We start from the raw sequence: 230686 nt of genomic DNA, 5'->3' as shown, positions 1-230686 counted from the left end.
CATCGGGCCCCTTTGGTCTCGAAGATTACCTGATGACCGCCAGCGCCACGCAGATGGATTTTGACAACGATGGCGATCTGGACTTGATCACCCATCCTGTGAATGGCCCGCTGGTGGCCTTCCGCAACAACATCCAAGGCGCTGCGGTGGTGTTTCAGCTTGAAGACCACATCGGTAACCGCGACGGCATCGGCGCTCGCGTCTCTATCACCACGACAGATGGCGGCACGCAGACGCGCGAGCTGCAACTTGGTGGCGGTTTCATGAGCTTTGATGCGCCGCGCGCGCACTTTGGATTAGGTGACCAGACCGAAGCCACAGGCGCGTCGGTAACGTGGTCAGATGGCAGCACCAGCTTCCTGAAGGGGCCGTTTCAAGCCGGGCGCATCTACACTGTCGCGCGTCACCCTTAAGCTGGTGTTGCATCGTTCGGGATCTTTCTCCCTCCAATTTTGCACCTTCGCAAAACAGCTGTGATACAGACGCAATACCGATGTCGATTTTTGGTGCGCAACGCCTGCGGTTGCTGCGTTTTTCTCATGGCAACCGCCTTCTCTGACTCTGCCAATCATCCCCTATTGATGGAGTCGCCAAATGTCTGAACACTCTTCCCGTCTTTCGTTGCCGTTTATCATGCCCTCACAGGCCCAAAAGCATGTCACGCATAATGAAGCCCTGCAAATTTTGGACATGCTGGTTCAGCCGGTTATCGAGGCGTTTGACGCCACCGATCCGCCGTTGCAGCCTGACGATGGCACCATATGGGCACTTGGCGTGTCCCCTACGGCGGGATGGTTGGGTCACGGCCACCACCTTGCCACGTGGACCAATGGGGCTTGGCTATTTATGCCCCTCCAGGAGGGTTTCAAGGCGGTTGAACGCGGAAGCACCGAAATTGTGATCTGGGATGGAACAATCTGGAAACCCGCGGAAATCTCCGAAGCTTCGAACCTGAATGGCGTGGGCGTGAATACGGGCTTTGATACCACCAACCGCCTTTCCGTTTCGTCACAAGCCACCCTGCTGACCCATGAGGGCGCAGGCCATCAGGTGAAAGTCAACAAGGCCACGGACACTGACACCGCGAGCCTGCTTTTTCAGACCAACTGGTCCGGCCGTGCAGAGATTGGCACCTCGGGCAGCGATGAGTTCTCCATAAAAGTCAGCCCTGACGGCTCTTCTTGGACCACGGGTCTTAAGTTTGACGCGACGACGGGGATTCCCGTTGCGCCCGAAGGACTTGAAGTAAATGGAGTGATCGCGGGCACCGCCGTCACGCAGAGCAACATGGACTCCACAGAGGGGCGTATCCTCAAAGTCGGCGACGGTGGAGTCTTGGGGAACGCGGTGCAGGTCAGCGGCGGCGCGGACCTGCACACACGTGATCTCGCGTGTGGCAACTACGTTGCAGTAGCCTCTGTCACAGACGGCTTACCTGAAACCGCCGCGTATTGGCATTCCCTGATGATGTCACCCAGAGAAAATGGCTTTTTGTCAGGAATCGCCATACGTAATGCCGCCAATCTCGCGTCTCAGCGGTGTTGGTTTGGCACTGGTGGCACTGCAACCGACCCGATCGTTTGGACAGAGTTCTGGCACAAAAGCAACACCACGGTCGACACCAATGGTTTTGTGAAAGAAGCCAGCCCGATCGTGCGGTTGTCAAACTCCGGGATCGAAGAGCCGGCGGACCCGCTAAATGCGAATTTTTCTCGTCTTAGCGCCGGTCAGTACCAAATTTCCAATGTGCCTCCTTTGGCGGTCACAGGATGGCAGATTGAAGTGCCACAGGATGCCAACGGCAACCGTATTGTTTTTGTGGATGCACAATATGATGCCACAGATCAGGTGCTGAACGTCACAACATCACATGTTGCTTGGGACGGTGGTTGGACAGCAGGGGCTGCGAAGGACATTCCAGAAAACCGGTGGGTGGATTTACGTTTTGTGTCCAAGGATGAGGATGACGGCGAGCTCTAACACCGGCCGGATAGGTGGTCCACAATGCCTGAGTGGGCCACAACTCTCCGTTCCCCTTCCAGTTAACCTTTGGCACCCTGCCCGCGGGAATAGACATCTTCGTAACGGATGATGTCGTCTTCACCGAGATAGGATCCGGTCTGAACTTCGATCAGTACCATTGGCACTTTGCCTGGGTTTTCCATCCGGTGTACGGCACCCAACGGGATGTAGACCGATTGGTTTTCCGTCACCAGTTTGACCTCTTCGTCAATTGTGACCTGTGCGGTGCCTTCTACAACAATCCAATGCTCAGATCGGTGATGGTGGCTCTGCAAGCTGAGGGCCGCGCCTGGGTGCACGTGAATGCGTTTCACTTGAAACCGCCCACCCACAACAAGGCTTTCAAACCAACCCCAAGGGCGGTAGTCGCGCGGCAGAATCTCCGCCTGTGACGCACCCTTCTGCTTCAAGGCCACGACCGCTTTTTTCACGTCCTGCGCCCGGTCCTTATGTGCAACCAAAACCGCATCCGGCATTGCAACGGCAATCACGTCTTGCAGGCCAATTCCAACCAGCTGTTGGGCATCATCTTCGGCCCGCAGCAGAGTGTTTTCACACTCAATCGATGTGGCGGGACCACTTGTCACTACGCCATCACTGTCAGGACCACTTTCCAACCACACAGCGTCCCAGCCACCAAGGTCGGACCAGGCGCCGCTGAATGGCACCACAGACAGGTTTTCCGCTTTCTCCATGACCGCGTAGTCAATGGAGATATCTTCCATCTCTGCCCAGGCTTCTGGGTCAAGCCGTGTGAAGCTCAGGTCTGCCTCTGCCGCGTCCACCGCTTGACGTGCGCTGGCCAACATCTCCGGCGCATGTTTTTCAAAGGCTGCAATCAGCGTATCAGTGGCAAACAGGAAAATGCCTGCGTTCCAAAGATGCTGACCGCCGGACAGCAAACCTTCTGCTTTTTCTGCATCAGGCTTTTCAACAAAACTTTTAAGGGGCTGCGCAACCGGCGCAAAATCATCTTCCGGACTTTGGCTTAGCTCCAGCCACCCGTAACCGGTTTCGGCCCGGTCGGGCCGGATACCAAAGGTAACCAGTTGGCCTTCCGCGGCTGTGGGGGCCGCTGCGGCAACCGCTGCGCGGAACTGTGCAGCGTCCGGAATAACGTGATCGGACGGTGCCACCAACATCAGTGCACCTGGTGTTTCGGCTTCCAGAACCAAGGCAGACGCCAAAATCGCCGGGGCGGTATTGCGCCCTTCCGGTTCAATCAACGTTGCTGATGCACTGATTTCTTTGGCTGCCAATTGCTCAATAACAATGAACCGAAAATCAGAGGCGGTGATCACCAAGGGTGCCGCAAAACCGTCACCGGACAAGCGCTCGGCTGAGGCTTGAAACAGACTGTCCTCGCCGGTCAGCTTGGCAAACTGCTTGGGATAACTTTTACGGCTCAACGGCCATAGCCGAGTTCCAGAGCCGCCACAGAGGAGAAGGGGATGAATAATATGGGTCATATGAAAAGTCCTTGGGTCGAAAAATTATCCGCGAAAGCTATCCTGATTATTGAGAAACCACTGATAGGTCTCTTTCAAACCGTCTTTCAATTGTACACGCGCCGTCCAGCCCATGTCACCTAGGCGGCTCACATCCATCAGCTTTTTCATGGTTCCATCAGGTTTGCTTAAATCCTGTGTAATCCGCCCCGAATACCCGGTCACTTCAGCGATCATGTGGCCCAACTCGCCAATAGAAATGTCTGTTCCGGTTCCCACGTTGATGTGGCTCAACATTGGTTCCGTGTTGGCCTCATAGGTTTCTTTGTCCAGATCTAGCACAAATAGGCTGGCCGCTGCCATGTCATCAACGTGCAAGAATTCCCGCATGGGTTTGCCAGTGCCCCACATCACAACCTCTTCCTGCCCGCTCTGAGCGGCCTCGTGGAAGCGGCGGATCAGGGCTGGCATAACGTGGGAGTTTTCTGGATGGAAGTTGTCACCTGGCCCATAGAGATTGGTCGGCATCACTGAGCGGTAGTCCACACCATGTTGACGGTTGTAGCTCTCGCACAGCTTGATGCCTGCAATCTTGGCCACCGCATAAGGTTCATTGGTGGGTTCCAGCGTTCCGGTGAGCAGTGCGTCTTCTTTCATCGGCTGGGGCACTGCTTTGGGATAAATGCACGAACTGCCCAACTGTAAAAGCCGTTTTACACCAGCCGCAAAGGCCTGATGAATGACATTGCACTCGATCATCAGGTTTTTGTAGATGAAGTCCGCCGGATAGGTGTTGTTGGCATGAATGCCGCCAACTTTGGCAGCCGCAAGGATCACCACGTCAGGTTTTTCGCCCTGCATAAAGTCGCGCACAGCAACCTGATCGGTGAGATCAAGTTCAGCATGGGTACGCGTGATCAACGTCAGATCTTCTTCCACGGCCTTGCGAACCTGAAGGCGGCGCAAAATTGCGCCGCCAACCATGCCGCGATGGCCCGCTACGTAGATGCGCATTGCACGTCCTTTATACGTTCTGAATCAGAGTGTAATTAGGAACTGGCTGGCTCAGACTTGCTTAGTGTGTATCCTTGATTTTCAAGTACACGGATCGTCTGACGCGCCAGAGAGACCCATTTATCCTTGTCATCACGGAAAGACAGCTCTGGCAATGTTCCGCCGCTTTCCTTGGCAATTTGGTTTTGTGCCCGGAACATGGATTGTGCCAAAGCAACAGCGGGAGGTTGGGCAACTTTTTGAGAAGAAACAGTCATTTCATTAACTCCAAAATCTAGAACAATTATAAATAAAACGGGGTGGACTCCGCACTCATAGTGCTATCACCAAATAACAACACAAGTTTTGGCTTTTGTTTCCCTAAAGGGTTTCATATGACGGGTCAAACTTTTTGCTCCTCGATCCGCTGCAACAAGGCACGATAAGATTGCCAATCGGCATGGCGCGCCACGTATTGACGAATATCGTCTCGTCGCTTTACAGGATTCTCGTTCAGTTCTCTAAATTTTTGACAGAACGGTTTTAAGTGTTCGTTTCTGACCTCGCCAAGATCAAAATGACTGAATAATGCGTTCATTTCGCCCGTGCTCTCAAAAAAGCTCTCGTATGAGACAAAATAGAATTTGGCCAATTGTTCCGCAGAAAGTTTCATGACGGATTGCACACTAGTGTTCCACTCGTTCAGGCCAACTTGCCAAGATTTACGCCACTTATCGCTTTTGTCACGCAGGCGGGCATCGTAACTTTCCACCACCGAGAGGGGATTGCGCACGATGTAAATGTGGCGTGCCTCCGGGAACGCATCCAGCATATAGTCAAAGTGCTCAAACAAAAGCGGAAACTTGTCGCCTATGAAGGTTGCGTTTCGAAGCGCTTTCTTTGGATCCTCCATCGCCAGACCTTTGCCGTGTGTATCCCCTTCCTCCACCGCCAAAAACCGTTGTCCCCGGAAATGCTCAAGGGTGATCTCTTCGCGTTTTATCAAGAAAAAATAACGCTCCATCCCTATCAAAAAACCCGGGTTTTTGTTTAGGACATTTACCAATGCGGATGTGCCAGAGCGTGCCACGCCCGAAACAAAAACTAACTTTTTCATTTTGTTTTCCTTAGTCTATTTTTTGTCCGCAGACGGATGTTGCCGAGCGTCCCACGCCACCCGACGCTCACGGGCCTTTATCACTGCAGCTTTGTCTTGAGATAAGGCGCTGAGTAAATTTTTCCCTGTGAGTACCGAATAGCCAAAGTATTCAACAAGATGATGCTTTGCAGAGAGTTCAGTTGAGATCGCGTCGATCTCCTGTTCAGTAAGAAATAGCGTGGTTACAGCTCGCATATTTCGGATGTTTTCCCCGTCAGAGCCTTTTTTGCCTCGGACTTTTGAAGTGTGCACAGGAATATCAAAAAACTGGTTCACAATCCGAGGATCGCGAGTGAAGTCATCATATTTGAACAATGGGAAATGAGGATGGCGTTCCCGGATTTCGCGGATCAAGTTCGCTTTTCTGAGCCATGGCGCCGCAAGTTTGGCTACATCAACACCCGGTGTATGATACCTGCGGACACTGGACGCGATTTGTTGATAAGGATTCGAAATTGACAAGATTGCGGTTGAGTCTTCCCCAAAAGTTTTTGCAATTTCCTTACTCCGGACGATATTTGGCGGAGAGCCTTCAATAAAGAGTCTTCCATTTGCCTTCTTTTCCCATTCGGCTCTAATGAAGGACCAATCAAATATCGTTTCTTTCCGCCATGGCTGGTCTCGCATCATATCACGCACAGAGGGCACCATTTGACCTTCGAAATTGCCAAATGGAGGCAAATACGCTCCGAGTTGCTCGGCCAAGTATTGACTGAGTACGGTCGAACCTGAGTTATTTGGACAAAACAGGAACAAAAATTTCAAGTCTGCCAAGGAGATCGGTTGGGCAGCGAAATTTAGCGTATTTCCAATTTCGATTTCTTTCAGCAAGGCCTTCTCCCTTTCCGTTGTTCCTCTAAGTAGTCTAAAGCAAACATGAAATTGTCCCTAGATCCACTTGCAGATTTGGATTTGGCAGCCGAGAAAGCTCACCCGATTTCCACGCTTACCGGCACTTCCATCCCATGCTCCTTTAGAAGGGCATGGCGTTTGGCAACCTTCAGGTCCTCAGTCACCATTTCAGAGCACATTTCTTGCGCAGTGATCTCAGGAACCCAACCCAGCTTTTGTTTGGCTTTGGCCGGATCGCCTAGCAAGGTTTCCACTTCCGCAGGGCGGAAATAAAGCGGGTCAATGCGCATCACTACATCACCCACTTTTAGTGCCGGCGCCTTGTTGCCTTCAATCGCCGCAACCGTGGCAATCTCATCTACACCACTGCCTGAGAACTCCAGCGTGATGCCCAGCTCCTCAGAAGACCACGTAATAAACTCGCGCACAGAATATTGCACACCGGTGGCAATCACATAGTCCTCAGGACTTTCTTGCTGCAGCATCAGCCACTGCATGCGCACATAGTCTTTGGCATGACCCCAGTCGCGCAGGCTGTCGATATTGCCCATATAGAGACAAGGCTCCAAGCCTTGGGCGATATTGGCCAGCCCGCGAGTGATTTTTCGGGTTACAAAAGTCTCACCTCGGCGCGGGCTCTCGTGGTTAAACAGAATGCCGTTGCAGGCATATATGCCGTAAGCTTCACGGTAGTTGACTGAGATCCAATAGCTGTAAAGCTTCGCCACAGCATATGGGGAGCGTGGGTAGAACGGTGTTGTTTCTTTCTGTGGTGTTTCCTGCACCAAGCCATAAAGCTCAGATGTGGATGCTTGGTAGAAACGGGTTTTCTTTTCTAGGCCCAAGAAGCGGATGGCCTCCAATAAACGCAGCGTACCGATCGCATCAACATCAGCCGTGTATTCCGGCGCTTCAAAACTCACGGCAACATGGGACTGTGCGCCAAGGTTGTAGACCTCGTCGGGCTCAACCTCTCGCATGATCCGCGTCAAGTTGGAGGTGTCAGTCAAATCACCATAATGCAGCTTGAAGTTTGCATTGTCGACGTGGGGGTCTTGATAGATGTGGTCTACACGGGCTGTATTAAACAGAGAAGCACGGCGTTTGATGCCATGTACCTCGTACCCTTTTTCGAGCAAGAACTCGGCTAAGTATGATCCATCTTGTCCGGTGACACCGGTAATAAGTGCTTTTTTCATGTTTAAGTCCACTATCTAAAATTTGCTTGCATACTCATGCACGAGGCGGCTCCAAAACAGTTGGGGAGAATTGAGGCCATAAATGTACTGGATGAGTTATGCAGCGAGAGCCTGCAGCCGTTTTTCCCAAGTTTCGAACAGCTTAAGCATTTCCTCAATTGGCATATCGGCGAACCGGTCGACCGAAACATCAAAGGTTTTTGCCGCATAGTGACGCATCTCTTTGGTGATCGTGTCGCGCACTGGATAGCTGTCTCCCCAGGCCTCGTCGAGCATGTTAAGCCGATCATTGATGCGGCTGACAAAACTTGTGGACGCTCCAACGGAGAAAGGCTTCCGGACAATTGGTAAATCTTCGGACCGGTATCTTGCACCCTGTAGGCGCGCACGGGTGAAGAAGTGCAAATCCCCTGCAATTTTGTAGCGCTCGTCATACTTCAGGTCTTGCATCAATTCGCGGCGAATAAAGCTGGCTTGGTGGTCAAGCGTAGACCCGGCCCAGAATTGTTCAAGTGGGCGGTACCTATGCAGGCCGCCATCTTCATCGCGAAAAGCTTGACCAGTAAAGATATCATCTTCGTCTGGATTAATCGCTGCGGCAACGTCTTCCAGAACCTTTGGGTTAATAAAATAGTCGGCGGCGTTCATGAATACGAGGTAATCGCCTGTTGCCCGCATTGTGGCCCGATTCATGGCATCATAGATGCCACCGTCCTCTTCGATGACCAGTGAATCGATCCAGTTGCCAAAGGACCTCAGCATCTCAGATGTCCCATCCGTTGACGCTCCGTCCTGAACAATTACCTCGTAGTTTTGATACGTTTGAGAAAACACACTTTGCATTGTCCTGGTCGCGCCCACGCAGTCATTCCAGACAACCGTGATAATGGAAAACTTGGTCACCGTGCCACCTCCAGAGTTTCTTTTTTGTGGCCGCCGATCAGAGACTGCGCCCGTTTTTGAAAAGTTTCGGCGAGTGTGGTGTTGCTTGCTGTGTGTGTGTCTCGAGACGTAGCAAGGTCAGAGAAAGGCTTGGGATCAAAGCTGTTGGTACCCACTGCGGCTTTCAGCCATTTGCGGGCTTCGGTCACGATATGGCGGTCCTGGAACGGGGCAACGGCCTTCTCAAAATGATCAAGAACCGCCCCGGGCGCGGGGCAATGATGCCCAAGTGCCTTAAAGAAGTATAAAACAAGAGCACGGGCGTGCAGGCCTGCATCCACTCCAGAAAGGCCCGGTGTCAACCGATTGTAAACCGTACCGATTTGGCTCTTTGAATGACGCCACTCACTGTTAGTCAAGGCGGCAAGACGCAACTTGAAATCCCAATCCTCATAGAGATGCCCAACGAGATTATATCCGCCGGCACGGAAGTATAATTCTTTGGACATGGTCATATCGCGTGGTATTTGCACAATCCTCGACAGCAAACACTCAAACGCATTTGGGTGTTTTCCGTCATAAGTCTTTGTAGGCTGCAACGAAGTATTGTTCGGGTTAACCAACAGAATATCGCTAAATGCGATGGCGTTGTCGTCGCCATCTATGGCAACAATTTCTGCTTGGTTTTTGGTGGGCCAAAACAGATCATCACCATCCAACTGAGTCCAGTAGTCGGTGTCCAGGCGCGAAATACCAATATGGCGAGCACCGGACGGACCAAGAGAGCTTTCAAGCGGAATGACTTGGAGCGCACTGTACATTTCTTCCAAAACGGCCAGTTTGGTTTTTGAATCGTCTGTCGAACAGTCATCCACAACAATGATGCGATCATAAGGCACGGTCTGGTTCAAGCAGGATAAGACGGCCCCAACAATTGTGGTCGAATTGTTGTGACAAGTGATCACGGCGCCAAATCGTTTGCCCTTTTTCAAAGCGCGCAGATCGGTTTCGAGTGTCTGTGCTGTTGGCGTCAGCTGATCCTCACTTGCGTATGTGTTAATCAAGGCTGGCAAATCGATGGGCGTCCGGGCGCTCTTGGCAAGCGTCAGGAACGGGCTTTTGCCATCATGCAACATCATTCCGCGCAGCTGGATAGGCGCGCGACGGCCGAGGTCGGCACCTGCAATCGGGAATGAAAACTTGCCTTGCGCGTATTTCTTGGCAATAGCTTGGCGTTGCTCGGTCACGCCGGTTCCCCCCAGCAAGGGGCGGAGAACTTCTTCTTCGTAGAAAGCGTGGCAATCCTGCAGGTAGGCGACATCCCAAGCATTCAAGCTGGTAGCCTTGATTGAGGGGCCCGCAGGTTTGCTGAGCCCCATGGCAATACCATCGTTTTGAATGCCGACAAAATCCTGGAGGTTTTGCATGACGCGCGCGCCGTCGCGGCTAAAGTCTTCGTAGCAAAACAGAAAAACATTGTCCGGGTATTGACGGGCAACGGCCAAAGTTTCAGCCGTAAAAGTTTGCCACCATGCGGCACTCCATTCAATGGAGCGCGGCGAGTCAAGTGACAGGTGCTCTGTGGGCAATCCTCGTGCGTTCAGCTCGGCAAGGAAGCGTTCCCGATCATTCTCATGGAACTCTTCGCCAAAGAACGAGAACATGCCAAGACTAGAGTTGATTGTGTCAAACGGATTGCGGAGGCAAGCCACCACTTTTAGATCAGGAAACCGATCAATATAGCTGCCTAGTCGACCGGACCCGCGAATAACTTTGGTGAGGCAGGCGTCCGGCCCTTGTTCAGGGTCACGATCGCTTGGCCCTGCAAATAAACTGTCTAAGAAGCTGTCGTGCAGGGCACTTTTTTCATTCAGGAGAAGTGGAGTCTCAAGGTGGGTATGCAGGCCAAACTGATGAAGTTGCTCCATACCAAATGCGTTGCCTTTGGTCGTTCCGCTGCGGATGCTCCACAAATAGGGTTCATAACGGAAATTGATCCGCTCCTTACCATCAATTTGAAGAAGCTTCGCCAATTGTTGGTAGATCATGGTGGTGCCTGAGCGACCAATCCCGCTTACAAGAATGCGCTGATCAGGTTGATCACTTGCGCCCTCCACAAACGTTCGTTTCTTTTCTCTGAGAGGTTTCTGCAAGTTGTATTCAGCTGACAAGCCACTGTCCTGTCGAGACACTGATAGCAACTTTACGTAACGCTCAAAGCAGCTTTTGGACTGCTGGCATTTGGAAGAATAGACACTTTTGTGCAGATTGCTTAATGCGTTTCGTAGTTCTTCATCACTTGGAGTCTGATCCGGCAATCCACTGCGTTTGTAGAGGTCGAAAAGTGACCGGTGGACAACGGAAAACAGGCTTGGGTCAAATTGATCCATTTTAGTACCATCATAAAAAGACAAAAACTTAAATCTGAAGCGTCGATACACTAGCATTTTGCATGCGACAAGGTGGAGAAAAAAATGTGCGCCAGATTATTGGTTTTGGGTTACGGGTGCGCGGATTACAGGTGTGTGTTTGGGTGTTGGGCGGTTTGCAGTGTACTTTAGAAGTCGATTCCACTCTTCTCAATTGGTCGTCCCCAAGGCGCAAGACGCTGGGCAATATCAGAAAATGAGCTGTAGGTGCTGGCCAGAAAACGGTCAGCCGCCGTCAACAATATAAGGTCAGCCAGAGCATACTGCAATTGCCGTGGAGAGCGGTCAAAAAGGTCCCGTTTCAAACAGACCATTCGGTCTCCGTACCGTGTGTGCAAACTTGCGTAAGTGTCGGGATGATCCGCAGCTACAAAAAATGTCTGCGCATCGCCTTGTTCGAAAATCTGATCGATTCGATCCATAAACCGTGCGGGCTGACTTTTCCTGCGCCATTCCATGAGTTCTGTGTGGCGCTCCGTGGGCCAGTTTGCGGCTGCTTCATAGGGCAGGTGTTCAAAATCCACGGCAGACATAGCGCGGATGTGTGCTGCCAGCTGATTGGGGTGACGCACTTGGGCGATCAGGTCTTGCACGGGCGACGCGACTTCCAATTGGCGAAGAAAACTCTGTTCATCGTTAAAATCTACGTGTGGACCTTGCAGCGAATAGGCGGATCGGACGTAGATATCTTGACCCTCGTATCGTTCCGCATCCTCAAGGATTGGCGCTGCAAAACAGGAATTTGGTTCGACTTCCATATAGTTGTATTCAACGGCTGCATACCGCCGCATGAGGTCAGCGTTGTCGTCTTCTATCAGAACGCCATCATAGTCGATCAGGTCGCGTAGCCGACATTGACAATGCTCGTCTTGTCGCCAAATGACGGCAAGCTCACGCCCGGTATTCTGCGCTATTGACGCTGCTGAAGCCATGGCACGAAGGCGATTGCACAGGCCATGTTGTGCATCAATGAAAACCCAAGCCACAGGGGATCAGGAGTCTGACGATGATCGACGCAAAGCGCGGATCGGCTCAGTGACACGCCAAGACTTCGAAGCATACACGCGTTGTAGCTCCTCCTGACGCTCGGCGACCTCGTGTTCGAGTTGATCGCGTTTTCCAAGCAGATCTGCCTGCTCCTCCCGCAGGGAGGTTAAAATGGAGTCGTGGCGCCTTCCCTCGGCCAAGAGAGCCTTGCCGAGAACAACCTCGCGCAATTGAATTTGGTTTGCCATTTTTTCCAAGTGCCTTTCCGCAGCATCCTTGGACAACTGTAGCATCCTCACGTTCGCGACTTCACGTTCCAGGCGCTGCTGCATCTGTGTGATATCCTCGCAAAGCAGACTGCGTTCTTCTTCCAGTTGAAGTTCACGGGGTGAAGTCGAACCTTGTTCGCCTGTTGGCGCGGCAATTTGGGTTTGCGCAATGTCCAACGCTTCTTGCAGAATATTGCGCTCGGCAATCAGGTTCGCACCTTTGTCTTGCCAAGTTTTCGTGGTGTCCTGGTCGCTCGCGCCCACAACAAGAGCACGGAGTTTTTCAGCATGAGTATCGCGTTGTAGCATGCCAAGAGCGACCAATTCATACAGTGGATCAATACGCGGGGCATCAAAGGCGACGGTCGTTTTGGGGAGCGATAGCTTAATCTGCAATACGTCTTGGAGCAGTTTTAAGATCTTCTTTGGCGCAAGGCTTTGGAACCGGGAATCCAAGAAAGTTGTGCGACTAGGATAATATCGGTGTCTTTTGACCAGCATAGTGGCGTAGCGGGTCCACTCCGCGAGAGCATCTTCTGGCGAATTGCCTTTTGAGAGAGACGACGCCACGATGTATTCAAATGGTGGAACCAAAACCACAACATGACCATCTTTGCACTCGGGGAGCCCTGTTGCGAGCCCTTCTATTGCTCGGACGTCTAAAGAGTTTGATGTTTCCTGGAGGGCTTTGGCGTAGGCCGTGCCAAAGAGGCGCATATCCGCATCAAAAATAATCGACACGGTCTTGTTCTCTGAGCTTAACGCATTTGGGTTCGTAACTGACTTGGCGGACATCTATTTATCCTAAAATATTTGCGGAGGCTTTTCAGCCAGTTTCTCAAATTGAAACCACATCGATGAATTTTCGTCTAGTGGTTAGCAGAGATGGGAGAAAATCCATGAATCTCATGCCTCAGCCTCGACAATCGTATGGTTATCCGTTCAATAGTCGGGTTAGGCCTGAAAGGCTATATTTGGTAAGAGAATTTTTTGGAGATTTCTGAGGTTATGGCATATTCGATTGAAGTGCGTGCCAGCGAAGTGATGGCGCAATTGCGTGATACCTCCCTGTCTACCCCTATAGAAAACGAAGGGCATATTGTTCCAGGGGCATATTTCAGCTGGGATGATAGGGTCAAGGAATTGGACCTGCAGGTCACATCCAAAGACGGCCAGCTGTTTGAGCTGCGTGCTCAAATAAGTGGGAAACCACAGTGGAACTCATTTAATGTTGCGCTTGAGCATGGCAGCACGTCGGTGGGTGATTTGATTGGGGTAGTTGCGGACGTGTCCGGCGCTGACGGCCTGACATTCCCATTGTTTATTCGCACGTCCCGAGGGGAAAGCATTACTGACACCCCTTTGACGGAAAAGCTTGTTGGCTCCGCAAAACGCAGCATTCAAACCGTGCTTCACAAAGTGTCACATGTAGACGCCGTGGCAGGGGAAGAAGGCTACCACACACTTGTTGTTGCGCTGCCGTCTTCAAGTTTTGATGTGACACTTCACGACCTGCGTCTGTTTGTGTTGCCCGACGGTGAGGGTGAGATCGCCAAAGTGCCCACGCTCTCCAGCTATGCAGGCTAACGCGCGTATGGGGGTCTACATCTCCGAGAAATTTGCACGCTTAATGTGTAACCTTCTGGCTGTGGGGTGATCACGCTCCTTATGCGTCTCACACCCTAGCTTGCCGCGGCGCCGTGCTTCGCAAGAAACGTTTCGGCATGGGTCATCGCCTCAGCGATAGTCACGTCCATATCCAGGTAGCGGTAGGTGCCCAGGCGCCCCACAAATGTGACGCCTTCTTCGGCTTCAGCCAAGGCTTCATAGTGCGACAGAAGTGCTTTTTCTTGCACCAAACGAATGGGGTAGTAGGGAATATCATTGGGACCGCAGCTGCGGGAGTACTCGCGGTAACACACCGTGCCTTCGTGCTCTTCCCAAGGGGCAAAATGTTTGTGTTCGGTGATGCGTGTAAAGGGAACATCCGGATCGCCGTAGTTCATCACAGCGCACCCCTGCCAGTCCCCGGTCTTGGTAAAACGCTCAAAATCGAGTGTGCGATACCCCAACCGACCCAACTTTTCGCCAAAGTACCCATCCAAGGGCCCGGACCAAAAAACATGCTCAGCGTGCTCGGCATGGGCGCGTGTGTACGGTGTGCTCAGCTGCACATCGATTCCGGGGTGATCTAGGATGTTTTCGATCAGAGCGGTGTACCCGTCTTTCGGGATGCCCTGATACTGATGCGCGAAATAATTGTCGTTGTAGTTGAAGCGCAGCGGCAGGCGCTTGAGGATAGACGCCGGCAGCTCGGAAGGCGCGCAGCCCCATTGCTTTTCAGTATATCCTTTAAAAAATGCCTCATAAAGCGCGGGGCCGACAAACCGCAAGGCTTGTTCTTCGAAGTTCTGCGGGTCGGCTATGCTAGTGTCCGCCTGCGTTGTCTCAATAAAGGCGCGGGCCTGTTGTGGATCAAAGGTCTTGCCGAAGAACTGATTGATGGTGTGAAGGTTGATTGGCAAGGAGTACACTGCGGCGCCAACGGTTGATTTCACCTGATTGCGATAGGGCATAAATTCCCCAAAACTGGTGACATAATCCCAGACACGCTGGTTGTCGGTGTGAAAGATATGTGGTCCATAAGTGTGGACCATCACGCCAGTTTCTTGGCACCGTTCCGTATGGCAATTGCCCGCAGGGTGATCCCGACTGTCGAGGACCGTGACCTTAAACTCCGCCTCCGCCAAACAGCGTCCAATGACGGCTCCCGAAAATCCGGCTCCTACAACGACGATGTTCATAAATAGATCCAATCTCTGCTCAAAATGTACTTTAGCTCTAAGAGGTCCTGAAATGTGAGACAATTCCTCTTGAGAAAAAAGTGCAGCAAAGACAAATCAAACCAATGCTGTATCGTCCGCAGCAAGCAACTTGGTCCCTGGTGAAATCGCGACGAGTTAGTAATAGCTTGCAGGAGCCCGTTTTAGGATCGATCAGAGGAAACAGGTCTCAAAGTTGAAGGACTGACTTTTTTGTGCAGTTTGCAACTTGTCTTTGACCACACTCAAGTTGGGCAGGAGGTCCATGATGCTCTCCGTATTTTGACCTTGAGTCCTAAGTGCTTTGGCAACTCTCTGGCGGCCATTTTGGAAATCAAGCGGGTTGAGCTCCACAAAACTCAGGATCTCCCGGACGCGCTTTTTCCCTGCAATCGGGTCAGTATAGACATCCTCAAAATGGACAACGAGCGGTGACAAACCACTCTCCTTCATTTGCTTGGCGAGCGATAATCTTCTTGTATGGCAACGGTCTAGGTGGTCCAGTGCCTGCTGTAAGCTGAGAGGTGCGAGAGTCTTCTCCCCAGATTTAATGTCTCGATATACATCTTCTGCCGCAGTTTTTCCCCAGGCACCTGTCTGTTTCGCCAGTTCCAATGAGAGAATGCGTAAGTCTTCCGCACGTCGGTCCAAAATGATGTGTCGATAGCCCAACTCTGACGTGGCCTTCATAAGTGCTAGGTTCAGCGCTTCCGGTACCAGCTCGTAACAATGCTTGATGATCGGGCGATCTGATAGCGCAGCAGAGATGTCAGATTGCATCTTTGCTGTGTCCCGATTTGCGCCCCAGTTTTGCAGGATCCACCCAAGTTTGCGTTCCACATTGAATGGCTCATGCTGCAGGCTGGGATACTCAGAAAAACTCTTCAAAAGAGTTGTCAATGTTGTCCCGCCGGTGCGTTGCATCGTCCAGATGACAAAAGGGGTACTCATGTCGCAACTTTCTCTGCTCTACTGGTTCGCAATGTGGCGCCATTTGCGATTACCAAAAAAGTGTTTGACTACGTATACATAGTCACCTCGACATTCAAAAGCAGTATCCGCCCCTTGTTGTCGCGTTATGGGTAAAGTCCCACTCACAATTCTCGTGCATCGATCCCGTGTGAACCGGAATTTTTCCTAGAAAATGAACAGCCCCCCTTTACCCAGCCTTCGTGGTAAGGAACAACACATATACCTTTCTTGCACCTAATAGATTTTATGCCCGCTCTCTCATCAAGAAAATCTCAACAAAAGACCCCGGCGATTTCGGTCATTGTCCCGGTCTTTAACGTGTCTGACCATGTGGTTGCTTGCCTGCACAGCATCCAAGCGCAGTCTTGGACAGATTTTGAGGTTATCGTGGTGGATGATGGCTCCACGGACGAAAGTGGCAGTTTGGCGGCTGCGTTTTGTGAAACCGACGCGCGCTTTCATTTTGTTACACAGCCCAACAAAGGTCTCTCCGGGGCCCGAAACACCGGTCTGGACCTCGCAAAAGCGGAGGTCATTTCGTTCGTCGACAGTGACGATCGCATTGCCCCAGAATTCCTCGAAGCGCTTTACAGCGTTTTAGAGACTACAAACGGTGACTGGGTCGCTTGTGCAGTGAAGAGCTGCCATGCGGACGGCAACTATTCGGTGCATTCTGCCATCCATGACGCATCGGCATTTCACGAATCCTCTGTGCCACGTCGCTATCCTTTCGAAGAGTGGCAACAGGTGGTCCGCCATTTTCCCTCTGCCTGGAATAAGCTGTATCGGCGCAGCTTGATCGACGGTTTGCGGTTTGATGAAGGCACCTGGTTTGAGGATCACAGCTTCTTTGAGCGGGCCGCCGCCCAGACCGATCATCTTTTGCATCTCCCGCGTCCGCTCTATTGGCAAACGCAGGGACGGGAGGGGCAAATCACCACATCTGATAGCGATCGTGTGTTTGAACAAATGGACGTGTTGCGACGTTTGCGTGGCATTATGGAACTGGGGCCCTTTGACGGCGCGGGCGAGGCCTATGAGCAGATTGCCAGCCGTTTGCTTTTTGAACGCAGCTTGAGCCTACGGCACCCCGCTCGGCGTGCTCGGTTTGCCGCAGAGTCGGCACAGTTTCTTCAACGTGAAGGCCTGACGTATGCCACCGACTGGGACAGCGACACAGCGCTCAGTTGGGGGGTGGAGATGGCCGGTGATTTGCCCCTGTCAGTGTGCATCGAATGCAGCTCTACGCCATCGGCAGATCTTCAAACCACACTGGACAGTCTTGCCCAACTGATTGGTCCGGGATTGGAGGTTGTTCTTCTGTGCCGATCCACGCCCGTGGCGCAAACACTGGAGAAACTACACCCAAACCTGCGGGTGTTAGATCTGGGACGGCTGTTGCCCGAGCGGCTGTGGCTAGAGATTAGAGGGCGCTTTGTCTGCATCCTGCGACCTGGCGTTGAACTTAAGCCTGCCTCACTGTTTCAGATGGTTGAGCTAATGTTGCGCCAGGATGCCCAAGTGGGATTGACGGCTTATGCGACACCCAGCCATTGCTCTGACACAGCGCCCGGTTATTGCACCGGTTTTTCTGATCTGGGGGCTTTCAGCAACCAACCTCTCGTCAAAGGGCTGTTGTCAATGGATGGCGTTGCGGCACTGTCGCTGTTGCCCGAGCTGTCCGCACGTATGTTTGATCGCTCTTTTCTGATCAATCACAAGCTGACACTTACCAAGTCGCCTCGGACCGGATGGGCCTTGCAGATTGGTGCGGCGGTGCTGGCGCCTCGTGTGGTGTATGAACCCTGGGCTGGAATGTCGATCTCATTTCCAGCGCCAGACAATGAGCCTGTCAGCGTTATTGGAAAAGAGCATGATGCTTTGGTTCGGGCCTTGCCGGACGCTGCCAAACATCGCCTGCCCAAAGGATGGCAGCGACGGTTATTCGGCCGCGCTTTCCAAAGGGAGCAGTCACTTAGAGGCGGGCGAAAAGCTTTGCAAAAGGATATTGGCTTGGTGTGGGCCGCTGCCCGCCGTGGCCTGCTTGGCAACACTCCTAAGGAAGCCAGTTTTGACCATCCGCATGTTATAAGTCTGGAAAAGATCTTTGACCCAGTCGGGCGATTGGCAAGATCATTTGGCCGGCCGCGGTCCCGATCGCTCCTCACCCAGCAAAAACAACTGGACGCGCGGGTAGATGTTCTGCGCGCCAGAGATGAAAACAGCACGCTATGGTTTTTCCCGGCTGCATCGCACAGTGTATTCACTTGTATCGCTGACTTTTCACAAAAAGCGTATGCCAATTTGAACTTTCTGGCGGCTGACGGCCTGACCGTTCCGGTACATTTTTCGTTTCGCCCGGAGGAGTGCTGCATTGTTTTCAACCATCAAGACAACGATGGTTGGGGCAAGGAACGATCATGGCCTTTTGCTTTTGCAGCATCGATCCTGACCGTACGCATCGTAATTGAGGCCCACACCGTGCATCTCGTCTTGGACGGTCAAGAGTTTTGCACTGTGACGGTGGACACCCAGTTTCACAAACCTGACGCAGAAGGGCTGGGTCTCACCTTAATCGAGCCGCAAGGGGACATCCGTCCCTTAGAAATTCTTCCCAAGCCTCCAGTGTCGGATCTGTCTCTTGACCCAAGGCTGACATTGCAAGCCGCACACGCTTCTGACGGGCTTCACATTAGAGACCTCACTTCCGGATCCTTGCTTCCTGTGACCGCGCTGGAGAGTTTGCCACAGCAGCCTGGAGTTAGGGCTCTGCTGCCAGCCCGCCTTTGGACCACCTTGCCGGAAGGCACGGACGCTTCCTTGCACCTTCAACTCGAAAACATCGACGGGCACCCTGTTGGCGCGCCTTTGGTTCTGTCGCAGGTCGATTTGGTTGGGCATATAAAAACGCTGTTGGCCCGCGAGCTCTCTTGTGCAGACACAACGTTGGTGCTGACCGTGTTGGAGCACATCGTTCACGCCCGTCTATATCCTTTACTAAACAGGTCTGAACAAAACACAGTGCAAACCCTCGCCTCGCATTTCGGGTTGGACGCCTTTTTGCTTGGTGCTGACACCGGTGTGGGCTTAGGACAAGGCGCACCTCTGACATCTATCAACCCTGCCGCCGGGCCGGACCCGATCACTCGGGAAATTGACGCTGCTTTGGCAGAGCTGGCCGCAAATCTGGCCGACAACAGTGGAAAACCGCCCCTGGAAATTGTGGCGCACCTGCCGGTGTCAGCCTTTGCTGTGCAACATGTTTATCTCACGCTGGGCGAGTTTTTTGCGCGTGACGACCAGGATTTTGCGTCGTTCTTTGCCTTGGCAAAATCCGCGGGCGTGCGGTCGTTTGTGCCAATTGGGCAGTCTTGGCACGATTCGGTTGTCTTGCCATTCTTGTTTTTGCAGGGCGACATGGAGGCCTTGCTGGCGACATTCAGATCGTTGGTGAAGCCGAGGCAGGATTGGATATCCACCACGTCCATCGCTTGGGTAGTTCGACAGGCACTTCGCTCGCAGACAATGTCCAGCAGGCACCGTGCACATCTGTTGTTTCTCTTTGAGGCATTCATATCAAGGCGGACGCCAAACTATTGGGAGCGGGCACATTGCCGGGAGCTGACTTTGGCAGCTGTGGACTTGGCGGGTCAACATGATGTGTTGCCAGAACGACAGAGGCGCCGCGTGTTGCACTTTTGTGCGCGCAATTACGGGCTGTCCCGCCTGTTTTGGGAGCTTTTAACAGATCGCAATGACGCTCCAATGGCCTCAGAGTTGCAAACGGCAAAAACCCAATACGACAAAATCCAATCTCACGCACATGATCCACAGGCGGCCCATGTGGCGCTTATGTTTTTTGACAATGTGAACTGTCCGGATGCGCCCAGAGTCCGGCGTGAGGTGTTTGGTTCCGCAGGGGTTCCGCTGCCCCAAAACACTTCCCTTGATTTGGCGACTTTGCAGCAGGCACATAAAGATCCTGCGTTGGCAGCCTTACGGTTCATGGCGGCTCCGGGCGCAGCGACACCTGAGGCCTCTCTGGCGGAATTGGTTGCGCATCGGGGTCCGCAATTGCTGCAAAACTTGTCCCGGGCGCCTTTTCCTACGGAGCAGAGGACAGTTGCGGCAGACATTGCCCGCGTGCTCTCCAATCCAGAAGAGGTCGTCGATCCAGAAAATCTGGAGTCTCTCCTGCGTCGTTGTGGCGTTCTTGGCGACCGTCGATCCCACTTTCTGGGCATTGCATTAGGCGTCATTCTGATCACTTGTTTTGGCAGGACACGTCAAAATCAGCCTCATGTGGCAACCGTGGTGCATTGGGTTCGCACACAAATTGCATCTCTGGGACAGGCTGATCAGCAGGCTATTATGTTCAGCACTCCGGTCCAGATGACGCTAGCCGCTCTCCTTCGAAGTGGGCACAGCCAGGATGTGGCCCACGAGTTGGAGCGCTTGCTGTTGGGGGGAGCCAAGGGGAAGACCTTGCCGGTTCCCGCCAAGGAGGGCGCGCTTTCCGGATCACCGCTTTATGACACAATCGTCACTGTGTTCTCCTGCAAACCTTACCTGAATTCGCGCATTCCGGTACTGCGTGATGGCTGGTTGCGCCTTCTGCAGGCTCTGGGCGTGCCCTATGTCGTGATTGTTGGTGACGGGGATGGCCAGCGTCACGGAGATGTGCTGCATCTGGATGCGCCGGACGACTACGAAGGGCTTCCACTAAAAACCCTCGCGGCCATTGAATGGGTGCACAACTCCACTGATTTTGCCCATATGGTGAAAGTGGATGATGATTGCTTTTTCAACGCCCCATTGTTTTTTCAATCCCTGAATTACCGGAAATTTGACTACTACGGTCGTCGGCTCACACGGGGAGTCGGCCAACTCGATCGGATTTGGCATCAGCAAAAATCCACGACGCAACGCGGCCGTATGGACCTCGACAAATCGCCGGAACCGTCCACTTATGCAGACGGTGGGTCTGGTTATGCACTCAGTCGCAAAGCCATGTCGGCGGCTTTGATCGCGGCGCAAACGTCGGCCGGTCAGCAGCTAATCCAAGTGTCCTTTATGGAGGACAAGTTGCTGGGAGATTTGTTGGCCATGAGCGGCATTTCTGTGGTGGATGAGGACTATTCCGTAACCGTGCGCCGCCGTGCGCATGGCGATGGCATTCCTGTGCCGTCATGGCAGAATGGTTTTAACAGCAGCAAATCAGCGCCCGTACATCTGGTGCACATGGATACAACGGATGGTCAGCAGGAAGCTGTTGCCAGGCTGAACAAGTTTGAGCTGACGCCCAAAAAGATTTGGCCCAGCTATCAAAAAGTGCGCCTGGGCTACCAAAGCAATGCGTTGGAGTTGGTGTCGCCAGAAGCACGATTGCACGAGGCCCGTCACGCGGAGGTCGCGCTGGTGGCTTGCATGCGAAATGAAATGTTCATGCTGCCGCAATTTCTAAAGCACTATCGCAAGTTGGGTGTTGGCGCGTTCCTGATCGCGGACAATGCCTCTGATGACGGAACGTTGGAATATCTCGCTGAACAGCCAGACGTCTCCGTCTTTTCTGTGGATACCGACTATAAGCTGTCTCACTACGGCGTCGCTTGGCAGCAGGCACTTCTGGCGGAATACAGGGTCGACAAGTGGAGCATTGTTGCAGATGCGGATGAGCTGCTTGTGTGGCAAGAAAATCAGACCCAGACATTGCCGGAATTGCTTTCTGAGCCTGACTTCGCGAAGGCTGAGGCTGTCCGGTTGTTTATGTTAGATATGTATCCCAAAGGCCCGCTTGAGGATGCGCGCTTTACTGGGAATCCATTTGACGAGGCCGGCTATTGTGACCGTGTGCCTTTCCTGTCCAATCTGCCTGTTTTTGGGCCGTTTTCGGATCGTCCAACCTGGACCAGCGCCTTGCGGCACCGCCTAATCCCTGGCTCACGCCCCAATCTATTTGTGGCGCAGAAACTGGCCTTGATGCGGTACCAACCTTGGATGCGTTTGTCCGCAGGTTTGCACTATGTTGGAGACGCGCGTTTGGCTGACCGTGAATTGATTTTTGCGCATTTCAAATACAACGCGGATTTCCGGCGCAAAGCGCAAACAGAGGTCGCCCGCCGTCAGCACTTCAATGACGCCGAGGAGTACCAGAAATACCTGGCGTTGGCCTCTGAAGGGCGCAGTGTGATCTACGATCCGGACCTGTCTGCGCATTGGGCAGACACGCCCTTCGCGCAAAAGATTTTTGGCTCTCAGACAACGCCAAAGTGAGATGTGTCGCTAGGGTGTCCGTTTAGAGTCTTGATTTGCAGCGTAGTGGGTCAGCAGCTCACGAATGTGGGTGTCCATCGTGGTTGGTGCCCGCGCGGACCGCCAGTAGGCGTCCATATCGATCTCGCCATTCAGAATTGCGGCGATCCGAGCGCAAAATGCCTGAACATCTCCCGCCGGAAACACCATGTCGGGGCAGTTTGCCAGTTCCTGCGCGCCGCCCAAATCCGCGGTCAGCAGCGGGATATGACGGCTGTGTAACTCAATGGCGACCTGCGGTAGGTTGTCGTGCCAAAGCACTGGAACCACTCCAACATCAATGCCCGCCAAAAGTGCCTCCAGATCATCGTGGGAATACCCATCCACATGTGTCAGCTCCGCAAGTCGATCACCAAGCTTGCCTAACCGTGCCATGGTTTCCGCGTCGCCCTGTCTGGCAGCGGCGGTAAAACGGACCCGGGTTGCCAACTCTTCCGGAAGCGCCTCCAACGCCTCGAGAAGAAACATGAACCCTTTGTCGCGCCGCATGTATCCCAAGAAACCCAACGTGAATGTGCCATCCTCACGCAATAGCCGCTTTCGCGGGGGAGTTCGGGAAAAGGCCTCCGCCTGCTGGGTGCCGATGTAGCTGGTTGTGCACGTTTCGGGCCGCAATCCGTATTGAACCGCAATTTTCCGAACCGCATCGGACACACAGAGCACCAAATCGCAATTTTGATTGATGCTCTCCACCATCTCTGCACGCCGGGTTGCAAACGCTCCGGCAACCTGGGCGCTGTCTTGATTCAGCACGGGTGTTGTGCCTGTTTTTGGCTTGATCAGCTGTTTCAGCTGTTTTTGCAGACCAACGGCGCGTCGCCCAAGCCGCATGATCCAGACAAAGCTATATCGAAATCCACGGCTGCCAGGTTCTAAGCCACGTTTCTTTAGACGATAGGCCAATCCGTTTGCCAGTTTGATGTGATGTGGATCATGCCCACCGGTCAAACAGTCTGCGCATTTTCGCCCGTCTGCAAAGTCGCTGCAGGATTCTTTCTCTTGGTACCAAAAATTCACCTGCGGACAGAAGGGGTAGTAGTTGTGCAAAGAGAGAATAACCTTGGTGTTTGGCCATTTCTCCTTGAGGGCCAAAGCGGAAACCGGCAGCCCTTCAATGTTGTTGAAATGGATCACGTCATAAGGGCCGGTTTGTTCGATGAAATCAAAAAACGCTGCTTGTGTTGCACTGTGGTTGACCTGCGCTTGGTCCCCAAAACAATGGTGCGCGGGTGCCAAAACACCGGAATTGACTATTTCATAGTGGTTGGGTCGATCACGGGTTTTGCCATGCCCCAGCTGCTCCCAACGAGGCTGCTTTGCAGGCAGATCATGCGACAGTCCGGCTGTCAGAAAGCTGACCTCAACATCAGGTCTCTGGGACAGCTCCGCCATCACGTTACGTTGGTAAATCGAAACGCCGCCGCCGCGGTTTTCGGAGTCCAAGTAATCGACCCAATTGTAGTAAAGTATCTTCACTGAGAGTCCGGTTTTTTGGTGCCAAGTTGGTTTTCGATTGTGTCCAAACGGGTGTTCACTTCTTGCGTGTGCTTGTTCAGTCGATTGCGTAACGTGGCATTCTCCTGCAGTAGCAATTGTATGAGGTTCAACATTTCAGCTCTGTCCGGCGCATCTGCAATTGGCAGGTGATCCGCAAAAAGAGCTGCCAATGGCGCCGTGTTTTGGCTGGCCTTCAAAGTTTCCATGGCGCGTTGGGACGTCTCAACAACATGATCAAAACTTTGGGAACTTCTATTTTCGAGCTGATGGTCGTCCAGCAGTTTGGCAAAGCGCTCCTGTAACTGTTTTGGCCGCCCCGCCTTCATGCCCATGTTCTGCGTGATGCGAGTCAGCTCTAGAAAACGATCTTCCATACGCAGATTGATTCTGTCACCCGGCACATTCCAACGCTTGGCATTTTTGCCGTCAAATGGAATGCCCAAAACTCCTAGAAAGTCTCTAAACAACTCGTGGTTTTCACGCAGCGCTTCCGTGTAGGGGCGCACAATGACAGATTTTGACCCAAACATCTCAATCCAGGGCTTTAAAGCAAGGCTGTAATCATAATGGATCGGTTCCATTACGTCGCAAACGGTGCTGTTAAAATCCGGTACCGGCTGCCTGAGCTTGACCAATTGGTTGTACCACGATCGCAAATGCGCGTCTGGTCGCCGCAAATACGCGATGATCTTGAAGGTAAACTCATTTTTGACGGGCGCAATGATGTCCTTGAGCAATTGCGTAGCTGCTGGGTTGGCCCCCATACGCATAAATTCTTCCGAGCTGATAAGCACGGAAGGACATTTGCTTTGACGCACATAGTCAAAAAAGTTGTTCCAGCGTGTTTGTGCAGGAACATCGTTTTGAAACCCATACATCAGTGATGACACACCGGCTTCCCGATAAATTGAAAACGCCAGTTTGGAGTGTTTTGCCAAATCGCAAAACTGCTCTGGATAATCCACACCCTTGTTCCACAAGGTGCCAAGGTCTCTCAGGGCCTGTCGGTTGCTGTTCATAAAGACTTGCAGGGCCGTGGTGCCGGTTTTGTAGTGGCCGATATGGATGTAGATGGTCTTAGTCATGATCGATTCAGCATATAAATTTGGTGTCAGAAAGTGCTACACCATGGACGGGTTTGGGCTTGGGACGCAATGGCTAAGAAAGCCTCCAGGCCAGAGAAAACGGCGGTTTCATTTTTGTGCACGTTGTCGGGCCATCAGCTCCAAATGGGCCTCAACAGCTTCATGAACATCTTCAAAGTACTGAAGCTTCCCATCCGATAGCAGCACACCGGAGTCACAGAAATTTTTGACCTGCCCCATATCGTGGCTGACCAAAATGGCGCTGGAAGTTTGCATGCGGTCTTTGAAAAGCTCGCGACTTTTGGCCCGAAACACAGCATCACCTACGGCGGTTACTTCGTCCACCAGATAGGTGTCGAAATGAATGCCCATAGAAACGCCAAAGGCGAGCCGCGCTTTCATACCGGAGGAATAGCTGCGAACAGGCATATAGAAGTGATTTCCCAATTCCGCAAACTCGCGCACAAATTCACAAAGCTCGTCGCTGTCCACGCCATAGACCCGCGCGACAAAACGAATATTTTGAACGCCGGTCAGGTTGGCGTGAAAGGATCCGGCAAATCCAACAGGCCATGAGATCGACCCATCACTCTCGATGTGGCCGGTATCCGGCCGTAATGTTCCGGCAATGATTTGCAGCAACGTGGACTTGCCCGCCCCATTGCGCCCCAACAATGCCAGGGAGCGTCCGCTGGGGAGCTCCATGTTGAGATTGTTGATCACAATCTTTTTGTGTCCGCGAACGCGAAAGCTTTTTACGAGATTCTCAATTCGGATCATTGACCCAGCCCTGCCTCAACTGCGATCCCGAATGGAATAATACACCAGCGTCAGAATAGACCATACCAGCAACAGGCACAGGGCTGCCAACGCCGCCATCGTTATGCGTTTCGGATATTCGCTGGATTCTGCCAATGTTGGTGGGACAAAAGTGGCCAAATACCGGCTTTGGCGTTGTGCTTTTGCCCGTGCCACGTCAACGGCGGACAGGGTTGCACGATAGGTGCCTTCGGCAAACTCCCGGTCAACCACCAGACCCTCATATTCTGCAATCAGGTCCGGATAGTCCTCTTGCCCGGCGCCGGTTTCGATGGATTCCGTGGCAAAGGCTTCCCGCTCCAGTTTGATGCGGTCCTGAATGGCTGTGATCCGCCTCTGGGTTTGCGAGATGCGGGGATCGTTGGGGGAGGTGGTGCCTTTTAGCAGATCGTATTCAATCAAGGCTTCCGCCAGTTGTTGCTGCAAATTGCTCATGACCCCCATGCGGCCTTGTAGGTCTGAAGCGGGGTCGACAATCCGTGTCCGTGTCCGAAACGCCGTTAGCGCCTCGCGAGCTATTTTCAGACGGTCAACCGAGGTTTCCAAGTCTTCGCGTGCATAGCGCATGGCGTCTTCACGCGCCTGATCGTTGAGCGCGTTGATCATGGCTTGACTGTAGGACACGATACTAGATGAAATCGCATTTGCGGTTTCCGGATCAAAGGCGCGCACTTGCACATCAATCAATCCGGAGGAGCTGTCGAGGGACACACGCACAATCCGGGTCCAAAACCATTCTAGATCTTCAATTGTTGCGTCCGGCCACAGGGAAAAAACAGGGTCTTCTTTCCAATATTGGCTGTAATGTGCACGGAGTCCAACGCTCTCTTCGACCAAGCGTACCATGCGCTGGCTAAGGATAAACTGATACAGAATTTCGCCATCACCAGAGGTGTTGCCACCGGTCAATTGCGCAAGCCCTCCCAATATCTCTTGGGCGCCCGCGCTTTCTTCTTGGCGCACGGTAAACCCTGTCACAGAGCCAAATTGATCTTTAGAGACACCCCAAAGGTAGCCCACAACGCCGCCGATGGGTAAAATTACCATGAGGAAGAAAGACGCGACAATCACCCAGTGGCGGGGGCTCATACGGGCAGCTTTGGCGGGAGGTTTTGACTGAACCTTGCGAGGTTGGTCCGGCGTCTTTGGTACAGGCGCGGGGGCGGGCGCAGGAACGGGTAGCTGCGGGGTCTCTGCGCTCTGGGCTTGAGGCGTTTTGTTTGGTGTAGTGTTCTTTGCGTGGGGCTTCTTGTTGGCTGCGTCGGCATTTGCGTTTCGCGCTTTTCCGCCACCCGCATGCCCAGCGTTTGGTTTCTGCGCATTTTGGCCAGCCGCAGAGCCGTTTTTGCCGGCACCTTTACCTGTCACAACTTTTAACTTTTCGGGGTTACCTGATGCTGAACCCGCGGCAGCGGGTTTGGACGCCGCCTTGGGTGTCGGCTGCTTCTGTGTGTTAATATCACCTTTAGAAACAGATTTTTTTTCAGCTTTCGGTGCACCTTGCCCCTGGGATGCATCTGCCATTATGTGCCTTTGCAAAGCATAATTGAAATCTGGATCTTTTTTAGCATACTTTATTTCCGAAACGCTAGCATTGGAAATCTCACCTATGTCCGCTTCTGACAACGCCCCTATTCCACCGGCACAGCGCCCCGCGCGAATACGAGCAGCTCGATTTGGCACGTTTCGGGCTACTTTTGCTTTGATCCTCCGAGAAATGGGCACGCGTTACGGCCGGTCTCCAGGCGGGTACATTTGGGCGTTTCTTGAGCCGTTGGGTGGAATCATGATTCTAACCGTGGGCTTCTCGCTGGTCATGCGGACCCCGGCCCTTGGGAGCAGCTTTCTTTTGTTTTACGCAACCGGGATGCTGCCATTTTCATTGTACATGTCGTTGTCCAACAACATAATGCAGGCGTTCAGGTTTTCGCGATCCTTGTTGATGTATCCTGCCGTGACTTGGGTGGATGCCGTTTTGGCTCGGTTCTTATTGAACTGGCTGACCGGTTTGATTGTTATGATTTGTTTGCTCAGTGGCGTGCTGGTGGTCTCCGACACACGCGCCGTTTTGGATTTCACGGCCATTCTGCACGCCGTTTGGATGACGTGTCTTTTGGGATTGGGGGTCGGTGTGTTGAACTGTGCGCTCGCCGGGTTGTTTCCGGTTTGGCAGCAAGTCTGGAGTATTCTCACCCGTCCTCTTTTTATTATGTCGGGGATCTTTTTCTTGATCGACGATTTCCCGGAGAGAGTTCAAGAAATCATGTGGCTCAACCCAATTGCGCACGCCATTTCTTCCATGCGCGCGGGATTTTATCCATCCTACCGGGCGGAGAATGTGGACCTCGCATATGTAGGATTCTTTGGTCTGATCGCACTGTTTTTTGGGATAGTTCTGTTGGTCCGATATCATCGGGAAATTCTGAACAGCTAAATTTCTGACTGCTCAGGTGCCACCTTTGCCCAGTCCAATACTGTTTTGTGGGGCACCGAGGTCCGGCGCAGCAAACCGTCGACCACCGCATGTTGCAGCAGTTTCAAGAACACCCGCTGCTCCCCTTTGTGATGCCGGGTTTTAAGCAGCCACTTGGGCAGAACCAAAAATAGCAGGGGCACAAAAAACAGGCCGGCTGCCTCGCGGTACAGCATCAAAAGGTTGCGGTGATAGTAATAGACTTTCCACAGCGGTCGAAACCGTAGGTCGTCTTCGCCAAACGTGGAGCAATCATGCTCAAATTTGAGGTCTGGGATGAACCCAATTTGGCCCCCGGCCTTGCTCAAGCCCAGCGTATAAAGCCCGTCTTCTCCGTAAACAAACAGCCGCCCGTCGGGATAGCCCACCTTTGCCACCGCCACGCGGGACACAAATAGCCCTACAAAGGATGACACATCGATCTGTTTTGGCTGTCCTTGATAATCTTCCGGCGTGATATGAAACCCATCCCGTCCGCCACGCCCAAGCAGCGTATTTAAGAACACCTTCCTGTGCCAAAATGGATTGCGAGAAGGGCGGTTCATGTCACAAATCTCGCCATGCGGATAGTAGACCGCCGCCGCCAGCCCATCCCAGGCGGACACGTCCATCGCTTGAAATTTGGCAAAGGTGTCGGAGGTTGGTCGACCATCGTCATCCATCACAACAATCCAATCGGGATCATGTGTTTCGGTAATCAGTCGCATCCCATGTTCAAACCCGCCAGCGCCACCGCGGTTTTCAGTCATGTGCGCCACAATCAGCCGGGGATCGGTTTGCTGCGCAAGCCACACATCCGTGCCATCGGTGGAGGCGTTGTTAACAACCAGCACGCCTTCTAAGTCCTGAGTAGGGGACTCAAGCAACCGGGCGACAGTCTGCTTGAGTTTTTCCAAGCGATTGAATGTGACAACAACGGCAAATAGCCGCTTTGGAGGTTGCGTGGTCTGCAAAGAAAATACCTTTTTCAATATGGCTGAACACATCCCAATTTCCGGGCGCGCTGTCAAACCGGCTGCGTCAATCTAAGCTGCGGACGTGACAAGCGACCAACAGATTGATAGCACTCACATATTGTTTGCAGAAGGGTTTAGAGGCGCGGGCCATGAAAATTGAGACCACAAAATTGGACGGTGTCCTTTTGCTCACACCAGACCGGTTTGGCGACAGTCGCGGATTCTTTAGCGAAAGTTGGAACAAGCGGCGGATGGCTGAACACGGGATTGATTTGGAGTTTGTACAAGACAACCATTCCCTGTCCTCCAAAGTGGGCACAATACGCGGTCTGCACTATCAAACGCCCCCGCATGCTCAGGCAAAATTGGTGCGGTGCGGTCGCGGAGCACTGTTTGATGTGGCTTTAGACATTCGGGTCGGGTCACCCACGTTTGGCCAATGGGTTGGCGCGGAGCTGACAGCAGAAAATGGTCGCCAGTTGCTGGTGCCTGTGGGCTTTGCCCATGGCTTTGTGACCCGTGCGCCGGACACGGAAATTGTCTACAAGTGCACCGACTATTTTGCACCAGACTGTGATCGTGCGATTGCCCACAACGATCCCGTGCTGGGCATTGATTGGGGCGTAAGTATCGCCTCGTTTACGCTCAGTGATAAAGATGCATCCGCACCTCTTTTGGCTGATATAGAGCCTGTATTTGCATGGGATGGCCGCCAATGAAGATCCTTGTAACGGGCGGTGCTGGCTTTATCGGATCTGCGGTGGTGCGTCTGGCCGTTGCGCGGGGTCATCACGTTGTCAATCTGGATGCGCTGACCTATGCCGCCTGTCTCGACAATGTCGCCTCGGTGGCGGACAATCCGCTATACATCTTTGAACACGCGGACATTCGGGACGCGGATGCTCTGGCGCGCATTTTTGCGGATCATCAGCCAGATGCGGTGATGCATCTGGCGGCGGAAAGTCATGTGGATCGGTCCATTGATGGTCCCGGTGCGTTTATCGACACCAATGTGAATGGCACGTACACCCTGTTGGACGCCGCCCGAACCTATTGGCAAACTAACGGTAAGCCCGACAGTTTTCGGTTCCACCACATTTCCACCGATGAGGTTTACGGTACGTTACAGGATGAGGGGCAGTTTACCGAGGACAGCCCTTATGCACCCAATTCGCCCTATGCTGCGTCCAAAGCCAGCAGCGACCACTTGGTCCGCGCGTGGGGTGAAACCTATCAGCTGCCATTTGTTATCACCAACTGCTCCAACAATTACGGCCCGTTCCATTTCCCCGAAAAACTGATCCCGGTTGTGATTTTGAACGCCCTGGCAGGCAAAAACATCCCTGTCTACGGCCAAGGTTTGAACGTGCGCGATTGGCTATATGTGGAAGATCACGCCGACGCGCTTTTGACCGTTCTCGAGAAAAGTCAAAATGGTCGGACCTACAACATTGGCGGTGAAAACGAGGCCCGCAACATCGATCTTGTGGAAAGCATCTGTGCCATTCTGGATCGGATGCGTCCTGCAGATCGACCCTACTCCAGCCAAATAAACTATGTGCAGGATCGTCCGGGCCACGATTACCGCTATGCCATTGATCCCACGCGACTGCGCGAAGAGCTGGGCTGGCGCCCCTCCGTGACGCTGCAACAGGGCTTGGAAAAAACCGTGCACTGGTATCTGGAAAATCCAGACTGGTGGCAGGCTTTGCAGGCGCGTGATGGTGTGGGCCACCGGCTCGGCACAACAAAAGGCGCGTAACCGCGTGCAGCGCGACACCAATGAGGAGCGGTGATGAAAGTTCTGGTGTTTGGAAAAACCGGGCAGGTCGCACAGGAGCTGCAGGCTCTGGCTGGGCCAGATGTCCAGATAGAAGCGCTGAGCCGCTCTGAGGCAGATCTGCAAAATCCGTCCGAATGTGCTGAGCGTATTCTGGCAACAGATGCGGATGTGGTGATCAATGCGGCGGCGTATACTGCCGTGGATCAAGCCGAAACAGAGCCTGATATCGCGGAAATCATCAACGCAACGGCCCCCGGCGCCATGGCCAAAGCTGCCGCTGTGCGAAACCTTCCGTTCCTGCATATCTCCACCGATTATGTGTTTGCCGGGGCAGGGGATACGCCTCATGAGGCCAGCGACCCGACGGACCCAATCAACGTATACGGCCGCAGCAAATTGGCGGGCGAAGAGGCTGTGCGGGTTGCAGGTGGCAAATATGTGATCCTGCGCACCAGCTGGGTGTTTTCTGCACATGGGACAAACTTTGTGAAATCTATGCTGCGTTTGAGTGAGAGCCGTGATGCCCTCTCCATTGTGGCGGATCAACACGGCGGCCCAACCCCTGCAGGCGACATCGCCGCAACGTTGCTCACCATGGCGCTGGGCCTTTTGGAGGGTAAACCGAGCGGCACGTATCATTACGCGGGCACCCCCACGACCACTTGGGCAGATTTTGCCCGCGCCATTTTCCAATCTTCCAACCGATCGGTCATGGTGACCAACATCCCCAGCAGCGGCTTTCCCACACCGGCAAAACGCCCGCTCAATTCCCGACTGGATTGCGCCACGCTTCTGTCGGATTTTGGCGTTACACCTCCCGACTGGCAGGCGGGACTCACCCGCGTGATCACGCAATTGGAGCAGGGCGACACATGACGGCACGCAAAGGCATCATTCTGGCAGGCGGAACCGGTTCGCGCCTCTACCCGATAACCATCGGCATCTCCAAACAGCTTTTGCCCATCTATGATAAGCCGATGATCTACTATCCGTTGTCGGTGCTGATGCTGGCCGGAATCCGTGAGATTGCCATCATCACCACGCCGCACGATCAAGAGCAGTTCAAACGCACCCTGGGTAATGGCCACCAATGGGGCCTCAGCCTCACCTACATCGAACAGCCCCGCCCTGACGGTCTTGCGCAGGCGTATCTCTTGGCCGAAGATTTCCTGAACGGCGCACCCAGCGCCATGGTGTTGGGTGACAATATATTCTTCGGACACGGCCTGCCGGAACAGCTCGCCACTGCGGATGCGCGCACGTCTGGCGGTACGGTGTTTGGCTACCGTGTAGCAGATCCAGAGCGCTACGGCGTGGTTGCCTTTGATGAGTCCGGTGCCGCCAGTCGCATTGTCGAAAAGCCCCCTAAGGCGCCATCTCCTTATGCGGTTACGGGTTTATACTTCCTGGACAGCACAGCGCCGGAGCGAGCGCGTACCGTCACCCCATCAGAGCGCGGTGAACTGGAAATCACCACATTGTTGGAAACCTACCTCACCGAAGGCGCGCTACAGGTTGAGCTCATGGGACGTGGTTACGCCTGGCTCGACACCGGCACCCATGCCAGCCTACTGGATGCGGGCAATTTTGTGCGCACCCTGTCGGATCGTCAGGGCCAACAAGTTGGCAGCCCCGAAGAGATCGCCTGGAGCAAAGGCTGGATCAGCGACGCCGAGTTGCACACCCGCGCAGAGATGCTTGGCAAATCTGGATACGGGGCTTACCTCGCCGCGCTTTTGACGGAGAACTAGGCTCTATTTCAGCCCGATTCAGTTCTCCGCCAAATCTTTCAGCTCATATATCAAGTTCAACGCCTCGCGCGGGCTCAGCGTATCCGGTGACACATCCGCAAGCTTGTCTTGTAACGGGGATGGTCCACTTGGCGCCGCGGCCACTGGCGGAGGTGCCGCGGCAAACAACGGCAGATCATCAATCAGCGCCTTTTGCGCCTTGCCTTCCCGCTCGCCTTTTTCCAGTGCGTCCAAAACCACACGGGCGCGATCGACCACAGCCGCTGGCAAGCCTGCCAACTGTGCAACTTGCACGCCGTAGCTGCGGTCCGCTGCGCCTTGGGTGACTTCATGCAGGAAGATCACTTCTCCTTCCCATTCCCGCACCGCCACGGTCGCGTTGTCCACGCCAGCCATTTTCCCGGAGAGCTGAGTCATCTCGTGGTAATGGGTGGCAAACAAAGCCCGCGACTTGTTCACATCATGCAGATGTTCCAGCGTGGCCCAGGCAATCGACAAACCGTCATAAGTTGCCGTCCCACGGCCAATCTCATCCAAAATGACCAAGGCACGATCGTCCGCTTGGTTGAGAATGGCAGCAGTTTCCACCATCTCGACCATAAAGGTCGAGCGCCCGCGGGCCAGATCATCGCTTGCCCCCACACGGCTGAACAGCTGACTGACAAGACCAATTCGGGCACTGTCAGCCGGCACAAAACTGCCCATCTGCGCCAGTAAAGCTATGAGTGCGTTCTGGCGCAGAAAAGTCGATTTACCCGCCATGTTGGGACCGGTCAAAAGCCAGATGCTCGCAGCATCTCCGCCTGACAGATCGCAATCGTTCGCCACAAACGGGTCGCCAGATTTGCGCAGCGCCGCTTCAACCACTGGATGCCGCCCACCTTCGATGGCAAAATCCAGGCTTTCGTTTACTTCGGGGCGGGTCCAGTTTTCATTGGCCGCCAATTCAGCCAAAGCCGCCGCCAAATCAAATTCCGCCAGTGCTTTTGAGGCCGCCGCGACGGGTCCCGACTGATCCAAAATTGCGTTTTTTAGGCTATCATAGAGCCGCTTTTCGATCTCCAGCGCCCGATTGCCAGCGTTCAGGATCTTGGTTTCCATCTCGCTCAACTCAACGGTTGTGAAGCGCACTTGGTTGGCTGTGGTCTGGCGATGGATAAAGGTCTCATTGAGCGGTGGCGACATCATCGCATCTGCGTGTTTCGCCGTGGTTTCGATGAAGTAGCCCAACACATTGTTGTGCTTGATCTTCAGTGCTGAAATCCCGGTTTGTTCAGCGTACTGCGCCTGCATGCTGGCAATCACGCCGCGCCCCTCATCGCGCAGCTCCCGGCTTTCGTCCAGTTCTGGATCATAGCCCGGCGCAATAAACCCACCGTCCCGGGCCAGCAACGGCGGCTCCGCGATCAACGCTTCTTCCAGCAGGTTTAGCAGCTCGTCGTGCCCGCGCAGCGCGTTCCGCGCGGTGTTGAGATCTTCTGCCAACTCGCCGGCATAGGTGCGCTCGGAAATCTCGCCTGCCTGACCCAACCCATTGCGCACCGCGGCCAAATCCCGGGGCCCGCCCCGATCCAATGAAAGGCGTGAGAGCGCCCGATCCAAATCCGGCACTTTGCGCAAAGCGTCCCGCAGATCCGCGGCCTCGCTGCGATGCTCTGCCATGTAAGACACGCTGTCCAATCGCCTGCGAATGGCGGCAAGACGTAAGGAAGGCGAAGACAGTCGTTGCTCCAAGAGGCGCGCGCCGCTTGCGGTCACTGTCCGGTCGATCGTGGCCAAAAGCGACCCAGCCCGCCCGCCGGACAGGCTGGCCGTCAACTCTAAATTCCGGCGTGTGGCAGCATCAATCTGCATCACCCCTTGGGTGGCTTCCCGCAGTGGCGGTTGCAGCAACGGCAGCTTGCCCTTTTGGGTCAGCTCCAGATAATCCACGATCGCGCCCAGCGCACCGGCCTCAGCGCGGCCAAAGGCACCAAAGGCTTCAAGCGAGGAGGCCTTGAACAGTGCCGACACCCTCTTTTCTGCCGAAACAGAGTCGAAACTGCCGCGCGACACAGCGGTCAGCGGCACCCCCATGTCTTCTACAACACTCGCTAAATCTGCTTCGGTGCCTTCCGCAACAAGCAGCTCACTAGGCGCCAACCGCGCCAATTCCGGCCCCAGTCGCACGGGGCTTAGCGGCATCACATGCAGCGCGCCGGTGGAAATATCCGCCCAAGCCAGTGCCGCCTCATCGCGCACCACAGCATAGGCGCCAAGGAAGTTGTGCCGCCGCGCGTCCAACAAGCTGTCCTCAGTTAATGTGCCCGGCGTCACCAGCCGCACCACATCGCGTTTTACAACCGCCTTGTAGCCGCGCTTTTTGGCTTCCGCCGGGCTCTCAAGCTGCTCGCAGACCGCGACGCGAAAGCCCTTGCGGATGAGCGTCAGGAAATACCCCTCGGCGGCATGATGTGGCACGCCACACATCGGAATATCATTGCCGTCATGTTTGCCGCGTTTGGTGAGGGCAATATCAAGCGCCTCTGCCGCCGCCACCGCGTCGTCAAAGAACATCTCGTAGAAATCGCCCATTCGGTAGAACAATATCGCATCCGGATACTGTGCCTTGAGCTCCAGATATTGCGCCATCATCGGCGTGACGCTTGGCTTGTCGCCTTTCACTGCTCAGACCCCCCAAGGTTTGGTTCCCTCCAGATAGCAAACCCCATCCCCTATCGGAAAGCGCAAAACGTGCATTATGGTGATTGTGTATAGACAAGAGACATTAGAATTGATCACTTGGTCAAAATTGAGAAGATAAGCGGGTTCCCATGGCGATCTACAACCTCGGCAGCATCAACGCAGATTACTTTTATCACGTGCCACATCTTCCTGGCCCGGGCGAAACACTGGCTGCCACAAGCATGTCCCGAGGCTTGGGCGGCAAAGGGGCCAATATGAGCGTTGCCGCCGCCCGCGCCGGTGCGCATACCGCCCACATCGGTGCCGTTGGCGGTGATGGCAAGTGGGCCATTGACCGAATGACAGAGTTTGGCGTGGACACCCGCCACATCACCACGTTGACGGATACGCCCATGGGCCAAGCCCTGATCTATGTGGATGATGCGGGGGAAAACAGCATTGTGCTGCTCAATGGGGCAAACTTCCAAATCCCCAAACAAACCATCGCCAGCGCGCTGTCTGAAGCCTCCCCGGGCGACACGCTCTTGATGCAAAATGAGACCCTAAGTCAGCTGGAAACAGCCAAAATGGCCCGCAGCCTTGATCTCTACATTGCCTATGCTGCCGCGCCGTTTGACGCCGCTGCGGTCACCGCCGCGCTGCCGTATCTCGATTTTCTGATCCTCAATGAAGTCGAAGCCGCACAGCTGGAGGAGGCCACGGGCAAAACGCCAGAGGCGCTGGGCGTCACCGATGTCATCATCACGCTTGGGGCCAATGGCGCCCGCTGGATCCACAGCGGCACCGCACGCGATTTCCCCGCCATGCCCGTCACCCCCGTGGACACCACCGGGGCAGGGGACACTTTCACGGGCTACATCCTTGCTGCGCGGGATCGGGGTCTGCCGATGGAGCAATGCATTGCGCTTGCCATGCGTGCCGGCGCCTTAATGGTCACGCGACAAGGCACCGCAGATGTGATCCCGGACCTGAAAGACGTCGACGAGGCCCGCTTCTAGGCACGCCTCGTCTTTCTCATTCGCAAAATATCCTGGGGGAGTCGCTTTTGGCGACGGGGGCAAAGCCCCACACCTCAGTGCCCAACAAATGGCGCGTCTGATCCCCAAAGCGCCTTCACCCGCGCATCCCGTCCACAAGCTTTGCGATACCGCTTATACGCCTCGCTCTGTTTTTTAGGCCCAAATCGGGTCAGCACAATTTTGGAGCCTTTGTAATAATCCTGGTGATAGGCTTCCGCCTTGTAGAATTTTCCCTCTTTCAGGATCGGCGTCACGATGGTTTGCCCCAACTGGGCCTGCGCCTTGGCTTTGGCACTATCTGCCAGACCCTGTTCCACCTTGTTTGCCACAAAAATGGCCGACCGGTAGCTGTCCCCACGATCACAAAACTGACCACCGGCATCGGTTGGATCCACGGACCGGAAGAACAGGTTCAGCAGCGTCTCACGGGTCACCGTGTCTGGATCAAAGGTGATTTTCACCGCCTCGTAATGCCCGCTTCCACCTTTGGTGACATCTTTGTAGCTTGGGTTTTTGGTGGACCCACCCGTGTAGCCGGACACCACGCCGCGCACGCCCGGAACACTTTCAAAGTCACTTTCCACACACCAAAAGCAGCCGCCCGCCACCACCAGCGTGTCGGTGCCCATTGCTTGGGCGCGGTGACCGTGTGCCAATCCACCCAGCAAGATGAAAATGGTCAAAGCCAAGGTCTTCAGATTCTGAAATCTTGTCATAGCGACACTCCTTCTTGCCGCCATCTTTTGCGCAACCCTTCTCGCGGCTCAATCCCTTGAAACCCCATGTCACAGCTTGGTGAAGCAAGGTGAAGAGTGGTTACAGCAGCCACTTGCTGCGCCCAGGGCGATAGATCGGTGCAACACGGCGAAACACTGTTGCCACCGTCAAACGCTGATCAAACCCCAATGTACGCCGTTTGGAATACAACAGATCCAGCTGCGCCTTACGTGGCACACAGCGCCGCTCATACACGGCTTCGGTCTCTTCCGGAGTTTCACAGTTTTCCAGCAGTTGTTCTTCTGTCCGGTGGTACATCAACGTCGCCAATCCGGTCACGCCTGGGCGGTCTTTGAGAACTTCGGCGTAAAGCGTAGGAAACCGCTCCACATAGCGGCGCAATGGCGGGCGTGGGCCTACAAAGCTGATGTCACCTTTCAGGATATTGAACAGCTGCGGCAACTCATCCAGGCGGTACCGCCGCAAGGTTTTGCCTGTTTTGGTGATCCGATGTGTTTTATCACCGCCGGACACGCCGCTGTCTTGATCCACGTTTTTCATGGTTCGAAACTTTAGGAGCTTGAAGCCCTGCGTTGGCGTCTTCATGCGCTCAGACACATACAGGATTGGCCGCCCATCCCGGATCAAGATCATCGCCGCCACAATCAGCATTACCGGCCATAAAATCAGCAACAGAAACAGCACCCATCCCAGGTCCATCATCCGCCGCCCAAAGGTGGTGCCCGGTCCAATCATTCTGCTGCCTCTGTTAACTTGCGCCACTGCGCAATCATCTCTTCGGGCGGTACCACAAGTGTCTGCCCCGTCAACCGCCGAAGCCGCGCCACCGACAAGGAGACTTCAGCAACCGCGGTCTCTGGCGCTGTCCGCCACACAAACGGGCAGTCAACAGCGTCTAGCAACTCATGCATCGCCACCGGATTGGAGGACGCCACATTCACAATCTCAGGGAAGGAGTCGGTTGCCAGAAGCGCTGCCACAGCTCGCCAGATGACTGACGGCGTGGCATAGCTTCGGATTGGGCTTTGGCCGATACCAAACGCGTCCAGTGTCATTGGTTGGTCGTGTTGGATAGCGCCAAACAGACTGTCTGCGCCCACAACATTGGCAAGCCGCATCACGCAGGAATTAGGCATTTCGGATTTGTCATTTGAGTCTGGAAAAAGGCTCTGTTCCATCTCAATTTTGGCAATGCCATAAGCATTGAGCGGCGCCAGAGCGCTGTTCTCTGACGCCTCCCGTACGGGACCATACACTGCGCTGCTGGAGCAATGCAGCACCCGCGCCGCGCCGCAGTCCTTGGCGATCTGCACGGCTTGATGGGCCAGTGTGATGTTATCAGACAAATCGCCCTGTCCCGGCACCACACCCCACAGTGCCAATACGGCGTCAGCTTTGGGCGGCGGGCCTTTGGAATAAACCCAGTCAACGCTGTCGCCAGCCCGCCGCGCACCCCAAACTATCTGCCATCCGGCCAACACGTCAGGCGACGCAACGATGCATGCCCTGAGCAAGCGCCCAAGCTTCCCGGTGCTGCCCAACACCAACAGAGTTTTTTTTGTAGAAAGGTCAGCAGACCCGGGTTCTGTCACAGAAGTCAAAAGTCAAAGTTCCAAATAAATTTCCTGTTCTAAAGTGCCGTCACGACACCTGCTGTCAACCGCATGAAACGTATCCAATATGTAAAATTCAGCTTGGAAACCCCGCAGCACAACGATAGCGTCCCGTGACTTTGCCACAGGGAGCGCTCCATGACCGATCACGTCACCACCCACCAGGCCGCCGAAGATGCCCGCAACGAAGAGATTAAGATCTGGCTGAATGGCCGCGTTGTGCCCAAGGCCGAGGCGATGGTGTCGGTGTATGACAGCGGTTTTATGTTGGGGGATGGTGTGTGGGAAGGTTTGCGCCTTTATAACGGCCATTGGGCCTTCTTGGGCGAGCACATGGACCGCCTGTTTGAGGCGGCCAAAGCCATCGACTTGGACATTGGACTGGACAAAGCTGGCATGATCGCCGCGTTGGAGGCCACCCGCGTTGCCAACGACATGACCACAGACGCCCACGCCCGCCTCATGGTCACCCGTGGCATAAAGACCCGCCCGTTTCAGCACCCGTCGCTGAGTCAGCAAGGCCCGACGGTGACCATCATTATGGAACACTCCAAACCGTCGATCCCGCGTCCGATTCGCTTGGCCACTGTGCCGCACATCCGCGGCTTGCCAATGACCCAAGACCCCAAATTAAACTCCCACTCCAAGCTCAACTGCATCCTTGCGTGTATCGCGGCGGAGAAAGCGGGCGCGGACGAGGCGTTGATGCTCGACATCAATGGTTTTGTGAACACCACCAACGCCTGCAACTTCTTCATCATTCGCAAAGGGGCGGTTTGGACCTCGACGGGCGACTACTGCATGAATGGTATCACCCGCCAAAAGGTCATCGACGTTTGCCGCGCGGATGGCATCCCGGTTTATGAGCGCAACTATTCCCTGGTGGACACCTACGGAGCGGATGAGGCTTTCCTCACTGGCACCTTTGGTGCACAGACCCCAGTCAGCGAGATTGATGGGCGGTCGATTGGCAACGGCGACATGGGCGAGATGACAAAGCACATCCGCAGTCTCTACAAAGACCTCGTCGTGAAAGACGCAAAGCCGTAATTCCGAAATTCGCACTGTCGCGTTACAGCCGCGATACCGACGCAAAACCGATAGGAGTTTGCCCCGTGAAAATTGCCATGTGGAGCGGCCCCCGCAACCTCTCAACCGCGATGATGTACGCCTTTGGCAACCGCGCAGATTGTGCCGTGGTGGACGAGCCTTTTTACGCTGCTTACCTCGCCATGACCGGGTTGGAGCATCCAATGGGCAAAGAGATTTTGGCGTCCCAAGATCAAGATCCAGCCAATGTGGTCGCTGACCTTGTTGGGCCTAACCCCACCGGAAAGCCACATTTCTATCAAAAACACATGACGCAGCACATGATTTCTGGCGTACCGCGTGATTGGATGCGCGAGGTCACCAATGTGTTCCTGCTGCGCCACCCCGCCCGCGTGATCGCGTCTTATGCGGACAAACGCGAGAATCCCACGCTCACAGACATTGGCTTCCCACAGCAAGCAGAGCTGATGAAATTGGTCTCAAGCTGGGGCCAAAACCCAATTGTGATCGATAGCCATGACATCCGTGATGATCCGCGCCTCATGCTGGAAAAGCTCTGTGATGCCATTGGCTTGGGATTTGATGACGCTATGTTGTCATGGCCCAAAGGCGGCCACAAAGATGACGGTGCGTGGGCGTCACATTGGTACAGCGCAGTTTGGAACTCCATTGGATTTGCCGGGGCCGAAGGCCCGCTGCCAGAGGTTCCGGAGAATTTGCAGCCGGTCCTACAAGCGGCGCTTCCCCTCTATGAAGAGATGAAAGCGCATAAGCTTTAACAAGAAAGGGCGGGGATGATCCCCGCCTCGTTGTCTTAGGTCAGCAGCTGGCCCAGCTTCATCGCTGTGCCCATGTCACCAGAGACTTTTAACTTGCCCAGCATCAGCGCGGTTGTGGGTTTTAGATCACCCGCCAGAAGTTTCACAAGGTTGTCCTCGGAAATCGACACGGTGCAATCGGTCTCGCGGTCTTCCTGAGTGGCGGTGTTGTCCGCCAGCACAACAACCCCGGCATCGCCGCAGTCAAATTTCAATGAACCGTCAAACGTCCGGTCTTTTAACCCCTCGGCCATTTGAGCCGCGATTTGTGCCAACATGTGATCTTCCCTAAGTAACCAGTTCACCCAAGTGGTTGCAGCCAACCCTTGGTGACGCAAGGGTTACGTGGGGCCACTTAACGAACCGTTAAAACTCCCGCCAAGCGCGACATTCAAATCCACAAAATCAACTGCTCTGTTTCGCAAGTCCAAGGCAGCCTGATTTTCAGTGTCCAAAAAGGCGCGCTCCGCATCCAAAACCTGAAGGAAAGAGGCTTGTCCGGAGGCATATGCCTTGCGCGCCAAACGCAACACCTCTGCCGCTGCTTCTACCGCCTTTTTGGACAGCTCCACTGCGCGTGTGTTCTCGCGCAAGGCAAAGAGCGAACTACGCACCTCTTCCACGGCCAGTACAATCTCTTTTTCCCAAGCGGCTTTGCGTTCCGCCACCAGGCCTTTGGCGGTTTCCACTTTCCCGCGCCGCACTGGCAGGTCGTACCAGGGAATGTCCAAATCGATGCGCAGGAAGGCCGCCAAGGGATCAAACCCCGAGCTGCCCCCGGACACGTTGATATTGCCGGTTAAACCCAGGCTCGGATACAAGTCCGCTTCCGCAACCCCAACCAGCGCCACGGCTTCTGCCAGTTTCTTTTCGGCATAAACCACATCCGGCCGGTTGCGCAGCAAATCCGCTGGCACCCCGGTTGAGACAACGCTGGTTTTTGGGCTGGGCTGTGGCGCACGCACATCCAGATCATCCCGTTCTGCCAATTCGGTACTGCCAACCAAGGCGGTGACACGATTGACCATACGCACAAACAGAATGCGAGCATCCGGCACCGCGGAGCTTGTGCGCAACACCAGCGCATTGGCTTGTGCTACATCCAATTCAGTTGCGCCGCCTTCTTCCGCCAACGCCTTGGTGGCTTTGAGCGTTTCTTCGCGACTGTCCAAAACACGGTGCAAGATACGTGCCAATTCCTGCGCGTAGCGCATATCTGTGTAGGCGGTGACTACCTCATCCACATACAACAGCGTCCACACATCCAGATCGGCATAGCTGGCTTCCAGTCGTGCAAAAGCCGCCTCTTTCTCCCGTTGCAGTTTGCCAAACAGGTCCAGCTTCCACTTGGCTTCGGCGCGCACAAATCCCGAGGTTTCAGCGGCATCTCCGCCGCCGCCACTTCGCCTGACTTCACTTACCCGACTGGAGCCGCCAATCGGAAAGCCTGCAGAGGCCAAAATACCCTGCGACTGCTGGATACGGGCTGCAATCCGTTGAATGTCTTTGTTGTTCTCCAGCCCGTAGCCCACGATTGTGTTCAGCAAGGAGTCGTTGAACGACGTCCACCACTTGGCATCATGTTTGCGCACGCCACCGGACGGTTGTTTCTTCAGGAAGCTTTTGGCAAGTTTGGTCTCGGGTCGTGCATATTCCGGCCCGGCTGGCGCGATAGCACAGCCGGACAGCAAACCAAGCATCATGCTGCGTCGTGTCAGGCTGCTTACAAAAGCTCTGCTCATCTTGTTCCTGCGGCGCCGTTGTTGCGACGCCTTATGCTTTTTGAGCGGCTGCTTCTGCCGCTGTTTCATGGGCTAACGGTTCGTCCCACTCGACTTCCGATATCTTTAATTCTGGTGTGTCCGTTTCATAGTTGGGTGTCATAATCTGAACGCTGTTCTCATTAAACACGTCTGTGATGTTCTTGTGCAATTCACTTAACAACAACGGCAAAGAGGAGCCACGTGTTGTAAACGCGTTGATCTGGTAATTGGTGGCAAAGTCCAGCAATCCAGTCACCAAAACGAAAGGTTCTGGCGACTTTTTGAGCCCCTTTGTACGCCGTGCCGCCTCAATTAGCATGGCCTCCACCTTCTTGCGCGGTTCTTCATAGCCAATGCCGACGGTGGTGTGCAGCAGCAGACCCTTGCCATCAATCTTGGAAGAGTAGTTGATCACCTCAGAAGACAGCAATGTGGCATTAGGGATTGAGATCAGCTCATTTTTCACCGACCGCAAATAGGTCTCCATCAACCGGATTTGCATGACATCGCCATAATGATCCCCCACACGAATACGATCGCCAACATTCATCGATCGTTTGTAGAGCACAAATAGCCCGGCCAACACGTTGGAGATCACAGAGTTTGAGCCAAGCGAAACCATTATACCGACCAGAATGGTTAGCCCCTGGAAGGCAGCAGAATCCGATCCCGGAATATAGGGAAAACAAATCACCGCAGCGGTGAGAATGATCGCGCCTCGGATCAGGTTGTAGGTTGGCCAGACCCAATGATCCTCAAATGTCTTGAGCTCGATAACCCCTTTGTCGACGCTTTCAAAAAACAAATACACAGCTTTGATCATCCAGCGTGCAATGGCAGCAATGATCAGGATGGTGACCAAATTGGGCACGTAGCTGACAAAGCCCATCATCAATTCAAGAATCGGGTCGGTTACATACCGGATCAGCAGCTCCGCAATCGGCCGTGTATTGGGAAAGGAGTGCAGCACAAACGACAGGTAGTAATAAAATCCTGTGAACAATGTGATGTCGACCAGCAACCGGATCAGGAACTTGGCGATATTGGACACAGCCTGGCTTTGTACGATGTCGCCCGTCGCTTCTTGGATAGCCCGCGTGCGAAGCTCGACAATACCTGCCAACAGGCGTGGAACCCGTTTTCTCAGCCAAAAAAGGATACCGCAATAAAAGGCAAAAATCGCTGACCAAGCCAGTGCTGTCAGCGTGCTGTGAGAAAATGCTTCATCAGTCCGGTTGGCGCGGTACGTTAAGATGGCCGCTTCAATTGCTTCGGCATGCAGGGAGGCGAGCACTGCCAATTCCATCTGTTCGTAATCTGCATCTGCCTGCGTGGTCACGCTGACCATCACGCCATCGGCAAAGATTGTCTGGCCCAGCTCTCCGCGTTCAACGCCCATGACCACAGTTGTGGCTTCACTGCGCTCTGCCACATCGACAATCCGTTTGGCGACCAGCGCCGCGCGCTCCTCCGCGGGCAGGGCAGTAGACCCTCGGACCGCAAACAGTTGCTCGCCGTCCACTTCAACGGCTTGAACAAAGACGTCGTCATCAACCGCGGGTGGGCCTGGCTCTTCGACCACTTCTTCTTGCGCCCAGGCAAATCCAACGCTCAGCAGAAAGACCGCAAAAATGCGCAAAAAATATGTGAGTGTCCCCATTCAACTGCCTCCCCGGCGCAGTCATGTTCCTGTCATATCGCCTTTCAGAAACGCTAGCCGTCATCCTGCCCATCTCAAAGGGTTTTTTCGGATCGGCAAATGGGAGACACAAAAAAGCCCGCCACATTGGGCGGGCTTTCTCGGAATTGGGTTGGCTTACTTTTGGGTGCGTTTGTTGCGCATCGCAATCAACTTCAGACGCAGTGCTTGCAGTTGGATAAAGCCTGCCGCGTCTTTCTGATCATACGCGCCTGCATCGTCTTCAAAGGTCACGTGCTCCTCAGAATAGAGCGAGTGGTCAGACCAGCGGCCCACGGTGGTGGCGCTGCCTTTGTAGAGTTTCACACGTACAGTGCCGGTGACATGCTCTTGGCTCTTGTCGATCGCCGCCTGCAGCATTTCGCGCTCAGGCGAATACCAGAAGCCGTTGTAGATCAGCTCTGCATACTTTGGCATCAGCTCATCTTTCAGGTGCATCTCGCCACGGTCCATGGTGATGGATTCGATGCCGCGGTGCGCTTCAAGCAACACAGTGCCGCCGGGCGTTTCGTAGATGCCGCGTGACTTCATGCCAACAAAGCGACCCTCAACAAGGTCCAGACGGCCAATGCCGTGCTTGCCGCCATATTCGTTCAGCTGAGTCAGCATGGTCGCCGGGCTCATCGCCTCGCCGTTGATGCTGACCGGGTCGCCTTTTTCAAAGCCAATCTCGATGAACTCCGGCTCGTTTGGTGCGTCCTCAGGGTGCACGGTGCGCTGATAGACATAATCCGGTGCCGCAACGGCTGGGTCTTCCAGAACCTTACCTTCGGACGAGGTGTGCAGCAGGTTTGCGTCCACAGAGAACGGCGCTTCGCCACGTTTGTCTTTGGCAACCGGGATTTGATTTTCTTCGGCAAATTCCAGCAGCTTGGTGCGCGAGGACAGATCCCACTCACGCCAAGGGGCAATCACCTTGATGTCCGGGTTCAATGCATAAGCCGCCAGCTCAAAACGCACCTGATCGTTGCCTTTGCCGGTTGCGCCATGTGCCACGGCGTCTGCGCCAGTCGCTTCGGCAATCTCAACCAGACGTTTGGAGATCAGCGGACGCGCAATCGAGGTGCCCAGCAGGTACAGACCCTCATAGACCGCATTGGCGCGGAACATCGGGAAGACAAAGTCGCGCACAAACTCTTCGCGCACATCTTCGATGTAGATGTTTTCAGGCTTGATGCCCAAGAGTTCCGCCTTTGCGCGGGCGGGTTCAAGCTCTTCGCCCTGACCCAAATCCGCGGTGAAGGTCACCACCTCACAGCCGTATTCGGTTTGCAGCCATTTCAGGATGATCGAGGTGTCCAGGCCACCGGAATAGGCCAACACAACTTTCTTCGGAGCCGACATGTTACTTCCCTTCGTCCATATATCGCCTGCGCGATAACGGTTTTTGTGCCTATGGGCAAGAAGAGCGCAGTGTTGTGCTTGCTTTTGTTGATTGATGTCTGACAGATGTGGGTGAAATTAGGATAAAACACTATCGCTAAGAGGTATTCGATGCAGGGGTGGAAACTGTTTATTCATGCGGTGCGCATGGTTGTTGGAAACTGGCGGGATGCCATTCGAATTTTCTGGGCGCCTTGTGTTCTGATGGGGTTACTCTTTTTGGGTTTGATCCGAGCCATGTCTAACATCTTCGGAGAAAACTTCTCAGAAACTGGCACGATTGCTGGGACTCCGTCTGGCGGATCGATTGGTCTCAGTTTTCTGCTCATGTTGTTGATGTTTTTTGTAATCGGCTGGGGCATCGTAGCGTGGCATCGCTTTGTTTTGGCCGAGGAGCAGCAATCTGGGCTGATCCCGCAATTTCACTTGGGCCGAATACTTGCCTATTTCGGGCGACTCTTCCTGCTCGGCTTAGCTTGCGCAATCTGCGCTATTCCTCTGATGATGATTGGCACATCTGTTATGGGGTCCGGTTCCATTGCCGGAACACTGGCGGTTCTGTTTGTGATTTCTGTTCTGACGTCTGTTTTGATGTATCGTTGGGTCGCCATTCTGCCGGCCGCTGCGCTTGGCAAACCATTGACCTTTGGCGAAGCCTGGAGTGCCACCAGTGGCGCCACAGGTGCAATTCTCGTTCTTATGTTGACGGTATGGGCTGTCAGTTATGGGGGGCAATACTTGGTGCAAGCCATTTATGGCATTTCGCCCTTCGTCGGTACCGCAGTGGACATTGTGTTCACGGCTTTGGTGGGTTTGGTGAATATTAGCATTCTGACCACGTTTTATGGCCACTACGTCGAAGGTCGTTCGATCGACTGATCAGAGACCTTCCTCTTGCCAAAACCTTTAGCTTCGGCCACTCAGGGCACATGAGCGAATTTCGTAAATGTGCCCGCACTGCCGAAGCCGCCATGCGCAGCGTTTTCCCCGCCACGCCTCTGCAGCTGAATGCCCACCTCTCTGCCCGCTTTGGTGCCGACATTTGGCTTAAGCGCGAAGACCTCACACCGGTGCGGTCTTATAAGTTGCGCGGCGCATTCAACGCCATGTGCAAGGTGCGCACCGAAAACCCTGAACAGCGGATATTTGTCTGCGCCAGCGCGGGCAACCACGCGCAAGGTGTTGCCTATATGTGCAAGCACTTTGACGTGATGGGTGTGATCTTCATGCCCGTCACCACCCCGCAACAGAAGATTTTCAAGACGCAGGTCTTTGGCGGAGACAATGTCGAAATCCGCCTTGTTGGGGACTATTTTGACGACACGCTGGCGGCAGCGCAGGCCTATTGCACGGAGGTGGGCGCCGCTTTTTTGTCGCCGTTTGACGACGAAGATGTGATTGAAGGCCAGGCTTCGGTTGCAGTGGAAATCGAAGACCAGCTTGGGCGTGTTCCAGACCACATCATTCTGCCGGTAGGTGGCGGGGGGCTCTCCTCTGGGGTCTACAGCTACTTTGGTCCTGCGCTGGGCTACACTTTGGTCGAACCTGAAGGCGGCATGAGCCTTGCTGCTGCTTTGGAAGCCGGTCATCCAACCACTTTGGCGCATGTTGACAGTTTTGTGGATGGCGCAGCGGTGGCGCGCATTGGGGACAAAACCTTTTCCCGTCTCGCCGACATGTCGCTCTCCAATGTTTCTGCTGCACCTGAAGACCGCATCTGTGCCACCATGCTGGAGATGTTGAACGTCGAGGGCATCGTGCTGGAACCTGCCGGGGCCTTGGCCGTCGATGCATTGGTCGATGTGGCGGATCACATCAAAGGCAAAACCGTGGTCTGCGTCACCTCCGGAGGCAATTTTGATTTTGAGCGTTTGCCTGAGGTCAAAGAACGGGCGCAGCGCTATTCTGGAGTGAAAAAATACTTCATTTTGCGCATGCCACAACGTCCTGGAGCCTTGCGGGACTTTCTCGAAACCCTTGGTCCAGAAGATGACATCGCGCGGTTTGAATATCTCAAGAAATCAGCGCGTAACTTTGGCTCGGTTTTGATCGGAATCGAAACCACCAAACCGGAAAACTTCGAGGCATTGTTTCAGCGTATTGAGGCGGCTAGCATGACCTATACTGACATCACCAATGATGAAACGCTTGGTCAGTTTGTACTCTAGCACTGTCGCATCGCGCCCTTTGGATGCCACCGGTGGCCAACCCCTCTCAAAAGAATCAAAGACCGGCCTAAGCTGAGGCTTAGGTCGATCAACTGGGGTCTGGGAACAGAGCCTGCCGAATTCGGCAATTTCAGGGGGGCATCTTTCAGGCGGCAGCGAGTTTTTGCGCAAACACACCTTTGCTGTCTTCAAAAGATGCGAGGATTGCAGGAACATCCACCGTGTCGCCTTTTCCGGCGGCCGCGGCCGCTTCGCCAGCCTGGCAAAGCTGAGAGAACGTCCGAAATCCAAGATTCAATGCGCCGCCCTTCAGGAAATGCAGGTCTGCTTCGAGATTGGCGATATCTGGAGTGTCACGCAGCCGGGAAATAACATCCTCAACCTCGTCAAGAAAGAGCTCCACCACTTCACCAAAATCTTCCACGCCGATTTCGTCGCGCAGTTCTTCCACTCGTTCCCAGTCAATCATGGGCATTTCCTCATTATTCACCCCTAGACAGTGACAGAAAAGTGTTAACAAATCCTACACGATAAAATTTGAACTATCTCATTTTTACTTTTGACGGCATGTTAAGTAGCAAGACCATAGTTATGTTACGAAAGAAGTCAAAACTTGAGCGAAGGTCAGGGAAGTTTGTCGACCAACACTGTTCAATCTACTGAGAGTAATGTGGCGCCTGATATCGGCGTCATTAAGCGTGTGTTGTTGGTGGACGACAGCCGCGTGCAGCGCCGTATTTTGAGCCTGTCGCTCAAGCGGGATGGCTATGAAGTTATCGAGGCGGCCTCCGGCCAGGAAGCGCTCGACATCTGTCGCGACGAGCTGCCGGATCTCATTCTGTCGGACTGGATGATGCCAGGAATGTCGGGTCTGGAATTCTGCCGCGCCTTCCGAGAGCTGAGCACAGATACCTATGGCTACTTCATTCTTCTGACCTCCAAGAGTGAAAAAACTGAGGTTGCTCAAGGCTTTGACGCCGGAGCGGATGACTTTCTGACAAAGCCTGTGAACGGCTACGAACTGCGCGCGCGGATTTCCGCCGCGGAGCGTATCCTGCGCATGGAGCGTGAACTCACCGACAAGAACAAAGTGATCTCGGAAACGCTGGACGAGCTTCAACGTCTCTACGACTCGCTGGACAACGACTTGCTCGCAGCCAAGAAGCTGCAGCAATCTCTTGTGCCCGAACGGTTCAAAGATTTTGATCGTGCGGCGGTCTCTCTGCTGCTGCAATCTTCCGGCCATGTGGGTGGCGATTTGGTCGGTCATTACAAGATCAGCGACACGCGAATCGGTTTGTATGCAATCGATGTGTCGGGGCATGGAATCAGCTCTGCGTTGATTACCGCGCGTCTCGCGGGCTACTTATCCGCGACATCTCCGGAACATAATGTGGCGATGCACGTGTTACCTGATGGCACCACAACACATCTTCCGCCCGCCGAAGTTGTTGCCCGTCTTAACGAAATCATCCTCGACGAGATGGAGACCGAGCATTATTTCACCATGTTGCTCGCCGATGTCGATCTCGCCACCGGACACGTCATCCTTGCACAAGCCGGTCACCCGCATCCCGTGATCCAACGCGCCGATGGCTCCATTGAGCAAGAAGGCCCTGGCGGATTGCCTGTGGGTTTGATCCCAGGGGCTGAGTTCTCACAGTTCAGCATCGACCTCAATAAGGGCGACCGCCTGTTCCTATTGTCAGATGGTGTGACTGAATGCCCGGACACCGGTAATGGCTTGCTGGGCGAAGAAGGTCTTGAGGCCCTGATGGTCGATCTCGCTGGTCATGACCTCGAAGACACCTTGCAGGCCATGGTTTGGAAGCTTGATGAGTTCTCCGGCGGCAAAGGCTTTCCGGATGATGTCTCCGGCATCCTGCTGGAATATCGCGGCGACTAAGCCGTTCTATCGCAGAAACCGTGCAGCAAAATGCCGGTCTCCGGCATTACCAAGCTGCGCAACCGCCTCTTCGATGCCCATCCACACCGCCTCATGTCCCGGTTCGCTTGGCGGGCCGATCCGCAGGGTGGGTGTGGCCAGATAGATCGTACAGAGTTTCTCGGCCCAAAGGTCATACTCTGGCATATAGGTAAACCGCCGAAACGCGCCCAACCGTCGTGGTTTGGCAATGCGATACCCGGTTTCCTCAAACACTTCGCGCACCAAGGCCACAACCGGGCTTTCTCCCGGATCAATGCCGCCACCTGGCAGTTGGAATTCTGGCGTTGGGTCAGCCTGATGGGTGAGCAGCATTTGGTCGCCCTGAAGCAAAACCGCATAGGCCCCAGGGCGCATCGTATAGCGCACATCTTTGCGTGGCGGTGTCCCGAAACGTGGTATCATGCGTGAAACCTCTTTTTGTCGCCCTTGCTGGCCCTATATAGTCGCGGTATGGCAAGGGAAGGCCGATAAGGAAACCCCATGAAAGCTGCAAGTAACATTGCCTGGGACGACACAGTGCTGCCGTTCCAGCTGGACAACTCTGATATTCGCGGGCGCGTGGCCCGTCTTGATGGCGTGCTCTCGGGTGTGCTCAAACAACATGCCTATCCGGAAACGGTAGAGGCTTTGGTGGCTGAAATGGCCTTGCTGACCGCGTTGATCGGCCAGACCATCAGCCTGCGCTGGAAGCTGTCGCTTCAGGTGCAAACCAACGGCCCGGTGCGCATGATTGCAACCGATTATTACGCGCCAACCAAAGAAGGGGAGGTGGGTCGCATTCGCGCCTACGCCAGCTTTGACGAGGAGCGCCTGACCGATGGTGCGCCATTTGATCAATTGGGCAACGGCTACTTTGCTGTGCTGATTGACCAGGGTGAAGGCACCAAACCGTATCAAGGCATCTCCGGTCTGACGGGCGGCTCACTTCAGGCCTCGGCTGAGGCCTATTTTGCGCAGTCCGAACAGCTGGCCACACGCTTCTCTTTGAAGTTTGGCAAGTCGGTTGAGCCTGGCGTGGGTGAGCATTGGCGGGCAGGCGGCGTTATGCTGCAGCACATGCCCAAAGCCAGCCCGCATGTCTCCGGCGAGGGTGGCAGCGGCGAAGGTGGCATGCTGTTGGCCAAAGACGTGCTGAACGAAGACGACGAAGAAAACTGGAACCGCGTGAACATTCTATTGGACAGCGTGGAAGAGTTGGAAATGATTGGCCCCTCTGTGCCGCCAACCGACCTGTTGGTGCGCTTGTTCCATGAGGAAGCACCGCGTGTGTACGATGCACAGTCGGTCAAATTTGGCTGTACCTGCTCAGAGGACCGCGTGCGTCAGTCTTTGTCGATTTATTCGGCCAAAGATATCGCCACGATGACCAAAGAAAACGGGAGGGTGACCGCGGACTGCCAATTCTGCGGCACCCACTATGACCTGGATCCAGCCACGGTTGGATTTGAGGCCAAAACCTCGGACACAGATGCCAAAGGCGCCTGACCCACTCACACACATCAAGGCCGCGCTGTCCCGGGACAGCGCGGCCTCCTCTGATTTTGATCTCAATCCGGATGTGGTCCTGCCCAAAGGCCGAAAGCTGCGCCCCGCCGGCGTGCTTGTCCCAATCGAGATCAAACAGAGCATTCCCCATGTCATCCTGACCAAACGCGCCAGCCATCTGAAGCATCACCCGGGGCAGATTTCGTTCCCCGGTGGTAAGCAGGATGACGACGACGCAGATGTGATTGCCGCCGCCCTGCGCGAGGCGCGCGAGGAAATTGGTTTGCCGTCAGACAACGTCGATGTGCTAGGCACTTTGCCCACCCATGAAACCGTCACCAGCTTTCTCGTCACACCGGTTTTGGGCCATATTAGAGACGTGTTTGACGTGATCCCGGAGCCTGGCGAAGTCGAAGAAGTCTTCTCCGTGCCCCTGTCCCATGTGACGGATCCAGCCTTCTTCTCGATCCAATCCCGCCGCTGGCAAGGTCAGCGCCGTCACTACTTCACGGTGCCATTTGGCCCCTATTACATCTGGGGGGCCACCGCCCGCATTCTGCGCGGTTTGGCGGAACGGGTGTCAGGCTCATGAAGGTCTCCGGTGATTGGTTGACTGCTGCCCCGACTCAGGCGGTTTGCGCCATGTTAGAGACACATGGGCACAAAGCTCTCCTGGTGGGTGGGTGTGTGCGCAATGCCCTTTTGGGCGCGCCGGTGAATGACATAGACATCTCTACGGATGCCCGTCCGGAACGGGTGATGGACCTGGCCAAAGCCGCCGGGCTAAATGCCATTCCCACCGGCATCGAGCACGGCACCATTACTGTGGTTGCGGATGGTATCCCACACGAAATCACCACCTTCCGCCATGATGTAGAAACAGACGGCCGCCGGGCTGTTGTGGCCTTTTCTGATAATGTCGAAGATGACGCCCGCCGCCGCGATTTCACTATGAACGCGCTTTATGCCACCGCCGACGGGACAGTGGTTGACCCATTGGGTGGCCTCAAAGACCTCAAGGCCCGCCGCCTGCGCTTCATCGACAATGCTCAAGACCGCATCCGCGAAGACTACCTGCGCATCCTGCGGTACTTCCGGTTTCACGCATATTACGGCGATCCTGCTGAAGGCATGGACCCAGATGCGCTTGCCGCCAGTGCCGCCAACATCGACGGCCTAGCATCCCTGTCCCGCGAACGCGTAGGCAGCGAGACCCTAAAGCTTATGGGTGCGTCTGATCCAGCCCCTGCCGTGGCAGCCATGCGCCAAACCGGCGTGCTCACCGCGATCCTGCCAGGCACCGACGACCGCGCCTTGGCCCCTTTGGTGCATTTGGAAGAGATGGTTGCGGTGCCGATTGATCCCGTCCGCCGCTTAACGGCTTTGGGTGGGGAAGGTATCGCGCAGGCCCTAAGACTTTCCAAAAAGACCGCACGCCACCGCGATGTCCTGCGCAACGGGCTTGAATCGTCGGACACACCCGGCGCGCTGGGCTACCGCCACGGCGCAGAGGCGGCAACGTCGATCTTGCTGTTGCGCGCTGCAGTATTTGAGATGCCGCTGATGCCGGAGGGGCTAGCGGCCGCGCAAGCAGGCGCTGACGCACAGTTCCCAATCCGCCCCGCCGACCTTATCGACCAGTTTCAGGGCGCGGCATTGGGCAAGGCGCTCAAAGACCTCGAGGCACGCTGGATTGCGTCAGACTTTTCTCTCAGCAAATCCCAATTGTGGGACTCGCTGACCTGATCCCCAGGCCTGGCGTTGCCTTGTCCGATGCGGGCCAATGCTGGGCAACACCCAACGCGCGTTGGGTTTACCACCCGACCAAGGCACAAAACCCCCACCACCGCAAAACAGTCGTCTTACCGACGCAATACCGACGTGCCAAAGGTCAGGTAAATCGGAGGTTGACGCACAAGCAACACTGCGCCAGCATGCCGACAGCTCAAACATGAGAAGGAGTGCAAGATGTATCGCGGGATCTGGTTTTCATAAGCCAATCTGACTGCCGTGGCAGCCAGAGATGGCGAGTCACTTCATTTTGCACAATCCACTGTTTTTTCAGGACATTCTCATGTTCAAGTTTTTCGAGACCCTTGTTGACCCCTATTGCGACTACAACGAAGTAGACGCGCCTCCCACACAGCTGTGGCCGTTTATGCGCGACTATGCGCAGCCATTCCGCAAAGTCTTTGTTTTTGCTACAATAATGTCAGTTATTGTGGCCGCGGTAGAGATCGGATTGATCGCCTACATGGGCCGCATTGTCGATCTTTTGAGTGGGGATCCCTCGCAAGTCTGGGCTGACCACGGCACCGAGTTCATTCTGGTCATCCTCTTTGTTCTTTTCCTGCGCCCTGCGTTGCAGGCCTTTGACGTGCTGTTGCTCAACAACACGCTGCTGCCAAACTTTGGTACATTGATCCGCTGGCGGGCCCATAAACATGTTTTGCGTCAATCAGTTGGCTGGTTTGAGAACGACTTTGCCGGTCGCATAGCCAACCGCATTATGCAGACCCCGCCCGCTGCTGGTGAGGCAGTGTTTCAGGTGTTTGACGCCATCACGTTTTCGATCGCTTACGTCGTTGGCGCTGCGATCCTTTTGGCCGATGCTGACCCGCGCTTAGTGTTACCCATGTTGGGTTGGTTGGTGCTTTATGGCTTCCTTGTGAAGTGGACTGTGAAACGCGTTGGCCCTGCTTCGCAAAAAGCCTCGGACGCCCGGTCTCAAGTCACCGGACGGGTTGTGGATGCCTATACCAACATTCATTCGGTGAAGCTCTTTGCGCACAACAGGCGAGAGTTGGATTACGCCAAAGAAGCCATTGAATACTCACGCGAAACCTTTCAGGCGGAAATGCGTATTTTCACGTTGATGGATGTCATGCTGGTGATGCTCAATGGTGTGTTGATCGTGAGCGTTGTTGGATGGGCCATCTGGCTTTGGATGCAAGGTCTGGCGAGCGTGGGTGTTGTGGCTGCGGCCACAGCCTTGAGCCTGCGCTTGAACGCCATGACCGGCTGGATCATGTGGGCGCTGACCTCTTTCTTCCGCCAGCTTGGTGTGGTGGCCGAAGGTATGGAAACCATCGCACAACCGATTGATTTGGTTGATTCCAAAGATGCTAAACCGCTCGACTTCACCAAAGGCAAAATTGAGCTTGAGGGGCTGTCGCACCACTATGGCCGCGATAGTGGCGGGTTGGACAACATCTCGCTCACCATCGCGCCAGGTGAAAAGGTTGGCCTGATCGGTCGGTCTGGGGCAGGCAAGTCTACGTTGGTGAAGCTTCTCTTGCGGTTTTACGACACCGAGCAAGGGCGTATCTTGATAGACGGCCAAGATATTTCGACGGTCACACAAGACAGCCTGCGCGACCTGATCGGTATGGTGCAACAGGACAGTTCGCTGCTGCACCGATCTGTTCGGGATAACTTGCTATATGGATATCCAGAGGCTTCCGAAGCGGAGATGATCGCGGCGGCAAAGAAAGCTGAAGCGCATGAGTTCATCCTCGATCTCGAAGATCCGCAAGGACGTAAGGGGTATGATGCTCATGTGGGTGAGCGCGGTGTCAAATTGTCCGGTGGACAGCGTCAGCGTATCACCTTGGCGCGTGTGATCTTAAAAGATGCGCCAATACTGCTGTTGGATGAGGCCACAAGCGCCTTGGATAGTGAGGTCGAAGCCGCCATTCAGCGCACGCTGTATGGCATGATGGCGGGCAAATCTGTGATCGCAATTGCGCACCGGCTCTCCACCATTGCCGAAATGGATCGGATTTTGGTTCTGGATCAAGGACGTATTGTGGAACAAGGCAGCCATAAGGAGCTGCTGGCGCATAACGGCCTTTATGCGGGCTTCTGGGCCCGTCAATCTGGTGGCTTCCTGAATGCGGATGAAGCCGCTGAGTAAAATTTGACCTTATGCCCGTCCCCCACTAAGGGACGGGCATGAGCCAGATTGATATCCAGCGTTTGGGTCTGCACGGTGATGGAATCGCCGACGGCCCCCTTTATGTCCCGTTGACCCTACCCGGAGAAACCGTGGAGGGAGATCTCGACGGCAACCGATTGACCAATATGCGGGTTGTGACGCCATCCGAGCACCGCGTGAAAGCCCCGTGCCGTCATTTCAAATCCTGCGGTGGTTGCCAGTTGCAACATGCGTCGGATGATTTTTTGGCGGATTGGAAGGTCGAGGTTGTTCGGCAAGCACTTGCGGCGCAGGGATTGGAAACCGATTTGCGCCCTGTTTTGACCTCACCACCAAAGTCCCGTCGCCGCGCTGTTTTATCTGCGCGACGCACGAAAAAGGCGGCTTTGGTGGGGTTCCATGCGCGGGCTTCGGATGTGATTGTCGAGATCCCGGATTGTCAGCTGCTGCACCCAGATTTGCTTCCTGCCCGTGAAGTCATTTTGCAACTCTGCCAAATCGCCTCATCTCGCAAGGGGGAAATCAGCGCCACAGTCACGTTGTCTGACGCCGGCATAGACATGGCCGTTGTCGGTGGAAAACCTTTGGATGGACCGCTGTTGGCCCGACTAGCCCAAGAAGTGGAGCGCTTTAAATTGGCGCGTCTGACATGGGATGGCGAAGTGGTCGCAACACGTGCTGTGCCAGCGCAGAGTTTTGGCTCTGCGTCTGTGGTGCCTCCGCCTGGTGCTTTTCTACAAGCAACCCTAGAGGGCGAGACAGCCCTTCTGAATGCGATCAAGGAGGCCATCACTCAGGGCGAGTCCGGAATTGACCTATTCGCAGGGAGCGGGACATTTACTTTGCCGTTGGCCATGACCTACCGCATGCGCGGTGTGGAAGGCGACAAGGCGATGGTTGACGCTATGGACGCTGGTTGGCGCATGGCGCAAGGGCTCAAGCCGGTTCAAGTGGAAGCCCGTGATTTGTTCCGAAATCCCCTTGTTTCTGAAGATCTTAAGTATGATTTTGCGGTGATCGATCCACCACGCGCTGGGGCTGAAGCCCAAGTTGCAGAACTGGCCAGGTCCAACTTGTCTGAGATCGCCTATGTCTCTTGCAACCCAGTGACATTTGCCCGTGATGCAGCAACTTTGATCAAGGCCGGTTATCACCTCGATTGGGTGCAAGCCGTCGATCAGTTCCGCTGGTCTTCGCATGTGGAGTTGGCTTCAAGGTTTGTTCGGAAATAGCTGCTATCACGCAGCCGTGAGAGGTCAAAATTGCCTCAATATGTTAAAAGCCCTCAAAAAGAGGCAGTGGTACAAAAAGGACCTGAATGATGCGTTTGTTTTCCGCTTTGTTGCTTGCGGTTTTGACATTTGGCTTGGCGAGCTGTTCCAGCAAATTTATGTCATACAACGGTCCAGAAGTGACCCGTGTTGCTGTGTTTAAGGAACAACGCAAAATTTACCTCATGCACCACAACGAAGTTTTGAAATCGTATGACATGCACCTCGGCTTCCAACCCGTTGGTCACAAGCAAGTGGAAGGCGATGGCAAAACACCGGAGGGTGACTATTATATCGACCGTCGCAACCCCAACAGCCAGTTCTACCTCTCGATTGGCGTGTCGTACCCCAATAACGTTGACCGATCACATGCCGCGTCTTTGGGGAAATCTCCAGGTGGCGACATCTTTATTCATGGCCGGCCAAAGAAATATCGTGACGGCAAGAATGATTGGACCGCGGGCTGTATTGCGGTCACGGATCGTGAAATTCGAGAGATCTATGCCATGGTGAATAACGGCACGGTTATCTCAATCTATCCCTGAAAATCGGCCATCTGCACAACGTTGCGTTTGCCCATCACCAGCGTCCACCAGATTTTCCCACTGCCTTCTTGGAACCAAGCAAATCCCATGTCCTGGGCTTTGGGGTCCAAGATCACCGCACGCGTGTCGTCTTGTTGCATCCACGCGGCCAACGTTTCCACTTCTGATTCGTAGGTCTCACTGATGGTTTCTCCTACAAGGGCACCGGAATAGCCAACGCGTGCGACGCGGTCCAAAGGTGAGGACCCGTCTGAACCAAAGTGCCAAGGTCGATTTTGGAGGGACATATCGCGAGAGTGTGTAGCCGCCGCCGCGTTCAGTTGCCCATTCAATTCGACCGCTGGCGCGCCCCCTGCTGCCCGCAGTGCGTTGATGGAATCCAATACCTGATATTGCACTCGGGACGTGCTGTTGGCGGAAATCTTGTATTGCTTTGTGCTGGACCCGCCTGGACCGCAGGCTACCAAACCAAAAGCTGCTACAAGCAAAAGAACAATTACGCGCATTGTGTTTCCGTCCCGAAAAATTGATTGAAAGAGTCCTACCTCTCCAACGTTGCCATGAAAACCCACATCGGCGTGACATTGCTCTTTCGCGCTTGATTGATTTGCGACTGCGGCATTCCGGCCATATGATTGTGTGGTCTTATACTTGTGGGTTCTGGAGGAACAAATGGCTGTTGATCGGTCTAAGAAACTTGGTCGTCGTGCCTTTATGGCAAGCGGCGCGGCTTTTTTGAGCGCGCCGGCAATTGCGCAAACCGAGACCGGAACCACAGAGGTCGAACGCGATCTGGATGACATTGTGGTCCGCAATATCTCGAGTTTTCGCTCTTTGGATTGGGCACCTTACTTTGATAACCTCAGAAATGGCGCCGTTCTTGTGGACGTTACTTCACGTGCGTTGCACTACTGGTCCGAAGATGAGTCGGTGTACAAACTATACCCAACATCAGTGCCTCTGACTGAGGATCTTACACGCCGGGGTCGAACCAAGGTGGTTCGCAAGGTTGACGGGCCAAGCTGGCGGCCAACGCCGTCGATGAAGAAGCGCAATCCGGAATGGCCGGATTATGTTGGGCCTGGTCCGGATAACCCGTTGGGAACCCACGCGCTTTATTTGAGTTGGACCTATTACCGAATTCACGGGACGCACGACACTCGCAAAATTGGCCGTCGTTCCTCCAATGGGTGTATCGGACTGTACAATGAACACATCTCCGAATTGTTTTCGTTGACAAAAGTGGGCACGCAAGTGTTGCTAATTTGACGACATTTCGACCTTGGTAGGTGGCTATCGGCAATCTTGGGTTTGCAAAACCGACATTTTGCTGTTTAGACATTTCACGAGGTAAGTCTTGGGTGCTTGTCATCGCCCTCATTGTTATGGTGGCAAGCGAATTCTGGAGGATATTATGAAGAAACTCGTTCTCGCTGCTGCTCTGACTGCTGCTGCTTCCACCGCGTTCGCGGGCTCCATGGCCGATCCGGTTGTTGAACCTGTTGTGATCGAAGAAGCTGCTGGTAGCTCTGGCAATGACGTTTGGGTTCCGCTTCTGCTGCTGGTCATCGTGGCCGCGGCTGCAGCTGCATCCTAAGTCGCTCTAAAGCGATCTGATATGCGAAAAGGCGGAGCAATGCTCCGCCTTTTTGTTTTTTTATGCCCTGTCGAATCTTAGTGAGGCAGGGAGTTGTGGTTGAGTTATTTCACCCAACCTCCAAGGTTCTCACCAATAATCTGGCAAAGTGCTGTGATGTGCGAAGTGTCAGAGTTCAGGCAGGGAACATAGAGAAAATCCTTGCCGCCAGCGTCCTCAAAGCTCTCTTTGATTTCCTCGTTGATCTCTTCCAATGTTTCGATGCAATCAGCTGAGAACGCAGGTGCAATCACCGCGATATTGGTCTTGCCGTCTTCTTTGGCTAGGCGGGCAACTTCTTCAACGGTATAGGGGCGCAACCAATCTTCAGGTCCAAACTGTGATTGGAAGGTTGAACAAATCTCAGTGTCATCCCAACCCAACCGTTGCTTCAGCAGGCGCGTGGTTTTCTGGCATTGGCAATGATACGGATCGCCTTCTTGCAAGTATCGCTTTGGCATACCGTGGTAAGAAACAACCAAAAGGTCAGGGCGTTTCTCGGCTTTGGCATAGGCATCTTCTACCGACTTGGCCAAGGCATCGATGTAGGTTGGGTGATCAAAGTAAGCCGGCACAGTGCGCGCGGCCGGCTGCCATTTTTCTTCCATCAAAGCCCGAAAAAATTGGTCGTTAGCGGTTGCGGACGTGGCTCCGGCGTATTGCGGATAAAGCGGAAAAAACAGGATCCGTTCACAACCCGCGGCCACCATTTTGCGTACTTTCGAGATGGTTGAAGGGTTGCCATAGCGCATACAGAAATCCACCATAACCTGTTCACCATGTTTTTCTTTCATGGCTGACGCAATCTTGGCTGTTTGCTCCTTGGTGATCACCATCAACGGGCTTTCACCTCGTTCCTTGTCCCAAATGGACTCATAGGCTTCTCCGCTTGAAAACGGCCGTTTGGTCAGGATGATCAGTTGCAACAGTGGTTGCCATTTCCAAGACGGGTAGTCGATTACCCTTTTGTCTGACAGAAACTCGCTCAAATATCGACGCATTGGCCAATAGCTGTAGTCATCTGGAGTGCCGAGGTTGGCGAGGAGAATGCCGGTCTTTCCGCGTGCCACATTTGGGTGGTCTTTGGGGGCGTGGGCCGGGCATGTAGCTTGGGTCATGGGGTGTGGTCCGTGTAGGTAAGTCACTTGGGCAATTTGATTTCAGGCGTGCATAGCGCGTCTGCGAGTCTGTTTGTTGCTGAGCCAGGGCGCAGCGGCTGTGGCTGGCTGGCATCCGGTGCCCAGCCAGTGAGAAAGATCAATTCGAAGGTCGCCGGAATGCGCCCTTCCTCCATGAAGTTGTCTACGTAGATTTCGCTGGCTCGGATCAAAACCGAGCGGCGGGTTGGTTGCCTCAAGCGATCCTGGAGCGCATTGCTCTCCCCCATCGCCCGGAGATCTTTCATCAAGCTCCAAAGGTTTTCGTAAGTGACTTTAAGGGACACAGTGTCGGCAACTGGAAGTGCTAAGCCGGCGCGCTGCAAAAGTGCGCCAAGATCGCGAATTTCACCCATCGGTGCAACGCGTGGAGAGAGGCCACCTGTGATTTCCACCTCGGCTTGTGCTAATGCCGCGCGCAGCTCATGAAGTGTCTTTCCGCCAAAAGTGACAACAAGGCAGAGGCCGTCATCTTTTAAAGCACGTCGACATTGGATAACTTGCCCCACAGGGTCATTGGCCCAATGCAGCCCCAAGCCATGTATTACAAGATCATGTCCTTGGGCTTGCAGATCTAAGGTGTCTTTATCGGAAACCAACTTGGCATTCGGCAGGCAAGTGCTCCAAACCGAAGGAAACCCAGTCACAACGGCTGGCGCCGTAAACTCTCTGTTAACCATGTTGAGGCGATCCTGAACCTCCGTGATAGCCGCTTGGTGCAGAAACATTCCAGTGGTTAGATCGGCGCGCGCGCGGTTGCGTCGCAAGGTATTTGTATCAGTGAGGCGAGGGTTGTTTTGCATGTTGCGGACAATAGGCGGGTGAAGGCGAAGTTTCAAACCACCATACACCTTTTGTTCCCACCACGATGTGTGGCCTGTGGCCACATGGTGGAAAGTGATTTTGGTCTTTGTGCGGATTGTTGGGCGCAGACAGCGTTTATTGGAGCGGTGGTATGTGACGTTTGTGGTCGCCCTGTCACGGCTGATACTGGCGAGATTCGTGTGGTGTGCGATGATTGCTTGTGTGACCCGCCGCCTTGGCGGCAAGGACGCTCAGCATTCCTTTATGAAGCAGCGGGGCGTCAAATCGTCCTAGCGTTCAAGCATGGCGACCGGACAGAAATTGCGCGCCCAGCTGGGCGGTGGCTCTTTAATGCGGCTCAGTCACTTTTGAGTAAAGTGGATGTCATCGCTCCCGTCCCTCTGCATCGGTTTCGGTTTTTGCAGCGCCGGTTCAATCAGGCCTCTCTTTTGGCGGAGAGGTTAGCAAGTGAAGCTGGAGGTGCTTTTTGCCCAGACCTTCTCTTGAGAACAAAGGGTTTCGGAAGTTTGGAGGGGTTGAATCGGTCGGAGCGTGCCCGGAAACTGAAAGGTGCGATCGAGGCAAATCCTAAGCGTGCATCAGTTATGACTGGTGCCAATGTGTTATTGGTAGACGATGTTTTGACCAGTGGTGCAACTTTGCGGGCTGCAACGGAGGCGTGTCTCACGGCAAATGCCAAAGAAGTGTCTATCGTGACATTGGCGCGCGTTGCAAAGCCTGCCTAAATGTCCGACAAACGACCCAAATTAAAAGGATGTGCAATGATGCCGGTTGAGATCTATACCAGCCCACTTTGTGGGTTTTGCCACGCCGCCAAACGGCTCCTGACCCAGAAAAACGTCACGTTTGTCGAGATCGATGTTTTGCAGGATCCGAACCGCAAGCCGGAAATGATTACCCGCGCAAATGGCGGCCGTACCGTGCCGCAAATATTTATTGGCGACGTGCATGTTGGTGGGTGCGATGACCTGTATGCGCTAGAGCAGGCAGGAAAGCTCGATCCTCTACTGGCGGCCTAAGTGACCATGCGTGTGGCCTTGCTTCAAATGAACTCATCGGATTTGCCCGAAGAGAACTTGGCAACAGCCGGTGCAATGTTGCGTGAAGCAAAAGACCAAGGTGCAGAATTTGCCTTTTTGCCCGAAGTGATGAACTGCTTATCGACAAGTCGTGTGCACCAAGAAGCGGTGCTAACGTCAGAGGCTGAGGACGCAACTCTTGCGGCTCTGGTCGATTTGTGTGCGGAGCTTGGTATTTGGCTTCTGATTGGCAGCTTAGGCCTAAAGACGCAGGATGCGGACGGACGTTTTGCCAATCGGTCGTTTGTTGTTTCTTCCGAAGGCGACATTGTCGCGCGATACGATAAGATCCATATGTTTGATGTGGATGTGTCGCCGGAAGAAACCTATCGGGAATCAGATGGGTATCGCCCAGGCAACAAAGCCGTTGTCGCGGAAACACCGTTTGGCAAACTCGGTTTATCTATCTGTTACGATGTCCGCTTTGGGCATCTTCATCGCTCACTTGCGCAAGCCGGGGCGGAGATTCTGACAGTTCCAGCAGCCTTTTCTCATGTCACAGGCGCGGCCCATTGGGAGGTTCTCCTGCGGTCCCGTGCCATAGAAACCGGGTGTTTTGTCATTGCGCCTGCACAAACTGGCAATCACTCGGCGTCTCGCGGGCAATCTCGGCGCACCCATGGGCATTCCATGGTTGTGGCGCCTTGGGGCGAGGTTTTGGCTGATGCAGGCACTGACCTAGGTGTCACTGTTGTTGAAATTGATCTGACATTGGTTCAGAAGGCCCGCAGGCAAGTGCCGTCCTTACAACATGACCGAGACTTTAGCGGGCCCTAAATGAACGACAAAAGCGGTTTGGCGATTACGCTGTTTGGCGAAATTCTGATGGTGGATCAGCTCGCCCGTTCCCGTTTGTCAAAAGTTTTACCCAAGGGCATGGAGTTGTCGCATTTTTCGGTACTCAATCATCTTGACCGCTCAAATGTTGAGCGCAGTCCAGCTCAGCTTGCCAAGACGTTCCATCTCACGCGCGGTGCGATGACCAACACACTGCACAAGCTGGAAACAGCTGGATATGTGCATATCCGTCCAGATTGGGACGATGCGCGCCGCAAAATGGTTGCCATCAGCCCTGCTGGTCGGCAAGCGCGCGATGCGGCCTTGGCCAGCATGGAGCCGATCATCAACGATATGGTCAGTCGATTGGGTGATGACCGGGTGCGCGCCGCACTCCCGATCCTGCGGGAATTGCGTCTCAAACTGGAAGAGTAGGTGGCTCAGGCCTTGGTGCTGGCTGTCACGTAGTTGACGCTCAGGTCTTTGTCGGAGATCGACCATTGCCAACTGATTGGGTTAAAGACAAAACCTTTGCGGTCCACCGGCGTTAACCCGGATTTCTCAATTAAGCTAATCAACTCAACGGGCGTGATAAACTTGTGCCATTCATGGGTGCCTTTGGGCAGCCACCGCATGACGTACTCAGCTCCGAGAATGGCCACCGCAAAACTCTTTGGGTTTCGGTTGATAGTCGAGCAAATATGCAAACCGCTGGATTTGAGCAATTTCTGGCATGCGATCATGTAGCTCAAAGGGTCGGCCACATGCTCGACAACTTCCATGTTCAGTACAACGTCAAACTGTTCGCCCGCTTCTGCCATAGATTCAGCTGTTGTGTGACGGTACTCAATCTTTAGTCCGGATTGCTCTGCATGGATGCGCGCAACCGGCAGGTTTCCACCCGCCGCATCCGCCCCCACTACGTCGGCCCCAAGGCGCGCCATGGGTTCGGACAAAAGTCCTCCTCCGCAGCCGATATCGAGCAGGCGCAAGCCGGCAAAAGGCCGCGCTTTTGACAAGTCGCGATTGAACTCCGCGGCAATCTGCGTCGTAATGTAGTCAAGGCGACAAGGGTTGAGCATGTGCAACGGCTTGAACTTGCCATTGGGATCCCACCATTCGGCTGCCATGGCTTCGAATTTGGCCACTTCGGTAGGATCTACCGTGGTATTGGTGGCTTGCATTTTCAACTCTCCATGCTCATTTGGGCGTCGCAACCATTATAGGTAGGACATGGACAAAAACTCGGGCCAAAAGCGCGCAGTGCACTACCTTTACCCTCCGGTCGAACCATTTGACCAGAGGATGTTGGACGTTGGCGACGGGCACAGTATCTACGTCGAACAATCCGGCAATCCAAGCGGTTTGCCGGTTGTTGTTGTGCATGGTGGGCCAGGCGGTGGTAGCAGCCCGGCCATGCGGCGCTATTTTGATCCCAATGTGTATCGCATTATCCTTTTTGACCAACGAGGATGCGGACATTCTCGGCCACATGCCGAAGTGGAGGCCAACACCAGCTGGCACCTTGTGGCGGATATGGAACGTATTCGGGATACGCTGGAGATTGATGAATGGATCGTCTTTGGCGGCAGTTGGGGGGCAACTTTGTCGCTCCTGTATGCGCAATCCCATCCCGCACAAACGGTTTGTTTGGTTCTGCGAGGCGTGTTTCTCATGACGCAATCCGAACTGGATTGGTTCTATGGCGGCGGTGCCGGCCATTTCTGGCCAGAACCGTGGGCGCGGTTTGCCAAACTAGTGCCGGAGGAAGAACGGGGTGACTTGATTGAAGCCTATCATCATCGCTTGTTTTGTGGAGATCGTGCGACAGAGATTAAGTTTGCGCGGGCTTGGGCAAGTTGGGAGAACGCGCTGGCGTCGGTGTATTCCAACGGGCATGGCGGAGAAGCGCCTGCCGAATATGCGCGCGCATTCTCGCGGCTGGAGAATCACTACTTCCGCAACAGAGGGTTTCTGAAACAGGATGGTCACATCCTTGCCAATATGGACGTACTCGAGAATATTCCCGGATATATAGTCCAAGGTCGATATGATATGATTTGCCCTCCTAAAGCGGCGCATGATTTGGCGTCAGCATGGGGCAAACTGGCGGATCTTCGTATTATTCGAAATGCGGGGCATGCGCTGTCGGAGCCGGGGATTAGCGCGGAACTTGTGCGCATCATGGATGATTTGGCGCGGATCTAGCAAAACATCTGGACATTGGGGTTTGTTGGCCTTCTCATCTGGCTCCGACCAATTGGAGTTTGACCGTGTCACGCATTAGCCGTCGCAGCCTTTTGACAACCGGTGCCGCAGCAGGTGTGCTGGCAGCCTCAGGGTTGGGCGTGTCGGCGGGTACGCCAAAAGCTGGGGGCACACTTCGCGCAATTGTGCCGGGCGGCAAAGACTCTGACACATGGGATGCTCGCACTCACGACAGCCTTTTTATGATGGCTGCTAGTCATGGAGCCGTGTTTGATTGCTTGACCGAAATTGGGGCTGATGGTGGATTGCGTGGAGAACTGGCGGAGAGTTGGACTGCCAGTGCTGATGCGCGTGTTTGGACGTTTGATCTGCGCAAGGGCGTCCAATTTCACAATGGCAAGGCATTTGAAGCAGAAGATGTTCTTGAAACCTTTGCATTGCATATTGGCTATCAAAGTGGCTCACCTGCCGAGCCGTTGCTGCGTGACGTTGCTGGCATAAAGGCAATTGGTGCGCATCAGGTCCAGTTTACATTGATATCGCCAAATGCCGACTTCCCCTACCTTTTGTCCGACTACCACCTCGTCATTTTCCCAGCAGGCTATATTGAATTGGCGATGCAAAACGGAATTGGCACGGGACTATATAAAGTTGCTGACTTCAAGCCCGGGAAACGCCTATGCGCACATCGAGTGAAGAATCATTACAAAGGCGCAAGAGCGGGTTTCTTTGACGAGCTGTTGCTGATCAATGAGACCAATCCTTCGGCACGACTAAATGCGCTTTTGGAAGGTGATGTAAATGTCTCTGGCCAGATCTGTCCCGTCCATGCATCGCAGATTTCGACGCATCGTGGGGTGTCACTGCAGAACTTGCAGGGAAATCAGCATTACAGTTTTGCCGTTGGCGGTAATCTTGATGGGCACCAAGCAGAGGCTGTTCGACGTGCCGTAAAGTGCGCAATGGATCGCCCGGAATTTGTGCGCCGAAGCTTAATGGGGTACGGTCAGATTGGAATGGATACGCCAATTGGTCCGGCCAACCCCTATTTCGCGTCATCACTCACCAAACCGGAGTACGATCCGGAGTTGGCAAAATCTTTGTTGCGTGAGGTGGGCGTGAAACACCTTAGTATTGGTGTCTCTGCTCAGTCCAAACGAGAATTCTCGGCCACATTAGAGAATTTTACCCACCAAATGGCACAAGTGGGCTTACGCGTTGATACAGTCGATCGCCAGGCGACGGCGTCGCTGCACTTTGTTGCTGGCCGTGTTACCGAAGATTGGGCGATGTCAGCGTATCTGGCGCCGGGCGGCGTTTGGAATCGTACGGGGTGGCGGGACAATCGCGTGAACAAATTGTTGTCGGTTGCGCGTTCTGAAATGGATGCGGAGAAGCGCCGTGGCCTTTATGGCGATTTGCAAAGTGTTGTTCAGAAAAGTGGTAGCCTACTGGTTCCGGCCTTCGCCAACCACTTGCAAGCGGTGGCGGACACCATTGCCACTCCCAAAACCATCGGCGCTCAATATGCGCTCGACAACGCGCGTTTTGCTGAGCGTTGGTGGCGTGCCTAAGCATATTTTCTATGGGGGCTTGCAGACTCACCTTTGTCGACGTATATCCCTCTCAACAGCGGCGCGGTCGGGTTAGCCTGAACGCTCCACCGGGAAAGATCGACGGGCCGCGGGCCCGTTTTTTTGTGCTTGGAATATGCCTATGAGTGACCTCATTGCCAAAGCGGCGATCGACCGCAAGCTGGCAGACATTGTTGCCCCTGTCGTTGAAGACATGGGGTTCGAGTTGGTGCGTTTGCGCCTAATGGGTGGGAAATCTCACACTCTGCAGATCATGGCCGAGCGCCCTGGTGGCGGTATCGAAGTGGATGAGTGCGCCCAAATATCCAACGCAGTTAGCGCGGTTCTGGACGTCGAGGATCCGCTTTCAGACTCCTATACACTGGAAGTAGGTAGCCCTGGCGTGGATCGTCCTTTGACACGGCTGAAGGACTTTGACGCGTACGAAGGGTATGAAGCCAAAATCGAAACTTCTGAACTTATCGATGGGCGCAAACGATTTCGAGGCACTTTGGCTGGCATCGAAGGCGAAGATGTTCTTATCAACATTGAAGATCAGGGCGAAACCGTCACAGTTGGTTTGAATTTTGACTGGCTGGCAGACGCGAAGCTAATGCTGACCGATGACCTAATTAAGGAAATGCTGAAAGCGCGCAAAGAAGCGGGCATTCTGAACGAAGACGAATTTGACGACATTGAGACCGGCGAACAAGCGTCCGGCGAGTCTGAGGAGTAAAAACATGGCAATCACCTCTGCAAACCAGCTTGAGCTGCTGCAAACCGCCGAAGCCGTCGCTCGGGAAAAAATGATTGATCCAGGTCTTGTAGTTGAAGCGATGGAAGAGTCGCTCGCGCGGGCGGCCAAAAGCCGTTACGGCGCGGAGATGGACATTCGTGTGTCCATTGATCGCAAGACTGGCAAAGCAACTTTCACACGCGTGCGTACAGTTGTCGAAGATGAGTTGCTGGAAAACTACCAAGCTGAGTTCACTGTAGAGCAAGCCAAGCAATATATGGAAAACCCCGAAGTGGGTGCCATGTTTGTTGAGGAAGTGCCACCAGTAGAGATGGGCCGGATCGCGGCGCAGTCTGCAAAGCAGGTTATTTTGCAGAAAGTGCGCGAAGCCGAGCGTGATCGTCAGTACGAAGACTTCAAAGATCGCGCAGGCACAATCATTAACGGCGCGGTGAAGCGCGAAGAGTTTGGCAATGTGATTGTCGATGTGGGGGGTGCCGAAGCGGTTCTGCGTCGCAACGATAAGATTGGTCGCGAGAGTTATCGTTCCGGTGACCGCGTGCGAGCCTTTATCAAAGAAGTGCGCCGCGAACCGCGTGGCCACCAAATTTTCCTGAGTCGTACCGCGCCGGAATTCATGGCTGAACTATTTAAAATGGAAGTGCCAGAGATCTATGATGGCATTATCGACATCAAGGCAGTGGCACGTGATCCAGGTTCCCGTGCGAAAATTGCTGTAATCAGCCACGATGGGTCCATTGATCCGGTTGGTGCTTGTGTTGGTATGCGCGGCTCCCGTGTTCAGGCAGTGGTCAACGAATTGCAGGGTGAGAAGATCGACATCATCCCGTGGAATGAAGACCAGCCAACCTTCCTTGTGAACGCTCTACAGCCAGCTGAAGTTTCGAAAGTTGTTCTGGATGAAGAAGCCGGTAAAATCGAAGTGGTTGTTCCGGATGAGCAGCTGTCGCTTGCAATTGGTCGCCGGGGGCAGAATGTGCGCTTGGCCAGCCAGCTGACCGCACTCGACATCGACATCGTGACCGAATCGGATGAATCCGAGCGTCGCCAGAAAGAGTTTGAAGAACGCACCAAGTTGTTTATGGAAACGCTGGACTTGGATGAGTTCTTTGCTCAGCTGCTGGTATCTGAAGGCTTCACCAACCTCGAAGAGGTTGCTTATGTGGAACTCGACGAGCTGCTGGTTATCGATGGTGTGGATGAAGGTACAGCTGGCGAACTTCAAGCACGTGCGCGTGATTTTATTGACGCCAAGAACAAAGCGGCTCTGGATGCTGCGCGCGAACTCGGCATGCAGGACAGTCTAATTGCATTTGAAGGCTTAACACCTCAGATGATCGAAGCGCTGGCCAAAGATGGCGTGTTGAACCTTGAAGATTTTGCAACATGTGCTGACTGGGAGTTGGCCGGTGGCTGGACCACCGATGGCGGCGAACGCGTCAAAGATGACGGCGTTCTTGAGCCGTTCGGTGTGACACTGGAAGAAGCGCAAGACATGGTCATGACCGCTCGTATCGTACTGGGATGGGTTGATCCTGCCGATCTGGAAGCTGAAGCGGCAGAAAATGAAGAAAACACATCCGAGGAGGCTGAGGCCTGATCTCAGGCCTCAGAGGGCGTGAGATGAGTCGCGGTGGCCGACCTGGCAAAAAAGGCGATACGCCAGAGCGAAAGTGCATTGTCACTGGCGCTGTGGCGCCAAAAGAAGGGTTGCTGCGTTTTGTGGTCGGCCCGGATGCGCAAGTTGTGCCCGATGTCGTTGGCAAATTACCCGGACGTGGCATGTGGGTAACGGCTTCGGCAGACACTTTGGCGAAAGCATCCAAAAAGGGTGTTTTTGCGCGTGCCGCCAAGCAGCAGGTGACGGTGCCTGATGATCTGCTTGCAGAAGTGTCCCGTCAGTTGGGGCGCCGCACTGTGGATCTGATCAGTTTGGCGCGCAAATCGGGCTCAGCTGTGACTGGGTATGAAAAAGTTAAGGACTGGCTAGTCAAAGACGAAGCCAAAGTTCTGCTGCAGGCCAGCGATGGTTCCGAACGCGGCAAATCGAAACTACGGCCTCCAAGTGGAGGCCACCACATAGATTGGCTTACATCTGCCGAATTGGGTTTGGCATTTGGGAGACAAACTGTGATACATGGAGCGCTTGCGTCTGGTGGACTCACAAAACGTGTTGTAGAGGAAGCCCTAAGATTAAAAGGCGTACGCGAAGATACGGCGGCAGCGGCCTCCGGGAAGGACAAGACATCCAGATGAGCGATAACGACGGTAAAAAAACCTTGGGTCTGCGCGGCGGCAACCGCCCCGGCAATGTAACGCAGAGCTTCAGCCACGGACGTAAGAAAAATGTTGTGGTGGAAACCAAGCGTAAGCGCGTTGTGGTGCCCAAGCCAGGCGCGGCCAAAACTGGTGGCGGTGCGCCAAAAGCTGGCGGTGACCCTTCTCGCCGCCCCTCCGGTATTTCGGATGCGGAAATGGAACGCCGTCTGAAGGCTCTGCAGGCTGCGAAAGCCCGCGAAGCGGAAGATGCCGCCAAACGCGAAGCCGAAGAAAAGGCCCGCGCTGAAGCGCGTGAGCGTCGCCGCTTGGAAGTGGAAGCCAAAGAGCGGGAACAGCGGGAAGCTGAAGAAAAGGCCCGTAAAAAGGCTGAGGATGAAGAGCGCAAAAAGAAAGAGGTTGCGGATGCCGCTGCTAAGCGTGCAGCCGCAGAAGCGTCTGCACCAGTGCCGTCGTCCACACCTCAAGGTCGCGGCGCTCCAACTGGTAAACCTGCCCCTGCACCAACGCCGCGTAAATCTGATCGCGAACGGGACCAACGTGGTCGCGGCAAAGGCCGCGATGACGGGCGTCGTTCCGGTAAGTTGACCCTAGGCCAAGCAACTGGTGGTGAGAACAACCGTCACCGCTCTATGGCTGCGATGAAGCGTAAGCAGGAGCGCGCGCGCCAAAAAGCCATGGGCGGCCAAGTCGAGCGTGAAAAGGTCATCCGTGACGTTCAGTTGCCAGAAGCCATTGTGGTTTCTGAACTGGCGAATCGTATGGCAGAACGTGTTGCTGACGTCGTTAAGGCGTTGATGAACATGGGCATGATGGTGACGCAAAACCAAACACTTGATGCGGATACTGCAGAACTCATCATTCAGGAATTTGGGCACAAGGTTGTACGTGTTTCTGATGCTGACGTCGAAGATGTGATCTCCGACGCGGAAGACGATGACGGCGCAATGCAGCCACGTCCTCCAGTCATCACTATTATGGGTCACGTTGACCACGGTAAAACATCTCTGTTGGACGCTATTCGAGATGCGAAAGTTGTGTCTGGCGAAGCTGGTGGGATCACCCAGCATATCGGTGCCTATCAGGTGCAAACCGATGAAGATGTGACACTGTCGTTCCTCGATACACCAGGTCACGCGGCCTTTACATCGATGCGATCCCGCGGTGCTCAGGTAACGGACATTGTGGTTTTGGTTGTTGCAGCAGATGACTCGGTCATGCCGCAAACTATTGAAGCTATTGCACACGCGAAAGCGGCTAATGTGCCGATGATTGTGGCAATTAACAAGATTGACAGACCAGCTGCTGATCCCAACAAAGTTCGAGCAGAGCTGCTTCAACATGAAGTGATCGTGGAAGCGATGTCTGGTGAAGTGCAAGACGTGGAAGTTTCCGCGCATACCGGTCAGGGCCTCGAACAGCTGCTTGAGGCAATCGCGCTTCAGGCAGAAATTCTGGAACTCAAAGCCAACCCGGATCGTGCTGCGCAAGGTGCGGTGATCGAAGCTCAGCTTGATGTAGGCCGTGGTCCAGTTGCTACTGTTCTGGTTCAGAAAGGCACGTTGCGTCAGGGCGATATCTTTGTTGTGGGTGAGCAGTACGGTAAGGTCCGTGCGCTGATTAATGACAAAGGTGAGCGCGTAAAAGAAGCTGGTCCATCGGTTCCGGTTGAGGTGTTGGGTCTGAATGGTACTCCGGAAGCGGGCGACGTTCTGAACGTCACCGCAACGGAAGCGCAAGCTCGTGAGATTGCAGAATACCGTGAGCAGGCCGCCAAAGACAAACGGGCTGCTGCTGGTGCAGCAACCACGTTGGAACAGTTGATGCAGAAGGCGAAGGAAGACGAAAACGTCGCCGAGCTGCCGATTCTGGTTAAGGCGGACGTACAAGGCTCCGCTGAAGCAATTGTTCAGGCGATGGAAAAAATCGGGAACGATGAAGTTCGTGTACGTGTTCTGCACTCTGGTGTAGGTGCGATTACCGAAACTGACGTTGGTTTGGCCGAAGCTTCTGGCGCACCGATTATGGGTTTCAATGTTCGTGCCAATACTTCTGCGCGTAATACTGCCAACCAAAAAGGTGTGGAGATCCGCTACTATTCGGTGATCTACGATTTGGTGGATGACGTGAAGGCGGCTGCCTCTGGCTTGCTATCAGCCGAGATTCGCGAAAACTTCATCGGCTATGCGGCGATCAAAGAAGTCTTCAAGGTCACTGGAGTTGGCAAGGTGGCCGGTTGTATCGTTACCGAAGGTGTGGCGCGCCGTTCTGCCGGTGTACGTCTGCTGCGTGACAACGTCGTGATCCACGAAGGCACTCTGAAGACGCTGAAGCGCTTCAAGGATGAAGTTGCGGAAGTTCAATCCGGCCAGGAATGTGGCATGGCATTTGAAAACTACGATGACGTTCGCGCAGGCGATGTGATCGAAATCTTCGAACGTGAAGAAGTGACAAGGACGCTGGATTAAACCAGCGTCTTAATCCCGGACAAAGAAAAAGGCCGCCTCAGTTAGAGGCGGCCTTTTTCTTTGGATTGTCTGTTGTGCTATTAGGAAATGGGCTTACCCGAATACACTGTATCCCCAACACGGATCGAAACACGACCGTCTGGCAAACTTTTCACCACCTGGCCTTGAATTGAAACACAACTACCAACTGTGATCGTCTTAAGCATGTCAAAAATCCCCATTTGATTGACATTCATGAAACAGTAAATTGGTTAACATTTGGTGTATTACACCGTCACATGAATTTCATGTTAGGATACAAAAGCCAACGAGGGAAGCTGTTCGTTTCTTTAACTGCTACAAAATGTTGCCAAGTCGGCAGATGTTTGCACAATTTATGCCGTCAAAGCCAATCCCGCAAAATAGGGATCAAAGGAATGTCTGCCGGTGGCATTTCGAATTTTCGAAGGTCTTTGGATTTAACCCACGTCAAATTTTGGCCTTCTTGAGCAGTCGGGATACCTTTCCATTTTCGGCATGCAAAAAGTGGCATGAGCAAATGGAAATCATCGTAGCCATGTGAGGCAAATGTGAGCGGCGCAAGGCAGCTTTCCCAGGTGTCGATGCCTAGTTCTTCTTTGAGTTCGCGGACAAGGGCCACTTCCGGAGTTTCTCCAGCTTCAACTTTACCGCCAGGAAACTCCCAAAGGCCAGCCATGGATTTTCCCGCAGGTCGTTGCGCGAGCAAAATTCGACCATCAACGTCTATGAGAGCTACAGCGGAGACCAGTATCGTTCTCACGAGCGATAATCCGCATTGATGGTGATGTAACCATGGGTGAGATCACAGGTCCACATGGTGTCAGACGAGTCTCCAAGCCCTAGATCGACATGCAGAACAATGCCCTGATTTTTCATGTACGTCGCGCCGTCATCTTCATTGTAAGAGGGGGCAACCCACCCGTTCTCTGCAACCAAAATTTCGCCAAATCGAATACTTAATTTGTCCCGATCCGCCGCGGCACCAGATTTTCCGATGGCCATGACAATACGCCCCCAATTGGGGTCTTCGCCAGCAATGGCCGTTTTTACGAGTGGCGAATTTGCAATGGCGCTGGCATGGATGCGTGCATCGGCCGGAGACTTAGCACCTGACACACGGACTTCGACAAACTTTGTCGCGCCTTCACCATCGCGGACAACCTGATGTGCAAGGTCGAGCATCACGTCATGTAGCGCAGATTTAAACGCTTTGCTCTCTGGCGTGACCTTCACACCCGCAAGGCCGGTTGCGGCGACCAACAGTGTATCTGACGTCGAAGTGTCGCTGTCGACCGTAATGGCGTTGAAGGTGACCTCATTGAGCTCGGAAACAAAAGCCTGCAAGTCAACACGGTCAATCTTGGCGTCTGTGAAAATGTAGACCAGCATCGTGGCCATGTCCGGAGCAATCATGCCGGACCCTTTGGCGATCCCCGCAATTTGTACGGTTTGACCATCAATATCGATAGTTTTTGAAGCGCCTTTGGCAAACGTGTCCGTTGTCCGGATTGCTTGAGCGGCCTGCTCAATTCCATCAGCCGACAATCCTTCGCGCAATTCTCGAAGCTTCACTGTGATCCGCTCGTGCGGTAACGGTTCGCCAATAACGCCGGTTGAGGAGGAGAATACTCGTGAAGTTGGTACTCCTACGCAATCCGCAACTGCTTGGGTTACGGCTTGAACTGAACGCTCCCCATTGCCACCAGTAAAGGCATTGGCATTGCCAGAATTTACAATGAAAGCAGCGCCGGATGGGGCGTCGTTGCCAACTTTTGATTGGCAATCCAGAACAGCAGCGGATCGCGTAGCCGATTTGGTGAACACCCCGGCGACTGAGCTACCTGGCGCCATAACCGCAAGCATCACGTCTTTTCGGCCTGCATACTTCACGCCCGCTTCTACAGCTGCAAAAGACACGCCTTTGACGATGGGTAGTTCGGGGAAAGACGCAGGCGCTAGCGGCGAGACATGTTCAATTTTGGCCATTTAGTGATCCTGCGCGGTATTTGGGTTTAACAACTGGATTTGTGTCAAAACACTCGGGTCGATGCCTTCGGCGCCTGTCTGGTCAACTTGTGCGTCAGCAGTTGTGGTGGCGATAAAAGCCTCCACAGCGCGCCGTTGTGCTTCGGATTCAAGTTCCGCTTTCGCGTCTTCAAACGATGGGGCGAGTGACTTGCGGGCGTCGTTCAGCAGGATCAGATGCCATCCAAACTGAGTCTGAACTGGCTGGGAAATTTCCCCCACTGCAAGTCCGACAACAGCTTCTTCGAAAGGCTTAACCATTTGCCCCATACCGAACCAACCTAGGCTTCCACCGGATGCACCGGAGGGACCTGTCGACTTAGCTTTTGCAGTTTCGGCAAAATCGGCCCCGTCTTTAAGATCCTTACGGATTGTCTTGGCTTCTTCCTCGGATGGGACAAGAATGTGGCTTGCGCTGAACTCTTCCTCGCCGACAAACCCTTGATACTTGTCGTCATAAGCCGCACGAAGCTCATCTTCGCTCAAATTGTTTTGCAAAACGAAGGCTTCAAGTGCTTCTGCCGCCAGTAAAGTCCGACGCTCGTTGTTCAAAGCAATTTCGACCCGTTGCGGAATCGCCTCGCCTAGGCCTTGTGCCAGAGCGGTTTGTTGCACCAACTGTTCTAGAATGCTGCCAAATAGAACATCGCTTGGAATTGATTGATATTGTTCCGGTAAACCGGCCCGTACAGAGATCATTTCGCCAAGCGTAATGACTTCGCCGTTTACGGTTGCAACTACGGTGTCAAGTGACTGAGACTCCTCTGCGATTGCAGGCAGAGCGCCGCAGATTGCAATCACGCTTGCACGCAAGAAATTGAGGTGTTTTGACATCGTTTGGTCCTTGGCTTGTGCCGCGTGGGTTGGCGGCGTTGACACTGTTCCTGACGCCCCTTACATCGCTTTGAGGTCTAGGCAAACAGGCTGTTTCCCCGTTTCTAGAAGCACAGGGCCAGGACAGCAAGAATTAGCCACGCAAGAAAGCGTCAACGAAGGACAAGTTATATGCTCGGTTTCGGAAAACTCGCCAAAAAAGTCTTTGGCACGCCCAACGATCGATTGGTCAAGGCGGCGCGTCCGATCGTTGAAAAAGTCAACGCGTTGGAAGCTGAGTTTGAAAAGCTGACCGACGAGGGCATCAAGGACAAAACCAAAGAGCTGTCTGATCGTGCGAAAAGCGGAGAGTCACTGGATACGCTTCTGCCGGAAGCTTTTGCCAACTGCCGTGAAGCTGCGAAGCGCGCGTTGGGATTGCGGGCTTTTGATGTTCAGTTGATGGGCGGGGTCTTCCTGCATCAGGGCAACATTTCTGAGATGAAAACCGGCGAAGGTAAAACCCTCGTTGCGACATTTCCTGCGTACTTGAACGCGCTGACCGGCAAAGGTGTGCACGTGGTCACCGTGAACGATTATCTCGCCAAGCGGGACGCTGAATGGATGAGCAACGTCTTTGGCGCGCTAGGCATGACAACCGGGGTTGTCTACCCACAGCAACCTGAAGACGAAAAGCGGGCGGCTTACGCCTGTGACGTAACTTACGCGACCAACAATGAGCTGGGCTTTGATTACCTGCGCGACAACATGAAGGGTGAGTTAGCCGACATGTCACAGCGCGAGCATCACTACGCGATTGTGGATGAAGTGGACAGTATTCTTGTCGACGAAGCTCGGACGCCGTTGATCATCTCCGGTCCTTCTCAAGACCGTACTGAGATGTATGTCGCGATCGACAAACTGATTCCGGATCTGCAAGATGATCACTATTCTTTGGATGAGAAATCCAAAAACGTTACCTTTACTGACGAAGGCAACGAATTCTTAGAAGCGCACCTTCAGGCACGAGGTCTGCTGCCAGAGGGTCAAAACCTGTATGACCCCGAAAGCACCACGATTGTGCACCACGTGAACCAAGGTCTGCGGGCACACAAATTGTTTACAAAAGACAAAGACTACATTGTGCGGGATGCACAAGTGGTTTTGATCGACGAATTCACAGGCCGCATGATGGCTGGTCGCCGCTTGTCTGATGGCTTGCACCAGGCGATCGAGGCCAAAGAGGGCTGCGATATTCAGCCTGAAAATGTGACGTTGGCTCAGGTGACATTCCAAAACTATTTCCGTCTTTACGACAAATTGGGCGGTATGACCGGTACAGCTGCTACCGAGGCGGAAGAATTCCAAGAGATTTACGGCTTGGGTGTTGTGGAAGTGCCCACAAACCGCGGTGTTGCTCGTAAGGATGATGACGACGCAGTTTATCGCACAGCGCGTGAAAAGTTTGACGCGGTTGTCGACACCATCAAGGAAGCTCACGAAAAAGGGCAGCCGATCCTTGTTGGCACCACCTCCATCGAGAAATCAGAGTTCCTGTCCGGGTTGCTGGAAAAAGCGGGTGTGACGCACAACGTTCTCAACGCGCGTCAGCACGAACAAGAAGCGCAAATTGTTGCAGATGCCGGCAAGCTTAATGCCGTCACAATTGCGACGAACATGGCTGGTCGCGGCACCGACATTAAACTTGGCGGCAATGTTGAATTTAAAGTGTTGGAAGCGATTGCGGCATCCCCAGAGGGTGATCACGAGCAAATTCGGGCGGATATCGAAGAAGCACACAAGGGTGATGAGCTGGCAGTGAAAGAGGCTGGTGGGTTGTTTGTGTTGGCAACAGAGCGGCATGAGAGCCGTCGTATTGACAATCAACTGCGTGGCCGCTCTGGCCGCCAGGGCGATCCTGGGCGGTCTTCATTCTTCTTGAGTCTTGAAGATGACCTGATGCGGATCTTTGGCTCTGATCGATTGGACAAAGTTCTGTCGTCGCTTGGGATGAAAGAGGGGGAGGCGATTGTGCACCCGTGGGTGAACAAATCCCTGGAACGTGCGCAAGCCAAAGTGGAAGGCCGCAACTTTGACATCCGCAAGCAGCTTCTGAAATTCGACGATGTGATGAACGACCAACGTAAAGTGGTCTTTTCCCAACGTCGTGAGATTATGGAAGCGGCGGACCTGTCTGAAATTGTCCAAGATATGCGTCACGAAGTAATCGGCGATCTAGTAGAGCAGCATTTGCCTCCCAAAACTTATGCAGACCAATGGGATACCGAAGGCCTTTATGCGTCCTCAATCGAGCATTTGGGCGTGGACGTGCCAGTGATTGAATGGGCCGCCGAAGAAGGTGTGGATGACGACAACATCCGCGAACGTCTTGAGGACGCAGCTGATGAGATGATGGCGGCGAAGGCGACCAACTTCGGTCCTGACGCTATGCGTATGATTGAGAAGCAAATTCTGCTTCAAACCATCGACACGAAGTGGCGTGAGCATCTTTTGACTCTTGAGCATTTGCGTTCTGTTGTTGGGTTTCGTGGCTATGCACAGCGTGACCCTCTCAACGAATACAAGAACGAAGCATTCCAGCTGTTTGAGAGCATGCTGGACAGTCTGCGTTCGGATGTAACCACCACACTGTCGCGTGTGCGCCCTATCTCTGAAGAAGAACAGCAACAGATGCAGCAGGAAATGGTGATGCGTCAGCAAGCGTTGATGGCGCAGGCTCAAGCTGGGGGTGCGCCTCAGCAAGAAAACGTGGAGCCTACCGGAAAAGCTGTAGCCGAGTTTGACGAGGGCGATCCGACAACTTGGGGCAACCCTAGCCGGAACGACACTTGTCCATGTGGATCCGGCAAAAAGTTCAAACACTGCCACGGCCGTTTGGCCTGAAATGTGAACCAAACCTGACAGACAAAGATCAAAGGGGTGCCTTATGGGTGCCCTTTTTCGTTGTGAAATTGCCCGAAGGATCAGCACCCAGCCAAAGGAGCATTCATGCCCAACCTAAAGAACCTCTGTAGACGGAATGTGTTGTCGTTTGTCACGGTGTCGTTGGCGGTGTGTATCGGTTTTGCAATGCAATCCTCTGAGGCTGCAATCTTGGTCAATGAAGAGTCGGCAGAGACCCCAAATTCAACCCGCTTGATCCCATTTCCAAAAGCATTCGCCCTTCCACAGTTCTCTACGACTGAGAGGTTGCCAAGTCTGCCAAATGATCATGGGCATGGCATCGCTCTACTCCAGGAGCCAGTTTTGGTTGCTGTCGCCGATGATATTCCAGTCGGGATATTGCCAGTTGAAGAAACCGCGCCAAGATTGGGATGTGTACCCACAATGTCAGCGGAAGCAGCGGCAGGTGCGCTCATCGACGTGAGCCTTACAGCGCCGTGTTATGCGAACGAGACAGTGATGTTTACACATGGCGACCTGACTTTTCACATGCGAATGCCGGCTGAGGGGCCTCTGAAAGTGCAACTTCCTGCGCTTTCTGAAACGGCGGAAGTTAGTGCCTCATTCGCCATTGGAGATACGGTGATTGCAACAACGGTTGTCGACAGCCTCGCATTTTACGATCGGGTTGTGATCTCTTGGTTTGGGCGGGGCGGCGCAGAACTGCACGCGCGCGAATTTGGTGCGAAGTATGGCGCGTCTGGGCATGTTTGGCGCGGGCAGCCACGGGACGTGGGAGCTCTTTCCGGTGGTGAGGGAGGCTTCTTGATTCAATTGGGAACCTCAGACCTATCGATTGCGGGACAAGCTGAGGTTTATACCTTCCCTTCCGGAATTTCGAACCAAGTGGGTGACGTAGAAGTCAGCGTGGAAGCTGAGGTCACAGAGGTGAACTGCGGCAAGCCCTTGAAAATCAAGAGCGGTGCACTTCGGCAGGGGCGTGTTACCGATCAACACGAATTGGTCCTGCAAATGCCAGATTGCTCGGCAATTGGTGAATTTCTGGTGTTGAAAAACCTCGTCGAAGACCTGACAATCGCGCGAAAATAAGCTGACGGTCAGGACATCATCATGATGCTATTTCGTGCGGCGGTTTGCGCCGCACTTTTTGTTTTGGTTGGAGTGTCGTCCGCCTTGGCGCAGGACGTACTTTTGAAATCGCATGACGGTGAAGTTGAAATTTCAGGAACGCTTCTGGGGTTTGACGGAGAATTCTACCGTGTAGAGACCGTTTACGGTGAGTTGACCGTAGATGGGTCCGGTGTGTGGTGTGAGGGTCCAGGATGTCCCAACCTTATCAATTATGTAGCCGAAGTTGCGATCTCTGGATCTTCAACCATGGCAGAAGTGTTGATGCCGGCGCTGTTGGAGGCTTTTGCTTTGACTGAAGGCTATCTCGTGACGCGGGAGAGCGAGTCCGTGCGCCGCTTCACGTATCACCTGAATGATCCCGAAACGAAGCAGCGGCTGGCGACCTTTGATTTTCATGCCAGTAATGCGGATGAAGGATTTGCGGATCTTTTGGCGGATGAAGCTGATATCGCGATGTCTTTGCGCGAGATTCGACCAAGAGAGGCTCAATTGGGGTATGAGGCTGGTTTGGGAGACATGGGAGATGTGAACCGCAGCCGCGTGTTGGCATTGGACGGTATGGTTCCAGTGGTGTCTGTTGGGAACCCGATAACCTCGGTTTCTCTGAATCAATTAGCCTATGTTTTTGCGGGGAAAATTACCAACTGGAGCGAACTGGGAGGGCCTGATGCACCGATCACGTTGCATTTGATGGCGCCGCAATCCGGATTTGCGCAGGCAGTCGAAGATCAGTTGATGAAGCCCTCCAAAATGTCGTTGGATGAGACAATTGTGCGCCACGAACGGAACTTGGCGATGGTGAATGCGGTTGAGCGCGACCCGTTTGCCATTGGAATCGCGTCTTTTGCGGAAACTGGCAATGCCAAACACCTTACTCTAATGGGGCAATGCGGATACTCATTGGCCGCGTCTCGGCGGACGATCAAAACGGAAGATTATCCGCTTAACGCCCCGATGTTCTTGTACTTTCCGGCGCGTCGACTTCCAAAATTGGCACGAAATTTCTTGAGCTACACACGCAGCCCTTCTGCGCAGATTGTGATTCGGCGGGCGGGCTTTGTTGATCAAACGGCGGAAGAGATCCCCATTAACCTTCAAGGAGATCGCTTTGCCAATGCCATTGCATCGGCTGGCGAGGAAGTGTCTCTGGAGAGCGTACAGGGGCTTGTGGAGACGTTGTCCGGTATGAAGCGTCTGTCGACCTCGTTTCGGTTCCAGACTGGCTCCAGCAAGTTGGACGCGCAATCTCGGTCCAATGTGCAGCAGCTGGCACGGGCGCTGGAGGCGGGGGCGTATGACGCCAGAAGTCTTTATTTTGTTGGATTTTCTGATGGTGAGGGGCCCGCCACGGGCAATCTTCAAATCGCTGAAAAGCGGGCGAACGTTGTGAAAGAAGCGGTGCTTTCGGCGGCGGAGACGGCAAACCCGGAGCGGATTGATTTGCAGGTGCATGCTTTTGGGGAGGCGATGCCGATGGCCTGTGATGACAGCGCGTGGGGTCGGCAAGTGAACCGGAGGGTGGAGGTGTGGGTCAAGTGATCTACAAAAGACCTTCGCTGCGGAAGCTGAGTTCCTGAGATTTTCCAATGATAATATGATCATGCAAGGTCAGGCAGAGAGCTTGGCAGGCCAGGTTGATCTGGTGTGTCATGGTGATGTCGGCCTCGGAAGGCGTGGGATCACCGGACGGGTGATTGTGCACCAGAATCAACGCGCTGGCGTTGAGTTCCAGCGCGCGTTTGGCAACTTCTCGGGGGTAGACAGGGACGTGGTTTACGGTGCCTTGAGCCTGGGCTTCATCGGCGATCAATGTGTTTTTTGTGTCTAAAAACAACACCCTAAACTGCTCGGTGTCGCGATGCGCCATGGTGGTGTGACAATAGTCCAGTAGAGCTTGCCAATCTGAAAGCACACGGCGGTTCAGGACGCGCGCGCGGGCGAGGCGATGGGCGGCAGCCTCGACCACTTTCAATTCACAGATTATGGCATCGCCCACCCCTTTGATTTCCGCCAATCGCGCTGTGGGCGCACTGACCACACCATTAAAATCTCCAAATATTTCAAGAAGTTTGTGGGCCAGTGGCTTCACGTCTTGACGGGGGATAGCGCGGAACAAAAGCAGCTCCAGAAGTTCATAGTCTGGCAATGCCTGCGCCCCGCTTGATAGAAAACGGCTGCGGAGGCGCTTGCGGTGATCGGCCACATAAGAGGGGAGTTTTCCAGTTGAGAGAGGGGCGATAGGGGCTTCGTCCGCTTCAAAAAGCGGCAGCGGCCTTTCGTCAAAGTCACGTGCCTTGGACATGTCTTAACAATGCCCAAACATGGTGAATCAAAGGTTAATTGACCACCAGATTTGGCTTGTTCGGACGTCGGTATAGCGTCGGTATTACGACTGTTTTGCGGTGGTGCGAATTTCGTTAACTTTTGCAGCCACAAACGCGGTTGTGGTGTCTTTGTGAACCTGAGAGTGTGACAGTAACAATAATGAGTGTTTGGCAGGATAGATGATGAAACGTTTTTTGATGCCCCTTCTGGCTGGGGTTCTTTTGGCTGGTGCGTCTCAAGCGCAGACAATTGACCGGATCAAAGAGACTGGCGTATTGAAATTTGGCTACCGACTGGACGCAGCGCCGCTTTCGTTTCAGACTGAGGACGGCAGTCCCGCAGGCTATTCGCCGATGGTCTGTGCGGAGCTGGCGCAGGGCATTCTGACTGCCATTCAAATTCCCAACCTTGATGTTGAGTTTGTGCCGGTGGGCATGCAAGACCAGTTTGAGAAAGTGGCCGCCGGGGAAATTGACCTGCTGTGTGGCGCATCATCCATCACGCTGGGCCGCCGTGAGATTGTGGATTTCTCGATCCCGACGTTTGCGGATGGCACCACTGTGATGTTGCCAGTTGGTGGGTCAGAAAGCTTCGCCGATCTGGCTGGAAAAAAACTTGGCGTGCGCCGCGAGAGCACTACGGAGAAGGCGCTGAACACCACGTTGGCGTCGACAGCAACCTTTGCTGAGGTGGTGCGATTTAACGACCATTCGGCGGCGATGACCGCGATGGAAAACGGGGAGATCGATGCGTATTTTGGCGATCAGTCGATTCTGGCGACCTTGTGGCTCAACAGTCCGAAGCGCGACGCTATCAAGGTGAGCAACAACCTTCTGACGGTGGAGAAACACGGGCTGGCGATGGCGCGCGGCGATACCGACTTCCGCTTGTTGATCGACCGATTGCTGTCGGCCATGTATGCGGTTGGTGCGATGCAGGGGATTTTCCAACAGACACTACCGGGTGTGCAGCCTGGGGATATTCACATCGCGATTTTCACCATGGCGCCGATTGTCGAGTAAGCTTTGGGTCTCTAAAAACTAAAAAGAGCGCCGTTGTGGCGCTCTTTTCTTTTGTGCGGTTGGCCGAAAGTCAGCCTTTCATGCTGTCCCAAAAACCTTTGACAGAGCTAAAGAAGCTGCTGCTTTCCGGGTTGTTGTCCGAGGAGAGTTCTTCGAACTCACGCAGAAGTTCTTTCTGACGGCTGGTGAGGTTCACCGGGGTTTCCACCGCCAATTCGATCATCATGTCACCTGAGCCGCCGCCACGCAGGGCAGGCATGCCTTTGGCGCGCAGACGCATCTGGCGACCGGATTGGGAGCCAGACGGGATCTTCACACGAGAGCGGCCACCGTCGATGGTGGGCACTTCGATGTCTCCTCCCAGCGCGGCACTGGACATGGAGACCGGCACGCGGCAGTAGAGGTTCACTCCGTCGCGTTCAAAGATCTTATGTGGGCTGACCTCGATGAAGATATAGAGATCGCCGGACGGGCCGCCGCGCATGCCAGCTTCGCCTTCGCCAGCGAGACGAATGCGGGTGCCGGTTTCCACACCTGCAGGGATATTCACCGACAGGGCACGGTCTTTTTCGACGCGGCCTTGACCATGACAGCTTTTACATGGGTTCTTGATGATCTGGCCCAAGCCCGAACAAGTTGGGCAGGTGCGTTCGACCGTGAAGAAGCCTTGTTGCGCGCGGACCTTGCCCATGCCGGAGCATGTCGGGCAGGTGGCGGGCTCAGCCCCACCTTCGGCGCCGGAGCCCGAGCAGCTGTCACAGCCGACGGAGGTTGGCACGTTGATGGTCTTTTGCAGGCCACTAAAAGCCTCTTCGAGCGACACACGCAGATTGTAGCGCAGGTCAGCACCACGGGAGGCGCGTTGGCGCCCGCCGCCGCGTTGACCACCGCCGCCACCCATAAAGTCGCCAAACAGGTCGTCAAACACGTCTGAGAAAGCGGAAGAGAAGTCGCCGCCGGGATGGCCGCCGCGTTGTCCGCCGCCGCCGCCCATGCTGCCGTCAAAGGCGGCGTGGCCGAAGCGGTCATAGGCCGCTTTTTTCTCGGCATCTTTGAGAATTTCGTGGGCCTCGTTGGCCTCTTTGAACTGTGCTTCGGCGTCCGGATTGTCCGCGTTGCGGTCCGGATGTAGTTCTTTGGCTTTCTTGCGATAGCCTTTCTTGATTTCGTCTGCCGAGGCCCCTTTGCTGACGCCAAGCACCTCGTAGAAGTCACGTTTTGCCATGGGGGTACTCCTTTGGCCGGATTGAAAAGGGCCGATCCGGAAGTCGGACCGGCCCGATTTTCAGGTCCGTTACGCTGTGATTAGCGCTGTTTGTCATCCAGGTCTTCGAAGTCGGCGTCAACGATATCGTCGTCGGCGGCCGGACCTGCATCCATGTCAGGGGCCTCTTCGCCGGCGTCTTCCTGAGCGTTCTTGTAGATCGCTTCGCCCAGACGCATGGCCACTTCCATGACGTTCTGGATGCCGGCTTTCAGCTTCTCAGCTGTGACCTCTTCATTTTCCAGCTCGTCTCGCAGCGCGGCCACAGCCAGCTCGATGGCTTCAACAGTGGAGGGATCCACTTTGTCGCCATGCTCAGCCACCTGCTTCTCGGTGTCGTGCACGAGGCTTTCGGCCTGGTTGCGGGCTTCGATCATCTCGCGACGCTCTTTGTCCGCTTCGGCGTTGTCTTCGGCGTCCTGAACCATCTTTTCGATGTCCGCGTCAGACAGGCCACCAGATGCCTGGATGGTGATCTTCTGCTCTTTGCCGGTGCCTTTGTCAGCCGCGCCCACAGACACGATGCCGTTGGCGTCGATGTCAAAGGTCACTTCGATCTGAGGCATGCCACGTGGGGCAGGCGGGATGTCTTCGAGGTTGAACTGGCCGAGGATCTTGTTGTCCGCTGCCATTTCGCGCTCACCCTGGAACACGCGGATGGTTACGGCGTTCTGGTTGTCTTCGGCGGTGGAGAACACCTGAGACTTTTTGGTCGGGATCGTGGTGTTGCGGTCGATCAGACGGGTGAACACGCCGCCGAGGGTTTCGATACCCAGAGACAGTGGGGTCACGTCCAGCAGAACCACGTCTTTTACGTCACCCTGCAGAACGCCGGCCTGAATGGCGGCGCCCATGGCAACCACTTCGTCAGGGTTCACACCTTTGTGTGGCTCCTTGCCGAAGAACTTGGTCACTTCCGCGATGACTTTTGGCATGCGGGTCATACCACCCACGAGCACAACTTCGTCGATCTCGTTTGCGGAGAGACCAGCGTCTTTCAGAGCGGCAGCACAGGGCTTCAGCGACGCTTTGATCAAGTCGTTGACCAGGCTTTCCAGCTTCGCACGGGTCAGTTTGATGACCATGTGCAGCGGTGTGCCGGTGGCCGGATCCATGGAGATAAACGGCTGGTTGATCTCGGTCTGGCTGGCGGAGGACAGCTCGATCTTGGCTTTTTCAGCAGCTTCTTTCAGACGCTGCAGGGCCATTTTGTCTTTGGTCAGATCAACGTTGTGCTCTTTTTTGAACTGCTCTGCGAGGTAGTTCACGATGCGCATGTCGAAGTCTTCACCACCGAGGAAGGTGTCACCGTTGGTGGACTTCACTTCAAACAGGCCGTCGTCGATTTCCAGAATGGTCACGTCGAAGGTACCGCCGCCGAGGTCATAGACCGCGATGGTTTGGGTTTCTTCTTTGTCCAGACCGTAGGCCAGAGCGGCTGCGGTTGGCTCGTTGATGATGCGCAGCACTTCGAGGCCAGCGATTTTGCCGGCGTCTTTGGTGGCCTGGCGCTGAGCGTCGTTGAAGTAGGCTGGTACGGTGATGACCGCTTGGGTCACGTCTTCGCCGAGGTAGGACTCAGCGGTTTCTTTCATCTTACCAAGAATGAAAGCGGAGAGTTGCGATGGGGAGTATTTCTCACCCTTGGCTTCGACCCATGCGTCGCCGTTGCCGCCGTTGATCACGGAGAACGGCATGTTCTTCAGGTCTTTGGCAAGCGCGGCGTCATCACGGCGACGGCCGATCAGGCGTTTCACACCAAACACGGTGTTTTCCGGGTTGGTAACAGCCTGGCGTTTGGCCGGCTGGCCAACAAGGCGCTCGTCGTCAGTGAACGCGACGATGGACGGCGTGGTGCGCGCACCTTCGGCGTTTTCGATCACTTTTGGCTGGGAACCATCCATGATGGCCACGCAGGAGTTTGTTGTACCGAGATCGATACCAATAACTTTGCTCATATTTGATCCCTTTCACGTAAGGCGATTTTCAAGGTCGGACCCGTTGTGGCATCCAAGCCTCGATCCAGTTGCATTCCGACGGTGTGCCGGCATGCGCTTCGGAGCGTATATAGGGAGCATGAATTTATGCTGCAAGCGTCTCAATTGGGGGATTGTGTCGGATTCGCTACAAATTATGCTGCATTTTAGATATGAGGCGGTGAAAAGTGACCGAACCCTTAAAAATTGCCGGTTTTAAGATTTTCAAAGAACAATTGAATGCAGCTGAGCAGGCAGCGATGGTCGCGGATTTGCGGGCTGTGGCGCAGGCTGCCCCGATGCGGCGCCCGGTCACGCGCAGTGGCAAACAGATGAGTGTGCAGATGACCAGTGCGGGGCGGGTTGGTTGGATCAGCGACAGACGTGGGTATCGGTATGAGCCCTTTCATCCGGATGGCATGGCATGGCCCGCGATTCCGGCGCGGATGCTGGATCTTTGGCAGGATCTTACCGGTTTGGAGCGCAAGCCGGATTGCTGCCTGATCAATTTCTACGGCGAAGAGGCCCGCATGGGGCTGCATCAGGACAATGACGAGGGCGATTTTACCTATCCCGTTGTGTCGGTGAGTCTTGGGGATGATGGGTTGTTTCGCATGGGAGGTGTTGAGCGAGGAGGCAAAACGCAGTCGGTCTGGCTCAGCTCGGGAGATGTGGTGGTGATGGGCGGTGACGCGCGACTGGCCTATCACGGCGTGGATCGCATCCGGTTTGGCAGTTCGTCACTTTTGCCGGATGGCGGACGGATCAACATCACACTGCGGGTGGTGCAGGCTTAAGGTACTACCGAGCAGCACCCTTCGTAGCCTGACGCTTCGCCGCCATTGTGAAAAAACAGATCGATATCCAGTCCAAAGTTGCGGTCTGACATGCCGTCATGGCAGGCCTCGCGCCGTATCACCGCAGAGAAATTCCCCTCCGGGCCAGAACCGCCAAGGCCAATAGCCAGATCGGGACGGGCAGTTTGGCCGGATTGCCATTTGATGGAATAGGTGAGTGTCTCGTCTAGGGCCAAAGCCTCAAAAACAGCTTGGCCCGAGGTGTTGTCGTTGACAGAAAAATTCCAAAATGGCTCGGTTCCACCACATCTGAGTTTTGCGCCAGGGTGCGCCCAATGATCACCAGGGACAGGCATCAGATAGCGCAGTGCCACCCAACCGCTGGTTTCCATCGCATTCACCAACCCCCAACGGGCGTCCTCAGACAGGCCTACGACCTCAATGTTGCGGGCGTTGAAGGCCAGTTCTGCAATAACTGGTGTGTTTACGCTGGGCTCTTCACGGATGTTGAGTACGTCATCATTGGCAACGCCGGTGACGTCATAGAGCGCAGGGAATGGATCAGCCAAAAGCGTGACGGGCCACAAGAGGAGGAGGGCCAACCAGCGGATCACCGGCGCGCGCTCCAGGAAAGAGACGCGTGTTTGCGGGTGTAGAATTCGCCCATGAGGCCCACCATCAACAACACAACGCCCACGATGATCGGATACTCGATAGAGGAATTGCGCGGGAAATAGTTGATGAAGGCAAAACCGCGGGCTTGGTCAATACAGTGAAACAGCGGGTTCCAATCAAACATAGCCAGCATAAAAGGCGGCAGTGTGTTGGCGACAAACATTTTGCCAGAGGCAATCATATTGGCACGGGCGTAGACAGTGTTGGCGATGCCGACAAAGGTCGGGAACCAAGGTTTCAGCGCCAGAAACACCGTGCCAATGGCCAAGCCAGTGAACCACGCCACCAACAACATGCCGAAGGTTGGAATGGGCTGGTCGATCTCAAACGGCATGAAGGCCACGTGATAGACAAACAGGATCGCGGCCAAGGACAGCACCTGAATATACAAGGTGCCGAGTGCTGCAGATAAAATTGCGATGATGGTGTTCATCGGCGCGTGTTTCATCATCGGCGAAGAGGGGCCTTCAGAGCCAACCACAGATCCCATGGTTTTGGTGTGGGTCATAAACAGGAAAACGCCGGACATAATATAGATCAGAAAGTCGCCGCGCAGGGCCGCGCCGCGCAGGCCCAGCACCGAGAACATGACGTAGAAGGCCATCACGAAAATCACAGTTTGCAACATGTTCATCGCTATCGACATCAGCGCGTTGCCATGGCTTTTGCGCACGCTGCGGACAATGGCGTGGTAGATCAGCTCGGCGATGTTGAGCGCCGAAGCGAAGGTCGTTTTGGGTGCGGATTGCTGAAACATTGCCTGTGCCGGTTGCGGAGCGTCCCTAGGATGACAGGGAAATCTTGCCGTTCTGTTACGCAGCAAGCATAAGGGGCACGGTAGAAATAAACAACAAATGCCTTTTAGGAGAAATTCATTGAATTACGATACTTTGATTCCAGTTATTCGTAAGCTTTCGATCGAAGCTGGCGCGGAAATTATGAATATTTATCAAGCGGATGACTTCGACGTGAAGGTCAAAAGTGACGACAGCCCGGTGACGGCAGCAGATGAGGCGGCAGATGCGCTGATTTCCGCAGGTCTGCGCGCGGCCTTCCCGGATGTTATGCTGGTTACTGAAGAGCAATCGGAGAGCCACACAGCGAAAGGCGATACATTTCTGATCGTTGATCCGCTGGACGGCACCAAAGAGTTTATTCACCGCCGTGGCGATTTCACTGTGAACATCGCTTATGTGGAAAAAGGTGTGCCACAGCGTGGTGTGGTCTACGCACCGGCGAAGAACCGAATGTTCTTCACCCAAGCCGATGGTCAAGCGGTGGAAGAGACCGGTGCCTTTGATCCAGACACCGTGGGTGATCTAAAAGCCATCAACGTGGCGGACAGTGACAACGCCGCACTTTACGTGGTGGCGTCCAAATCGCACCGGGATCAGGCGACCGATGATTACATCAACAAATACAACGTCAAAGACATGAAGAGCGCGGGGTCCTCGCTGAAGTTCTGCCTTGTGGCCACAGGTGAAGCGGATGTGTATCCGCGTGTGGGTCGCACGATGGAGTGGGACACGGCGGCGGGTCATGCGGTGTTGTTGGGTGCAGGTGGCGACGTTGTTCGGTTTGATGACCACACGCCCCTGAAGTACGGCAAAGAGGATTTTGCCAACCCGTTCTTCATTGCCTACGCGCCTAAAGTAGAGCTGAAAGAAGCCTGATGTCTGTATTGATCGTCATTCCGGCGCGTTACGCGTCCACACGCTATCCCGGCAAGCCGCTGGCTGAACTCAAAGGCGCAACCGGGGAGGTCAAAAGCTTGATCCGGCGCAGTTGGGAAGCGGCCAGCGCGGTCAAAGGTGTGGACCGTGTGGTTGTGGCGACGGATGACGATCGCATCAAGGCTGCAAGCGAAGCCTTTGGCGCAGAGGTGGTGATGACCTCACCAGATTGCGCCAATGGTACGGAACGCTGTGCCGAGGCGTTTGATGTGCTGGGCGGTGGCTATGAGATTGTGGTGAACCTGCAAGGCGATGCACCGCTGACTCCGGCTTGGTTTGTGGAAGACCTGGTTGCAGGCCTCAAAGGCGATCCGATGGCGGAGGTGGCAACACCTGTGTTGCGGTGCGACGGGCGCGCGCTTAACGGCTTTTTGGAAGATCGCAAGGCGGGGCGTGTTGGCGGCACCACGGCAGTGTTTACCAAAGACCATCATGCGCTGTATTTCTCCAAAGAAGTGGTGCCGTTTACCGATGCCAGTTTTGCGGATGAAGACGAAACGCCGGTGTTTCACCATGTGGGCGTCTATGCCTATCGGCCGTCTGCGCTGGGCGCCTATCCGCGTTGGGCGTCTGGTCCGCTGGAGCAGCTGGAAGGGCTGGAGCAGCTGCGTTTCATGGAGCATGGGCGGCAGGTTCTGTGTGTCGAAGTGGAGGCGCGCGGGCGGCAGTTCTGGGAGCTAAATAATCCCGAAGATGTGCCCCGCATTGAGGCAATGATGGCGCAGATGGGCACCGCATGACCCCGTCCGCCGGACAGCCAACCATCAGCGTGGTGGTGGTGAGCCGGCGGCGCCCGGAGGCACTAAAACGCGCCTTGGTGGGCATTTCACAACTGCGCTATCCGGCGTTTGAAGTTGTGGTGGTGGCTGACACTGCGGGTCTGGCGGCGGCAAAAGATCTGCCGTTTGGCGATCAGCTCAAAACCGTGGAATACGAAACGCCCAATATCTCGGCAGCGCGCAATCGTGGCATTGCCCATGCGGCGGGCGAAGTTGTGGCGTTTATGGATGATGATGCGGTGCCGGAAACCGGCTGGCTGCATCATTTAGCAGCGCCCTTTGCCAAGCCCGAGGTTGCGGCAGCGGGCGGGTATGTGCGCGGTCGTAACGGGATCAGCTTTCAGTGGCGGGCGCAGAGTGTGGACGGCACGGGGGCAGGTCTGCCTCTGGCGTTTACCGGCGACGACCCGGTGGTGCTGACGCCGGATGGGCAGCGGGCGATCAAGACCGAAGGCACCAATATGGCATTCCGGCGCGAGGTGTTGGCAGAGCTGGGTGGGTTTGATCCGGCGTTTCACTACTATCTGGATGAGACGGACCTGAACCTGCGGTTGGCAGCGGCGGGGCACAAAACGGCGATCGTGCCGCGTGCCGAGGTGCATCATGGCTATGCCGAGAACCGGCAGCGCACAGCGGCGCGGGTGCCACGCGATTTGAGCGAGATTGGCGCAAGTAAGGCGGTGTTTTTGCGTAAGCATTGTTCGGACGGGCAGCGCGACACAGTATGGACTGCTTTTTGTCGGGCGCAACGGCGACGGCTACTCGCCCATATGGTGGCGGGACACATTATGCCGGGGGATGTGAGGCGGCTGATGCGCGGTTTGCAGCAGGGTTATGCCGAAGGATTAAGTCGCGCGTTGGGTCAGATGCCGGAGCTGACACGAGCAGCAGAAGGCTTTGCACCGTTGGAAGTGAAGATTGGGCCGCAGGTTGTGATTTTTGGACGCTTTTGGCGAAAGAAGACCCTTTTGCGCGAGGCCAAAGACGCGGTGCAGGACGGGAAGTCTCCATCGGTGTTTATCTTCTCGCGCACGGGATTGTTTCATTCGGTACGGTTTGATCCGGCGGGTTTTTGGGTGCAACGCGGGGGGCTGTTTGGCCGGTCCGAACGTCGGCAAACCCTGTTCCGTATTGGCGGTTTTGGCGCGCGGTTGCGGCAGGAATTTCAACGGGTTGCAGCGCAGCGGCTTTTGTCGGAGACACTGTTACCCAAACGATTGCAGACAAAACAACAGGCTCAGAAACGGAGCAGGACATGACGCAGGACCAACACCGCACCGCTTTGGTGACAGGCACCGCCGGGTTTATTGGCTTTCACACCGCAGAGCGCCTGTTGCAGGAAGGCTGGAAAGTCATCGGGCTGGACGCGATGACGGACTACTATGACGTGACGCTCAAAGAGCGGCGGCATGCGATCCTGAAGCAGAGTGGGCAGTTCACCGCCGTGGTAGATCGGCTTGAAGGTGAGGGCGTTTTGATGGGGCTGTTTGCTGAGCATCAGCCAGACGTTGTGATCCATCTCGCGGCACAAGCTGGTGTGCGTTACTCAATTGATGCGCCGCGCTCCTATGTGGAAGCCAACCTTGTTGGCACGTTTGAGTTGCTCGAAGCCGCGCGGGCCCATCCGCCACAGCATATGCTACTGGCCTCGACCAGCTCAGCCTATGGCGCTAACACCGAGATGCCTTATGCGGAGACTCATAAGGCTGACAGTCAGATGTCGTTCTATGCGGCCACCAAAAAGGCCAATGAGGTGATGGCGCACTCCTACGCGCATCTTTATCACCTACCAACCACGATGTTCCGGTTCTTCACCGTCTATGGGCCGTGGGGGCGGCCGGATATGGCACTGTTCAAATTCACCAAGGCGATCTTGGAAGGCAGCGCAATCGACATTTACAATCACGGAGATATGAGCCGGGATTTCACCTACATTGACGACCTGGTCACCGGGATTGTGAACCTGATTGAGGCCGTACCAGAAGCGGTGGGGGCGCGTGACGTGGCGCAGGCCGGTGATAGTTTGAGTGCCGTAGCGCCGTGGCGCGTGGTGAATATCGGCAATGGCCAACCGGTACAGTTGATGACGTATATCAAGGCCATTGAAGCCGCGCTGGGCCAAGAGGCCAAGAAGAACTTCATGGATATGCAGCCCGGTGATGTGCCGGCGACCTGGGCGGATGCGCGGCTGCTGGAACAGTTGACTGGCACCATCCCACAAACACCCGTGGAAGAGGGCGTGGCAAAATTTGTGGCGTGGTATCGCGAGTATTACGCGGAGTGACGTTCGTTAGAATTCGCCCACTACAGAGAGCGCCGGGATCTTGGGCAGTGGTGCGGCCACAACCTCGGTTTCTTCGGTTTCCACATAGCAGCGCAAAGTTGATGTGAGCAAGCCTTCGTCGCGTGTCTCAATGGCGCGGCGGAGATCCTGAAGGGCGCTGGCAATTTGCAACTCAGACAGCATTTTCTCCTGAGCTCGCATGATTTTTGGATGTGGCGTGGTGAGCATGTCGCTGCCGATAAGCAGTTCTTCGTGCATCTTTTCACCGTCCTGCAAGCCCGTGAATGCAATTGGAATGTCACCGCTAGGGTTGGCTTCGTCCCGGACTGAGTAGCCTGCAGCCTCGATCATTTTGCGGGCCATTTCGTAGATGGAAACCGGTGCACCCATATCCAGCACAAAAACATCACCACCGCGTGAGAACGTACCGGTCAGGAGGACCAGACGCACGGCTTCGTCGATGGTCATGAAGTATCGGGTGACCTCGGGGTGTGTCACGGTGACTGGGCCAAGGTCTCGGATTTGCTTCTGAAAAAGAGGGATTACCGAGCCGGAAGATCCCAGAACATTGCCAAAACGCACCATGGAAAATTTGGTGTGCTCAGAGCGTTTTGCGAGATCCTGAATCACCAGTTCGGCCATGCGTTTGGTGCTGCCCATCGTGGATTGCGGGCGTACGGCCTTGTCGGTGGAGACTAAGATGAACCTGTCGACGCGGGCAAGACGGGCTTCTTCGGCCAGCACGCGGGTTCCAATAACATTGTTGCGTACGCCTTCAAACGCGTTGGTTTCGACCATATTGACGTGTTTGTAAGCCGCTGCGTGAAAAACCACCTCGATTTGGTGATTCATTAGAGTTTCGCGCATCAACTCAGGATGCTCGATGCTGCCCAAAACCGCGGTCATACGCAGGCCAGGATATTCCTGCCGCAACTCGTTTGTAATTCGGTAGAGCGCGTATTCGCTGTGATCGACCAGCACCAGATTTTGCGGTCGACAGCGCGCGATTTGACGGCACAACTCGCCACCAATGGAGCCGCCTGCACCGGTCACAAGAATGCGGTGGTCGCGGTAGGTACCTTCGGTTTGCGGTAGTTCGCTTTCAACTGCGTCGCGGCCCAGTAGGCTGTCGAGTTTGATTGGCGCTGCCGCAGTGACTTCTTCGCCACGCAGCACAATGTCGGCAAACGACGGCATGGCCAGCACTTCACATTCCAGGCCAGACAGGCGTTTGCCGATGCGCAGCCGCACGGATTGATTGGCGGAGGGCATGGCCAACACAACACGGTCGATGCGGTTACGGCGCACAATAGAGGCGATGCGTTTGGGGGAATGAACTTTGAGGCCCAAGATTGTCAGTTTTTGCAAGTTCGGGTCGTCGTCAACAAAGCCGAAGGCCTTAAACTCGTGATCGGTTTGGAGGGCGGCGGCCATCTGTTGTCCGGTTTGTCCTGCGCCGTATATCAACACCTGTTTGCGCGGCATCTGCGTGGCGTAAATGCGCTCAACAATTCGAAGCATCAGAAATCGGCTACCTACCGAGAGGAAGGCAAAGAATGCGCCAAATTCTACCATGGTGCTAAGGCGAAGATGGGATGGTCCAATGGCTTCAGAGACGACGTAACCGGTTACCGACAGGGCGGCTGCGACGATGAACACTTTGGCAACTTCGTCTATGCCGAAAGTGTTGAGTTTTACGCGATTCAGGCCAAAACTGTGTAGGGCGAATGTGCCAGCGACAAGTACCGCAGGCAGGTACCACGCCACGGTCATCCACTGCGTCGATTCGGCTGTGTTAGAGAATGCCACACAGAGCGCGAGCGTGATTGCAGTCAGATCAACACTCAGCAGCACACAGGCTTTCTGAAAATGGGTCAGATTAGATAGAACTTTGAAAAGCATAATTTTTGCTCACAAATCGGGTCAAATAGGATCGTCAAAAAATACGTCTTGAGACTTTGCTCGAAAATGTGGGAGTTCTTCCCGAAAGAGTATTTGTCTTAAGTGTCTTTGCGCGCCGTCACGCTGAGGCGCTGTTTGGTTATAATGTAGTTTGATAAGAATTTGAATTGGTTTCTGCCATATCTGTCGACATCTGCCAGCGTTTAGATCTCCGGCGCCTAAATAAGTGGCGGTCAGGATGGGCTTCAGGGGTAGAAGAACGCACCAATGAGGGCTTCGTAGGAGTCCTTGGAGACACACCGGCGGTAAAAGTTAACTCTGGGTGCTTGTTTTTGCACGGGCACAGGCTCTAAAAGAGTGAAAAATTTATGAGGCGAATTATGCGGCGAGTGGGTTTGAAGGCAGTTGTGGCTTTTGCCATGCTCACCGTAGCAGCGTGCTCTTTGCCTCGCGGGGGACCGATTGCGTCGGAGATTGTGGGTGAATCCGCAATTCCAGATGACATCCAGGTCACCGAGGTAACGCGTCAGAATGTCACGCAAATCGCAAAATGGCCGGAGACCGGCTGGCATGGTCATTACCATTGGTTTGCGCGGACCCCAGGCGCCAAAAGCCGGATCATCCAGACCGGCGATATGGTCACGCTGACGGTTTGGGACAATCAGGAAAATTCGCTGTTGTTGGGGCCGGCTGATCGGTCTGTGCCGTTGCGGCCGGTAGAGGTTACAGAAGCGGGCACGATTTTTGTGCCCTACGTGAATGACATCATGGTGTCGGGGCTGACTCCCTATCAGGCACGAGAGAAAATCCAGAGCCAGATGACGCCGATTGCCCCCTCTGCGCAGGTGCAGATTGATGTCACGCCGGGCCCGTCCAATTCGGTCGATGTTGTGACTGGCGTGGCGTCGCCGAACCGGTTGCCCTTGTCTGATCGCAACGTCTCAATTTTGTCGGTTATCGCGCAAACCGGAGGGGTGAGCGAAAGCATCAATAACCCACTCGTGCGCTTGCAGCGTCAGGGCAAGTCTTATGAAATTCCTTTGGACAGCTTGCTGAAAGATCCCGCCAAAAACGTGATCATGCGAGGTGGCGATCAGCTCATTGTTGAAGAGGAGGAGCGCTACTTTATTGCGGTCGGCTCGACCACAAAAGAGCAACTGGTGTATTTCCACCAGGAACATATCACGGCGATGGAGGCGGTTTCTCTGTTGGGTGGTTTGAACGATGCACGGGCCAACCCGCAGGCGTTGTTTATTCTGCGGCAATACCCCGAATCGGCGGTACGCCAAGATGGCACCGGACCAACCTCGAACCATGTAATTTTTCAGTTTGATCTGACAAAAGCGGACGAGTTGTTTGGCGCCAAAAACTTCCAGGTACAGCCTGCGGACATTGTGGTGGCGAGTGAATCGGCAGTGAAGCCAGCGCAAGCCGTGATTGCTTTGATTGGGTCAATGTTTGCGATTGCCAATGTTTTTAACTGATGCAATCAGAAAATCTGCGCGTTACAAGACGTTATGATTGCGATTCAGACTGACGCTGCCGATTGTATAGAAAACGGCGGAAAATCGTGATATCGCAGAAACTAATTTGAAGTACAAAATTCTTAAACCAAATGATATTTTGTTGACAGGTGTCCTTGTTCGTGACGCCGAGACGCAGTGACCAGAGAGAGCAACTTATGCAGCGTAAAGTAACCAAGGCTATTTTTCCTGTCGCAGGTTTGGGGACCCGGTTTTTGCCGGCGACAAAATCAGTCCCGAAAGAAATCATGACGCTGGTGGATCGTCCGCTCATTCAATATGCGATTGATGAGGCGCGTGAAGCAGGCATCAAGGAGTTCATTTTTGTGACCTCGCGCGGCAAAGGTGCGCTTGAGGACTACTTTGATTGCGCGCCCCAATTGGAACAGACGCTGCGTGAAAAGGGAAAAACCGAGCTGTTGGAAGCTGTGGAAGCGACCAACATGGAAAGCGGTGCCATCGCCTATATTCGCCAACACAAAGCCATGGGGCTTGGTCACGCGGTGGCTTGCGCCAGCCGATTGGTAGCGGATGAGCCGTTTGCGGTGATCTTACCGGATGATGTGATTGCGGGAGAAACGTCCTGTCTGAAACAGATGGTTGATGCCTATCAGGAAACTGGCGGTTGCATGGTTGCGGCAATGGAAGTGCCACCCTCGAAAGCGTCGTCTTACGGGGTGCTGGATGTGAAAGAAGACATGGGTGCCATGGTGTCGGTCAAAGGTATGGTTGAGAAACCTGCGCCAGGTACAGAGCCATCCAACTTGGCTGTGATTGGGCGCTACATTCTGACGCCAGACATCTTCACCAACCTAAAAGGGCAGGGTGAAGGCGCGGGTGGTGAAATCCAGCTGACCGATGCCATTGCGACCGAAATTGCCAAAGGTCAAAACGTATTTGGTTACCGTTTTCAGGGGCGTCGCTATGATTGTGGCTCCAAGGCGGGATTCTTGCAGGCCACGGTGGCGTTTGCCCTTGAAAGGGACGATCTGCGTGATGAGCTGTCCCAGTATCTGGAAGAGCTGGTGGTTGCACGCCGCGCTGCGGAATAAGGCCTCCTGAAAGGACTACGATTGTGAACCACGTAATCGTTACGGGTGGCGCGGGCTATATCGGCTCACACGCATGTAAAGCTTTGGCAAAGGCGGGCTATGTGCCAGTGACCTTTGACAATCTCAGCACCGGTTGGCAGGACGCCGTGAAATTTGGCCCGTTTGAGCAGGGGGATCTGCTGGATCGTGCGCGGCTGGATGCGGTTTTTGCGCAGTACAATCCGATCGCGGTGATGCACTTTGCGGCGCTGTCTCAGGTAGGCGAAAGCATGAAGGAGCCGGGTAAGTACTGGTTCAACAATGTGCAGGGGTCCCTCAATCTCATTGAGGCGACAGTAGATGCCGGGGTGCGGAATTTTGTATTCTCGTCAACATGCGCGACCTACGGGGATCATGACAACGTGACGTTGGACGAAGGCGTTGAGCAGTTGCCAATCAACGCCTACGGTGCTTCCAAACGTGCCATTGAAGATATGTTGCGGGATTTCGAGGGTGCATCCGGGCTTCAATCGGTGATCTTTCGCTATTTTAACGTGGCCGGGGCTGATCCAGAAGCTGAGGTGGGCGAGTTTCACCAACCGGAAACACATTTGATCCCACTGATGTTGGATGCAATTGACGGCAAGCGTGATGCGCTGACAATTTTTGGCACGGATTACGACACGCCGGATGGCACATGTATTCGCGACTATGTGCATGTCTGCGACTTGGTTGATGCGCATGTGTTGGGGTTACAGCGTCTACTGGAGGGGCACGGTAGCCGGGTGTTTAACCTGGGCACCGGGACAGGCTTTTCCGTGCGCGACGTGATTGACCATTCCCGCGCAGTGACCAATCGAGAGGTGCCCTACAATGAGGGTGACCGGCGTCCGGGGGATTGCACCAAATTGGTCTCTGGCTCGACACGGGCGGAGAAAGAGCTAGGGTGGGAACCCAAACGCTCCAAGATGGACCTGATGATTGCCGATGCATGGAGATGGCATCAGACCGGGCATTACAACACGTAATCCTCCCGCTCGACTTTTGGAAATGACGCGCGTGCTGGCCCTTGCGGGGCGGCGCCCCTCCGGCGTGGATCGGGTGTGTGTGGCTTATTTGCGGGCGGTTCTGAAAGACAAAGTGCCGTGTTTTGGGTTGGTGCGCACAGGCTTGGGGTATGTGCTTCTGGATCAGGCTGGCATGCAAACATGCCTTGATGCGCTTGAAGGGCGGCGCAGTTGGCCCATGCCGGATTTCATTTCTCGGATACGTCATCGCGTGAACAGCCCGCGGCGGGTGCCGGATACAATGGCGCGGCAGGTGGCTGTAGCCCGCACGCGCCCGCGTGGATTGGGGCGGATGCTGCGGCGTCATGTGCCAAACGGCACTGTTTATCTCAACGTGGATCAAACCACGTTTTCCAAGCGGGTGGCGCAGGCGGTGAAATCGGTGAACGGCGGCAAAGTGACGGTGTTTCTGCACGACACCATCCCGTTGGATCACCCGCAATACCAAACCCCGCAGTCGGTGCAAAAACTGGACGCCATTTTAAAGCGTTGTGCCACCCATGCCGATTTGATCCTGACCAATTCTCATGTGTCCGCTTGTGATATTGCCCGGCACATGGCGCCGTTGGGACAGATTCCGCACGTTGAGGTTGCGCATCTTGGTGTGGAGGTTGATTTTTTCGAAGTTGAGAACAATGGGGGTGCGACAAAAATCCCTGCGCCGTATTTTTTGTGTTTGGGCACCATTGAGCCACGCAAAAACATTCCGTTTCTGATCGACCTTTGGGAAGACATGGCCGGGCGACTTTCGCAAGAGGAGCTTCCCAGGTTGGCGGTCGCGGGGCGGCGTGGCTGGGAAAGCGCTGAAGTGTTTGAACGCCTCGAATCATCGCCACTCAGGGGTGATTTTCTGTTGGAATTTAATGATTTAGATGATGCAGAATTGTTAACCCTCATGGCGGGGGCTGCGGGGCTTTTGTTTCCGAGCCATGCAGAAGGCTTTGGTTTGCCTCCGGTGGAGGCCGCGGCCATGGGGGTGCCTGTGGTGGCTAACACATTGCCTGTGTTGCGGGAAATTCTTGGGGATTATCCCATTTACGCAAGCGTTTCAGATGTTTATCAATGGGAAACAATCATCGGGTCTCTGGCAACTGCCCAGAAGAACGGAGCAGGATCAAAACCGCGTTTTTCCCCACAAACTTGGGAAGCGCATTTCAATACGGTCTTAAGGGTCACGTGATACACCCTGTGACCGGACCTTCACGCAAAAAGAAAGGTTGAGGGACAGGGGTGAGCGCGCTTCAAACATATCGGCTTCGGGTCAGACGTCGGCACCGGCTTGTGCGCGCGATCCGAAAGCGACGCGAGTTGCGCAGCATGGCGGACCGCACTGCGCAGATCAAACCGTCTGATCTGTTGGCGTTCTCGACATTGCGCAACGAGCATATTCGACTGCCCTATTTCCTCGACTACTACCGCAACAAGGGCATCAATCATTTTCTGATCGTGGATAATGACAGCGACGATGGCTCGCTTGAATATCTGATGGAGCAGCCGGATGTGTCGGTGTGGCACACGCGCAAGAGCTATAAGAAATCCAAATTTGGCGTGGACTGGCTCAACTGGCTGCAGTTTCGCTATGGCCACAATCATTGGTGTTTGGTGGTCGATCCGGATGAGTTCTTTATCTACCCGTTTTGTGACACGCGGCCGATCCGGGCGTTGACGGATTGGCTGGATGCCAGTTCGATCAAATCGTTTAGTGCGATGTTGTTGGATATGTATCCCCGGGGGCCAATCACAGAACAGCCGTACCAGGCTGGTCAGGATCCGATGGACATTGCCTGTTGGTTTGACGCGGGCAACTATACGATGACCAAAAATCCGCAATACGGCAATTTGTGGATTCAAGGTGGCCCACGGTCACGGGTGTTTTTCCCCAATGAGCCGGAACTGGCCCCAGCCTTGAATAAAATTCCGTTGGTGAAGTGGAACCGGCGGTATTGCTATGCCAGCTCGACCCATATGCTGCTGCCGCGCGGCTTGAACCAGGTGTTTGATGAATGGGGGGGCGAGAAAGCTTCCGGCCTGCTGCTGCATGCCAAATTCCTCGATACGTTCACAGCCAAGGCGGACGAGGAGTTGGAGCGCAACCAGCATTATTCGGCCAGCGTGGAATACAAAGCCTATGCCGAGCGGTTGCGTGACAGTCCTGAGCTGTGGTGCAAATGGAGCGAAAAATACATCAATTGGCGTCAGCTTGAGATTCTGGGGCTTATGTCCAAGGGGAACTGGGCATGAGTGTTGGCATTCTCATGTTGGTGCACACGGCGTTTGACCGCGCCGAGCAGGTGGCACGGCATTGGACCAAGTACGGCTGCCCAGTGGTGATCCACGTCGATGCGTCGGTGAAGCCCAAGGTCTACAAAAAGTTTCTCAAAGCGTTGGACGATGTGCCGGATGTGCGGTTCAGCAAGCGGCACAAATGTGAGTGGGGCGATTGGGGGCTGGTGGCCGCCAGTCAGTCGGCGGGCGAGACCATGCTTGCCGAGTTTCCAGAGGTGCGCCACATCTACCTGTCGTCTGGCTCGTGTCTGCCATTGCGGCCGGTGCAGGAGTTAAAAGACTATCTGGAAGCGCGGCCGCGTACCGACTTTATCGAGAGTGCAACCACGGCTGATGTGCCGTGGACCGTTGGCGGTCTGGATGCGGAGCGCTTTACGTTGCACTTCCCGTTCTCATGGAAGAAGCACCGTTTTCTGTTTGATAAATGGGTCGATATTCAGCGGTTCCTGCGGGTGAAGCGTAAAGTTCCCAATGGGATTGTACCGCACATGGGCAGTCAGTGGTGGTGCCTGACACGGCAGACACTGTCCGCCATTCTGCAAGATCCAGATCGGGACACGTTTGACCGCTATTTCAAGCGGGTGTGGATCCCGGATGAGAGCTATTTCCAGACGTTGTCGCGGCTGTATTCGAGCAATATCGAGAGCCGATCGCTGACGCTTTCCAAATTCGACTTCCAAGGAAAGCCGCATATTTTTTATGACGATCACCTGCAATTGCTGCGGCGGTCGGATTGTTTTGTCGCCCGTAAGATTTGGCCGCGTGCCCATAAGCTGTACAATGGGTTCCTCCGCAGCCCTGAGGGCGCGATCAAGATGAGTGAGCCAAATCCGGCGAAGATTGACCGGATATTTGCCAAGGCCGTGGAGCGGCGGACCAAAGGGCGCACCGGGCTTTATATGCAGAGCCGCTATCCCAACGAAGGTTGGGAAAATGGGATGACGTTTGGCCGGTATTCGATTTTCCAAGGATTTGCGCAGCTGTTTGAGGACTTTGAGCCGTGGTTGGCGCGTGCGACTGGTGCCCGGGTGCATGGGCATCTGTTTGCACCGGAACGGGCCGAGTTTGAAGGGCGGCAGAAAGTCATCAATGGCGCGCTGAGTGATGCGCCAAGAAACCGAGATTACAATTCAATTGCCTTTCTGACCAACCTGATTTGGAATACACGCGGTGAGCGCCAATGTTTTCAGGTTGGCCCACGGGATGAAGGCGCACCGGTCTGGTTTTTTGCCAAAGACCCCAATGCGCAGGTGTCGGTGATCAGTGGCGCCTGGGCGATCCCACTGTTCAAGTCAAACCTGAACTTTGCTGACATCCGTAAAGAGGCGGCGCGGCTTCAGAAACTGGAAAATGACCAACTGTTTGCGCTCCGTAGTCCTTATGCCAAAGCGCGGGTCCGGATTTGGACGCTGGCTGAGTTCATCGAGGCGCCAATGGAGCCTTTGCAGACCATCATTGATGAAATTGGTCCGGAGAAAGCCCGGCGTTTGTCCGAAGTGCCCAAGATGACCGATTTGACCGGCTTTGGTCAGTTCCTACAGAATCTGAAAAACCAAGGCATGCACCCTTACCTGATGGGTGATTTCCCGGTATCTCCGGGAGAGGTGGATCAGAAGAAGCCGCCGCGCAAACCCTATTTGGTGCAGTGATAACTTATGACCAAACCCTTTGATTATTTTGTTGTCTTTGCCGAAATGCGGACCGGATCCAATTTTTTGGAAGCCAATATCAACGGGTTTGAAGGGCTGAGTTGCCTGGGCGAGGCGTTTAACCCGCATTTCACGGGCTATCCCAACAAAGACGATTGTTTGGGTGTGACGCTTGAGCAGCGCACTGATGATCCGCAGATATTGATTGATGCGGTGAAGGCCAATGACGAACTCTCCGGGTTCCGGTATTTCCATGACCACGAGCCGCGGGTACTGAACACAATTCTGGATGATCCCCGTTGTGCAAAAATCATCCTGACCCGCAATCCATTGGACAGCTATGTCAGCTGGAAAATCGCGCAGGCCACCGGGCAGTGGAAGCTGACTGATGTGCGGCGGCGGCGCGATAGCAAAGTGAAATTTGACGGGGTTGAGTTCCGGCGGCACGTGGAAAAATTGCAAGATTTTCAGGTCTCGTTGATGCGGTCCCTGCAGGTGAGCGGCCAGACCGCGTTCTACATTGCCTACGAGGATTTGCACGACATTCAGGTGATGAATGGTTTGGCAAAATTCATTGGCCATCCAGGTGAGCTTGACGAGCTGAACCAAAAGCTTAAGCGACAAAACCCCAGCCCATTGTCGGAGAAGGTGTCGAATTTTGGCGACGTGACATTGGCGTTGGCTGAGTTGGATCGGTTCAACCTCAACCGCACGCCAAACTTTGAGCCACGCCATGGGGCGGCCGTGCCAAGTTATGTGGCCTGTGCAGTGGCGCCTTTGTTGTTTTTGCCGCTGCGGTCCGGGCCGCAGGCCACGGTGATGCAATGGATGGCCCAGATTGACCGGATTGAGCCGGATGGCCTGATCCGCGGCTTCAGCCAGAAGAGCCTGCGGCAATGGAAAAAAGGGCTCAAGGGACATCGCAGTTTTACGGTGATCCGTCACCCGGTGGTGCGGGTGCATGCGGCGTTCTGTGACTGCATTCTGGCGGCGGAACAGGGCGTTTATAAGAAAATCCGCAACACGCTGCGGCGGGTTTACAAGATGCCTTTGCCCAAAGATCCGCCGGGAGCGGATTATACGGCGGAGGACCACAAAGCCGGATTTTTGGCGTTTTTGGGATTTGTGAAGGCGAATCTGGCCGGGCAAACCGGGATTCGGCAAGATGCACATTGGGCCAGTCAGACCACTGCGTTGCAGGGATTCGCGGACGTGGCGCTGCCGGATATGATTGTGCGTGAAGACGAGATGATGAGCTATCTGCCGGCGCTGGCAATGCAGGTGGGGCGCATGGATGCGCCGGACCCTGTAGCGGTAGACCTAGGTCATCCTGTGGCGCTTGAGGCGATCTATGATGACGAGATCGAGAAGCTCTGTCAGGACATTTACAAGCGGGACTACATCGCGTTTGGATTTGAAACCTGGAAGTAAAAACGCGCCGTCAGCAGGGCTGCAGCGCGTTAGAAACTTTTGATGCCAGCGCTGTCAGGCGGCCTGAACTTTGTCGTCTTCGGTCAGGATCGTGAACAGAGTGGCGGCGTCCGGGTTGGCACGCAGCTTGGCGCAGATCGACGCTTCGCGCAGGTGGCGAGACACTTTGGCCAGCGCTTTCAGATGTTCGACTCCGGCCTCTTCTGGTGCAAATAGCGCAAAGGCGATGTCGATGGGTTGTCGGTCCACCGCGTTGAAATCAACCGGCTTTTCAAGAAGAATAAAGGCGCCAACAACGCTTTGCAGATCTTGGAATCGCGCGTGCGGCAATGCCACCCCATGGCCCACACCAGTGGGCCCTAAGGATTCACGTTCAATCAGAGCCTCGACAACGGCCTGCGCTTTCAGCCCGTAGGCTGACTCCGCAAGATCGCCAAATTCCTGCAACAAACGTTTTTTGCTTGAGGCGGCTGTGACAACACGTACCGCCTCAGGCTTAAGGATCGTAGAAAGGTCCATAGGGCCTGTATCTCCGGAGCGGTGCTTTCTGCACCTACTCACTTATGCTTGCGGATCAATCCAGCCAATATTGCCGTCTTCACGGCGATAGACCACGTTCAATCCGTTTTTACCTTCGTTCTTGAAGACCAGCACCGGCGATCCCGCAAGTTCCATCTGCATTACGGCCTCGCCAACGCTCAAGGATGGAATTTTGGTTTCCATCTCTGCGACGATGACTGGCTGCAGCTCAGGCTCGGCTTCATGTTCTTCAGCTTCAGGCGCGAGGATATACGAGGAAGCGCCGAAAAGTTCAACCGGGTCCTGTCGTTCCTTATGGTGATCTTTCAAGCGGCGTTTGTAGCGGCGCAGCTGTTTGTCCATTTTTTCCGCACAGCTGTCGAAGGCGGCGTAGATTTCAGTTTCATGTGCTTTGGCCTGGGCGGTCAGTCCGGTGGACAAATGGACGGTGGCCTCGCAGACATATTCGTGCGCGTGTTTGGAGAACGTGATGGTCGCATCGGTGGGGCGGCCCGCGTATTTCTCGAGCACGTTGCCCAACTCCGTTTTCACGTGAGTTTGCAGAGCATCACCAACGTCGATGTGTTTTCCGGTAATCTGATAGCGCATCCTGTCTCCTTTTCGATGACATGTCGGACCACGGGCTTGAGCTGCCCGTTATCAGTTAGGTCCGAATGCTGGAAATCGACATTGTCGACCCTTGCGCAAGACCGGGCCTTTTTGAGAAGGCCGCCATGGTCACAGCGGGGAGTCGATCAAATGTCATGAATCCATTTGAGTGGGCCAACGGGAAAGAGTCAATGATCGAGCGCAAGTTTGTGCGTATTTCCGCGCGTAGGTCAGGAGATACGGAAGTTTTCACCCAAGTAAACGCGGCGCACATTTTCGTTTTCGACCACTTCTTCGGGTGTGCCAGACATCAGCACTTTGCCGTCGTGCAGAATGTAGGCGCGGTCGACAATTTCCAGTGTCTCGCGGACGTTGTGGTCGGTGATCAACACACCGATGCCGCGTTTTTTAAGATCAGCCACCAGATGACGAATGTCCCCCACGGAGATCGGGTCCACACCTGCAAAGGGTTCATCGAGCAGAAGGTACTTGGGGTCGGCCGCCAGACAGCGGGCAATTTCGACACGGCGGCGTTCTCCGCCTGACAGAGCCAAGGCGGGGGCGCGGCGCAGGTGTTCGATGGAGAACTCACTGAGCAGCTCCTCGAGCCGTTCGCGGCGCTTGTGGCGGTCCTTGTGGGTGATGTCGAGGATCGCGGTGATGTTGTCCTCCACCGACAGGCCCCGGAAGATCGACATTTCCTGCGGAAGGTAGCCAATGCCCAGTTTGGCGCGGCGGTACATCGGCAATTGCGTGACGTCACGTCCGTCAATCGACACGCGCCCGCCCTCCGGCACCAAAAGGCCTGCAACTGCGTAGAATGTGGTGGTTTTGCCGGAGCCGTTGGGACCAAGCAACGCCACAACCTCGCCCCGGTTCAGCTCCATCGAGAAATCGCGGATCACCACACGTTTGCGGTAGGCCTTGCGCAGGCTTTGAACTTGCAGCCCGGAGCTGCCTTGAGTGACGGAAAGATCGGGCTTGGCCATAACTATTGCGACTTCAATACTGTTTTTACGTTTCCGGTCATCTGCGCGGTGTTGTCGGTTAGATTGAGGCGCATCTTGTCTGCGGTGATGGTGGTTTTGGACTGCACAACAGTGACGTTACCGGTCATTTCGACGGTGCCGTCGTCGATGCTGTAGATCGCTTGATTGGCTTCTGCTGCATCGGGGCCTTGCACCAGCAGCACATTGCCTTCGGCCACAAGGCGCGCAATGGCCTGGGTTTCCTGATTGTAGTGTACGTTGACCTTGTCCGCGGTCATGCGCATGTCGCCCTGGGACACGTCCACTTTGCCCTCAAACACGGCGCTGCCATCGGATTGATTGACGGACAGGGCTTCCGCAGTGACCTCAACCGGCAGGCCGGTGTCTTGCTGCATTTGACCAAAGCCAACTTGGAACCCCTGTGCCATTCCCGCAATGGGCGCCATCGCCAAAAGGGAAATTGCCAAAGCACGGATTAAAATCACAGGGTCACCTCATCTCAATTTTGGGGCGTGTATACCAGTCGCACACCTTTTGTGAAAAACAAATATATTTCATTGTTTTCCCCGGAGGGGCGCAGGGCCATGCGACCCGCTTCCAATGTACCTATAGCGCTTTCCGCAACCACATGGCCGGCGGTTTCCGCACGGGCGTCTTCCAGACCAAACAGCATGGTATCGGTGGTGATCGTGTAGCCTGCAGAGGTCACAATCTCGACGTTGCCGTCCAGTTCAACCTCATTAAAGGTGCTGCTCATTTCGCCGGCTTTGGCGCGCACGGTGATTTCTGTGCCATCGGTGGTGCTGATCAGGGCGCCCACCTGCTCTGCAATGATGCGAGACGGGTCGTCGATGTCTGGATGGGCGGTGGCCGAGGTCAGAGTGATATCATGCCCGTCCCTGGTTTGCCCCGAAATATAGGGGGCGGTGATTTGACGATCGCGCAGGCGTTTTTCAAGCTCAACATCGGCGAAAGGAATGGCGCTTTCGAGGTCCACCTTTTTGGAAATCAAAAACAATGTGGACAAGATGCCAAGCGCGGTGAGAGGCAAAAGCACCTTTAGCGCTGCAACAAGGTTGGAATATGTGAGGCGACGGGCCACCGGATCAGCCAAGCCCGGCGCGCAGGCAGTCGTGGATGTGCAGCAAGCCTTCGGGCGCTCCGCTGCCCTCCGGATCAGCCACAAACAGGCAAGTGATCTTGCGTTGGTTCATAATGGCCACGGCCTCTTCGGCCAGAGCGCCTGGCGCAATGGTTTGTGGCGCGGCGGTCATGACCTCGACAGCGGTGCGATCCAGTAGGCCGTCCATGTGACGGCGCAAATCCCCGTCAGTGACAATGCCGAGCAGGGCACCGGAGTCATCGGTCACGCCGACAACGCCAAAACCCTTTTGGCTGATCTCTAACAAGGCGTCGCTCATCGGGGTTGTTGCGCCGATCAAGGGCAGGGCCTCGCCGACGTGCATCAGATCGCGCACGCGTGACAGTTGAGCGCCCAGTTTGCCACCCGGATGGAACTCCCGGAAGTTTTCCGGCGTAAACTTGCGGTGCTCCATAAGCGCCACGGCCAAGGCATCGCCCAGTGCGAGGGTCATGGTGGTGGTGGTGGTGGGCACAACGCCGGTGCCGCAGGCTTCTTCGGCTTTGGGCAGGATGAGGCCCACATCACTTTGTTTGATCAAGGTGCTGTCCGCACGGCTGGCGACGCCAATCAGCGGTATGTTGAAGCGGCGGGTGTAGGCCACAAGATCGGCCAGCTCAGGGGTTTCGCCGGAGTTGGATAAGACCAGCGCCACGTCACCTTGGGCCATCATGCCAAGATCGCCGTGGCTGGCCTCTGCAGGGTGGACAAAATGCGCCGGTGTGCCGGTGGAGGCAAATGTCGCTGCGATTTTGCGGGCGATGTGCCCCGATTTGCCCATGCCGGAGATGATCACCCGGCCTTTGGCGGACAGAAGCAGCGCAACCGCCTCGCCAAATTCCGCGCCGAGACCATCACCTAGGGCGGTTAGGGCGGCGGTTTCGATCGAGATCACACGGCGGGCGGTGTCCAGAAAGGTCTGCTTGTCGGCGTCCGTCATGGGGCGGCTCCGTTAGTGCGAAAAGATATCCTGTTCCGGCCAGCCGGCCAGATCAAGTTTGGCGCGGGTTGGCAGGAAATCAAAGCAGGCTTGCGCCACTTCGGTGCGGCCTTCGCGCGCAAGGCGTTTGTTCAATTTTTCACGCAAGCCGTGCAGATAGAGCACATCAGAGGCGGCATAGTCCAGCTGCGCATCGGTCAGTTTTTCTGCCCCCCAGTCGCTCATCTGCTGCTGCTTGGAGACATCGACGCTCAGAAGTTCTTGAAGCAGGTTTTTCAGGCCGTGGCGGTCAGTGTAAGTGCGCACCAGTTTGGAGGCAATTTTGGTGCAATAAACCGGGGCAGTGAGGGCGCCAAAGGCGTGATACATCGCGGCAATGTCAAAGCGCCCAAAGTGGAAGAGTTTCAGCACGTTTGGGTCTTCGAGCATTTTGCAGAGGTTGGGCGCCTCGGTCTGACCTTTGGCGACTTGCACCAGATGCGCATTGCCGTCGCCGCTCGACATCTGGATCACACAGAGCCGATCCCGATGCGGGTTCAGCCCCATGGTTTCGCAGTCAATCGCCACCATCGGGCCAAGGTCCAGGTCGTCCGGCAGGTCGTTTTGATACAGAAAATTTGCCATGTGTGCCTCTATGTCTCTGATGACAAGCACTTACGGCTTTGTGCGGCGTGTTTCAATGTTTCGCGGGGGATTGTTGGTATTCTGGCACGAGGCTGCTTAGGCGGGGGTTACCGAGGTACGTGGCTTTACGAGGGGGCTGTGACAATCTAAGTGTCGGCCATGGACTACAAAGCCCCCCAAAGTGTCAGCGAAGACCTCCGAGAGTTGCTTGAAAGCCGTGCGCGGCAAGACGGGCCACGGGTGGAGCGGATTGATGTGGACAATCACGTGTTCTGGATCAAGCGGGTGGAGCAGCTGGATCTGCGGTACCGGTTGCAGAAAGGTGATCCGCGCAAAGCTTTTGAGCGGGAGCGGCTGGCCTATCATGAGATGAATGCGGCGATGGCACCGGTGCCAAAATTGGTTGCGGAAGGACACGACTTTCTGGTGCTGCCGGATTGTGGGCTGGATTTGCGCAAGTTGCTGGAGCGTCAAGAAGACACGACCAAGCGCGATCAGATGTTGCTGGATGCCAGTGTGATGTTGGCCAACTTCCATAAGTTGGGCTTTGCCCATGGGCGGCCCAGTCCCAAAGACATGTGCCAGGTGGATGGGCAGATGCTGCTCTTGGATTTTGAGCGCTACAAACATCAGAATAACACGCCGGTTGGACAGGCCCGGGATCTGGTGGTGTTTGCGTTTAACGTAGCCGCGCATTCCCCGGAAATGCGGGGGGTGTTGCCAGACGCGATGGCGGCCTATCGCGCGGTTGCAGATCAGGCGATTTGGCCTTTGGCGCAGCGCTGGTGTCGGTGGTTTCGGTGGGCGGATTGGGCGACCAAGCCGTTGCAGCGGCGACCAAAGGGCCGGTCCAGAGAGTTCAAAGCCATTCCGGTGGTGTTGGATTTGTTTTTGTCAGATTGAAAAATACGCGGCCGAAAATGCGTTCAGGCTTGGGACGTGATTGCGATGAGATGGTTGTCCCATTGCAAGGGGTGCTGGCGTTTATTAGCTCTGAAACGGCCAACGAGGCCGGTGCCTGTGGTTAGGAAGAAGCCTGTTGGCGCAGTACTGATGCCGCAGACGTCTTCTAGTGTTTGGGAAACAAGCAACTCTCGTCTGTCGATCCAGAAGACTTGTGTCTGGTTGCCGCGCGGCGAGGTGATGGCCACAAGCATTCCTTCACCACCAAAAGCAACGCTGCCGGCGTAGCCCTGCATGGCGCGATGGGCGGCCTCAGGCGCGGACAGAAGGTGCGGAGTTTCACCGCGTTGGTGCAGCCCCAAAAGCGGCGGTGCTTCGGATTTGGACCCTTGCCATTGCATCGCAAAGGCGACCGTGCCGTCCTGACGCACGGCGAGGTGACGAATGGAGTTTTTGTGCAGACTTGCAGTTAACTCGACCTGTTCCAGGACTCCTCCGGCCAAACTGATATAGCTGAGATTGGGTTGCATCACCGGGATGTTGAGCTTGCTGCGGCCCATGTCGGGGTGAGTTTCGATGCCGCCGTTGGCGACCACAAGTGATTGGCCGTCTGGCAGGAGTTTGATGTCATGGGGACCAATGCCACCGGAGGAAAACTCACCGATGCGGGTGTAGTTTTGCGTGACGTCCCAGAGGCCGATGATGCCTTCCCCCGCTTCATAGTCATTCTCGGACGTGAAAAGCGTGCTGCCGTCAGCGGAAAACGCGCCGTGGCCGTAGAAGTGGCGCCCTTCGGGGGCGGTGAGCGTTTTCAGGACCGTACCGTCGCGGCAGTCCATGACCAAAGCAAAGGTGCCGGGACGGCGGGCGAAAGCAACCGCCTCAGCCCGTACTGGGTGTGCAGCAGCAGCGTGACCGCGGGCGGGCAACGGGATGGTGAAGGTGATCTCCCCAGTGGCTGTGAGGCCTGCGAGCAGGTAGCTGCCGTTGGGCGCGCGGGCGGCGGAGAGATAGTCTGGTGTGCCGACGCTGCTCCAGCCCGCGCTGGGCAGAAGGCTTGCGGCGGCAAGGCCTGCGAGCATGCGGCGGCGGGTGACCATCAGTCGCCGTCCAGTGCGTTGAAGCCAGCGGTGACATCGAGGGCTGGGCCAAGTTCTAACAGGACAAAGCTGCGGATGTTGCCGATGTATTGCTGTAGGATTTCGACGCGCAGGCGGCCCTGAATGTTGGCGACGCCAGCAAAGGTAGGGTCATCTTCCAACTCTGTGGCGTGTCCCAAGGCCAGCGAAAATGCTCCGTTGAGAGATTTGGCCGGGGTTGGCGTTTGTGCGGAGAGGATGGCGGCAAGTTGCTCCAAAGACGTCAGCGACACGGTGATGTTTTGCAAGCTGCGCTCCGATCGGCGGGTTTCGGCGCGCAGGGGGCGGGGTTTGTCAAAGGTGCCTAAGGGGCGCCCGAGGCGGGCCTCTTCGTTAAATTGCAGGCCGGTGTCGAGTGTTTTAAAAAGTTCAGCCACGGCGGCGAGATCGGTGGTGTATCGGCCGTCTTTTGACGGGGTGCGCATGAGTTCAGCATAGCCGTTTTGCCAATCCGCCAGAATGGCATTGGCGTTGCGGTCAATGTCGTTGGTGACGGCTTGGATCAGTGTGCAGCGATAGGCGTCACTTCCGAGGGTTTGGATGCGCTCATCATAGAGCAGGAACTCCAGCGCAAAAAAGCCATGCGCGGCGATAGAGACCTCAGCGAAGGCCTCTGCGTCCAATGCGGCGGGGTCTTCGGAGGTGATCAGTTTGGAGAGCGATTTGGGTGTAAAGCCCTTGGTGTCAGGCCAGAAGGCGAGGGAGAAGGCGCGCTCTTCCTCTTCGGTGGGGCCAAAGCGCAGGTGGCTGACGGCCATCCAAGCGTCAAAGCCCTCGTGAAAGGCTTCGCGCAGGGCGGAGGAGTTGCTGGCGCAGTCTTCTGCTGCGGTGTTTTTGAGCGCGCCGGTGGCCTCTGACAAGGCGGTGAAGCCGGGCAAGATGTGTTCGTCAATTGCCGTGTCCACCAGCGCGGCGGGATCCAGCGCCCAGGCAGGTTGCGCAAGCAGGAGTGAGGTGGTCAAAGCAAGCAAGCGCATGGGTCAGAGACTTTCTAAGAAGCGGATGAGGGCGGCTCGGTCTTCGGGTGGCATGGTGATCACGGTGTCTCTCATAGGCTGCGCTTCGCCGCCGTGCCAGAGGATAGCTTCGAGGATATTGCGGGCGCGGCCGTCGTGCAGGAATTGCGTGTGGCCGGAGACTTGATTGGTAAGGCCAATGCCCCAGAGCGGCGGTGTGCGCCACTCCTGGCCCGTGGCGCGGCCTTCGGGGCGGTTGTCGGCCAACTCTGGCCCCATGTCGTGCAGCAGCATGTCGGTGTAAGGCCAGATCAGCTGGAAGCTTTGGGCGGGCTGATCTTTGAGCCGGTGGGTCACATAGGACGGGGTGTGGCAGGAGGCGCAGCCGGTGGTGTGGAAGACTTCTTTGCCGCGCAGCACCTCGGGGTCATCCACATCTCGGCGCGCGGGTACGGCTAGGTTGGCGCTGTAGAACGTCACAAGGTCGAGACCGGTTTCATCGACCTCAAACACCCGCACGTCGCCGTCGCCATGGGGGCTGTTGATGCAGTCGACTTGCGCAGTGGTGCAGTCGCCGTGGCCTGCTTCAAACAGAGGTGTGGAGATGCCGATGTCGGCGGCAAAGGCGGCGGCGGATTGTTGGCGCAGGGTGGGTGCGCCGGCCTTGAGGCCAAAACGGCCCAGCATGGGGCGTTGGTATTCTACCGACCATGTGATGTTGGGACGGCCAGAGATGCCGTCACCATTTGAGTCATCCGGATCGGCATTTGCGAGGATGTCGTCGGCCGGGATGGCGTCCAGCAGGCCGAGGCCGATCATTTGCGGCGCAACGCGTGGGCTGAGCATCACGTCTGTGTGCAGCGTTCCATAGCCGAGGTCTTGCAGGGCATAAGATGGGCGTCGCAGTGTCGCGGTCTCGCCGCCGGACAACACGACGTCGAAGTCTTCGAAGGTGACTTCAATGCGAGCTTCGGCGGGGTGGCCGGGCAGGCTGAAATCCTGGATTTGGCTGCCGTAGGTCGGCTCAGGACGTGTTGCGAGGAAATCTTCGATTTGGTGAATTTGGTCCCCTTGTTGGCCGGGGATGGCCAGCTTGATCGCCAGCGATAGCGCGTCATCTTCAGGGCTGTCCGGTGCGTGGCCGCGTCCGGCACGTTGGTGGCAGCCAAGGCAGTTGCGCGCGTTGTACAGCGGGCCGAGGCCGTCGGAGGCCAGGGTGGAGCTGGGGGATGAGACCCAGAGTTTGTCAAACATCGCCTCACCCATGCGGAAGGTGAGGCCGTCTTCTTTGCTGAGATTGGCGGAGGGCTGTTTGAAGGCAAAGGCATCGGTGCGAGCCGGGACCGTGGCGGCGCCAGCAGGGCGGGATTCAAACCTATGCGGTTTGGAAAAATCGGTGGGGGCGGCGGTGACGCTTTGGATGCGCTGAGCTTCGGCGTCGGTGCGGGGCACGACGTTGAGGTGGCGGTCATCCAGTGCGTGGACGGATGTGCCAGAAAAGAGTGCGCAGAAGACCGTGGCGGAGGAAAGTCGCATTGGCGGGGCCTTGGAAAGTAAAAAAGGGGCGGCGGGATGGCCGCCCCTCACATGTCTTACGTCGGTGACGTTGGTATTAGTGGAACACAGCGTCTGGGTTGTCGAGGCTGTCGGAGCCTTCAAACGCCAGGTTGTCCAGACCAAGTGCGGTCACCGCGGCTTCGATGGATTTGGTTTGATCTACCAGACCGTCCACGCCACCCATGACCAGTGCTTCGCCAGCTGCGTTGCCGCGTTCCAGCATTTGGTCGTAGGAGAAACCTGCCTCGGCGGCGGTTTTGATGCGGCCCAGCGACATCATGGTGGTGGAGAGCTTGGCTTGCAGCTCTGCGTCCAGATCCGCGTTCACTTCGGACACAAGGTCAGACACGGATGGGCCAGACACCAAGGAGCCGTCGACACGCACGTATTCACCAAGGTAGACGTTCTGGATGCCCAGGCCGTCGTAGAAGTGGCTGTTGTGGGTGTTGTCGGAGAAGCAGTCGTGCTCTTCTTCCGGGTCGTTCAGCAGCAGGCCAAGGCGCATGCGCTCACCAGCTTGCTCACCGTAGGACAGGGAGCCCATGCCAGTTAGGATGGCCACGATGCCAGCGTCCGCGTTGCCGGTTACTGTTGCCCGGGCTTCGCCGTCTGTGGACCACTGAGCAGCCATGAACTCCAGATCGGAGACCAGCAGGTCAGTGGCGGCTTTCAGGTAGGCGCCACGGCGGTCACAGTTGTCACCGGTGCAGGCGTCGCCCGCTGCGAAATCTGTCCAAGGGCGGTCACCGGCGCCGTGGTTGTGGCCGTTCATGTCCTGACCCCAGAGCAGGAATTCAATGGCGTGGTAGCCGGTGGCGACGTTGGCTTCAACGCCGTCAGCTTCGTGCAGGCTTTCCAGCAGGGCTGGGGTGATTTCTGCGGCGTCAATGGTTGCGCCGGAGATGTCGAAAGAGGCATTGGCGATCACGTTCAGCGCGGCCAGCGGGTTTTCGTCAGAAGGGCCACCGTAAGCAGCGTCCACATAGTCGATCAGGCCTTCGTCCAGTGGCCAGGCGTTCACTTTGCCTTCCCAGTCATCCACGGCAGCGTTGCCAAAGCGGTACACTTCGGTCTGCTGATACGGCACGCGGGAGGCCAGCCAAGCGCCTTGGGCGTTGTGCAGCGCTTCGGCGGATGGGTTTTCGATCAGCGCGTTCACGGCAGCTTGCAGTGTTTTGGCGGTGATCAGGCTGTCTTCGTATTTGGCGGCGGCGATGTCAGCGTAGTTGGCAACGACGTCCGCTTTGTTGGCGGCGAAAGCCGGGGCGGTCAGTGCGAGCACAGCCGCAGAAGTGGTCAAAAATGTACGAGTCATGGAATCCGGTCCCTGTTGAGAATTGCGGGCATAACTGACTACTTTTGTCGACTTCGTCAATCCTTATTAATTTTGTATGTTTTTGAGTGCGACGGAATGCCTCGCACTCAAAGAGGTGCCGAAAATAGACCTTATTGCGCGTCGAGCAGGTGTTCGTAGCGCGCATCGGTTAGGGTCTTGAGGAAGGCGACAATGGCATCGACACGCTGATCATCGAGTGCCGGGCCGTGCGTTAGCTCTTCAAATGCCAAGGTTGCTGGTACGGCAGGCATGCGGAAGGTTTTGCCGGTTTCCGGGTTGGTGCGGCGCGCGGGATCGGTGGTGTTGAATTGGTTGTAGAACAACACAACGGTGCGCAGGTCTTCAAACACACCGTTGTGCATATAGGGTCCGGTGACGGCCACGTTGCGCAGGGTGGGGGTTTTGAATTTACCGCGCAGGGTGGGATTGCCGTGCATCTCCGGGTGGGCCGCAAGACCGACGTCCACGGTGCCGCGTTTCACGCCGTTGAGGGCGCGCAGGGCCAGGTTTTCTGGAACGCCAATGTTGTGGTGCTCGTAGTTGGAGAACGTCTCCTGCGGGTCCATCGCGTTTGTGCCCAGCTGGTGGCACAGGTTGCAGTTGGTGAACTGCTCGGAGAAAAACAGCACGCGACCCAGATCTTCTTCGCGGGTGAGCTCGACTTCGCCAAGCAGAAAACGGTCATATTTGCTATCAAACGGCGCAAAAACATCAGTGCGCTCAAAGGCGGCAATGGCGTCGGTCATGGCGGTGTAGCCGCTTGCCGGATCGCTGAGAACATCCCCGTCAAACAGGGCCGGGAAAGCCTGTGTGTAGATCGGATCTTCGAGAAGGCGTGCGATCACAGCGGCTTTATCAGCCATGCCCATTTCGATAGGATTCAGCGGCGGGCCGCCGGCCTGATCTTCCAGGCGGTTGGCACGGCCATCCCAGAATTGGCCGCCCGTCCAAATGCCATCTGCGTTTTTGTGGAACTCTGGTGTGAAAGCCGCATAAGCGGCGCTGGGCGCGTTGCGATCTCCATGTGACTCGCCGTCGTCCCCAATGGACGCCATGCCACGCGGGTCGGCAAAGCCGCGTTCCGGATCATGGCAGGTGGCGCAAGATTGGGTGCGGTTGGCCGACAGGTTCACATCAAAGAACAGGCGTTCCCCGAGGGCTTCCAAAGTGGTGGGGACGTCTTCTGCCAAAGCTGGCGAGGAGGCGAGCACACATGCAATAGCAAGAGAGCGATACATTGGGATGTCTCATTTCTGACTAGTTTTGTCAGTTATCTGCGCTTGTTTTGGAGCTGGGTCAACTGCCCTCTTGCCGCACCCCACAAAAAAGCCCCCGGCGATGCGGGGGCTCTTAAACACTTATGCAGATGGATCAGCGGTCGCGGAATTGTGCTTCGCGTTTTTCCATAAAGGCCGCCATGCCTTCTTTCTGATCTTCGGTCGCAAACAGCGAGTGGAAGGCACGGCGTTCGAACAGCAGACCTTCACGCAGGGAGCTTTCAAAGCTGCGGTTCACAGCCTCCTTGGCGGTGCGCGCAGCGATCAGGGATTTCTCTGCAATCTTCTGTGCGGCGCTCATGGTTTCTTCCATCAGCTTTTTGGCAGGCACAACACGGCTCACAAGGCCAGACCGCTCAGCCTCTTCGGCGTTCATGAAGCGGCCGGTGAGGTTCATGTCCATGGATTTGGACTTGCCCACCGCGCGGGTCAGGCGCTGGCTGCCGCCGATGCCGGCGATCACGCCGAGATTGATCTCTGGCTGGCCAAACTTTGCTGTCTCAGAGGCGATGATGAAGTCACAAGCCATCGCCAACTCGCAGCCGCCGCCAAGAGCGTAGCCAGATACAGCCGCGATCACGGGCTTGCGAATGTCTTGAATGCGGTCGCCAAACTCAGCGAACAGGTTGGAGAGGTTTACGTCCGCAAAGCTCATTGCAGACATTTCTTTGATGTCGGCGCCTGCGGCGAAGGCTTTCTCGGAGCCCGTGATGACGATGCAGCGCACCTTGTCGTTGGCATCTGCGCTTTCCAGAGCTTCCTGGAGTTCGCCAATCAACTGCTGGCTCAACGCGTTCAACGCATCTGGGCGGTTCAGCTTGATAAGGGCGACGTGGTCTTCGATATCGACGATGATCGTCTCAAAAGCCATGAGTACTGCTTTCATTGTTCCGGTCAGAAGTGATTGATTATCATTTGAGGGAGTTGGATCAAGCTATCTTTGGCATTGCGGGCAATAGAACGACGAGCGGCCGGACTGGGTGATTCGGCTTATTTTACTAGTGCAATCGGGGGTTTTGCACGGTTCCCCCTCCCGTCCGTAGACGTCAAAACTGTGTTGAAAATATCCCAGTTCGCCGTCAGCTTGGCGAAAGTCACGTAACGAACTTCCCCCTGCCTCAATGGCCTCCCGCAGCACGCCGCGGATGATGGGCACAAGACTGTGTGTGCGCGCTTGCGAAATCGCACCGGCTTTGCGTTTCGGTGCTATCCCTGCGCGAAACAGGGCTTCACAGACATAGATGTTGCCTAAGCCCGCAATGATGCGCTGATCGAGTAAGGCGGATTTGATTGGGGTGTTCTTACCTGCGAGTCGTTCGGCGAGGTAGGATTCGTGGAAATCATTGCCCAGTGGCTCGGGGCCAAGTTTGGCAATAAGGGGGTGTGTTTCGGTGTTGTCACTGGGCAGGATATCCATCGCACCAAAGCGGCGAGGATCGTTGAAAGTGATGCGCGCGCCGTTGTCCATGTCAAAGACCACGTGGTCATGTTTCTCCGCCTGTGGATGGTCATGGGCAAATTGCCCCAGCGGGTCGCCGGAGACGGTCATGCGGCCAGACATGCCGAGGTGGATGAGCAGCGACTCGTTGGTGTCGAGATCAGCTAGGATGTATTTGGAGCGGCGGCGCAGTTGCGTGACCTTGGCGCCGGTGAGGCGTTCGGCCATGCGATCGGGGAAGGGCCAACGCAAGTCTGGGCGATTGACTCGAGCGCGTGCAATCGTGGCCCCTTCCATGGCGGGTTGCAGGCCGCGGCGCACAGTTTCGACTTCGGGCAGTTCAGGCATTCCAACCTCTGAGTTCCAAGACACTCAGACCATGCGCGAGGTTGTTGGGGATTATCAAGTCAAGTTTTGGCCCGCGAAGCGGGTGCCAAATCAGCGCATTGTACCCTCTTAGACAGCGCTATATGAATGTGGCAACCAAGAGGATTTCGCATCATGGCGGACAGCAAAAACACCACCCATTTCGGCTTTGAAACCGTGCCGGAAAGCGAAAAAGCTGGACGCGTTCAAGGCGTGTTTGGGTCGGTTGCCAGCAAATACGACATCATGAACGACGTCATGTCGATGGGCATCCACCGCATCTGGAAAGACGCGATGATGGATTGGTTGGCGCCGCGCCCCGGGCAGAAGTTGCTCGATGTGGCCGGGGGCACTGGTGATGTGTCGTTTAAGTTTCTGAAGCGTGCTGGGCATGGCCATGCGACGGTGTGTGATCTGACGGAACCGATGCTTGTGGCAGGGCGGCAGCGAGCCGAAGCGGACCATATGTCTGACAGCCTCGACTGGGTTGTGGGGGACGCGATGGCGTTGCCGTTTGAGGACAACACCTTTGATGTTTACACCATCAGTTTTGGCATTCGGAACGTGACCCGACCGCAGGAAGCGTTAAATGAGGCGTTTCGGGTTCTGAAGCCCGGTGGGCGCTTGATGGTTCTGGAGTTCAGCCAAATTCCCAATGACATGATGCAGAAGGTCTATGACCTCTATTCCTTCAACATCATCCCGCAGATGGGCAAAATGATCGCAAATGACCGCGACAGCTATCAATATCTGGTGGAGAGCATCCGTAAATTCCCGGATCAGGACACGTTCCTGGACATGGTGAAAACTGCCGGGTTTGAGAATGCGAAGTACCGCAACCTGACCATGGGTATTGCCGCGTTACATTCGGGTTGGAAGCTGTGAGAGGTCCCCACAATATCATCCGTCTGATCCGGACCGGTGCCACCTTGGAGCGCACCGGCGCCATGAATGTGGTGATGGATGCGTTTGAAGCGCCAACTTTGGTCCGCGTGGTACTGCGCGGGCTGGTCTGGCCATTTCAGTGGTTGGGCTACAAGGGGGATGCCGAGGCACCTCCTTTGCCACGTGCGTTGACGGCCTTGGGGCCTGCTTACATCAAGTTTGGCCAAGTGTTGTCGACCCGTCCGGATGTTGTGGGCGGCGATTTGGCTGGAGAGCTGCGGGTTCTTCAAGACAAGCTGCCGCCGTTTGATCTGGCCACCGCTAAGGCAGAGGTTGAGTCTGAGCTTGGTCAGCCTGTGGATCAGATTTTCTCTGAATTTTCAGAGCCGGTTGCGGCGGCGTCGATTGCGCAAGTGCACCGGGCGCGGTTGCGGGAAACCGGTGAAGAGGTTGCGGTGAAAATCCTGCGACCCGGGATTGAAAAGGCGTTTCGCAAAGATATTGATGCCTTCTATTTTGCCGCCAACACCATCGAGCTCTTGTCACCTGGGTCACGGCGGTTGCGGCCGCGGGATGTGATTGAGCATTTTGACCGCGGCGTGACGTCGGAGCTGGATCTGCGCCTTGAGAGTGCAAATGCCAGTGAATATGCTGCGAACTCGGCAGATGATCCCGGATATCAGGTGCCCGCCATTCAGTGGGAACATTCCGCACGGCGGGTGATGACGTTGGGCTGGGCCGAAGGCGCACCCATTGGCGACAACGATGCGTTGGATGCGGCGGGACATGATCGTCATGCCTTGGGCAGTCGGATTTTGGAGCTGTTCCTGAACCATGCACTGCGGGACGGGTATTTTCACGCGGACATGCACCAAGGCAACATGAAGGTTGCCGCAAACGGGGATATCATTGTCTATGATTTTGGCATCATGGGCTACATCGATGAGTACACCCGCCGGGTCTATGCGGAAATTCTCTACGGCTTCATTCAGCGGGACTACAAACGTGTGGCTGAGGTGCATTTTGAAGCGGGGTATGTGCCTGCGGATCAGGATGTGGACGAGTTTGCGCGGGCGTTACGGGCAGTGGGTGAGCCGATCTTTGGCATGGATGCCACGCGGATTTCGATGGGGCGGTTGTTGAGCTACCTGTTTGAAGTGACCGAGCGTTTTGGCATGGGGACTCGCACCGAGTTGATTTTGCTACAGCGCACCATGGTGGTGGTTGAGGGTGTGGCGCGGTCGTTGGACCCGCGTGTGAACATCTGGGACGTGGCGAAGCCGGTGGTGTCTGATTACATCAAGGAGAGCATTGGGCCGCGAGCTATGCTGAGCGACTTGGCTAAAACAGCACGGGTGCTGTCGCGCTTTGGGCCGCGATTGCCGGCGATGGTGGAGGCAGCGCTGATTGCGCAGTCTGAGGATAAGCCGGAGGCCAAACGGGCTGTGTGGCCTTGGGTGGTGACCGGCGTCGGATTGGGCGCTGTTTGTGGTGTCGTTGCGACTTTGGCTGTGGGTTTTGTGATGTGGAGCTAAGCGCTTTTCTAATCCTGCAGGACATGAAAAAGGCGCCCAGTGGGCGCCTTTCTTTTTGAGACATAGATCTCAGAAGTAGTGCTGTCTTAGAGCAGACCCGCGTGCGCCATGGCGGCGTCGATCTGTGCCTTGGTTGCGTCGGTCAGGCCGGTCAGTGGCAAGCGCACTTCTTCGTTGCACATGCCCAGACGGGACATGGCGTATTTCGCGCCAACCAGACCCGGCTCCACAAAGATGGCTTCGTGCAGTGGCATCAATTTGTCCTGATACTCCAGCGCTTTGGCGTAGTCGCCAGCCAGTGTGGCCGCCTGGAATTCAGCACAGAGTTTTGGCGCGACGTTTGCGGTCACAGAGATGCAACCCACGCCGCCGTGTGCGTTGAAGCCAAGTGCGGTGGCGTCTTCGCCGGACATCTGAATGAAATCAGGGCCGCAGGAGGCGCGCTGTTGGCTTGGGCGGGCCAGATCGCCAGTCGCGTCTTTCACGCCCACAATACGTGGCAGTTTGGCCAGCTCCCCCATGGTCTCTGGTGTCATGTCGACCACCGAACGGCCTGGGATGTTGTAGATGATGATCGGCAGCTCACAGCAGTCATGCACAGCGGTGAAATGTGCAATCAGGCCACGTTGGGTTGGCTTGTTGTAGTACGGCGTCACCACGAGTATGCCGTCTGCGCCAACTTTTTCGGCGTGCTGGGCAAAACGGATGGCTTCCAGTGTGTTGTTGGAGCCTGCGCCTGCGATCACCGGCACGCGGCCAGCGGCGGCTTTCACCACTTCGCTCACCATAGTTTCGTGCTCTTCGTGGCTCAGCGTTGGGCTTTCACCGGTGGTGCCCACAGGCACAAAGCCATTGGTGCCTTCACCAATGTGCCACTCGACGATCTTTTTGAGCGTTTCCAAATCCAGCTCGCCGTTCGTAAACGGCGTGATGAGTGCGGGGTATGACCCTTTGAACATGGCACGCTCCTTTTTATGCGTAGCTGGGCAGAATTGCCCGTATCGTTGAACCGCGCGGACCCTAGCGGGAAGTTGCCCACTTGCCAAGATTGTGAGTTGAGGCCATCGGGTGCGCGGCGTATCTTGCGGGTTCTATCCTGTCTGGCATAGGAAAATGCAAGCCATGTTGCGTCTTTTTCTGACTCTGTTTGTGGCCTTGCTGGTCGCTGTTCCCGCAAATGCACAGTTTCGCGATGAGCTCCGGTCCGCGATGACGTCTGTTCGTGCCAAGGATTGGGATGGCGCGGCCAAGGCGGTGCGCGAGACCGATCAGGTGACCCGTGATATTGTGGAGTGGCACCGGCTGCGCGCGGGTGAAGGATCAGCGGATCAAGTTTTGGCGTTTTTGGACCGTCGCGGTGATTGGCCCGGTTTGCCGTATTTGCGCAAACAGTCGGAGGCGGCGTTTGAGGACGTGAGCTACGAGATGGCGCTGTCGTTCTTTGTGCATGGTCCGGCGCAGACCGCCGAAGGGGCGTTGGCGCAGGCCAAAGTTCTGACGCAGGCGGGCGAGGACGGCGCGGCGCAGGCCACGATTGTGGAAGCCTGGCGCACCATGGCGATGAACAGCACCACCAAAGCTGATTATTTGGCGCGTTACGGCGATTTGCTGAAGCCGCATCACACCGCGCGGTTGGATGCGATGGTGTGGAAGAATTGGACGTCGAATTCCGAGGCGATGTACGCCCAAGTGCCAGAAGGCTGGGTGGCGTTGGCCAAGGCGCGGCTTGGGCTGCGGGCCATGGCCAAGGGTGTGGACGGGTTGATTGCGGCGGTGCCGGACAGTTTGCAGGATGATCCGGGGCTGGCACATGAGCGGTTTGTTTGGCGGCATCGTAAAGACCGGAACGACAGCGCAATTGAGCTGATTTTGGCGCGCAGCAAAGCGGGCACCTTGGGCGAGCCTGAGGAATGGGCCCCAAGGCGGCGCTCGTTGATCCGCAACCAGATGCGGGCGGGGAATTACAAGACAGCTTATGCTCTGGCTGCGACCCATAAGCTGACGCCCGAGGCGGGATATGCCTATTCCGATTGTGAGTGGCTGGCGGGCTATCTGGCGTTGCGGTTTCTGGACCGACCGGAGGAGGCTGCGGCGCACTTCCTGAACTTTGCCCAGTCGGTGGAAACACCAATTTCATTGGGTCGTGCGGGCTATTGGATGGGCCGCGCCTATGAGGCGATGGGGGAAACAGCCACGGCGCAGCAGGCTTATGTGGCGGGCGGTGCGCATCAGACCAGTTTCTACGGTTTGTTGGCGGCGGAGAAAGCCGGGATTGCGCATGATCCGGCGTTGTCCGGCCAAGAGCGGTTCCCGGATTGGCAGAAGGCCAGCTGGACCACATCAAGTGTGCACAAGGCGGCGCGGGCCTTGTTGGCGGCGGGTGAGCTGAGCCTGGCGGAGCGGTTTTGGGTGCATTTGAGTGAGACGCAGGATCGCACTGGATTAGGACAGATGGGGCAAATGGCGCTGGACTTGGGGCAACCGCATATTGCGGTGATGCTGGGCAAACAAATGGTGCGCATGGGCGTGACCCTGCCGGGGCCGTATTACCCGCTGCATCCGCTGGTGGATCAGAAACTGCCGGTGGCGGATGAGCTGTCTTTGGCAATTGCGCGGCGGGAGAGTGAATTTGACCCAGTGGTGGTGAGCCATGCCGGTGCGCGTGGGTTGATGCAGTTGATGCCGGGCACGGCGCGGGATGTGTCGGCGGAGATTGGCGAGATTTATGTGCTGGGCAACCTGACCTCTGATCCGGGCTACAATGCGCGGTTGGGCAGTGCGTATCTGGCTGGGTTGGCGGAAAAGTTTGATGGCAACATCATCATGATTTCGGCGGGCTACAATGCAGGTCCGCACCGTCCTACGCGGTGGATGGCCAGCAATGGAGATCCGCGCGGGGGCTCTGTGGAGGCGATGATTGATTGGATTGAGATGATCCCGTTTAATGAAACCCGCAACTACGTGATGCGGGTGTCCGAGAGCCTGCCAGTCTATCGCGCACGGTTGGGCAAAGATCCGCATCCGGTGTCGTTTGGTCAAGAGATTACCGGGGGCACCATTAAAGTTCGTCGGTGAGTCAGGCCGATTGGCGCTCGCGCCACCAAGTGAACAGGCCAGCCCCCAATACAATTGCCGCGCCAATGGCGACGTTTGTGCGCAGGGTTTCCCCAAACGCGGCCATGCCAAGCGCGGCGGCGAAAGGCAGTTGTAGGTAGGCAAAAGGCTGCACGGCGCTGGCTTCGGCAACTTCATAAGTGCGGATCAAAAGCCAGTGACCAAAGACGCCGGTGCAGCACAGGATACTCATCCAAATCCAGTTGCTGCCTGAAATTGGCTCCCAGTAGAAAATACCAATGGCTGTCATGACAACGCAGCCAATGACGCCGGTGTAAAAGAAGCTGGTTTGTGAGGTGTCTCCGCGCGCGACATAGCGAGTCATCAGGCCGTAGACGGCAAACATCAGTGCGCCAACAAGGGGCACAATGGCGGCGGGGCTGAAGACACCGGAGCCGGGTTGCAGGATGATCAGCACGCCAATGGCCCCAACGCCGATGGCGGACCAACGCCGCCAGCCGACTCGCTCGCCTAAGACAGGGCCGGAGAGCGCAGCGATCATCAGCGGATAGCAAATGAAGATGGCGTGTGTTTCAGTGAGGCCCAGCAGGGTGAATGCCACCACGGTCACGCAGATTTCCAATGCCAGAAGAGCGCCGCGCCCAATTTGCAAAAGCGGGAACTTTGTGCGGGCGACGGCTTTGATGCCGCCGGGTTGGCGGGAGGACAGCGCGATGACAAAGAGAGCAAAGAACCAGTAGCGGATCATCACCACGAGGTAGGTGTTGTACTCGCTCGCCAAGTGGCGGGAGATGCCGTCTTGCAGTGCAAAGACCAGCGTGGTGAGCGACATCAGAAGGATGCCGAGGCGGTTGTTGGGCTCAGTCATGCGGCGGGCTTTTCACATTGGGTCATATGGCGTTTACGGCCAAACCCCGGGGTGCGGGTGACGGTGAAGCCTGCGGCTTCCAGATTGCGGCGCACAAAGCCCGCGGCGGTGTAGGTTGCGGCGGTGCCGCCTGATTTGGTGTGAGCGCCAACCTGCGCCATCAGGTCTGTATCCCAGAGTTGGGGGTTTTTGGCCGGGGAGAAGCCGTCAAGGAACCATGCGTCTGCTTCAAAGCTCTGCGCTGTAAGGGTCTGACGCGCGTCGCCTATCACCACGTGGGCGTGAATGCCGTCGAGCGTTGTGAGTGTTTGGTCTTCGGCATAGGCCGTGACCAAGCGGGTGGCGTATTCGCTTAACTCAGGGAAAGCGGCGAGGGCTTTTTGCATTTCGTCCGCGCTCATTGGAAAGGCTTCAAAAGTGGTGAAGCTCAGTGGCGCGGTTTGGCCGCTCTCGTGCCAGGCCTTCCAGGCTGTCAGCAGGTTGAGGCCGGTGCCAAAGCCGAGTTCGGCAATGTGAAAGCCGGGGGCAAAGCGTGTAGGCAATTGGTTGCCGTCCAGAAACACATGGCGCGTTTCGGCCAGCCCGTTATCGAGGCTGAAATACGGGTCATCAAACCGGGTGGAGACCGGAATGGCGTTGTCTCGCCAATCGAGATCCGCGTGCTGGTCGCTCATGTCGCTTTGCCTTATGGATGTGACAGCGCATTTGAGCACAAAAAAGAGGATTGGCAATGGTGGACGTGACCGTGATGGGGGCGGGGGCTTTTGGGCTTTCGGTGGCGTGGGCCTGTGCCAAGCGGGGGGCGAAAGTGCGGGTGATTGATCCCGGAGGTGTTGGTGCTGGCTCCAGCGGTGGTTTGGTGGGTGCGTTGGCGCCGCATACGCCAGAGAACTGGAACGTAAAAAAGGCGTTTCAGTTTGAGAGTCTTATCATGGCGGAAAGCTGGTGGGCCGAGGTTGAGATGGCCGGTGGCGTGAGTGCTGGCTATGGGCGCACGGGACGGATTCAACCTGTCAAAGATGAGCGTGGGCTGCAGCTAGCCAAGGCGCGGGAAGAAAGCGCCAAAGAGCTTTGGCAAGGCAAGGCGCATTGGCAAGTTGTGGCACGTGATACGCTTGGCCAGTGGGCACCGGAAAGCCCGACGGGGTGGCTGATCCATGACACGTTGAGCGGGCGTATGTTTCCACGCCGTGCCTGCACGGCATTGGCGGCGGCGTTGCGGGCTAAGGGCGGTGAAATTGTCTCTGATGGGAAGCCAGCTGGAGCAGTTGTTTGGGCCACGGGGTGGCAGGGTTTGCTCGAGTTGTCCGAGGACATCGGCAAACCTGTGGGCAGTGGCGTTAAGGGGCAGGCTGCGTTGTTGCAGCTGGATCAATCTACCGCACCGCAACTGTTTGCGGATGCGGTGCACATCATCCCACATGCGGATGGCACCGTGGCGATTGGCTCCACCAGCGAGCGTGAGTTTGACGATCCGAACAGCACGGATGCACAGTTGGATGATGTTCTGGCGCGGGCCTATGCGGCGGTGCCTGTCTTGAAGGATGCAGAGGTCATTGAGCGCTGGGCTGGAGTGCGCCCCCGTGCCAAAAGCCGCGCGCCGATGTTGGGGTATCATCCAACCCGCGATGGTTCATTTATTGCCAACGGTGGCTTCAAAATTGGCTTCGGCATGGGGCCAAAGGCGGGCGAGGTGATGGCTGATCTGGTATTGGATGGTCGGGATGAGATACCGGAGGCATTCCGTCCCGAAGCTTCGCTTTAGGCGTTGTTAGACATCTGATCTACGTCAGCTTTGAGCGCGGCCATCAGCGTCGTAACCGAAGTCGCGTAACGCTCGTTTGTAAGTTGCCCGTTTTCATCAAAGGCGTTGCCACTGTCGGCGATGCCAATTTCAGGTGCCAGGGTGATACGCGGACGGAAAGCCACAAGGCAGCTGCGCAACATGGTCTGCGCCCGCACACCACCAGCGCGACCGGCGGCGGCGCTCATTAGGGCGACGGGTTTGCCAACCATCGGCTTTTCCCAGTGACGGCTGATCCAATCGAGAGCATTTTTCAACACGCCAGTGACAGCGCCGTTGTATTCAGGGGTGGAGATCAGCACTGCGTCGGCTTCGGCAATCTGCTGAACCAGTCGTTTAACTTCCTCGGGGATACCGCTGTTGGATTCGAGATCGCCGTCATAGAGCGGGATGTTCAGATTGGCCTCAACATAGCTGTCTGCGCCATAAAGCCGGGCGGCCTCACGTAGAAGCTTGCTGTTGGTGGAGTCCGCGCGCAGAGCGCCGGAGATTCCGAGCAGTTTGTGGGGCATAGACCAATCTCCTTGTTCGCTTGTTCATTACGTAAGGCAATAGGCGCCGCAATCAAGCGACGCCTTGCAAACAGTGGTTGTGCGATTTCGCGCTGCCCTTAGGTGGCGGTGGGCAGGATCACAATTTCCACACGACGGTTTTGGCGGCGGCCTGCGTCATCAAGGTTGGAGGCGATAGGCTGATCCTCGCCGCGGCCAATGGTGTCGATCCGGCTGACCGGCACACCATTGGTGAGCAGAACATCGGCCACCGCGTTGGCGCGGCGCTCAGACAGGCCTTGGTTGTGGCTGGCCGAGCCGGTGTTGTCGGTGTGGCCGAGGATTTGCACGGTGGAATCTGGATATTTGTCCAGGCTGGATGCGACCTTGGCGAGGTCATCCTGCAAGCCTGCGTTGACGGAGTAGCTGTCGACGTCAAACAGGATGTCCTGCGGCAGCGTCAGGATCAGGCGGTCACCGGTGTTTTCAATGTGAACTTCATCATCAAGTTGTGCACGAAGCTCGGCCTCTTGCTTGTCCAGTACGTTGCCGATGATCGCCCCGGCACCTGCGCCAAGCGCTGCGCCCATCAGAGCGTCACCATCGGTGACAGCGGCGATGCCGGCACCTGCCAGCGCGCCAATTATCGCGCCGTTTTTGGTTTTGCGATATTGGTCGCGGTCATCTGCGGAGCCGGACACGTAAGCCGGATCAGTGCAAGCGGTCAGGCCCAGAACAGCGACAGCGCTTAGGGAAATTGGGAGTGTCTTCATCTCGTGCCTCAAGTATTTGCAGCCGTTTGTTGGCTTTTGAAGCTGGTATACTTGGTTTTTCTGTGTGCCCCAAGCAAAGAGCCGCGTGGTATCGGCAAATTGATGCCGAAGGTCAGCTTAAGCTTCCGCGCGGGCGGACTCGTAGGCAAGAAGGGCGCGTTTGACAGGCAGGCCCCAATGGTAGCCACCAAGCCCACCTGATTTGCGCATCGCGCGGTGGCAGGGGATCAGCCAGCTGACAGGGTTGCGGCCCACAGCAGTTCCCACGGCGCGCACGGCACGGGGATTGCCAATACTGCGGGCAATTTCGGCATAAGTTGTGACTTCGCCGGAAGGAATGCGCATGAGGGCTTCCCAGACTTTGATTTGGAGCGCGGAGCCAATCATATAGACCGGCACTTTGTCGTGGTCGGCTTGCTCAGCTTGATAGGCGGCGAGCACCCAGGGGCGCAGGAACAGCGGGTCTTCAACCATGTTCGCGTTTGGCCAACGTGAGAACAGGTCTTCCATGGCGGCCTCCGCGCCGGTTTCGGCGGCAAAGCCAATGCCACAGATGCCTTTTTCGGTGCCAGCGACCAGAGAGAGACCAAAGGGGCTGTCAAACCATCCCCAGTAAATGGTCAGGCCGTCGCCGCGCTTGGCGTAGTCGCCAGGACTCATGGCTTCCCAGCGCAGAAACAGGTCGTGCAACCGGCCAGAACCGGACAGGCCAACTGAATTGGCCGTGTCCAAAGTGGTGAAATGGTCGTGCAGCAGCACTTTGGCGTGGCCCAACGTCAGGTACTGCTGAAACCGTTTGGGGGACACGCCCGCCCAACGGGTGAAGAGACGTTGGAAGTGTGCAGGACTCATGCCCATGGCTTTGGACAGGTCTTCGAGCGACATGTTTTCGCCGCCCTGATCAATCAGCTCAATCGCGCGGCGCATGACGTTGTAGTGATAGCCTTCGGTCATGTCATTCATGGGGTCATCTCCTGTCTGGAGAATAACTTAGTTTGTTGGATTTGGCGCGGCGACCCGAAAATTGCGCAAAGGGCACCTCTTGACATCGCGAAAAAATGAGACACCTTTGTCTCATGTTGAAAAAGTCAAAAGCCAAAATCATTGAGGCGGGGTTCACCGTCTTTTCCGCAAATCCCACAGCCACTTTGGCGGACGTCGCAAAAGAGGCGGGTGTGGGGCGTGCAACATTGCACCGCCATTATGCCGGGCGCGAGGACCTCATGACTGCGCTCGCGATGGTCGCGATGCAGGAACTGGATGACGCCATCGAGGCCGCTACCAAGGACGCGTCGAGTTATACGGAGGCCTTGCGTCTGAGTTTGGAGGTCATCATCCCGCTAGCGGACCGTCAGATGTTTCTGGCCAATGAACCTCTGGATCATGTGCCGGAGGTGCTGGAAGCCTACACCCAACAACTGGAAGAAACCGCAGAGGCTGTTGAGGCTGCCAAAGAGGAAGGTGGGTTCGACGTGGATGTGCCAACCGCTTGGATTGTACAGGCGATTGAAACCCTGACCTACGCGGCCTGGACCGTGGTGCGGGACGGAGATGCGACACCAGAGGAAGCAGCCGCGCTGGCTTGGCGAACGTTGCAATCGGGTTTGATGGGAGGTGCAAAATGATACCTGAGCAGTTTATTGAATTGGCCACGCAAGTGGACGAAGTGTTCTTCCTGATTGGGGTGGCGATCCTTGTGATTGAGATTGCTGAGGCTTGGTTCAAAGGGTCGTTGAAAGGCAAAACCTGGCTTGAGATGCTGGCAAGTGCCTCCACACAAGTGCCGTATCTGTTGCTCGAAGCGACCATGATGACGGCGCTTTATTTCGGGCTGTACGTGTTTAGCGAAACCGTGGTGAGCTGGCATTTGCCAACCACTTTGCCGTGGATATTTCTGGCCGTGGTGATTGCAGATCTGACGTATTATTGGGAGCATCGGATTGCTCATCGGGTGCGGATCCTGTGGACGCAACACGCGGTGCATCACTCGAGCCGGGATTACAACATTGTGACGGCTGTGCGCTTTGGACCGTTGGAAAGCCTGTGGTCCTTCATTGCCCATATTCCAATGGTCCTGGTGGGGTTCAGCCCGGATGTGGTGCTGGGATCGGTGATCCTTGTGCAGGCTTATCAGACGTGGCTGCACACCGAGTTGATTGGCAAACTGGGGACGTTGGAGTGGGTGTTGAACACGCCAAGCCACCACCGCGTGCACCATGGCTGTGACAACAAGTATCTGGATAAGAACTACGGGGGTATCCTGATCATCTGGGACCGGATGTTTGGCAGCTTTCAAGTGGAAGAGGAGCGGCCGCGCTATGGGCTGACCACCGATTTTGACAGTCAAAACCCTGTGAAAGTGTGGTTCTCCGAGTTGCCGGGTTTGTGGCGAGATATCAAGCGTGCCAAGTCCGGGCGAGAGTTGTGGGGGCGGTTGTTTGGCCCGCCGGGTTGGAAACCATAACACCAATGATTTTGGGGGGCGGGTTGCGAAGACCTGCCCCCCTCACCTATGTAGCCCTCAACCCAATCACAAACGCGCAACTTTGAGATTTCATACATGAGCCTACGCGACACAATCGGGGCGTTTATTGACCGCCCTGCCTTTCGCAACGCGATCCTTGGCGTGATCCTGTTCAATGCCGTCATTCTGGGCATGGAAACCTCCAAACCCCTGATGGACGCAATAGGGCCGTTGCTGGTCTCGCTGGACGCGCTGTGTTTGGCGATTTTTGTGGGGGAAATCGCTGCCAAGCTCTATGTGCAGCGTGGGAAGTTTTTCCGCGATGGGTGGAACCTGTTTGATTTCATCATCGTGGGTGTGGCCTTGGTGCCCGCGGCGCAAGGGTTGGCGGTGCTTCGGGCGCTGCGCATTTTGCGATTGTTGCGCGTGGTGTCGGTAGCACCGTCGTTGCGTCGGGTGATCGAAGGGTTGCTGAATGCTTTGCCGGGGATGGGCTCTGTGTTCTTGCTGATGGCGCTGATCTTTTACATTGGCGCGGTGATGGCCACAAAGCTGTTTGGGGCCGCCTTCCCGGCCTGGTTTGGCACGTTGGGCAAGTCCGGATACTCGCTGTTTCAGATCATGACGCTGGAAAGCTGGTCCATGGGCATCGTGCGGCCGGTGATGGAGGTCTACCCCTACGCCTGGATGTTCTTTGTGCCGTTCATTCTGCTGACAACCTTTGTGGTGCTCAACCTTGTGGTGGGTCTTGTGGTGAACTCTATGCAAGACGCGCACCATGTGGAGGCTGAAGCCGAAACTGGCAACTACCGCGACGAAGTGCTGGCGCGATTGGGTGATATTGAGAAGATGCTAAAAGAGCGTGACAGCCGCTGAGGTTGATGCGGCTCATATCAAAAGCAAAAAGCCCCGCCTGAGCGTGTCAGGCGGGGCTTTTTGTTGGAGTTCTGAAACCTTAGATTTTCAGGTTACGCGCCGAATCTTTGATGGCGTCGTACTGGCCCGATGGGCGGAAGCGCCACAGATAATCAGCCATGATTGCCTCGGGCGCGAGTGGCTTGATGCCCAGAGCGTCAAAGCCTTGCGCGTCGTCGCCAACCACATTGTCCTTATTGAGCAGCTTGAGCTGGTCCTTGGTGAGGATGGAGTTGTGGACCAGACCAAAGGTCAGGGTCTGAAGCAGGCCAAAGCCGAAAGCCATCAGGCCGCCAACAAAGAACGGCAGGTTGGCGATCAGCTTGTTGCGATGGATGACTTCGAGCATCTCGGTGACCCAGCCCCGCAGGGTGTCAACCTCTGGGCCGCCCAGCTCAAACGTGCCGGTGGCCTCGCCTTTGATGCCTTTCACCGCTGCCTGCGCCACGTCATCGACGTAGACCGGCTGGAATTTGGTGTCGCCGCCCACCAAAGGTAGGACCGGACCAAGGCGTGACATAGAGGCAAAACGGTTGAAGAATTGATCGTCCTGACCAAATATCACCGACGGTCGTAGGATCATGGCGTTGGGCATGTGTTGCAGCACACCTTCTTCGCCAAGTGCTTTGGAGCGCGCATAGTCGCTGCTGCTATCCTTGTCAGCGCCAATGGCGGAGATGTGCACCATCGTGTCGACATTTTCAGCTGCGGCGATGCGGGCGATGCGTTCAGCGCCTTCGTGCTGCACAGCGCCAAAAGTATTTTTGCCGCGATCAGACAGGAGGCCAACACAGTTCACCACCGCGTCAGAGCCTTGCATCACTGCCCGCACGGAGGCGTCATCGCGAATGTTGCAAAATACGGGTTCGACTTGCCCCACAGAACCGTAGGGCTTCACAAACATCGCCTCGTTAGGGCGGCGTACCGCGACCCGTACGAGCCAGCCTTCTTTTGCCATGCGGCGGGCGATATGACGTCCGACAAATCCGGAGCCGCCAAAGATGGTGACAAGTTTGGACATGGGTTGCCTCCAAGGTAGACCATTTCATGATGGGATAGCGCCGACAGCGTTTCAGAACAAGCTACAATGGCAGGGGCGCGACAAGAAACCCCGGCTACTTTTGCCAAATTTTCGGGCCTCCTCTGCCAAAGATTTTTCCGAGGAGACAAAAAGGGAAAAAGTCGGAGAATCGCGTTGACACCCCCCGCAGCTAGGCTTAAACGCCTGTCTCACCAACCCGTGCCCAGATGGCGGAATTGGTAGACGCGCTAGCTTCAGGTGCTAGTGTCCGTATGGACGTGGAGGTTCGAGTCCTCTTCTGGGCACCACTTTTCAGCTAACACATTGGTATCACTTAGAATCTTTGCCTCGGCTAAGAGCGGTGGGCCATGTCGGAGACCAACTCGCGCTCGTTGAACTTCGTCGGAGATGCGGGGATTTCTTCAGCCACCACATCCCCAAAAAGCTGAGAAACCAACACACTTCACCTCGGTTCAAGTATTCTCTGGTAGCGCAATCGCCAAGGATCTCTGGAGTTTGCGCCAGAAGAGCAGCTGATCAGTTGGATGACTACTCGTGTTATCTGCGGTGTCGTGGGGGCGTGTTTTGCGAAGTGGCACTCATCCCATGGTGTTCGGGCATAAAGGCCCTCTAATGGGGGTTGAGAGGTCGGGCCAATTGTGCTGCAAGTCCATCCCACCGCTCATTGGGGCTCGCTGTGAAAGTCGGGTCCACTGTTGGCTTTGAGTGTCTCGCCGAATGCAACTCTGATTGCCTGGCGAAACACTAAATTTGCTCGAACGCGATGCCTGAACGGCCTTGTGACGAAAGTCAGATGCGCGGTGACAGAGTGTTTAGGCTAGCCAATCTCGAGCTGGAGAGCTTTCAAGAAACTTACCAATCCGCTGCTCAGCGGCCTTGTCTTGTTCAATCAGGGGGCCGCGCGCATATCCGGCGTCGACACCAATGGATCTTAAGGCTGCTTTCATTCCCGGAATGACGCCAGTTGGCAAAAGCTCTTCAACAAAGTCTTGAGAGATGCTCTGAAGCTCCTGCGTTTTTTGCAAATTGGACTCCAGAACACTGTTGTACAGCTCTACGTAGAGCCGTCCCAGCAAGTTATATGTCGTGCCGATCCCGCCATCGCAGCCCAAAGTCGCCGCTGCGGCGAAGATCTCATCAAAGCCAAAGAAGTACAGCTTGTTGGGGCGACTTTTACGCAACATGGACAGCTTGAAGAGGTCCGTGGACGTGAATTTGATACCCGCAACGTTGGGCAAGTCCAGGATCCTTTGAAGCAGTTCGAGAGGAAGGGGACGCGATGTCCGTATCGGAACTTCATAAACAATCAGCGGCAGGGACGTGGCGGCGGCCAACTCAGAATAGTAGTGGTAAATTTCTTCATCCGAGTACGGATAAGAGTGCGGTGGTAGGGCTGACAGAGCGTCAAACTGAAACGTCTCGGCCGATTTGGCCAGAGAAATCGAGTCGCGAATATTGGGTAGGCCCACATGTGCGATCACACTCGTCTTGTGGCCCTGTGTGAGATTTGCAATCACAGACTGCTGTTCAAGCAGTTCTTCTGTGGACATGAGGCCGGATTCTCCGCTGCTGCCGCCAATGTAAATCCCCTTCAATCCTTGTCGCAGCACGTATTTGGTGATTGCCGTTTGCCTGTCCGCGTCGAATGCGCCGCTATCGGCAAAGCCTGTCAAAAGTGCGGCGTACATCCCGGTAAGTGAACTATCCATCATTTCCTCATGCTTGGTGTGTTTCTGGCGGTACCGATCACAGTCTCGATACCATTTTGACAATTTTGATAGCCGAAACTGGAGGTTTGGTAAAGTATGGTTTGACAAAATGCCCATTTGGAATTACCAAAATCGAAAAGTTGATAACTCAGGTGATAATCCGTGGTGCCTTTGGCAGCGGTAAAAGCAGAAGTCACCAAGCTTAGGAGGATGAAAATGCTGCCCGAAAAGGACATTCAGAGCGATAGCCCTAAGCGAGTTGCGGATCTCATTGCGGAGACGATTATTGCTCAAATCAAAGACGGGAGCCTGGCTGTGGGCGATGCGGTCCCGACGGAGCGTGAGTTGTGTAATCAGTTTTCGACATCGCGTCCGACCGTTCGTGAGGCGCTCTCAAATCTGCATTTGCGTGGTTTTGTTTCTACCGGCACCGGAAAGCGCCCACGTGTCACAACGCCCTCTCTAGAGGATGTTTTTACCTTAGCGGGTGACCATATTCGAGAAATTCTCGGCAATTCCGAGAGTGCTGCGCATTTAGAGCAGATGCGCCAGTTCATCGAGGCTGGTGCCGTTCGTGTGGCCGCGGAAAATGCTTCAAACATTCAAGTTGCCAAAATGCAGGTGGCGCTCGAAGACAATCTGCTGGCCGTTGGAACGAAACATTTTCCGGAAACCGATATCGCGTTTCACCGATCCATCGTGGCTGTTGTCGGTAACCCAATTATTCTGAAACTGCATGATATGTTTGTGAGCAAGATGTTGGCTCACCGTCCTAATTCGTCGAGTTTGCGCCAGCAGGATGCGTCCAGTTTACGCCCGCAAGACGCAGCAGTTTATGAAGAGCACCGCGCAATCTACGAGGCCGTATTGGGCGGCGACGTGGTCTCAGCAACCAAGCAAATGGATGATCACCTGGAGCGATCTTACCGTTCTCGATTGGCGGCGCCCAAATCGCTGCTCGGCGAGACAAAACCCGTTGGGGAAACCTGACAAAAAGCGGACGAAGTGCCGCAAATCAACAGCATGGAGGAAAAGAGATGCTGAACAAATTTATCACCGGGACTGTTGTCTCTCTGATGATGTCGGGTGCTGCTCTTGCAGAAAAGACCCTGACATTTGGGATGCAGGACAATGAGGTCTCTAATGTCTATCAGGGCGCGCTTGCCTTTAAGGAGGAGCTGGAGAAAGCTTCTGGCGGTGAGATGACCGTCAAACTGTTCCCATCTTCCTCTCTTGGGGATTTCAAAGCGATGGTGGCGCAGGTTCAAGCCGGTGAACTTGATATGGTGATGACCGGTTACCCTGACATGTCCTATATCATTCCGGAATTGAAGCTGGTTGGCGCGCCGTACGTTGTAGACAACTTTGATCACTTGCAGCAAATCGTGGCTGGTTCGTGGGGTCAGGAAATGGCCGTCAAGATGAATGAACAGAACATTCATCTTCTGGACGTTTGGTATTATGGCACCCGCCAGACAACATCCAACCGGGCGATCAACTCGCTCGAAGATATGGCTGGTTTGCGCCTGCGGACACCAAATGTGCCGTTCTTGATTGCCTATGCAGAAAACACCGGTGCAACCCCGGCACCAGTGGCATTTGCCGAGGTTTATCTGGCGCTGCAAACTAACCAGGTTGATGCTGAAGAGAACCCGCTGCCGACCATCGAGGCGATGAAGTTCTATGAAGTGCAGAGTCATATCGCGATGACCAACCACTTTATTGCGTCCAGCGCGATCCAGATTGGCACCTCCACCTGGGGCAGCCTTTCAGATGAAGAAAAAGGTTGGGTGCAAGCTGCAGTCGCCAAAGGCGGGGACGTGTCTGACAGTCTGACTTTTGATGCGGAAGCCAAGCTGGTCGACACCTTCAAAGAGCGAGGCCTGTCTATCACAGAGCCTGACACAGCCGCGTTCCGTGACGCGATGAAGCCGTATTACAGCGAGCTGGAAGCTGAGTTCGGCGCCGGTGCCATCGCAAAAGTTCGCGGCGAATAACACCACCTATTTTGGGGGGCACACTGGTCCCCCAAAATTTTACGGAAGGGCATCAAGAATGAAGAGAAAATACGGTTTTGAGGCTTCAGTGTCGTCCGTTTTATTCATCGTTCTGTTTTTTGTTATGGTTTTACAGATTGTTGGGCGCACCAATTTGGTTGTCGGTCCGATCTGGACGGAAGAATTGGCGCGGTGGCTTTGGGTTTGGATGGCCCTCATCGGTATCGGGACAGTGGAGCGAGATGAAGCGCATTTGCGTATGGGCTTTCTTATGGAAGCGCTGCCCCCCAAAGTTCAGAAAACATGGGCGATCCTAGTCGATTGCGTCTACATCGCTCTGGCGAGTCACCTGGTTTGGATCGCCTATAAGACAATCCTTCGAACCTGGAACAACGAAACGGTCACTTTGCCCACAACCGACGCGGTTCTTTATGCATCCGCCTTTGTTGCTCTGGTGCTTATCGTGCACCGCATTTTCTGGCGATTACTGTCCAACTTCACCTCATTCACATCCACAGATCTCGAAAAAGCGGAGTCCTGAGCATGGTCCTTTTGTGCGTTGTGGTGGGCTGGCTCCTGCTGGTCCTTTTGAACATCCCGATCGGTATTGGCATGATTTTTGTGTCGATGGGTTATTTCTACTATTCTGGGCTTGGACTTACGTTTGCTACGCAGCGTATGGTCGATGGCCTCAACAGTTTCCCAATGCTGGCGGTTCCGCTTTTCATCTTGGCTGCCGCGATTTTGAATTCCGCTGGAATCACGCACCATCTGTTTGGTTTCGCGCGCGCACTTGTGGGCCATGTTACAGGCGGTCTGGGCCATGTTAACGTGCTGGCGTCTCTGTTTTTCTCAGGCATGTCCGGCTCTGCGATTGCGGATGCTGGTGGCCTCGGAAAAATGGAAATCGAAGCGATGCGCGAAGCTGGCTACGACGATGAGTTTTCGGGATCCATAACAGCGGCTTCGTCCATGATTGGACCGTTGGTGCCGCCATCGATCACGATGGTGCTGTATGGTGTGATTTCGAATACGTCAATTGGTCAGCTCTTTCTGGGTGGCATTGTGCCGGGCGTTATGTGCGCAGGGGCATTGATGTGCATGGTCTACTTCGTTGCAAGAAAACGGGAGTATCCAACCGACACTATAAAACCCGCCGGCGAAATTGCCGGGATGTTTATTAAGTCACTCCCTGCTTTGCTGACACCCGTGGTTATTGTTGGCGGAATATTCTCCGGTTACTTCTCTCCCACTGAGGCGGCGGCAATCACTGTTCTTTATGCGATCTTGATTGATTTGCTGTTTTATCGGGAACTCACGTTTCGCCGACTTTGGGATGCGATCTACGATACAGTGGTCACGTCATCGGCCATCGCGACCATCATCGCAGGTGTTGGGCTGCTGGGATGGGTTCTTGCACGTGAGCAGGCGCCTCAGCAAATTGCCAATCTATTTTTGGCGATTGCTGACGATAAGCTGACGTTTCTTATCGCTGTGAATCTCATGATCTTCGTGCTTGGGGCGTTTATTGAATCACTGGTTATTTTGTTGGTTGTCGTTCCGATTTTGGTGCCTGTCGCGCTTGGATTCGGTGTGGACCCCGTACATTTCGGCATCATCGTTGTTCTGAACCTTATGATCTCAATCTTAACGCCGCCGATGGGCATGGCCTTGTTTGTTGTCGCTCAGGTTGGTGACATCCCATATCAGCGGCTGGCTAAGGCCATCCTGCCTTGGTTGCTGCCCCCCATCATTGTTCTGGTACTGGTTTGCACCTTTCCAATTCTGGCTACAGGCCTGCCAAGTTTGATGAGATAGACAATGAACGAACTGAAGCAACTTCAAGGCGGGTTGGTGGTGTCTTGCCAACCAGTTGAAAACGGTCCCATGGATCGTCCGGATATCATTTTGGCGATGGCTCAGGCCGCAATAGCCGGTGGCGCGGTTGGGGTAAGGGTCGAAGGTGCGGACAATGTGGCCGCGGTTAGAGCAGGGTTATGCTTTCCGATCATCGGTATTGTTAAACGCGATTTGAGTGACAGCCCGGTTCGCATAACCCCTTGGGTGCAGGATGTTGTCGACCTGGCGAAAGCGGGCGCAGATGTAATTGCCTATGATGCCACCGATCGTGTCAGGCCAATTTCTGCCGCTGAGATTCTGGGCACCATCCTTTCGCACAACTGTCTGGCAATGGCCGACTGTGCGACATTTGCGGATGCCTCGGCAGCCGCCACTGGTGGCGCGCAAATTCTGGGATCAACGTTGTCCGGCTACACGGCAGAAACAGAAACCGACAGCCGTGGGCCAGATCTAAAACTCGTTTCGGATCTGCGTCAATTGAACCGCTTTGTGATGGCGGAAGGGCGCTATGACACGCCACAGATGGCACGCATGGCTTTGGAGGCAGGCGCGGATTGCGTGACCGTCGGCACGGTCCTCACGCGGTTGGAGGTCAACACTGCAAAATTCCACGAGGCATTGCGAACGCGGGACGACGAAAATGGTGACACACACAGTGACTGAATTGAACGGTTTTGCAGTTGATTTGGGCGGCACCAAACTGGCCGCTGTCTCATTTGCGCGCGGGAAGGTTCAGAACGCGCTTGTTCGCAAAACAAAGAGCGCGGATGGCCCGGCCGTTTTGGTGCGGGAATTGGAGCAGATTTCCAAAGAGATCGGATACAAAGAAGGCGCGCCCATTGGCGTTGCTGTTGCTGGTAAGCTAGACGATCAAGGCTTGTGGTCATCTGTTAACCACTCCATCCTGAAAGACCTCGATCAATTGCCGCTTGCAAAAAGTTTGTCCAATGTTCTTGGGCCGGGGGTGGTAGCATTGAACGACACTCAGGCGGCCGCGATTGGTGAGTATCGCTATGGTGCTGGTCAGAATGTATCCTCTTTGGCCTATTTGACTGTTTCAACCGGTATTTCAGCTGGCTTTGTGTTGAATGGCGCACCACTGCATTCTCCAAATGGCATGCTAGGTCACGTCGGCGCGATGGTAAGCCGAAATGGCGTGCGTCAGTGCGGATGTGGACGAATGGGCACATATGAAAGCAGGGCCTCAGGCCGTGCAATCGAAGCCATGGCACAGCAGTTGGGGCATGGTCCCGTTACGTGCCATCAAGTTTTTGCCGCCGCGACTGCAGGAGAGCATTGGGCACAAGTGCTGTTTGAGGATGCGTGCTCATCTATCGCCGAACTCTGCGCCAATCTGGTTGCAGTTCTGGGGGTTGAGCGCGTTGTTCTTGGTGGTGGTGTCGGATTGGCAGAAGGCTTCCTAAGTGGCGTCAAGCGGCACCTATCAAAGGAGCCGATGCAATTTCAGCCGCAAATTGTTCCGGCGGGGTTGGGCAAACATAGCGCGATGTATGGAGCTTTGTCTGCTGCCATCACGAAAGGCGCGTCCCAGTGAAGGTATTGATCTTCAAAACCGCTGAAGAGGCCAAAACGCATGCCGCGCGTTGCTTGCTAAAACAAGTGAAACAGCGGCCAAAGTCGGTTTTGGGATTGGCGACCGGCGGCACGATGGAAGACGTCTATGCCAAGCTGGTTTCCATGACACGGAAATTCAGCACCAAATGGTCTGAGGTCACGACGTTCAACCTTGATGAGTATTGGGGAATTCCCGAGGATAACCCTGCCTCGTATCGCACATACATGACTCATCATCTTTTCTCCCAAATAGACATCAATCCGGAGCGCACATATGTTCCGATGTCCCAAGGCACGGATCCGGGGCAAGCCGCAGCGCAATTTGAAGCGCAAATTCTGGCTTCTGGCGGGATAGATCTTCAGTTGTTAGGGATTGGCGAAAATGGCCACATTGGTTTTAATGAACCGACATCCAGCCTTGCTTCGGAAACCCGTCTTAAGACGTTGACGGAAAGTACACGAAACGCAAATCACCGATTTTTTAAGACGATGGACGAGGTGCCCAGATACGCGCTTACGGTTGGTATCGGGACAATCCTGAAATCTGCTGAATGTCTGATTGTGGGCACAGGCTCCAGCAAAGCAGCGGCCGTTCGGTCTATGATTGAAGGTCCTGTTTCCGCAGCCTGTCCCGCTAGCGCTTTGCAAATGCATAAAAAGGTAACTGTGATGCTGGATGAGGATGCTGCGCAGGAACTCGAGCTTGGCAATTATTATCACCTTGTGCATCCAGATGGTCAGGAAAGTCCGCTAAACAATGGTTGATCCCAAACTGTGTTCATTTGTGTTTGCCGACGCGCTGTATGACGGCGCCTCTCTAACTTCAAAACCCAACTCACTAATCTGCTTTTCTAAGAAACAAATTACTGCAGTGCATGAAGGCGTTTCGCCCAGTGATGTACCCAAAGACGCCATTCGTGTGCCTGTGGCCATGCCGGGGTTTATTGATTTGCAAATTAATGGCGCTGGCGACGTGCAGTTCAATTTTGACGTTTCCGTGGCTGCGCTTGAAACGTTGGTATCCGCCTCTGCGCGCGGCGGCGCGACACATATTTTTCCAACGTTTACCACCGCACCAGATAGCGGCTTTATCGAAGCGCTTGAGGTTGTGACGCAGGCCGTCGCGTCTGGGGTGCCCGGCGTGGCTGGCATTCATTTGGAAGGCCCTTTCATTTCTCCGGTGAGGCCTGGCATTCACCGTTCCGACTTTATTCGCCCCCTAACCAAAACAGATGCTGACTTGCTCTGTGAGGCGGCCAAGTCGATCAACATTCTTCTCACACTTGCCCCAGAGGAGCAGAATCCTCAATTGCTAAGGCAGCTCAGTGACAGTGGCATCAAGCTGTTTGCTGGCCACACCGAAGCAAGTGCAGAGGACATGGATTTGGCATCGCGTTCAGGCGTCGTGGGGGTGACACATCTTTTCAATGCCATGCGCCAATCAACCGCTCGAGATCCGGGTGTCGTGGGTGCGGCCCTTGGCAGCGGAGACTTTTTTGCCGGCCTTATTGCAGACGGGTATCATGTGCATCCCCGCAATCTCAATCTTGCGGTTAGGTCCATTCCCGAACGGCTCTGTTTGGTCACGGATGCGATGCAAACGATGAACGGTAACTCTACGGAAATGATGTTGTACGGAAAACGCATCGTGCTGGAGAATGGACGATTGAATGGCGAGGATGGCACAATTGGCGGTGCGCATCTGACCATGAATGAAGCAGTTAGGAATATCACGCAAATGACCGAGGCCACCTTGGGTGACGCTGCGGTGTTTGCCAGCGCCAATCCCGCGCGCGCGGCTGGAGTGCACAACACCTACGGTCAAATTGCGGTTGGATTTAGTGCGTCCATAACGATGCTTGATAGTGATTTGAACAGTGTGGGTGTGTTGCGTGACGGTGTGTACCAGTGTCTGGAACATACACCCTAAACCCATCAATGATGCCCAGCCTGTTTTGGTGCGCGGCTGGAATCTCCGTTATGATGTCCGGCTATGATTTCTGGAACTTCGTGTTGCTTGTCGTCAGGAGGAAACCGTTTTTTGTAGGTGATCTGACACTGCCTGTAGGGCGCCACGAATGTCGCGCGCTTGAATTGCCGCGATGATGGCTTCGTGTTCCTTGTGACTTTCCATTGGGTTCTTTTTTGATTTCTGCACCCGATCAAGAATGAGCCATTCCACCAAGGCCGTGTGTGACGAGATCAGGATCGGATTTTTGGTGACATTTACGAGCGCGCGATGAAATGCGACGTCCCCCTCGACAAATGTATTTGGTTGCCCCAACAGAGCGGCGTTTTCCGCATGCACCCCGCTGATTATGTCTATTTCGGAATCGCTGGCATGAGTGACAACAAATTGCACCACTCCTTGCTCAAAAATAAGCCGAGCCTGATTGAATTGTTCGACCCCTTTCGGGGATCCCAGAATGGAATGCGCCACATGCGATATCTGTTGAATGACAACCTGAGGGTCGGGCATTGATGTGCGCGGGCGCTCGCCTTGTTTTACTTTCAGAAAACCTCGCCACCTCAGAGATGCGATCGCTTCGCGAACACTAACCCGCCCAACATCGAACTCCGTCATCATTTCTTTTTCAGAGGGTAAAAACTCTCCCTCGTGATACTCACCACTCATAATGCGGCTCAGTATTACGTCGGCGACTGTATCCGAAACACGACGCTTGGCGGCAAGCACTTGGGAATTGGGTGTTTGGTTCATTAAGCTGACCAGGATTAGCGAATTTAGGTAAGTTTCGGGTTGTCTAACAGCCAATTAGGCTGAAAGCGAGCGCTGCAAGTTAAACTTTGTTGGGTTCTGTCGGCGATTGGCCCATTGCGAACCGCCGACAGCGCGGGCGTTAATTGGTGACAACCACTTGTTCACCGTCCCAGCTCAGTTGGAAGGCCTCTGTCCGTGCCGCACGTTCGCCATCTTCTCCGCCAACGGCCAAGATGCCTTCCGGGGTCGTGAATGTCGCGCCGTAAGCTAGACCCGTAGGCAAGTCATTGACCTGTTTGGACCAGCCTTCTTTCATCACGTAAATATCGGCGTTGAAGGCTTTCGGATAACCAGCGTGCGTAAACCATTGTTCAGCAAACCCGCGAGCGCGGGCGCCGTGGAAGTTGGCACCGCCAGCCACAATCAGTACGTCGCCTGAATACCCTGCGAATGGGCTTGCAAGACCTTCCTGCAAAGATGCTCCGACCCGTGCCGGAAGTTGCGGCATCTCTGTCCACGTCGCACCGTTGTCTTCAAAGGCAACCTGCTTGATTTTTGGAGTGCGCAGCCCCGGTTTTACTTCGCCGTTGATGAGCAAAATACCTTTGTCATTTTCAACTACGGCCGAACCTGTGTTGGGCAAGTAGGGGTTTTCACCGAGATCAGACCAAGAGTTTGTGGACACCGTGTACAACAGTACCTGTGTGTTCCAGAGATAGTCTTCGGGTGGCATACCCATGTAGTCATCCACGATCTTTTGCCACTTTTCTGGCTCTTTTTCCTTATCGGTGGTCAGGACATCATGGAGGTAGCCATCAAACAGCTCTTTGTTGTAGCCGCCGAAGATCGCGATGCGGTCCTCGTCAATTGCATAGGCCGAAGCTCCCAGCAGACCCACCGGCGTGGCGGTGTCGATCTTGGACCAAGTGTCGGCCAAAGTGTCATACGCATAAACATCAGTGAAAATGATTGGTGAGGCGTCGCCTGGGTTCGCTTTGCCGGAGCCTGAGAAAACAAAAAGCTTGTCGCCAGCCAGAGCAAATGCGGCCCCATTTGTAGATGGCCCAGGAAAAGAACTCATCGCTTTCCAACTGCGGACGTCGGATCCTAAATCCATCGAAAAAAGGGCGTCCCCAGTGGATCCTAGTCCAATAAAGGCGGTGTTGCCGTCTTGGGCAAATACGCCATTTTTGAACCCAACAGGCAAGTCCGGCCAAGCTTCGTTGGCTTGAATGGTGGTCGCCATAACCATGATCGAAGCTGCGCTAAACAGGGCGCAACACGTCTTTCCAAATAACATTTCTATCCTCCACTTATTGTTCTATGAGTGAGACTCATTATTATACCCATAAGTACATATGCGCATATGCACACTAGATGTGAGTTAGGGAGGAATCTACAAAAATTTGGGGACTAGGTGTTTTGACAGGTTGGCTTGAAGTCGTTTGCAAAACCGTTGGGGCGCGGTCTTGACCCGCTTGATGTGCATGTTTTGCAGCAATTGGTGTGGCTGCCGAAAGAAGCTGAGACCCCGGCGAGACGCGTTCACACATTCACGTAGGCGGGCCTAATGTGTTTTTTGATCTTGGGAACAAAAGGGTCGGCTCGACGGCCGATCAATGTAATGGGATAATTAAATGTCAAAAATTGTCATATTCGATACGGAATACATGTCGCGTGATGGGGCAATGTATCGCGTGTGGTCTGCAGCAAATGACCCAGATCCAATACTGGTCCAAATTGGAGCGGTCCTGGTCGACTTGCAGAGACCAGCCCGGGTCGTCAATACGCTGAACGTGATTGTAACGCCGCAAGACAGACATGGTCGTGTTTGTAAGCTCGATCCGTATTTCGTTCAGTTAACAGGTTTGACGGACCATCGATTGGACACCGAAGGCGTGTCTTTGCGCGATGCTCTAATGATGCTGGACAGTTTTTCTCTGGGCAGCGATTTTTGGAGTTGGGGCAAAGATGAGCTCTTTGCGTTGGGCATCAGCTGTTTTGTCCAGGGAGTGTGTCCCCCTATTCCGGCACAACGGTTTTTCAACCTAAAATCGGTGATGTCTTCGGCAATATCAGAGCGTGATATTGCAAACGTCAATAGCGCTGGATTGTCGCAATTCTTTGGTTTGAGCCGACCCACCTTGCGAGCCCACGATGCCCTGGGTGATGCCACGTCCCTGAGCGACGCGCTTCTTCATCTACTGGATGCAAACAAAATTGACCGTGAATGCTTCTTTAGGGCGCGGGAATGAGGGTAACCGGGTTGTGTTGATTGGTTGACAGATTAGGCAGGTAGATAGCTCTTGAGTTCGATCATGCACCGCCAATTGCCCTGTCGCAACATTATGTTTTGCTCAATCTCCAATTGAGACCCGATAGAGGACGCTACGCTTGATAGAAATGTAGGTACTATCAATTTGGCGTGAAATAGACCCGCCAGAGCGGCGGGCCAAAACACAACTTCCAGTCTTGTGACGCCTTTTTAGTCCAGTGGTTTGTAGACCATTGCGTCGATCTCCACCTTGGCATCGACCATGATCTGAGAACGCACAGTGGAGCGGGCTGGGCCGCCGTTGGGGAAGTAGCTGGCGTAGACACGGTTGAAGGTCCAAAAATCGCGGGGATCGTCGAGCCAGACGCCAACTTTGGCGATGTCTTCCAGGGTGCAGTCGGCCAGTTCTAGCGCTTTGATCAGGTTTTCCATGGTGCGGCGGGTCTGGCTTTCGATACCACCGTCTTCGATCTCGCCGTTTTCTTTCATCGCCACTTGGCCGGAGATGAAGACGAAGTCGCCGGCACGTACGGCCGGGGCAAATGGCAGAGGCTGTCCACCGGCACCGGTGCGATCATCTCCGAGGCGTACGATTTTTTTGCTGCTCATGTCTTGGAGTCCTTGTGTTTGGTTAAAAGAGAAATGGTTTGGGCGCGGGGGTCACCAGACCTTGCCGCGCGCGGCAACGGGATGGGGACCGAGCTGGGTTTCTTCACGTATCAGTTGCACCTCATCCATCATATTGGTCACCACGCAGGCATGGTTAGGGATGATGCGCAGGCGGTCGCCGACGGTGAGGTTTATGGTTTCAGCGGTCAGGATGCCGTGCTCTTCGGCGAGGCCGGAAATTGTGATGTCAGGGCGGCCAATGACTTTGCCGTGTCCCTGCAGGCCAAGCAGATCGGACGTCAGCACTTTGGAGCCTGCGTCGATGATGGCGCGTGAGCCGTCTGGCACGGAAACCACGGTGGCCAGAACGGTGAGGGCGCAATCGTCCTCGGTGCAGACACCATGGGCCACAAGGGAGCGGTCATTATAGATGTAGGTGCCAATCCGGTACTCGGTGGCGATCGGCACGTCGTGGGCCAACCACATGCCAGGGGAGCTGCCGATGGAGACCACTGGGACCATAAGGCCGGACGCGGAGATGAGATCAGTGGCTGAGGACAGCCAATTTTGCACAGCGGCTTCCTGTCCCGTTGGGGGATGAGTCATCAGGCCACCAAAGGTCAGACCGGGTTGTGCGTCGGTATAGGCTGCAAGATCGGCGGCCTGTTCCGAGGTCATCACGCCACAGCGCGCGCCGCCGGTGTCACATTCTACAAGCACCGTTAAGGGTGTTGAGGCCCCGGCAAATGTGTCGGAAAGGCCATCCACGGTTGCCTTGCTGTCAGCAATGACGCTGAGGCGGACCTTTTCTGAAAGTTCGCGCAGGCGGGCCAATTTGTCAGCCCCGAGAATGTTGTACGTTATCAGCACGTCTTCGATGCCGCCGTCGGCTATCATGGCCTCAGCCTCACTGACTTTTTGGCAACAAATACCAACCGCACCCGCCTCGAGCTGGCGTTTTGCCAGCATAGGCAGTTTGTGAGTTTTGATGTGCGGCCGCAGATGTAATTTTTGATCGGTGCAGTAGGCCTGGTAGCGATCGATGTTGGCCTCGGCGATGTTGAGGTCAATCAGGACTGCTGGGGTGTCGATGGATGGGAATGTCATGCCAGTGCCTCTTCATGCGGCGCCTCAACAATGGGCCACAGCGGGCGCGTCAGGCGGGTGTAAGGAGTCGTGGTTGGGTCGTTTGGATACGGGCCGTTGACGGCCGCATACAGGATGTCTGCGGCAACCGGAGCAAAGGCGCCGTGGAAGTGGTTGGTCGATTTCACCGCCACAACCTGCTTGGCAGCAATGTCGATGCCAAGGTTGGTGAACAGGTCCGGTGAAAAGGTTTGAGAGCGGTTGGAGTTGAGCACCACATTGATGCCATTCACGTCGATCACCGCGCAGTCACCCAGCGGCACAATCGAGTCGCCAAAGCTTTGCACAGCGTCAGTGGCCACCTTCAGAACGGTTACGGTTGCGTCGATTGGCGCGCCTGCGTGGGCGGAGGTCTTGCCCCCAAACCGCAGGTCGAATTCTGCGCCTTCGCCAGCCGCGTGGCACAGACGGACGGCCATTGGGTCCCAGATGGTGCCAAGCGCCATATTGGCGACGTTCGTGTCCAGCGCCGCTTGCAGCAGGATGGTAGAGTCACCAGCAACACCGCCACCGGGATTGTCCCAGACATCCGCGATGATCACTGGGCCGGTGCTTGCAGAGGTTGCGCTGGTGAGGGCGTCTTCGACCGTCAGAAACTCCGGCTTTGTCGTGCCGCGAAAAGAGAATAGCTCCAAGCCAAGCTCGCGCGCCAACTGGGTGCCTGCTGGTTTGTCCCCATTGCTGATCACAATGATCTTGGCGCCGAGGTCCGGGGAGTCGCCCGCCATAAAGCCGTGGATGGTGGAGATTGACAGGGCCGAGCCATCTGCCTCGAGCGCCATCATCTTGTCCACAAAGCCACGCATCGGGTGGCGGCTGGTGGGCAGCACGTCCATCATGCGTACATCAAACACAGAGATCTGCGGAATGATCTCGCCACGGGCGGCGCGCAGGGTCAGGTCAACACAGGCTTCGCCGGTTTCGACAAAATCCGTGTGGGGAAATTCTTTGAACACCGTGATGATGTCGGCGTTTTTCACGCGTTTGTCGCTGAGGTGGCTGTGCGGGTCAAAGGTCACGCCAATGGTGACGGCAGGGCCGACAATATCGCGCACAGCTTCGAGTAAGGTGCCTTCGCAATCGACACACCCATCAGCAATCATCGCGCCATGCAGACCCAGGACAACGGCTTCAACTGGCAGGGCGGCTCTCAGCTGATCCAGCACCTCTTCGCGCAGGCGATCCCAAGTGCGCGCGTTCACCAATCCGCCGGGCTCGGCCCAGGTGGCGGTGCCTTCGATCAGCTCAACCTCGCCTGCGTTGGCGCGCTTGCGAAGAGCGGGAAAAACCGCGCTACATAGCGTTGGAGTCTCTGGGTGTTCTCCGGGTGGGGCATAAAAGCTCTGTGCAAAATCAGCAAAATCGGTGCGCAACGGCGAAAAAGTGTTGGTTTCGGTGGCAACCGAAGCACAGAAAACCCGCATGGTTTGGTCCTTTGTTAATCAAGTCGGGCAAGCATCACACAGGATGCTTGCCCAAGTCCCCACCCATAATTGGAGGTGCGGGGTGGGATCGGTTTAATCGAGGTAGCTGGCAGCGTTGGCCGCAGAAACCTCAGCCTTGAACTTGGCGAGAAGCTCACCGGCGCGGGCGTCCATGTTTTCCGCAACATGGGATTCAAACGCAGGCTGCGCGGCACCTGCCATGGCGGCACGCTGTTCTGCGGACAGAGCGGTCACTTCGATTTTGTCCATCAGGCCCGCCAGACCACGATCAGAGGCTTCGATGATACGGGACAGGCCACGGCTTGCAGCCACACAGTTTTCTGCTGCGGTGTGAATGGTGGCACGCTCGCTGTCGCTCAGGCCTTCATAAAATGCGCGGTTGATCATGAAAGTGTATGGCGAGAACAGGTGGTTGGTCAGGGTCATGTGCTTTTGCACTTCGGCGAAGTTGGCAAAAGAGATGATTGGCACCGGGTTCATCTGACCGTCGATCACGCCGGTTTGCAGGCCGGAGTAGACTTCGCCCCAAGACAATGGATAGGCCTCTGCGCCCAAAGACTGCATGATCTTCTGATGCGATGGCAGGGTCATGGTGCGGATGCGGATGCCTTCGAAGTCTTTCAGGTCGGCAATCGCGTGTTTGGAGTTGGTCACGGCGAAGAAACCGCCGGTGTCCGGGAAGCCCAGAACCACAACGTCGCCCAGTTCTACTTCGATGTCAGCGGCCAGTTCTTTGCCAAAGTCACCGTCAAACACTTCGTAGGTGGAAGCGTTGCCGTTGAAGGCAAATGGCAGGTTCAGCACGTCGATACGTGGGTAGTAGCTGGCCAGCGCGCCAGTGGAGGTCAAGGTGGCTTGAATGATGCCATCGCGGACCTGCTGCACATGCTCTGCGGCGGAACCCAGTTGGTTGGAGCCGAAGACTTCAACGGAGACCGAGCCGTTGGTGTCGGCTGTCACGATGTTGGAGAACACGGCGGTACAGGCGTGGGCCGGGTTTTCAAACGGGTCTGTTTTGTTGTCGTGGCCAAATTTGATCACGCCGCCAGCGGATGCGCTGGTCGCGGTCATTGTCGCGGCGATTGCCAGACCTTTGATAAGTGTTTTCATGGGTTCCTCCCGTTGGGTTTAGTTTTTGGTGGTTATTGTGCAAAGCCGAGCATTCGGGGCAGCCAGAGCGCGGCGTCCTCCCAGAAGGCAAAGGCAAAAAGAATAGCGACTTCCGCGAGCAAAAACGGAATCAGCTTGATGGAGATGCGTTCCAGTTTTTCGCCGGTGACCGAGGATAAGACAAAGAGGCAGGCACCGACCGGTGGCGTCATCAACGAGATGTTCAGTGCCAGCACAAAAATGATGCCTGCGTGGATCGGCTCGAGGCCAACCTGTTCGGTCAGCGGCACTAGGACCGGGGCCAAGATGATCAGGATGGCGGTGATGTCCATCACCATGCCAACCAGCAGCAAGAGACCAATGATGATGGCGATCACAGCATAGCGGTTGTCAGAAAGACCCAGCACGGTTTCCGCGATCAGTTGTGGGATGCGCTCAAAGCTCATCCACCAGCCAAGGATGCCAGCAAAGGCGATGATGACAAAGATCACGCCGGTGATGCGCGCGGTACGCACCAACATGCCGTAGAAGCCTTTGATGGTCAGGGTGCGGTAAACAAACACGCCGATGAACACCGCATAGGCCACGGCGATTGATGCCGCTTCGGTGGGGGTGACGATGCCACCCAAGATACCGCCGAGGATGATGACGGGCATGGCGAGCGCGGTGAGGGAAGAGACAAAGGTGTCCCTCATTTCGCGTGGCGTGGCTCCACGCACAGCTTTGGGCAGGTTTTCACGCTTGCCGCCAATGGCGATGACGCACATGCAAACAAGGCAGATCACGAGGCCGGGGAGGACACCGGCTGCAAACAGGCCTGCAATCGAAACGCCCATTAGGGAACCATAGACCACCATCAGGCCGGAAGGCGGAATGGTGGGGCCGATGATGGAGCCGGCGGCGGTCACGGCGCAGGCGTAATCCCGTTTGTAGCCTTCTTTCACCATCGCGGGGACCAACGTGCGGCCAAAGGCGGCGGCGTCAGCGGTGGCAGAGCCGGTGAGGCCGGCGAAAAAGACCGAGGCGAGCATGTTGGTGTGGGCCAAGCCGCCACGGAAGCGACCAACCAGCACTTGCGCCAGCTTCACCAAGCGGTTGGTGATGCCGATGTCATTCATAATCTCCCCAGCTAGGATGAAAAACGGCATCGCAAGGAATGGGAAAATGTTCAGGCCGTTAAAAACCTTGCTTGGGCCGATGGCGAGAAACTGTGTGCCAGCCATGTCGATCAGACCCACAACACCTGCCAAGCCAATGGCAAAGCCAATGGGCATGCCAAACAAGATGAGCAGCACAAATGTGATGGCGACAATCATGAGGTTTCCTCTTCGAGGTGATCAGAGAAGGGCGGATTGTCGATATGCGTGCCCAGGTCGCGCAACAAAACGAGCGCAAGCTGAAGAGAGGATAAGATCGCGGCCACTGGGATCGCGGCATAGAAAGGCGCGAGGCTGACACCAAAGATCATCGCCTGACGTGGGGCGCCGGATTGGGCAAAGGCGATGCCATACCATGCCACGTAGAGGAACAGCGCCAGAGCAATGATGTCCATTAGGATCAAAACGGCGCGGCGGACTTGATATGGCAGAACCATGATAAAGGCCGTCAGGCCAATGTGGTCGCGCCGGGCAATGCCGGATGACACCGCCAACATCGCGGCCCAGATCATCAGATAGCGGGCCAGCACTTCTGGCCACGGCAGTTGCCAGTGAAAGAAGTAGCGGTCGACCACTCCGAGCCAGACATCAAGCACCAAAGCCAGCATCAGGGCTGCAACAATGGCCTCAACCACTTTGTTGATCTTCGCGCTGGCAGTTTCTGCCCAGTGACGCATCGGCCCCCTCCCCTTGAACGATATGTGTACTTTAGGTACGTATATTTTCAAATTCGGCGGGCAATCAAGCATTATTCGTTACTAAGGTACATAATTGGCAGCAAGTCGCCGTAACTAAAGGGAGGTTTTTGTCCTGTTTGACGCGAAAATGTATCTGAATTACATATCGTTGAGCGAGATGTGAGGCTGATGTGACCGATAACGCCACCGAATCGAATCTGGACAACCTGCCTCCCAAAAAGGGACGCGCCGGAGCGGGTGATGTGATCTCCGCGCTGCATCACCACGACGGCAAGCTGGCGACGCAGGAGCAAAAGGTGGCCAATTACGTCAAAGCACACCTCGAAGATGTCAGTTCCATGAACATAGCGGAATTGGCCAAACACTGTGAGGTCAGCACGCCCACAGTGATCCGGTTTTGTCGGACGTTGGGCTGTGATGGCTTCCGGGAATTTAAGCTGAGGTTGGCACAAAACCTGGCGGTCAGCCGACAATATCTCTCCGCCGATCCGCTGCCAGCCCCGGCTGCAGGTGACACGGCGGTTGATCAAATTCTCGCGGCGCTGTTTGCCGCCACAAATACGATGCGCCACCAGATTGACTCCGATGTGATGGAGCAGGCAAAAGCCGCGCTGCTGGACACCCAACATGTGTTGTTTGCCGGGATTGGTGGGGGATCGTCCAATGTGTCCCAAGAGGCCGCCAACCGGTTTTTCCGTCTTGGCATCCCGTCGGTGTCCACCAGCGACAGCTATATTCTGCAGATGCGGGCGGCGACGTTGAAGGCGGGTGACGTCTTGTTTCTAATTTCGGCCAGCGGCGAGGCTGATGCCATTGTCGGCGCGGCGGAAATTGCTGGTGGATATGGTGCGACCACGATTTGCATCACCAAGCCGGGCACGCGTTTGGCCGATGCGTGCAGCATTCCAATTGTGGTGGATTTGCCGGAAGATCGTGACATCCACAAACCGACAGCCTCGCGGTATGTGCATATGATTCTGGTCGATGCGCTGGCGATGGCAGTGGCGCAAGGCATGGCGTCGGAGACCACGGAAAACTTGCGCCGCATTCGGGCGTCTTTGACGGCCTATCATGGTCGGACCGGACCACAGCCGCTGGGCGACTAAGTTGTAAATTGAAAAAGCCCCCAACCAATGGCTGGGGGCTCTCTAGTTAAAGGCGTGGCATCAGTTCCGCCAGCGCGGCGAAGCGCTCAAAGGATTTGTTCTCAGCCTCGCTCCACCCCGCTTCGGCAATGGCGTTCAGGCGCGGGTAAATCATGTGATTACGACGCTCCAACGTCGTGAGATGTTCGCTCCACATGCAGCCTTGAACCCCTTTGAGACGACCCTGAAGTGCGGTGTCACCGTTGTCCGCTTCAAAGGCATAAGTTTTGTCCAACGGGGTGAACCCCGCCCAGCTGGCGCCCGGCGCGTACCACGCATCGGACAGCGCCATGTCGAGGTAGTAGGCCTGACCCGGCGTGCTGACCACATCGTATCCATCGTTGGCCAGTTCTGCGGTTTTTTCCACGGTGGTCCAAGCGAACAAAAGGCTCTTCTCCGGGTCCAGACCGCCGCCATGGGCGACCTCTTCCCAGCCCCCCAGTTTGCGACCGCGGTCGGCGAGGAAATCCTGAATTTGACGCAGGAAATAGGCTTGGAGCTCGTGGGTGCCTTTGAGGCCGGTCTCGCGCATCATGGCTTGCGCTTTGGGGGATTGCATCCAAGCGTCTTCGGCCACTTCGTCACCGCCAATGTGAACGACCTCAAACGGGAAGATGTCGAGCACCTCTTCGAGCACTTTGGTGGCAAAGGTGTAGGAGCCTTCGATTGCCGGGTTGAGCGCATTGTTGGCGTAGCCTTGCACCGACCAGTAGCTTTCCGGCTCTTCGGAATCGACCAGCTCTGGCAATGCGCCAAGGACGCAGGCGCAGTGGCCCGGCACGTCAATTTCCGGCATCACTTCGACCCCCAGCATGGCGGCATGAGCCACCACATGGCGCGCATCGTCTTGGGTGTAGAAACCACCTTGCCCAGCAACATCGGCACCAAGCTGTGGCAGAACAGGCAGGTCCATGCCGGTGAATGCTGCGACCTCGGTGAGTTGCGGATAGGCTTTGATTTCCAACCGCCAGCCTTCGTCATCGGTCAGGTGCCAATGAAAGCGGTTCATCTTGTGCCAGGCCATGATGTCCACGTAGCGCAGCACTTGCTCCATCGGATAGACTTGACGTGAGACATCGAGATGCGCTCCGCGCCATTCGTGGCGGGGGGCGTCGGAGATTTCGCCGGTGAACGGCACGCCGTAATTGACTGCGTTCTGATAGGCGTTGGTCAGGGTTTGGGCCAGTGTGATCAGGCCGTAGAGAAGCCCTTGATTGGTGGCGTGGGACAGCGTGGGCTGACCATTTTGCCAAGTGATGCGGTAGGCCTCATTTCCAAGTGACGAGTCGGTTGTGATCTGTAGCTGCGGCACGTCGTCTTTTGCCGTCAGAACAAAAGGCACTGGCGCGAGAGGGTACAGCCGACGGGTGAGGTCGGCGACATGGGAGACCGCTTGAATGGTGGCAAGATCGCGCTGCGCCACGGCATAGTGCATGGGAGCGTTGGCGCACCAGTGGCTCACCTCAACCCGGTTGGGTTGTGGAAGCACTCCGCAGGACAAGGCTGCGTTTTCCGTTGGCGTGGCTTTGCCAAGTGCAGCGGGCGCTTGCAACTCGCTCGCAAAGACAGGCACGAGCGTGCCGTCCTCAAGCACCACGCCCGCTGATTTCGGGCCCTCGTTGGAGTGTTGCGCCGGACGGGTGAGGCTCTGCTCGGTGAAGCGCCAGGTTTCACCAGGGTTCAGCACATAACCGTCTTCCGAGGTGTATTCGTGGAAGTTGGCCTGACGCCGAACAAGTGTAGCACCAGTGCAGCGCGATGGGCGCAGGGTGCGCACAAGGGTGGTGTAAACCAGACGCGGGTTGGTGACAGGGGTGTCACCGCAGTTGATCAGGGCAAACTCCATGGCGCCGTCTTCTGCGTGCCAGAGGCTATCGAGGTGGAAGTGCATTTCTATCGTCCTGTTGGTTGGATGACTAAGGCAGTGTCAAAAAGAGTACGCATGGGTGGCGATATATACCCCTGTTCGGAGCGGTGGATCACAATGGCGGCGCAGGCTGAAGAGTGTCGCCAGCATGTCAGACATGTGCCATCTCCGTGTGTTCAGCAATGAAATGACCGGGGTTGATTTCGCACAGCGCGCTTACCACCTGGGTACTGGCCTCACGTACCAGTTTGGCCTGGGCAGCAAATCCAGCGTCGCTGCCGGTGAGCCGCACCTCCGGATTAGGACCAGCGGCGCGTAAAAGCTTGGTGTAGCCGTGCTGCGGATTGCCAACAACTTGAGACGTTGGGCCTTTTTCGACCACTTGGCCGCGAAACATCACAGCCGTATCTTCGGCCAAGTATTCAGCGGTGGCAATGTCGTGAGTTATGTAAAGGATCGACAGACCGTGCTCAGACTTGAGGCGCTGCATCAAACCAAGAACTGATTTTCGGATCGAAACATCCAGCATTGAGGTTGGCTCATCCGCCACAATCATCCTTGCCTTCACAGCCAAAGCCCGTGCGAAGTTCACCCGCTGGCGTTGGCCGCCGGACAGTTCATGTGGGAACTTGCCTGGGGTCGAGGCCGGGTCCAACTCTACGTCTTTCAGGATGGCTTGCAGTGCAGTGTCCGGATCGGCTTCTGGTTGATGCAACGCCAAAGCGCGCAGCAGGTGGTGTCGAATGGTATGGGCTGGGTTCAGAGAGGAGAACGGGTCTTGGAACACCATTTGCACCGCTTGGCGGTAGCGCTTTTGATCCGCTTTGGCGGTCATGCCAGAGATGTCATTGCCTTCAAACAAAATGCGCCCGGACGTGGGGGCGTGAACGCCGACGATCATTTTGCCAAAGGTGCTTTTTCCGGAGCCACTTTCGCCGACCAAAGCCAGGGCGCGGCCTGGCAGGAGGTCCAGCGACACATTACGAAGCGCGTTGACCGCCGAGGCGCGGCCGAAGACCGGGCGCACGGCGAAAGTTTTGCTTAGATTTTCAAGGCTGAGGATCGGGGTGTCAGACGGCATGGGCCATTCCTTCCGGACGCTGGGCGAGGAGCGGCATCGCGTCCCATAGGCTTCGGGTGTAGTCGCGCTTTGGCGCAGTGACGATTTGTGATGTGGTGCCAATTTCCACAATCTTGCCTTCGCGCATGATGCCGATGCGGTCCGAAATCTGTGCCATCAAGGCGATGTCATGGGTGATGAACAGAACGGAAAAGCCGAGCTCGTCTTTCAAGCGCAGCACCTCTTGCAGGATTTCACGCTGCACCACCACATCGAGCGCGGTGGTAGGTTCGTCCATGATAATGAGTTTGGGTTTGAGCGTGAGCGCCAAAGCCAAAGCAACCCGCTGGCGCATGCCGCCGGAGAGCTGATGCGGATGGGCGTGCATTCGGTCAGACGGGATGCCCACCATCTCAAGCATCTGTGCAATACGTTCTTGCGCCTGCGCTTTGGACACTGTGCCATGGGCGCGGAGCATGTCGTAGAACTGCCGGAAGATGGTCATCACCGGGCTAAGCGAGTTCATCGCGCTTTGGAACACCATGGAGACCTCCGACCAACGCCAGGCGCGCAGCTCTTTGTCACCAAAGGAGAGTACATCGCGGCCTTCAAACAGGATGTGACCGTTGCGCACCAGTGCTGGCGGTTTGTGCAGGCGCATCAGTGCGTAGGCCACTGTGCTTTTGCCACAGCCGGACTCTCCGGCGAGGCCGAGGATTTCGTTGGGCTGGATCTCAAACGAAATGTCGCGCACCGCAGTAAAGGGCTCACCAGCAGTAAGATAGTCGATGCGAAGGTCTTTGACAGAAAGTAGAGGGCTCATTGGTTGGCCTCCTGCATGCGCTGACGGGTCAGTCGTTTCTCGATGCGCAGGGTTTTGGCCACGTTGCCAAGGGTGCGCATGCGTGGGTTGGCAATTTCATCGACACCAAAGTTCATCAGAGACAGACCAATCCCGATCAGGACAATCGCGGCACAGGGGGCCAGCACTTCCCACCAGGCGCCAACCATAATGGCGGAAGCGGTTTGCGCGTTATAGAGCATGGTGCCCCAGGAGGTGGCGAGTGGGCTGCCGAGGCCAAGGAATTCGAGCGTGGCTTCGGTGATGATGGTGAAAATCACGGAGCCGATGAAATTGAAGCCTATGATCGACAGCAGGTTGGGCAACATTTCCACCAAGATCATACGCCAGTTTGGCTCCCCTATCATTGCGGAGGCTTGAATGAAGTCGCGGGTTTTCAGCGACATGGCTTGAGCACGTGTGACACGTGCGCCCCACGCCCAAGATGTCAGGCCGATAATGAGGGCAATGGCCCAGGGCCCCACTTGGCCAAGGAAGGCAGCAAGCACCAGCAGCAGCGGCAGTTGCGGCAGAACCAGCACAACGTTGGTCAAGAAATTCAGAATGTCATCGACCCAGCCGCCAAAATAAGCAGCGGTGATGCCGATGGCGGTGCCAATGGCGGTGACAATCAGGCCGGCAACGATGCCCACCATGAGCGACGTGCGGGTGCCCCAGATCAGCTGGCTGAACACGTCGCGGCCCATGCGGGTGGTGCCGAGCCAATGTTCCGCCGACGGCGCTTGGTGTGGTCGACCTACTCGGGCAACAGGATCAAACGGCGCAATGAGAGGCGCAAAGATCGCAATCGCCACATAGATCAGCACAATGGTCAGACCGATGGCGGCTTTGCGGTTGCGCAGGAAGGTGCGGAGAAGATCAGACATCAGGCCCTCTTCAATCGGGGATCAAGGAAGACATAGGCCAGGTCTACCGCAAAGTTTGCGAGCAGCATGGCAAGTGTCATGATGAGCAACTGGCCTTGGATTAGCGGGAAATCACGCCCAACAATGCCAAGATACAAAAGGTTGCCGACACCAGGGTAGTTGAACACCACCTCGGTGATAAGCGAGCCGCCAAACAGCGCGCCAAAGCTAAGTGCCAGAGCGGTCACAGATGGCAGCAGTGCGTTGCGCGCGGCATAAGCGTAACGCACGCGCGCATCACTCAGGCCTTTGGCCTCGGCCATGGCAAGGTAGTCTTCGCCAAGCTGGCCAATCATGTTGTTACGCATGGTGATCAGGTAGCCGCCGATCAATACGACGCTGAGTGTGACCACCGGCAGGAAGCCATGGTAGAGAACCGACGAGATAAACTCCCAGTTCCAGGCAGGATCTAGACTCGGGTTGAAGGCGTAGGACGTCGGGAAGACACGGTTTTGTACCGCAAGGAAGTAGAGACCGCAGAGAGCCACCACCACGGCTGGCACGGATTGCAGTGCCAAGGCGGTTGGGGAGGCAATCACGTCGGTGAGCTGTCCGCGCCGCCAAGCGGCCAAGATGCCCAGCAGCGTGCCGATGGAAAAGGAAATCAACAGGGCAGAGCCAGTGAGGAAGAGGGTCCACGGCAAAGCCTGCATCAGCACATCGGCCACTGGCATCGGGTAAAACTTGATCGACAGGCCAAAGTCCCAAGTGAAGATCGAGCCGAGGTAGGCAAAATACTGTTCGTGCAAAGGAGCGTCGATAAAGCCGAAAGTTGCCATCAGCGCGTCGCGGGCCTCTGGCGCAATCATGCCACCGGAGTTGGCCAGCATGATGTCGGCCGGGTTACCGGGCAGCATGCGGGGGATCATGAAGTTGAAGGTCGCAGCCACAAGAAAGGCCACGCCGTAGAAGCCAAGCCGCTTCAATAGAAAACGCATCAGGTCAAACCATCTGTCGGAAGGGAAGTATCGTGCCAAAAGCGGGGCCACTCATCTGGTGAGCAGCCCCGAAGGTAGGGAGTTTATTCCACCGGGCGCAGGTTCAGCAGGTGCACCAGACGAGCGGGGTTAGTTTTGTGTACCACCGGGTTGGCCACTGGGTTCTCAGAGTTGAAAAAGCCGGCGAAACGCTTGGTGTTGTACTGATACCAGCGTGGATTGTTGAAGACGTAGGCCAGCGGCATGTCCTCGCCAATGATCTCCTGTACCTCAGCCATAATCACCATCTGTTTTTCAGTGTCGCTGGTCTGCGTGAAGGCATCCAGAAGGTCACTTAGCTCCGTGTTGTAATACCGTGAGGCTGCAAAGCGTGATTTGGCTTGGTTGTCCTCGTGTAATGAGTCGAGGTACTGGTTGAACGGTGTCGCGCCGACGCGGACTGAGTTGATGGCCATGTCGTACTCACCGGTGATGAGCTTCTCAGTCCAGATCGCAGCTTCAGGTGTCGACACATTGGCCTTGATGCCTGCTGCGTTCAGGCCTTCAACTGCGATTTGGCAGCTGTTGACCCAGTCGGTCCAACCGTTTGGCACGATGACTTCGAGCTCGATCTGTTCGCCTTCTGGGGATTCGACAAAGCCGTCGCCGTCGGTGTCTTTAAAGCCGGCATCGGCCAAAAGCGCTTTGGCTGCGTCGATGTTGTATTGGGTAAAGGCACCAAATTTTTCATCCACCTCGGCGTTGTTCCAAGCGTGAAAAGCGCGGCCAAGACCGGAGGGGTATTGGTTGATGGTTGGGTAACCGTATCCTGCAATTTCGACCATTGCTTCGCGATCAAATGCCATGGACACGGCGCGGCGGAAATTCACATTGTTGAACGCGGCTTTGTCACCAGCCTCAGGCGCTTCGAAGTTCATATAGAAGGCCACAAGCGAGCCGCCCGGAAGCCAGTAGCTGTGGTGCTCTGGGTCTTTGGCGACAAAGGTGTTGTCGATGTCTGGCAGGAAGGAGCCCATCCAATCAAGTTGTCCGTTGGCGGCAGCCGCCAGTGCCTGATCGTTGTTGGCGATCTGAGGGAAGCGCATGCAGTCCACTTTCAGGCTGTCGGCATCCCAATAGTTAGCATTGCGACACTGTGTGTATTCCTGCGGAGTAAAACGGCGGATTTCGGTCAGCGGACCGGAGCCAACCGGATCTGGGTTGGTGAAGGTCACAGGATCATCAACGCCGCTCCAGACGTGTTCAGGCACAATTGGCACCCGCACGATTTGGTACATCGCTTGGCTGGAAGGTGTGGCAAGGTTGAAGCGCACGGTTTTGTCGTCAATTTTTTCAACGCCAGACAGCATCTGGGCCATGCCCACGCTGTCTAGAGCTGGGGTACTCAGGGCCAAATCGAAGGATTTGATCACGTCGTCAGCGGTGAAATCTTCTCCATCAGACCACTGTACGCCATCGCGCAGGGTCACGGTGATGCTGCTGAGGTCATCTGTGTAGTCAAACGCGGTGGCCAAACGGTAGATCGGCTTGCCACCATCTATGGCATTAAAAATGATCAGCGGTTCGTACATGAAATGTAAAACGGAGGGCGCCGCGGTGGTCTGGTTGAACGGGTTGAAGTTTTCCACCCATGCAGTGACCTGATCCGGCAGTGCGGTGAGCACAGTTTCTTCAGCCTGAGCGGCAGTGGACCAAGCCGCAACCGAAGCCAGAAGCCCGGCGGTAACCTTAAAATTCATTTTGTCTCTCCCTGTGTAGGTGGGTTGTCCCACCTTATATCAATCCGCCGGATGGCCCCAATTTTTGGACCTCACGATACAAATCATGGTTGCAATTGGTCTCCTCGCCAATCGCCACGGATGTTGTGCATTGAAATCTTGGCCGCCTTGGAAATGGCACCAGAAAAATCGGCAATTTCGTCAAAACGTGACAAATTGAAGGGGATCACCCTTTAAAAACCTAACTCATTCAAGTTGTTGGAGCCGCAGTTCAATCAAAAAAATCTTGGACATTTTGGATTTGGATACTTGTTTCGCTCTTGGTCAGGTCTCAGGATCACCTGCAGCAAAACCACAAATTTTGGAGCTACTGTGCCTCTTCAGGGAATTCGCGCGCGCCTGCTTGTCACCTTCCTCCTTGCTTCGGTACTGCCGCTGGCACTCGGAGGTGTGGTGTTTTATCGGTTGGTCAACCAGATCATCACCACAGAGACCTTTCAGAAGGTTGCTTTTGTACGTGACGCCAAGGCGAGCGAAATTTCCCAGTATATGACCTATGCGGCCCGGCAAGCGGAGAGCCTCGCGCAGTCTGCAAACGTGCGCTATTCGGTGGGTGAGTTTTACGGGTTTAGCCATGCGCTCCGGCAAATTGAGGGCACGCCGGAAGAGGCCGGTGCCACGCTGCGAAACATTTTTGGTGTGGATAGCGCTCAAGGGCAACGCGACGAAAGAGAGACAGAAGATCAACTGTTACGCGAGGCGCTTGAGTACTCCAACACGCACCGCCGATTTCATCAGGATTTTCTCGACTTTTTACAAGAGGCGGAGTTTGACAATCTCTATTTGGCGGATCGTCACGGGCAGGTGGTGTATTCTGCATATAAAGATGCCTACCTCGGTAGGCCGTTGAACCAACGTGTTATCGGTCTTGGGCAGGCATTTCATAAGGTGACATCCAGCGACGGTTTCGATCCAGTGTTTCAGGACTATGCCGTGGATGCAATTACTGGCGAGTTGGCGGCGTATTTGGCAGTGCCTGTGCGGCTTCACGGCAGTCATAAAGGCGCAATGATCCTACGAGTTCCGCCCAACAGCCTGCAACGTCTTGTGAAGGACGGAGATGCGTCACTGTCTGTCATTTCTTCTGGCGGACTTGTGATTGCGTCCAGCGGCGGTTTGTCCCTTGGCGAGCAGGTTCGAATTCCAAAACCGATGAAAAGTATTGAGGGTGTCGCAGTCTTGGACGAAGGGCTGGCAGGGATACCTACACTTTCAGCATGGCGAGAATTGGAAGAGCCGTTCCCACAGTGGACCGTGATCGCGGAGACCAGCAAAGAGATGGCTTTTCTGAACAGCTATCGGTTGCGCGACACGTTGATACTGATTGGGTTGGCGGCCGCCGTTGGGTTGGCGCTTTTGTCTTTCATATTCTCCAATGCCATCACAAGGCCCGTGCGCAAAATGTCGGAAGCTGCAAGTGCTGTGGCCACCGGCAGTCTCAATGATGCCCTGCCGGAATACGATCATCCTGTGGAATATGCGCGTTTGTCCCGTGCTGTGAACCAGATGCGACGGGCCCTGCGTGATCAGTTGGACATGATCCGAGACAAAAACGCGGAACTTCAGGAGAAGCTGCGGGAGATCGGTGAAAAGAACGCTGAATTGGAAGAGGCGGATCGAATCAAGGACCGTTTTTTGGCCAATACCTCACACGAATTGCGCACGCCTCTGAACGGGATTATTGGCATTTTGGAAACCCTTGAAGGCGGCGCGATGGGGGACATGTTGCCGGCTCAGGCCAGTCAGCTGCGTCTGATCACCTTCAGTGCGCGCCGTCTGTCACGGTTGGTGGATGACCTCCTAGATATTTACCGCATTCGTGAAGGTCGCATGCGTTTGGACATGCAGCCCGTTGATGTTTCACACTCTGTGCGCAACGTGGTGCATCTTCTGCAGCCAACGTTTCATGTGGACCCGGCTACCTTCCAAATTGACCTGCGAGAGGATTTGCCCGCGGTTGTCGCAGACCCGGTTCGGTTTGAGCAGATCCTCTTTAATCTGTTGTCCAATGCTGTGAAATATGGCGAAGGAAGTGTCATTGAGATTACGGCTCGAGCCACGGAAAAAGCTCAGTTGGCCGTAAGTATCCGCGATCATGGGCCGGGTATTGCAGCCGACAGTATGGAGCGTATTTTTCATCCATTAGAACAGCTTACACCAGATGGATCCGGGCAAGCGACCGGCACGGGGTTGGGGCTGACCATCGCACGGCACCTCGCGGATATGATGTCTGGGCGTATCGAAGTGTCCAGCACGGTTGGGGAGGGGGCTGAGTTTCGTGTTTTGTTACCTGTGACAGATCAAGCGCCTCTGGCGTTGTCGGATGACCTTTTGCCAGCGGAGCTTGTGCAGCCGTCAACCTTGCAGGCAGAGGTTGGAGCCGCCAGCGGCGTGGCACCGGAAGGATCGCCATTGATCCTCGCGGTGGATGATGAACCGATCAACCTTCAGGTGCTGCAGAACTTGCTTGGGCCGCAGGGGTATCGGGTTGCCACTGCCCATAACGGCTCGGAAGCCTTGCGCTGTGTTGCCAAGGAACGTCCGGATCTGATTGTGCTGGACGTGATGATGACCGGCCTGAGCGGCTTGGACGTGACGCGGGACTTGCGGCGGCGTCATCGGCTGCATGAGTTGCCGATCATTCTGCTAACAGCGCGCGGGCGCACAAGTGACATGCTGGCCGGATTTGAAGCCGGGGCCAATGATTATGTGGTGAAGCCTTTTGCAAAAGACGAGCTTCTCAGCCGTATCCGAACACTTTTAGAGGCCAGCCGCGCCCGCAGTCAGGCGGCAGAAAACCGAGAGTTAAAAGAAGAGATTGAGCGCCGCATACAGATCGAAGACGCTTTGCGTTTGTCACAAAGGCGTATGGCGCAACTGCTTGATACTTTGGGGGATGGTCTGATTTGTATCAACGCGCGTGGGGTGGTCACTTATGTTAATGAGGCGGCCCAACAGGTGCTTGATAAGCCCGTGACCGTAAAAAAGAGCCGCCTGCAAGATGTCTTGCCGCAAAAGGTAGTGGCCCCTTTGGAGCAAACGGAAGTTGAGGATGAGCCAATTCACATAGAGGTGACGCTGCGCGGGCAACTTCATCAAGTGAGCTTGTTTGCCATGCTGCCAGAGGCAGGCGGCGGGCGGGCAGTATTGTTTATGCGCGCGTCTGTGCCACGGGCGCAGTTTGTCAATTCTCTGAGGGATGTTGTAGATACCTCATTACCTTCTCTAATATCGCAAGGCGGAGATGATGCGGAAAACGGCCCATCGGGTGAAAGCTATCGCGAAACAATCGTGACCCTAATGTCAGATTCACTGGAGGTTTGGGGAGCTGCGACAGGTAAGACCAAGATCGACTTTGCGGAAACTAGTGGTATCTGGCGGGTGAACCTCGACAAAACCTCGCTGCAAACCCGCACGCTGGACAAGTACCTGTTGATCGAAACGCTGCCGGATAATCCGCGCTGGCGTGATGTTCTAAAGACAGTGATGTTTGTTTTGTCTCTTAAGGAACGAGCGACAGCTGGTAGTGATATAGCGGCGCGTTTTGATGCGCTTGAGGTGCGGTTGGAGGCGTTTCGTGCCTTGAAAGATCAGCGTGAGTGATGTGTGGCAGTGCACACGGCGCGTTTGGGATTGCGTTCCGCTGCAAAATCTCTATATAGCGCCACCATACATGCGCGTGCAGCCCGCTTAGGCTTGATCTGATTCTCTGAAGAAGAGAGCCCGTTCGGGATGTAGCACGCAATAAACCGTACCGAACCAAAAGGTCTCAGATCATGGCAAATTCGCCTCAGGCAAAAAAACGCGCCCGTCAGAACGAGCGTCGTCTTGAAGTTAACAAAGCACGCCGTTCCCGCATCCGTACTTTCATCCGCGCCGCGGAAGAAGCCATCGAATCCGGTGACAAAGCCGCAGCCGTCGCCGCTCTGCGTGCTGCTCAGCCAGAGCTGATGCGTGGCGTTAGCAAAGGCATCTATCACAAGAACACTGCAGCGCGGAAAATGTCCCGCCTGTCCGCACGGGTGAAAGCGCTGGCGTAAGCCGATTTTCCCAACGAATACAAAAAGCGCCGCTGTTTCAGCGGCGCTTTTTTGCGTTCAGCTGTAAGCCATGAAGAGCAAGGCGGCGCCCAAAAGGATGCGGTAGATCACATACGGTGTGAAGCTCACAGAGCGCAGCAGGCGCATCATGAAAGCCAGCGCAAGCAAGGCGGCGAAGAAAGAAAAGACGGCGGCGATGGCAGCGTCTTTGGCCAGATCCATATTGGCTTCTTTGATGACATCCAGTGAAAGCAGAGTGCCGCTGGCTAGGATGGTTGGGATCGACATCAGCATGGCCAGTTTTGCCGCGTCTTTGCGGGCATAGCCCAGGTGGCGGGCGCCGGTGATGGTGATGCCGGAGCGCGATGTGCCGGGAATGAGGGCGAGCGCTTGCCAGAGGCCCATCTTCAGCGCGTCTTTCAAAGACCAGTCCGTTTCAGATTTGGTTTGGGGGCCGTGTTGATCCATCCACCACAACACGATGCCAAAGAGGATCATGGTCCAGCCAATCACGGCGACGGAGCGCAAAGCTTCATCCAATCCTGTGAGTTTTAAGGCGAGGCCAGCGAATATAACCGGGATGGTTGCGGTCGTCAGGAGGAAGGCCAGACGGGCTCCGGGCGTGTCGACGCGGCCGGTCAACATGCGGGGCAAACCTCCGAAAGCAATCTTTGCATCCCTCCAGAAATAGAGAATCACAGCGCCCAAGGTGCCGACATGCGCGGCCACATCAATGGCGAGTCCTTGGTCCGGTAGCGAGGTTACTTTCGATAGGAGAATCAGGTGTCCCGAGGAGCTGACCGGCAGGAATTCGGTGAGGCCCTGAATGATCGCCACCAGAAAAATGTGAAAAAGTGCCATTTGCGGTGGGATCCTTGGTTGAGCGACTCACATATAAATGCTCAATGATTCAAGGGAAATACAGAATATAGGTCCGAATCGGACCATAAATCGCTCCAATTATTGCGGCTGCACTGCGATATTTGTCAAAAAACTGAAATATAGGTCAGTGCAATTGACTTTTATATCCTGTGAATATTATCTAAACACTCCGAACTGGATTTAATCAGGAGGCAGCTGACGTGGCTAAGCAACCTATGCTGAAATTTGTGACTGTGGATCGCGACATGCCGGAGAAGCGTGGCGCCACTGTACGCAAGGAAGATTTCGACGAAATCTATGCGGAGTTCGCTCAGGCGAAAGCAGAAGAGCAGGCGAGTCGGTGCAGCCAATGTGGCGTGCCCTATTGCCAGAGCCACTGCCCGCTGCACAACAACATCCCTGACTGGCTGCGCCTGACGGCGACCGGCCGTCTGGAAGAAGCTTATGCTGTCAGCCAAGCCACCAACACCTTCCCGGAGATCTGTGGCCGTATTTGCCCGCAGGACCGCCTGTGTGAAGGCAACTGCGTGATCGAGCAATCTGGCCACGGCACCGTGACCATTGGCTCGGTGGAGAAGTATATCACCGACACCGCTTGGGAAAAGGGCTGGGTCAAGGCTCTTGCGCCTGCTCAGGAGCGTTCTGAGAGCGTCGGCATCATTGGCGCAGGCCCTGGTGGCTTGGCCGCGGCAGACCGTTTGCGTCGTGCGGGTCTACAAGTGACCATCTATGATCGCTACGACCGGGCTGGTGGTTTGCTGACCTACGGCATTCCAGGATTTAAGCTGGAAAAAGATGTGGTTATGCGCCGCAACAAACTGCTCGAAGATGGCGGCGTGACCTTTAAGCTGAACTGCAATGTGGGTGAAGGCATCACATTCCAGGAGATCCGCGATGCACATGAGGCTGTGATTATCGCAACCGGCGTTTACAAAAGCCGCGACCTTGGTGGACCGGGTTCTGGTGCCAAAGGCATCGTGAAAGCGATTGATTATCTGACCGCCTCCAACCGTGAAAACTTTGGCGATACCGTGCCGGAAATCGAAAGCGGCGAGCTTTATGCCGAGGGCAAAAAGGTTGTTGTCATTGGCGGTGGTGATACCGCAATGGATTGTGTGCGCACGGCGATCCGTCAGGGTGCCGAAAGCGTGAAATGTCTGTATCGCCGTGACAAAGCCAACATGCCGGGTTCGCAGCGTGAAACACAAAATGCCGAGGAAGAAGGCGTTGAATTTGTGTGGCTTTCCGCGCCGAAGGGTTTCACCGGCGGTGACGCTGTTGAAGGCGTGATGGTGCAGAAAATGCGGTTGGGTCAACCAGATGCCTCTGGCCGTCAGAGCCCTGAAGTGATCGAAGGTGCCGACTATGTTGAGGACGCGGACCTGGTGATTAAGGCACTGGGCTTTGAGCCGGAAGATCTGCCAACCCTGTGGGATCAGCCAGAGCTGGAAGTGACCCGTTGGGGCACAGTGAAAGCACAGTTTACCACCGGCGCAACTGACCTCGATGGGGTGTACGCGGTAGGTGATATTGTACGCGGTGCAAGCTTGGTTGTTTGGGCGATCAAAGACGGCCGTGATTGTGCGGATGCCATCCTTGAAAAGCTGGGCGCGACCCCGGCAATTGCTGCGGAATAAGTGTTAATCGGCGCAATACGGGCTCCCAAAAGGGACGTCGGTATTGCGTCGGTATCACGGCTGTTTTGCGACTGTGCGACATAAAGCGGCCAAATGTTAACGTGACAGAGGTGTTGACCCAATGACGACGACAAAAACCACATCGACCAAGACCGGCGCATGCCTGTGTGGCGCGGTGCGGTTTGAGTCCGAGCAAGTGCCAGCGCAAGCGGGCATCTGTCATTGTGAGCAATGCCGCCGTTGGACCGGTGCGGCGCTAATAGCGGTTTCGGTTCCAACCGACTCGATCACCTGGAGCGGTGCGGAGCACATCGCACGGCTTCAGAGTTCGGAGTGGGCGGAGCGTGCGTGGTGCAATAAATGTGGCACCAACCTGTTTTATCGAGTCACAGCAGACAACGAGTGGGCTGGTGGGACGGCGGTGCCAATGGGGCTGTTTGACGACCCCAACGGGTTTGAACTTCTGAGCGAGATCTTCATCGACCAGAAGCCGGACAGCTATTCCTTTGCCGGCGAAGGTCGCAAAGAAATGACACGTGCGCAGTGTGTGGCGTTGTTTAACGACCTCGGGACCAACTGAGGTAGTCGCCGTCAAATGGATCAACGAGTCGATATTCAAATGCGGATCGCGACCGAAGACCATGAAGTGGCTTATATGCGCGGCACCGGCAACCGGTTGGTGGTCACGCTTGGCGGGGTGGGTACAAAGCCCAACGAGATGCCGCCGTTTGAATTTGTGGGGACCGCGTCGCAGGGCGGAGAGAACCACGTGATCCTGGTCACAGAGCGGGCCAGAACATGGATGAACAGCCCGGATTTGCCCGTGGCGATAGTGAAGGAGATAGAGACGGTGGTGGCACGCGAAGCCATTGACGAGGTGGTTGCGATTGGCAACAGCATGGGCGGCTTTATGGCGCTTGTGTTGCCGACGCTGACCCGTGTCGACACCGTTGTGGCGCCGTCTCCGCAGTTCTCTATGCATCCAAACGTGGTGCCGGAAGAGACCCGTTGGCAGAAGTGGCGCCGCCGCTTCCCAACCGATCTGGTCCGTCAAGTACCTGCGCCACAAGACGGCATGCGCTCCCTCGTGCTGCACGGCGACTCACCGAAAGAACGTATCCACTGGGCCCGCTTTTCGCCGGCGTCCAAAACCTTCAACCATTTCATCTTGCGGGGCGAGTCCCATGATCTGGTGAAAGCGTTGAAGAAACTCGATATCATGCGTCCGCTTTTGGAGCGGGCCATGGACGTGAAAACGCGCAAAGTGCGCAAACTGTTGGAAGGCCATTTCACCGTGCTGCGCAGGGAAGACCCGCCACAAGCGGAGCAAACGGCGCCGGCATGGCCGGTTTCAGAAGGGGGTGAAAGATGATCACAGCTGTATTGCGACATGTGATGGTTTTTTGCGTGTTGTTGAGTGCTGGAACTCCTGTTCAGGCAATGGATTGGCAACGTATTCCTCGCGAAGCCTGCGCACCTGTGATTGCGATGCAGATGGACGACTGCACCGTTGTTCGGGTTTCACGGTGTCAATCCGGGGACGCTGAAGTCATTCAGCATATTGAGATTGAGAAAGACGATTTGGACTTCGTTGATGTCTTCACGTCGGACTACGATCTGCTGATGGCATTTGAAGAGCTTGGTGACGTGGCGGTGGAGGGCATTACTGACAACCGTGATCCGCTGTCGCTGCAGCAAATTCTTGTCACGGGCTCAGACCGGTCCGACCAGACAATTCTGTTTAAACTGCCGGTGTTTGTAGAGGCCAGCCCCGTTGACATGACGCTGGAGTATCAGCTGACAGGTGAGAGCAGAGACATCGACGAGGCGACCTTTGAGATGGGTACTTTCACCGGCGTACTGGATTTTCAGCAGAATGCGCTGGAAGCAACTATTTCGGGTGAGTTTTACCTGCACCGTGCCACCAACACGATGTTGGAGGGCAAAACGGTGATCAACTTCATGGGTGTGTTGGAAGAAACCCCACATGAAGGGATGCGGGTCCTCTGGCCAGAGGACCCCGACTACAACGACGATTCACTGATTTATCAGTGTGAGAATTTCAGCTTGAAGAGCTCTCTTCGCAACTTGGCGAAAGGATAAGACCATGACCAAATACGATGAAAACTGGGTGCGGGCAGAAGAAGCCAAGCGTACGTTTATGGCTGAGAATGGCCTGTATGAGGAAAGCGAAGAACATTCCTCATGTGGCGTCGGCCTTGTGGTGTCCGTGGACGGCAAGCCCAGCCGCAAGGTTGTCGAGGCGGGCATCACCGCATTGAAGGCGATTTGGCACCGCGGTGCTGTGGATGCGGACGGCAAGACCGGCGATGGCGCGGGCATTCACGTGCAAATCCCGGTTCCGTTTTTCTATGATCAGATCGAGCGCACCGGCCATGAGCCGAACAAAGATGAGCTGATTGCGGTGGGTCAGGTGTTTTTGCCACGCACTGATCACGGCGCGCAGGAAAGCTGCCGGACAATTGTGGAAACCGAAGTTCTGAAGATGGGCTATCGCATCTATGGCTGGCGTCATGTGCCGGTGGATGTGACCTGTCTGGGTGAGAAAGCCAACGCAACCCGTCCGGAGATTGAGCAGATCCTGATCTCCAACTCCAAAGGGGTGGATGAGGACACGTTTGAGCGCGAGCTTTATGTGATCCGTCGTCGGATCGAAAAGGCGGCGCTGGCGGCGAACATCAGCGAACTCTATCTGGCGTCACTGTCGTGCCGGTCGATTATCTACAAAGGCATGATGCTCGCGGAGCAGGTCGCGGTGTTTTATCCGGACCTGTTGGATGAGCGGTTCGAAAGCGCGTTTGCAATCTATCACCAACGGTATTCCACCAACACCTTCCCACAGTGGTGGCTGGCCCAGCCGTTCCGCATGTTGGCGCACAATGGTGAGATCAACACGCTCAAAGGCAACCTGAACTGGATGAAGAGCCACGAGATCCGTATGGCGTCTGCGTCGTTTGGGGATTTTGCTGAGGATATCAAGCCAATCATTCCGGGTGGGGCGTCTGACTCCGCTGCGCTGGACGGTGTGTTTGAAGTTCTGGTGCGCGCGGGGCGCTCTGCGCCGATGGCAAAAACCATGATGGTGCCAGAAAGCTGGTCCAAGCAGGCAGTGGAGCTGCCGCAGTCCTGGCGTGACATGTATTCCTACTGTAACTCCGTGATGGAGCCATGGGACGGCCCGGCTGCGCTGGCGATGACCGATGGTCGCTGGGTCTGTGCTGGTCTGGACCGCAACGGTCTGCGCCCGATGCGCTATGTTGTGACCGGGGATGGGTTGCTGATTGCGGGCTCTGAGGCCGGCATGGTGCCAATTGACGAAGCCTCCGTAGTGGAAAAAGGCGCGCTTGGTCCGGGACAGATGCTGGCCGTGGATATGAAAGCCGGCAAGCTTTATCATGACACGGATATCAAGAATAAACTGGCGGCGGCGCGTCCGTTTGGTGAGTGGGTTGGCAAGATCCGCGACCTTGGCGACGAGCTGGCCAGCGTGGAAGAAACGGCAACTTATACCGGCGAAGAACTGCGTCAGCGTCAGATTGCGGCCGGGTATTCCATGGAAGAGGTTGAGCAGATCCTCGCGCCGATGGCTGAGGATGGCAAAGAGGCGCTGGCCTCGATGGGCGATGACACACCAAGTGCCGTGTTGTCGAAGATGTACCGCCCTCTGAGCCACTTCTTCCGTCAGAACTTCTCACAGGTGACCAACCCGCCGATTGACTCGCTGCGTGAATACCGCGTGATGTCGCTGAAGACGCGGTTTGGCAATCTGAAGAACGTGCTGAGCGAAGACGGCAGCCAGACCGAGATTGCGGTTCTGGAGAGTCCGTTTGTGGCCAATGGCCAGTTTGAACGCATGCTCGAGGCGTTTGATGACACGGTTGTGACAATCGACTGTACCTATGATGCGGGCGGCGCCTTGCAGGCTGGTTTGGAGCGCATTCGCGCCGAAGCCGAAGATGCGGTGCGCTCTGGTGCGGGGCACATTGTGTTGACCGATCAGGCGCAAGGTGTGGACAAGGTTGCGATGCCAATGATCCTGGCGACCAGCGCGGTGCACAGCCATCTGACACGCAAAGGTTTGCGGACGTTCTCTAGCCTGAATGTGCGCTCTGCGGAATGTATCGATCCACACTATTTTGCTGTGCTGATTGGCTCCGGTGCGACTGTGGTGAACGCTTATCTGGCCGAAGACACATTGGCAGATCGCATTGCGCGTGGTTTGGCTGATGGCACGCTGACCGAGAACATGGCGCGCTATCGTGAGGCGATTGACCAAGGTCTGTTGAAAATCATGGCGAAGATGGGGATTTCGGTGATTTCCTCCTATCGCGGTGGTTTGAACTTTGAAGCTGTGGGCCTGTCCCGCGCGATGTGTGCGGAATACTTCCCCGGCATGACCAGCCGGATTTCCGGTATTGGTGTCAGCGGCATTCAGCACAAGGTTGAAGAAGTGCACGCCAAAGGCTTTAAGTCGGGCACCGATGTGCTGCCGATTGGTGGTTTCTACAAGGCGCGTAAGTCTGGCGAGACCCACGCTTGGGGTGCGCAGACCATGCATATGATGCAGGCGGCCTGTAATCGCGCGTCTTATGAGATGTGGAAGCAGTATTCTGCGAAGATGCAGGCGAACCCACCGATCCATCTGCGTGACCTGCTGAACATCAAGCCGCTGGGCGAGGCCATTCCAATTGAAGACGTGGAAAGCATCACTGCGATCCGCAAACGGTTTGTGACACCGGGCATGTCTTTGGGCGCGCTGTCTCCTGAAGCGCACAAAACCCTGAACGTGGCGATGAACCGGATTGGCGCGAAGTCTGACTCCGGTGAGGGTGGGGAAGATCCAGCACACTTTGTGCCAGAGCCAAACGGCGACAACCCGTCTGCAAAGATCAAGCAGGTGGCGTCGGGCCGTTTTGGTGTGACCGCTGAATACTTGAACCAGTGTGAAGAGCTGGAAATCAAAGTGGCACAGGGTGCAAAGCCCGGTGAAGGTGGCCAGCTGCCGGGTATGAAGGTCACTGACCTGATTGCGCGTCTGCGTCACTCCACCAAAGGTGTGACCCTGATTTCTCCGCCGCCACACCACGACATCTACTCGATCGAAGACCTGGCGCAGTTGATCTATGACCTGAAGCAGATCAACCCGCGTTGTAAGGTGACGGTGAAGCTGGTGGCTTCGTCTGGCGTTGGCACAATTGCCGCTGGCGTGGCGAAGGCGAAAGCCGACATCATCCTGATCTCTGGCCACAATGGCGGCACAGGTGCGTCACCTGCGACCTCGATCAAATACTGTGGTCTGCCATGGGAGATGGGTCTGACCGAGGCACACCAAGTGCTCGCGATGAACAACCTGCGCGAGCGGGTGACCCTGCGGACCGATGGTGGTCTGCGCACGGGGCGTGACATCGTAATGGCTGCGATGATGGGTGCCGAGGAATACGGCATTGGCACCGCTGCGTTGATCGCGATGGGCTGTATTATGGTGCGCCAGTGTCAGTCCAACACCTGCCCGGTTGGTGTGTGTACGCAGGACGAAGACCTGCGCAAGAAGTACACCGGCAGCGCGGATAAGGTGGTGAACCTGATCACCTTCTATGCGCAGGAAGTGCGGGAAATCCTCGCCTCTATTGGTGCGAAGTCCTTGGACGAGGTGATTGGTCGTGCCGACCTGCTGGCGCAGGTGAGCCGTGGCTCCGCCCACCTTGACGATCTGGACCTGAACCCGCTGTTGATCACCGTCGATGGCGCACATGACATTGTCTACAACCGCGACAAAGACCGCAACTACGTGCCTGACACGCTGGATGCGGAAATTGTCCGGGATGCGGCGCGCTTCCTGGAAGATGGCGAGAAGATGCAACTGTCCTATGCGGTGCAGAACACGCACCGGACCGTGGGCACACGCACCTCGAGCCACATCGTGCGCAATTTTGGTATGCGCAACGCACTGCAGGAGGATCACCTGACCGTCAAGCTAACCGGCTCTGCGGGGCAGTCGCTGGGGGCCTTTGCGGCACCGGGTCTGAAGATCGAAGTGTCCGGTGATGCCAACGACTATGTCGGCAAAGGTCTGTCTGGTGGTACTGTTGTGGTGCGCCCACCAATGGCAAGTCCGCTGTCAGCCGCGGACAACACCATCATCGGCAACACCGTGCTCTACGGCGCCACTGATGGCTATCTGTTTGCAGCGGGTCGTGCCGGAGAACGCTTTGCAGTGCGGAACTCCGGTGCAAAAGTTGTGATCGAGGGCTGTGGCGCCTGTGGGTGTGAATATATGACCGGCGGTCTGGCGGTGATCCTGGGTGACATCGGTGCCAACTTTGGCGCGGGTATGACTGGCGGCATGGCCTATCTTTATGACCCAGACGGCAAGGCCGAAGGGGTGATGAACATGGAGACGCTGGTGACCTGTCCGGTGACTGTGCAGCATTGGGAAGATCAGCTGAAAGGCATGATCGAGCGCCATGTGGCCGAGACCGGATCGGTGAAGGCGCGCGATATCCTGCAACACTGGGATGTTGAGAAAACCAACTTCCTGCAGGTGTGCCCAAAAGAGATGCTGGTGCATATTCCGCAACCGCTGAGCCACGACAGCGCCGCGGTTCCAGCAGAGTAAGCACAACCTGCAACTGAATCTTAACCCCCGGCTGTTTTGTCAGCCGGGGGTTTTGTTTTGCGGATTTGGGGTTTTCCGAGTTTGGCCTCATACTTAGGCGTATTCATTGGGAGGATTTTATGCGCGATTTGACGACACGGATATTGGCAGCGGCGGTGGTATTGCCGGCTTTGACAGGCATTGCGGTTGCCGGAGAATGTGGCTTTGCCCAATGCTGGGGTGCCGTCGGAATTGGACCGGGAGGGGCTTGGGGTTATTCCTACGGCAAATATTCAGAGACTGACGCTGTGAATGCGCTGCAAAGCGAATGTGAGTGGGATTGTGACAATGTACATACATTTTACAACACCTGCGGGGCAATTGCAGAGGGCGATTCTGGCAATTGGGGTTATGGCTGGGATGGCACGCGGTCGCAGGCGGAGAACAACGCGCTGCGCTATTGTTATCAAAACGGCGGTGGGTGCACTGTTCGGGTGTGGGCGTGTTCGCCGTAGGCTTGCGTAACACGTATTGAGCCTCTACTCCCTTTGCCAAGTAAGACGGCAGGGACATGGCCAAGAAAGCAAGTAAATCAAAGACCAAGGCGGGGGCGTCCAAGAAGGTGGCTGCGCCAAAAACCGGTGTGTTCACGAGACAGTGGGCGCGGCTGAGGTATTGGTGGCGGCGGGTGCTGATGTGGTCGGTGTCCTTGTTTATCTTTTCCATTCTGATTTTTATTGTGATCAATCCGCCTTTCACCTGGACCATGGTTGGGGAAAAGCGCCGGCTTGGGCATGTGGATCACCAATGGGTGCCGATTGAGCAGGTTGCGCCGGTGATGCGGCGCTCTGTGGTCGCCGCCGAAGACGCCAACTTCTGCCTGCATTGGGGGTTTGATGTGGAGGCCATTCGAGACGCCATTGCCGAGGGGGCAGGGCGCGGGGCGAGCACAATCAGCCAGCAAACCGTGAAAAACGTCTATTTCTGGCAAGGGCGCAGTTGGCCGCGCAAGGCGTTGGAAACGCTGATGACACCGCTGGTCGAGATGACCTGGAGCAAGCGGCGGATTTTGGAAGTTTATCTCAACGTGGCAGAGTTTGACGAAGGTGTGTTTGGCATCGAGGCGGCGGCGCGGCATTACTTTGGGGTGGGGCCAGAGAATTTGACAGCGGTGCAGGCGGCACGTCTTGCTGCGGTGTTGCCAAATCCAAAAGAGCGCTCTGCCAGCAAGCCGTCATCTGCATTGCGACGGCGGGCTTCGGCGATCCTGGACGGGGCGGCCACCATACGCGGAGAGTCGCGTGCGGCGTGTTTTGCGGATTGAAATATGTGAGTGGGCAAGGCATTGAAGAGAAAAGCCCAATAACATTGCGATCCTGCTGATGAACCGTTTGTTCCATGTGCCCCTGTCTCCGTTTTGCCGCAAGGTACGTCTTATGATGGGCGAGAAGCGGCTTGAGGTGGAGCTGGTGGAGGAGCGCTATTGGGAGCAGGATCCTGATTTTTTGCGTCGCAATCCAGCCGCCAAGGTGCCGGTCTTGAAGATGGACGGCAAGATGATGGCGGACAGCAATGCCATCTGTGAATACCTCGAAGAGAAATACCCCGATCCAGCCTTGATGCCGCGTGACCCGGATGGGCGCTATGAGGTGCGGCGTCTGGTGGCGTGGTTTGATGACAAGTTCCACAATGAGGTGACGTCCAAGTTGCTGTATGAGCGGGTCAATCGCAAGCTGATGGGCACCGGCTATCCGGACAGCAAAAATGTGAAATCTGGCGCCAAGGCGATCAAATACCATCTCGATTACATGCATTGGCTGCTGGACCATCGGCGCTGGCTTGCCGGGGATGTGATGACCATGGCGGATTTCACCGCAGCCGCGCATTTGAGCGCGCTGGATTACATCAGTGACGTGGATTGGAATCGCTCTGCGGTGGTGAAAGATTGGTATGCGACCATAAAATCGCGCCCGGCGTTCCGCGCTGTGCTGGCCGATCAGGTGCCCGGTTTCCCACCACCTGCACATTATGCTGATCTGGATTTCTGATCACAGGCGTTGGCAAGGGGGCGGTCTGCCCCCTCGGCCTGACGGCCACACCCCCGAGGATATTTTTGGAATGAGAATGCGGGGCACGTATGGCGGATGATCTGACCACCCGCATGAAGGCGGAAGCGGTGACAATGGGCTTTGATTTGGCCAAAGTGTGTCGCCCGGATGCGGTGGGGCATGTGGCGGCAGGCCTGGCTGGGTTTCTTGAAAAAGGTCATCACGGGCAGATGCAGTGGCTTGAGGCGCGCAAGCATTGGCGGTCTGATCCGTCGGTGCTGTGGCCGGAGGCGCGCTCTGTTATTGTGTTGGGTGAGAGCTACACGCCGGAACATGATCCCACAGCCGTGTTGGGGCAGCCGGATCGGGCGGCGATATCGGTCTATGCGCAGAACCGCGACTACCATGACACGGTGAAAAAGCGTCTGAAACGGCTGGCACGGTGGTTGATTGCGGAGACGGGTCCGGAGACCGAGGTGAAGGTGTTTGTGGATACCGCGCCGGTGCCGGAGAAGCCTTTGGGGCAGGCAGCGGGGCTGGGCTGGCAAGGCAAGCACACCAACCTGGTGAGCCGAGATTTGGGTTCCTGGTTCTTTATTGGCTCGGTGTTCACGACGCTGGAGTTAGACACTGATACAGCCGAAATTGACCATTGCGGGTCATGCCGGTCCTGTCTGGATGCCTGTCCGACCAATGCCTTTCCGGCACCACACAAAATTGATGCAAGGCGCTGCATTTCTTACCTGACAATCGAGCTGCATGGTCCAGTGGACGAAGAGCTGCGCCCCTTGTTGGGCAATCGGATTTATGGCTGTGACGATTGCCTTGCAGCCTGTCCGTGGAACAAGTTTGCCCAAGATGCGCGGGAGATGAAATACCACGCACGCGACGATTTGCTGGCCCCGAAACTGGCTGAGCTGGCAGTATTGCAGGATGCAGAGTTTCGCACATTTTTCTCCGGTTCCCCGATCAAGCGCATTGGGCGCAATCGGTTTGTGCGCAATGTGCTTTATGCAATTGGCAATTCCGGAGATGGCGCATTGAAAGAGGTTGCACAGGGGCTGTGCGACGATGAAGACGCCACGGTGGCGGATGCGGCACGCTGGGCGGTGGAGAGACTGGGCTGATGTCGGGCACCTCCTTCGCGGCACCGGTCACACTGTGTGGCTTTGAAGACAGCATCTATACGAAAGTGGCAATGATGGCGCTGGCAGCCAAACCGGTGGCGTTTGAAATGCAGCATGAGGATCCCTTTGAAAAAGTGGGTGCCGAGTCTCACCCGTTTGGGCGTGTGCCGGTGCTGAAACATGGCGATTTCACTGTGTATGAAACCGGCGCGATCACGCGCTATATCGAGCGGGCATTTGAGGGTGTGTGCCTTGTACCGGACGATGCGGAGTGCGTGGCGCGCATGGATCAAGTGATCGCGATTGCCGACAACTACGCCTATTGGCCGATGGTACGGCAGGCTTATGCCCATGCGGTGGTGCGCAAACAGGCTGGGATCGATTGGGACAAGGCATTGGTGGACGTGGGGCTGGCCGCGGCGGAGATGGTGTTGGCGGAATTGGACACCATCGCGAGGGAAGGGCATGTGCTCAATGGGCTGCGGATCACGTTGGCGGATTGTCAGCTGGCCCCCATGCTGGCGGCGTTTGCGCAGGTGCCCAAAGGGCAAGAGTTGATCGCGCGTCATTGGGCTTTGAACAGGTGGCTGACCTGGATCAGCCACAGCCGGGTGTTTCGGCAGGCAGTTGGGGAGTTGAGATGAGTTACGATCTTTTGGTGTTTGATCCGCAGGTGGCGCCAGTGTCACGTCCTAACTTCATGGCGTGGTATGGGGATCTGACAAAGTGGGAGGAGACGCGCGACTACAACTCCCCTGAAGGGATGACCGGAACCCTGCCTCAGTTTTACAATGTGCTCCGGCGAGAGTTTCCTCCGATGAATGGGCCACACGCTTTTGATTTCGACACGTTGGTTGAGGAAAAGCGCGGATTTTGGCAGCGGCTATTTGGTGGAGCGCAGGCCCTAGAGCCATTTAATGAGAGTCTTGTCACCGACTACAGCTTTGCGCAGAGCGGGCTTTACTTGTCCTTTGCTTGGTCGGTAGCGGAGCAGGCGTATGACCAGGTTGTCCGGTCGGCGCTTGAAACAGGTGTTGGTTTTTTTGACGTGAGCGCAACCGATGGGGTGATTGCGCACACGCCAGAGCAATTGCGTGCTTTGGTGCCCTAGGCTGGCGCGGGCGCCAGCCGTTTCGGTCACCCGTTGCGTTTGGGCAGGACCCAGTCGGGGCGGGCGAAGTGGCAGGTGTAGCCGCCAACGTGCTTTTCCAGATAGTCCTGATGGTGCTCTTCCGCCTGCCAGAAGTCGCTGACAGGTTCGACTTCGGTCACCACTTTGCCGGGCCAAAGACCGGAGGCGTCGACGTCCTTGATGGTATCCTCGGCTACGGCCTTTTGATCCGCATCGGTGTAGTAAATCGCGGAGCGGTACGAGGTGCCTCGGTCATTTCCCTGACGGTTGGGCGTGGTGGGGTCGTGGATTTGGAAGAAGAACTCCAGCAGCTTGCGATAGGAGGTTTTGGCGGGGTCAAAGGTGATCTCGATCGCCTCGGCATGGGTGCCGTGGTTCTCATAGGTCGCATTGGGTACGTCGCCGCCGGTGTATCCGACGCGGGTGGCCATAACGCCATTCATTTTGTGGATCAGATCTTCCATGCCCCAGAAACAGCCACCTGCCAGTACTGCGCGTTCACTCATTGGTCGATCTCCTCTACTTGATCAAGATAAGCGCCATAGCCCTCGCCTTCCATATCGTCGCGGTGCACAAACCGCAGGGAGGCGGAGTTGATACAATAGCGCAGCCCACCACGGTCTTGTGGGCCGTCGGGGAAGACGTGGCCAAGGTGGCTGTCGCCATGTTTGGAGCGCACTTCGGTGCGGATCATGCCAGCGGTGGCATCGTGGTGTTCAGAAACATGGGCCGTTTCAATGGGCTTGGTGAAGCTGGGCCAGCCGCAGCCACTTTCGTATTTGTCAGAGCTGGCAAACAGCGGTTCACCAGAAACCACATCAACGTAGATGCCGGGCTCTTTGTTGTAGAGCAGTTTGCCGGAGCCGGGGCGCTCGGTGCCGTTTTCCTGAGTGACCCAGAATTGTTCATCGGTGAGGGTGGCGATCACATCGGTGTCGCGGGTGTATTTGGTCATGCGCGTCTCCTTCGCTGATCTCAAAGTGGGGATCAGGGTTCTGATGTCAGGCATATGGGAGGAGACGGGGGTTTGAAAAGAGGGGATCACGCCGACGTGTCGCGGTGCAACATTTAGGCGTGATCTGGATTGGTTAGTCTGTGGCCGCAGTGAGGGCCGTGTCCAGGAGGTCCTTGATCTTGGATTTACTGGTGCCAGCGACGATGCGACCAAGTTCCTGATCGCCTTTCAGTGCCACAAGCGTGGAGCGACGCGGGATTTTTAGTGTGCGAGCAAGCTCAGAATTGCTGTGCTGATCCCAGTCGACATTGATGAAAGTGATGGCTTCATCATAGGCCGGATTGGATTGTTTGAGTGCATTGATGGCGCGTTCCTGAGCAGCACAGGTGGTGCACCAGTCGGTTTTGAAATCCAGAAACACGGTGTCGCCCGCGGCGAGGTGTTTTTTCACGAGGCCAGGGGTGTAGTTGATGGAAGCGCGGGCAGCCATGGGCAGGACTAACGTGGCAGAGGCGGAGGCGAGGAATGTGCGACGGTGCATGAGGAGAACTCCTTTTAAAGGGCAACAGAGAGATCGAGCAGCCAAGGGGGGAGGACACCCAAGAGCCAGATTTCGATTACGTGGTGGACATTAAAGAACAGCGCGAGGCCGGTGAGGAAGAAGACACCACCCAGAATAGGGCGGGATTTGGCCGCGATGGCGCGTAGTGTGGCTTGGTGTTTGCTGAGGGCGGAGCGGGCACCGTAGCCGAGGCCAAGGATCAGTGTGGAGACGCCAGCAGCGAAGGCGATCATGATGACGGTGGCGTGGGTGAGGCTTTCACCCTGAGAGGCGAGCGCGATGGCGCCGCCCAGGGTTGGTCCGATGCAGGGGGACCAGACGAGGCCCAAGAGCAGACCGCCGAGGAACTGCCCGCGCAGGGTGGTGTTGTCGATTGCATTGAGGCTTGAGTCGGCGGATGTGGCAACACCAGCTGTGGCGGTGGAAAACGCCATGGAGAAGCGTGGAATGAGAAGGACCGCGCCAAAGGCCATCATCAGGACGGCACCGGCTTTGGAGAGCATGTCCGGCGTGAGGCCAATGGCGTAGCCAAAGACGGTTACGGCCATGCCAAACACCACAAAGGACAGGCTCATGCCAAGCGCCAAGGCGGCGGGGCCATGACGAGACGCTTGCAAGGCGCTGGTCAAGACGATGGGCAAAACCGGGACCACACAGGGGTTGATCAGGGTTAGCAGACCCGCGCCATATGCAAAGAGGTATTCCATACACCTCTTGTGCCAACGGCGGCGGGCAGTGTCATGTCAAACAGTGGTGCCGCTGGATCACTTGGCCGTGTGCGATTGTTTCGAAAGCTGCACGGCGAGGATGCCGGCACAGATCACGGCGACGCCAACGATGTCCCAGAAACCGAGTTTTTCCCCAAGGACCATGGCGGCGATGGCAACCCCGAAAAACGGGTTGAGGAAGTGGAAGGTGGCGGCTTTTACGGCGCCGATGCGGGCGACAAGGGCAAACCAGATCCAAGTGGCAAACAGGCCAGGCGCGAGGATTGTGTAGATGAAAGCGGTCAGCATCTTGGGGTTCCAATTGACCGTCCAGGTTTCGAACACCAGAGACGCGCCGAGCAGAACAATGGCGCCGACAAACATCTGCAAGCCAACAATCATCATCATATTGCCACCGGAGGACGCGTTGCGCACGGCAAGGGTGGCAATTGCCAGTGCAGTGGCGCCGATCACGCAGAGCAGCACGCCGAAGAGGTCGACGCCGTCACTGATGCGCCCCGCCATGATCAGCAGCACACCACCAAAGCCGACGATGAGGCCAATGGTGCCCATGGGGCTGAGCTTCTCACCTTTGGCGGCCCAGCCAAGCAGGGCCACGATCAGCGGCATGGTGGAGGCGATGATCGATGCAAGGGAGGCCTCAATGGTGGTCATCGCGGTGAAGTTCAGGCCCAGATAGAGCGCGTTTTGGCAGAGACCAAAGATGATCGTGGCGCGCCATTGGGCAGGTGTGAGGTGCCACGATTGGCCCAGTGCGCGGGCGATGATCACGCCGATGGTGCCTGCAATGGCAAAGCGGAGGGAAGAGATCATCAGGGGCGGCGCATCAGCCACAATGATGCGCGCGGAGGTGAAGGCAGAGGACCAGATCAGGGCAAACAGCAGCCCCATGCCAAGTGCGCGGATGTCCATGATGCCTGCCTCAAGTCGTTGCTTTGTGATGATGTTCGCTGGCGCGATGTAAACGCAACGAGAAGCGGGCTGCAAGCGATGGTTTGGGGATCAGACCTTGGCGCGCCTGAGTAAGGATCTCAGGCCTTTTCGGCTGCGTTTCTTTTTCTTTTCCGGGTCAAGCGGGAAGAAGGCATCCACTACAATGTAGGCGATCAACACAAAGATCAGCGCATTGCCGATTTGCACAAGGCGGTCGATCATTTTTACGTCAGCGTCGTCGCCAAAGGGCGCGATCGAGCCGCCAAAAAGGATCACGGTTGTGGTCAGGGCTGTGCCCGCCATGGAGGCATCAGGTCGGTCGGAGACAAACCAGAAGGCCAGCAAGAAGGCAGCCACTGCAAAGACCAAAAATGCGGTCAGCATCAGAGGGGCAATCACGGTCAATTCGTAACAGGCGATGGACACCAAGCCGCCAATGAAGTTGGCTTTGAGCATGGTTTTGGCCACGGTGGGACCTGCAGCAGTTGCGGTTGAAAGCTGCTGAGACAAGATCGCCACAAACAGAAGGGTCACCAGCGCACCGCTGCCGATCAGGTAAAAATAGATCGCAAACGGAATGGTGACCAGCGACATGCGCAGCACCAAACGGTTGGGATCATAGTGTGGCGCTTCGGGTTTGGTGGCTGCGGCCACGCCGCGGGGTGTGGGTGGGTAAAACTTGAACATGGCCACGGTCCAAAGCCATGCAAGGACCAAATTGAGTGGAATCCAGATCACCAGCGTCAGAGCGAGTTCCTGTGAGGTGAGCACCAGAGTTGGCAGCATGAGGGCTGCCATGAGCGCCAACACAACGCTCAGCATACCCGCCCCTTTGGTGGACCAGTAAAAACTTGTCGCTACGGCCAGAGCAAGCGCCATCAGAAACGGCACAGGGTAGGGAGAAAGGGCGGAGGAAATCAGCCAAGAAAATACCAGAAACACCACTGCGTGGCGGAACAGGGTGCGAATGGCAATCGGCGGCATTGGGCCGGGCGCCTGCAAAAACAGCACTACAAAAACCGTACAAATAGTGGCCAATGGCCAGCCGATCAGGATGGCGAGAGCAAAGTGGCCCGCCACCCCCACAGCCAGTCGGATGCCACGATTGTCGGCCCCGGTTTGTGCCTCAGTAGGCATAGGAAAGCCAAGAAACCAGTTTGATATAGACGCGGCCAACCAAGTTCAGAAAGCCGTTGTCGTTGGTGTAGACAATCACATCGGCCTGACCGTTTACATTAAAACGGACGTCATCGGTTTCATCGCCAACGGTGTAGCCTGGCAAGATGATGCGCAGGGCAAAGCGTTGCGGGTCTCGCAGCCAACCGTTGACACGCGGAATTTCAGTTGCCTCGCCGGGCTTGCTTTTGGTGCCGTCCGAACTTGCGGCGCTGAGACTGGCCACTTCGCCTTTGAAGATTTTGCCGGGATGCATGTCCAAAACCACGTCTACCGGATCACCTACCTTGATATTGCCAAGATTGTTTTCGGTCATATAGGCCTCGATCCAGACGTTTGTGGCGTCCAGAAATGTCATCAAGCTTTGACCAGACTTGGCGTAGTTGCCTTCGGCGATGTCCAGATCAGAAAGCACACCACGGGCAGGCGCTTCCAAATTGGTCCAGCTGAGTTTTAGCTCAGCGTCGGCCAGCTTGGCCAAGGCGGCTTGAATGCGCGGGTTGTCCGCGCCAGTGCTGCCGAGCGCTTGCTTTTCGCTTTCCAGGTTGGCTTCTGCTTGATCCAGCTCTGCTTCCGCATCCGCCAAGAGGCGACGGGATTCGTCAGCTTTAGCAATGGCCACCAGGCCCTTTTTCTCGAGATCAAACACACGAGCGGATTGCAGGCGTTCGGTTTCCAGATCGGTTTGAGCACGCGTCACCCGTGCCTGAGCGCTGCTGACGTCGGCGCTGTCGGCACCCACATCTTGGGTGGCGCGTTCCAAATCGGCTTCGGCGCTTTGCTTCTGGATCTCAAACTGGCGCGGGTCGATGCGGGCAATAACTGTGCCCGCTTCGACAATTTCGCCGTTGCCCGCGTTGATTTCGATCACCGTGCCGGAGACCTGTGGCGTGATCGGCGTGATGATCGCTTTCACACGGGCGTTGGAGGTGAAGGGCGTGATGCGATCGGCCGCAAGATACCAGAGCACTACGATGAACAGCAGAGCGAGTGTGCTCCAGAAGGTGCGTTTCATTTGGCTGCGTCCTCCAAAGCCTGGGCGTCCGCCTCGATTTCTTGAGCAACTTCGGCGTCCATCCAAGCGACGACAAGTTCATAGAATACCGATAAGATCACCGGACCGATAAAGATGCCGATCAGACCGCCAGAGAGCACGCCGCCGATCACCCCCACAAGGATCACCAGGATTGGGGTGTTTAGACCTTTTGCAATGAAGATTGGCCGCAAAAAATTGTCCATCAACATCAGCGGAATCATGATGGCAGTGAACAGCAGGGCTGCGCCGGTGCCCATGGATCCCCAAGCCCAGATCACCAGAGGAATCACAACGATCGTTGGGCCCACTTGAATGATGCCAAGGATCAGGACGACAACGGCCAATGGACCCGCTGCATCGATGCCAAACAGCACCATCACGACCCCCATAAGACCTGCTTGGATTGCGGCCACGCCCAGCACGCCGCGTGAGACGTTGCGCACTGTGGCTGCGGCCATCTCGACAAATTCGCCACCTTTAGGGGCAAAAACGCGGTTGCCAAATTTCTGCACCATGTCGCCGAGTTTTGGCCCCGGGGAGAGCATCATGCCCATGACAATCACCGAGAGTGCCATGGCGAGAAGTTGGAAGCTGAGCCCTGCGACGGCGCCGCCAACGGTGGAGGCAAAGCCGAGCACAACATCGCCATAGCGTTCCAAGGCAAGGGCGAGGTTGTTGTTGAACAGGTTCCAGATTTCGGTGGCTTTGGGGCCAACAAGAGTAAGTTCGCTCAAGCCTTCGGGGGCTGGCGGCAGGTCGAGATTACCACTTTGCAGCTTGTCGCTGAGGTCGTTGAAATGGGCGAAGAAACCGCTGAGCGAAGCCCAGAGCGGGCCAATGGTCAAGCCGAGACCTAACAGGGTGATGATGGTAGACGCCCAGCCGCGACGTCCGCCAAGTTTGGTGGAAAGCCATTCAAACAAAGGGTATATCGCCACTGCAAGGATGATGGCCCAGACCACAATGCCAGAGAGTGGCAGGATGATTGTGAATGCGGCAAATGCAAATATGCCTAGAAACAGCAAGCGAATGCCAAGGTCGATCAAACGTCTTTCATCCATCGCAAAGTCCTTCCCAAATTGTTCAATATCCGCGTAGGCTGGCCAAGTAATTGTGGCTTATGCGGTTGTTATAGCGGCATCTTTGCACAGCCTTAGGTGATTTGAGGACAAAAAAATGAACAGCGACAGTGAAATGAGAGTGCCTGAGGGCTTTTTTCGGAAACATCGGTGGTCGATTTTATTGGGCCTGTTGGTTGTTTTGATGCTGCTGGATGGGTTGGATGATCGTTTTGCATGGTCCAGCACCGCAGGGCTCTGGGGGATGAGTTTCCTGTTTCTCGGTGTGGTTGGCGCAACCGAACGGAACACGTTTTTGCGGGTGATGATGGCGGTGCCGGTGATGGGGTGGTTTTTACTGCTGATCATGGCGGAGTTTTTGGGCATGACCGTGAATGGTGGATTGTATGCTTTGGCGGCGATCATGCTGTTTGGCTCGATGATCATCAGCTTTCGCCAGCTTTTTGCGCCGGTGCATTCGGAGTACGAGCGGCTCTCCAGTGGTGTGTTCGGGTATCTTCTGATCGCGATGCTGTGGGGGCTGATTTATTGGCGGATTGAGGCGGCGTATCCGGGGTCGTTCAACCTGCCGGAGGACATTGTCGGGCAGAAGGCCGGGTTTGTGTATTTCTCGATGATCACTATGACCACGGTGGGGTATGGAGAAATCACTCCGGCGGCGAGCCTTACCCGCATGTTGACGGGTATGCAGGCGATTGTCGGCACGATGTTTGTGGCGATCTTCATCGGTCGCATTGTGGGGCGTTTGAAGTGAGCGACGTTCAGGCGCAGATCTCCTGGGTTTATACAGAGAAGCTGGACACGGCGGCGGGGTTCTACCGCGATGTGTTGCGATTGCCGGTGGTACGGGATGCAGGCAGCGCTTTGATCTTTGAAACCGCACCGGGTGCGCGGCTGGGGCTCTGTGAGGCCTTTGACGGGCGTGTGGTGGAGCCGAAAGGCGGCATGATCACGCTTTTGGTCGCAAACCGCGCCGCGGTGGATGACTGGTACCAGCGGGTGACCGCTGCGGGCGCGACTTTGCGCGGAGCGCCGGAGGTATTGGAGACATTTGGGATCTACAGTTTCTTCTGCGAAGACCCGAATAGCTATGTGGTTGAAGTACAGTGTTTTCTGGATGAGGCGCAACAGTAAGCGAAGGGTGTCGAATCAGTTTCATTGTTAAGCGAGTGTGGCTTTGGCGGGGCGTCACGTCGCAAAAGCCCTGCGCTGGCTTCCCCCTTGGAGCCAATGGCGCTAAAGGTGCGGTGAAACGGGAGTTGCTGCATGTCGATGAATAGCTTTGGACATCTTTTTCGCGTCACCACTTGGGGTGAGAGCCACGGGCCTGCGCTGGGCGCGACGGTGGATGGATGCCCTCCGGGAGTGCCAGTGGATGAGGCGATGTTGCAGCAGTGGCTGGACAAGCGCCGTCCCGGTCAGAACAAGAACACCACACAGCGAAATGAGCCCGATGCGGTGAAAATCTTGTCTGGCGTGTTTGAGGGAAAAACAACAGGCACGTCGATCCAATTAATGATCGAGAACACCGATCAGCGCAGCCGGGACTATGGCGAGATCAGCCAGACATTCCGTCCCGGTCATGCGGATATCACCTATCATCTGAAATACGGCAATCGTGATTATCGCGGCGGTGGACGCAGCTCTGCACGGGAAACGGCGGCGCGGGTGGCGGCTGGTGGCATTGCACGCGAAGCGATCAAGGCGCTGGCGCCCAATCTTGAGATCAAAGGCTACATGACCAAAATGGGCGCGATGGAGATCGATCGCGACAATTTCCATTGGGACGCGATTGACCGCAATGATTTCTGGATTCCACAGAGTGCCGACGTGGCGCAAGAGTGGGAAGACTACCTGCAAGCGCTGCGCAAAGAGCATGACAGTGTTGGCGGCGTGGTCGAGGTTGTGGCGCGCAATGTGCCCGCCGGGATTGGTGCGCCGGTCTATAGCAAGCTTGATACCGATTTGGCGGCGGCGATGATGTCGATCAACGCCGTAAAAGGCGTTGAGATTGGCGAAGGCATGGCGGCGGCGGGCTTGAAAGGCTCTGAGAACGCTGATGAGATTTTCATGGGCAACGATGGCCAACCGGTGTTTTCGTCCAACCATGCGGGCGGAATTTTGGGCGGAATTTCCACCGGTCAGGATGTGGTTGTGCGCTTTGCGGTGAAGCCGACCAGCTCGATTCTCACCCCGCGCAAGTCGATCCGTATTGACGGCAGTTCGACTGAAGTGATCACTAAGGGGCGCCATGATCCCTGCGTTGGCATCCGTGCGGTGCCAGTGGGGGAGGCGATGATGGCCTGTGTGATCCTTGATCACCTGTTGCTGCATCGCGGTCAGGTTGGTGAAAATCAGGGCAAGATTGGCTGATGCTGGACAGCGTTGATCTGAGCGACCTGAGTGAGGCTCTGCGCGCGGAAGCGGCGGAGCGTATGGCGCAGGACAGCGCGCATGATCTGGCGCATTTGGATCGGGTTTGGACCTCAGCGCAGGCTTTGGCAGAGGCGGAAGGTGGGGCCGATTTGCGGGTGCTGCTGGGAGCGAGCTATCTGCATGATCTGGTGAATCTGCCCAAGGATTCGCCCAATCGGGCGCGGGCCAGTACGATGGCGGCCGGCGCTGCAGCGCCGATTTTGCGCAGTCATGGGTTCACCAATCACGAGGTGGCAGCGGCGCAGCACGCGATTGCCACCCATAGTTTCTCTGCCGGCTTGAAGCCGAAGTCGCTGGAAGCACGCATTTTGCGGGATGCGGACCGGCTGGATGCGCTGGGCGCGATTGGCATTGCGCGCACCTTTGCGGTTGGTGGGGCTTTGGGCCGGGCGCTTTATGACGAGAATGACCCGTTTGCCGAACATCGCGCATTGGATGACAGTGCTTGGGCGTTGGATCATTGGCCGATGAAACTTTTCCGGTTGGCAGAGGATATGCAGACCGTGGCGGGGAAAATGACGGCCGAAGAGCGGATTGCCGAGATGCGGGCTTATGCGCAGGTTTTGGCGGGAGAGCTGGGGCGTGAGTTGCCGGAGAGCTGGGTCTAGCCCTGTGGCGTAATCCCAGGGCGGGCCTTGCCACGTTCCAGGCCCAATTGACGCTCGCGCCAGATGATCAGGATGCCAGCGGAAATCACAATGGCTGCGCCAACGAGCATTTGTGGCGTTGGGATTTCTGAGAACCAAACGTAGCCAATCACAATCGCAAACAGCATGGCCACATAGTCAAATGGGGCCACCACGGAGGCGGGGGCAAAGCGATAACATGATGTCAGCATGATTTGCGCCACACCGCCGATGAGGCCAGCCGTGACCAGCAAAGCGGCCTGTTCCCAGGTGGGGATGACCCAGCCAAACGGCAGAGTCAGCAGCGACAGGCAAGAGGCGGTCAGCGAGAAGTAGAAGACAATGGCGGAGGTCTGATCTGTCTGTACCAGCTTGCGGATGTGAATTTGCGCCAGCGCGCGGAACAGCGCGGACCCAAGCACCAGCATCACACCAATGGTGGCCACGGCTGAGGCCTGATCTGCGTCAAAGATGGTCAGGCGTGGCCAGAGCACAACACAGACCCCAACCAAGCCGATACCAACGGCGGTGAGGCGAAAGGCACGGACCTCTTCGCTCAAAAACATGGATGCAAAAATCACCGTCATCAGCGGCGCGGCAAATCCTATCGCGGTGACTTCGGGCAGCGGCAGCAGGCCAAGTGCGGCAAAGTTCATGCCCATAGAAGTGGTGCCGATCACGCCGCGCCAAACGTGACCCATGGCGTTGGTCACGCGTAGGCCTTGGGGCATTTCTCCACGTTGCAGCAGCCAGACAAAGATCACAAACAGTGCAAAAAACGAGCGGAAGAAGACAGCTTGACCAGCAGGCACGTCATCAGCGGTGGCTTTGATCAGCGCGGCCATGACGGAGAATAGTGCGATCGCGGTGATCTTGAAGGCAATGCCCTTGAACGGCTGCATGTGGGGATGTCCGGCGATTGGGGTTGGCGCGACTGTGGCGCAGGGGCGCAGGATTGACAAGGCGGGCTTGATCTTTGGCAGGCAAGCGGGAAAGGTCCAAGGTGAATACGGAGAGCAGCCATGTATCAGAACAATTATTTGATTGCCGCGTTAAGCGCAGCGGCCGAGGGGCGCGGACGTGAGGTGTTTGCCGAAGTGCCGGGACAGGTACCGGTGACTTTTGGCGGGCTGTTTGCCGGGGCGGAGCGCATGGCGGCGGCTCTGGTGTCCAAAGGTTTGCAGCCCGGAGACCGCGTGGCGGTGCAAGTTGAGAAAACCATTGAGGCGATCCAATTGTATCTGGGCACGGTGATGGCGGGCGGTGTGTTTCTGCCGTTGAACACGGCCTATACGACCTCTGAGGTGGCCTATTTTCTTGGCGATGCCACGCCGCGAGTGGTGGTCTGTGATCCGACTAAGGCGGAGGAGATCACCCCGATTGCCGAAGGCGCAGCGGTGTTGACTTTGGATGGTGCAGGGCAAGGGAGCCTGGCCGAATTGGCGGATGCGCAAACAGGGTTTGAGCCGGTTGCGCGGGGCGCGGATGATCTGGCGGCGATCCTCTATACCTCGGGCACAACGGGGCGCTCCAAAGGCGCGATGCTGAGCCATGACAACCTGCTGTCCAACTCTGAGACGCTGCGCGATTACTGGCAGTTCACCCAGGACGATGTGTTGATCCACGCCTTGCCGATCTTCCACACCCACGGGCTGTTTGTGGCGACCAATGTGGCGCTGCTGTCCGGCGCCTCGGTGGTGTTTCTGGCGAAGTTTGATGCGGATACGATTGTGGACGCGATGCCTAAGGCGACCAGCCTGATGGGTGTGCCAACCTTCTACACGCGGCTCCTAAAAGACGCGCGGCTGACCAAAGACCAAGCGGCCAATATGCGGCTGTTTATCTCCGGCTCGGCACCTTTGTTGGTCGACACCCATGAGCAATGGGAAGCGCGTACAGGGCACCGGATTCTGGAGCGCTACGGCATGACAGAAACCAATATGAGCACGTCCAATCCGTATGAGGGGGAGCGGCGGGCCGGGACGGTGGGCTTCCCGTTGCCGGGGGTTGAGGTGCGGATCGGCGCAGATGACGCTGAAGTGGCGCAAGGTGAGATTGGCGTGCTGGAAGTGCGTGGGCGTAATGTCTTCCAAGGCTATTGGCAGATGCCGGAGAAGACGGCGGAGGAGCTGTTGCCAGATGGTTGGTTCATTACTGGGGATTTGGCCAAGGTAGATGCGGATGGCTATGTCACCATCGTGGGGCGCTCCAAAGATCTGGTGATCACTGGTGGGTTCAATGTGTATCCCAAAGAGATTGAATCGCTGATTGATGATTTAGACGGCGTGCTGGAAAGCGCGGTCATAGGCGTGTCACATGCGGATTTTGGCGAAGCGGTGGTGGCTGTGGTGGTGCGCTCTGATCCCACCTTGACCGAGGCGCAGGTGAGTGGGCCGTTGGCTAAGAGTCTGGCGAAGTTCAAACAGCCGAAGCAGGTGATCTTTCTGCCCGAGTTGCCGCGCAACACTATGGGCAAGGTACAGAAGAAGGCGCTGCGCGAGTCCTACGCAAAGCTGTTCGCCTGATTGCTTCTTCTTGCTCTAAATATTTCGGGGTGCGCCCATCGCAGAAGGGACAGGGGCAGCGCCCCTCAGAAAGCAAAACGGGGGCCAAATGGCCCCCGCTTCTGTTTGACTGTCAGACGGCTTACGCGCGCACGAGCTTTTCATAAGACTCCGCGATGTCGCGGGTGATGTCGCCGACCTCAAAAGTGTAGTCGCCAATCTGGCCCACTGGGGTCACTTCGGCAGCAGTGCCGGTCAGCCAGCATTGTTCAAAGTCCGCCATTTCTTCGGGCATGATGTGACGCTCGATCACGGTGATGCCTTTGTCCTTGAGCATGCCAATCACGGTCTGGCGGGTGATGCCATTCAGGAAACTGTCCGGCAGCGGGGTGTGCACTTCGCCATCTTTCACAAAGAAGATGTTGGCGCCGGTCGCCTCAGCTACATAGCCACGGTAGTCCATGAACAGCGCGTCAGAGCAGCCCTTGGCCTCGGCTTTGTGCTTGGAGATGGTGCAGATCATGTAGAGACCTGCGGCCTTGGCATGTACTGGGATGGTTTCCGGGCTTGGGCGTTTCCATTCGGCGATGTCGAGCTTGGCACCCTGCATCTTGGCGTCGCCGTAATACGCGCCCCAGGCCCAAACGGCGATGGCAACACGGACAGGGTTGGCCGCAGAGGCGACACCCATATCATCCCCGGAACCGCGCCAGACAACCACGCGAACATAGGCGTCCTGTAGACCGGATTTCTTCAGGGTTTCCTGCTTGGCCGCTTCCAACTCGTCCAGCGAGATTGGCATGGGCATGTCCAGCGATTCAGCGGATTTGAACAGGCGCTCGTTGTGCTCGCGGCTTTTGAAAATCTTGCCGTTGTAGGCGCGCTCACCTTCAAAGACGGAGCTGGCATAGTGCAGAGCATGGCTCAGGACGTGCACCTTGGCCTCGCGCCAATCCACAAATTCGCCATCCATCCAGATGACGCCGTCACGATCGTCATATGCACCAGCCATGGTCGTTCCTTTCGCTTTCCAAAATGCGTTCATTTTCATTTGTTGCGCAACATATGGCCGATACGGACATAAAATTGCGCGAAACCTGCGATTCGCTACCAGTTAGCGCTTGGAGTGTCAACAAAGCTGACGTATTGTGACGGTCAAACCCGTCAATTGTGATGCTGGGAGGCCCAATGAGCGATCCAATTCGCAGTGAGAACCTGCTGTATCTCACGGATGAGCAGCTCCGGCAGGGGATAGAGGCGATGTACTTTGCTTACCGTGGTTTTACTGCGGACCCGGATCGAATCCTTGAGAGCCTGGCCTATGGCCGCGCGCATCATCGGGCGATTCACTTTATCAACCGCGCGCCGGGCACCACGGTGACCAATCTGCTCGACATTTTGGGCGTGACCAAACAGTCACTCAATCGTGTGTTGCGCACCCTGATTGAAGATGGGCTTGTTGAAAGTCGTGTAGGCACCTCCGATCGGCGCGAGCGGAACCTTTATTTGACGGAAGACGGGACCGCGTTGGAACGCCGGTTGTCGGACTCACAACGTGCGCGGATGCGGGCGGCGTTTCGCGAGGCTGGCCCGGATGATGTGGCTGGGTTTCGGCGGGTGCTTGAGGCGATGATGGAAGGTGAAATGAAACGACAATACAGATCGCTGAGAGAGACAGGCAAATGAAAGATATCGCCCCTCACCTGTTGATTGTGGATGACGATGAGCGCATTCGCGAGCTTTTGCGCAAGTTTCTCATGCGGCACGGGTTTCTGGTGACGGCGGCGCGGGATGCGGCGCATGCGCGGCGGATTCTCTCGGGTCTCGATTTTGACCTGATCGTGCTCGATGTAATGATGCCGGGCGAAGATGGTATGAGCCTGACCCGTGGCATCCGAGAAACCTCGCAGACACCGGTTTTATTGCTGACTGCCAAAGGGGAAACCGAGGATCGAATTGCCGGGCTTGAGGCGGGGGCGGATGATTACCTGGCCAAGCCGTTTGAGCCCAAAGAGCTATTGTTGCGCATCAATGCCATCCTGCGGCGTATGCCAGAAGTGGATGAGGCGGCCACGGTGCCCAAGGTGCTGCATCTGGGTGGTATTCGCTACGACATTGATCGCGGCGAGATGTGGCAAGGCGAGGAGCCGGTGCGGTTGACCGCGACCGAAAGCCAGCTGATGAAGATTTTCTCCAAGACACCAGGTGAAGCGGTGAGCCGCAGCAAACTGGTTGAAGAATTGGGGCGTGACACAGGGCAAGCGCAGGAACGTGCAGTGGATGTGCAGATCACCCGACTGCGGCGCAAGTTGGAAGAAGACCCAAAGCAGCCGCAGTATTTGCAGACTGTGCGGGGTGCGGGCTACATGTTGGCGCCGGATTAGCGCGGCGACAGTCAAGACTTATGTAAGTGAGAGCGAGGGTGTCTCATGACCACAGCGTTGTTCAGTCACAAAAGTTCATGGAACCATATCACACCAGCCGGTCATGCGGAGCAGGTCGCGCGGATTGAGCATATTCAGGCAACCTTGCGGGACGCGCAATTTGACGCGTTGGATCGGCGGGAGGCACCGGAGTGTTGCGATGCCGATCTATTGTTGTGCCACCCGCAAAGCCATTTGGACACAATCACAGCGGCGGAACCTATCAGTGGCACAGTAGCCTTGGATGGCGACACCTATATGTCGCCGGGCTCCACACTGGCGGCGCGGCACGCGGTCGGCGGTTGTCTGGCGGCTGTGGATGCGGTGATGGCAGGTGAGGTGGGCAATGCCTTTGTGGCCTGTCGTCCGCCGGGGCACCATGCGGAGCAGAGCAAGCCCATGGGCTTTTGTCTGTTTGGCACGGCCGCAATTGCCGCGAAACATGCGCTGGAACGGCATGGATTGAGCCGTGTGGCGGTGGTGGATTTTGACGTGCACCACGGCAATGGCACGCAGGCCTTGTTGTGGGATGAACCACGTAGCATGTTTATTGGCAGTCACCAGAACCCGCTGTGGCCGGGAACGGGCATGCAGGAAGAGACCGGTGCCAATGACAACGTGATGAACCTGCCATTGCCGCCACACAGTGACGGGCGGCTGATGCGGGCGACCTATGAGGCGCAGGTGTTTCCGGCCCTGGAGGCGTTTCAGCCGGAGTTGTTGATCCTGTCTGCGGGCTTTGATGCCCACAAAGATGATCCACTGGCGCAGTTGGAATGGATCGAGGAGGACTTTACCTGGTTGACGCAGAAGCTTTGTGATGTGGCGGATCAGCATTGTGGCGGGCGCGTGGTCTCGACTTTGGAAGGTGGATATGATCTGAACGCTTTGGCAGCGTCGGTGGCGGCGCATGTCGGGGTTTTGATGGAGAGAGCCAAATGAGCGACACACCTGTGGAAGAGATGAGCTTTGAAGCGGCAATGCGTGAGCTGGAGCAGGTTGTGGGCCAGTTGGAACGTGGTGATGTGGAGCTGGAGAAATCCATTACGCTCTATGAGCGCGGGGCAGCTTTGAAAGCGCGCTGTGAGGCCAAGCTGAAAGAGGCCGAAGAGAAGGTGGCCGCGATCACTTTGGACGGCAATGGCACCCCAGCCGGTTTGACACCGGTTGAAGGCATGTAAGCGTCCTGCAGCGATGTTTGAGACACGTCTGAAAGAAGCAGCGACGCAAGTGGAAGCGCATCTGCTCGCGGTGATGGCGCCGTTTGGTGATCTGCCGGTGGTGGGGGCCATGCGCTATGCCAGCGCGGGTGGCAAGCGATTGCGGGCGTTTCTCGTGCTGGAAAGCGCGCGGTTACATGGGGTTGATCCTCAACAGGCGATCTGGCCAGCGACCGCGATTGAGGCGATGCACGCCTATTCGCTGGTGCATGATGACCTGCCGTGCATGGATGACGATGACATGCGGCGCGGGCTGCCCACGACACACATCAAATGGGATGAGTGCACCGCTGTGTTGGCGGGTGATGCCTTGCAGACCTTGGCGTTTGAATGTGTGAGCCGGAATGAGTGTCACGACGATGCGGCGGTGCGGGCGGAGTTGACCGTGTCGCTGGCGCGGGCTGCTGGCGCGCAGGGCATGGTGCTGGGTCAGGCGCTGGATATTGCCGCGGAGACGGCACCCGTGCCTTTGACGTTGCAAGAGATTACACGGTTGCAAGCGGGCAAGACCGGCGCGTTGATTGCCTGGTCGGCTACCGCAGGCGCGGTGATGGGCAAAGCGGATATTGAGCCGTTGATGCGCTATTCGCTGGATTTGGGACTGGCGTTTCAGATCGCTGACGACATTTTGGATGTCGAAGGGGATGCCGCAAAAGTTGGCAAGGCGGTTGGCAAAGATGCGGACGCCGGCAAAGCAACCTTTGTTTCTTTGCTGGGTTTGGACGGTGCCAAAATGCGCGCCCGCGACCTTGTGACGGATGCATGTGACGCGCTTTCCATTTACGGTAAAGATGCGGATACCTTGCGGGAGGCGGCGCGTTTCGTTATCTCGCGAGACAGCTAACCGGAAGGCGCGCCTATGTCAGCGAGACCCCAGACCCCATTGTTGGATCAAGTGACCCTGCCTGAAGACCTAAAGAGGTTTTCGGACAGCGAGTTGACGCAGATTGCGCATGAGTTGCGGTCTGAGACCATTTCGGCGGTTAGTGAGACCGGCGGGCACTTGGGTGCTGGGCTTGGCGTGGTGGAACTGACCGTGGCGTTGCATGCGGTGTTTGACATGCCGCGCGACAAGCTGATCTGGGACGTGGGTCACCAGTGTTATCCACATAAGATTTTGACTGGGCGACGCGATCGGATTCGCACCCTGCGCCAAGAAGGCGGCCTGTCCGGATTTACCAAACGCAGCGAGAGCGTGTTTGACCCGTTTGGCGCGGCGCATTCTTCAACCTCGATTTCAGCCGCGCTGGGCTTTGCCGTGGCGCGCGATCTAGGTGGGCAATGTGACGGTGGCCTGGGTGACGCAATTGCGGTGATTGGCGATGGGTCGATCACAGCTGGCATGGCCTATGAGGCGATGAACAATGCGGGCCATTTGGGCAAGCGTATGTTTGTGGTGTTGAACGACAACGACATGTCGATTGCGCCGCCTGTGGGCGCGATGAGTGAATACCTCTCGCGTTTGTATGCCGGTGAGCCGTTTCAAGAGCTGCGGTCTGCCGCCAAAGGCGCGGTGAGCCTGTTGCCGGAACCGTTCCGAGAGGGTGCGAAGCGGGCCAAAGATGTGCTCAAAGGCATGACCGTGGGCGGCACGCTGTTTGAGCAGTTGGGGTTCTCCTACGTGGGGCCCATTGACGGGCACGATATGGATCAGTTGCTGCCGCTTTTGCGCACGCTGCGCCAGCGCGCGACGGGGCCGGTACTGCTGCATGTGATCACCAAAAAGGGCAAAGGCTACGCGCCCGCCGAAGCGGCGCGGGACAAAGGCCACGCCACGGCCAAGTTTGATGTGCCAACCGGCAAGCAGCACAAAGCACCGTCAAATGCCCCGAGCTATACCTCGGTGTTTGGAAATGCACTGGTGGAGGCTGCCGCTGAGGACAGCCGAATTTGTGCGGTCACAGCGGCCATGCCAGATGGCACAGGCTTGGGGCTGTTCGCGGAGCGCTACCCAAGTCGCTGTTTTGATGTGGCGATTGCCGAACAACATGGTGTTACGTTTTCTGCCGCATTGGCGGCGGGCGGCATGAAGCCGTTCTGCGCGATGTATTCAACGTTCCTGCAACGTGGCTATGACCAGGTGGTGCATGATGTGGCCATTCAGCGCCTGCCGGTGCGCTTTGCAATTGATCGTGCCGGGCTGGTTGGCGCGGATGGGGCCACACATGCGGGCAGTTTTGACGTGGCCTTTATGGCCAACCTGCCGGGCATGGTGGTGATGGCGGCGGCGGATGAAGCTGAGTTAAAACATATGGTGGCCACCGCGGCGGCCTATGACGACGGGCCAATTGCTTTCCGCTATCCGCGTGGCGAAGGCGTGGGTGTGGAACTACCAGAACGCGGCGAAGTGCTGGAAATTGGCAAAGGCCGGGTGGTGCAGGACGGCAGTCGCGTTGCGCTGTTGTCTTTTGGCACGCGGTTGGAAGAAACCCGCAAGGCGGCTGAGGCGCTGGTGGCGCGAGGCATCACGCCAACGATTGCCGATGCGCGGTTTGCTAAGCCATTGGATCGGGACATGATCCTTGAGCTGGCGGCCAATCATGAGGCGCTGATCACCATCGAAGAAGGCGCCGTCGGCGGCTTTGGCAGCCATGTGGCGCAGCTATTGGCTGACGAAGGCGTGTTTGATGGCGGGCTGAAGTATCGCTCGATGGTGCTGCCGGACACGTTTATTGATCAGGCCAGCCCGAAGGCGATGTATGATGTAGCGGCGATGAATGCCGAGCAGATCGAAGCCAAAGTGTTGGATGCGCTGGGCATTGCCACATTGGACAGCAAGCGGGCGTGATCTTCTGAAGGATTGGGGGCCTGCCCCCAAACCCCCGGGATATTTTCAGAATGAGAATGCGCTTAGGCGGTTTCGTCTTGCAGCATGGCTTTTAGCGCGTCTTGGTAATTTGGATATTTTAGGACCACACCCAATTCCGCTTTGATGCGGTTGTTGCGCACGCGTTTGCTGTCAGAATAAAAGCTGCGCGCCATTGGGCTCATCTCTGCTTCTTCAAACGGGATTTCCGGTGGCGGGGCCATACCCAGAAGCTCTGCGGCATAGGCGAGGATGTCTTGCGGCGGGGCCGGGGTGTCGTCACACACGTTGTAGATTTGGCCCGCGTGGGGGGCCTTTATGGACGCTTCCAACACCTGCGCGATGTCGTCCACATGGGCGCGGGAAAAAACCTGGTTTTTCTTTATGATGCGCCGAGCCGTGCCGTTGCGCAGCTTTGCAAACGGGCCGCGACCAGGGCCGTAGATGCCGGCCAGGCGGAAGATGTGCAGTGGCAGATCAGGCAGCGCCTGCCATTCGGCTTCAGCCAACACGCGCATTTTGCCGCGATGGCCACCAGGATCCAGCGGAGTGTCTTCATCAACCCAGTCGCCATCCATGTCGCCGTAGACGCCGGTGGTCGAGAGATACCCTAGCCATTCCAAATTGGGGGCAGCCTTTTGCAACGCGTCGTTGCCGAGGCGCAGCACCGGATCGCCGTCTTTGTCGGGGCGGATGGAGGTCAGTACGTGGGTCACGTCTTTCAGCGCGGTCTCAAAATCAATGGGCCATTGCAACGGCGTGATGCCTTGGGCGCGTAGCTCGGCCTCTTGTGCCGGGTCGCGATAGGTGCCGAGAATGGTCCAGCCTTGCGGTAGAAGACGGGTGGCGAGGGCCTGGGCGGTATAGCCATGGCCGAGCGAAAGTAGGGTCTTGGTCATGGGGTCACTTTGCGCCCGCGGGTCCGCGGGCACAAGAGCTGGGGCGGTGAAAAATTGTCACAGCGGCGTGGGGGATTGGCTGATGCCTAAAGTTCTGGCGTTGGGCTATTTTCCTTTCCAGACAGGGTCACGTTTTTCAGCAAAAGCCCGTGCGCCTTCAAGCTGATCTTCGCTGTCATAAAGCACATCGACACTACGCAGCTGGCGTTGGGTGATGTGGTTCATCGCGTCCTGAAATTTGGCGTCTTCGGCGTCGCGTACTATTTCTTTGATGGCGGCGTAGACCAGCGGAGGACCAGAGGCGAGCAGGCGGGCTTGCTCCCAGGCGCGGTCCATTAGTGCGTCGGCGGCAATGATCTCGTTCACCAGCCCCCAGCGGTGGGCTTCTTCGGCGTCAAACCAGCGCCCGGTGAGCAGCAGCTCCATGGCGATGTGGTATGGAATGCGCTTGGGTAGTTTTACCGAGGCGGCATCGGCCACCGTGCCGGAGCGGATTTCCGGCAGTGCAAAGCTGGCATGGTCGGCGGCAAGAATGATGTCGGCCGAGAGCGCCAATTCCAACCCTCCTCCGCAGGCGATGCCGTTCACGGCCGCAATCACCGGTTTGTTCATGTCGCGCAGTTCTTGCAGGCCGCCGAAGCCGCCCACGCCATAATCGCCATCCACTTCGTCGCCGTCAGCAGCCGCTTTCAAGTCCCACCCGGGGCAGAAGAATTTCTCGCCGCCGCCTGTCACAATGGCCACGCGCAGGTCCGGATCATCGCGGAAGTCGCGGAAGACGTCGCCCATGATCCGGCTGGTGATCAGATCAATCGCGTTGGCTTTGGGGCGGTCCAGTGTGACCTCGAGAATGGCACCTTCGCGGCGGGTTTTAACCGGGCTGTCATTCATGACATGTCCTTTCGTATCAGCGCATCCGCCGCCACCGCGCGGGTTGGGGTGCAGATCAGCGGGTTGAGTTCAGCCTCTTGCAAGCTGTCGAGGTTGGCAAGCACGTAAGCTTGCAGCGCGTCGATGGCGTGTAGAATTGCGTCGATGTTAGCGGGAGGTGCGCCGCGATAGCCGTTGAGCAATGGTGCGATTTTGAGAGAGGTAAGCGCGGCGCGGATTGTCGCTGGGCTGGCCGGGATCAAGAGCGATGCGCTGTCAGACAGCACTTCGGTAAGCGTGCCGCCAGCGGCGAGGGTGAGCACAAAACCATGCGCCGGGTCGCGGGTGACGCCGATGAGCAGTTCGACCACTGCATCGTCGATCATTTCTTCGATCAGGAAGCTGTCGGTTGGCATGGCGTGTGCCGCGGCGGGTAGATCCGCCGTAGTGAGGCGGAGTTTTACGGCTCCGGCTTCTGTTTTATGGGCGATACCTTGGCCCTTGAGCACCAATGGCGGCGTCAGGCCTTCGGCAGCTTTGGTGAGGTTGCCCGTGCTGGTCACAGAAACGCTGCGTGGGGTGTCGAGGCCGTGGGCAGCGAGCGCAGTTTTGGCTTGGCGCTCGGAGAGCACGTGAGGCGTTTGGGGTGGCTCGGCAGACACGAGCGCCAAAGGGGCGGTGTCAGGTGCAGAAATTTGCGTGGTGGCAGCTGCGGCAGAGATTGCCTCGCGCAGGCCATGCATTGGCACAACGCCGCCGTCAATCAGGGAATGGGTCACATCGGGAGGGAGCAACTCTGGCAAGGATGCGACCACGGCCATGGGGCGGCCTGAGGATTTGTGGGCCTTGATGGCGGCTTCTGTGGCGCAGTCCCAGTCGGCGCGGTTTTCTGGCGGATAGTCTACTACAGAGAATGTCAGGCCGATGTCGGGGGTCATCATGGCGGACCAGGCTTTGGCCATCGTAGCGACGTCGCGCCATATATAGGTGTGGTAATCCAGCGGGTTGGCAAGTGCGACCATGGGGCCGAGGATGTCACCAAGCCTTGTGCGTTGGGTGTCTGATAGGGGCGGAAAGGTGAGGCCGCTGTTCAGGGCCGTGTCCGCCATGAGGCTGGCCTCGCCGCCAGAACAGCTGATCGAGGCGATTGTGGGGGCGGACAACGGGCCATTGAAGTGTAGCAACTTCAGGGTTTCCAGAAACACCGGCAGATCGCGCACACGGGCAAAGCCGAGGCGCGTGATCAAGGCGTCTGCGCCTGCGTCACTCCCTGCCAGGGCGGCCGTGTGGCTTATGGTGGCGGCTTGGGCCTCGTTACTGGCGCCAACTTTCAGGACAACAACGGGAACGCCTTTTTCGTGGGCTTTGGCGGCCAGCGTTTCCCAGCTGCGTAGGTTGGTGAAGCCTTCGATATGAAGGCCAAGCGCTGTGACACGCGCATCGTCGAGGAGGGCGCTGGCGATGTCCGCCTGATTGAGTTGCGCCATGTTCCCGCAGGTGGCGACATAGGCAATGGGCAAGCCACGTTGCTGATTGGTGAGGTTGATGGCGATGTTGGAGCTTTGGGTCAGGATCGCAACACCGCTGTCGACACGGATGCAGCCATGTTGGTCCGGCCAGATGGCCACGCCGTCTAAAGCGTTGATAAGGCCATAGCAGTTGGGACCGAGGATCGGCATGTCGCCCGCAGCGGCGATCAGCGCGGCCTGAAGACCGGTACTGTCCGTATCTTCGGCAGCAGCCTCGGAAAAGCCCGAGGCGAAACATACAGCACCGCCTGCGCCTTTGGCCGCGAGATCTTTGACACTTTGGATTGTTGCATGCCGGTTGATGCCGACAAAACTGGCGTCTGGAGGGGCGGGCAAGGCTTCAATGGAAGCATAGGCTTTGTGCCCCAAAACTTCGCGAGATTTGGGGTGCACTGGCCAAATGGCGCCGTCAAAGCCAATCTTTGCGGTTTGCCGGATGACTTCGGCACACCACGCGCCGCCGCCGACAACGGCGATGGTTTTGGGGCGGATCAGGCGGGAGAGGTCGCGGCTCATAGCAGGATCCCCGCAACGCCAGGCCCGACCTCCATTGCGGGTAACCCTTTGTTAACCACGGTGCGGAAATATAAAAACGCGGTACAGGCGGGAGCGCCGATGGCCGCGTCAGGAGAAGCCCCCCGGTCAATGTCTACTCTACGGGGGGCGGATCCATGGCTTCTTCTGACCACAAATACTCCGGGGGTGTGGGGGCTGGCCCCCACGATGCGTGGCGCTGCGTTTAACTGCTGCGGTCTAAATGACCCAAATCGCGGTCCGGTTCGATCACGTCGCGCAAGCGTTTTTTCAACTCTTTGGCTTCGGGAAATCCGCCATCGCGTTTGCGGTCCCAGATCACGGTGTTGTTGACCGTGACCCTGTAGGTTCCCGGCACCTCGGCCGGGGTAATGGTCACGCCAGCAAGGTCGTCCTTGAAGGTGGACAACAGTTCCTGCGCCATCCAGCCCGCGCGCAACAACCAGTTGCAGCCGACGCAGTAGGTGATCGTGACAGAAGGTTTCATAGGGCAGCTCCCTCAGCTTTTTGCCGTAGGTGTGCCGCAGGCGCCCGCGCAACGCAACGGGAGACATCATGCCCCCAGTGGCCGCAGCAGGTCGCGGCTGATGATGTGGCGCTGGATTTCGCTGGTGCCGTCCCAGATGCGTTCTACGCGTGCGTCGCGCCAGAAGCGCTCAAGAGGGTAGTCATCCATCAGCCCCATACCGCCGTGGATCTGGATTGCAGCGTCGGTCACGCGGGCCAGCATTTCCGTGGCATAAAGTTTGGCAGAGGCAATTTCGCGGTTTGACGGCAGGCCGCGGTCAAGCCGCGCGGCAGCGGACAGTGTCAGCAGATCGGCGGCGTCGATTTCGGTGATCATGTCAGCGATCTGAAACCCAATGCCCTGAAATCTGCCGATGGGTTGGCCAAATTGCTCGCGCTGGGCGGCATAATCCAGCGCATAATCAAAGGCGCGGCGGGCGCGGCCCACACAGAAGGCGGCCACTGTTATGCGGGTGGCGTAGAGCCATTCGTTCATGACGGCAAAACCACCATCAACCTCACCCAAAACTTGTGCGTCCGGCAGGCGACAGTCATCAAACTCCAATACCATGTTTTTGTAGCCACGGTGGCTCACCGATTTGTAGCCGTCCCGCACGGTGAAGCCCGGTGTGTCACGGTCTACAAGGAAGGTGGTGATGCGTTTTTTTGGGCCCCTTGGGGTTTGATCTTCGCCGGTGGCGACAAAGACGATGAAAAAGTCAGCGTGTTCCGCGCCACTAATAAAATGTTTGTTGCCGTTGATTACCCAGTCGCCGCCATCGCGCACGGCAGCGCATTTCATGCCGCGCACGTCAGAGCCCGCGCCGGGTTCGGTCATCGCCAAAGCGTCCATGCGCTCGCCACGTACGGCGGGGAGAAGATAGCGGTCTTTCTGCTCCCCTTCGCAGGCCATCAAGATGTTTTGCGGCCGGCCAAAAAAATGGGTGAGGGCCATGGAACCACGTCCAAGTTCGCGTTCAACCAAGGTGAAGTCGAGATGGTTCAGGCCCGCGCCACCCACCTCTTCGGGAAAGTTACAGGCATAAAACCCCAGGTCGATGACCTTCTGTTTGATCTGCTCGCCGAGGCCTTCGGGGATTTCACCGGTGCGCTCAACCTCGTCCTCGTAAGGGTAAATCTCATTTTCCACAAAACTGCGGACGGTGGAGACAATCATCTCCTGCTCTTCGGTCAGATCAAACTGCATGGGGCGCTTCCTCAACTGTCTGATTACCAGCAGAGCGCGCTTGACCAGCGATATCATGCAGGAATAGCGTCAAGCCATGCAGACTTGGCTAAATACATCCGCTGCACCGCAGAAGATTGGGGTTTTGCTGTTTGACGGGTTTTCCAACCATTGTCTGGCAAACACCATGGAACCGATGCGGGCGGCCAATACACTGTCGGGCAAAGCGCTCTATGATTGGACATTTCTGTCCCTCGACGGCACGGCGGTGGCAAGTTCCAGTCAGCTGCCGGTGGCGCCGCATGGGCGGCTGAGTGATTTTACGGGCGATATGCTTGTGGTGATGCCGTCATATGGGTTTCTAGGCCATGCGGGGTGGCGAACACAGAATGCCTTAAGGGCGGCGGCCAAACGGTTTGACACCGTATGTGGCATGGACACAGGCAGTTGGTTGATGGCCGAGGCCGGTCTGCTGGAGGGGCATCGCGCCACCATCCATTGGGAAGAGCTGACTTCATTTGCCGAACGCTTTCCGGATGTGAACGCAGAACGCGAGCGGTTTGTGATTGATGGCACGCGGGTGACCTGTTCAGGGGCCATGGCGGCGTTCGATTTGGTCATGTTTCTGATTGGGCGCGACTTTGGGCAGGCGCTGGCGCTCGAAGTGGCGCAGCTGTTCATGACCCGTGAAAGTGCGCGCTCACACGAAGGGCGCGCGACGCCCGCTGGGCGGGTGGTGAACCGGGCCTTGGCGGTGATGCAGGGTCATTTGGAGGAGCCACTCGCCCTGCCAGAAGTGGCGCGGGCAGCGGGCGTGACGCAAAAAACGCTGTCGGTACGCATGTTGTCGGAATTGGGGGCAACGCCTGCAACCGTCTATCGGCGATTACGGCTCAATCTGGCGCGCAAATTGGTGGTAGACACGGATATGAGCGTGGCCGAAATCGCTTTGCGCTGTGGGTATCAAAATCCGGCAGCTATGACGCGGGCCTTCAAAGTGGAGTTTGACAAAACGCCTCAAACTTTGCGCGCGCCAGAGTGAGCGACACTCCGGCACGGGCAAGTATATGTGTGTCGGAAGGCGACTTACTCGGGAGACTCACCATTGTTGTGTGATAAAATCAAAATTTCCAACCGCTTCAGGCGCCGTTTGGTGCGTTCGGCGTGCAAGTGCGGCGCCAAGCCAACCAGCAATTGAACCGCGATAATCAAAGAGGTTGCACCGCCAATTCCGGCGCGAATGAGATCTTGAGTCTCAACTGCGGCCGAAAACTGCATCGCCAAGGAGATGCCAAGGATCAAAAAGCCGACGTGACCAACCAGCATGACCCAAAACAGCCACCCGATGCGCCCTTGGCGCATTTGGCGGATCAGGCCCAATAGGCCAAACGGTTGGCTTGCCCGCAGCAGATGCTCTTGTTGCTCGTTGCTCAGTTCTTTGATCCGGATGTCGAGATAGTCCATGTTCTACTCCCTACAGAATGCCCTGATTGTCCGCTGGGCGTTGGTTGATCCTGCCGCGCCCACACCCTTGACAGGTCGTTACGTCACGTCAAGCCATGGAAAGTTTTTAGGTCGCGTAGTTTGATCTCTCCTCGTCCAAAATCGCCTTGAGTTCCGCCAGGTGGCGCACGTCTTGCTCCGGATATTGCTCAAGCTCCTGCGCGGTTTTCTCTGCGATCTCATGGGGTAGAACCCGCAACGGCTGCCCGGTTTGCAGGGCGCGGATGTAGGTTTCTGCCGCACGTTCGAAATAGTAGAGACGGTTAAAGGTGTCAGCGATACTGTCACCAATCACCAACACGCCATGGTTGCCCATGACCATGACCTTCTTTTTCGGATCAGTCAGCAGCGCGGCACAGCGCTCTCCCTCGTCCTCAAAGGCCAACCCGCCATAACCGTCGTCCACCACGATCCGGTCATAAAAGGTGGCGCAGTTTTGATCGATCGGCGGCAGGGTGCTGTCCGCCAGAGAGGCTAGAACCGTGGCAAAGATCGAGTGCACATGCATCACACAGCGTGCGTGTGGGCAGTGGCGGTGCACGCCACCATGCAACCCCCAGGCCGTGGGGTCCGGCGCATTCGGCCCGGTGAGTGTGTCTGGATTGTTGGCATCGATTTCCAGCAAGTCGCTAGCCTTGATGCGGGCGAAGTGTTTCTGATTGGGGTTCATCAGGAAACGGGTGCCATCGTCATTCACTGCGAGGCTGAAATGATTGGCCACGCCTTCATGCATATTGAGGCGCGCGGTCCAGCGAAAGGCAGCGGCCATATCGACGCGCTCCTGCCAGTGGGTGATGTTGGGGTGTAGCTCTGTGACAGACATGGGCAGCTCCTTGTTTTGCGCAGCGGAGCATTGCGAGCGGTCATTGGTCAAGCGCGTTTGCGACATCGGTTTTGGAGTGTCGCCGGCGGAGGCTGCCCCTAATTTTTCACTTCAAGCTCCACCTAAAGGACTTTTCGTAAAAGCTTCATCTGCGGTGAGGTTGAACATGTCTGAAACACATGTCACCGTGGGCCATGGAACAGAAGCATTTTCAAACATGGGCAGATGTTGCCCCCCGCCTTGTTGCCGTGGCCGCGGGTCGCGAGCCAGCTGATCTCATCATTCGGAAAGGCCAGTGGGTCAATGTGCACACCCGCGAAGTGTTGGCGGACCACGATATTGCCGTGGCCGAAGGGCGTATTGCCTATGTCGGGCCGGATGCCAGCCATTGTGAGGGATCTCAGACGGAGATCATTGAGGCCAATGGGCGCTATATGATCCCGGGCCTGTGCGACGGGCATATGCACATCGAAAGCGGCATGCTGACACCCGCGGAATTTGCCCGGGCGGTGATTGGGCATGGCACTACCACGATGTTCACTGACCCGCATGAGATTGCAAATGTTCTGGGTCTCGAAGGCGTGCGGTTGATGCATGATGAGGCATTGATGCAGCCGATCAACATCTTCACGCAGATGCCCAGCTGCGCACCGTCTGCGCCGGGTCTGGAAACCACAGGGTTTGAGATTGGACCGGATGATGTGAGCGAAGCCATGGGCTGGCCGGGCATCGTTGGGCTGGGAGAGATGATGAACTTCCCCGGCGTGATCAATGGCAGCCAGCAGATGCTGGCGGAAATTGCTGCAACCCAGAACGCAGGTAAGACCGTGGGCGGGCACTATGCGTCGCCTGATCTGGGCAAAGATTTCCATGCCTATGCGGCGGGTGGTCCTGCGGATGACCACGAAGGCACCTGTGAGGCAGATGCAATTGCGCGTGTGCGTCAGGGCATGCGCATGATGATGCGGTTGGGCTCCGCCTGGTATGATGTGGAGACACAGATCACGGCGATCACTGAGAAAGGCCTCGATCCGCGCAATTTCATCTTGTGTACCGATGACAGCCATTCGGGCACATTGGTAAATGACGGGCATATGAACCGTGTGGTGCGCCATGCAATCGAGTGTGGATGTGATCCACTGATTGCTTTGCAAATGGCCACAATCAACACCGCGACGCATTTTGGCTTGGAGCGTGACTTAGGCTCTATTGCACCCGGAAGGCGAGCGGATGTAATCCTGACCTCGGATTTGAAAACTCTGCCGATTGAGCATGTCATTGCGCGCGGCAAGACCGTGGCACAGGATGGCGAGGTACTTGTGGACTGTCCGCATTATGACTGGCCAGAGCATGCACGCCAAACCGTGAACCTGGGACGCGCCCGCACGGCTGACGATTTTGAGGTCAAAGCACCGGACGGCGCGACCCAGGTTACTGCCAATGTGATTGGGGTGATCGAAAATCAGGCGCCAACCAAGGCATTGACCGCCGACTTGTCAGTCACGAATGGTGTGGTTCAAGCTGATATAGAGAAGGATGTCGCACAGATTGCGCTGGTGGAGCGACACCGCGCGACGGGCGATGTGGTGAATGGCTTTGTGTCGGGTTTTGGCTACAAAGGTCGGATGGCGATGGCCTCGACAGTGGCGCACGACAGCCACCATATGATTGTGGTGGGGACAGATCACGACATGATGGCGATGGCGGCCAACCGGCTTGGCGAAGTTGGCGGCGGCGTTACTGTGATCAAAGACGGTAAGGAATTGGCTTTGGTGGAATTGCCAATTGCCGGATTGATGTCGGATGCGCCTGCCACGGAGGTGGCGGCCAAAGCGCAGAATATGGTGGAGGCGATGGAGGCTTGTGGTTGCACACTGAACAACGCTTATATGCAACACTCCTTATTGGCGCTGGTGGTGATCCCGGAACTTCGGATCTCCGATCTCGGGCTGGTGGATGTGACAAAATTTGAAATGACCGACGTAATCAAGGCTGCGAAATGACTCCACAGAATATTCCCGTGCACTCCCCCGCAGTCCCTGCCCCAGAAGCCTTTACAGATGCCAAAGCCGCCGTGGCGCGACTTGAGGAACTGTACCAGCTGTCGACCACCTACTTGAGTGACCAGTTCCGCCGCGCCTTGCGCAAAGGGCCAGATGGGCACCGCATTCGCGCGTATTACCCAGAGATTCGCATCACAACGACCAGTTTTGCGCAGATTGATAGCCGGTTGAGCTTTGGTCACGTGGCAGAGCCTGGCGTGCATGCCACCACGGTCACGCGGCCGGATTTGTTTCGTCATTACCTCGAACAACAGATCGGACTCTTGTTGGAAAACCACGGTGTGCCTGTGGTTGTTGGGCCGTCGACCACGCCGATTCCGGTGCACTTTGCTGTGGCTGCTCAATCGGATATGACGGTGCCACAAGAAGGCGCGGCGGATTTCACACTGCGCGACATTTTTGATGTGCCGGACCTGTCGACCACCAATGATGACATTGTAAATGGCACGGCGGTTGTGAATGGTGTGGCGCCGTTGGCACCGTTTTCGGCGCAACGGGTGGATTATTCGCTGGCGCGGTTGAGCCACTATACGGCCACTGATCCTGAGCACTTCCAGAACCACGTGTTGTTCACCAACTACCAATTCTATGTGACCGAGTTTGAAGCCTATGCGCGACAAATGCTGGACGATCCAAAATCTGGTTACACCAGCTTTGTCAGCACCGGAAATGTGGAAATTACGGATGCGGAAACGCCCATTGCACCGGTGGACAAGCAACCGCAGATGCCGACCTATCACCTGAAACGCGAAGACGGCTCGGGTATCACTCTGGTGAATATTGGAGTGGGCCCATCTAACGCCAAAACGGCCACCGATCACATTGCGGTGCTGCGACCCCATGCGTGGATCATGGTGGGACATTGCGCTGGTTTGCGGAACTCGCAAAGCCTTGGGGATTTTGTGCTGGCCCATGCCTATCTGCGCGAAGACCACGTTTTGGATGATGACCTGCCGGTGTGGGTGCCAATCCCGGCGCTGGCCGAAGTGCAGACCTCGATGGAAAGTGCGGTGGCTGAGGTGACGAAGCTGTCAGGCTTTGAATTGAAGCGCGTGATGCGGACCGGCACAGTGGCGACTATTGATAATCGAAACTGGGAATTGCGGGAGCACACCGGGCCAGTGCAACGGTTGAGCCAATCGCGGGCCATTGCGTTGGATATGGAGAGCGCCACTATCGCCGCCAACGGCTACCGTTTTCGGGTGCCTTACGGCACGTTGTTGTGTGTGAGTGATAAGCCGCTGCATGGCGAATTAAAGCTTCCCGGCATGGCGTCAGACTTCTATAAGACACAGGTCGCGCGGCATTTGCTGATTGGCATTCGCGCCATGGAAAGTTTGCGCGAAATGCCTCTTGAAAGGCTACATTCGCGGAAATTACGGTCATTTGATGAGACTGCGTTCCTCTGACCTTACGGAAATCTGTGGAAAACCCTTAAAAACACCGATTTTTGGCACACAATTTATTGTGTTCACCCACAACATCCCGTTAAATGCCGGTCGTGAGGCCCTACTAATCGGGCAGACTAATGGAGACCTGAAATGGCAAAACCGATGACCAAGACCCAACTCGTTGCCGCTCTGGCCGAAGAAATGGGCTCTGACAAGAAATCCGCAGGCGCAGCTCTGGAAGCCGTTTGTGCATTGATCACCCGCGAAGTTTCCGCTGGTGGCGCAGTGACCCTGCCAGGCGTTGGCAAAATTTACTGCCGCGAGCGTCCTGAGCGTATGGTTCGCAACCCAGCAACTGGTGAGCAGATCAAAAAAGACGCGGACAAGGTTGTGAAAATGACCATCGCCAAAGCGCTGAAAGACAGCGTGAACGGCTGATCGCTCTGATCATTGTTACGGAAAGGGTCGCTCGATTGAGCGACCCTTTTTGTTTTTAGAGCTGCGCGCTGGGCGTGGAATGCGAGATGGTGATCTCTTCGTCCGACATGGCCTCAGCAATACCGTCAAACAACGGCGTAGAAAGATAGCGCTCACCGGTGTCTGGCAACATCACAAGGATGTTGGACCCGTCTGGGGCCGTGTGTGCAACCTCAATGGCTGCGGCCAAAGTGGCGCCAGCCGAGATGCCCACCAGAATGCCTTCCTCGGACGCTAGGCGTTGCGACCATTGGATGCCATCCGGTCCCGGTGTTTTGATCAGATGATCGTAGCCGTTTTTGTCCAGAGCCTCTTGTAACACCCAAGGGATGAAGTCCGGGGTCCAGCCTTGGATCGGATGGGGTTCAAACGCCGGGTGGCTTTCGGTGGCCTGATTGTCGGCGTCGCGGGTGTTGATGTAGCCAGAGTCCACGAGCGCCGCGTTGGCGGGTTCCGACAAGATGATCTTGGTGTCCGGGCTTTCGCGGCGCAGAACGCGGGACACGCCAGCGACTGTGCCGCCGGTGCCGTAGCCGGTGACCCAGTAATCCAGTGAGATGCCTGCAAAATCGCTTAGGATTTCGCGGGCGGTGGTGTTTTCGTGCATGTCGGCGTTGTCAGCGGTTTCAAACTGGCTGGCGAGGAACCAATCGTTTTGCTCGGCCAACTCTTGCGCTTTCTTGTACATGCCAAAGCCTTTTTGCGCCTTGGGAGTCAGCACAACCTTGGCGCCCAGAAACCGCATCAGCCGACGGCGCTCCACCGAGAAGGCTTCGGACATGGTGATGACCAGCGGATAGCCTTTGGCAGCGCAGACCATGGCGAGGCCAATGCCTGTGTTGCCGGACGTGGCTTCGACCACGGTTTGGCCAGGTTTTAGACGACCATCCTTTTCAGCGGCTTCAATGATGTTGAGTGCGAGGCGGTCTTTCACAGACCCAGCCGGGTTGGCCGCTTCGAATTTGACAAACATGTTCACATGTTTGGGGGCAATCCGGTTCAGGCGGACAACAGGGGTGTCGCCAACCGTGTCCAGAATGCTGTCATAACGGCGGCCGCGGCCTTGGGTTTGGCGGGGCATAAGCGCCTCCTTTTCTGGGAGTTTCACTAATCAAGCTATGCGGCGTGGCGGCAGATTAGTAGGGCCGTTGCGGCGGTTAACTCAAATAAGAACGGGGCGCTTGGCTGGTCTGCGTGATGGTGACGTCGTTTTGCATCAGAGGCGTGAGGGCAAACAAAAAAGGCCGCAGCGCGGGGCTGCGGCCAATCTTGTTCGTGTGGACGTGAGTTACATGTTGTTCTTTTTGTACTCTTCCATCAGCGCCTTGGCTTCGTCGATCATTGCCTGACCATCCAAGCCACGCTTGTCCATGTCGGCAATCCAAGTGCTGTAGATGGGTTGAACAACCTCGGCCCATTTGGCGGCGTCTGCGGCGGATACGGTAACAATGTTGTTGCCACGGGCCACAGCCAGATCACGGGCTGGTGCGTCCATGTCCTGCATGACACCACCGGCAAACACGGAAAATTCGACGCCGGAGTTTTTGTCCATCACAGCTTTCAGATCATCAGGCATGGAGTCATAGCGATCTTTGTTCATCGCCAGCACAAAGGTCAGCGTGTAAAGTGCGTTGCCTTCGAACTCGGTGTGGTTGCCCACCAGCTCTGGCACTTTCAGGGCTGCAGTCACTTCCCACGGGATGGTGGTGCCATCGATCACGCCTTTGGACAGCGCTTCTGGTACGGCTGGTACCGGCATACCGATTGGCGAGGCACCGGTCAGTTTCAGAAGTTCGTTCACCAAACGAGAGCCACCGCGAATTTTCATGCCCTTAAGGTCATCCGGGGAGGACACCGCGGCATTGGTGTGGAACATGCCAGGACCGTGCACCCAAGTGCCAAAGATCTTCAGGTTTTGGAATTCGGTGTCTTTCATGTGGGCGTCAAACATCTTGGCATAGGCGTAGGAGCCCGCGCGCGCGTCTTCGACCATAAAGGGCAGTTCAAACACTTCGGTGGAAGGGTAGCGACCTGGGGTGTACCCCACCACAGTCCAAACGATGTCCGCAACACCGTCGATGGCCTGGTCCATCAGCTCCGGCGGTTTGCCCCCCAGCGCCATAGCGGCGTAGCGTTCGATCTTGATGCGGCCTTCGCTGTCTTTCTCGATGGCATCCGCCCAGACGTCCAAAATTAGCTTTGGCACATTGGCCTGCGGCGGCAGGAACTGGTGCATACGCAGGGTCACGTCTTGGGCCAGTGCGGTGGTGGCGCTGATCGCGATGGCGGCCCCGGCGGCCAGTAGTTTGGAAATAGGTTTGCGCAGGGTCATGTTGGTCCTCCCAATTGGTCTTTTCTCCCGATTGGGGAGAGTGTTGTTGAAGCAAGACGTTCTGCCAAGGGAAATTTGACCAGCTGGACATGTTTCTTTGTTTCAGGCCAATTACCTGCCTAAAACGCTTGGGACAAAATGACATTTTGACGAGGAGTTGAGTGGACAATTTGCGCCAATTCAGGGGGCTGCGTTAGGGTGATTGGGGAAAGTGACACCGCCCTCTTGCTTCAGTGGCGAAATGGCACAATGACAATAGATGAGCCTGCCACGGGAATGGCAAGCTCCGGCCGCCGGGAGGGCAGGCCGCAAGGAGGGGCACCAGAGCGGTTGCATGAATGAATTATTGGCAGGCCTGCTCGAAGCTGGCCGATTAATCGTCACAGTTGACGCGGATCTGATCGAGATTTCGCTGCGCTCATTGCAGGTGACACTGACGGCCGTGGCCATTGCTTCGGCGATTGGCCTACCACTGGGCTGTTGGTTGGCGGTGCGTCGGTTCCGCTTCCGCCGGTTTGTGATTGCCACGATGAACGCGTTGATGGGGCTGCCGCCGGTTGTGGTGGGTTTGATTGTCTATCTGCTGCTGTCGCGGGCGGGGCCGTTTGGTGTGTTCGGGCTGTTGTTCACACCCACCGCGATGATCATTGCCCAGGTGATCATTTTGACCCCGTTGATCGCCTCGATTGCGCATCAGGCCATTCGCGAACTGTGGGCGCAGTACCACGATCTTTTGATCTCCATGAACACCACCCGCTGGCAGCGTATTGCCACGCTGTTGTGGGACGGACGTCGTGCGCTTTTGACAGCCTCGTTGGCCGGGTTTGGACGCGGAATTGGCGAGGTGGGCGCGATCATGATTGTTGGCGGCAATATTGATAACGCCACCCGCGTTTTGACCACGGCGATTTCGCTGGAAACCGGCAAAGGTAACTTCTCCCTCGCCTTGGCCTTGGGTTTTGTACTGATTGGTTTGGCGGTGTTGGTGAACTTGTTGATCCACACCCTGTCGCGCACGGAGGTGAGTGGCCGATGGTGACCTCTATTCTCCCACTGGACGTGAAGAATGCGGTGGTGCGGCGGCGTGGCAAGACATTGTTGGGGCCGGTGACCACCACGGTGAGTGACAGTGGCCTGTCGATTGTGATGGGGCCAAATGGTGCCGGGAAGACTACGTTGCTGCGTCTGTTGCATGGCATGGAGCGGGTGTCTCGCGGTGGCTCGCTTAGGTGGCAAATCCCCGAGGAAGAGGCGCGGGCGCGACAGGCCTTTGTGTTTCAGGCACCGATCATGATGCGCCGTACGGCGCTTGACAATGTGGCTTATCCTTTGATGACACACGGTGTGTCCAAGAAAGAAGCGCGGCAGCGTGCAGGTGCCTGGTTGGAGCGCGTTGGCTTGACGGACAGTGCCCAAAAACAGGCCACGGTACTCTCTGGCGGGGAACGTCAGAAATTGGCACTGGCGCGGGCGTTGATCCGCAAACCTGAAATTTTGTTCCTTGATGAGCCCTGCGCCAATTTGGATGGCCGGGCAACACGGGAATTTGAGACGCTGTTGATGCAGGCGTTCAAAGACGGAACACGTGTGGTGATGTCCACGCACGACATTGGTCAGGCACGGCGGCTGGCGGAGGATGTTTGGTTCATCCACCACGGTCTCATTCTGGAGCAGACACCTGCGGCGGAATTCTTTGCCTCACCCAAAACAAGTGAAGCGCGCGCATTCATAAATGGAGACATAGTCGAATGAAGTTTGGTACAACGCTTGCCGCAGTGGCCTTGGTATTCAGTGGCGTTATGGCTACCGCAGACACCATGAAAATGGCGGTCACAACCTCTTTCCATAATTCGGGACTTTCCGACGTCCTGTTGCCGGAAATCCAGAAAGACCTGGGTCTGGAAGTGCAGCTTTTGGTGGTGGGCACCGGTCAGGCCCTGCGTTTGGGTGAGGCTGGTGACGTGGATGCAATCTTGGTGCATTCCAAAAAAGCGGAAGAAGCGTTTGTTGCGGGTGGCTACGGCACGCACCGCCGTGAGATCATGTACAATGATTTTGTGTTGATTGGCCCCAATGCCGATCCAGCAAAGATTGCGGATGCCAAAAATGTGGTGGACGCGCTGACAGGGATTTCTGCAGCCAAAGCGGCGTTTGTGAGCCGTGGGGACGACAGCGGTACGCACAAGAAGGAGCTGTCGCTCTGGACTGAGGCCGGTGTGGATGCGGATGCCCGCTCTGTGGATTGGTACAAGGAAGCAGGCGCAGGCATGGGCGCGTCGTTGAACACCGCGTCTGGCATGAACGGTTACATCATAAGCGACCGCGCAAGCTGGCTCAAGTTTGGCAACAAAGGTGATCTGGCGCTGCTCTATTCCGGTGATCCGGAGCTGTTCAACCAGTATGCCTTTATCCCGGTTAACCCGGAGAAGCATGGCCACGTGCAGGCGGAACTGGCGCAGAAGCTGGAAGCCTGGCTGGTGAGTGACCGCGCCAAAGACTTGATTGACGGCTACACTTTGAAAGGTGGCCGCCTGTTTATCTTCAACGCGGAACAGTAAACCTGTTGGTGCACGTCACTCGTCTGGGGTGACGTGCACGGCAAACTGCTCCAACTCGGCTTCCGCGGGCGCGATGCTGCGGAATTGCTCTTTCACACCGGCGTCGGTGAGTTCGCGGGCCACGGTCAGAAGCGTGTTGGCCTCATGTTCGGCGCAGAGGTCGGCCATATGGGCAATTTCCTCTGCTGCCACAGGACGGGCTGCCTCAACCGAAGGGGCCCCGTAAACCTCTACAAAATGCTGGGCGAGCGCATCGGTGAGGGCTTCGACCTCTGCTGCCTCGATGGTGGTCACCGCGACAAAGGTGACGCGGCCAAAGGTCTCCACACCCAGCCAGCCATTGGCAAAAGCTTGGCGGGCTTTGCCGGTCAGGTCGGCCTCGGACCAGTTGGAAAACTCAAACCCGCCGCTGATCGCCCATTCGCCGGTGCGGGCCGGGTTAAAGTAGACCCGCTGGTCGCTTTCATCAAAGTGGATCGCACGTGCCAGAAGCATCAGCTGTCTCCTTCCAATAGGCGGCTGAGTGGCAGCAGGCGGGTGTCTTCGCCACTGCGCAGGAGTGCGCCAAAGTGTTCGTCTGTGCCGACAAAAGTGCCAGCTTCCTGCGTCTCGCCAAGAGACCATTCAATCTCTTCGCCGAGGTTGTGCGCGAGGCCGCGCCATTCAGTGTTGAGTGGCTTGAGACCTTCCTCTTCCATCCGGTTGACCCAAACCAACGTGTGCCGCACCCATGCGCCGAGTAGCTCATCGGGGCGCACATCCACACAGCCTTCTTCATAGAGGGCAGTCTGGTCTGGCGTGTCGCCTGGGGTGTCGACGTTGGCCGGAATTAGTGGCAGTTCAAGTCCAACCACTAGCCAATCCGGTACATCTTTGGCGTCCTTTGTGGAGGCAGCGACGCGCATTCGACCACACCGGGCGCCATTGACCAGAATGCCACCCGACCAGTCCAGATGCACCGCAACTTCTGGTGGGGCCAGCGCGCCTAAGGCGTTCTGGAAGCCAATGGCGCAGCTGATTAGCACCGGCATGGCGTCGGTCAGGGGGACCTCTGGCGCAAAGACAATCGCCGCGCGCAGCTGGTCTGCCGCAAGGTTGTAAACCACAAGCCCCGCATTGCAGCCCATGATCGCCTGGGTTTGGGCTTTGGTGAAGGGATCAGCTGACCCAGTCAACGCGAGCCCTTCGAAAAGCGGTGGGAATTGCGGGGCCTCACTCATGCGTTGCCGTCCTCGATCAGGCGGCGGGCCAATGTGCGGAACGATTGCGCCTGTGAGCTGTCCGGTTTGGAGACCACAATCGGTGCCCCGCCATCAGCGGCGACACGGATGTCCAGCGCCAGCGGAATTTCTGCCAAGAGCGGCACACCCAGTTTCTCCGCTTCCGCAGCCACACCGCCGTGGCCAAAGATGTGTTCTTCGTTGCCACATTTGGAGCAGATATGGGTGGTCATGTTCTCAACCATTCCCACGATCGGCGTGCCGAGTTTTTCAAACATGTTGATGCCTTTGCGCGCATCCAGCAACGCAATGTCCTGTGGGGTCGAAACCACGAGTGCGCCGGTCAGTTCGGCTTTTTGTGCGAGGGTCATCTGCACGTCGCCGGTGCCCGGTGGCAGGTCCACGATCAACACATCCAGCGCGCCCCATTGCACCTGATTGAGCATCTGCTGCAATGCACCCATCAGCATCGGTCCACGCCACACCACGGCTTCTTCCTCGCGGGTCATGAGACCAATGGACATCATAGTCACGCCGTGGTTGCGCATCGGCAGGATGGTTTTGCCATCGGGGCTCGACGGGCGTCCGGAGACACCCAGCATGCGCGGTTGTGACGGGCCATAAACATCCGCGTCGAGCAGGCCAACGCGGCGGCCTTCGGCGGCCAGCGCAGCAGCAAGGTTGGCGGATACCGTGGATTTGCCCACGCCACCTTTGCCGGAGGCCACAGCAAGAATGCGGTCGATGCCGGGGATCTTTTGTGGGCCTTGGGGCTCTGCCGGGCGGGAGCCTTTGAGGTCGGGCGGCGGCTTGGAGGCGGCATGCGCGGTCATCACGATGGACACGCTGTCCACGCCATCCAGCGCGTTTAATTTGTCTTCGATTTCAACCTTCATCGGCTGCATCGCCTGGGCGCGGGCCGGATCAATTTCGAGCACAAAACGGACTTCGCCACCGTCGACGTTCAGGGCGCGGACCATGCCGGAGGCCACCAGGTCGGATCCGGAAGCGGAATCGGTGAAGCCTTTGAGGACGTTTAAAATATCGTCGCGGTTAGCCATTTATGTGCGCCCTTTGATTTGACCGGTGACAACATGTTCCATGTCCAGACCGTCAACGGTCAACACGACTTTGGCGGTGAACTCTTTGCCGTCGGTTGCGTCTGCTCCGGCAGAGCGCATGGCGTCCTCAATGGCTTGCTGGCTGGTGACGCCAACCTGCTTGAGAAATTTGCGCATGCTCATGTTAAAATCGTCGCTCATAGGTGGATTTCCTTCTGCCTAGGGCATTCTACTTGTGTCCATGTTGACGCAAGCCGCGGCGGAGGCCTAGGTTTGTGTCATGGATTTTTTTCGGTTTTTGATAGGTGTTGTTGTCGCGTCGGTAACTTGCGTGGCCGACGGGCCTGCGCGTGCGCAGGGCAAAACCACAAGCTTGTTGGTTGCGCCGGAGGTGCAAGAGACCGGAGTCGTGAAATTTATGCTGCCCCGGTTCACTTTGAAGCATGGAGTGCGTGTCACGGTGGTCACCGAGGGAGACGCGGCAGGCAGCCTGATCAAAGATGGTGAGGCGGCTGTGTTTTCGCGTGCGGGAGACAACTATGGCCTGACGGTGCATAGGGTGGACGATCCGCATATGGCCACTTTGGCGGCTTGGCTGACCGGCGATGTGGGGCAACGCACAGTGTTGAGTTTCAAGCGAGACGGGCAAGCGGTGTTTGAGGTGCCGATTGTTGTGGTCGAGGACGAGATTGAGGCGGAGCTCGACGGGGATGCCGCACGCGGGGCGGAACTGGCGCTGAGCGCCTGTGGTCGCTGCCATGTTGTGGGCGACGTCAATCGGATGAACGGCATTGGCTCCACGCCAAGCTTTGCGGTGCTGCGCAGTCTGGATGGTTGGATGGAACGGTTCTGGGCGTTTTATGCGCTGAACCCACATCCGTCGTTCACCATCATTCCCGACGTCACCGAACCCTTTGACGAGACCCGGCCGTCCCCGATCAGCCCCGTCACCTTGACGCTGGAGGAACTGGAGAACATCGTCGCATACACCGCGACCATGGCCCCGGCCAATTTGGGAGCGCCGGTTGTGCATCAGTGATCCCGGCGCTTGGAGAAATAGTCCTCAGAGGTACGCACCTGTGGGCGCTCATTGCCGGAAAACGGGTTGTTTTCCTGATGGAACTGCGCGTTCACGCGGCAATCGTCACACATGCGGATCATGCGGGCGGCGTCTGAGGTGGCAAACATCGCGTGTTTGCCTTCGAGCTTCTCAACAATGCGCTCGATGGTGGATTTCACCCCAAACGGCGTGCCACATTCGATGCAGTCAAACGGCTCTTCTTCGTGCACCACTTGCTGAGACAGCGCGGCGTCTGAGGTGTTCAACTGTGGCACCAAAGAAATGGCGTTTTCCGGGCAGACATGGGCGCAGAGGCCACATTGCAGACAGGCGTCTTCCTGAAAGCGTAGTTGCGGCTTGTCTGGATTGTCACCCAAGGCGCCCGCCGGACAAAGCGAGGCACAGGACAGGCAGAGCGTGCAGGCGTCTTTGTCGACCAGCACGGCACCGTAGGGAGCGTTTTCCGGCAAAGGCAGGGGCGCGTCAAGATCGCCATGCAGCGCCTTGACCGCGAGGCGGGTGACTTGCCGGCGATTGCCAAGTGGCAGGATCGGTGCGGTGGGTTCAAGCCCGCTGGAGGCTCCGTAGAGTGCATCACACAGGGCACTTGGCTCCTCGGGGGCTAGGATGCGCAGAGCGTCTTGGTCACCGCTCAGGGCTTGGGCCAGCAGCAGTTCGCTGTCGAGTGCTCCCCGGTCTGTTGTCGGCGCGGCCAGTACATCGACACCGACAAATCCGCTTGAAAGGGCCGCGAGCATTTCGGCGTGGCCAAAGCCGCTGACACGCTCCAGATCCATCGGGATGACTTTGGCAGGCAGACCGCGATCATAACGCGCAGCTAGTGCGATCAGTTCCGCGCCAAAGTTGCGGTCATGCACCAGCAGGCGCGGTGCCGCGCCGCCAGCGTTGCGGTAAGCTTCCGCCATCCCACTGATGCGGGCAAAGAGCGCGCTGACGGGTGGGTCATCATAGGTGATGGCCCCGGACGGGCACAGCGCCGCGCAGGAGCCGCAGCCGGCGCAGATGTTAGGATCAATGTCGATGTGGTCGCCGGCGGGACGGATGGCAGAGGTTGGGCAAATATCCAAGCATTTGGTACAGCCGGTTTGCGACGCGCGCGAATGGGCACAGATGCTGGGTTCCAACGACAGGTAGAGCGGTTTCTCAAAGGTGCCCACCAAGTGGGAAGCTTCGAGAATTGCAGCGTGGGTTGCCGGCAGGCTCTTGGGGTCTGTCAGAAGGTAGCCTTCGCGTTTTTCAGGCGCGGGGAAAAGAGGCGTTTCACCGCGCAGGTCGAGCAGGATGTCACATGATGTCTTGGCGCCGTTGCGGGCCTCGCCAAAGGTAAGGGCCCCGCGGCCGCTGGGGTCGATCTGCTGCAAGGCGTCGATCTCGACAGAGAAATTGCCAAGCGCACCGGAGGCTTTTTTGAGCTGCCCTGCGATCACGTCAAAATCGCGGTCTTCCGGTGCGTCGGAGCCCGGGGACAACAACACGGTGACACTCAGGAACTCGGTAAGTTGGCGTGCAGCCGCGAGCGCGGCCTCTTCAGGGCCAACGATCAGGCACAGTCCTTCGGACGTGATATCGAAGGTTTTGGTCGCCGGGGGCTCCCGCAGCCCGTCGGCCAAAAGCGCGGCCATTTTGGGCCCCGCGGCCTCAGCTTCATCAGACCATCCCGCGCGGTTGCGCAGGTCGACAAATGTTGGCTCTGGCAGGGACAAATCGTCCGCCAGTTCGGAGAAGAATGTCTGCTCCTGCGTGCAGGCAACACATGTGTTTTCCGGGTCTGGAGCGGCTTGCATCAACTCTGCTGCGCGCTGTGCTTGTGCCCCGCAAAGTTCAGTATGCACCTTGGTGCACTGCACGGAGTCGACAGAGTCCAAGGCCTCTGTATTCAACGGCATACTTTCAGAACAATTACACAAAATCAATGTCTTAGACATGATTTCCTCCCAGAAAATACTCCCGAACGGGAGTGTAGATTTGCGTCAGAAATGCATGTTTCTGCTTCTGCGTAAAGCCCTCGAGCTCTGCCGAATCACTGGAATTTGACCCAACGTAAAACCAAGTGATTCTATTGGTTTTTGGGGGATGTGGACAATCTGTCCATGCATGGTGCTGGGGTAAGATTTGGTGGTCCAAAATGTCTAGTTTTTCACGCAAAATGCTTCGGTTTTGCGTTTTCCTTTGGCAAGGCTCAGGAAAGCGCGGAAGTTAAAGATGCCTGCGAAAAAATTTTCTGACGACTGCGTGGGCACGGGAGGAATACGAATTCATGCGCCAAGCGCCGGTATCATTGCCGTTGGGCATCGTGATCCGCAGAACGCCCTCGGCCAACCGTTGGGCGAAATTTGCGTGGCAGGCTGTTGGCGTGTTCCCTGGCGCTGCGCAGGCTGATTGGCGCGTGATGCGCGAAGAAGATGGGGCGGTGGAATTCCACGCTGCGACGGTGCCGCTTGAATTGTGGCACACCGACACCGAAGCGTATTTGACAACCCTGACGGCCCGTGTGCCTTCGATTGGTGTGGTGATGCGCGAAGCGGAAGATGGCGATGCGGAGCGCCCTTATGAGGTGCTGTTGGCGACGGCATCTGCGTTTGAGTTTCAGGATTATGCGGACAGCGGCGAAGAGCTGCTTGAGCTGGTGCCGATGCCGGAGGGGCTTGTTGCCTTCCTGCGCGACTTTGTCGAAGAGCACCATGAGGAAGAGACTTTTGTGAAACGTCGCCGCGACAAGAAGCGGATTGATCTGGTCGAAGATGGGCGTGGTGACGCACGTATTTCCCAGATCTCGGATGTGTACCGTGCGCCCCGCACCGGGAGGCCAAATTGAGCCGCGGTGGGGATTTCTGGGCGCGCCGAAAGGCGGGCGTTGCGGCGGAAGCTGAAGCCGAAGTTGTGGCCGTTGAGAAGGCAGAGCTGGCGCAGACCCATGCTGAGTTGGAAGAGAAGTCTGACGCAGAAATTTTGGCTGAGCTTGATCTGCCTGATCCGGATGGGCTTGAAAAAGGCGACGATTTTTCTGTGTTTTTGGAAAAGGCGGTGCCGGAGCGCATTCGCCGCCGGGCGTTGCGCAAGCTTTGGCTGAGCAATCCCGTGTTGGCCAACATCGATGAACTGGTGGACTACGGCGAAGACTTCACCGACAGCGCCATGGCTGTTGAGGCGATTCAAACCACCTATCAAGTCGGCAAAGGCATGTTGGCGCATGTGAAAGAGATGGCGCGGCAGGAAGAGGAAGCCAAAGCCTTGGCAGAAGGCCGCGTTTCGCCGGAAGACTTTGAAGCGCAAGCTGAGACGACGCTGGTGGAGAGCTCTGACGAGAGCGACGTGGTCGAGGTCGAAGAGGTTGCGCCAATCGACGTGGTAGCCGAAGCTGAGGCTCCTACTGAACCATTCCCTGACGCGGAGGCGCTCCCTGTGGCCCCTTTGCGTCGCCGTATGCGGTTTGATTTTGCCGCATCAGAAACGACTGAAGAGAGGGCATAGCGATGAGCCAAGCCGTCACCGATACCCACGTTGCCGAAGAGGATCTGCTGCGCGCGGATCTTTACGATTTTCTGGCCGCCCTTTTGGCCAATCCGCCCAGCAAAGACCTGTTGCAGCACGCGGCTGCCTTGGGTGGCGATGAGAGCGATCTTGGACAGGCGATCAGCACTCTGGCGCGGGTTGCCAAGGCGACCAATGCCGCCGCGGTCGAAACCGAGTTCAACGCGCTGTTCATTGGCCTTGGCCGCGGCGAGCTGATGCCGTTTGCCTCTTACTACCTGACCGGTTTTTTGAACGAAAAACCGCTGGCCAGCCTGCGGGCGGATATGGCGGCGTTGCGCATCACCCGCGCGCCCAATGTGTATGAGCCGGAAGACAATATCGCCAGCTTGCTGGAGATGATGGCGGGCATGATCCGTGGCCGCTTTGGCGAGCCGGTGCCGCTGCAAAAGCAAAAAGATTTCTTCTTCACCCATATCGCCGCTTGGGCGGAGCACTTCTTCTCCGATTTGGAAGCGGCGCAAAATTCGGTGCTTTACGCGCCGGTGGGCACGGTGGGCAAAGCCTTCCTCGAAATTGAAACACAGGCGTTCCGCATGGGGGCGGAGTAAACGTCATTTGAAGCCGTCGGACCCCGACCGACACAAAACAAGGAGCTCGCCATGAGCAAGCCAGAGGAAAAAGGTGCCAGCCGGCGTGATTTTCTGAAGCTCGCAACAGCAGCAGCCCCAGCAGCCGCTGCGGTCGTAGCCCTGTCGCCACAAGCGGCACAGGCACAGCCAGCTGATCTGTCTCGCACCGAAATGCAGGACACCGCGCACACCCGCGCATACCTCGACAGCGCCCGGTTCTAATCGGACGTTATCACACCCGCCCCCGACCACTGGTTGCGTGACGCCCACCGGTCGGGATTTTGAGACTAACCGAGCCAGCCTCGACGAACGGGGCAGCAAGGGAGGAAAGAATGCTTAGGAAAAAGACCAACGGGGTTGCGCGACGCCCCCAGCGGACAAGTATCCTGTCTGTCGCAGCTGAAAAAGCTGTGGATCGCCGCACATTTTTGCGTGGATCCGGTCTCGCCATTGGTGGACTGGCAGCGATTGGTGCCACTGGTGGCACTGTTACTCAGGCGCAGGCGCAAGACGCCGCCAACACTGCCGTTCAAACCATCAAATCCGTGTGTACCCACTGTTCTGTGGGTTGTACGGTTGTGGCCGAAGTTCAAAGCGGTGTCTGGATCGGGCAAGAGCCTGGTTGGGACAGCCCGTTCAATCTTGGTGCACATTGCGCCAAAGGGGCATCGGTGCGTGAACACGCCCATGGTGAACGCCGCCTGAAGTACCCGATGAAAAAAGAGGGTGGTGAGTGGAAGCGCATAAGCTGGGAGCAGGCGATCGACGAGATCGGCGACGGCATGAACCAGATCCGCGAAGAAAGCGGTCCTGACAGTGTGTATTGGCTGGGTTCAGCCAAGCACAACAACGAACAGGCGTATCTGTTCCGCAAGTTTGCGGCCTATTGGGGCACCAACAACGTGGATCACCAGGCGCGTATCTGTCACTCCACCACGGTTGCGGGTGTTGCGAACACATGGGGCTATGGCGCCATGACCAACTCCTACAACGACATCCACAACTCCAAAGCCATCTTCATCATTGGCGGCAACCCAGCCGAAGCCCACCCGGTTTCCCTGTTGCACGTGCTGCGCGCGAAAGAGCGCAACAACGCGCCGGTGATTGTGTGTGATCCACGCTTCACGCGTACGGCTGCGCATGCTGATGAGTATGTGCGCTTCCGTCCCGGTACCGATGTGGCGCTGGTTTGGGGCATCTTGTGGCACATCTTCGAAAACGGTTGGGAAGACAAAGAGTTCATCCGCACCCGTGTTTGGGGCATGGACCAGATCCGTGAAGAAGTGCGCAATTGGAACCCGGAAGAAGTTGAACGTGTGACGGGGGCTCCTGCTGAGCAACTGCGTCGTGTAGCGCGTACATTGGTCAACAACCGTCCCGGCACCGTGATTTGGTGTATGGGTGGCACACAGCACTCGACCGGCAACAACAACACCCGCGCGTACTGCATTCTGCAGCTGGCTCTTGGCAACATGGGCACCTCGGGTGGTGGCACAAACATCTTCCGTGGCCACGACAACGTGCAAGGTGCAACCGACCTTGGCGTTCTGAGCCACACCCTGCCAGGCTACTACGGCCTGTCCAAAGGCGCCTGGGCGCACTGGGCACGTGTTTGGGAAGAAGATGGCGAATGGTTGGGCAATCAGTTTGCCAAGACCACCGCTGCTGATGGCAAAGAGAAATCGCTTCAGAACCTGACCGGGATTCCTGTGTCACGCTGGATCGATGGTGTGCTTGAAGATCCCGACAACATGGACAACCCGGACAAAGTACGGGCCATGGTGCTTTGGGGGCATGCGCCGAACTCTCAGACGCGCGGCAAGGAAATGAAAACGGCGATGGAAAAGCTGGACATGCTGGTCGTGGTTGACCCGTATCCCACCGTTTCTGCTGTACTTCATGACCGCACCGATGGTGTTTACCTGTTGCCAGCCTGTACGCAGTTTGAGACCCGCGGGTCTGTGACCGCGTCCAACCGCTCGTTCCAGTGGCGTGATCAGGTTGTGGCTCCGCTGTTTGAAAGCAAGCCAGACCATGAGATCATGGGCCTGTTTGCCAACAAATTTGGCTGGGCTGATCGCTTTTTCCGTAACATCGAGATGGAAGACGAAAACACACCCAACATTGAAAGCGTAACACGCGAGTTCAACAAGGGTTTGTGGACAATTGGCTATACTGGTCAAACGCCAGAGCGCCTCAAGAAGCACATGGCAAACCAACACACCTTTGACCGCACCACATTGCGCGCCAACGGTGGGCCTGCAGATGGTGACTACTATGGTCTGCCTTGGCCATGCTGGGGCACCGCTGAGATGAACCACCCAGGCACGCCAAACCTCTATGACATGTCCAAACGTGTCTCTGAGGGTGGCTTGACCTTCCGCGCCCGTTTTGGCGTGGAACGTGATGGTCAAAATCTCTTGGCTGAAGGTGTCGCAAGCCTCGATTCCGAAATTCAGGACGGCTATCCAGAGTTCACCATGCAAATGCTGATGGACCTTGGTTGGGATGGCGATCTGACGGATGAAGAGCGTGCGTCTATCGACGCTGTGGCTGGTCCAAAGACCAACTGGAAAACCGACCTGTCGGGCGGTATCCAGCGGGTTGCGATCAAACACGAGTGTGCGCCATTTGGTAACGCCAAGGCCCGTGCCGTTGTGTGGACTTTCCCTGATCCGGTGCCTGTGCACCGCGAACCGCTCTATACAGCGCGGCGTGATCTGGTCGAAGACTATCCGACCTATGAGGACCGGAAGTTCTATCGTCTGCCAACCATGTATGCCTCCATCCAGAAGAACGACTTCAGCAAAGACTATCCGCTGGTTCTGACCTCTGGGCGATTGGTGGAATACGAAGGTGGCGGCGAAGAAACCCGCTCCAACCCATGGCTGGCTGAACTGCAGCAAGACATGTTTGTCGAGATCAACCCGCGTGATGCGAACAATCTTGGTGTCCGGGATCGGGCGCAGGTTTGGGTTGAAGGTGCGGAAGGCGCCAAGGTCAAAGTGATGGCCATGGTGACCAATCGTGTCGGCGAAGGTGTGGTGTTCATGCCATTCCACTTTGGTGGCCACTTCGAAGGAGAGGACTTGCGGAGCAAATACCCCGCCGGTGCCGATCCATATGTGTTGGGTGAAAGCACCAACACGGCGCAGACCTATGGCTATGACAGCGTGACCCAGATGCAGGAGACCAAGTGTACTCTCTGCAAAATCTGGGCAGCATAAGGAGAGAGAGAAATGGCACGAAGTAAGTTTCTCTGCGACAGCGAGCGCTGCATTGAATGTAACGCCTGCGTCACGGCCTGTAAGAACGAGCATGAGGTGCCTTGGGGCATCAACCGGCGTCGCGTTGTCACTATCAACGACGGCAACCCGGGTGAGCGTTCGATCTCGGTGGCTTGCATGCACTGTTCCGACGCGCCTTGTATGGCCGTTTGTCCGGTGGATTGCTTCTACCAGACCGATGAAGGTGTAGTCCTCCACTCCAAAGACCTCTGTATTGGCTGTGGTTATTGCTTCTACGCGTGTCCGTTTGGCGCGCCGCAGTACCCGCAGGCTGGCAACTTTGGCAGCCGTGGCAAGATGGACAAATGTACCTTCTGTGCAGGTGGCCCTGAAGAGAACCATTCCAACGCGGAATTCTCCAAATACGGCCGCAACCGGATTGCAGAAGGCAAATTGCCGCTCTGTGCTGAGATGTGTTCCACCAAAGCGCTGCTGGCGGGTGACGGGGACGTTGTGTCCGCCATCTACCGTGAGCGTGTTGTGGCACGCGGCTTTGGCTCCGGTGCATGGGGCTGGGGTACAGCCTACGAACAGAAAGGCGGCTAAGGCCGACCTTTCAATTGTTGGCGGCGCGACCTCTCGCGCCGCCAACGTACTGAACACAACTGTCTCAAACGAGATGCGGTGGCTTTCCATGCGGGAAAGGGCCGCTATTTGACTATTCAAACATCGAGGATGTGATGCGCGCGCTTCTCTGGATTGCACTAAGTTTTATGTTGGCTTTGCCTGGTTTCGCTGAAGAGGTGCCCGATCGCGCTGCGACTGGTGGTGCTCAGACGCTGGAAGACATTATGGCCCGTCAGCGAGGGGAGAAGATTGATGACAGCTTCCGCCGCGAGGCAACAGGCCAAGGCAATGTGGAAGCCTTAATAGGTCAATTGGGCACCCGTGGTGCCGCTTCCGATGCGGAAGTCTTCCGCGCGCTTCGGTATGGCAGCGCGGATACCCGAACATCTGCACCCGGTCCGACTGCTGGCCTGCTTATTCAGGATTCCGGCATGAAGTGGCTGGCCTTCCGAGAAGGGCCGCTGCTGCGATATGGCCTGATTTTCCTTGGTGTGATGATGGCAGCGATCCTCGCCTTTTACTTGTATCGTGGGAAAATCCTGATCGATGGCCCCAAGACGGGCCGCATGATCATCCGGTTTGACGCCTTTGAGCGGTTTAGTCATTGGGTGATGGGAGTCAGCTTCATTTTGCTTGGGCTGTCAGGACTCTACTTGATCGCCGGACGCAAATTCTTGATCCCTTGGATGGGGCACGGGGTTTATGCTGACATCGCGGAAGCAGGCAAATGGGTGCATAACAACATTTCCTGGGCCTTCATGATCAGCCTGGTGCTTGTGTTCATCCTGTGGGTCAAACACAACATTCCGGACCGTGGCGACATTCAGTGGATGGCCAAAGCTGGTGGTCTTTTTTCCAAAGGTGTTCACCCGCCCGCAAAGAAATTTAACGCCGGTCAGAAGATCATTTTCTGGTCTGTGATCATTCTGGGTTTCTCGATCTCCCTGTCAGGTGTGGCGCTATTGTTCCCATTTGAAGTGTCGGTGTTTGCCAAAACCTTCCAGATCGTCAACATGACCGGCCTGCCAAACTTGATCATGGGGGCACCGCTTCCTGAGGTCTTGAGCCCCTATGAAGAGATGCAACTGTCGCAATTGTGGCATGGCATTGTGGCGTTCTTGTTTATCGGCATCATCATCGCACACATTTACCTCGGCAGCGTTGGCATGGAAGGCGCGATCGAGACAATGGCAACCGGTGAGGTGGATGAACAATGGGCCAAGGAGCACCACTCGATCTGGTATGACGAAGAAATGGCGAAGGCCAAAGACGCCGCGCCAGATCAAGCCACACCTGCGGAATGACCTATGCGGGTTTGGTTGTCTCTTCTGACACTGATTGTGTGGCCAGCGGTTGTGCTGGCCGGAGATTTTTTTACTCTTAAAGGTCATGGCGGTCCCATCAAAGGGATCGCCGTGTCGCCGGACGGGCAGCGGGTGTTGACCGCGAGTTTTGACAACGCGCTTGGACTGTGGACCGGGCGCGTTCCAACGTGGCTGGACGGACATGAGGCTGCGGTCAATACGGTAGCTTTTGTCGATGACACGCGCGCTGTCTCCGGCGGTGACGATTTTGCTGTGCGGTTGTGGGATTTGGCGGAAGGCACGTCGCAAGAGCTTGGCCGGCACAAAGGTAAAGTTATGTCGGTGCGGGTGTCTGAGGATCAGCGGATGGTGGCGTCGGCAAGTTGGGACGGCACTGTTGGGATTTGGTCGCTCAATGGGGCTGCGCCGCGCTTCATCGATGTGGGGTCCAATGTCAATGATGTGGCGTTTTCCGCTGCTGGCAAGTTTCTGTACGCGGGAGCCTCTGACGGCAAGGTTCGCATCTATGAGGTTGCGACTGGCAATTTGCATCAGTTGTTTCTGTCCAATGGATTTGGCGTGAACACGCTGGTGCTCAACGAAACAGCGGGATGGCTGGCGTTTGGCGCGGTTGATGGCGCGACCAAAGTTGTTGATGCTAAGACCGCCGAGCTTATCAAAGACGTGACGCTGGAACGCCGCCCCATTTTGGCAATGGCCCTAGATTGGCAAGGCCAACACCTTGCGGTTGGGGATGGTGAGGGCTTCATCCTGTTGCTCAAAACGGATGGCTGGTCCATCGCCAACGACTTCCGCGCCACACACCGCGGCCCGATTTGGGCGTTGGCGTTTTCGGCTGATGGCAGCAATATCCACGCAGGCGGACTGGACGACGCCATGTTCAGTTGGCCATTGGCCGACCCCGACGACGTCCCGCGCATGGTGCAGCAGGGCCGCGCCTTTCTGAATGGCAACGACAGCTCCTCCAACGGCGAACGACAGTTCCAACGCAAATGTTCCATTTGCCACACGTTGACCGGAGACAGCGCCCGTCGTGCTGGGCCAACACTAAAAAACTTGTTTGGCCGCCGCGCAGGGGCTGTGGCCGATTACAGCTATTCTGACACGTTACAGACATCAGACATTGTCTGGTCCGCGCATACCATTGATGCGCTTTTTGATTTGGGACCAGACGTGTATATTGCGGGTACAAAAATGCCAGTTCAGCGCATCGCCCGCGCAGAGGATCGTGCAGATCTCATCGAGTTTCTGCGGACTTACAGCGACATCAAGGACGACTGAGATGAAAACTTTTTTGCTAGCCTGTGTGACCGTCGCAGGGATTTCTGTTGTGGCCTATTACGGGCTGCACTCTCTGGGCTTTTCGACTACAGAAGCGGGGACAGGATCCTCGGTGCGACTGGACTAATCAATGAACCAACTTGAACGGCCACACACACAATCCCGGAACAAAGACCGCGCGTCATCCGAATTTGGCATGGGACTGTCTGCAGCTTCGGTTCTTGTGGTTGATGACGAGCCGGGCATTCGCAACTTCATTGTGAAAATCCTGGAGCCGTTAGTCGCGCGTGTGGAACAGGCAGCCAACACGGAGGTGGCCAGCCGGCTTTTGGATGCGAACCATTTTGATATTGTGATTTTGGACAATGTCATGCCAGGCACCACCGGGCTGGAATGGCTGGTCGAACAGCGCAAGTTGGGGTTTTTTGCCGACACCATCCTGATAACCGCGTTTGCCGATATGGACACGGCCATCGAAGCAATGCGTGCTGGTGCCGTGGATTTTGTGCTCAAGCCGTTCCGGTCCAACCAGATCCTCAACGCCGTGGCACGCTGTGTGGACCGGGTGAATCTGCGGCGCGAAAATTACTTGCTCAAATATGAACTGGCCTCCGGCAATGAGCAGGTGCGCGCGCGTTTGCTTGGCAGTTCGCCGGAGATTGAAATAATCCGGGCCACAATGGCGCGGGCGGCACCTTTGCCCACGCCAGTTTTGCTGACCGGAGACACTGGTACAGGCAAAGAAGTGGCGGCACGGGCCATTCACCTTATGTCACCACGTGCAGAAAAGCCTTTTGTGCCAATCAATTGTGCCACTATTGCGGGTGACATGATCGAGCACGAACTTTTTGGTCATATCCGCCAGGATGCCGGTGGGCGCACGGTCCGCCACGATGGGGTGTTTATGAATGCCAATGGCGGCACGCTCTATCTTGATGAGATTGTCGAATTGCCGCTGCCGGTGCAGGCGGCCTTACTCCGGGTGATCGAGCAGCGCAAAATTCGCCCTGTGGGGTCCTCTCGTGAGGTGCCGCTGGACCTGAGGTTCCTGTTTGCCACCAATGCCGATATGGAAGCGGCGGTACAAGATGGGCGGTTGCGCGAAGACCTGTATCACCGGATCAATGTGCTCAACATTCAGATGCCGTCGCTGCGTACGCGCAACGGGGATTTGAAAGAGTTGGCGCTGATGTTCATTCAGCAGATATCCAAGTCTCTTGGGGTGCCGCCGTTGACCTTGTCCGAAGGCGTTTTGCTGAACATGGCGCGCTATGACTGGCCCGGTAACGTGCGGGAATTGCGCAACCTTATTGAACGGTCGCTGATTGTGGGTGAATGGGCGTCGGAGTTTGCCGTTGGCGGGTCTGACGAAGAAGTCGAAGCGGTGGATAGTCTTGCGGCAGTCGAACGGCGGCATATCTTGACTGTGTTGGATGCCTGTGACGGCAACCGGGCGGAAGCGGCGCGGCGGCTGGGGATTTCACGTAAAACCATCGACCGAAAATGTGCGATGTGGAATGACTGAGACGCCAAAGTCTCAATCTCATTCTTCAACGTCGAGACCTCGGCGGCGTGGTGCATCTGTCCGCATGCGCCTTTTGGCGATTGCACTTTTGCCGACCCTGGTGGTCTTGCCTTTGTTCTTCAGTATCACAGCTCTCAACTGGTCCTCCCGGTTTGACAACTTGTTGATTGCAAAGGTGAATGGTGAATTGACCATTGCGCAGCAATACCTCAGTCAACTGCTTGAGAACAGTGATTTGCGGATGCAAGCATTGGCAGAAAGCTCGGCATTTGTAGACCGCGTGGTGTCGCAAGATCGCAATGCGGTCCTGACGCTGCTGGATACCAAAAAGTCCGAGATGGGGCTCGATTTTCTGTACTACATAAATGCGGATGGAGCGGTGTGGTCCTCGCCAAGGTTTGCCGATGACATGGGGTTGACCAAATGGCCAGTTGTGTCGCAGGCCCTTGCGGGTACCGGCTCTGCACACATTGATATCTTCAGCAAGTTTGATTTGAGTCAGGTGTCTGAAAGTATTGCAGAAAAGGCGAGAATTGACCTGGTGTCGACGCAAGCTGCGGTGCCAACCGATCGCACTGAAGAAACCCGTGGGATGGTGGTGCATGCGGCCACACCGGTGGTCGGCAGTGGGCGCAACGGGGCGTTGGTTGGTGGCGTTTTGTTGAACCGCAACCTAACGTTCATCGATACCATCAACGATCTTGTTTACCCAACCGCTAGCTTGACCGAGGGCAGCCAGGGCACGGCGACCCTTTTTCTTGAAGACGTCAGGGTGTCTACCAATGTGCGTCTGTTTCAGGACGAGCGCGCATTGGGCACGCGGGTGTCAGAGGCGGTTTATGAAACGGTCTTGGAACGCGGTGAAATCTGGCTCGACCGGGCGTTTGTAGTGAACGACTGGTACATTTCTGCGTATGAGCCGATCTTGGACAGCTTTGGTGAGCGGGTTGGCATGCTTTATGTTGGTTTTCTGGACCAACCGTTTCGCGATGCGAAGTTCTCGACCATCCTGACGTTTGCCATTGCCTTTGTGGTTATCATATTGATTTCAGTCCCAATTTTCTTGCGGTGGGCGCGGCAAATTTTTGCCCCTCTTGAACGCATGGTGCGCACTATCGGGCGTGTGGAAGAGGGTGATCTGAACGCGCGGACGCGGGTTGAGGATGGCGGAGAAATTGGCCGTGTTGCGGCGCAGATGGACAACCTGCTGGAGCAAATTCAGGAGCGAGATCGGGAGCTTACGCGGCGGGTGGCGGCGCGGACGCGGGATCTGGAGGAAGCCAATCGGCGGCTTGAGGCAACCTCGAAACAGTTGGTGGTGTCTGAGAAATTGGCCGCCGTGGGCGAGATCGCGGCTGGGATTGCGCATGAGATCAACAATCCGGTGCAGGTGATTCAGGGCAATTTAGATGTGGTGCGCGTGCAGCTGGGGGATGAGGCCGATCAGATCAAGACTGAGTTACGGCTGATTGATGAGCAGACTCATTCGATTTTCCTGATTGTGAACAAGCTCTTGCAGTTTACGCGACCGGATGAATATGCCGAAGGCAGCGAAGAGCATCGCCCAGCAGACATCATCACCGACACGCTGCCCTTGGTGCAGCACCTGTTGAGTAAGGGGCACATTGATCTGTCGCTGGAGCTTGAAAGCATTAAGGCGATCTCGATCAACCGCACGGAGCTGCAACAGATCCTGATCAACCTGATGGTCAATGCGATCCATGCAATGCCGGATGGCGGGGCACTGACCGTGGGGGCGCTGGACGCGGATCGGGACGGAAAAAATGGTGTTCTGGTGTTTGTGAAAGACACAGGCGTGGGCATGGCACCGGAGCTGTTGACCCGGATTTTTGATCCGTTTTTTACAACAAAACAAGGCGAAGGCACCGGCTTGGGCCTGTCGATCACCCGTAAGTTGGTGGAGCGCTATGACGGAGAAATCGAGGCGGACAGTGTGGTTGGACACGGTACCGAATTTCGCGTGTGGTTCCCGGCTGCCGTGTCGTAAGAATCGTCCCGCGCTCCCGAAAAACCGGTCCAAAATTGCAACGTCGGTATAACATCGGTTTTGCGACTGTATTGCGGAGGTGGCGGTTTTGCGGGCAAAAACCGTTAACGCATAGGCGTGAAGGCCGGATTTTTAAACATGAATTCAGACATGGACATATCGGAGAAGTCGGGAATTGCCCCAGCGCTGCGGCAGCGGACGGAGGTGGCGCGGTTTCTGCTCGCCGCAGGCATGGGCCTACGGGACCCAATTGTTTTCCTAACTCTGATTTCCGGCGTGAGCCGCGCGGGTATGATCTTTGCCATCAACGAAACCGCGCGCAGCCATGCTGACGGACTTGGATGGTCGGTTTGGCTTTTGTTGATCTGCGCCGCTGGCATGGTGATCTCAGCCTATTTGCAAAAGGTGCGGGCCTTTACGCTGATCACGCGGATCGAGGCGCAGATGCGTCATCGACTGTCCGAACTTCTGCTACGGGCCAACATTGATTTTCTGATTTCTGGGCGGCACGGCAAGGTCTATGGCGCAATGACAGCGGAGGTGAACCAGCTGGCGCAGGCGGTGATCCACTTGGTGGAGGCGATTGGCGCCGCGATCGTACTGCTGTTTGCCATTCCCTACCTGTTTTTTGTCAGCTGGATTGCCGGTGTCGCTGCGGTCGCGGCCATTGCTTTGGGTGGGATTGGCTTTGCCCTGATGGATGGGCCTGCGCGGGTCTGGGCCTTGAAGGCGTCGGACAGTTTTGCCGCCTATTGTGATCGTGTCAGTGATATGCTCGGCGGTTGGAAAGAGCTGCGGCTGCGGGCCAGCCGGCGCGATGCGCTGGAGGCAGAAACCAAAGCGGTGATCGCGGCGCAGGTGGCCCACAAAATGCGCTCTGAGAGGTTGTTTGCGGCCAGTACCGGTGGCGGGCAACTCGCGGTGGCCCTGTTGATGTGTTTTGTTGTGATTGTGTTGCCGCAGATACAGGGCGGCGATGCAATTGTGATGTTTCAGGTGCTGACCATTATCTTACTGGTAAACGGGCCGACGGAATTGGTGTTCAACACGTTGCCAATATTGAGCCGCGCGGAGAACAGTTTTTACAAAATCAAAGGTGTTGAAGCGGAGTTGCACACAGCGCAGAGTTTGGCGTTGGCGGCGGAGCCGAAGTTGCTGGAGCGCTTTGAAGAGGTCGCGCTGCGGGGTGTTGAGGCCAATGTCGGGGAGGCGCGGGACGGCGTGGTTCCGTTCCATCTGGGTCCAATTGACCTGACCTTTCATCCCGGTGAGACGGTGTTCATTTGTGGTGGCAACGGCTCTGGCAAAACCACACTGTTGTCGCTGATCACAGGGATGCGGCATCCGGCGGCGGGGCAGATCACACTTGATGGTGCTGCGCTTGATGATGCCACAACTGCCAGCTATCGTGAGCTGTTTTCGGCGGTGTTTGCGCAGTACCACCTGTTTGATCACGCCTATGGGATGACCAAGGCGGAACTCGCTGAGTTGGAGGCGCGGATCGCGCAACTGGGGCTGGCGCAGCGGGTGCAGCTGTTGGACGACAGGTTTTCCAACACGTCCTTGTCAGCCGGGCAAAGCCGCCGCTTGGCGCTGGCGGTGGCTTTGGCAGAGCAGCGGTCGATTATTGTGCTGGATGAGTTTGCCGCGGATCAGGACCCGGCAAATCGGGCGTTTTTTTATGATGTGTTGATGCCGGAATTGTCGGCATCGGGACGGCTTGTCTTGGCGGTGACACATGATGATCATCAATTTGGGAAATGTGATCGCTTGATCAAAATGGAGGCGGGGCGCATCGTGTCGGATGAGCGTATGCCGCACCGTAAAGAGGTTTGAGTTTATGAATTTACCACAAGAAACGCCCAGTCGGGCCACGGGGCTGGCGATGTTGGTGGCGCTGATCGCCACAAGTTTTGTGACCGTGGTGGTGAATGTGCAAATGTATTCGGCGCGCTGGAAATTTGCGGGATTTTACCCGGAGAAGGCGGCCGAGCGTCCATCCACGATCAGTGAGTCGATTGCGGATCCGCGCATTGGCGAGCCGTTTGCCAATTGGCACCTGCTGTGTGCGCCGCTGTTGTTTGTGGGGGTGGCCTGCTTGATCCTGTCAACATGGCGGGAAGCGCGGGCCAGCGGGAAGGCAACGTTGAAGATCACCACTGTGTCCTGGGTACTGGTGGTGTTGCAGGCCATGGCCTCTGTTGGGTTGGTGATCCTCAGCCAGTACCGGTTTCCGGATTTTCGCGATCAGCATATGGCGGGCAGCTATGTGTTTTTCTTCTCGCAGGCTTTTGTGGTGGTCACTGGCGAAATCCTGTCGCGGGCTTATGCCAATTTGGGTCCCGAGGGGCAGGTTGCGGGCCGTGTTTGGTCGCCGCGTTTTGCACGCTGGCGCCGTCGGTTTGTCTGGGTGCCAATCATTCTTGGCGTGACGTATTTGTGCCTGTTCTTGGGCAAGGGCTATGCACCGGAGGCACTGCGCTATGAGGTTTATGCAGCCTATGTCAGCACCGAGCTATTTTTGCTGAGTTCGTTCTTGTTTTACATGATGACCTACACGCCGGATATGTGGCGTGTGTGGACGCTGAGCCGTGTGGGTTATTCCTCGGTTGAGGTGTCCTGAGCTTTTAACATCTGCGTGGCACGGCGGGCGCGTTGCAGGGCGGTGACATGGGCGAGAGTGGCAAAACCGGCAAGGCCCCAGGTGATGGCGGTGTCACCGAGGATGCCTGCGATCAGCAGCATGGCACAAATGTAGATCACGCGTTCCATACGTTCAAAAAAGTCAGGCCAGTCGGTGTTGGACACGGGCATTTCGATTGCGGTGCGGGCTTTGGCGTAAGACGTGATCACCGAGCCGGAAAAACAAGCCAACGCCAGCGGCCAAGCGTCGTGCATATGCGCTAGCGTGGCGAGCACGGCGAGCTCCTGGTAGCGGTCGACCATGGCGTCAAAATAGCCACCGGCTTTGGTCGACATATTGCGGCGGCGAGCCACGGCGCCGTCCAGCGCGTCAAACACAAAGGCCACGATCAGCGTGGCGCCGTAGAGCGCGGGGGATTGGTGCCAGAAGTAGGCCAGCGACACGAGGATGATCATCACAAGACCGATGAAGGTGACCTGATTGGGTGTCAGGCGGGCTTTGACCAGAGGGGTGGCCATGGCCTCCCACAGCGGGTCGATGGTGGATTTCATCAGGCCATCAATCATGGCGGTGTCCTTCAGGTGTAGCTGCGGATCGCGAAGCGGCGGATTTTGGCGAGGTGGTCGGCGCGGACGGCCAATTGTGCAACGCGACTTGAATTTGGAGCGTAGGTTGCTGAGGTGCGGCTCTTGAGCGTGGCGGCGGCGTCACAGACGTTGTTGGCCCAGCCCATGAGTGGCGCAGCAAGCGTGGCGGTGCCAAGCATGCCGGCGTGGCGGGCGGAGCAGACGCGGATGTCGCGGTTGAGCGCGTCAGCGAGGGTTTGGGCAAAGACCGGATCGGAGGCCACACCGCCAACGATGGAAACCGGGCCCGTGGTTTGGGCGCCTTTTTCGCGTACCACTTTGGACATGGCCCAGCGGAGGTTGAGCGCAACCCCATCGATAGCGGCGCGGCGCAGAGCGTTTTTGTCGTGATGCAGGCTGAGGCCATGGAAGGTGCCACGCAGGTTGGAGTTGTCCACCGGCACACGTTCCCCAGCGAGCCAAGGCAAGAAGAACGGGTCGTCGTCTTGTGGTGTGCCGATGTCGGCAAAACGGGTGTCTTTGGCGCCGTTGCCGGTCAGCTGGCAGACCCAATCAAGGGCCGATCCGGCATTTTCCTGGCTGGCGATCAGCAGGGGCCGATAGTTCAGG

General features: G+C 56.1%; 215 protein-coding genes and 1 tRNA gene (2 of these 216 running past the window's edge). 113 read left to right on the top strand and 103 right to left on the bottom strand.

Annotated elements, in window-relative coordinates:
- On the top strand, window positions 1-413 hold the final stretch of the coding sequence (locus QOL67_RS02885; protein WP_283424432.1) for an FG-GAP-like repeat-containing protein. The gene continues 2584 nt to the left of window position 1, outside the view; the window shows 413 of its 2997 coding nt (coding positions 2585-2997); its start codon lies beyond the left edge, outside the window; it ends in the stop codon at window positions 411-413.
- Window positions 414-594: 181 nt separating this feature from the next.
- The gene (locus QOL67_RS02880) at window positions 595-1980 is read left to right on the top strand and encodes a DUF2793 domain-containing protein (RefSeq protein ID WP_283424431.1); all 1386 of its coding nucleotides are present in this window, start codon (window positions 595-597) and stop codon (window positions 1978-1980) included.
- A gap of 62 nt (window positions 1981-2042) precedes the next feature.
- On the opposite strand, the gene QOL67_RS02875 is transcribed toward QOL67_RS02880, so the two are convergent.
- The 10 genes from QOL67_RS02875 to QOL67_RS02830 all read right to left on the bottom strand — a co-directional run bounded on the left by QOL67_RS02875 (window position 2043) and on the right by QOL67_RS02830 (window position 13035).
- Window positions 2043-3491, bottom strand: coding sequence for a mannose-1-phosphate guanylyltransferase/mannose-6-phosphate isomerase (locus QOL67_RS02875; RefSeq protein ID WP_283424430.1), 1449 nt, complete (start codon window positions 3489-3491; stop codon window positions 2043-2045).
- 24 nt (window positions 3492-3515) lie between these two features.
- Complete coding sequence (gene fcl / locus QOL67_RS02870; RefSeq protein ID WP_283424429.1) at window positions 3516-4484, bottom strand: GDP-L-fucose synthase; 969 nt, start codon at window positions 4482-4484, stop codon at window positions 3516-3518.
- Between the two features lie 35 nt (window positions 4485-4519).
- The gene (locus QOL67_RS02865; protein WP_283424428.1) at window positions 4520-4741 is read right to left on the bottom strand and encodes a hypothetical protein; all 222 of its coding nucleotides are present in this window, start codon (window positions 4739-4741) and stop codon (window positions 4520-4522) included.
- A 125-nt stretch (window positions 4742-4866) separates the two neighbouring features.
- Entirely contained in the window at window positions 4867-5580 is a 714-nt protein-coding gene (locus QOL67_RS02860; RefSeq protein ID WP_283424427.1) for a sulfotransferase family protein, read from the bottom strand.
- Window positions 5581-5595: 15 nt separating this feature from the next.
- Entirely contained in the window at window positions 5596-6453 is an 858-nt protein-coding gene (locus QOL67_RS02855; RefSeq protein ID WP_283424426.1) for a hypothetical protein, read from the bottom strand.
- Window positions 6454-6551: 98 nt separating this feature from the next.
- On the bottom strand, window positions 6552-7673 hold the full coding sequence (gene gmd / locus QOL67_RS02850) for a GDP-mannose 4,6-dehydratase (RefSeq protein WP_283424425.1): 1122 nt from the start codon (window positions 7671-7673) through the stop codon (window positions 6552-6554).
- Window positions 7674-7769: 96 nt separating this feature from the next.
- Window positions 7770-8576, bottom strand: a complete 807-nt coding sequence (locus QOL67_RS02845; RefSeq protein WP_283424424.1) for a glycosyltransferase family 2 protein — start codon at window positions 8574-8576, stop codon at window positions 7770-7772.
- Window positions 8573-10945: a glycosyltransferase gene (locus QOL67_RS02840; RefSeq protein WP_283424423.1), complete on the bottom strand. Its 2373-nt coding sequence runs from the start codon at window positions 10943-10945 to the stop codon at window positions 8573-8575. Before QOL67_RS02840 ends, QOL67_RS02845 begins: the two co-directional genes overlap by 4 nt.
- A gap of 167 nt (window positions 10946-11112) precedes the next feature.
- Window positions 11113-11916 carry an O-fucosyltransferase family protein gene (locus QOL67_RS02835; RefSeq protein ID WP_283424422.1) on the bottom strand — a complete coding sequence of 268 codons (804 nt, stop codon included), beginning with the start codon at window positions 11914-11916 and terminating at the stop codon, window positions 11113-11115.
- Between the two features lie 60 nt (window positions 11917-11976).
- Window positions 11977-13035, bottom strand: a complete 1059-nt coding sequence (locus QOL67_RS02830) for a hypothetical protein (protein ID WP_283424421.1) — start codon at window positions 13033-13035, stop codon at window positions 11977-11979.
- 213 nt (window positions 13036-13248) lie between these two features.
- Here QOL67_RS02830 and QOL67_RS02825 point away from each other — a divergent pair, with 213 nt between their 5' ends.
- Window positions 13249-13827, top strand: coding sequence for a hypothetical protein (locus QOL67_RS02825; RefSeq protein ID WP_283424420.1), 579 nt, complete (start codon window positions 13249-13251; stop codon window positions 13825-13827).
- Between the two features lie 95 nt (window positions 13828-13922).
- On the opposite strand, the gene glf is transcribed toward QOL67_RS02825, so the two are convergent.
- A complete protein-coding gene (glf, locus tag QOL67_RS02820; RefSeq protein WP_283424419.1) occupies window positions 13923-15044 on the bottom strand; it encodes a UDP-galactopyranose mutase in 1122 nt (373 codons plus the stop codon).
- 192 nt (window positions 15045-15236) lie between these two features.
- Window positions 15237-16013, bottom strand: a complete 777-nt coding sequence (locus QOL67_RS02815; RefSeq protein ID WP_283424418.1) for a hypothetical protein — start codon at window positions 16011-16013, stop codon at window positions 15237-15239.
- 267 nt (window positions 16014-16280) lie between these two features.
- Between QOL67_RS02815 and QOL67_RS02810 the strand changes: the two genes are divergently transcribed.
- Window positions 16281-22307 carry a glycosyltransferase gene (locus QOL67_RS02810; protein ID WP_283424417.1) on the top strand — a complete coding sequence of 2009 codons (6027 nt, stop codon included), beginning with the start codon at window positions 16281-16283 and terminating at the stop codon, window positions 22305-22307.
- Window positions 22308-22316: 9 nt separating this feature from the next.
- Here QOL67_RS02810 and QOL67_RS02805 read toward each other — a convergent pair whose 3' ends face one another.
- The 4 genes from QOL67_RS02805 to QOL67_RS02790 all read right to left on the bottom strand — a co-directional run bounded on the left by QOL67_RS02805 (window position 22317) and on the right by QOL67_RS02790 (window position 26836).
- Window positions 22317-23822: a glycosyltransferase gene (locus QOL67_RS02805; protein WP_283424416.1), complete on the bottom strand. Its 1506-nt coding sequence runs from the start codon at window positions 23820-23822 to the stop codon at window positions 22317-22319.
- Window positions 23819-24928 carry a hypothetical protein gene (locus tag QOL67_RS02800; RefSeq protein ID WP_283424415.1) on the bottom strand — a complete coding sequence of 370 codons (1110 nt, stop codon included), beginning with the start codon at window positions 24926-24928 and terminating at the stop codon, window positions 23819-23821. Before QOL67_RS02800 ends, QOL67_RS02805 begins: the two co-directional genes overlap by 4 nt.
- 108 nt (window positions 24929-25036) lie before the next feature.
- On the bottom strand, window positions 25037-25708 hold the full coding sequence (locus QOL67_RS02795; protein ID WP_283424414.1) for an ABC transporter ATP-binding protein: 672 nt from the start codon (window positions 25706-25708) through the stop codon (window positions 25037-25039).
- A 15-nt stretch (window positions 25709-25723) separates the two neighbouring features.
- Complete coding sequence (locus QOL67_RS02790) at window positions 25724-26836, bottom strand: KpsE/RkpR family capsule polysaccharide export protein (protein ID WP_283424413.1); 1113 nt, start codon at window positions 26834-26836, stop codon at window positions 25724-25726.
- Window positions 26837-27356: 520 nt separating this feature from the next.
- Here QOL67_RS02790 and QOL67_RS02785 point away from each other — a divergent pair.
- Window positions 27357-28181, top strand: a complete 825-nt coding sequence (locus QOL67_RS02785; protein ID WP_430458929.1) for an ABC transporter permease — start codon at window positions 27357-27359, stop codon at window positions 28179-28181.
- Here QOL67_RS02785 and QOL67_RS02780 read toward each other — a convergent pair.
- Window positions 28178-29206, bottom strand: coding sequence for a glycosyltransferase (locus QOL67_RS02780; protein ID WP_283424412.1), 1029 nt, complete (start codon window positions 29204-29206; stop codon window positions 28178-28180). The genes QOL67_RS02785 and QOL67_RS02780 overlap by 4 nt on opposite strands.
- 119 nt (window positions 29207-29325) lie before the next feature.
- On the opposite strand from QOL67_RS02780, the gene rfbC reads away from it, so the two are divergent.
- From rfbC to rfbA, 4 genes are read left to right on the top strand one after another with little or no spacing between them, the layout of a single operon-like run.
- The gene (gene rfbC, locus QOL67_RS02775; protein ID WP_283424411.1) at window positions 29326-29895 is read left to right on the top strand and encodes a dTDP-4-dehydrorhamnose 3,5-epimerase; all 570 of its coding nucleotides are present in this window, start codon (window positions 29326-29328) and stop codon (window positions 29893-29895) included.
- Window positions 29892-30938 (top strand): dTDP-glucose 4,6-dehydratase, encoded by a 1047-nt coding sequence (gene rfbB / locus QOL67_RS02770; RefSeq protein WP_283424410.1) that lies wholly within the window; start codon window positions 29892-29894, stop codon window positions 30936-30938. The genes rfbC and rfbB overlap by 4 nt, the downstream gene beginning before the upstream one ends.
- Before the next feature lie 33 nt (window positions 30939-30971).
- Window positions 30972-31835: a dTDP-4-dehydrorhamnose reductase gene (gene rfbD, locus QOL67_RS02765; protein ID WP_283424409.1), complete on the top strand. Its 864-nt coding sequence runs from the start codon at window positions 30972-30974 to the stop codon at window positions 31833-31835.
- The gene (gene rfbA / locus QOL67_RS02760; RefSeq protein ID WP_283424408.1) at window positions 31832-32710 is read left to right on the top strand and encodes a glucose-1-phosphate thymidylyltransferase RfbA; all 879 of its coding nucleotides are present in this window, start codon (window positions 31832-31834) and stop codon (window positions 32708-32710) included. Before rfbD ends, rfbA begins: the two co-directional genes overlap by 4 nt.
- An 18-nt stretch (window positions 32711-32728) precedes the next feature.
- Here the strand turns inward: rfbA and mutS are convergent, their stop codons facing one another.
- On the bottom strand, window positions 32729-35344 hold the full coding sequence (mutS, locus tag QOL67_RS02755; protein ID WP_283424764.1) for a DNA mismatch repair protein MutS: 2616 nt from the start codon (window positions 35342-35344) through the stop codon (window positions 32729-32731).
- 179 nt (window positions 35345-35523) lie between these two features.
- Between mutS and QOL67_RS02750 the strand changes: the two genes are divergently transcribed.
- Window positions 35524-36393, top strand: a complete 870-nt coding sequence (locus QOL67_RS02750; protein WP_283424407.1) for a ribokinase — start codon at window positions 35524-35526, stop codon at window positions 36391-36393.
- A 74-nt stretch (window positions 36394-36467) separates the two neighbouring features.
- On the opposite strand, the gene msrA (QOL67_RS02745) is transcribed toward QOL67_RS02750, so the two are convergent.
- The 3 genes from msrA (QOL67_RS02745) to QOL67_RS02735 form a co-directional block, all read right to left on the bottom strand.
- Window positions 36468-37130: a peptide-methionine (S)-S-oxide reductase MsrA gene (msrA, locus tag QOL67_RS02745; protein WP_283424406.1), complete on the bottom strand. Its 663-nt coding sequence runs from the start codon at window positions 37128-37130 to the stop codon at window positions 36468-36470.
- A 100-nt stretch (window positions 37131-37230) separates the two neighbouring features.
- Window positions 37231-37887 carry a sugar transferase gene (locus tag QOL67_RS02740; protein WP_283424405.1) on the bottom strand — a complete coding sequence of 219 codons (657 nt, stop codon included), beginning with the start codon at window positions 37885-37887 and terminating at the stop codon, window positions 37231-37233.
- A complete protein-coding gene (locus QOL67_RS02735) occupies window positions 37884-38666 on the bottom strand; it encodes an NAD-dependent epimerase/dehydratase family protein (RefSeq protein ID WP_283424404.1) in 783 nt (260 codons plus the stop codon). Before QOL67_RS02735 ends, QOL67_RS02740 begins: the two co-directional genes overlap by 4 nt.
- Window positions 38667-38903: 237 nt before the next feature.
- On the opposite strand from QOL67_RS02735, the gene QOL67_RS02730 reads away from it, so the two are divergent.
- Entirely contained in the window at window positions 38904-39815 is a 912-nt protein-coding gene (locus QOL67_RS02730) for a D-amino acid aminotransferase (RefSeq protein WP_283424403.1), read from the top strand.
- A 65-nt stretch (window positions 39816-39880) separates the two neighbouring features.
- Complete coding sequence (locus tag QOL67_RS02725; RefSeq protein WP_283424402.1) at window positions 39881-40594, top strand: sulfotransferase-like domain-containing protein; 714 nt, start codon at window positions 39881-39883, stop codon at window positions 40592-40594.
- A gap of 35 nt (window positions 40595-40629) precedes the next feature.
- Here QOL67_RS02725 and QOL67_RS02720 read toward each other — a convergent pair whose 3' ends face one another.
- The 4 genes from QOL67_RS02720 to QOL67_RS02705 all read right to left on the bottom strand — a co-directional run bounded on the left by QOL67_RS02720 (window position 40630) and on the right by QOL67_RS02705 (window position 45439).
- Window positions 40630-40911, bottom strand: coding sequence for an SCP2 sterol-binding domain-containing protein (locus QOL67_RS02720; protein ID WP_283424401.1), 282 nt, complete (start codon window positions 40909-40911; stop codon window positions 40630-40632).
- Window positions 40912-40974: 63 nt separating this feature from the next.
- Window positions 40975-42375, bottom strand: coding sequence for an efflux transporter outer membrane subunit (locus QOL67_RS02715; RefSeq protein ID WP_283424400.1), 1401 nt, complete (start codon window positions 42373-42375; stop codon window positions 40975-40977).
- Window positions 42376-42406: 31 nt separating this feature from the next.
- Complete coding sequence (locus tag QOL67_RS02710; RefSeq protein ID WP_283424399.1) at window positions 42407-44056, bottom strand: mechanosensitive ion channel family protein; 1650 nt, start codon at window positions 44054-44056, stop codon at window positions 42407-42409.
- 156 nt (window positions 44057-44212) lie between these two features.
- Window positions 44213-45439, bottom strand: coding sequence for an argininosuccinate synthase (locus QOL67_RS02705; protein WP_283424398.1), 1227 nt, complete (start codon window positions 45437-45439; stop codon window positions 44213-44215).
- 150 nt (window positions 45440-45589) lie between these two features.
- Between QOL67_RS02705 and QOL67_RS02700 the strand changes: the two genes are divergently transcribed.
- Entirely contained in the window at window positions 45590-46357 is a 768-nt protein-coding gene (locus QOL67_RS02700) for a hypothetical protein (protein ID WP_283424397.1), read from the top strand.
- A gap of 50 nt (window positions 46358-46407) precedes the next feature.
- On the top strand, window positions 46408-47646 hold the full coding sequence (gene ilvA, locus QOL67_RS02695) for a threonine ammonia-lyase IlvA (protein WP_283424396.1): 1239 nt from the start codon (window positions 46408-46410) through the stop codon (window positions 47644-47646).
- A 145-nt stretch (window positions 47647-47791) separates the two neighbouring features.
- On the opposite strand, the gene QOL67_RS02690 is transcribed toward ilvA, so the two are convergent.
- A complete protein-coding gene (locus QOL67_RS02690; protein WP_283424395.1) occupies window positions 47792-48115 on the bottom strand; it encodes an Hpt domain-containing protein in 324 nt (107 codons plus the stop codon).
- 222 nt (window positions 48116-48337) lie between these two features.
- Here QOL67_RS02690 and QOL67_RS02685 point away from each other — a divergent pair, with 222 nt between their 5' ends.
- Window positions 48338-49552, top strand: coding sequence for a PP2C family protein-serine/threonine phosphatase (locus QOL67_RS02685; protein WP_283424763.1), 1215 nt, complete (start codon window positions 48338-48340; stop codon window positions 49550-49552).
- 6 nt (window positions 49553-49558) lie between these two features.
- Here the strand turns inward: QOL67_RS02685 and QOL67_RS02680 are convergent, their stop codons facing one another.
- Window positions 49559-49996: an NUDIX hydrolase gene (locus QOL67_RS02680; protein ID WP_283424394.1), complete on the bottom strand. Its 438-nt coding sequence runs from the start codon at window positions 49994-49996 to the stop codon at window positions 49559-49561.
- A 78-nt stretch (window positions 49997-50074) separates the two neighbouring features.
- Between QOL67_RS02680 and hslO the strand changes: the two genes are divergently transcribed.
- The 6 genes from hslO to QOL67_RS02650 all read left to right on the top strand — a co-directional run bounded on the left by hslO (window position 50075) and on the right by QOL67_RS02650 (window position 56832).
- A complete protein-coding gene (gene hslO / locus QOL67_RS02675) occupies window positions 50075-51079 on the top strand; it encodes an Hsp33 family molecular chaperone HslO (protein ID WP_283424393.1) in 1005 nt (334 codons plus the stop codon).
- Window positions 51063-51671: a CoA pyrophosphatase gene (locus tag QOL67_RS02670; protein ID WP_283424392.1), complete on the top strand. Its 609-nt coding sequence runs from the start codon at window positions 51063-51065 to the stop codon at window positions 51669-51671. The genes hslO and QOL67_RS02670 overlap by 17 nt, the downstream gene beginning before the upstream one ends.
- Window positions 51668-52825, top strand: coding sequence for a CCA tRNA nucleotidyltransferase (locus QOL67_RS02665; RefSeq protein ID WP_283424391.1), 1158 nt, complete (start codon window positions 51668-51670; stop codon window positions 52823-52825). The genes QOL67_RS02670 and QOL67_RS02665 overlap by 4 nt, the downstream gene beginning before the upstream one ends.
- Window positions 52826-53153: 328 nt before the next feature.
- A complete protein-coding gene (locus QOL67_RS02660) occupies window positions 53154-54995 on the top strand; it encodes an ABC transporter ATP-binding protein (RefSeq protein ID WP_283424390.1) in 1842 nt (613 codons plus the stop codon).
- Window positions 54996-55033: 38 nt separating this feature from the next.
- Window positions 55034-56248: a class I SAM-dependent RNA methyltransferase gene (locus QOL67_RS02655; protein ID WP_283424389.1), complete on the top strand. Its 1215-nt coding sequence runs from the start codon at window positions 55034-55036 to the stop codon at window positions 56246-56248.
- A gap of 89 nt (window positions 56249-56337) precedes the next feature.
- Window positions 56338-56832, top strand: coding sequence for a L,D-transpeptidase family protein (locus tag QOL67_RS02650; RefSeq protein WP_283424762.1), 495 nt, complete (start codon window positions 56338-56340; stop codon window positions 56830-56832).
- Here the strand turns inward: QOL67_RS02650 and dalA are convergent.
- Complete coding sequence (gene dalA, locus QOL67_RS02645; protein WP_283424388.1) at window positions 56823-57338, bottom strand: divisome-associated lipoprotein DalA; 516 nt, start codon at window positions 57336-57338, stop codon at window positions 56823-56825. The two genes, QOL67_RS02650 and dalA, sit on opposite strands and share 10 nt — an antisense overlap.
- Before the next feature lie 166 nt (window positions 57339-57504).
- On the opposite strand from dalA, the gene QOL67_RS02640 reads away from it, so the two are divergent.
- Both QOL67_RS02640 and QOL67_RS02635 read left to right on the top strand, forming a co-directional pair.
- Window positions 57505-58101, top strand: a complete 597-nt coding sequence (locus QOL67_RS02640) for a L,D-transpeptidase (protein ID WP_283424387.1) — start codon at window positions 57505-57507, stop codon at window positions 58099-58101.
- 145 nt (window positions 58102-58246) lie between these two features.
- Window positions 58247-58429 carry a hypothetical protein gene (locus tag QOL67_RS02635; protein WP_283424386.1) on the top strand — a complete coding sequence of 61 codons (183 nt, stop codon included), beginning with the start codon at window positions 58247-58249 and terminating at the stop codon, window positions 58427-58429.
- Window positions 58430-58533: 104 nt separating this feature from the next.
- Here QOL67_RS02635 and hemH read toward each other — a convergent pair whose 3' ends face one another.
- A complete protein-coding gene (gene hemH / locus QOL67_RS02630) occupies window positions 58534-59586 on the bottom strand; it encodes a ferrochelatase (RefSeq protein WP_283424385.1) in 1053 nt (350 codons plus the stop codon).
- Window positions 59587-59609: 23 nt separating this feature from the next.
- The gene (locus QOL67_RS02625; RefSeq protein ID WP_283424384.1) at window positions 59610-60428 is read right to left on the bottom strand and encodes a methyltransferase domain-containing protein; all 819 of its coding nucleotides are present in this window, start codon (window positions 60426-60428) and stop codon (window positions 59610-59612) included.
- An 18-nt stretch (window positions 60429-60446) separates the two neighbouring features.
- Here QOL67_RS02625 and QOL67_RS02620 point away from each other — a divergent pair, with 18 nt between their 5' ends.
- Genes QOL67_RS02620 through QOL67_RS02605 form a run of 4 tightly spaced genes read left to right on the top strand, consistent with a single transcriptional unit; the run spans window position 60447 to window position 62741 of the window.
- Window positions 60447-61175 (top strand): ComF family protein, encoded by a 729-nt coding sequence (locus QOL67_RS02620; protein WP_283424383.1) that lies wholly within the window; start codon window positions 60447-60449, stop codon window positions 61173-61175.
- 36 nt (window positions 61176-61211) lie between these two features.
- The gene (grxC, locus tag QOL67_RS02615; protein WP_283424382.1) at window positions 61212-61469 is read left to right on the top strand and encodes a glutaredoxin 3; all 258 of its coding nucleotides are present in this window, start codon (window positions 61212-61214) and stop codon (window positions 61467-61469) included.
- A gap of 6 nt (window positions 61470-61475) precedes the next feature.
- A complete protein-coding gene (locus QOL67_RS02610; protein ID WP_283424761.1) occupies window positions 61476-62306 on the top strand; it encodes a carbon-nitrogen hydrolase family protein in 831 nt (276 codons plus the stop codon).
- Window positions 62307-62741: a MarR family winged helix-turn-helix transcriptional regulator gene (locus tag QOL67_RS02605; protein ID WP_283424381.1), complete on the top strand. Its 435-nt coding sequence runs from the start codon at window positions 62307-62309 to the stop codon at window positions 62739-62741.
- A gap of 5 nt (window positions 62742-62746) precedes the next feature.
- Here the strand turns inward: QOL67_RS02605 and ubiG are convergent, their stop codons facing one another.
- The gene (gene ubiG / locus QOL67_RS02600) at window positions 62747-63490 is read right to left on the bottom strand and encodes a bifunctional 2-polyprenyl-6-hydroxyphenol methylase/3-demethylubiquinol 3-O-methyltransferase UbiG (protein WP_283424380.1); all 744 of its coding nucleotides are present in this window, start codon (window positions 63488-63490) and stop codon (window positions 62747-62749) included.
- 49 nt (window positions 63491-63539) lie between these two features.
- On the opposite strand from ubiG, the gene pip reads away from it, so the two are divergent.
- The 6 genes from pip (at window position 63540) to infB (ending at window position 71590) form a co-directional block, all read left to right on the top strand.
- A complete protein-coding gene (pip, locus tag QOL67_RS02595; protein ID WP_283424379.1) occupies window positions 63540-64514 on the top strand; it encodes a prolyl aminopeptidase in 975 nt (324 codons plus the stop codon).
- A 65-nt stretch (window positions 64515-64579) separates the two neighbouring features.
- Complete coding sequence (locus QOL67_RS02590) at window positions 64580-66088, top strand: ABC transporter substrate-binding protein (protein ID WP_283424378.1); 1509 nt, start codon at window positions 64580-64582, stop codon at window positions 66086-66088.
- 142 nt (window positions 66089-66230) lie between these two features.
- Window positions 66231-66824, top strand: a complete 594-nt coding sequence (gene rimP, locus QOL67_RS02585) for a ribosome maturation factor RimP (RefSeq protein ID WP_283424377.1) — start codon at window positions 66231-66233, stop codon at window positions 66822-66824.
- A gap of 4 nt (window positions 66825-66828) precedes the next feature.
- Window positions 66829-68445: a transcription termination factor NusA gene (gene nusA, locus QOL67_RS02580; RefSeq protein ID WP_283424376.1), complete on the top strand. Its 1617-nt coding sequence runs from the start codon at window positions 66829-66831 to the stop codon at window positions 68443-68445.
- A 23-nt stretch (window positions 68446-68468) separates the two neighbouring features.
- The gene (locus QOL67_RS02575; protein WP_283424375.1) at window positions 68469-69101 is read left to right on the top strand and encodes an RNA-binding protein; all 633 of its coding nucleotides are present in this window, start codon (window positions 68469-68471) and stop codon (window positions 69099-69101) included.
- Window positions 69098-71590 carry a translation initiation factor IF-2 gene (infB, locus tag QOL67_RS02570; protein ID WP_283424374.1) on the top strand — a complete coding sequence of 831 codons (2493 nt, stop codon included), beginning with the start codon at window positions 69098-69100 and terminating at the stop codon, window positions 71588-71590. Before QOL67_RS02575 ends, infB begins: the two co-directional genes overlap by 4 nt.
- Before the next feature lie 382 nt (window positions 71591-71972).
- Here the strand turns inward: infB and mutT are convergent, their stop codons facing one another.
- From mutT to QOL67_RS02555, 3 genes are read right to left on the bottom strand one after another with little or no spacing between them, the layout of a single operon-like run.
- Window positions 71973-72371, bottom strand: a complete 399-nt coding sequence (mutT, locus tag QOL67_RS02565) for an 8-oxo-dGTP diphosphatase MutT (RefSeq protein WP_283424373.1) — start codon at window positions 72369-72371, stop codon at window positions 71973-71975.
- Entirely contained in the window at window positions 72368-73597 is a 1230-nt protein-coding gene (argJ, locus tag QOL67_RS02560) for a bifunctional glutamate N-acetyltransferase/amino-acid acetyltransferase ArgJ (RefSeq protein ID WP_283424372.1), read from the bottom strand. Before argJ ends, mutT begins: the two co-directional genes overlap by 4 nt.
- Window positions 73598-74470 (bottom strand): peptidylprolyl isomerase, encoded by an 873-nt coding sequence (locus QOL67_RS02555; protein ID WP_283424371.1) that lies wholly within the window; start codon window positions 74468-74470, stop codon window positions 73598-73600.
- 171 nt (window positions 74471-74641) lie between these two features.
- Between QOL67_RS02555 and secA the strand changes: the two genes are divergently transcribed.
- From secA to QOL67_RS02540, 3 genes are all read left to right on the top strand, one after another.
- Window positions 74642-77353, top strand: coding sequence for a preprotein translocase subunit SecA (secA, locus tag QOL67_RS02550; protein ID WP_283424370.1), 2712 nt, complete (start codon window positions 74642-74644; stop codon window positions 77351-77353).
- 105 nt (window positions 77354-77458) lie between these two features.
- On the top strand, window positions 77459-78463 hold the full coding sequence (locus QOL67_RS02545) for a hypothetical protein (protein WP_283424369.1): 1005 nt from the start codon (window positions 77459-77461) through the stop codon (window positions 78461-78463).
- 21 nt (window positions 78464-78484) lie between these two features.
- Entirely contained in the window at window positions 78485-80044 is a 1560-nt protein-coding gene (locus QOL67_RS02540; protein WP_283424368.1) for a phosphate ABC transporter substrate-binding/OmpA family protein, read from the top strand.
- 1 nt (window position 80045) lies between these two features.
- Here the strand turns inward: QOL67_RS02540 and radC are convergent, their stop codons facing one another.
- On the bottom strand, window positions 80046-80807 hold the full coding sequence (gene radC / locus QOL67_RS02535) for a RadC family protein (RefSeq protein ID WP_283424367.1): 762 nt from the start codon (window positions 80805-80807) through the stop codon (window positions 80046-80048).
- A gap of 205 nt (window positions 80808-81012) precedes the next feature.
- Between radC and QOL67_RS02530 the strand changes: the two genes are divergently transcribed.
- A complete protein-coding gene (locus QOL67_RS02530; RefSeq protein ID WP_283424366.1) occupies window positions 81013-81852 on the top strand; it encodes an amino acid ABC transporter substrate-binding protein in 840 nt (279 codons plus the stop codon).
- A gap of 70 nt (window positions 81853-81922) precedes the next feature.
- Here the strand turns inward: QOL67_RS02530 and dnaJ are convergent, their stop codons facing one another.
- Both dnaJ and dnaK read right to left on the bottom strand, forming a co-directional pair.
- Window positions 81923-83077 (bottom strand): molecular chaperone DnaJ, encoded by a 1155-nt coding sequence (gene dnaJ, locus QOL67_RS02525; RefSeq protein WP_283424365.1) that lies wholly within the window; start codon window positions 83075-83077, stop codon window positions 81923-81925.
- An 80-nt stretch (window positions 83078-83157) separates the two neighbouring features.
- Complete coding sequence (dnaK, locus tag QOL67_RS02520) at window positions 83158-85074, bottom strand: molecular chaperone DnaK (RefSeq protein ID WP_283424364.1); 1917 nt, start codon at window positions 85072-85074, stop codon at window positions 83158-83160.
- 206 nt (window positions 85075-85280) lie between these two features.
- Here dnaK and QOL67_RS02515 point away from each other — a divergent pair, with 206 nt between their 5' ends.
- Window positions 85281-85889, top strand: coding sequence for an alpha-ketoglutarate-dependent dioxygenase AlkB family protein (locus QOL67_RS02515; RefSeq protein ID WP_283424363.1), 609 nt, complete (start codon window positions 85281-85283; stop codon window positions 85887-85889).
- Here QOL67_RS02515 and QOL67_RS02510 read toward each other — a convergent pair.
- Both QOL67_RS02510 and QOL67_RS02505 read right to left on the bottom strand, forming a co-directional pair.
- A complete protein-coding gene (locus tag QOL67_RS02510; RefSeq protein ID WP_283424362.1) occupies window positions 85886-86503 on the bottom strand; it encodes a hypothetical protein in 618 nt (205 codons plus the stop codon). The two genes, QOL67_RS02515 and QOL67_RS02510, sit on opposite strands and share 4 nt — an antisense overlap.
- Complete coding sequence (locus tag QOL67_RS02505) at window positions 86500-87321, bottom strand: ABC transporter permease (protein WP_283424361.1); 822 nt, start codon at window positions 87319-87321, stop codon at window positions 86500-86502. Before QOL67_RS02505 ends, QOL67_RS02510 begins: the two co-directional genes overlap by 4 nt.
- Window positions 87322-87439: 118 nt before the next feature.
- On the opposite strand from QOL67_RS02505, the gene cysQ reads away from it, so the two are divergent.
- Genes cysQ through QOL67_RS02485 form a run of 4 tightly spaced genes read left to right on the top strand, consistent with a single transcriptional unit; the run spans window position 87440 to window position 91360 of the window.
- Window positions 87440-88237 carry a 3'(2'),5'-bisphosphate nucleotidase CysQ gene (gene cysQ / locus QOL67_RS02500; protein WP_283424360.1) on the top strand — a complete coding sequence of 266 codons (798 nt, stop codon included), beginning with the start codon at window positions 87440-87442 and terminating at the stop codon, window positions 88235-88237.
- A complete protein-coding gene (locus tag QOL67_RS02495; protein WP_283424359.1) occupies window positions 88237-89037 on the top strand; it encodes a 3-deoxy-manno-octulosonate cytidylyltransferase in 801 nt (266 codons plus the stop codon). The genes cysQ and QOL67_RS02495 overlap by 1 nt, the downstream gene beginning before the upstream one ends.
- Complete coding sequence (locus QOL67_RS02490) at window positions 89034-90335, top strand: glycosyltransferase family 2 protein (RefSeq protein ID WP_283424358.1); 1302 nt, start codon at window positions 89034-89036, stop codon at window positions 90333-90335. Before QOL67_RS02495 ends, QOL67_RS02490 begins: the two co-directional genes overlap by 4 nt.
- Window positions 90332-91360 carry an NAD-dependent epimerase/dehydratase family protein gene (locus tag QOL67_RS02485; RefSeq protein WP_283424357.1) on the top strand — a complete coding sequence of 343 codons (1029 nt, stop codon included), beginning with the start codon at window positions 90332-90334 and terminating at the stop codon, window positions 91358-91360. The genes QOL67_RS02490 and QOL67_RS02485 overlap by 4 nt, the downstream gene beginning before the upstream one ends.
- Window positions 91361-91366: 6 nt before the next feature.
- On the opposite strand, the gene QOL67_RS02480 is transcribed toward QOL67_RS02485, so the two are convergent.
- Entirely contained in the window at window positions 91367-93262 is a 1896-nt protein-coding gene (locus QOL67_RS02480; protein WP_283424356.1) for a polysaccharide biosynthesis protein, read from the bottom strand.
- Window positions 93263-93642: 380 nt separating this feature from the next.
- Between QOL67_RS02480 and QOL67_RS02475 the strand changes: the two genes are divergently transcribed.
- From QOL67_RS02475 to QOL67_RS02445, 7 genes are all read left to right on the top strand, one after another.
- Window positions 93643-94746, top strand: coding sequence for a polysaccharide biosynthesis/export family protein (locus QOL67_RS02475; RefSeq protein ID WP_283424355.1), 1104 nt, complete (start codon window positions 93643-93645; stop codon window positions 94744-94746).
- A 197-nt stretch (window positions 94747-94943) separates the two neighbouring features.
- Window positions 94944-95837 (top strand): UTP--glucose-1-phosphate uridylyltransferase GalU, encoded by an 894-nt coding sequence (galU, locus tag QOL67_RS02470; protein ID WP_283424354.1) that lies wholly within the window; start codon window positions 94944-94946, stop codon window positions 95835-95837.
- Between the two features lie 23 nt (window positions 95838-95860).
- Entirely contained in the window at window positions 95861-96844 is a 984-nt protein-coding gene (galE, locus tag QOL67_RS02465; RefSeq protein WP_283424353.1) for a UDP-glucose 4-epimerase GalE, read from the top strand.
- A 22-nt stretch (window positions 96845-96866) separates the two neighbouring features.
- Complete coding sequence (locus QOL67_RS02460; RefSeq protein WP_283424352.1) at window positions 96867-98063, top strand: glycosyltransferase family 4 protein; 1197 nt, start codon at window positions 96867-96869, stop codon at window positions 98061-98063.
- A gap of 50 nt (window positions 98064-98113) precedes the next feature.
- On the top strand, window positions 98114-99124 hold the full coding sequence (locus QOL67_RS02455) for a glycosyltransferase family 2 protein (protein ID WP_283424351.1): 1011 nt from the start codon (window positions 98114-98116) through the stop codon (window positions 99122-99124).
- Complete coding sequence (locus QOL67_RS02450; RefSeq protein WP_283424350.1) at window positions 99121-100818, top strand: DUF5927 domain-containing protein; 1698 nt, start codon at window positions 99121-99123, stop codon at window positions 100816-100818. The genes QOL67_RS02455 and QOL67_RS02450 overlap by 4 nt, the downstream gene beginning before the upstream one ends.
- A 6-nt stretch (window positions 100819-100824) precedes the next feature.
- The gene (locus QOL67_RS02445) at window positions 100825-102249 is read left to right on the top strand and encodes a sulfotransferase family 2 domain-containing protein (protein ID WP_283424349.1); all 1425 of its coding nucleotides are present in this window, start codon (window positions 100825-100827) and stop codon (window positions 102247-102249) included.
- Between the two features lie 54 nt (window positions 102250-102303).
- Here the strand turns inward: QOL67_RS02445 and QOL67_RS02440 are convergent, their stop codons facing one another.
- The 7 genes from QOL67_RS02440 to QOL67_RS02410 all read right to left on the bottom strand — a co-directional run bounded on the left by QOL67_RS02440 (window position 102304) and on the right by QOL67_RS02410 (window position 107071).
- The gene (locus tag QOL67_RS02440) at window positions 102304-102768 is read right to left on the bottom strand and encodes a PTS sugar transporter subunit IIA (protein WP_283424348.1); all 465 of its coding nucleotides are present in this window, start codon (window positions 102766-102768) and stop codon (window positions 102304-102306) included.
- Between the two features lie 42 nt (window positions 102769-102810).
- Window positions 102811-103377: a ribosome hibernation-promoting factor, HPF/YfiA family gene (gene hpf / locus QOL67_RS02435; RefSeq protein WP_283424347.1), complete on the bottom strand. Its 567-nt coding sequence runs from the start codon at window positions 103375-103377 to the stop codon at window positions 102811-102813.
- Window positions 103378-103607: 230 nt separating this feature from the next.
- Window positions 103608-104366: an LPS export ABC transporter ATP-binding protein gene (gene lptB, locus QOL67_RS02430; RefSeq protein ID WP_283424346.1), complete on the bottom strand. Its 759-nt coding sequence runs from the start codon at window positions 104364-104366 to the stop codon at window positions 103608-103610.
- Between the two features lie 2 nt (window positions 104367-104368).
- Entirely contained in the window at window positions 104369-104851 is a 483-nt protein-coding gene (lptA, locus tag QOL67_RS02425; RefSeq protein ID WP_283424345.1) for a lipopolysaccharide transport periplasmic protein LptA, read from the bottom strand.
- Between the two features lie 14 nt (window positions 104852-104865).
- Entirely contained in the window at window positions 104866-105480 is a 615-nt protein-coding gene (gene lptC / locus QOL67_RS02420) for an LPS export ABC transporter periplasmic protein LptC (RefSeq protein WP_283424344.1), read from the bottom strand.
- Window positions 105473-106447, bottom strand: a complete 975-nt coding sequence (locus QOL67_RS02415) for a KpsF/GutQ family sugar-phosphate isomerase (protein WP_283424343.1) — start codon at window positions 106445-106447, stop codon at window positions 105473-105475. The genes lptC and QOL67_RS02415 overlap by 8 nt, the downstream gene beginning before the upstream one ends.
- 12 nt (window positions 106448-106459) lie before the next feature.
- Window positions 106460-107071: a ribonuclease D gene (locus QOL67_RS02410; protein WP_283424342.1), complete on the bottom strand. Its 612-nt coding sequence runs from the start codon at window positions 107069-107071 to the stop codon at window positions 106460-106462.
- Window positions 107072-107230: 159 nt separating this feature from the next.
- Between QOL67_RS02410 and QOL67_RS02405 the strand changes: the two genes are divergently transcribed.
- The gene (locus QOL67_RS02405) at window positions 107231-107974 is read left to right on the top strand and encodes a BUD32 family EKC/KEOPS complex subunit (protein WP_283424341.1); all 744 of its coding nucleotides are present in this window, start codon (window positions 107231-107233) and stop codon (window positions 107972-107974) included.
- A 23-nt stretch (window positions 107975-107997) separates the two neighbouring features.
- On the opposite strand, the gene QOL67_RS02400 is transcribed toward QOL67_RS02405, so the two are convergent.
- From QOL67_RS02400 to mutM, 7 genes are all read right to left on the bottom strand, one after another.
- The gene (locus QOL67_RS02400; protein ID WP_283424340.1) at window positions 107998-109074 is read right to left on the bottom strand and encodes a DUF1513 domain-containing protein; all 1077 of its coding nucleotides are present in this window, start codon (window positions 109072-109074) and stop codon (window positions 107998-108000) included.
- On the bottom strand, window positions 109074-110090 hold the full coding sequence (locus QOL67_RS02395; RefSeq protein WP_283424339.1) for an imelysin family protein: 1017 nt from the start codon (window positions 110088-110090) through the stop codon (window positions 109074-109076). Before QOL67_RS02395 ends, QOL67_RS02400 begins: the two co-directional genes overlap by 1 nt.
- A gap of 3 nt (window positions 110091-110093) precedes the next feature.
- Complete coding sequence (locus QOL67_RS02390; RefSeq protein ID WP_283424338.1) at window positions 110094-111605, bottom strand: di-heme oxidoreductase family protein; 1512 nt, start codon at window positions 111603-111605, stop codon at window positions 110094-110096.
- Between the two features lie 76 nt (window positions 111606-111681).
- A complete protein-coding gene (locus QOL67_RS02385) occupies window positions 111682-112941 on the bottom strand; it encodes an imelysin family protein (protein WP_283424337.1) in 1260 nt (419 codons plus the stop codon).
- 131 nt (window positions 112942-113072) lie between these two features.
- Window positions 113073-114200, bottom strand: coding sequence for a cytochrome-c peroxidase (locus QOL67_RS02380; protein ID WP_283424336.1), 1128 nt, complete (start codon window positions 114198-114200; stop codon window positions 113073-113075).
- Window positions 114201-114333: 133 nt separating this feature from the next.
- Entirely contained in the window at window positions 114334-115110 is a 777-nt protein-coding gene (locus QOL67_RS02375) for an enoyl-CoA hydratase (RefSeq protein ID WP_283424760.1), read from the bottom strand.
- Window positions 115111-115173: 63 nt separating this feature from the next.
- A complete protein-coding gene (gene mutM, locus QOL67_RS02370; RefSeq protein WP_283424335.1) occupies window positions 115174-116025 on the bottom strand; it encodes a bifunctional DNA-formamidopyrimidine glycosylase/DNA-(apurinic or apyrimidinic site) lyase in 852 nt (283 codons plus the stop codon).
- Window positions 116026-116178: 153 nt separating this feature from the next.
- Between mutM and ubiE the strand changes: the two genes are divergently transcribed.
- Window positions 116179-116928 carry a bifunctional demethylmenaquinone methyltransferase/2-methoxy-6-polyprenyl-1,4-benzoquinol methylase UbiE gene (gene ubiE / locus QOL67_RS02365; protein WP_283424334.1) on the top strand — a complete coding sequence of 250 codons (750 nt, stop codon included), beginning with the start codon at window positions 116179-116181 and terminating at the stop codon, window positions 116926-116928.
- Window positions 116925-118463 carry a 2-polyprenylphenol 6-hydroxylase gene (gene ubiB, locus QOL67_RS02360; protein ID WP_283424333.1) on the top strand — a complete coding sequence of 513 codons (1539 nt, stop codon included), beginning with the start codon at window positions 116925-116927 and terminating at the stop codon, window positions 118461-118463. Before ubiE ends, ubiB begins: the two co-directional genes overlap by 4 nt.
- An 86-nt stretch (window positions 118464-118549) precedes the next feature.
- Here ubiB and dapA read toward each other — a convergent pair whose 3' ends face one another.
- On the bottom strand, window positions 118550-119422 hold the full coding sequence (gene dapA / locus QOL67_RS02355; RefSeq protein WP_283424332.1) for a 4-hydroxy-tetrahydrodipicolinate synthase: 873 nt from the start codon (window positions 119420-119422) through the stop codon (window positions 118550-118552).
- Window positions 119423-119585: 163 nt separating this feature from the next.
- Here dapA and QOL67_RS02350 point away from each other — a divergent pair, with 163 nt between their 5' ends.
- Window positions 119586-121538 (top strand): lytic transglycosylase domain-containing protein, encoded by a 1953-nt coding sequence (locus QOL67_RS02350; protein ID WP_283424331.1) that lies wholly within the window; start codon window positions 119586-119588, stop codon window positions 121536-121538.
- A 1-nt stretch (window position 121539) separates the two neighbouring features.
- Here QOL67_RS02350 and QOL67_RS02345 read toward each other — a convergent pair whose 3' ends face one another.
- Both QOL67_RS02345 and mnmC2 read right to left on the bottom strand, forming a co-directional pair.
- Window positions 121540-122406, bottom strand: a complete 867-nt coding sequence (locus tag QOL67_RS02345) for a DMT family transporter (RefSeq protein WP_283424330.1) — start codon at window positions 122404-122406, stop codon at window positions 121540-121542.
- Window positions 122403-123080: a tRNA (5-methylaminomethyl-2-thiouridine)(34)-methyltransferase MnmC2 gene (gene mnmC2, locus QOL67_RS02340; RefSeq protein ID WP_283424329.1), complete on the bottom strand. Its 678-nt coding sequence runs from the start codon at window positions 123078-123080 to the stop codon at window positions 122403-122405. The genes QOL67_RS02345 and mnmC2 overlap by 4 nt, the downstream gene beginning before the upstream one ends.
- Window positions 123081-123136: 56 nt before the next feature.
- On the opposite strand from mnmC2, the gene QOL67_RS02335 reads away from it, so the two are divergent.
- Window positions 123137-124171, top strand: a complete 1035-nt coding sequence (locus QOL67_RS02335; protein ID WP_283424328.1) for an NAD(P)/FAD-dependent oxidoreductase — start codon at window positions 123137-123139, stop codon at window positions 124169-124171.
- Here QOL67_RS02335 and QOL67_RS02330 read toward each other — a convergent pair.
- The 3 genes from QOL67_RS02330 to QOL67_RS02320 all read right to left on the bottom strand — a co-directional run bounded on the left by QOL67_RS02330 (window position 124168) and on the right by QOL67_RS02320 (window position 126437).
- Window positions 124168-124722 (bottom strand): NADPH-dependent FMN reductase, encoded by a 555-nt coding sequence (locus QOL67_RS02330; RefSeq protein ID WP_283424327.1) that lies wholly within the window; start codon window positions 124720-124722, stop codon window positions 124168-124170. The two genes, QOL67_RS02335 and QOL67_RS02330, sit on opposite strands and share 4 nt — an antisense overlap.
- A 98-nt stretch (window positions 124723-124820) precedes the next feature.
- Complete coding sequence (locus QOL67_RS02325) at window positions 124821-125474, bottom strand: YiaD family glycine zipper/OmpA-like lipoprotein (RefSeq protein ID WP_283424326.1); 654 nt, start codon at window positions 125472-125474, stop codon at window positions 124821-124823.
- Window positions 125475-125591: 117 nt separating this feature from the next.
- Window positions 125592-126437 (bottom strand): methylated-DNA--[protein]-cysteine S-methyltransferase, encoded by an 846-nt coding sequence (locus tag QOL67_RS02320; RefSeq protein ID WP_283424325.1) that lies wholly within the window; start codon window positions 126435-126437, stop codon window positions 125592-125594.
- 113 nt (window positions 126438-126550) lie between these two features.
- On the opposite strand from QOL67_RS02320, the gene QOL67_RS02315 reads away from it, so the two are divergent.
- From QOL67_RS02315 to QOL67_RS02305, 3 genes are all read left to right on the top strand, one after another.
- On the top strand, window positions 126551-127099 hold the full coding sequence (locus QOL67_RS02315; RefSeq protein ID WP_283424324.1) for a TetR/AcrR family transcriptional regulator: 549 nt from the start codon (window positions 126551-126553) through the stop codon (window positions 127097-127099).
- On the top strand, window positions 127096-127938 hold the full coding sequence (locus tag QOL67_RS02310) for a sterol desaturase family protein (protein WP_283424323.1): 843 nt from the start codon (window positions 127096-127098) through the stop codon (window positions 127936-127938). Before QOL67_RS02315 ends, QOL67_RS02310 begins: the two co-directional genes overlap by 4 nt.
- Window positions 127939-128034: 96 nt before the next feature.
- Window positions 128035-128814: an ion transporter gene (locus tag QOL67_RS02305; protein WP_283424322.1), complete on the top strand. Its 780-nt coding sequence runs from the start codon at window positions 128035-128037 to the stop codon at window positions 128812-128814.
- Between the two features lie 79 nt (window positions 128815-128893).
- On the opposite strand, the gene QOL67_RS02300 is transcribed toward QOL67_RS02305, so the two are convergent.
- Window positions 128894-129874 carry a complex I NDUFA9 subunit family protein gene (locus QOL67_RS02300; protein ID WP_283424321.1) on the bottom strand — a complete coding sequence of 327 codons (981 nt, stop codon included), beginning with the start codon at window positions 129872-129874 and terminating at the stop codon, window positions 128894-128896.
- A gap of 221 nt (window positions 129875-130095) precedes the next feature.
- Between QOL67_RS02300 and QOL67_RS02295 the strand changes: the two genes are divergently transcribed.
- A tRNA-Leu gene (locus tag QOL67_RS02295) sits at window positions 130096-130182 on the top strand.
- A 525-nt stretch (window positions 130183-130707) separates the two neighbouring features.
- Here QOL67_RS02295 and QOL67_RS02290 read toward each other — a convergent pair.
- Entirely contained in the window at window positions 130708-131604 is an 897-nt protein-coding gene (locus QOL67_RS02290; RefSeq protein WP_283424320.1) for a dihydrodipicolinate synthase family protein, read from the bottom strand.
- A 162-nt stretch (window positions 131605-131766) separates the two neighbouring features.
- Between QOL67_RS02290 and QOL67_RS02285 the strand changes: the two genes are divergently transcribed.
- The 8 genes from QOL67_RS02285 to nagA are packed head-to-tail and all read left to right on the top strand — an operon-like array spanning window position 131767 to window position 138966.
- The gene (locus QOL67_RS02285) at window positions 131767-132594 is read left to right on the top strand and encodes a FadR/GntR family transcriptional regulator (RefSeq protein WP_283424319.1); all 828 of its coding nucleotides are present in this window, start codon (window positions 131767-131769) and stop codon (window positions 132592-132594) included.
- A gap of 47 nt (window positions 132595-132641) precedes the next feature.
- Window positions 132642-133601: a sialic acid TRAP transporter substrate-binding protein SiaP gene (locus QOL67_RS02280; protein ID WP_283424318.1), complete on the top strand. Its 960-nt coding sequence runs from the start codon at window positions 132642-132644 to the stop codon at window positions 133599-133601.
- A gap of 58 nt (window positions 133602-133659) precedes the next feature.
- Complete coding sequence (locus QOL67_RS02275) at window positions 133660-134142, top strand: TRAP transporter small permease (RefSeq protein WP_283424317.1); 483 nt, start codon at window positions 133660-133662, stop codon at window positions 134140-134142.
- Between the two features lie 2 nt (window positions 134143-134144).
- Entirely contained in the window at window positions 134145-135419 is a 1275-nt protein-coding gene (locus QOL67_RS02270) for a TRAP transporter large permease (protein ID WP_283424316.1), read from the top strand.
- Window positions 135420-135422: 3 nt separating this feature from the next.
- On the top strand, window positions 135423-136124 hold the full coding sequence (locus QOL67_RS02265) for an N-acetylmannosamine-6-phosphate 2-epimerase (protein WP_283424315.1): 702 nt from the start codon (window positions 135423-135425) through the stop codon (window positions 136122-136124).
- Window positions 136102-137016: an ROK family protein gene (locus tag QOL67_RS02260; protein WP_283424314.1), complete on the top strand. Its 915-nt coding sequence runs from the start codon at window positions 136102-136104 to the stop codon at window positions 137014-137016. The genes QOL67_RS02265 and QOL67_RS02260 overlap by 23 nt, the downstream gene beginning before the upstream one ends.
- Window positions 137013-137801 carry a glucosamine-6-phosphate deaminase gene (gene nagB, locus QOL67_RS02255; protein WP_283424313.1) on the top strand — a complete coding sequence of 263 codons (789 nt, stop codon included), beginning with the start codon at window positions 137013-137015 and terminating at the stop codon, window positions 137799-137801. Before QOL67_RS02260 ends, nagB begins: the two co-directional genes overlap by 4 nt.
- Window positions 137794-138966, top strand: a complete 1173-nt coding sequence (gene nagA / locus QOL67_RS02250; protein ID WP_283424312.1) for an N-acetylglucosamine-6-phosphate deacetylase — start codon at window positions 137794-137796, stop codon at window positions 138964-138966. Before nagB ends, nagA begins: the two co-directional genes overlap by 8 nt.
- Window positions 138967-139059: 93 nt before the next feature.
- On the opposite strand, the gene QOL67_RS02245 is transcribed toward nagA, so the two are convergent.
- Window positions 139060-139755, bottom strand: a complete 696-nt coding sequence (locus QOL67_RS02245; protein WP_283424311.1) for an FCD domain-containing protein — start codon at window positions 139753-139755, stop codon at window positions 139060-139062.
- A gap of 139 nt (window positions 139756-139894) precedes the next feature.
- Window positions 139895-141055 carry an N-acetylneuraminate epimerase gene (locus QOL67_RS02240; RefSeq protein WP_283424310.1) on the bottom strand — a complete coding sequence of 387 codons (1161 nt, stop codon included), beginning with the start codon at window positions 141053-141055 and terminating at the stop codon, window positions 139895-139897.
- Between the two features lie 337 nt (window positions 141056-141392).
- On the opposite strand from QOL67_RS02240, the gene QOL67_RS02235 reads away from it, so the two are divergent.
- Complete coding sequence (locus QOL67_RS02235; RefSeq protein ID WP_283424309.1) at window positions 141393-142010, top strand: 3'-5' exonuclease family protein; 618 nt, start codon at window positions 141393-141395, stop codon at window positions 142008-142010.
- 230 nt (window positions 142011-142240) lie between these two features.
- On the opposite strand, the gene QOL67_RS02230 is transcribed toward QOL67_RS02235, so the two are convergent.
- From QOL67_RS02230 to QOL67_RS02205, 6 genes are all read right to left on the bottom strand, one after another.
- Window positions 142241-142639, bottom strand: a complete 399-nt coding sequence (locus QOL67_RS02230) for a RidA family protein (RefSeq protein WP_283424308.1) — start codon at window positions 142637-142639, stop codon at window positions 142241-142243.
- 51 nt (window positions 142640-142690) lie between these two features.
- Window positions 142691-143746, bottom strand: a complete 1056-nt coding sequence (locus QOL67_RS02225) for a D-TA family PLP-dependent enzyme (protein ID WP_283424307.1) — start codon at window positions 143744-143746, stop codon at window positions 142691-142693.
- Entirely contained in the window at window positions 143743-145209 is a 1467-nt protein-coding gene (locus QOL67_RS02220) for a M81 family metallopeptidase (RefSeq protein WP_283424306.1), read from the bottom strand. The genes QOL67_RS02225 and QOL67_RS02220 overlap by 4 nt, the downstream gene beginning before the upstream one ends.
- A gap of 93 nt (window positions 145210-145302) precedes the next feature.
- Window positions 145303-146340: a TRAP transporter substrate-binding protein gene (locus QOL67_RS02215; protein ID WP_283424305.1), complete on the bottom strand. Its 1038-nt coding sequence runs from the start codon at window positions 146338-146340 to the stop codon at window positions 145303-145305.
- Window positions 146341-146372: 32 nt separating this feature from the next.
- Entirely contained in the window at window positions 146373-147656 is a 1284-nt protein-coding gene (locus tag QOL67_RS02210) for a TRAP transporter large permease (RefSeq protein WP_283424304.1), read from the bottom strand.
- Window positions 147653-148174 (bottom strand): TRAP transporter small permease, encoded by a 522-nt coding sequence (locus QOL67_RS02205; protein WP_283424303.1) that lies wholly within the window; start codon window positions 148172-148174, stop codon window positions 147653-147655. The genes QOL67_RS02210 and QOL67_RS02205 overlap by 4 nt, the downstream gene beginning before the upstream one ends.
- A gap of 191 nt (window positions 148175-148365) precedes the next feature.
- On the opposite strand from QOL67_RS02205, the gene QOL67_RS02200 reads away from it, so the two are divergent.
- Window positions 148366-149301: a MurR/RpiR family transcriptional regulator gene (locus tag QOL67_RS02200; protein WP_283424302.1), complete on the top strand. Its 936-nt coding sequence runs from the start codon at window positions 148366-148368 to the stop codon at window positions 149299-149301.
- Between the two features lie 46 nt (window positions 149302-149347).
- On the opposite strand, the gene QOL67_RS02195 is transcribed toward QOL67_RS02200, so the two are convergent.
- From QOL67_RS02195 to QOL67_RS02170, 6 genes are all read right to left on the bottom strand, one after another.
- Entirely contained in the window at window positions 149348-151231 is a 1884-nt protein-coding gene (locus tag QOL67_RS02195; RefSeq protein ID WP_283424301.1) for a beta-N-acetylhexosaminidase, read from the bottom strand.
- A gap of 127 nt (window positions 151232-151358) precedes the next feature.
- The gene (locus tag QOL67_RS02190) at window positions 151359-152288 is read right to left on the bottom strand and encodes an ABC transporter ATP-binding protein (protein ID WP_283424300.1); all 930 of its coding nucleotides are present in this window, start codon (window positions 152286-152288) and stop codon (window positions 151359-151361) included.
- Complete coding sequence (locus QOL67_RS02185) at window positions 152278-153090, bottom strand: ABC transporter ATP-binding protein (protein WP_283424299.1); 813 nt, start codon at window positions 153088-153090, stop codon at window positions 152278-152280. The genes QOL67_RS02190 and QOL67_RS02185 overlap by 11 nt, the downstream gene beginning before the upstream one ends.
- Window positions 153087-153995, bottom strand: a complete 909-nt coding sequence (locus tag QOL67_RS02180; protein WP_283424298.1) for an ABC transporter permease — start codon at window positions 153993-153995, stop codon at window positions 153087-153089. Before QOL67_RS02180 ends, QOL67_RS02185 begins: the two co-directional genes overlap by 4 nt.
- Window positions 153995-154972, bottom strand: coding sequence for an ABC transporter permease (locus tag QOL67_RS02175; RefSeq protein ID WP_283424297.1), 978 nt, complete (start codon window positions 154970-154972; stop codon window positions 153995-153997). The genes QOL67_RS02180 and QOL67_RS02175 overlap by 1 nt, the downstream gene beginning before the upstream one ends.
- Before the next feature lie 83 nt (window positions 154973-155055).
- Window positions 155056-156711 carry an ABC transporter substrate-binding protein gene (locus tag QOL67_RS02170; protein ID WP_283424296.1) on the bottom strand — a complete coding sequence of 552 codons (1656 nt, stop codon included), beginning with the start codon at window positions 156709-156711 and terminating at the stop codon, window positions 155056-155058.
- Window positions 156712-157062: 351 nt separating this feature from the next.
- Here QOL67_RS02170 and QOL67_RS02165 point away from each other — a divergent pair, with 351 nt between their 5' ends.
- Together QOL67_RS02165 and rpsT are read left to right on the top strand one after the other, a co-directional pair.
- Entirely contained in the window at window positions 157063-160353 is a 3291-nt protein-coding gene (locus QOL67_RS02165; protein ID WP_283424295.1) for a response regulator, read from the top strand.
- Window positions 160354-160526: 173 nt separating this feature from the next.
- Window positions 160527-160790, top strand: coding sequence for a 30S ribosomal protein S20 (gene rpsT / locus QOL67_RS02160; RefSeq protein ID WP_283424294.1), 264 nt, complete (start codon window positions 160527-160529; stop codon window positions 160788-160790).
- Between the two features lie 57 nt (window positions 160791-160847).
- Here rpsT and QOL67_RS02155 read toward each other — a convergent pair whose 3' ends face one another.
- Window positions 160848-161651: an undecaprenyl-diphosphate phosphatase gene (locus QOL67_RS02155; protein ID WP_283424293.1), complete on the bottom strand. Its 804-nt coding sequence runs from the start codon at window positions 161649-161651 to the stop codon at window positions 160848-160850.
- A gap of 221 nt (window positions 161652-161872) precedes the next feature.
- On the opposite strand from QOL67_RS02155, the gene QOL67_RS02150 reads away from it, so the two are divergent.
- From QOL67_RS02150 to QOL67_RS02100, 11 genes are all read left to right on the top strand, one after another.
- A complete protein-coding gene (locus QOL67_RS02150) occupies window positions 161873-163309 on the top strand; it encodes an NAD(P)-dependent oxidoreductase (protein WP_283424292.1) in 1437 nt (478 codons plus the stop codon).
- Between the two features lie 121 nt (window positions 163310-163430).
- Complete coding sequence (locus QOL67_RS02145; RefSeq protein ID WP_283424291.1) at window positions 163431-163889, top strand: GFA family protein; 459 nt, start codon at window positions 163431-163433, stop codon at window positions 163887-163889.
- 39 nt (window positions 163890-163928) lie between these two features.
- A complete protein-coding gene (locus tag QOL67_RS02140; protein WP_283424290.1) occupies window positions 163929-164681 on the top strand; it encodes an alpha/beta hydrolase in 753 nt (250 codons plus the stop codon).
- Complete coding sequence (locus tag QOL67_RS02135; protein ID WP_283424289.1) at window positions 164678-165412, top strand: hypothetical protein; 735 nt, start codon at window positions 164678-164680, stop codon at window positions 165410-165412. Before QOL67_RS02140 ends, QOL67_RS02135 begins: the two co-directional genes overlap by 4 nt.
- A 4-nt stretch (window positions 165413-165416) precedes the next feature.
- A complete protein-coding gene (gltB, locus tag QOL67_RS02130; protein WP_283424288.1) occupies window positions 165417-169946 on the top strand; it encodes a glutamate synthase large subunit in 4530 nt (1509 codons plus the stop codon).
- 119 nt (window positions 169947-170065) lie between these two features.
- The gene (locus QOL67_RS02125; protein WP_283424287.1) at window positions 170066-170440 is read left to right on the top strand and encodes a DUF4189 domain-containing protein; all 375 of its coding nucleotides are present in this window, start codon (window positions 170066-170068) and stop codon (window positions 170438-170440) included.
- A gap of 56 nt (window positions 170441-170496) precedes the next feature.
- Window positions 170497-171249 (top strand): monofunctional biosynthetic peptidoglycan transglycosylase, encoded by a 753-nt coding sequence (gene mtgA / locus QOL67_RS02120; RefSeq protein WP_283424286.1) that lies wholly within the window; start codon window positions 170497-170499, stop codon window positions 171247-171249.
- 58 nt (window positions 171250-171307) lie between these two features.
- Window positions 171308-171973, top strand: coding sequence for an FtsZ-binding protein FzlA (gene fzlA / locus QOL67_RS02115; protein ID WP_283424285.1), 666 nt, complete (start codon window positions 171308-171310; stop codon window positions 171971-171973).
- Between the two features lie 89 nt (window positions 171974-172062).
- Window positions 172063-173100, top strand: a complete 1038-nt coding sequence (gene queG / locus QOL67_RS02110; protein WP_283424284.1) for a tRNA epoxyqueuosine(34) reductase QueG — start codon at window positions 172063-172065, stop codon at window positions 173098-173100.
- Window positions 173100-173744 carry a glutathione S-transferase family protein gene (locus QOL67_RS02105; protein ID WP_283424283.1) on the top strand — a complete coding sequence of 215 codons (645 nt, stop codon included), beginning with the start codon at window positions 173100-173102 and terminating at the stop codon, window positions 173742-173744. Before queG ends, QOL67_RS02105 begins: the two co-directional genes overlap by 1 nt.
- Window positions 173741-174211, top strand: a complete 471-nt coding sequence (locus tag QOL67_RS02100) for a hypothetical protein (RefSeq protein ID WP_283424282.1) — start codon at window positions 173741-173743, stop codon at window positions 174209-174211. Before QOL67_RS02105 ends, QOL67_RS02100 begins: the two co-directional genes overlap by 4 nt.
- A gap of 26 nt (window positions 174212-174237) precedes the next feature.
- On the opposite strand, the gene msrA (QOL67_RS02095) is transcribed toward QOL67_RS02100, so the two are convergent.
- The 8 genes from msrA (QOL67_RS02095) to QOL67_RS02060 all read right to left on the bottom strand — a co-directional run bounded on the left by msrA (QOL67_RS02095) (window position 174238) and on the right by QOL67_RS02060 (window position 180683).
- Window positions 174238-174738: a peptide-methionine (S)-S-oxide reductase MsrA gene (gene msrA / locus QOL67_RS02095; protein ID WP_283424281.1), complete on the bottom strand. Its 501-nt coding sequence runs from the start codon at window positions 174736-174738 to the stop codon at window positions 174238-174240.
- On the bottom strand, window positions 174735-175187 hold the full coding sequence (gene msrB, locus QOL67_RS02090) for a peptide-methionine (R)-S-oxide reductase MsrB (protein WP_283424280.1): 453 nt from the start codon (window positions 175185-175187) through the stop codon (window positions 174735-174737). Before msrB ends, msrA (QOL67_RS02095) begins: the two co-directional genes overlap by 4 nt.
- Window positions 175188-175320: 133 nt before the next feature.
- Window positions 175321-175728 (bottom strand): thioredoxin family protein, encoded by a 408-nt coding sequence (locus QOL67_RS02085; RefSeq protein ID WP_283424279.1) that lies wholly within the window; start codon window positions 175726-175728, stop codon window positions 175321-175323.
- A gap of 14 nt (window positions 175729-175742) precedes the next feature.
- A complete protein-coding gene (locus tag QOL67_RS02080; RefSeq protein ID WP_283424278.1) occupies window positions 175743-176456 on the bottom strand; it encodes a cytochrome c biogenesis CcdA family protein in 714 nt (237 codons plus the stop codon).
- A gap of 57 nt (window positions 176457-176513) precedes the next feature.
- Complete coding sequence (locus QOL67_RS02075; protein ID WP_283424277.1) at window positions 176514-177389, bottom strand: DMT family transporter; 876 nt, start codon at window positions 177387-177389, stop codon at window positions 176514-176516.
- A gap of 90 nt (window positions 177390-177479) precedes the next feature.
- Window positions 177480-178547 (bottom strand): DUF2955 domain-containing protein, encoded by a 1068-nt coding sequence (locus QOL67_RS02070; RefSeq protein ID WP_283424276.1) that lies wholly within the window; start codon window positions 178545-178547, stop codon window positions 177480-177482.
- Window positions 178537-179601, bottom strand: a complete 1065-nt coding sequence (locus QOL67_RS02065; RefSeq protein ID WP_283424275.1) for an HlyD family secretion protein — start codon at window positions 179599-179601, stop codon at window positions 178537-178539. The genes QOL67_RS02070 and QOL67_RS02065 overlap by 11 nt, the downstream gene beginning before the upstream one ends.
- On the bottom strand, window positions 179598-180683 hold the full coding sequence (locus QOL67_RS02060) for an AI-2E family transporter (RefSeq protein ID WP_283424274.1): 1086 nt from the start codon (window positions 180681-180683) through the stop codon (window positions 179598-179600). The genes QOL67_RS02065 and QOL67_RS02060 overlap by 4 nt, the downstream gene beginning before the upstream one ends.
- A 115-nt stretch (window positions 180684-180798) precedes the next feature.
- On the opposite strand from QOL67_RS02060, the gene QOL67_RS02055 reads away from it, so the two are divergent.
- The 4 genes from QOL67_RS02055 to QOL67_RS02040 all read left to right on the top strand — a co-directional run bounded on the left by QOL67_RS02055 (window position 180799) and on the right by QOL67_RS02040 (window position 183745).
- Window positions 180799-181455: a potassium channel family protein gene (locus QOL67_RS02055; protein ID WP_283424273.1), complete on the top strand. Its 657-nt coding sequence runs from the start codon at window positions 180799-180801 to the stop codon at window positions 181453-181455.
- Entirely contained in the window at window positions 181452-181835 is a 384-nt protein-coding gene (locus tag QOL67_RS02050) for a VOC family protein (protein WP_283424272.1), read from the top strand. The genes QOL67_RS02055 and QOL67_RS02050 overlap by 4 nt, the downstream gene beginning before the upstream one ends.
- Before the next feature lie 132 nt (window positions 181836-181967).
- The gene (gene aroC, locus QOL67_RS02045) at window positions 181968-183074 is read left to right on the top strand and encodes a chorismate synthase (RefSeq protein ID WP_283424271.1); all 1107 of its coding nucleotides are present in this window, start codon (window positions 181968-181970) and stop codon (window positions 183072-183074) included.
- Complete coding sequence (locus QOL67_RS02040) at window positions 183074-183745, top strand: HD domain-containing protein (RefSeq protein ID WP_283424270.1); 672 nt, start codon at window positions 183074-183076, stop codon at window positions 183743-183745. The genes aroC and QOL67_RS02040 overlap by 1 nt, the downstream gene beginning before the upstream one ends.
- On the opposite strand, the gene QOL67_RS02035 is transcribed toward QOL67_RS02040, so the two are convergent.
- Window positions 183742-184665, bottom strand: a complete 924-nt coding sequence (locus QOL67_RS02035) for a DMT family transporter (protein ID WP_283424269.1) — start codon at window positions 184663-184665, stop codon at window positions 183742-183744. The genes QOL67_RS02040 and QOL67_RS02035 overlap by 4 nt on opposite strands.
- 120 nt (window positions 184666-184785) lie before the next feature.
- On the opposite strand from QOL67_RS02035, the gene QOL67_RS02030 reads away from it, so the two are divergent.
- Window positions 184786-186288, top strand: coding sequence for a malonate--CoA ligase (locus tag QOL67_RS02030; protein ID WP_283424268.1), 1503 nt, complete (start codon window positions 184786-184788; stop codon window positions 186286-186288).
- Between the two features lie 121 nt (window positions 186289-186409).
- On the opposite strand, the gene QOL67_RS02025 is transcribed toward QOL67_RS02030, so the two are convergent.
- Window positions 186410-187279, bottom strand: coding sequence for a branched-chain amino acid aminotransferase (locus QOL67_RS02025; RefSeq protein WP_283424267.1), 870 nt, complete (start codon window positions 187277-187279; stop codon window positions 186410-186412).
- Between the two features lie 176 nt (window positions 187280-187455).
- Between QOL67_RS02025 and QOL67_RS02020 the strand changes: the two genes are divergently transcribed.
- The 6 genes from QOL67_RS02020 to dxs are packed head-to-tail and all read left to right on the top strand — an operon-like array spanning window position 187456 to window position 192698.
- Window positions 187456-187953, top strand: coding sequence for a MarR family winged helix-turn-helix transcriptional regulator (locus QOL67_RS02020; RefSeq protein WP_283424266.1), 498 nt, complete (start codon window positions 187456-187458; stop codon window positions 187951-187953).
- Window positions 187950-188651, top strand: a complete 702-nt coding sequence (locus tag QOL67_RS02015) for a response regulator (RefSeq protein WP_283424265.1) — start codon at window positions 187950-187952, stop codon at window positions 188649-188651. The genes QOL67_RS02020 and QOL67_RS02015 overlap by 4 nt, the downstream gene beginning before the upstream one ends.
- Before the next feature lie 45 nt (window positions 188652-188696).
- The gene (locus QOL67_RS02010) at window positions 188697-189632 is read left to right on the top strand and encodes a histone deacetylase family protein (RefSeq protein WP_283424264.1); all 936 of its coding nucleotides are present in this window, start codon (window positions 188697-188699) and stop codon (window positions 189630-189632) included.
- Window positions 189629-189871 (top strand): exodeoxyribonuclease VII small subunit, encoded by a 243-nt coding sequence (locus QOL67_RS02005; protein WP_164643990.1) that lies wholly within the window; start codon window positions 189629-189631, stop codon window positions 189869-189871. The genes QOL67_RS02010 and QOL67_RS02005 overlap by 4 nt, the downstream gene beginning before the upstream one ends.
- 13 nt (window positions 189872-189884) lie before the next feature.
- Complete coding sequence (locus tag QOL67_RS02000) at window positions 189885-190754, top strand: polyprenyl synthetase family protein (protein ID WP_283424263.1); 870 nt, start codon at window positions 189885-189887, stop codon at window positions 190752-190754.
- A 15-nt stretch (window positions 190755-190769) separates the two neighbouring features.
- Window positions 190770-192698 carry a 1-deoxy-D-xylulose-5-phosphate synthase gene (gene dxs, locus QOL67_RS01995; RefSeq protein ID WP_283424262.1) on the top strand — a complete coding sequence of 643 codons (1929 nt, stop codon included), beginning with the start codon at window positions 190770-190772 and terminating at the stop codon, window positions 192696-192698.
- Between the two features lie 62 nt (window positions 192699-192760).
- Here dxs and QOL67_RS01990 read toward each other — a convergent pair whose 3' ends face one another.
- The 5 genes from QOL67_RS01990 to QOL67_RS01970 all read right to left on the bottom strand — a co-directional run bounded on the left by QOL67_RS01990 (window position 192761) and on the right by QOL67_RS01970 (window position 198262).
- Entirely contained in the window at window positions 192761-193615 is an 855-nt protein-coding gene (locus QOL67_RS01990) for an SDR family oxidoreductase (protein WP_283424261.1), read from the bottom strand.
- A 105-nt stretch (window positions 193616-193720) separates the two neighbouring features.
- Complete coding sequence (locus QOL67_RS01985) at window positions 193721-194506, bottom strand: carnitinyl-CoA dehydratase (protein ID WP_283424260.1); 786 nt, start codon at window positions 194504-194506, stop codon at window positions 193721-193723.
- Window positions 194503-196530 carry an acetate--CoA ligase family protein gene (locus QOL67_RS01980; RefSeq protein ID WP_283424259.1) on the bottom strand — a complete coding sequence of 676 codons (2028 nt, stop codon included), beginning with the start codon at window positions 196528-196530 and terminating at the stop codon, window positions 194503-194505. The genes QOL67_RS01985 and QOL67_RS01980 overlap by 4 nt, the downstream gene beginning before the upstream one ends.
- A gap of 223 nt (window positions 196531-196753) precedes the next feature.
- Complete coding sequence (locus QOL67_RS01975) at window positions 196754-197035, bottom strand: Rdx family protein (protein ID WP_283424258.1); 282 nt, start codon at window positions 197033-197035, stop codon at window positions 196754-196756.
- A gap of 66 nt (window positions 197036-197101) precedes the next feature.
- Window positions 197102-198262: an acyl-CoA dehydrogenase family protein gene (locus QOL67_RS01970; RefSeq protein ID WP_283424257.1), complete on the bottom strand. Its 1161-nt coding sequence runs from the start codon at window positions 198260-198262 to the stop codon at window positions 197102-197104.
- 76 nt (window positions 198263-198338) lie between these two features.
- Between QOL67_RS01970 and QOL67_RS01965 the strand changes: the two genes are divergently transcribed.
- Window positions 198339-199283 (top strand): GlxA family transcriptional regulator, encoded by a 945-nt coding sequence (locus QOL67_RS01965; RefSeq protein WP_283424256.1) that lies wholly within the window; start codon window positions 198339-198341, stop codon window positions 199281-199283.
- 44 nt (window positions 199284-199327) lie between these two features.
- On the opposite strand, the gene QOL67_RS01960 is transcribed toward QOL67_RS01965, so the two are convergent.
- Window positions 199328-199705 (bottom strand): DUF6768 family protein, encoded by a 378-nt coding sequence (locus tag QOL67_RS01960; RefSeq protein WP_283424255.1) that lies wholly within the window; start codon window positions 199703-199705, stop codon window positions 199328-199330.
- 106 nt (window positions 199706-199811) lie between these two features.
- Window positions 199812-200567 carry a class II aldolase and adducin N-terminal domain-containing protein gene (locus tag QOL67_RS01955; protein WP_283424254.1) on the bottom strand — a complete coding sequence of 252 codons (756 nt, stop codon included), beginning with the start codon at window positions 200565-200567 and terminating at the stop codon, window positions 199812-199814.
- A gap of 194 nt (window positions 200568-200761) precedes the next feature.
- Here QOL67_RS01955 and ade point away from each other — a divergent pair, with 194 nt between their 5' ends.
- The 3 genes from ade (at window position 200762) to QOL67_RS01940 (ending at window position 204459) form a co-directional block, all read left to right on the top strand.
- On the top strand, window positions 200762-202570 hold the full coding sequence (gene ade / locus QOL67_RS01950) for an adenine deaminase (protein WP_283424253.1): 1809 nt from the start codon (window positions 200762-200764) through the stop codon (window positions 202568-202570).
- Window positions 202567-204039: an AMP nucleosidase gene (locus tag QOL67_RS01945; RefSeq protein ID WP_283424252.1), complete on the top strand. Its 1473-nt coding sequence runs from the start codon at window positions 202567-202569 to the stop codon at window positions 204037-204039. The genes ade and QOL67_RS01945 overlap by 4 nt, the downstream gene beginning before the upstream one ends.
- A 132-nt stretch (window positions 204040-204171) precedes the next feature.
- Window positions 204172-204459, top strand: a complete 288-nt coding sequence (locus QOL67_RS01940; protein ID WP_132861006.1) for an HU family DNA-binding protein — start codon at window positions 204172-204174, stop codon at window positions 204457-204459.
- Window positions 204460-204514: 55 nt separating this feature from the next.
- On the opposite strand, the gene QOL67_RS01935 is transcribed toward QOL67_RS01940, so the two are convergent.
- Complete coding sequence (locus QOL67_RS01935) at window positions 204515-205579, bottom strand: PLP-dependent cysteine synthase family protein (protein WP_283424251.1); 1065 nt, start codon at window positions 205577-205579, stop codon at window positions 204515-204517.
- Between the two features lie 207 nt (window positions 205580-205786).
- The gene (locus tag QOL67_RS01930; protein ID WP_283424250.1) at window positions 205787-206830 is read right to left on the bottom strand and encodes a TRAP transporter substrate-binding protein; all 1044 of its coding nucleotides are present in this window, start codon (window positions 206828-206830) and stop codon (window positions 205787-205789) included.
- 334 nt (window positions 206831-207164) lie between these two features.
- On the opposite strand from QOL67_RS01930, the gene QOL67_RS01925 reads away from it, so the two are divergent.
- Genes QOL67_RS01925 through QOL67_RS01915 form a run of 3 tightly spaced genes read left to right on the top strand, consistent with a single transcriptional unit; the run spans window position 207165 to window position 209388 of the window.
- Entirely contained in the window at window positions 207165-207869 is a 705-nt protein-coding gene (locus QOL67_RS01925; RefSeq protein ID WP_283424249.1) for an ABC transporter permease, read from the top strand.
- Window positions 207863-208582: an ATP-binding cassette domain-containing protein gene (locus QOL67_RS01920; RefSeq protein WP_283424248.1), complete on the top strand. Its 720-nt coding sequence runs from the start codon at window positions 207863-207865 to the stop codon at window positions 208580-208582. Before QOL67_RS01925 ends, QOL67_RS01920 begins: the two co-directional genes overlap by 7 nt.
- Window positions 208579-209388 carry an ABC transporter substrate-binding protein gene (locus QOL67_RS01915; RefSeq protein WP_283424247.1) on the top strand — a complete coding sequence of 270 codons (810 nt, stop codon included), beginning with the start codon at window positions 208579-208581 and terminating at the stop codon, window positions 209386-209388. The genes QOL67_RS01920 and QOL67_RS01915 overlap by 4 nt, the downstream gene beginning before the upstream one ends.
- A 15-nt stretch (window positions 209389-209403) precedes the next feature.
- Here the strand turns inward: QOL67_RS01915 and QOL67_RS01910 are convergent, their stop codons facing one another.
- From QOL67_RS01910 to QOL67_RS01895, 4 genes are read right to left on the bottom strand one after another with little or no spacing between them, the layout of a single operon-like run.
- Complete coding sequence (locus tag QOL67_RS01910) at window positions 209404-209883, bottom strand: DUF6505 family protein (RefSeq protein WP_283424246.1); 480 nt, start codon at window positions 209881-209883, stop codon at window positions 209404-209406.
- Window positions 209883-210608 (bottom strand): biotin/lipoate--protein ligase family protein, encoded by a 726-nt coding sequence (locus QOL67_RS01905; RefSeq protein ID WP_283424245.1) that lies wholly within the window; start codon window positions 210606-210608, stop codon window positions 209883-209885. The genes QOL67_RS01910 and QOL67_RS01905 overlap by 1 nt, the downstream gene beginning before the upstream one ends.
- Window positions 210605-211669, bottom strand: coding sequence for an Mrp/NBP35 family ATP-binding protein (locus tag QOL67_RS01900; protein WP_283424244.1), 1065 nt, complete (start codon window positions 211667-211669; stop codon window positions 210605-210607). The genes QOL67_RS01905 and QOL67_RS01900 overlap by 4 nt, the downstream gene beginning before the upstream one ends.
- On the bottom strand, window positions 211670-211870 hold the full coding sequence (locus QOL67_RS01895; RefSeq protein ID WP_283424243.1) for a DUF6494 family protein: 201 nt from the start codon (window positions 211868-211870) through the stop codon (window positions 211670-211672). It abuts the gene before it with no gap.
- A 79-nt stretch (window positions 211871-211949) separates the two neighbouring features.
- Between QOL67_RS01895 and QOL67_RS01890 the strand changes: the two genes are divergently transcribed.
- The gene (locus QOL67_RS01890) at window positions 211950-212708 is read left to right on the top strand and encodes a cytochrome c family protein (RefSeq protein WP_283424242.1); all 759 of its coding nucleotides are present in this window, start codon (window positions 211950-211952) and stop codon (window positions 212706-212708) included.
- On the opposite strand, the gene QOL67_RS01885 is transcribed toward QOL67_RS01890, so the two are convergent.
- A complete protein-coding gene (locus QOL67_RS01885; protein ID WP_283424241.1) occupies window positions 212702-214675 on the bottom strand; it encodes a 4Fe-4S binding protein in 1974 nt (657 codons plus the stop codon). The two genes, QOL67_RS01890 and QOL67_RS01885, sit on opposite strands and share 7 nt — an antisense overlap.
- Before the next feature lie 332 nt (window positions 214676-215007).
- Here QOL67_RS01885 and QOL67_RS01880 point away from each other — a divergent pair, with 332 nt between their 5' ends.
- From QOL67_RS01880 to QOL67_RS01820, 13 genes are all read left to right on the top strand, one after another.
- A complete protein-coding gene (locus tag QOL67_RS01880) occupies window positions 215008-215565 on the top strand; it encodes a DUF3305 domain-containing protein (protein ID WP_283424240.1) in 558 nt (185 codons plus the stop codon).
- Entirely contained in the window at window positions 215562-216221 is a 660-nt protein-coding gene (locus QOL67_RS01875) for a DUF3306 domain-containing protein (RefSeq protein WP_283424239.1), read from the top strand. The genes QOL67_RS01880 and QOL67_RS01875 overlap by 4 nt, the downstream gene beginning before the upstream one ends.
- Window positions 216222-216223: 2 nt before the next feature.
- Window positions 216224-216832 carry a TorD/DmsD family molecular chaperone gene (locus QOL67_RS01870; RefSeq protein WP_164644043.1) on the top strand — a complete coding sequence of 203 codons (609 nt, stop codon included), beginning with the start codon at window positions 216224-216226 and terminating at the stop codon, window positions 216830-216832.
- A gap of 51 nt (window positions 216833-216883) precedes the next feature.
- Complete coding sequence (locus tag QOL67_RS01865) at window positions 216884-217075, top strand: ubiquinol-cytochrome c reductase iron-sulfur subunit N-terminal domain-containing protein (protein ID WP_283424238.1); 192 nt, start codon at window positions 216884-216886, stop codon at window positions 217073-217075.
- Window positions 217076-217185: 110 nt separating this feature from the next.
- Window positions 217186-220080, top strand: coding sequence for a formate dehydrogenase subunit alpha (locus QOL67_RS01860; RefSeq protein WP_283424237.1), 2895 nt, complete (start codon window positions 217186-217188; stop codon window positions 220078-220080).
- Between the two features lie 12 nt (window positions 220081-220092).
- Entirely contained in the window at window positions 220093-220686 is a 594-nt protein-coding gene (gene fdh3B / locus QOL67_RS01855) for a formate dehydrogenase FDH3 subunit beta (RefSeq protein WP_283424236.1), read from the top strand.
- A gap of 134 nt (window positions 220687-220820) precedes the next feature.
- A complete protein-coding gene (locus QOL67_RS01850; protein WP_283424235.1) occupies window positions 220821-222011 on the top strand; it encodes a formate dehydrogenase subunit gamma in 1191 nt (396 codons plus the stop codon).
- Between the two features lie 3 nt (window positions 222012-222014).
- Entirely contained in the window at window positions 222015-223313 is a 1299-nt protein-coding gene (locus QOL67_RS01845) for a c-type cytochrome (RefSeq protein WP_283424234.1), read from the top strand.
- A gap of 1 nt (window position 223314) precedes the next feature.
- Window positions 223315-223440: a hypothetical protein gene (locus QOL67_RS01840; RefSeq protein ID WP_283424233.1), complete on the top strand. Its 126-nt coding sequence runs from the start codon at window positions 223315-223317 to the stop codon at window positions 223438-223440.
- Between the two features lie 3 nt (window positions 223441-223443).
- A complete protein-coding gene (locus QOL67_RS01835) occupies window positions 223444-224838 on the top strand; it encodes a sigma-54-dependent transcriptional regulator (RefSeq protein WP_283424232.1) in 1395 nt (464 codons plus the stop codon).
- Between the two features lie 64 nt (window positions 224839-224902).
- The gene (locus QOL67_RS01830; protein WP_283424231.1) at window positions 224903-226846 is read left to right on the top strand and encodes a sensor histidine kinase; all 1944 of its coding nucleotides are present in this window, start codon (window positions 224903-224905) and stop codon (window positions 226844-226846) included.
- Between the two features lie 138 nt (window positions 226847-226984).
- Entirely contained in the window at window positions 226985-228682 is a 1698-nt protein-coding gene (locus tag QOL67_RS01825; RefSeq protein ID WP_283424230.1) for a cyclic peptide export ABC transporter, read from the top strand.
- A 4-nt stretch (window positions 228683-228686) separates the two neighbouring features.
- On the top strand, window positions 228687-229469 hold the full coding sequence (locus tag QOL67_RS01820; RefSeq protein WP_283424229.1) for a hypothetical protein: 783 nt from the start codon (window positions 228687-228689) through the stop codon (window positions 229467-229469).
- On the opposite strand, the gene QOL67_RS01815 is transcribed toward QOL67_RS01820, so the two are convergent.
- Complete coding sequence (locus QOL67_RS01815; RefSeq protein ID WP_283424228.1) at window positions 229445-230056, bottom strand: CDP-alcohol phosphatidyltransferase family protein; 612 nt, start codon at window positions 230054-230056, stop codon at window positions 229445-229447. The genes QOL67_RS01820 and QOL67_RS01815 overlap by 25 nt on opposite strands.
- An 11-nt stretch (window positions 230057-230067) precedes the next feature.
- Window positions 230068-230686 carry the 3' end of a xylulokinase gene (locus QOL67_RS01810; RefSeq protein WP_283424227.1) on the bottom strand. It continues 908 nt past the right edge of the window, so 619 of the gene's 1527 nt are visible here — the last part of the coding sequence; its start codon lies beyond the right edge, outside the window — the gene reads right to left on this strand; the stop codon is at window positions 230068-230070.

It is taken from the genome of Shimia sagamensis, from assembly GCF_900182745.1.
Taxonomy (GTDB): Bacteria; Pseudomonadota; Alphaproteobacteria; order Rhodobacterales; family Rhodobacteraceae; genus Shimia; species Shimia sagamensis.
The sequence above is the reverse complement of the archived record's forward strand: the minus strand, read 5'-3'. Positions and strand labels throughout refer to the sequence as shown.

Coding starts and splice junctions, on each gene's coding strand:
- QOL67_RS02880 (WP_283424431.1), top strand. CDS start 595: ATGTCTGAACACTCTTCCCGTCTTTCGTTGCCGTTTATCATGCCCTCA.
- QOL67_RS02875 (WP_283424430.1), bottom strand. CDS start 3,491: ATGACCCATATTATTCATCCCCTTCTCCTCTGTGGCGGCTCTGGAACT.
- fcl (WP_283424429.1), bottom strand. CDS start 4,484: ATGCGCATCTACGTAGCGGGCCATCGCGGCATGGTTGGCGGCGCAATT.
- QOL67_RS02865 (WP_283424428.1), bottom strand. CDS start 4,741: ATGACTGTTTCTTCTCAAAAAGTTGCCCAACCTCCCGCTGTTGCTTTG.
- QOL67_RS02860 (WP_283424427.1), bottom strand. CDS start 5,580: ATGAAAAAGTTAGTTTTTGTTTCGGGCGTGGCACGCTCTGGCACATCC.
- gmd (WP_283424425.1), bottom strand. CDS start 7,673: ATGAAAAAAGCACTTATTACCGGTGTCACCGGACAAGATGGATCATAC.
- QOL67_RS02840 (WP_283424423.1), bottom strand. CDS start 10,945: ATGGATCAATTTGACCCAAGCCTGTTTTCCGTTGTCCACCGGTCACTT.
- QOL67_RS02835 (WP_283424422.1), bottom strand. CDS start 11,916: ATGGCTTCAGCAGCGTCAATAGCGCAGAATACCGGGCGTGAGCTTGCC.
- QOL67_RS02830 (WP_283424421.1), bottom strand. CDS start 13,035: ATGTCCGCCAAGTCAGTTACGAACCCAAATGCGTTAAGCTCAGAGAAC.
- QOL67_RS02825 (WP_283424420.1), top strand. CDS start 13,249: ATGGCATATTCGATTGAAGTGCGTGCCAGCGAAGTGATGGCGCAATTG.
- glf (WP_283424419.1), bottom strand. CDS start 15,044: ATGAACATCGTCGTTGTAGGAGCCGGATTTTCGGGAGCCGTCATTGGA.
- QOL67_RS02815 (WP_283424418.1), bottom strand. CDS start 16,013: ATGAGTACCCCTTTTGTCATCTGGACGATGCAACGCACCGGCGGGACA.
- QOL67_RS02810 (WP_283424417.1), top strand. CDS start 16,281: ATGCCCGCTCTCTCATCAAGAAAATCTCAACAAAAGACCCCGGCGATT.
- QOL67_RS02800 (WP_283424415.1), bottom strand. CDS start 24,928: ATGACTAAGACCATCTACATCCATATCGGCCACTACAAAACCGGCACC.
- QOL67_RS02795 (WP_283424414.1), bottom strand. CDS start 25,708: ATGATCCGAATTGAGAATCTCGTAAAAAGCTTTCGCGTTCGCGGACAC.
- QOL67_RS02790 (WP_283424413.1), bottom strand. CDS start 26,836: ATGAGCCCCCGCCACTGGGTGATTGTCGCGTCTTTCTTCCTCATGGTA.
- QOL67_RS02785 (WP_430458929.1), top strand. CDS start 27,357: ATGTCCGCTTCTGACAACGCCCCTATTCCACCGGCACAGCGCCCCGCG.
- QOL67_RS02780 (WP_283424412.1), bottom strand. CDS start 29,206: ATGTGTTCAGCCATATTGAAAAAGGTATTTTCTTTGCAGACCACGCAA.
- rfbC (WP_283424411.1), top strand. CDS start 29,326: ATGAAAATTGAGACCACAAAATTGGACGGTGTCCTTTTGCTCACACCA.
- rfbB (WP_283424410.1), top strand. CDS start 29,892: ATGAAGATCCTTGTAACGGGCGGTGCTGGCTTTATCGGATCTGCGGTG.
- rfbD (WP_283424409.1), top strand. CDS start 30,972: ATGAAAGTTCTGGTGTTTGGAAAAACCGGGCAGGTCGCACAGGAGCTG.
- rfbA (WP_283424408.1), top strand. CDS start 31,832: ATGACGGCACGCAAAGGCATCATTCTGGCAGGCGGAACCGGTTCGCGC.
- mutS (WP_283424764.1), bottom strand. CDS start 35,344: ATGATGGCGCAATATCTGGAGCTCAAGGCACAGTATCCGGATGCGATA.
- QOL67_RS02750 (WP_283424407.1), top strand. CDS start 35,524: ATGGCGATCTACAACCTCGGCAGCATCAACGCAGATTACTTTTATCAC.
- msrA (WP_283424406.1), bottom strand. CDS start 37,130: ATGACAAGATTTCAGAATCTGAAGACCTTGGCTTTGACCATTTTCATC.
- QOL67_RS02740 (WP_283424405.1), bottom strand. CDS start 37,887: ATGATTGGACCGGGCACCACCTTTGGGCGGCGGATGATGGACCTGGGA.
- QOL67_RS02730 (WP_283424403.1), top strand. CDS start 38,904: ATGACCGATCACGTCACCACCCACCAGGCCGCCGAAGATGCCCGCAAC.
- QOL67_RS02720 (WP_283424401.1), bottom strand. CDS start 40,911: ATGTTGGCACAAATCGCGGCTCAAATGGCCGAGGGGTTAAAAGACCGG.
- QOL67_RS02715 (WP_283424400.1), bottom strand. CDS start 42,375: ATGAGCAGAGCTTTTGTAAGCAGCCTGACACGACGCAGCATGATGCTT.
- QOL67_RS02710 (WP_283424399.1), bottom strand. CDS start 44,056: ATGGGGACACTCACATATTTTTTGCGCATTTTTGCGGTCTTTCTGCTG.
- QOL67_RS02705 (WP_283424398.1), bottom strand. CDS start 45,439: ATGTCGGCTCCGAAGAAAGTTGTGTTGGCCTATTCCGGTGGCCTGGAC.
- QOL67_RS02700 (WP_283424397.1), top strand. CDS start 45,590: ATGCAGGGGTGGAAACTGTTTATTCATGCGGTGCGCATGGTTGTTGGA.
- ilvA (WP_283424396.1), top strand. CDS start 46,408: ATGAGCGAATTTCGTAAATGTGCCCGCACTGCCGAAGCCGCCATGCGC.
- QOL67_RS02690 (WP_283424395.1), bottom strand. CDS start 48,115: ATGATTGACTGGGAACGAGTGGAAGAACTGCGCGACGAAATCGGCGTG.
- QOL67_RS02680 (WP_283424394.1), bottom strand. CDS start 49,996: ATGATACCACGTTTCGGGACACCGCCACGCAAAGATGTGCGCTATACG.
- hslO (WP_283424393.1), top strand. CDS start 50,075: ATGAAAGCTGCAAGTAACATTGCCTGGGACGACACAGTGCTGCCGTTC.
- QOL67_RS02670 (WP_283424392.1), top strand. CDS start 51,063: ATGCCAAAGGCGCCTGACCCACTCACACACATCAAGGCCGCGCTGTCC.
- QOL67_RS02665 (WP_283424391.1), top strand. CDS start 51,668: ATGAAGGTCTCCGGTGATTGGTTGACTGCTGCCCCGACTCAGGCGGTT.
- QOL67_RS02660 (WP_283424390.1), top strand. CDS start 53,154: ATGTTCAAGTTTTTCGAGACCCTTGTTGACCCCTATTGCGACTACAAC.
- QOL67_RS02655 (WP_283424389.1), top strand. CDS start 55,034: ATGAGCCAGATTGATATCCAGCGTTTGGGTCTGCACGGTGATGGAATC.
- QOL67_RS02650 (WP_283424762.1), top strand. CDS start 56,338: ATGCGTTTGTTTTCCGCTTTGTTGCTTGCGGTTTTGACATTTGGCTTG.
- dalA (WP_283424388.1), bottom strand. CDS start 57,338: ATGCGCGTAATTGTTCTTTTGCTTGTAGCAGCTTTTGGTTTGGTAGCC.
- QOL67_RS02640 (WP_283424387.1), top strand. CDS start 57,505: ATGGCTGTTGATCGGTCTAAGAAACTTGGTCGTCGTGCCTTTATGGCA.
- QOL67_RS02635 (WP_283424386.1), top strand. CDS start 58,247: ATGAAGAAACTCGTTCTCGCTGCTGCTCTGACTGCTGCTGCTTCCACC.
- hemH (WP_283424385.1), bottom strand. CDS start 59,586: ATGACCCAAGCTACATGCCCGGCCCACGCCCCCAAAGACCACCCAAAT.
- QOL67_RS02625 (WP_283424384.1), bottom strand. CDS start 60,428: ATGCAAAACAACCCTCGCCTCACTGATACAAATACCTTGCGACGCAAC.
- grxC (WP_283424382.1), top strand. CDS start 61,212: ATGATGCCGGTTGAGATCTATACCAGCCCACTTTGTGGGTTTTGCCAC.
- QOL67_RS02610 (WP_283424761.1), top strand. CDS start 61,476: ATGCGTGTGGCCTTGCTTCAAATGAACTCATCGGATTTGCCCGAAGAG.
- QOL67_RS02605 (WP_283424381.1), top strand. CDS start 62,307: ATGAACGACAAAAGCGGTTTGGCGATTACGCTGTTTGGCGAAATTCTG.
- ubiG (WP_283424380.1), bottom strand. CDS start 63,490: ATGCAAGCCACCAATACCACGGTAGATCCTACCGAAGTGGCCAAATTC.
- pip (WP_283424379.1), top strand. CDS start 63,540: ATGGACAAAAACTCGGGCCAAAAGCGCGCAGTGCACTACCTTTACCCT.
- rimP (WP_283424377.1), top strand. CDS start 66,231: ATGAGTGACCTCATTGCCAAAGCGGCGATCGACCGCAAGCTGGCAGAC.
- nusA (WP_283424376.1), top strand. CDS start 66,829: ATGGCAATCACCTCTGCAAACCAGCTTGAGCTGCTGCAAACCGCCGAA.
- QOL67_RS02575 (WP_283424375.1), top strand. CDS start 68,469: ATGAGTCGCGGTGGCCGACCTGGCAAAAAAGGCGATACGCCAGAGCGA.
- infB (WP_283424374.1), top strand. CDS start 69,098: ATGAGCGATAACGACGGTAAAAAAACCTTGGGTCTGCGCGGCGGCAAC.
- argJ (WP_283424372.1), bottom strand. CDS start 73,597: ATGGCCAAAATTGAACATGTCTCGCCGCTAGCGCCTGCGTCTTTCCCC.
- QOL67_RS02555 (WP_283424371.1), bottom strand. CDS start 74,470: ATGTCAAAACACCTCAATTTCTTGCGTGCAAGCGTGATTGCAATCTGC.
- secA (WP_283424370.1), top strand. CDS start 74,642: ATGCTCGGTTTCGGAAAACTCGCCAAAAAAGTCTTTGGCACGCCCAAC.
- QOL67_RS02545 (WP_283424369.1), top strand. CDS start 77,459: ATGCCCAACCTAAAGAACCTCTGTAGACGGAATGTGTTGTCGTTTGTC.
- QOL67_RS02540 (WP_283424368.1), top strand. CDS start 78,485: ATGATGCTATTTCGTGCGGCGGTTTGCGCCGCACTTTTTGTTTTGGTT.
- radC (WP_283424367.1), bottom strand. CDS start 80,807: ATGTCCAAGGCACGTGACTTTGACGAAAGGCCGCTGCCGCTTTTTGAA.
- QOL67_RS02530 (WP_283424366.1), top strand. CDS start 81,013: ATGAAACGTTTTTTGATGCCCCTTCTGGCTGGGGTTCTTTTGGCTGGT.
- dnaJ (WP_283424365.1), bottom strand. CDS start 83,077: ATGGCAAAACGTGACTTCTACGAGGTGCTTGGCGTCAGCAAAGGGGCC.
- dnaK (WP_283424364.1), bottom strand. CDS start 85,074: ATGAGCAAAGTTATTGGTATCGATCTCGGTACAACAAACTCCTGCGTG.
- QOL67_RS02505 (WP_283424361.1), bottom strand. CDS start 87,321: ATGTTTCAGCAATCCGCACCCAAAACGACCTTCGCTTCGGCGCTCAAC.
- QOL67_RS02495 (WP_283424359.1), top strand. CDS start 88,237: ATGTCTGTATTGATCGTCATTCCGGCGCGTTACGCGTCCACACGCTAT.
- QOL67_RS02490 (WP_283424358.1), top strand. CDS start 89,034: ATGACCCCGTCCGCCGGACAGCCAACCATCAGCGTGGTGGTGGTGAGC.
- QOL67_RS02485 (WP_283424357.1), top strand. CDS start 90,332: ATGACGCAGGACCAACACCGCACCGCTTTGGTGACAGGCACCGCCGGG.
- QOL67_RS02480 (WP_283424356.1), bottom strand. CDS start 93,262: ATGCTTTTCAAAGTTCTATCTAATCTGACCCATTTTCAGAAAGCCTGT.
- QOL67_RS02475 (WP_283424355.1), top strand. CDS start 93,643: ATGCGGCGAGTGGGTTTGAAGGCAGTTGTGGCTTTTGCCATGCTCACC.
- galU (WP_283424354.1), top strand. CDS start 94,944: ATGCAGCGTAAAGTAACCAAGGCTATTTTTCCTGTCGCAGGTTTGGGG.
- QOL67_RS02460 (WP_283424352.1), top strand. CDS start 96,867: ATGACGCGCGTGCTGGCCCTTGCGGGGCGGCGCCCCTCCGGCGTGGAT.
- QOL67_RS02450 (WP_283424350.1), top strand. CDS start 99,121: ATGAGTGTTGGCATTCTCATGTTGGTGCACACGGCGTTTGACCGCGCC.
- QOL67_RS02445 (WP_283424349.1), top strand. CDS start 100,825: ATGACCAAACCCTTTGATTATTTTGTTGTCTTTGCCGAAATGCGGACC.
- QOL67_RS02440 (WP_283424348.1), bottom strand. CDS start 102,768: ATGGACCTTTCTACGATCCTTAAGCCTGAGGCGGTACGTGTTGTCACA.
- hpf (WP_283424347.1), bottom strand. CDS start 103,377: ATGCGCTATCAGATTACCGGAAAACACATCGACGTTGGTGATGCTCTG.
- lptB (WP_283424346.1), bottom strand. CDS start 104,366: ATGGCCAAGCCCGATCTTTCCGTCACTCAAGGCAGCTCCGGGCTGCAA.
- QOL67_RS02415 (WP_283424343.1), bottom strand. CDS start 106,447: ATGACGGACGCCGACAAGCAGACCTTTCTGGACACCGCCCGCCGTGTG.
- QOL67_RS02410 (WP_283424342.1), bottom strand. CDS start 107,071: ATGGCAAATTTTCTGTATCAAAACGACCTGCCGGACGACCTGGACCTT.
- QOL67_RS02405 (WP_283424341.1), top strand. CDS start 107,231: ATGGACTACAAAGCCCCCCAAAGTGTCAGCGAAGACCTCCGAGAGTTG.
- QOL67_RS02400 (WP_283424340.1), bottom strand. CDS start 109,074: ATGGTCACCCGCCGCCGCATGCTCGCAGGCCTTGCCGCCGCAAGCCTT.
- QOL67_RS02395 (WP_283424339.1), bottom strand. CDS start 110,090: ATGCGCTTGCTTGCTTTGACCACCTCACTCCTGCTTGCGCAACCTGCC.
- QOL67_RS02390 (WP_283424338.1), bottom strand. CDS start 111,605: ATGCGACTTTCCTCCGCCACGGTCTTCTGCGCACTCTTTTCTGGCACA.
- QOL67_RS02385 (WP_283424337.1), bottom strand. CDS start 112,941: ATGACTCGTACATTTTTGACCACTTCTGCGGCTGTGCTCGCACTGACC.
- QOL67_RS02380 (WP_283424336.1), bottom strand. CDS start 114,200: ATGTATCGCTCTCTTGCTATTGCATGTGTGCTCGCCTCCTCGCCAGCT.
- QOL67_RS02375 (WP_283424760.1), bottom strand. CDS start 115,110: ATGGCTTTTGAGACGATCATCGTCGATATCGAAGACCACGTCGCCCTT.
- mutM (WP_283424335.1), bottom strand. CDS start 116,025: ATGCCTGAACTGCCCGAAGTCGAAACTGTGCGCCGCGGCCTGCAACCC.
- ubiE (WP_283424334.1), top strand. CDS start 116,179: ATGGCGGACAGCAAAAACACCACCCATTTCGGCTTTGAAACCGTGCCG.
- dapA (WP_283424332.1), bottom strand. CDS start 119,422: ATGTTCAAAGGGTCATACCCCGCACTCATCACGCCGTTTACGAACGGC.
- QOL67_RS02350 (WP_283424331.1), top strand. CDS start 119,586: ATGTTGCGTCTTTTTCTGACTCTGTTTGTGGCCTTGCTGGTCGCTGTT.
- QOL67_RS02345 (WP_283424330.1), bottom strand. CDS start 122,406: ATGACTGAGCCCAACAACCGCCTCGGCATCCTTCTGATGTCGCTCACC.
- mnmC2 (WP_283424329.1), bottom strand. CDS start 123,080: ATGAGCGACCAGCACGCGGATCTCGATTGGCGAGACAACGCCATTCCG.
- QOL67_RS02335 (WP_283424328.1), top strand. CDS start 123,137: ATGGTGGACGTGACCGTGATGGGGGCGGGGGCTTTTGGGCTTTCGGTG.
- QOL67_RS02330 (WP_283424327.1), bottom strand. CDS start 124,722: ATGCCCCACAAACTGCTCGGAATCTCCGGCGCTCTGCGCGCGGACTCC.
- QOL67_RS02325 (WP_283424326.1), bottom strand. CDS start 125,474: ATGAAGACACTCCCAATTTCCCTAAGCGCTGTCGCTGTTCTGGGCCTG.
- QOL67_RS02320 (WP_283424325.1), bottom strand. CDS start 126,437: ATGAATGACATGACCGAAGGCTATCACTACAACGTCATGCGCCGCGCG.
- QOL67_RS02315 (WP_283424324.1), top strand. CDS start 126,551: ATGTTGAAAAAGTCAAAAGCCAAAATCATTGAGGCGGGGTTCACCGTC.
- QOL67_RS02310 (WP_283424323.1), top strand. CDS start 127,096: ATGATACCTGAGCAGTTTATTGAATTGGCCACGCAAGTGGACGAAGTG.
- QOL67_RS02305 (WP_283424322.1), top strand. CDS start 128,035: ATGAGCCTACGCGACACAATCGGGGCGTTTATTGACCGCCCTGCCTTT.
- QOL67_RS02300 (WP_283424321.1), bottom strand. CDS start 129,874: ATGTCCAAACTTGTCACCATCTTTGGCGGCTCCGGATTTGTCGGACGT.
- QOL67_RS02290 (WP_283424320.1), bottom strand. CDS start 131,604: ATGGATAGTTCACTTACCGGGATGTACGCCGCACTTTTGACAGGCTTT.
- QOL67_RS02280 (WP_283424318.1), top strand. CDS start 132,642: ATGCTGAACAAATTTATCACCGGGACTGTTGTCTCTCTGATGATGTCG.
- QOL67_RS02275 (WP_283424317.1), top strand. CDS start 133,660: ATGAAGAGAAAATACGGTTTTGAGGCTTCAGTGTCGTCCGTTTTATTC.
- QOL67_RS02270 (WP_283424316.1), top strand. CDS start 134,145: ATGGTCCTTTTGTGCGTTGTGGTGGGCTGGCTCCTGCTGGTCCTTTTG.
- QOL67_RS02265 (WP_283424315.1), top strand. CDS start 135,423: ATGAACGAACTGAAGCAACTTCAAGGCGGGTTGGTGGTGTCTTGCCAA.
- QOL67_RS02260 (WP_283424314.1), top strand. CDS start 136,102: ATGGTGACACACACAGTGACTGAATTGAACGGTTTTGCAGTTGATTTG.
- nagA (WP_283424312.1), top strand. CDS start 137,794: ATGGTTGATCCCAAACTGTGTTCATTTGTGTTTGCCGACGCGCTGTAT.
- QOL67_RS02245 (WP_283424311.1), bottom strand. CDS start 139,755: ATGAACCAAACACCCAATTCCCAAGTGCTTGCCGCCAAGCGTCGTGTT.
- QOL67_RS02240 (WP_283424310.1), bottom strand. CDS start 141,055: ATGTTATTTGGAAAGACGTGTTGCGCCCTGTTTAGCGCAGCTTCGATC.
- QOL67_RS02235 (WP_283424309.1), top strand. CDS start 141,393: ATGTCAAAAATTGTCATATTCGATACGGAATACATGTCGCGTGATGGG.
- QOL67_RS02230 (WP_283424308.1), bottom strand. CDS start 142,639: ATGAGCAGCAAAAAAATCGTACGCCTCGGAGATGATCGCACCGGTGCC.
- QOL67_RS02225 (WP_283424307.1), bottom strand. CDS start 143,746: ATGACATTCCCATCCATCGACACCCCAGCAGTCCTGATTGACCTCAAC.
- QOL67_RS02220 (WP_283424306.1), bottom strand. CDS start 145,209: ATGCGGGTTTTCTGTGCTTCGGTTGCCACCGAAACCAACACTTTTTCG.
- QOL67_RS02215 (WP_283424305.1), bottom strand. CDS start 146,340: ATGAAAACACTTATCAAAGGTCTGGCAATCGCCGCGACAATGACCGCG.
- QOL67_RS02210 (WP_283424304.1), bottom strand. CDS start 147,656: ATGATTGTCGCCATCACATTTGTGCTGCTCATCTTGTTTGGCATGCCC.
- QOL67_RS02205 (WP_283424303.1), bottom strand. CDS start 148,174: ATGCGTCACTGGGCAGAAACTGCCAGCGCGAAGATCAACAAAGTGGTT.
- QOL67_RS02195 (WP_283424301.1), bottom strand. CDS start 151,231: ATGCACTTCCACCTCGATAGCCTCTGGCACGCAGAAGACGGCGCCATG.
- QOL67_RS02190 (WP_283424300.1), bottom strand. CDS start 152,288: ATGCCGTCTGACACCCCGATCCTCAGCCTTGAAAATCTAAGCAAAACT.
- QOL67_RS02185 (WP_283424299.1), bottom strand. CDS start 153,090: ATGAGCCCTCTACTTTCTGTCAAAGACCTTCGCATCGACTATCTTACT.
- QOL67_RS02180 (WP_283424298.1), bottom strand. CDS start 153,995: ATGTCTGATCTTCTCCGCACCTTCCTGCGCAACCGCAAAGCCGCCATC.
- QOL67_RS02175 (WP_283424297.1), bottom strand. CDS start 154,972: ATGCGTTTTCTATTGAAGCGGCTTGGCTTCTACGGCGTGGCCTTTCTT.
- QOL67_RS02170 (WP_283424296.1), bottom strand. CDS start 156,711: ATGAATTTTAAGGTTACCGCCGGGCTTCTGGCTTCGGTTGCGGCTTGG.
- rpsT (WP_283424294.1), top strand. CDS start 160,527: ATGGCAAATTCGCCTCAGGCAAAAAAACGCGCCCGTCAGAACGAGCGT.
- QOL67_RS02155 (WP_283424293.1), bottom strand. CDS start 161,651: ATGGCACTTTTTCACATTTTTCTGGTGGCGATCATTCAGGGCCTCACC.
- QOL67_RS02145 (WP_283424291.1), top strand. CDS start 163,431: ATGACGACGACAAAAACCACATCGACCAAGACCGGCGCATGCCTGTGT.
- QOL67_RS02140 (WP_283424290.1), top strand. CDS start 163,929: ATGCGGATCGCGACCGAAGACCATGAAGTGGCTTATATGCGCGGCACC.
- QOL67_RS02135 (WP_283424289.1), top strand. CDS start 164,678: ATGATCACAGCTGTATTGCGACATGTGATGGTTTTTTGCGTGTTGTTG.
- gltB (WP_283424288.1), top strand. CDS start 165,417: ATGACCAAATACGATGAAAACTGGGTGCGGGCAGAAGAAGCCAAGCGT.
- QOL67_RS02125 (WP_283424287.1), top strand. CDS start 170,066: ATGCGCGATTTGACGACACGGATATTGGCAGCGGCGGTGGTATTGCCG.
- mtgA (WP_283424286.1), top strand. CDS start 170,497: ATGGCCAAGAAAGCAAGTAAATCAAAGACCAAGGCGGGGGCGTCCAAG.
- fzlA (WP_283424285.1), top strand. CDS start 171,308: ATGAACCGTTTGTTCCATGTGCCCCTGTCTCCGTTTTGCCGCAAGGTA.
- queG (WP_283424284.1), top strand. CDS start 172,063: ATGGCGGATGATCTGACCACCCGCATGAAGGCGGAAGCGGTGACAATG.
- QOL67_RS02105 (WP_283424283.1), top strand. CDS start 173,100: ATGTCGGGCACCTCCTTCGCGGCACCGGTCACACTGTGTGGCTTTGAA.
- QOL67_RS02100 (WP_283424282.1), top strand. CDS start 173,741: ATGAGTTACGATCTTTTGGTGTTTGATCCGCAGGTGGCGCCAGTGTCA.
- msrA (WP_283424281.1), bottom strand. CDS start 174,738: ATGAGTGAACGCGCAGTACTGGCAGGTGGCTGTTTCTGGGGCATGGAA.
- msrB (WP_283424280.1), bottom strand. CDS start 175,187: ATGACCAAATACACCCGCGACACCGATGTGATCGCCACCCTCACCGAT.
- QOL67_RS02085 (WP_283424279.1), bottom strand. CDS start 175,728: ATGCACCGTCGCACATTCCTCGCCTCCGCCTCTGCCACGTTAGTCCTG.
- QOL67_RS02080 (WP_283424278.1), bottom strand. CDS start 176,456: ATGGAATACCTCTTTGCATATGGCGCGGGTCTGCTAACCCTGATCAAC.
- QOL67_RS02075 (WP_283424277.1), bottom strand. CDS start 177,389: ATGGACATCCGCGCACTTGGCATGGGGCTGCTGTTTGCCCTGATCTGG.
- QOL67_RS02070 (WP_283424276.1), bottom strand. CDS start 178,547: ATGCCTACTGAGGCACAAACCGGGGCCGACAATCGTGGCATCCGACTG.
- QOL67_RS02065 (WP_283424275.1), bottom strand. CDS start 179,601: ATGAAACGCACCTTCTGGAGCACACTCGCTCTGCTGTTCATCGTAGTG.
- QOL67_RS02060 (WP_283424274.1), bottom strand. CDS start 180,683: ATGGATGAAAGACGTTTGATCGACCTTGGCATTCGCTTGCTGTTTCTA.
- QOL67_RS02055 (WP_283424273.1), top strand. CDS start 180,799: ATGAACAGCGACAGTGAAATGAGAGTGCCTGAGGGCTTTTTTCGGAAA.
- aroC (WP_283424271.1), top strand. CDS start 181,968: ATGTCGATGAATAGCTTTGGACATCTTTTTCGCGTCACCACTTGGGGT.
- QOL67_RS02040 (WP_283424270.1), top strand. CDS start 183,074: ATGCTGGACAGCGTTGATCTGAGCGACCTGAGTGAGGCTCTGCGCGCG.
- QOL67_RS02035 (WP_283424269.1), bottom strand. CDS start 184,665: ATGCAGCCGTTCAAGGGCATTGCCTTCAAGATCACCGCGATCGCACTA.
- QOL67_RS02030 (WP_283424268.1), top strand. CDS start 184,786: ATGTATCAGAACAATTATTTGATTGCCGCGTTAAGCGCAGCGGCCGAG.
- QOL67_RS02025 (WP_283424267.1), bottom strand. CDS start 187,279: ATGGCTGGTGCATATGACGATCGTGACGGCGTCATCTGGATGGATGGC.
- QOL67_RS02020 (WP_283424266.1), top strand. CDS start 187,456: ATGAGCGATCCAATTCGCAGTGAGAACCTGCTGTATCTCACGGATGAG.
- QOL67_RS02015 (WP_283424265.1), top strand. CDS start 187,950: ATGAAAGATATCGCCCCTCACCTGTTGATTGTGGATGACGATGAGCGC.
- QOL67_RS02010 (WP_283424264.1), top strand. CDS start 188,697: ATGACCACAGCGTTGTTCAGTCACAAAAGTTCATGGAACCATATCACA.
- QOL67_RS02005 (WP_164643990.1), top strand. CDS start 189,629: ATGAGCGACACACCTGTGGAAGAGATGAGCTTTGAAGCGGCAATGCGT.
- QOL67_RS02000 (WP_283424263.1), top strand. CDS start 189,885: ATGTTTGAGACACGTCTGAAAGAAGCAGCGACGCAAGTGGAAGCGCAT.
- dxs (WP_283424262.1), top strand. CDS start 190,770: ATGTCAGCGAGACCCCAGACCCCATTGTTGGATCAAGTGACCCTGCCT.
- QOL67_RS01990 (WP_283424261.1), bottom strand. CDS start 193,615: ATGACCAAGACCCTACTTTCGCTCGGCCATGGCTATACCGCCCAGGCC.
- QOL67_RS01985 (WP_283424260.1), bottom strand. CDS start 194,506: ATGAATGACAGCCCGGTTAAAACCCGCCGCGAAGGTGCCATTCTCGAG.
- QOL67_RS01980 (WP_283424259.1), bottom strand. CDS start 196,530: ATGAGCCGCGACCTCTCCCGCCTGATCCGCCCCAAAACCATCGCCGTT.
- QOL67_RS01975 (WP_283424258.1), bottom strand. CDS start 197,035: ATGAAACCTTCTGTCACGATCACCTACTGCGTCGGCTGCAACTGGTTG.
- QOL67_RS01970 (WP_283424257.1), bottom strand. CDS start 198,262: ATGCAGTTTGATCTGACCGAAGAGCAGGAGATGATTGTCTCCACCGTC.
- QOL67_RS01965 (WP_283424256.1), top strand. CDS start 198,339: ATGCAGACTTGGCTAAATACATCCGCTGCACCGCAGAAGATTGGGGTT.
- QOL67_RS01960 (WP_283424255.1), bottom strand. CDS start 199,705: ATGGACTATCTCGACATCCGGATCAAAGAACTGAGCAACGAGCAACAA.
- QOL67_RS01955 (WP_283424254.1), bottom strand. CDS start 200,567: ATGTCTGTCACAGAGCTACACCCCAACATCACCCACTGGCAGGAGCGC.
- ade (WP_283424253.1), top strand. CDS start 200,762: ATGGAACAGAAGCATTTTCAAACATGGGCAGATGTTGCCCCCCGCCTT.
- QOL67_RS01945 (WP_283424252.1), top strand. CDS start 202,567: ATGACTCCACAGAATATTCCCGTGCACTCCCCCGCAGTCCCTGCCCCA.
- QOL67_RS01940 (WP_132861006.1), top strand. CDS start 204,172: ATGGCAAAACCGATGACCAAGACCCAACTCGTTGCCGCTCTGGCCGAA.
- QOL67_RS01935 (WP_283424251.1), bottom strand. CDS start 205,579: ATGCCCCGCCAAACCCAAGGCCGCGGCCGCCGTTATGACAGCATTCTG.
- QOL67_RS01930 (WP_283424250.1), bottom strand. CDS start 206,830: ATGACCCTGCGCAAACCTATTTCCAAACTACTGGCCGCCGGGGCCGCC.
- QOL67_RS01925 (WP_283424249.1), top strand. CDS start 207,165: ATGAATGAATTATTGGCAGGCCTGCTCGAAGCTGGCCGATTAATCGTC.
- QOL67_RS01920 (WP_283424248.1), top strand. CDS start 207,863: ATGGTGACCTCTATTCTCCCACTGGACGTGAAGAATGCGGTGGTGCGG.
- QOL67_RS01915 (WP_283424247.1), top strand. CDS start 208,579: ATGAAGTTTGGTACAACGCTTGCCGCAGTGGCCTTGGTATTCAGTGGC.
- QOL67_RS01910 (WP_283424246.1), bottom strand. CDS start 209,883: ATGCTTCTGGCACGTGCGATCCACTTTGATGAAAGCGACCAGCGGGTC.
- QOL67_RS01905 (WP_283424245.1), bottom strand. CDS start 210,608: ATGAGTGAGGCCCCGCAATTCCCACCGCTTTTCGAAGGGCTCGCGTTG.
- QOL67_RS01900 (WP_283424244.1), bottom strand. CDS start 211,669: ATGGCTAACCGCGACGATATTTTAAACGTCCTCAAAGGCTTCACCGAT.
- QOL67_RS01895 (WP_283424243.1), bottom strand. CDS start 211,870: ATGAGCGACGATTTTAACATGAGCATGCGCAAATTTCTCAAGCAGGTT.
- QOL67_RS01890 (WP_283424242.1), top strand. CDS start 211,950: ATGGATTTTTTTCGGTTTTTGATAGGTGTTGTTGTCGCGTCGGTAACT.
- QOL67_RS01885 (WP_283424241.1), bottom strand. CDS start 214,675: ATGTCTAAGACATTGATTTTGTGTAATTGTTCTGAAAGTATGCCGTTG.
- QOL67_RS01880 (WP_283424240.1), top strand. CDS start 215,008: ATGCGCCAAGCGCCGGTATCATTGCCGTTGGGCATCGTGATCCGCAGA.
- QOL67_RS01870 (WP_164644043.1), top strand. CDS start 216,224: ATGAGCCAAGCCGTCACCGATACCCACGTTGCCGAAGAGGATCTGCTG.
- QOL67_RS01865 (WP_283424238.1), top strand. CDS start 216,884: ATGAGCAAGCCAGAGGAAAAAGGTGCCAGCCGGCGTGATTTTCTGAAG.
- QOL67_RS01860 (WP_283424237.1), top strand. CDS start 217,186: ATGCTTAGGAAAAAGACCAACGGGGTTGCGCGACGCCCCCAGCGGACA.
- fdh3B (WP_283424236.1), top strand. CDS start 220,093: ATGGCACGAAGTAAGTTTCTCTGCGACAGCGAGCGCTGCATTGAATGT.
- QOL67_RS01850 (WP_283424235.1), top strand. CDS start 220,821: ATGCGCGCGCTTCTCTGGATTGCACTAAGTTTTATGTTGGCTTTGCCT.
- QOL67_RS01845 (WP_283424234.1), top strand. CDS start 222,015: ATGCGGGTTTGGTTGTCTCTTCTGACACTGATTGTGTGGCCAGCGGTT.
- QOL67_RS01840 (WP_283424233.1), top strand. CDS start 223,315: ATGAAAACTTTTTTGCTAGCCTGTGTGACCGTCGCAGGGATTTCTGTT.
- QOL67_RS01835 (WP_283424232.1), top strand. CDS start 223,444: ATGAACCAACTTGAACGGCCACACACACAATCCCGGAACAAAGACCGC.
- QOL67_RS01830 (WP_283424231.1), top strand. CDS start 224,903: ATGCGCCTTTTGGCGATTGCACTTTTGCCGACCCTGGTGGTCTTGCCT.
- QOL67_RS01825 (WP_283424230.1), top strand. CDS start 226,985: ATGAATTCAGACATGGACATATCGGAGAAGTCGGGAATTGCCCCAGCG.
- QOL67_RS01820 (WP_283424229.1), top strand. CDS start 228,687: ATGAATTTACCACAAGAAACGCCCAGTCGGGCCACGGGGCTGGCGATG.
- QOL67_RS01815 (WP_283424228.1), bottom strand. CDS start 230,056: ATGATTGATGGCCTGATGAAATCCACCATCGACCCGCTGTGGGAGGCC.